The 201,519-nt window shown below is 67.7% G+C and carries 170 protein-coding genes, 2 tRNA genes, 1 pseudogene and 1 riboswitch (1 of these 174 cut by a window edge); of the genes and pseudogenes, 103 read left to right on the plus strand and 70 right to left on the minus strand.

Annotation, left to right across the window (positions count from 1 at the left end; translation table 11 throughout):
• Both CYU89_RS06545 and CYU89_RS06550 read right to left on the minus strand, forming a co-directional pair.
• Positions 1-736 carry the 5' portion of an ABC transporter ATP-binding protein gene (locus CYU89_RS06545; RefSeq protein WP_296279548.1) on the minus strand. It extends 638 nt beyond the left edge of the window, so the window shows 736 of its 1,374 coding nt (coding positions 1-736); the start codon lies at positions 734-736; the stop codon falls past the left edge of the window.
• Entirely contained in the window at positions 726-1,733 is a 1,008-nt protein-coding gene (locus CYU89_RS06550; protein WP_296279550.1) for an ABC transporter permease, read from the minus strand. The genes CYU89_RS06545 and CYU89_RS06550 overlap by 11 nt, the downstream gene beginning before the upstream one ends.
• Between CYU89_RS06550 and CYU89_RS06555 the strand changes: the two genes are divergently transcribed.
• From CYU89_RS06555 to CYU89_RS06565, 3 genes are all read left to right on the plus strand, one after another.
• A complete protein-coding gene (locus CYU89_RS06555) occupies positions 1,732-2,544 on the plus strand; it encodes a class I SAM-dependent methyltransferase (RefSeq protein ID WP_296279552.1) in 813 nt (270 codons plus the stop codon). The two genes, CYU89_RS06550 and CYU89_RS06555, sit on opposite strands and share 2 nt — an antisense overlap.
• 65 nt (positions 2,545-2,609) lie before the next feature.
• The gene (locus CYU89_RS06560) at positions 2,610-3,170 is read left to right on the plus strand and encodes a hypothetical protein (RefSeq protein ID WP_296279553.1); all 561 of its coding nucleotides are present in this window, start codon (positions 2,610-2,612) and stop codon (positions 3,168-3,170) included.
• A 94-nt stretch (positions 3,171-3,264) separates the two neighbouring features.
• The gene (locus tag CYU89_RS06565; protein ID WP_296279555.1) at positions 3,265-5,472 is read left to right on the plus strand and encodes a glycosyltransferase family 39 protein; all 2,208 of its coding nucleotides are present in this window, start codon (positions 3,265-3,267) and stop codon (positions 5,470-5,472) included.
• Between the two features lie 33 nt (positions 5,473-5,505).
• On the opposite strand, the gene CYU89_RS06570 is transcribed toward CYU89_RS06565, so the two are convergent.
• From CYU89_RS06570 to CYU89_RS06600, 7 genes are all read right to left on the minus strand, one after another.
• Complete coding sequence (locus CYU89_RS06570; protein ID WP_343125241.1) at positions 5,506-6,270, minus strand: PIG-L family deacetylase; 765 nt, start codon at positions 6,268-6,270, stop codon at positions 5,506-5,508.
• Positions 6,260-7,114 (minus strand): GNAT family N-acetyltransferase, encoded by an 855-nt coding sequence (locus CYU89_RS06575; RefSeq protein ID WP_296279557.1) that lies wholly within the window; start codon positions 7,112-7,114, stop codon positions 6,260-6,262. Before CYU89_RS06575 ends, CYU89_RS06570 begins: the two co-directional genes overlap by 11 nt.
• Before the next feature lie 14 nt (positions 7,115-7,128).
• Positions 7,129-8,130, minus strand: coding sequence for a glycosyltransferase family 2 protein (locus CYU89_RS06580; RefSeq protein ID WP_296279558.1), 1,002 nt, complete (start codon positions 8,128-8,130; stop codon positions 7,129-7,131).
• Positions 8,127-8,507, minus strand: a complete 381-nt coding sequence (locus tag CYU89_RS06585; RefSeq protein WP_296279560.1) for a GtrA family protein — start codon at positions 8,505-8,507, stop codon at positions 8,127-8,129. Before CYU89_RS06585 ends, CYU89_RS06580 begins: the two co-directional genes overlap by 4 nt.
• A 127-nt stretch (positions 8,508-8,634) precedes the next feature.
• A complete protein-coding gene (locus CYU89_RS06590; RefSeq protein ID WP_296279561.1) occupies positions 8,635-9,573 on the minus strand; it encodes an electron transfer flavoprotein subunit alpha/FixB family protein in 939 nt (312 codons plus the stop codon).
• A complete protein-coding gene (locus tag CYU89_RS06595) occupies positions 9,573-10,319 on the minus strand; it encodes an electron transfer flavoprotein subunit beta/FixA family protein (RefSeq protein WP_296279563.1) in 747 nt (248 codons plus the stop codon). Before CYU89_RS06595 ends, CYU89_RS06590 begins: the two co-directional genes overlap by 1 nt.
• Positions 10,320-10,392: 73 nt before the next feature.
• Positions 10,393-11,325: a hypothetical protein gene (locus CYU89_RS06600; RefSeq protein WP_296279564.1), complete on the minus strand. Its 933-nt coding sequence runs from the start codon at positions 11,323-11,325 to the stop codon at positions 10,393-10,395.
• Between the two features lie 112 nt (positions 11,326-11,437).
• On the opposite strand from CYU89_RS06600, the gene CYU89_RS06605 reads away from it, so the two are divergent.
• The 3 genes from CYU89_RS06605 (at position 11,438) to CYU89_RS06615 (ending at position 16,238) form a co-directional block, all read left to right on the plus strand.
• A complete protein-coding gene (locus tag CYU89_RS06605; RefSeq protein ID WP_296279566.1) occupies positions 11,438-12,169 on the plus strand; it encodes a CoA transferase subunit A in 732 nt (243 codons plus the stop codon).
• On the plus strand, positions 12,169-12,804 hold the full coding sequence (locus CYU89_RS06610; protein ID WP_296279568.1) for a CoA transferase subunit B: 636 nt from the start codon (positions 12,169-12,171) through the stop codon (positions 12,802-12,804). Before CYU89_RS06605 ends, CYU89_RS06610 begins: the two co-directional genes overlap by 1 nt.
• Before the next feature lie 254 nt (positions 12,805-13,058).
• Positions 13,059-16,238: an FG-GAP-like repeat-containing protein gene (locus CYU89_RS06615; protein ID WP_296279570.1), complete on the plus strand. Its 3,180-nt coding sequence runs from the start codon at positions 13,059-13,061 to the stop codon at positions 16,236-16,238.
• A gap of 118 nt (positions 16,239-16,356) precedes the next feature.
• On the opposite strand, the gene CYU89_RS06620 is transcribed toward CYU89_RS06615, so the two are convergent.
• Complete coding sequence (locus CYU89_RS06620) at positions 16,357-17,967, minus strand: electron transfer flavoprotein-ubiquinone oxidoreductase (RefSeq protein ID WP_296279571.1); 1,611 nt, start codon at positions 17,965-17,967, stop codon at positions 16,357-16,359.
• Positions 17,968-18,049: 82 nt separating this feature from the next.
• On the opposite strand from CYU89_RS06620, the gene CYU89_RS06625 reads away from it, so the two are divergent.
• Positions 18,050-18,673: an alpha-ketoglutarate-dependent dioxygenase AlkB gene (locus CYU89_RS06625; RefSeq protein ID WP_296279572.1), complete on the plus strand. Its 624-nt coding sequence runs from the start codon at positions 18,050-18,052 to the stop codon at positions 18,671-18,673.
• 13 nt (positions 18,674-18,686) lie between these two features.
• Here the strand turns inward: CYU89_RS06625 and CYU89_RS06630 are convergent, their stop codons facing one another.
• The 5 genes from CYU89_RS06630 to CYU89_RS06650 are packed head-to-tail and all read right to left on the minus strand — an operon-like array spanning position 18,687 to position 23,160.
• Positions 18,687-19,316 (minus strand): ABC-type transport auxiliary lipoprotein family protein, encoded by a 630-nt coding sequence (locus CYU89_RS06630; RefSeq protein WP_296279574.1) that lies wholly within the window; start codon positions 19,314-19,316, stop codon positions 18,687-18,689.
• A complete protein-coding gene (locus CYU89_RS06635) occupies positions 19,313-20,239 on the minus strand; it encodes an MlaD family protein (protein ID WP_296279576.1) in 927 nt (308 codons plus the stop codon). Before CYU89_RS06635 ends, CYU89_RS06630 begins: the two co-directional genes overlap by 4 nt.
• A 3-nt stretch (positions 20,240-20,242) precedes the next feature.
• Positions 20,243-21,052, minus strand: a complete 810-nt coding sequence (locus tag CYU89_RS06640) for an ABC transporter ATP-binding protein (RefSeq protein ID WP_296279577.1) — start codon at positions 21,050-21,052, stop codon at positions 20,243-20,245.
• A 6-nt stretch (positions 21,053-21,058) separates the two neighbouring features.
• Positions 21,059-22,174 carry an MlaE family lipid ABC transporter permease subunit gene (locus tag CYU89_RS06645; RefSeq protein WP_296279579.1) on the minus strand — a complete coding sequence of 372 codons (1,116 nt, stop codon included), beginning with the start codon at positions 22,172-22,174 and terminating at the stop codon, positions 21,059-21,061.
• The gene (locus tag CYU89_RS06650) at positions 22,171-23,160 is read right to left on the minus strand and encodes a DMT family transporter (protein ID WP_296279581.1); all 990 of its coding nucleotides are present in this window, start codon (positions 23,158-23,160) and stop codon (positions 22,171-22,173) included. The genes CYU89_RS06645 and CYU89_RS06650 overlap by 4 nt, the downstream gene beginning before the upstream one ends.
• On the opposite strand from CYU89_RS06650, the gene CYU89_RS06655 reads away from it, so the two are divergent.
• Positions 23,147-24,394 carry a threonine/serine exporter family protein gene (locus CYU89_RS06655; RefSeq protein WP_296279583.1) on the plus strand — a complete coding sequence of 416 codons (1,248 nt, stop codon included), beginning with the start codon at positions 23,147-23,149 and terminating at the stop codon, positions 24,392-24,394. The two genes, CYU89_RS06650 and CYU89_RS06655, sit on opposite strands and share 14 nt — an antisense overlap.
• A 67-nt stretch (positions 24,395-24,461) precedes the next feature.
• Here the strand turns inward: CYU89_RS06655 and CYU89_RS06660 are convergent.
• The 4 genes and pseudogenes from CYU89_RS06660 to CYU89_RS06675 all read right to left on the minus strand — a co-directional run.
• Positions 24,462-24,824 (minus strand): annotated as a pseudogene (locus CYU89_RS06660) (H-NS histone family protein); the annotation flags it as partial.
• A gap of 120 nt (positions 24,825-24,944) precedes the next feature.
• On the minus strand, positions 24,945-26,639 hold the full coding sequence (locus tag CYU89_RS06665) for a proline--tRNA ligase (RefSeq protein ID WP_296279586.1): 1,695 nt from the start codon (positions 26,637-26,639) through the stop codon (positions 24,945-24,947).
• 70 nt (positions 26,640-26,709) lie between these two features.
• Positions 26,710-26,997 carry a DUF4124 domain-containing protein gene (locus CYU89_RS06670; protein ID WP_296279588.1) on the minus strand — a complete coding sequence of 96 codons (288 nt, stop codon included), beginning with the start codon at positions 26,995-26,997 and terminating at the stop codon, positions 26,710-26,712.
• 9 nt (positions 26,998-27,006) lie between these two features.
• The gene (locus tag CYU89_RS06675; protein ID WP_296279590.1) at positions 27,007-27,408 is read right to left on the minus strand and encodes a DUF4124 domain-containing protein; all 402 of its coding nucleotides are present in this window, start codon (positions 27,406-27,408) and stop codon (positions 27,007-27,009) included.
• Between the two features lie 91 nt (positions 27,409-27,499).
• Between CYU89_RS06675 and pssA the strand changes: the two genes are divergently transcribed.
• The 3 genes from pssA to rimI are packed head-to-tail and all read left to right on the plus strand — an operon-like array spanning position 27,500 to position 29,219.
• Positions 27,500-28,279: a CDP-diacylglycerol--serine O-phosphatidyltransferase gene (pssA, locus tag CYU89_RS06680; protein WP_296279591.1), complete on the plus strand. Its 780-nt coding sequence runs from the start codon at positions 27,500-27,502 to the stop codon at positions 28,277-28,279.
• Positions 28,276-28,713: an alanine acetyltransferase gene (locus CYU89_RS06685; protein ID WP_296279592.1), complete on the plus strand. Its 438-nt coding sequence runs from the start codon at positions 28,276-28,278 to the stop codon at positions 28,711-28,713. Before pssA ends, CYU89_RS06685 begins: the two co-directional genes overlap by 4 nt.
• Positions 28,710-29,219, plus strand: a complete 510-nt coding sequence (gene rimI, locus CYU89_RS06690; protein ID WP_296279593.1) for a ribosomal protein S18-alanine N-acetyltransferase — start codon at positions 28,710-28,712, stop codon at positions 29,217-29,219. Before CYU89_RS06685 ends, rimI begins: the two co-directional genes overlap by 4 nt.
• A 100-nt stretch (positions 29,220-29,319) precedes the next feature.
• Here the strand turns inward: rimI and CYU89_RS06695 are convergent, their stop codons facing one another.
• The 3 genes from CYU89_RS06695 to CYU89_RS06705 all read right to left on the minus strand — a co-directional run bounded on the left by CYU89_RS06695 (position 29,320) and on the right by CYU89_RS06705 (position 34,075).
• Positions 29,320-32,091 (minus strand): valine--tRNA ligase, encoded by a 2,772-nt coding sequence (locus CYU89_RS06695; protein ID WP_296279595.1) that lies wholly within the window; start codon positions 32,089-32,091, stop codon positions 29,320-29,322.
• Positions 32,092-32,160: 69 nt separating this feature from the next.
• Complete coding sequence (locus tag CYU89_RS06700) at positions 32,161-32,583, minus strand: DNA polymerase III subunit chi (protein WP_093487848.1); 423 nt, start codon at positions 32,581-32,583, stop codon at positions 32,161-32,163.
• A gap of 22 nt (positions 32,584-32,605) precedes the next feature.
• Positions 32,606-34,075: a leucyl aminopeptidase gene (locus CYU89_RS06705; RefSeq protein ID WP_296279598.1), complete on the minus strand. Its 1,470-nt coding sequence runs from the start codon at positions 34,073-34,075 to the stop codon at positions 32,606-32,608.
• 129 nt (positions 34,076-34,204) lie between these two features.
• Here CYU89_RS06705 and lptF point away from each other — a divergent pair, with 129 nt between their 5' ends.
• The gene (lptF, locus tag CYU89_RS06710) at positions 34,205-35,284 is read left to right on the plus strand and encodes an LPS export ABC transporter permease LptF (RefSeq protein WP_296279599.1); all 1,080 of its coding nucleotides are present in this window, start codon (positions 34,205-34,207) and stop codon (positions 35,282-35,284) included.
• Positions 35,281-36,384: an LPS export ABC transporter permease LptG gene (gene lptG / locus CYU89_RS06715; protein ID WP_296279600.1), complete on the plus strand. Its 1,104-nt coding sequence runs from the start codon at positions 35,281-35,283 to the stop codon at positions 36,382-36,384. Before lptF ends, lptG begins: the two co-directional genes overlap by 4 nt.
• Positions 36,385-36,391: 7 nt before the next feature.
• Here lptG and CYU89_RS06720 read toward each other — a convergent pair whose 3' ends face one another.
• Complete coding sequence (locus tag CYU89_RS06720) at positions 36,392-36,862, minus strand: RDD family protein (RefSeq protein WP_296279602.1); 471 nt, start codon at positions 36,860-36,862, stop codon at positions 36,392-36,394.
• A 177-nt stretch (positions 36,863-37,039) separates the two neighbouring features.
• Here CYU89_RS06720 and xerD point away from each other — a divergent pair, with 177 nt between their 5' ends.
• The 3 genes from xerD to purL all read left to right on the plus strand — a co-directional run bounded on the left by xerD (position 37,040) and on the right by purL (position 42,920).
• Complete coding sequence (gene xerD / locus CYU89_RS06725; RefSeq protein WP_296279605.1) at positions 37,040-37,993, plus strand: site-specific tyrosine recombinase XerD; 954 nt, start codon at positions 37,040-37,042, stop codon at positions 37,991-37,993.
• 109 nt (positions 37,994-38,102) lie between these two features.
• On the plus strand, positions 38,103-38,945 hold the full coding sequence (locus CYU89_RS06730; protein ID WP_296279607.1) for a DsbC family protein: 843 nt from the start codon (positions 38,103-38,105) through the stop codon (positions 38,943-38,945).
• 78 nt (positions 38,946-39,023) lie between these two features.
• Positions 39,024-42,920, plus strand: coding sequence for a phosphoribosylformylglycinamidine synthase (gene purL, locus CYU89_RS06735; protein ID WP_296279609.1), 3,897 nt, complete (start codon positions 39,024-39,026; stop codon positions 42,918-42,920).
• Between the two features lie 30 nt (positions 42,921-42,950).
• On the opposite strand, the gene CYU89_RS06740 is transcribed toward purL, so the two are convergent.
• From CYU89_RS06740 to CYU89_RS06755, 4 genes are all read right to left on the minus strand, one after another.
• Positions 42,951-43,523 carry a relaxation protein gene (locus CYU89_RS06740; protein ID WP_296279611.1) on the minus strand — a complete coding sequence of 191 codons (573 nt, stop codon included), beginning with the start codon at positions 43,521-43,523 and terminating at the stop codon, positions 42,951-42,953.
• 25 nt (positions 43,524-43,548) lie between these two features.
• Positions 43,549-44,940, minus strand: a complete 1,392-nt coding sequence (locus tag CYU89_RS06745; RefSeq protein ID WP_296279612.1) for a hypothetical protein — start codon at positions 44,938-44,940, stop codon at positions 43,549-43,551.
• Between the two features lies 1 nt (position 44,941).
• Positions 44,942-45,532, minus strand: coding sequence for a hypothetical protein (locus CYU89_RS06750; protein WP_296279613.1), 591 nt, complete (start codon positions 45,530-45,532; stop codon positions 44,942-44,944).
• A 130-nt stretch (positions 45,533-45,662) separates the two neighbouring features.
• Complete coding sequence (locus tag CYU89_RS06755; RefSeq protein WP_296279615.1) at positions 45,663-46,235, minus strand: hypothetical protein; 573 nt, start codon at positions 46,233-46,235, stop codon at positions 45,663-45,665.
• A 384-nt stretch (positions 46,236-46,619) separates the two neighbouring features.
• Here CYU89_RS06755 and gspE point away from each other — a divergent pair, with 384 nt between their 5' ends.
• The 3 genes from gspE to CYU89_RS06770 all read left to right on the plus strand — a co-directional run bounded on the left by gspE (position 46,620) and on the right by CYU89_RS06770 (position 50,747).
• Entirely contained in the window at positions 46,620-48,332 is a 1,713-nt protein-coding gene (gene gspE / locus CYU89_RS06760) for a type II secretion system ATPase GspE (protein WP_296279616.1), read from the plus strand.
• Positions 48,333-48,337: 5 nt separating this feature from the next.
• Complete coding sequence (locus tag CYU89_RS06765) at positions 48,338-48,787, plus strand: hypothetical protein (RefSeq protein WP_296279619.1); 450 nt, start codon at positions 48,338-48,340, stop codon at positions 48,785-48,787.
• 136 nt (positions 48,788-48,923) lie between these two features.
• Positions 48,924-50,747, plus strand: a complete 1,824-nt coding sequence (locus CYU89_RS06770) for a discoidin domain-containing protein (RefSeq protein WP_296279620.1) — start codon at positions 48,924-48,926, stop codon at positions 50,745-50,747.
• Positions 50,748-50,802: 55 nt separating this feature from the next.
• Here CYU89_RS06770 and CYU89_RS06775 read toward each other — a convergent pair whose 3' ends face one another.
• Entirely contained in the window at positions 50,803-56,595 is a 5,793-nt protein-coding gene (locus CYU89_RS06775; protein WP_296279621.1) for an ESPR-type extended signal peptide-containing protein, read from the minus strand.
• A 585-nt stretch (positions 56,596-57,180) separates the two neighbouring features.
• On the opposite strand from CYU89_RS06775, the gene CYU89_RS06780 reads away from it, so the two are divergent.
• From CYU89_RS06780 to CYU89_RS06840, 13 genes are all read left to right on the plus strand, one after another.
• On the plus strand, positions 57,181-58,980 hold the full coding sequence (locus CYU89_RS06780) for a S8 family peptidase (protein WP_296279623.1): 1,800 nt from the start codon (positions 57,181-57,183) through the stop codon (positions 58,978-58,980).
• 126 nt (positions 58,981-59,106) lie between these two features.
• Positions 59,107-60,321: a type II secretion system F family protein gene (locus CYU89_RS06785; protein WP_296279835.1), complete on the plus strand. Its 1,215-nt coding sequence runs from the start codon at positions 59,107-59,109 to the stop codon at positions 60,319-60,321.
• 40 nt (positions 60,322-60,361) lie between these two features.
• A complete protein-coding gene (gspG, locus tag CYU89_RS06790) occupies positions 60,362-60,778 on the plus strand; it encodes a type II secretion system major pseudopilin GspG (RefSeq protein WP_296279836.1) in 417 nt (138 codons plus the stop codon).
• 43 nt (positions 60,779-60,821) lie between these two features.
• Complete coding sequence (locus CYU89_RS06795; RefSeq protein WP_296279624.1) at positions 60,822-61,307, plus strand: GspH/FimT family protein; 486 nt, start codon at positions 60,822-60,824, stop codon at positions 61,305-61,307.
• Entirely contained in the window at positions 61,304-61,735 is a 432-nt protein-coding gene (locus CYU89_RS06800; protein ID WP_296279626.1) for a prepilin-type N-terminal cleavage/methylation domain-containing protein, read from the plus strand. The genes CYU89_RS06795 and CYU89_RS06800 overlap by 4 nt, the downstream gene beginning before the upstream one ends.
• Entirely contained in the window at positions 61,732-62,403 is a 672-nt protein-coding gene (locus CYU89_RS06805; RefSeq protein ID WP_296279628.1) for a prepilin-type N-terminal cleavage/methylation domain-containing protein, read from the plus strand. The genes CYU89_RS06800 and CYU89_RS06805 overlap by 4 nt, the downstream gene beginning before the upstream one ends.
• A complete protein-coding gene (locus CYU89_RS06810; protein ID WP_296279629.1) occupies positions 62,400-63,251 on the plus strand; it encodes a type II secretion system protein GspK in 852 nt (283 codons plus the stop codon). The genes CYU89_RS06805 and CYU89_RS06810 overlap by 4 nt, the downstream gene beginning before the upstream one ends.
• A complete protein-coding gene (locus CYU89_RS06815; RefSeq protein ID WP_296279631.1) occupies positions 63,248-64,387 on the plus strand; it encodes a PilN domain-containing protein in 1,140 nt (379 codons plus the stop codon). The genes CYU89_RS06810 and CYU89_RS06815 overlap by 4 nt, the downstream gene beginning before the upstream one ends.
• Positions 64,368-64,988 (plus strand): type II secretion system protein GspM, encoded by a 621-nt coding sequence (gene gspM, locus CYU89_RS06820; protein ID WP_296279633.1) that lies wholly within the window; start codon positions 64,368-64,370, stop codon positions 64,986-64,988. Before CYU89_RS06815 ends, gspM begins: the two co-directional genes overlap by 20 nt.
• On the plus strand, positions 64,978-65,811 hold the full coding sequence (locus CYU89_RS06825; RefSeq protein WP_296279635.1) for a general secretion pathway protein GspN: 834 nt from the start codon (positions 64,978-64,980) through the stop codon (positions 65,809-65,811). Before gspM ends, CYU89_RS06825 begins: the two co-directional genes overlap by 11 nt.
• A gap of 9 nt (positions 65,812-65,820) precedes the next feature.
• Positions 65,821-68,028: a type II secretion system secretin GspD gene (gspD, locus tag CYU89_RS06830; protein WP_296279637.1), complete on the plus strand. Its 2,208-nt coding sequence runs from the start codon at positions 65,821-65,823 to the stop codon at positions 68,026-68,028.
• On the plus strand, positions 68,025-68,873 hold the full coding sequence (locus CYU89_RS06835) for a glycosyltransferase (RefSeq protein WP_296279638.1): 849 nt from the start codon (positions 68,025-68,027) through the stop codon (positions 68,871-68,873). Before gspD ends, CYU89_RS06835 begins: the two co-directional genes overlap by 4 nt.
• Positions 68,857-69,666 (plus strand): glycosyltransferase family 2 protein, encoded by an 810-nt coding sequence (locus CYU89_RS06840; protein ID WP_296279640.1) that lies wholly within the window; start codon positions 68,857-68,859, stop codon positions 69,664-69,666. The genes CYU89_RS06835 and CYU89_RS06840 overlap by 17 nt, the downstream gene beginning before the upstream one ends.
• Before the next feature lie 55 nt (positions 69,667-69,721).
• On the opposite strand, the gene CYU89_RS06845 is transcribed toward CYU89_RS06840, so the two are convergent.
• The 5 genes from CYU89_RS06845 to thiS form a co-directional block, all read right to left on the minus strand.
• Positions 69,722-70,114: an ACT domain-containing protein gene (locus tag CYU89_RS06845; RefSeq protein ID WP_296279641.1), complete on the minus strand. Its 393-nt coding sequence runs from the start codon at positions 70,112-70,114 to the stop codon at positions 69,722-69,724.
• Positions 70,111-71,979: an SLC13 family permease gene (locus CYU89_RS06850; protein WP_296279643.1), complete on the minus strand. Its 1,869-nt coding sequence runs from the start codon at positions 71,977-71,979 to the stop codon at positions 70,111-70,113. Before CYU89_RS06850 ends, CYU89_RS06845 begins: the two co-directional genes overlap by 4 nt.
• Before the next feature lie 138 nt (positions 71,980-72,117).
• On the minus strand, positions 72,118-72,852 hold the full coding sequence (trmB, locus tag CYU89_RS06855; RefSeq protein ID WP_296279646.1) for a tRNA (guanosine(46)-N7)-methyltransferase TrmB: 735 nt from the start codon (positions 72,850-72,852) through the stop codon (positions 72,118-72,120).
• On the minus strand, positions 72,852-73,646 hold the full coding sequence (locus CYU89_RS06860) for a thiazole synthase (protein WP_296279648.1): 795 nt from the start codon (positions 73,644-73,646) through the stop codon (positions 72,852-72,854). The genes trmB and CYU89_RS06860 overlap by 1 nt, the downstream gene beginning before the upstream one ends.
• Before the next feature lie 61 nt (positions 73,647-73,707).
• Positions 73,708-73,908: a sulfur carrier protein ThiS gene (gene thiS, locus CYU89_RS06865; RefSeq protein WP_296279650.1), complete on the minus strand. Its 201-nt coding sequence runs from the start codon at positions 73,906-73,908 to the stop codon at positions 73,708-73,710.
• 177 nt (positions 73,909-74,085) lie between these two features.
• Here thiS and CYU89_RS06870 point away from each other — a divergent pair, with 177 nt between their 5' ends.
• The 6 genes from CYU89_RS06870 to CYU89_RS06895 all read left to right on the plus strand — a co-directional run bounded on the left by CYU89_RS06870 (position 74,086) and on the right by CYU89_RS06895 (position 79,820).
• A complete protein-coding gene (locus CYU89_RS06870) occupies positions 74,086-75,885 on the plus strand; it encodes an autotransporter domain-containing protein (protein ID WP_296279837.1) in 1,800 nt (599 codons plus the stop codon).
• A 79-nt stretch (positions 75,886-75,964) separates the two neighbouring features.
• Positions 75,965-76,038, plus strand: a tRNA-Gly gene (locus tag CYU89_RS06875).
• Between the two features lie 79 nt (positions 76,039-76,117).
• On the plus strand, positions 76,118-76,999 hold the full coding sequence (gene rimK, locus CYU89_RS06880) for a 30S ribosomal protein S6--L-glutamate ligase (RefSeq protein WP_296279651.1): 882 nt from the start codon (positions 76,118-76,120) through the stop codon (positions 76,997-76,999).
• 297 nt (positions 77,000-77,296) lie between these two features.
• Positions 77,297-77,779, plus strand: a complete 483-nt coding sequence (locus CYU89_RS06885) for a hypothetical protein (RefSeq protein WP_296279652.1) — start codon at positions 77,297-77,299, stop codon at positions 77,777-77,779.
• Between the two features lie 9 nt (positions 77,780-77,788).
• Complete coding sequence (locus CYU89_RS06890) at positions 77,789-78,472, plus strand: response regulator transcription factor (protein WP_055936695.1); 684 nt, start codon at positions 77,789-77,791, stop codon at positions 78,470-78,472.
• A complete protein-coding gene (locus CYU89_RS06895; protein ID WP_296279839.1) occupies positions 78,459-79,820 on the plus strand; it encodes a HAMP domain-containing sensor histidine kinase in 1,362 nt (453 codons plus the stop codon). The genes CYU89_RS06890 and CYU89_RS06895 overlap by 14 nt, the downstream gene beginning before the upstream one ends.
• Before the next feature lie 15 nt (positions 79,821-79,835).
• Here CYU89_RS06895 and CYU89_RS06900 read toward each other — a convergent pair whose 3' ends face one another.
• Both CYU89_RS06900 and metF read right to left on the minus strand, forming a co-directional pair.
• Positions 79,836-80,429 carry a hypothetical protein gene (locus CYU89_RS06900; RefSeq protein ID WP_296279655.1) on the minus strand — a complete coding sequence of 198 codons (594 nt, stop codon included), beginning with the start codon at positions 80,427-80,429 and terminating at the stop codon, positions 79,836-79,838.
• 98 nt (positions 80,430-80,527) lie between these two features.
• The gene (gene metF, locus CYU89_RS06905; RefSeq protein WP_296279657.1) at positions 80,528-81,361 is read right to left on the minus strand and encodes a methylenetetrahydrofolate reductase [NAD(P)H]; all 834 of its coding nucleotides are present in this window, start codon (positions 81,359-81,361) and stop codon (positions 80,528-80,530) included.
• A gap of 152 nt (positions 81,362-81,513) precedes the next feature.
• Between metF and CYU89_RS06910 the strand changes: the two genes are divergently transcribed.
• Positions 81,514-82,071, plus strand: coding sequence for a DUF3228 family protein (locus CYU89_RS06910; RefSeq protein WP_296279658.1), 558 nt, complete (start codon positions 81,514-81,516; stop codon positions 82,069-82,071).
• Between the two features lie 18 nt (positions 82,072-82,089).
• Here the strand turns inward: CYU89_RS06910 and CYU89_RS06915 are convergent, their stop codons facing one another.
• The 4 genes from CYU89_RS06915 to ahcY all read right to left on the minus strand — a co-directional run bounded on the left by CYU89_RS06915 (position 82,090) and on the right by ahcY (position 88,024).
• Positions 82,090-82,602: a gluconokinase, GntK/IdnK-type gene (locus CYU89_RS06915; RefSeq protein ID WP_296279660.1), complete on the minus strand. Its 513-nt coding sequence runs from the start codon at positions 82,600-82,602 to the stop codon at positions 82,090-82,092.
• Positions 82,599-84,971 carry an NdvB protein gene (locus tag CYU89_RS06920; protein ID WP_296279662.1) on the minus strand — a complete coding sequence of 791 codons (2,373 nt, stop codon included), beginning with the start codon at positions 84,969-84,971 and terminating at the stop codon, positions 82,599-82,601. The genes CYU89_RS06915 and CYU89_RS06920 overlap by 4 nt, the downstream gene beginning before the upstream one ends.
• Positions 84,968-86,368, minus strand: a complete 1,401-nt coding sequence (locus CYU89_RS06925; protein ID WP_296279664.1) for an MFS transporter — start codon at positions 86,366-86,368, stop codon at positions 84,968-84,970. The genes CYU89_RS06920 and CYU89_RS06925 overlap by 4 nt, the downstream gene beginning before the upstream one ends.
• Positions 86,369-86,581: 213 nt before the next feature.
• The gene (gene ahcY, locus CYU89_RS06930; RefSeq protein ID WP_296279666.1) at positions 86,582-88,024 is read right to left on the minus strand and encodes an adenosylhomocysteinase; all 1,443 of its coding nucleotides are present in this window, start codon (positions 88,022-88,024) and stop codon (positions 86,582-86,584) included.
• A 35-nt stretch (positions 88,025-88,059) separates the two neighbouring features.
• A riboswitch (S-adenosyl-L-homocysteine riboswitch) is annotated at positions 88,060-88,186 on the minus strand.
• A gap of 154 nt (positions 88,187-88,340) precedes the next feature.
• Here ahcY and ppc point away from each other — a divergent pair.
• Positions 88,341-91,064, plus strand: coding sequence for a phosphoenolpyruvate carboxylase (gene ppc, locus CYU89_RS06935; protein ID WP_296279668.1), 2,724 nt, complete (start codon positions 88,341-88,343; stop codon positions 91,062-91,064).
• 98 nt (positions 91,065-91,162) lie between these two features.
• On the opposite strand, the gene CYU89_RS06940 is transcribed toward ppc, so the two are convergent.
• From CYU89_RS06940 to metK, 3 genes are all read right to left on the minus strand, one after another.
• A complete protein-coding gene (locus CYU89_RS06940; protein WP_296279671.1) occupies positions 91,163-93,031 on the minus strand; it encodes an ATP-binding cassette domain-containing protein in 1,869 nt (622 codons plus the stop codon).
• Between the two features lie 40 nt (positions 93,032-93,071).
• Positions 93,072-93,569, minus strand: a complete 498-nt coding sequence (locus tag CYU89_RS06945) for an acyl-CoA thioesterase (protein ID WP_296279673.1) — start codon at positions 93,567-93,569, stop codon at positions 93,072-93,074.
• A gap of 220 nt (positions 93,570-93,789) precedes the next feature.
• Complete coding sequence (gene metK / locus CYU89_RS06950; protein ID WP_296279675.1) at positions 93,790-95,001, minus strand: methionine adenosyltransferase; 1,212 nt, start codon at positions 94,999-95,001, stop codon at positions 93,790-93,792.
• Positions 95,002-95,204: 203 nt separating this feature from the next.
• Here metK and CYU89_RS06955 point away from each other — a divergent pair, with 203 nt between their 5' ends.
• The 3 genes from CYU89_RS06955 (at position 95,205) to CYU89_RS06965 (ending at position 98,915) form a co-directional block, all read left to right on the plus strand.
• A complete protein-coding gene (locus tag CYU89_RS06955; protein ID WP_296279677.1) occupies positions 95,205-96,932 on the plus strand; it encodes a GNAT family N-acyltransferase in 1,728 nt (575 codons plus the stop codon).
• A complete protein-coding gene (locus tag CYU89_RS06960; RefSeq protein ID WP_296279678.1) occupies positions 96,929-97,747 on the plus strand; it encodes a UDP-2,3-diacylglucosamine diphosphatase in 819 nt (272 codons plus the stop codon). The genes CYU89_RS06955 and CYU89_RS06960 overlap by 4 nt, the downstream gene beginning before the upstream one ends.
• A gap of 61 nt (positions 97,748-97,808) precedes the next feature.
• On the plus strand, positions 97,809-98,915 hold the full coding sequence (locus tag CYU89_RS06965) for a metal-dependent hydrolase (protein ID WP_296279680.1): 1,107 nt from the start codon (positions 97,809-97,811) through the stop codon (positions 98,913-98,915).
• A 1-nt stretch (position 98,916) separates the two neighbouring features.
• Here the strand turns inward: CYU89_RS06965 and CYU89_RS06970 are convergent, their stop codons facing one another.
• The 5 genes from CYU89_RS06970 to CYU89_RS06990 all read right to left on the minus strand — a co-directional run bounded on the left by CYU89_RS06970 (position 98,917) and on the right by CYU89_RS06990 (position 103,816).
• Positions 98,917-99,744, minus strand: a complete 828-nt coding sequence (locus CYU89_RS06970) for a class I SAM-dependent methyltransferase (protein ID WP_296279682.1) — start codon at positions 99,742-99,744, stop codon at positions 98,917-98,919.
• Positions 99,745-99,755: 11 nt separating this feature from the next.
• On the minus strand, positions 99,756-100,754 hold the full coding sequence (dusB, locus tag CYU89_RS06975) for a tRNA dihydrouridine synthase DusB (RefSeq protein WP_296279683.1): 999 nt from the start codon (positions 100,752-100,754) through the stop codon (positions 99,756-99,758).
• A 43-nt stretch (positions 100,755-100,797) separates the two neighbouring features.
• Complete coding sequence (locus tag CYU89_RS06980) at positions 100,798-101,781, minus strand: ribokinase (protein WP_296279685.1); 984 nt, start codon at positions 101,779-101,781, stop codon at positions 100,798-100,800.
• Between the two features lie 97 nt (positions 101,782-101,878).
• Positions 101,879-103,177 (minus strand): nucleoside transporter C-terminal domain-containing protein, encoded by a 1,299-nt coding sequence (locus tag CYU89_RS06985; protein ID WP_296279841.1) that lies wholly within the window; start codon positions 103,175-103,177, stop codon positions 101,879-101,881.
• Positions 103,178-103,246: 69 nt separating this feature from the next.
• On the minus strand, positions 103,247-103,816 hold the full coding sequence (locus CYU89_RS06990; RefSeq protein WP_296279686.1) for a TMEM165/GDT1 family protein: 570 nt from the start codon (positions 103,814-103,816) through the stop codon (positions 103,247-103,249).
• Positions 103,817-104,152: 336 nt separating this feature from the next.
• On the opposite strand from CYU89_RS06990, the gene CYU89_RS06995 reads away from it, so the two are divergent.
• The 4 genes from CYU89_RS06995 to CYU89_RS07010 all read left to right on the plus strand — a co-directional run bounded on the left by CYU89_RS06995 (position 104,153) and on the right by CYU89_RS07010 (position 108,327).
• The gene (locus tag CYU89_RS06995) at positions 104,153-104,356 is read left to right on the plus strand and encodes a hemin uptake protein HemP (protein WP_296279689.1); all 204 of its coding nucleotides are present in this window, start codon (positions 104,153-104,155) and stop codon (positions 104,354-104,356) included.
• Between the two features lie 118 nt (positions 104,357-104,474).
• The gene (locus tag CYU89_RS07000) at positions 104,475-106,712 is read left to right on the plus strand and encodes a TonB-dependent hemoglobin/transferrin/lactoferrin family receptor (protein ID WP_296279690.1); all 2,238 of its coding nucleotides are present in this window, start codon (positions 104,475-104,477) and stop codon (positions 106,710-106,712) included.
• A gap of 11 nt (positions 106,713-106,723) precedes the next feature.
• Positions 106,724-107,356, plus strand: coding sequence for a Hemin transport protein (locus CYU89_RS07005; protein ID WP_296279843.1), 633 nt, complete (start codon positions 106,724-106,726; stop codon positions 107,354-107,356).
• Positions 107,357-107,367: 11 nt separating this feature from the next.
• The gene (locus CYU89_RS07010) at positions 107,368-108,327 is read left to right on the plus strand and encodes a DUF6607 family protein (protein WP_296279692.1); all 960 of its coding nucleotides are present in this window, start codon (positions 107,368-107,370) and stop codon (positions 108,325-108,327) included.
• A 98-nt stretch (positions 108,328-108,425) separates the two neighbouring features.
• Here the strand turns inward: CYU89_RS07010 and CYU89_RS07015 are convergent, their stop codons facing one another.
• Genes CYU89_RS07015 through CYU89_RS07025 form a run of 3 tightly spaced genes read right to left on the minus strand, consistent with a single transcriptional unit; the run spans position 108,426 to position 110,902 of the window.
• Complete coding sequence (locus CYU89_RS07015; protein ID WP_296279693.1) at positions 108,426-109,607, minus strand: PDZ domain-containing protein; 1,182 nt, start codon at positions 109,605-109,607, stop codon at positions 108,426-108,428.
• A 28-nt stretch (positions 109,608-109,635) separates the two neighbouring features.
• Complete coding sequence (locus CYU89_RS07020) at positions 109,636-110,346, minus strand: hypothetical protein (RefSeq protein ID WP_296279694.1); 711 nt, start codon at positions 110,344-110,346, stop codon at positions 109,636-109,638.
• Positions 110,339-110,902 (minus strand): sigma-70 family RNA polymerase sigma factor, encoded by a 564-nt coding sequence (locus tag CYU89_RS07025; protein WP_296279696.1) that lies wholly within the window; start codon positions 110,900-110,902, stop codon positions 110,339-110,341. The genes CYU89_RS07020 and CYU89_RS07025 overlap by 8 nt, the downstream gene beginning before the upstream one ends.
• Positions 110,903-111,034: 132 nt before the next feature.
• On the opposite strand from CYU89_RS07025, the gene CYU89_RS07030 reads away from it, so the two are divergent.
• The 7 genes from CYU89_RS07030 to CYU89_RS07060 all read left to right on the plus strand — a co-directional run bounded on the left by CYU89_RS07030 (position 111,035) and on the right by CYU89_RS07060 (position 116,730).
• Positions 111,035-112,000 (plus strand): SPFH domain-containing protein, encoded by a 966-nt coding sequence (locus tag CYU89_RS07030; RefSeq protein WP_296279698.1) that lies wholly within the window; start codon positions 111,035-111,037, stop codon positions 111,998-112,000.
• 1 nt (position 112,001) lies between these two features.
• Entirely contained in the window at positions 112,002-112,433 is a 432-nt protein-coding gene (locus CYU89_RS07035) for an NfeD family protein (protein WP_296279699.1), read from the plus strand.
• Positions 112,434-112,949, plus strand: a complete 516-nt coding sequence (locus CYU89_RS07040) for a hypothetical protein (RefSeq protein WP_296279702.1) — start codon at positions 112,434-112,436, stop codon at positions 112,947-112,949.
• Between the two features lie 88 nt (positions 112,950-113,037).
• Positions 113,038-114,159 carry a glycine cleavage system aminomethyltransferase GcvT gene (gene gcvT / locus CYU89_RS07045; protein WP_296279704.1) on the plus strand — a complete coding sequence of 374 codons (1,122 nt, stop codon included), beginning with the start codon at positions 113,038-113,040 and terminating at the stop codon, positions 114,157-114,159.
• A gap of 84 nt (positions 114,160-114,243) precedes the next feature.
• Positions 114,244-114,639, plus strand: a complete 396-nt coding sequence (gcvH, locus tag CYU89_RS07050) for a glycine cleavage system protein GcvH (RefSeq protein ID WP_296279706.1) — start codon at positions 114,244-114,246, stop codon at positions 114,637-114,639.
• A 992-nt stretch (positions 114,640-115,631) separates the two neighbouring features.
• Positions 115,632-116,078 (plus strand): hypothetical protein, encoded by a 447-nt coding sequence (locus tag CYU89_RS07055; protein WP_296279708.1) that lies wholly within the window; start codon positions 115,632-115,634, stop codon positions 116,076-116,078.
• A 115-nt stretch (positions 116,079-116,193) separates the two neighbouring features.
• On the plus strand, positions 116,194-116,730 hold the full coding sequence (locus tag CYU89_RS07060; RefSeq protein ID WP_296279710.1) for an SRPBCC family protein: 537 nt from the start codon (positions 116,194-116,196) through the stop codon (positions 116,728-116,730).
• Between the two features lie 57 nt (positions 116,731-116,787).
• On the opposite strand, the gene CYU89_RS07065 is transcribed toward CYU89_RS07060, so the two are convergent.
• Together CYU89_RS07065 and CYU89_RS07070 are read right to left on the minus strand one after the other, a co-directional pair.
• On the minus strand, positions 116,788-118,215 hold the full coding sequence (locus tag CYU89_RS07065) for a serine hydrolase domain-containing protein (RefSeq protein WP_296279712.1): 1,428 nt from the start codon (positions 118,213-118,215) through the stop codon (positions 116,788-116,790).
• Between the two features lie 304 nt (positions 118,216-118,519).
• Complete coding sequence (locus CYU89_RS07070) at positions 118,520-120,163, minus strand: choline dehydrogenase (RefSeq protein WP_296279714.1); 1,644 nt, start codon at positions 120,161-120,163, stop codon at positions 118,520-118,522.
• Between the two features lie 213 nt (positions 120,164-120,376).
• Between CYU89_RS07070 and CYU89_RS07075 the strand changes: the two genes are divergently transcribed.
• The gene (locus CYU89_RS07075; protein WP_296279716.1) at positions 120,377-121,744 is read left to right on the plus strand and encodes an MFS transporter; all 1,368 of its coding nucleotides are present in this window, start codon (positions 120,377-120,379) and stop codon (positions 121,742-121,744) included.
• A gap of 50 nt (positions 121,745-121,794) precedes the next feature.
• Complete coding sequence (locus CYU89_RS07080; RefSeq protein WP_296279718.1) at positions 121,795-122,145, plus strand: DUF1304 domain-containing protein; 351 nt, start codon at positions 121,795-121,797, stop codon at positions 122,143-122,145.
• Positions 122,146-122,262: 117 nt separating this feature from the next.
• Here the strand turns inward: CYU89_RS07080 and CYU89_RS07085 are convergent, their stop codons facing one another.
• The 3 genes from CYU89_RS07085 to CYU89_RS07095 all read right to left on the minus strand — a co-directional run bounded on the left by CYU89_RS07085 (position 122,263) and on the right by CYU89_RS07095 (position 126,239).
• Positions 122,263-122,742, minus strand: a complete 480-nt coding sequence (locus CYU89_RS07085) for a hotdog fold domain-containing protein (protein ID WP_296279720.1) — start codon at positions 122,740-122,742, stop codon at positions 122,263-122,265.
• Between the two features lie 63 nt (positions 122,743-122,805).
• Positions 122,806-125,283, minus strand: coding sequence for an acyl-CoA dehydrogenase (locus CYU89_RS07090; protein ID WP_296279721.1), 2,478 nt, complete (start codon positions 125,281-125,283; stop codon positions 122,806-122,808).
• Entirely contained in the window at positions 125,280-126,239 is a 960-nt protein-coding gene (locus CYU89_RS07095; protein ID WP_296279723.1) for an alpha/beta hydrolase, read from the minus strand. Before CYU89_RS07095 ends, CYU89_RS07090 begins: the two co-directional genes overlap by 4 nt.
• 145 nt (positions 126,240-126,384) lie before the next feature.
• Here CYU89_RS07095 and CYU89_RS07100 point away from each other — a divergent pair, with 145 nt between their 5' ends.
• The gene (locus CYU89_RS07100; protein WP_296279725.1) at positions 126,385-126,984 is read left to right on the plus strand and encodes a TetR/AcrR family transcriptional regulator; all 600 of its coding nucleotides are present in this window, start codon (positions 126,385-126,387) and stop codon (positions 126,982-126,984) included.
• Between the two features lie 10 nt (positions 126,985-126,994).
• Here the strand turns inward: CYU89_RS07100 and CYU89_RS07105 are convergent, their stop codons facing one another.
• From CYU89_RS07105 to CYU89_RS07115, 3 genes are read right to left on the minus strand one after another with little or no spacing between them, the layout of a single operon-like run.
• A complete protein-coding gene (locus tag CYU89_RS07105; RefSeq protein WP_296279726.1) occupies positions 126,995-127,351 on the minus strand; it encodes a hypothetical protein in 357 nt (118 codons plus the stop codon).
• A 10-nt stretch (positions 127,352-127,361) separates the two neighbouring features.
• Positions 127,362-128,177: a DUF2145 domain-containing protein gene (locus CYU89_RS07110; RefSeq protein WP_296279845.1), complete on the minus strand. Its 816-nt coding sequence runs from the start codon at positions 128,175-128,177 to the stop codon at positions 127,362-127,364.
• A gap of 7 nt (positions 128,178-128,184) precedes the next feature.
• Positions 128,185-128,631, minus strand: coding sequence for a hypothetical protein (locus CYU89_RS07115; RefSeq protein WP_296279728.1), 447 nt, complete (start codon positions 128,629-128,631; stop codon positions 128,185-128,187).
• A gap of 109 nt (positions 128,632-128,740) precedes the next feature.
• Here CYU89_RS07115 and CYU89_RS07120 point away from each other — a divergent pair, with 109 nt between their 5' ends.
• The 4 genes from CYU89_RS07120 (at position 128,741) to CYU89_RS07135 (ending at position 134,427) form a co-directional block, all read left to right on the plus strand.
• Positions 128,741-129,484, plus strand: coding sequence for a helix-turn-helix transcriptional regulator (locus CYU89_RS07120; protein WP_296279729.1), 744 nt, complete (start codon positions 128,741-128,743; stop codon positions 129,482-129,484).
• Between the two features lie 465 nt (positions 129,485-129,949).
• Positions 129,950-131,740, plus strand: a complete 1,791-nt coding sequence (locus CYU89_RS07125; protein ID WP_296279731.1) for a phosphoenolpyruvate carboxykinase (GTP) — start codon at positions 129,950-129,952, stop codon at positions 131,738-131,740.
• Between the two features lie 136 nt (positions 131,741-131,876).
• Positions 131,877-133,514 carry an NAD+ synthase gene (locus CYU89_RS07130; RefSeq protein ID WP_296279733.1) on the plus strand — a complete coding sequence of 546 codons (1,638 nt, stop codon included), beginning with the start codon at positions 131,877-131,879 and terminating at the stop codon, positions 133,512-133,514.
• Between the two features lie 25 nt (positions 133,515-133,539).
• Entirely contained in the window at positions 133,540-134,427 is an 888-nt protein-coding gene (locus CYU89_RS07135; RefSeq protein ID WP_296279735.1) for a vitamin K epoxide reductase family protein, read from the plus strand.
• Positions 134,428-134,495: 68 nt separating this feature from the next.
• Here the strand turns inward: CYU89_RS07135 and CYU89_RS07140 are convergent, their stop codons facing one another.
• Complete coding sequence (locus CYU89_RS07140; RefSeq protein WP_296279737.1) at positions 134,496-135,383, minus strand: outer membrane protein assembly factor BamD; 888 nt, start codon at positions 135,381-135,383, stop codon at positions 134,496-134,498.
• 118 nt (positions 135,384-135,501) lie between these two features.
• On the opposite strand from CYU89_RS07140, the gene rluD reads away from it, so the two are divergent.
• The 4 genes from rluD (at position 135,502) to CYU89_RS07160 (ending at position 138,400) form a co-directional block, all read left to right on the plus strand.
• Positions 135,502-136,476, plus strand: coding sequence for a 23S rRNA pseudouridine(1911/1915/1917) synthase RluD (gene rluD, locus CYU89_RS07145; protein ID WP_296279739.1), 975 nt, complete (start codon positions 135,502-135,504; stop codon positions 136,474-136,476).
• Entirely contained in the window at positions 136,473-137,243 is a 771-nt protein-coding gene (pgeF, locus tag CYU89_RS07150) for a peptidoglycan editing factor PgeF (RefSeq protein ID WP_296279742.1), read from the plus strand. The genes rluD and pgeF overlap by 4 nt, the downstream gene beginning before the upstream one ends.
• A complete protein-coding gene (locus CYU89_RS07155; RefSeq protein WP_296279744.1) occupies positions 137,228-137,767 on the plus strand; it encodes a DUF4166 domain-containing protein in 540 nt (179 codons plus the stop codon). Before pgeF ends, CYU89_RS07155 begins: the two co-directional genes overlap by 16 nt.
• Positions 137,768-137,983: 216 nt before the next feature.
• Positions 137,984-138,400: a thiol-disulfide oxidoreductase DCC family protein gene (locus CYU89_RS07160; RefSeq protein ID WP_296279746.1), complete on the plus strand. Its 417-nt coding sequence runs from the start codon at positions 137,984-137,986 to the stop codon at positions 138,398-138,400.
• Between the two features lie 269 nt (positions 138,401-138,669).
• On the opposite strand, the gene CYU89_RS07165 is transcribed toward CYU89_RS07160, so the two are convergent.
• Positions 138,670-141,084, minus strand: a complete 2,415-nt coding sequence (locus CYU89_RS07165) for a TonB-dependent receptor (protein ID WP_296279749.1) — start codon at positions 141,082-141,084, stop codon at positions 138,670-138,672.
• Positions 141,085-141,268: 184 nt separating this feature from the next.
• Here CYU89_RS07165 and CYU89_RS07170 point away from each other — a divergent pair, with 184 nt between their 5' ends.
• From CYU89_RS07170 to CYU89_RS07185, 4 genes are all read left to right on the plus strand, one after another.
• Entirely contained in the window at positions 141,269-141,742 is a 474-nt protein-coding gene (locus CYU89_RS07170) for a DUF3574 domain-containing protein (protein ID WP_296279750.1), read from the plus strand.
• A gap of 73 nt (positions 141,743-141,815) precedes the next feature.
• Positions 141,816-143,396: a hypothetical protein gene (locus CYU89_RS07175; RefSeq protein WP_296279752.1), complete on the plus strand. Its 1,581-nt coding sequence runs from the start codon at positions 141,816-141,818 to the stop codon at positions 143,394-143,396.
• A gap of 162 nt (positions 143,397-143,558) precedes the next feature.
• The gene (clpB, locus tag CYU89_RS07180) at positions 143,559-146,162 is read left to right on the plus strand and encodes an ATP-dependent chaperone ClpB (protein WP_296279754.1); all 2,604 of its coding nucleotides are present in this window, start codon (positions 143,559-143,561) and stop codon (positions 146,160-146,162) included.
• A 134-nt stretch (positions 146,163-146,296) separates the two neighbouring features.
• The gene (locus tag CYU89_RS07185; RefSeq protein WP_296279755.1) at positions 146,297-148,567 is read left to right on the plus strand and encodes an EAL domain-containing protein; all 2,271 of its coding nucleotides are present in this window, start codon (positions 146,297-146,299) and stop codon (positions 148,565-148,567) included.
• A 9-nt stretch (positions 148,568-148,576) separates the two neighbouring features.
• Here CYU89_RS07185 and ybaL read toward each other — a convergent pair whose 3' ends face one another.
• Both ybaL and CYU89_RS07195 read right to left on the minus strand, forming a co-directional pair.
• Entirely contained in the window at positions 148,577-150,265 is a 1,689-nt protein-coding gene (gene ybaL / locus CYU89_RS07190) for a YbaL family putative K(+) efflux transporter (RefSeq protein ID WP_296279757.1), read from the minus strand.
• 165 nt (positions 150,266-150,430) lie between these two features.
• The gene (locus tag CYU89_RS07195; RefSeq protein WP_296279759.1) at positions 150,431-152,836 is read right to left on the minus strand and encodes a TonB-dependent receptor; all 2,406 of its coding nucleotides are present in this window, start codon (positions 152,834-152,836) and stop codon (positions 150,431-150,433) included.
• 203 nt (positions 152,837-153,039) lie between these two features.
• On the opposite strand from CYU89_RS07195, the gene CYU89_RS07200 reads away from it, so the two are divergent.
• From CYU89_RS07200 to CYU89_RS07210, 3 genes are all read left to right on the plus strand, one after another.
• Positions 153,040-154,890, plus strand: a complete 1,851-nt coding sequence (locus tag CYU89_RS07200; RefSeq protein WP_296279760.1) for an ABC-F family ATP-binding cassette domain-containing protein — start codon at positions 153,040-153,042, stop codon at positions 154,888-154,890.
• A gap of 61 nt (positions 154,891-154,951) precedes the next feature.
• Positions 154,952-155,281 (plus strand): zinc ribbon domain-containing protein, encoded by a 330-nt coding sequence (locus tag CYU89_RS07205; protein ID WP_296279762.1) that lies wholly within the window; start codon positions 154,952-154,954, stop codon positions 155,279-155,281.
• A gap of 44 nt (positions 155,282-155,325) precedes the next feature.
• Complete coding sequence (locus CYU89_RS07210; protein WP_296279763.1) at positions 155,326-155,976, plus strand: hypothetical protein; 651 nt, start codon at positions 155,326-155,328, stop codon at positions 155,974-155,976.
• Positions 155,977-155,991: 15 nt separating this feature from the next.
• Here the strand turns inward: CYU89_RS07210 and CYU89_RS07215 are convergent, their stop codons facing one another.
• Positions 155,992-156,891, minus strand: coding sequence for a DUF3011 domain-containing protein (locus tag CYU89_RS07215; protein WP_296279764.1), 900 nt, complete (start codon positions 156,889-156,891; stop codon positions 155,992-155,994).
• Positions 156,892-157,052: 161 nt separating this feature from the next.
• Here CYU89_RS07215 and aspS point away from each other — a divergent pair, with 161 nt between their 5' ends.
• The 3 genes from aspS to CYU89_RS07230 are packed head-to-tail and all read left to right on the plus strand — an operon-like array spanning position 157,053 to position 159,636.
• A complete protein-coding gene (gene aspS, locus CYU89_RS07220) occupies positions 157,053-158,804 on the plus strand; it encodes an aspartate--tRNA ligase (RefSeq protein WP_296279765.1) in 1,752 nt (583 codons plus the stop codon).
• 14 nt (positions 158,805-158,818) lie between these two features.
• Entirely contained in the window at positions 158,819-159,112 is a 294-nt protein-coding gene (locus tag CYU89_RS07225; protein WP_296279767.1) for a DNA primase, read from the plus strand.
• 2 nt (positions 159,113-159,114) lie between these two features.
• Positions 159,115-159,636, plus strand: a complete 522-nt coding sequence (locus CYU89_RS07230; protein ID WP_296279768.1) for a GNAT family N-acetyltransferase — start codon at positions 159,115-159,117, stop codon at positions 159,634-159,636.
• Between the two features lie 458 nt (positions 159,637-160,094).
• Here CYU89_RS07230 and CYU89_RS07235 read toward each other — a convergent pair whose 3' ends face one another.
• Positions 160,095-161,036, minus strand: a complete 942-nt coding sequence (locus tag CYU89_RS07235) for an alpha/beta hydrolase (RefSeq protein WP_296279769.1) — start codon at positions 161,034-161,036, stop codon at positions 160,095-160,097.
• A 38-nt stretch (positions 161,037-161,074) separates the two neighbouring features.
• Positions 161,075-161,503 (minus strand): organic hydroperoxide resistance protein, encoded by a 429-nt coding sequence (locus CYU89_RS07240; protein WP_296279770.1) that lies wholly within the window; start codon positions 161,501-161,503, stop codon positions 161,075-161,077.
• A 125-nt stretch (positions 161,504-161,628) separates the two neighbouring features.
• Here CYU89_RS07240 and CYU89_RS07245 point away from each other — a divergent pair, with 125 nt between their 5' ends.
• From CYU89_RS07245 to CYU89_RS07350, 22 genes are all read left to right on the plus strand, one after another.
• Complete coding sequence (locus tag CYU89_RS07245) at positions 161,629-162,456, plus strand: AraC family transcriptional regulator (protein WP_296279847.1); 828 nt, start codon at positions 161,629-161,631, stop codon at positions 162,454-162,456.
• A gap of 43 nt (positions 162,457-162,499) precedes the next feature.
• Complete coding sequence (locus tag CYU89_RS07250; RefSeq protein ID WP_296279849.1) at positions 162,500-163,138, plus strand: alpha/beta hydrolase; 639 nt, start codon at positions 162,500-162,502, stop codon at positions 163,136-163,138.
• Between the two features lie 57 nt (positions 163,139-163,195).
• Positions 163,196-163,927: a YebC/PmpR family DNA-binding transcriptional regulator gene (locus CYU89_RS07255; RefSeq protein ID WP_296279771.1), complete on the plus strand. Its 732-nt coding sequence runs from the start codon at positions 163,196-163,198 to the stop codon at positions 163,925-163,927.
• Between the two features lie 9 nt (positions 163,928-163,936).
• Positions 163,937-164,458 (plus strand): crossover junction endodeoxyribonuclease RuvC, encoded by a 522-nt coding sequence (gene ruvC / locus CYU89_RS07260; protein ID WP_296279772.1) that lies wholly within the window; start codon positions 163,937-163,939, stop codon positions 164,456-164,458.
• Entirely contained in the window at positions 164,455-165,042 is a 588-nt protein-coding gene (gene ruvA, locus CYU89_RS07265; RefSeq protein WP_296279773.1) for a Holliday junction branch migration protein RuvA, read from the plus strand. The genes ruvC and ruvA overlap by 4 nt, the downstream gene beginning before the upstream one ends.
• Positions 165,043-165,163: 121 nt before the next feature.
• A complete protein-coding gene (locus CYU89_RS07270; protein ID WP_296279851.1) occupies positions 165,164-167,023 on the plus strand; it encodes a potassium transporter Kup in 1,860 nt (619 codons plus the stop codon).
• A 61-nt stretch (positions 167,024-167,084) separates the two neighbouring features.
• Positions 167,085-168,248: a DUF418 domain-containing protein gene (locus tag CYU89_RS07275; protein WP_296279774.1), complete on the plus strand. Its 1,164-nt coding sequence runs from the start codon at positions 167,085-167,087 to the stop codon at positions 168,246-168,248.
• Positions 168,249-168,289: 41 nt separating this feature from the next.
• Complete coding sequence (gene ruvB / locus CYU89_RS07280; protein ID WP_296279775.1) at positions 168,290-169,330, plus strand: Holliday junction branch migration DNA helicase RuvB; 1,041 nt, start codon at positions 168,290-168,292, stop codon at positions 169,328-169,330.
• 51 nt (positions 169,331-169,381) lie between these two features.
• Positions 169,382-169,837, plus strand: a complete 456-nt coding sequence (gene ybgC / locus CYU89_RS07285; RefSeq protein ID WP_296279776.1) for a tol-pal system-associated acyl-CoA thioesterase — start codon at positions 169,382-169,384, stop codon at positions 169,835-169,837.
• Positions 169,838-169,876: 39 nt separating this feature from the next.
• Positions 169,877-170,650 carry a protein TolQ gene (gene tolQ, locus CYU89_RS07290; protein ID WP_296279777.1) on the plus strand — a complete coding sequence of 258 codons (774 nt, stop codon included), beginning with the start codon at positions 169,877-169,879 and terminating at the stop codon, positions 170,648-170,650.
• A gap of 12 nt (positions 170,651-170,662) precedes the next feature.
• Positions 170,663-171,091, plus strand: coding sequence for an ExbD/TolR family protein (locus CYU89_RS07295; protein ID WP_296279778.1), 429 nt, complete (start codon positions 170,663-170,665; stop codon positions 171,089-171,091).
• Positions 171,092-171,097: 6 nt separating this feature from the next.
• Entirely contained in the window at positions 171,098-172,135 is a 1,038-nt protein-coding gene (tolA, locus tag CYU89_RS07300; protein WP_296279780.1) for a cell envelope integrity protein TolA, read from the plus strand.
• Between the two features lie 101 nt (positions 172,136-172,236).
• Positions 172,237-173,556, plus strand: coding sequence for a Tol-Pal system beta propeller repeat protein TolB (tolB, locus tag CYU89_RS07305; RefSeq protein ID WP_296279782.1), 1,320 nt, complete (start codon positions 172,237-172,239; stop codon positions 173,554-173,556).
• Positions 173,557-173,622: 66 nt separating this feature from the next.
• Positions 173,623-174,138 (plus strand): peptidoglycan-associated lipoprotein Pal, encoded by a 516-nt coding sequence (gene pal, locus CYU89_RS07310; RefSeq protein ID WP_296279783.1) that lies wholly within the window; start codon positions 173,623-173,625, stop codon positions 174,136-174,138.
• 15 nt (positions 174,139-174,153) lie between these two features.
• Positions 174,154-174,975 (plus strand): tol-pal system protein YbgF, encoded by an 822-nt coding sequence (ybgF, locus tag CYU89_RS07315; RefSeq protein WP_296279786.1) that lies wholly within the window; start codon positions 174,154-174,156, stop codon positions 174,973-174,975.
• 64 nt (positions 174,976-175,039) lie between these two features.
• Positions 175,040-175,723: a 7-carboxy-7-deazaguanine synthase QueE gene (gene queE / locus CYU89_RS07320; RefSeq protein ID WP_296279787.1), complete on the plus strand. Its 684-nt coding sequence runs from the start codon at positions 175,040-175,042 to the stop codon at positions 175,721-175,723.
• 46 nt (positions 175,724-175,769) lie between these two features.
• Entirely contained in the window at positions 175,770-176,435 is a 666-nt protein-coding gene (queC, locus tag CYU89_RS07325; RefSeq protein WP_296279789.1) for a 7-cyano-7-deazaguanine synthase QueC, read from the plus strand.
• A gap of 72 nt (positions 176,436-176,507) precedes the next feature.
• A tRNA-Lys gene (locus CYU89_RS07330) sits at positions 176,508-176,583 on the plus strand.
• A gap of 73 nt (positions 176,584-176,656) precedes the next feature.
• Complete coding sequence (locus CYU89_RS07335) at positions 176,657-177,763, plus strand: PLP-dependent cysteine synthase family protein (protein ID WP_296279853.1); 1,107 nt, start codon at positions 176,657-176,659, stop codon at positions 177,761-177,763.
• Positions 177,764-177,790: 27 nt separating this feature from the next.
• Positions 177,791-179,818: a M3 family metallopeptidase gene (locus CYU89_RS07340; protein ID WP_296279791.1), complete on the plus strand. Its 2,028-nt coding sequence runs from the start codon at positions 177,791-177,793 to the stop codon at positions 179,816-179,818.
• A 132-nt stretch (positions 179,819-179,950) separates the two neighbouring features.
• Positions 179,951-182,131, plus strand: coding sequence for a glycoside hydrolase family 3 N-terminal domain-containing protein (locus CYU89_RS07345; protein ID WP_296279793.1), 2,181 nt, complete (start codon positions 179,951-179,953; stop codon positions 182,129-182,131).
• A 6-nt stretch (positions 182,132-182,137) separates the two neighbouring features.
• Positions 182,138-183,289, plus strand: coding sequence for an MFS transporter (locus CYU89_RS07350; protein WP_296279794.1), 1,152 nt, complete (start codon positions 182,138-182,140; stop codon positions 183,287-183,289).
• Between the two features lie 5 nt (positions 183,290-183,294).
• On the opposite strand, the gene CYU89_RS07355 is transcribed toward CYU89_RS07350, so the two are convergent.
• The 3 genes from CYU89_RS07355 to CYU89_RS07365 all read right to left on the minus strand — a co-directional run bounded on the left by CYU89_RS07355 (position 183,295) and on the right by CYU89_RS07365 (position 186,407).
• A complete protein-coding gene (locus CYU89_RS07355; RefSeq protein WP_296279797.1) occupies positions 183,295-183,750 on the minus strand; it encodes a hypothetical protein in 456 nt (151 codons plus the stop codon).
• Between the two features lie 104 nt (positions 183,751-183,854).
• On the minus strand, positions 183,855-185,648 hold the full coding sequence (gene recQ / locus CYU89_RS07360; RefSeq protein ID WP_296279799.1) for a DNA helicase RecQ: 1,794 nt from the start codon (positions 185,646-185,648) through the stop codon (positions 183,855-183,857).
• A gap of 204 nt (positions 185,649-185,852) precedes the next feature.
• Positions 185,853-186,407, minus strand: a complete 555-nt coding sequence (locus CYU89_RS07365) for a Dps family protein (protein WP_296279801.1) — start codon at positions 186,405-186,407, stop codon at positions 185,853-185,855.
• 89 nt (positions 186,408-186,496) lie between these two features.
• On the opposite strand from CYU89_RS07365, the gene hrpA reads away from it, so the two are divergent.
• Positions 186,497-190,609, plus strand: coding sequence for an ATP-dependent RNA helicase HrpA (gene hrpA, locus CYU89_RS07370; RefSeq protein ID WP_296279803.1), 4,113 nt, complete (start codon positions 186,497-186,499; stop codon positions 190,607-190,609).
• Between the two features lie 6 nt (positions 190,610-190,615).
• On the opposite strand, the gene CYU89_RS07375 is transcribed toward hrpA, so the two are convergent.
• Complete coding sequence (locus tag CYU89_RS07375) at positions 190,616-191,164, minus strand: hypothetical protein (protein ID WP_296279804.1); 549 nt, start codon at positions 191,162-191,164, stop codon at positions 190,616-190,618.
• Between the two features lie 71 nt (positions 191,165-191,235).
• On the opposite strand from CYU89_RS07375, the gene CYU89_RS07380 reads away from it, so the two are divergent.
• Together CYU89_RS07380 and CYU89_RS07385 are read left to right on the plus strand one after the other, a co-directional pair.
• Positions 191,236-193,392 carry a bifunctional (p)ppGpp synthetase/guanosine-3',5'-bis(diphosphate) 3'-pyrophosphohydrolase gene (locus CYU89_RS07380; RefSeq protein WP_296279806.1) on the plus strand — a complete coding sequence of 719 codons (2,157 nt, stop codon included), beginning with the start codon at positions 191,236-191,238 and terminating at the stop codon, positions 193,390-193,392.
• Between the two features lie 17 nt (positions 193,393-193,409).
• Positions 193,410-194,999: a hypothetical protein gene (locus CYU89_RS07385; protein WP_296279807.1), complete on the plus strand. Its 1,590-nt coding sequence runs from the start codon at positions 193,410-193,412 to the stop codon at positions 194,997-194,999.
• Here CYU89_RS07385 and CYU89_RS07390 read toward each other — a convergent pair.
• The gene (locus CYU89_RS07390; protein ID WP_296279810.1) at positions 194,996-197,092 is read right to left on the minus strand and encodes a glycosyltransferase; all 2,097 of its coding nucleotides are present in this window, start codon (positions 197,090-197,092) and stop codon (positions 194,996-194,998) included. The two genes, CYU89_RS07385 and CYU89_RS07390, sit on opposite strands and share 4 nt — an antisense overlap.
• A 95-nt stretch (positions 197,093-197,187) precedes the next feature.
• Between CYU89_RS07390 and mrcB the strand changes: the two genes are divergently transcribed.
• From mrcB to CYU89_RS07405, 3 genes are all read left to right on the plus strand, one after another.
• Complete coding sequence (mrcB, locus tag CYU89_RS07395) at positions 197,188-199,599, plus strand: penicillin-binding protein 1B (RefSeq protein ID WP_296279812.1); 2,412 nt, start codon at positions 197,188-197,190, stop codon at positions 199,597-199,599.
• On the plus strand, positions 199,599-200,183 hold the full coding sequence (locus CYU89_RS07400; RefSeq protein WP_296279814.1) for a hypothetical protein: 585 nt from the start codon (positions 199,599-199,601) through the stop codon (positions 200,181-200,183). The genes mrcB and CYU89_RS07400 overlap by 1 nt, the downstream gene beginning before the upstream one ends.
• 61 nt (positions 200,184-200,244) lie before the next feature.
• Positions 200,245-201,519, plus strand: a 1,275-nt coding sequence (locus CYU89_RS07405; RefSeq protein WP_296279815.1) for an ATP-dependent DNA helicase, incomplete at its 3' end; no start/stop codon positions are given.

The following is a 201,519-nucleotide window of genomic DNA, read 5'->3' on the forward strand; positions in this document are numbered from 1 at the left end:
GTCCACGCTGGTGCAGCCGTCCGGCCTCGATCAGAAGAGCGTCATCGCAGTGGTTGACGATCTGTTCGGTCGAATGCGAAACGAACAGGATCGAGGTGCCGGCTTCCTTCAGTGCTTCCAGTCGCGCAAAGCACTTCGACTGGAACTTGGCGTCTCCCACGGCGAGCGCTTCGTCGACGATCAAGATCTCCGGATCTACTTGCGCCTGCACCGCGAATGCCAGCCGCACGATCATGCCGGAAGAGTAGGTCTTCACGGGTCGATACGCGAACGCTCCGATGTCGGCGAACGCGAGGATCGAATCCATCTTCTTGTCGATCTCCGCAGGAGACAAACCAAGGATCGTCGCATTCAGCCGTGCGTTCTCCACGCCGCTGAACTCGGGATTGAATCCTGAGCCAAGCTCCAGCAGCGCGGCGACTCGGCCACGCACCTCCACGTCTCCGGACGTGGGAGCAAGCGTGCCCGCGATGATTTGCAGCAGGGTGGACTTGCCGGCACCGTTGCGTCCCACGATTCCGGTCGTATGGCCCCGCTTGACCTCGAAGCTGATGTCTTGGAGCGCCACGTATTCCTGAATGGTGTCCCGCCCAGCACCGAACGCCGGCGCCCCCACCCGCGAGAGCGCGGCGTTCAGGCGATGGTTCAACGCATGCGTGAGTCGCCTGGCAGGGTTGGAATACGTTCGGAATATCTTGCTGACGTGGGTTACGCGAAGCGCGATCTCAGAGGACATCGGCGAACCCCTTGCGCGTGAACTGGAACCAAGCGAAGCCGAGATAGCAGACGATCACGGCGAAACCGGTAAACAGTGCCAAATGGGTCCAATCGGGAGGCTCGCCCAGGATCAACACCTTTCTGGCCTGCTCAACCAGAAAGGTCAGGGGATTGAGGTAGAAAAATTGGCGGAAGCGTTCCGGTATCGCGGTGATCGGGTAGAAGATCGGCGAGAGGAACATGGCGACCATCAGGACGTGGCCGATTAGCTGGCTGATGTCCCGGATGAAGACGCCCAGGGAAGAGATGAACCACGCCATGCCCAGGGCCAGCAGGAAAAGCGGCAGCGCGATCAGTGGGAAGAGGAAAGCGGTCGCCGGTGGGGCGCCCTTGGACACTGTGTAGGCCGACAGCAGGAGCACCAGGCCGATACCGAACTGGAACGTGGCACTGATCATCGCGACGGGCGCCGATATCTCGAGCGGGAACAGGATCTTCTTGACCAGATTCGGGTTGGCGGTCACCAGGGTGGGCGCACGCGTGAGAACCTCCGAAATGAAGCCGAAGACAACCATGCCGGCAAACAGCATCAGTGCAAAATCGAGGGGATGATCGAGGCCGCCGCCCCAACGCATGCGGAAAACCTCGCTGAACACGAACGTATAGATGGCCAGCATGAACAGGGGGTTCACCAGCGACCAGAACACGCCGAGAACGGAACCCTTGTACTTTCCCTGTACTTCGCGCATGGCCAGCGATCCGATGGTCGCGCGGTGTCGCCACACCGATTCAACGAGGACGAGGGGCGACAACCGATGCGCGCGGTCGATTTCCCGGGAATGTGTCACATAAATTCCTTGTAAAGACCCCGGGCCGGCAGAAAGCGGCCGAGCGAGAATCAGCAGGCAGTTATGATAACTTCTCGCGTCTCCGAATCCTAAACGGTGCGGCATGGCCGACGTGAGTGCAGCGGGGGTGCACAGGTTCGAAACTGCCAATAGGCTGCGTGAGGCCATGGACCTTCTCGCCCCTACGGCCGTCACGGTCGAACAGTGGTCCCTCGCGCAGGGCGGCTTCCCGGGCTATTGCCGGGGCTGCGGTGATTGGGGCCAGTTCAGCCAGTCGCAGCCGGCCGCCGGCGACTGGGCCAACCTGATGGAGGGAATGATGTGCTCCTGCGGCCTCAATGGGCGCATGCGCGGCATCCTGATGGCATTGGACGACCTGCTTCTTCGGCTGGGACGCATCCCCGCGACGGCGGCCGTCTTCGAGCGGTTGACGCCCCTCTTCCCTCGGCTGCTGGAGCGGCTTCCCGGCCTGACCGGCAGCGAGTACCTGGGCGACTCACTGGCGTCCGGCAGCGTGGTCCAGACGGCATGGGGAGGAATTCGCCATGAGAGCCTGCTGGCGCCGTCGTTCGGTGATGCCTCGCTGGACCTCGTCATGCATTTCGATGTCCTGGAACATGTCCCGGACGTGGACCAAGCGCTCCGCGAATGCTGGAGAATCTTGCGTCCAGGCGGGTGGATGCTGTTCTCGTGCCCTTTCTACGAGGAGCTTGAATCGACGATCGTGCGCGCGAGGTTGGTCGACGGCGTATTGGAGCACGTGCTGGAGCCCTGCTATCACGGTAACCCCGTCGATGGAGGGGGCGCATTGGTGTTCTCGCAACCTGGGTGGGATCTGTGGGAGCGCGTCCAGCACGCGGGCTTCGGCAGAGTCGGTGTATCATTGTGCTTCGACCCGGTCCAGGGCGTACTGACGGATGCATGCCCTTACCCGGATGGGCATGCGTGGCCGGTGGTGTTCGCCGCGCAGAAGCCATGATCATGCGGCCGCCTGGGCTCAACCGGATTCAAGGCCGGCAGATTGGAATGCTCATGGAGAGTCGTATGCGTCGTGTCGCCCCCTTGTTGGTTTGTGTGTTGCTTGCGGCATGCAGCCGCCCCGAGAACGAGCAGGCGGCGACCCCGCCGCAGCCGGAGGGGCAGCCCGAGCAAGCAGCGCCGGAAGCTCCCGTGCAGCCTGCTGCTCTTGTGGAGCTGTCCCCCGCCGAGATCGTGACCCCCGAACTCTCGGGCACCTGCAATCTCGAAGCCATCGATGGCGTGGTCGTTCCGGACGCCAAGCCCATCGAGGCCAAGGGGAAGGAATTCCAGGTGGCGGGTTGGGTGATCGACGATGCCGGCCAGCGTGTGCCGTCCGAAGTACAGGTTCGTATCGCATCGCAGTCAGGCAACGGTCGCGTGTGGCAGCAGGCCTTCGTGCCCGCGAACGAGCGGCCGGACGTGCAGCAGAGCCAGGGCGGTTCCCCGGATGTCCTCAAGTCCGGTTTTTCCGGAAGCATTCAAGCTGCGTCGCTGGAACCGGGCCTCTACGGGCTGCGCCTGGCGTACGTCCGCGATGGCAAGGAAGTCGTGTGCGACAACGGGCGCAGCGTACTGCTCAAGTAGTACTCGTCAGCAATGGGTCGTCGGAACTGGGGCGTCCAGGCTTTGCCTGACGCCCTTTTCGCTTCATTGAACCTGTCCGCCCGGAACGCCAGAAATGAATCGCACTGTTGAGTCGCGCCAAGGCATGCGTGTGCCGAGCATCTTGCTGGCGGCTGCGCTGGCCATGTTCGCCATCCTCGTCATGAGGATCATCGCGGTCGAGTCGCCGGTGATGGCCAGCGACGAGTACGCCTATTTCATGACTGCCAAATACGATGACGCGCGTGCGGACGTCTATCGTTACGACCCCGCGATGCAGGCCGTGGACAACCAGGTCTACCCCCTGCTTTTCGATGCATGGGAGGCGGTGTCCAGGGAGCGGACCGCCCTGGTGGGGCGCGTGTTCAACGCATTGCTCTACGTGGCTTCGTCATTTCTGCTGTTCCTGCTGTTCCACCGATCGTTCGGGCAACGCGTAGCGACGATGTCGGCGGTGCTCTATCTGTTGTTTCCGTTCTCGTTTTACGCGACCACGTTACTGCCGGAAGTGGAGTTCCAGTTCTGCGTCTACGGCACCGTTTTCCTGGTGATGGGAACGATGGCGATCCGCAACCCGCTGGTCGTGTTATTGCCCGCGCTCGCCTCGGCGATCGCCTATTTCGTCAAGCCCCATGCAGCAGCTCTGATCGTCGCGGTCGCAGCGTTCTACGTTGCTGCCAGCGTTTTGACCGTTGGCGTGGAACCCGGGGGCCTTGTGCGCCGGCTGGCAAAGGGGATGACGCGCGCGCTGTTGTACTTGCTGGCGGTTCTCGCGTTCATTTACCTAGGGCGCAAGTTCTCGATGAATGGCCAATCGGGAGGCTCTGCCCTGGTGGCCAGTTTCTACGGTTCCTATCTCTCGCGGTTGTCCTCACCGACCTACCTGTTCCAGAACGTGTGGTCGATGCTGGATTATGTGGCCGGCCATGTATGGGCGCTGGCCGTGATGTTCGCCCCAGGCATGCTGGCGGTGGGTGCCTTGTGGAAGCGTGCATTGCTGGGGCTTCGCGCCGGGCAGCGACACGCTTCGGTCGATGCGGACTACCGCGAACGCATGCAACTGGCGTTGCTCGTCGGACTCCTTGGCATCGCGTTTCTGGTGATGATCGCGGCGTTCACCAATTCGGCATCCCAGGTCAGCGCTTTCGAGAAATACCGCCTTCATGGCCGCTACCTTGAGCCACTGCTTCCGCTGTTGCTCGGGTTCTCGGTATGGGCCGTCGCCCAGTCGCGACGTTCGATGGCCATCGGGCTGGCATCCCTCGCCTCGGTCGCCTTGTTCGCGTTCTATCTGCGCTTCCAGTACCACCTGTATCCCTGGGACTACCCGGATGTCTTCGTGTTCTTCACCTCGAAGATGAAGCATTGGTCGATGGGAGGCACGAATGACTGGCTGATCTGGCTGGTCTTGGCGTCGAGCGTGGTCTTTGCGGTCTGCTGTGCGTTGCGTCGTCGCCCGTTGGCAGCCTACGTGGCCTATCTCGTCATCCTGATGTTGGGCTCTCATGTCCAGATGTCCAACTGGCTTAGGCTGCATTCGGAGACCAATCGCGCGGCGATCGAAGCGGGCGATGCACTGCGCGACTATCTCGGGTCCCCCCGGCCCGGCAGCGGGCTCGTGCTCGTGAGCGATCGATATGGGCGATCCTCGTACTTCCTGATGGAATTCTCCAGCCTGCAACACGTGGTCAGCGTGGCGCCCAATGCGAGCTTCAACGGTCCGGTGCCCGTTGGCGTGGAGTGGATCATTGCGCCCAGTGGCGTGCAGGTCGATGCCGGGGATGCGCAGGCCGTCGAGTTCGGCGAACAGGTTCTCTACCGACTCGGGAAGGGCGCGACCGGCACGGGATCAGGGCAGGATGTCCCGCCCATGAGCGCGCAGCCACCGCCAACGGCCGAGGCGGATGGCGGTCGCGTGTACGACTTCGCAGATGCCGGCCTCGACAGGCAACTCAACCACTTCCACGCGCGCGAGTCCTGGGGGCGATGGTCCTCCGGGCGCGTGTCTGGCTTGACGCTCTCCACCCCCGTTGAAGGGCGCGTTGCATTGACGCTCCGTGGCTGGGTCGCTGCGACGCACGCCGATCGGCGGGTGGTGGTGCGAATGGGCGGCCGCGAGCAGGCCGTCACGATGACGACGCAGCCGGCGGACTATCCGCTGACCTTTGAGCTCGAAAGTCCGACGCACAGCATCGAGTTCAGTACCGCACCGGTGCAGGTCGAGGGCGATGGCAGGACGCTGGGTGTCGCCATCGCACGTGTTCGGCTGCGGCCCAGCGAATGAGCTTCGGACGGGACGGTGCCAGGCCCGTCCTGCTCAGTGATGGCGGAAATCGCGCGTGGCGTTGGCGAAATCGGACCAGGTAAGGTGCGTGCGTCGTTCGTACAGCATCGGTCCGGGATGCGGGCGCTCGCCGGTGCGCGTAGGCTCGACGGGCTGCAGGACGAACGCGTCACGGCGCAGCAGGCGCAGTGCATAGAAGGGCAGCAGCCCCAGGAAGCTCTTCCACTGCGAACGGTAGCCCAGGCAGGCCCAGACGAAGGACGCGCGTTCGGCCATCGTCGTCGGTAGCGTTGTCGTGCTGCCGTTCTGCTGCAGTGGCGAGAGGACGCGGAAAAACGGACCTCGCAGGCCCGCGCCATGGTAAAGGGAGTACTGCCAGAGCTGCGCGCCGACGACGCTGCGCGATGCCGCGATGGCGGCGAGATGGCTGGCATCATGGTCCTGATGGCCGCCTTCCCACGCCGGTAGGAGGACCTGGAGGGGGGAGGGCAGGCGGGTAGCCAGTGATTCGAGTTCGCGCACCGCAAGAGGGAGCATTTCGTACAGGTGGCCATCCGGGATGTCGTGAAGCTGCCCGAGGAACGTCATGCTGTCCGGCGCTATCCCGAACTGTTGCAGGGCGCGAATGCTTTCGTCCGCCCGCCTCTGCGCCGACTGCGCTCCAAACGCGCCGTCCGTGAGCCAAACGCAGTGAACCCGCCGACCCGCGCGCGCGGCATCGGCCAGCCAGGGGAAGATCGCGAACTCGTCGTCCGGGTGTGCCATGACGGCGAGGACGGCGGATCGATCAGAAGGCATCGAAGTCCATCTGGCCGAAGAAAATGGCGCCGCTACGCGGCGTGCTCGTATCGACGGCGAGTGGCTTGAAGATCAGGTTGAGCGGGCTGGTGCGGAATCGGTCCGGAACATCCATCCAGCCGGTCCTGCGTGTCCGCGCTGCGTCGGGTATGAGCCCAAGCTGCAGGTGGAGGCCGAGCGACGGGGAGGGCAGGCGCGGGGCACCCGGATCGGCGTCATCCAGTTCCGCCCACGCCTTCAGGCCTAGTCGACCCGTCGCGGCTTCGGCGCCGATCCGGTCACCGCTTCTGACCAGCCGATAGGGGCGCGCAGGGTTGCGGCTACGCCATTCGAGAGACGCTTGATCCCAAGCACGACTGAATTCCGCGGCTTCACGCGCTGCAGCGATAGATACGAGGGGGAGGCGTCCGACGCCTACCGCCGCATCAAGGGGCGTCAGCAGTTCGAAGCCCAGTTTCTTGACGAAGCCGGGGGTCGAATTGGCGTTCGCGACGCCGTAGACAGCATCAAAGCCCAGCTCCGCCCCCCGGGCATAAGTCGCGTTGGCGAGCTTGGTGAAAAGACCCTTGCCTTGGTACGACGGTGCCGTCGCGGTGTTCAGGGACAGCAGCACGCGCGAAGGCTTCCCGTGAAGCATGGCCTCGGCCGGGACGCAGACATAGTGGGCCGCCAGTACGTCGCCATCCCACGCGTCGAAGCCGACCACGTGCCCGGAGGGGTTGGCCTCGTAAAGCCAGGCCAGGTACGCCTCGTCCAGATGGGTGGCATCGGGGAAGCAGGTGGCGAACAAGGCCCGGTACTGCGAAAGCAGGCGACTATCCGGCGAGGACTGTCTCAATTCCATGCGGACCTCGGTCCCTATTTCAGGCGTAGGTGGATGGGGCGGCGCGGGATCGCCGATGTGTCGTAGGCGAGGAACGCGAGCAGGAACTGCAACCCGGATACGACGCAGACGGTGGCGATCATGATGGTGCCGAGTGGCGTGCTTACGTCCGCGCGGGAGGAGAGACACCAATTCACTATGCCGAAAACGGAACCGAACGCCAGCAGCAGCACGGAAGCCGCCAGTTCAAGTGATGCGATCGGCATGTCGCGGAGATAGTAGTTGTAGACCACCCGCTTGAAAAGGTTGCGGACATGTTTGCCGAGGAACTCGCCGAACACCTTCGAGATCTTGAGGTTGCTCACTTCGTCGCCGTACTTGGCGTCCATTGGGATATCGACGACCACGCCGCGGAGCGTATTGAGCCGGAACAACACGTCCGTCTCGAAGAAGTAGCGATTGCTTATCGAATCGAACGGAAGCCGTGCGGCAGCGCGGGCATGGATCGCGGTGTAGCCGTTGGTCGGATCGAAGATGTCCCAGTACCCCGTGGACGCCTTGGCCAAGAACGAAAGGCCGAGGTTGCCGACGCGGCGGAGCAGGGGCATCTGTTTGATCTCTTGGAGATCAAAGAAACGGTTGCCCTTCGTGTAATCCGCCTCTCCGCTGAGAATGGGGCGCACGAAGGTGTCGATCAGGCCCGCATCCATCTGACCGTCGCCATCGATCTTCACAATGACGGTTGCGCCATCGGCGATCGCGTGGCGGTATCCATTCATGACCGCACCGCCCACGCCCAGGTTGAGAGGGTTGCGAACGACGCGAACGCGCGGGTCAACGACCAATTGCTCGATATGGTCGCCGCTGTGCTCCGGGCAGGCGTCGTCCACGCAGTAGATGCGATCCACTTCAGGACCGATCTGCGCGATGACGTCCTGGATGTGCTTGACCACCTTGTAGCACGGGATGACAACCGCGATGCCCGACGTCCATCCGGCAGGCGCGCTGGCTTGATTGGAGCCGAGGCTAGCGCTCATCGATAAATCCAGTATTTGGATGCGACAAAGCCGGCAACGGCAAGCAGGACATCAATCATGGGCTTTGTGATCCATGTGGCTTCTAGCCCGAGGGCGGACACCGAAGCCGTGACAAGTAAAGTACTCAGTGCCGTCATCGTCGCCCATGATATGGCGAATCTGGACAAGCTGCGGACATGCAGGTGGCTTGATCCGTCTGCCTGTCGGAAGGTGAAGCGCCCATTGAGGACGAAGCCCAGCGATGCGCCGACGATGCGACCCAAGACGTTGGCGACCGCGGGCGACATGCCGACGTAGGACAGCGCCACGAAGGCCAGCCAGTCGGCACCCAACTGCGCAGCGCCGACCATGCCATACAGCATGCCCTGCTTCAGCAAGGGCCTGACGTTCGAAGGTGATGCGCGTTCGGCATCACCCGTAGGGGGTGCGTCCTCTCCGGGAGGGCGAAGCGCGGTCATCGTGGCCATCCGTACGAATACGGGTCGTGCCGCAGGGCACTCCCCATCAAAGTTGTGCTTCCAACTCTGGCAGCAACTGGAATAGATCCCCCACCAACCCGATATCCGCAATTTCGAAGATCGGCGCTTCCCCATCCTTGTTGATCGCCACGATAGTCCCAGCGTCCTTGATGCCGGTCAGGTGCTGGATGGCGCCGGAAATGCCGACGGCCACGTACAGCTCAGGGGCGATGATCTTGCCGGTCTGGCCGACCTGCAGCTCGTTGGGCACATAGCCGGCGTCCACGGCCGCGCGCGAGGCGCCGACGGCGGCGCCCAGCTTGTCGGCCAGGGCGTAGATCACCTTGAAGTTCTCGGCCGATCCCACGCCGCGCCCGCCGGAGACGACACGCTTGGCGCTTTGCAGGTCGGGGCGGTCGGACTTGCCGGCTGCGAGGCCTATGTAGCGGGTGTGAGTAGGGAGCGTAGCGTCGACGTTCGCCGCTTCGACGGCCGCGCTACCGCCCTTGGCGGCTTCCGGCCAGGATGCGGTGCGCACGGTGGCGACGACGGTCTGGTCGGCCGGGGTTTCGACGGTGATTATCGCGTTGCCGGCGTAGATCGGGCGCTTGAAGGTGTGCGTGCCTTCCACGGCCATCAGGTCTGAGACCTGGTTGACGCCGAGCAGGGCGGCGACGCAGGGCAGCAGGTCCTTGCCGAATGTGGTGGACGGCGCGAACACATGCGTGTAGCCCGCGGCGAGCTTGGCGATCTGGGGGGCCAGCACTTGGGCGATGGCGTTCGCATTGGCGGCATGGGCGACGGTCAGCACCTTGGCGACGCCGGTGATCTGCGCGGCTTCGGCGGCCACGGCCGACGGATCGGCGGCCAGCACGACCACGTCGATGGCGTCGGCGTTCACGGCGGCGGCGGCGCTGACGGTCTTGGCGGTGGAGGCGTTGAGCTTGCCGTCCAGGTGTTCGGCGATGACGAGAACCTTGGCCATTACAGCAACCCCTTCTGCTTGAGTGCGGCGACCAGCTCGGCCGCGTCCTTCACCATGACGCCCTTGCTGCGCTTGGCAGGCGGAGCGTAGTGCGTGGTCTTGTGCGTATCGGCGGATTCGACGCCGAGGTCGGCCAGCTGCATCGTTTCCAGCGGCTTGCTCTTGGCCTTCATGATGTCGGGCAGCTTGATGAAGCGCGGTTCGTTGAGGCGCAGGTCGGTGGTGACGACCGCGGGAAGGTCGACCTCGAGCGTTTCCAAGCCGGCATCGACCTCGCGGACCACCGTGGCCTTGCCGTCGGCGATGTCGAGCTTGCCGGCGAACGTCGCCTGCGGACGGCCCCACAGCGTGGCCAGCATCTGGCCGGTCTGGTTGGCGTCGTCGTCGATGGCCTGCTTGCCGAGGATCACCAGGTCCGGCGATTCCTTCTCGACCAGCTTCAGCAGGGTGCGGGCGGCGGTCAGCGGCTGGGTGGCCTGGTCGGTGACCACGTGGATGGCGCGGTTGGCGCCCATGGCCAGGCCGTTGCGCAGGTGCGCCTGGGCGTCGGCGGGGGCGATGGTGGCGACCACGACTTCCGTGGCGATACCCTTGTCGCGCAGGCGCAGGGCTTCTTCCAGCGCGATCTCGTCGAAGGGATTGGGGGACAGCTTGACGCCGTCGGTGACCACGCCGGACCCGTCCGGCTTGACCTGGATGCGGACGTTGTAGTCCACCACGCGCTTGTAGGCGACGAGAATCTTCATCCTGAGGGAATTCCTGTATGCGACGGTGAGGCCCGGCGGCGGCTGGCCGAGGGCAGGCGTGGGATTTTAGCCGTCAGGCGGGGTCCATGCGAGTCCGTACGGTACCGTCCGCCAGCTGGGAGACCAGCACGGCCGCGAAACGGGCGGCGCTGCCGGGGGCCTGGGCGAAGAACAACGAGGGCTCCGTCAGCTCGAGTTCCAGCAGCTGCGGTTTGCCGTCGGCGCCCGTCAGCAGATCGATGCGCGCATACGGAAGAGGCGCCTCGAGCTGGCGCAGGCGCGCGGTTGCGGCAAGAACCTGTTCGGCCAGCGCTTGCTCGGCGGGGGAAGCGACCGTTGCCGCGATCTCACCGAGTGCCATGGGCGCCTGTCGCGCCGTCTCCCCCAAGGGCAGCTGCGCGCACTTGCGGGCGGCATGGCTGAACCGGCCGTCGAAATACAGCAGCGCGGTCTCGCCGTGCTGGTCGACCGAGGGCAGGTAGGGTTGCAGCATCACGCTGCGCTCCTGCTCGAGCAGGCGGCCGATGTGGTTGCCGGCCACGAACTGCTGGTCCCAGGCATACCGTTGGGTGTCGCGGGCGCCGGCGCTCACCGTGGGTTTGACGACGAACTCCGGTGCATCGAACTCGTCCAGAAATCCGGACAACGCGTCCATGGGCTCGGCATCGGGCTCGACGAACCGTGTCGGAACCACGGGGATGCCGATGGTGGCCAAGTCCGCGAGATAGTGCTTGTCGGTGTTCCAGCGGACGACATTCAGCGGGTTGAGCAGACGGGTCACCCGGTCCGCGTGTTCGCACCAGGCCAGGAACTCGGACAGTCGTTCGGTGTAATCCCATGGCGAACGCAGCAGAGCCGCATCGAAGCGGCCCCAGCTCACGGTGGGGTCGTCCCAGGCCACGGCGCGGGCATGCAGGCCGGCGTCGGCGCACGCATCGAGCAGCGGTACGAGGTCGTCATCGTGTCCGGTGGCTCCCACGGCGGTGACGAGGGCAAGGGTCTTCATGTGCCTCAGTGTACGCGCACGTCCCGCGCGGGATTCCCATTGCCCGAAAGTACCTGTGTCGGCGACGGGGTGCTGGGTAGAATGCCGCTTTCCTTATCGAATGGATCACGCCATGGCGGGTAACCCCGGCTCCGGAGGCAAGCAGAAGCTCTATCCCAGCGCGGCGGATGCGCTGCGGGGTGTCGTAGCCGACGGCCAGACGCTCGCGGTCGGTGGCTTCGGCCTGTGCGGCATTCCGGAAGCGCTGATCGGCGCGCTGCGGGACAGTGGCGTGAAGGGGCTGACGGCCATTTCCAACAATGCGGGCGTGGACGGTTTCGGCTTGGGCTTGCTGCTCGAAACCCGGCAGATCAAAAAGATGATTTCGTCCTACGTGGGCGAGAACAAGGAATTCGAGCGCCAGTTCCTCTCGGGCGAGCTGGAATTGGAATTCAATCCGCAGGGCACGCTGGCCGAGCGCCTGCGCGCCGGCGGCGCAGGCATCCCCGCGTTCTTCACCCGTACCGGTTACGGCACGGTGGTGGCCGAAGGCAAGGAAACCCGCCAGTTCGGGGAGCACTGGTATGTCATGGAGACAGCGCTGATCGCCGACGTGTCGCTGGTCAAGGCGTGGAAGGCCGACAAGGCCGGCAACCTTGTGTTCCGCAAGACCGCGCGCAATTTCAACCCGGCCTGCGCCATGGCCGGCAAGGTCTGCATCGCCGAGGTCGAGGAAGTGGTGGAAGTCGGCGCGATCGATCCCGATCACGTCCACCTGCCGGGCATCTACGTGGACCGCATCGTCCACAACCCGACCCCCGAGAAGCGCATCGAACAGCGCACCGTCCGCCAAGGAGACAAGTGATGCCCTGGACCCGCGATGAGATGGCGCAGCGCGCTGCCCGCGAACTGACCGATGGCGCCTACGTGAACCTGGGCATTGGCCTGCCTACGCTGGTCGCCAACCACATTCCCGCCGGCGTGGACGTCTGGCTGCAGTCCGAGAACGGCCTGCTCGGGATCGGCCCGTTCCCGACCGAGGACGAGGTCGACGCCGACCTCATCAATGCCGGCAAGCAGACCGTCACCGCCCGCGCGGGCGCCAGCTATTTCGGCAGCCAAGACTCCTTCGCCATGATCCGCGGCGGCCACATCGACCTGGCCGTGCTGGGTGCCATGCAGGTCACCGACAAGGGCGATCTGGCGAACTGGATGGTCCCGGGGAAGATGGTCAAGGGCATGGGCGGTGCCATGGACCTGGTGGCCGGCGTCAAGCGCATCGTCGTGCTGATGGAGCACGTGGCCAAGGACGGAAGCCACAAGATCCTGCCGCAATGCGACCTGCCGCTGACCGGCGTGGGCGTGGTGGACCGGATCATCACCGATCTGGCGGTGTTCGACGTCACCCCCGACGGTCTGGTGCTGGTGGAAAAAGCCGACGGCGTGACCGGGGAGGAACTGGTGGCGAAGACCGGCGTACCCTTCCGGCCTGTCGCCTGAGTCGCCTCAAGTCGTGATGCACGTCCACTTCTTTTGCGCCATGGCGCACGCCTGACTTTCAGCTGTACGTTTTGCTGCCGATAACCCGGAGAGGCGAACCCGTTGGCTGTTTTGTGGCCCGGGGGCTGGGCTATAGTGTCGGTTCAGGGGCTCTATCCGTTTTTCTCAGAGGCGTACGTATGAAACTCCGGGTCGGCGCTTGCGCCTTGATGTTGGTCTTGGCCGGGTGCAGTGGGGAAAGCCCCGAATCGGGCATGGCAGGGATGCGGGGTGTCGCCGCCAGCAAGCCGACCGGCGCGCTGCCGACGTCGCTGCCCCTGGCGCGCGCGATTGGCGCTTCCATCGCGAATTTGCCGGACCGCGGCGCGCTGCTGTCCTTTCCCGACAAGGCAACGCCCACCAAGCAGGAGGGCGCCTATACCTGGTTCCCGACCGCGATCAGCGAAGCGCACGCCTTCAAGGGTATCGCCACCGGTGAAATGACCGTGCCCTCGCCCGATGGCAGCCAGGTCAAGTTGCGTTATGAGCGTCACGTCGAAGAGATCGACGGCAACTGGACCTGGATCGGCCGCCTCGTCGGTGGCGATCCGATGCAGGAAGCCATCATCACCTTCGGCGAGAAGGCTGTGTTCGGCTCGATTCCCCAGGCGAACGGCAAGCCGGCCCTGAGCCTGCAGACCCGCAACGGCACCGTCTTCGCGGTCCAGACCGATCCCACCAAGGTGGTGTCGGCGACGAAGGGCCATGTGGACGTGATGATCCCCGAGGCGAGGGCGCTTCGCTCGTCGATGGGGGCAGCGGTGAGTGCGGCAGCCCAGTCGACCCAAAATGCCGTCGCGGTGGCGCAGAGCGCGCCCCAGACTGGTGCCAACACGATCGACGTGGCGATCGGCTACACGCCCGAGTTTGCAACGGCCAATGGTGGTGCTTCCGGCGCCGCAACGCGTCTGGTGTTCCTGATCCAGGTCGGCAACCAGGCGTTCGTGAACAGCAACGTCAACGGCTACCTGCGCGTCGTCAATGCCGTGCAGGTGAGCTACACCAACACCAACAGCAACCAGACGGCCCTGTCCGAGCTGACCGGCAGCAATGGCCAGTCCGCCGTCACCGTCCCCGCCAGCTTGGCGCCGCTGCGCACCGCACGTGACCAATACGGCGCCGACATCGCCATCCTGGTGCGCAAGTTCAACACGCCCGAAAACGAGGGCTGCGGTATCGCTTGGTTGAACGGCGCGAATGGCGCCAACAACCCCAACCAACCGCCGATAACCTCCGCCGATGCGCCCTGGGGCTACGCGGTCGTGAGCGATGGCTTCGATGCGGGTACCGACGGCAAGACGTATTACTGCGCCGACGAGACGCTTGTGCACGAAGCGGCTCACCTGATGGGTTCGGCGCATGACCGCGGTAACTCCACGAGCGCGGGCGCCTTCGCTTATTCCTACGGTTACAAGACGACGGCATCCACCGGTAATTTCTATACGGTGATGGCTTACGGAGATACGGGCCAGACAGCGCACCGCATCTTCTCGACCCCGCTCAAGAGCACGTGTGGCAGCGCGGGCAACCTGGCGTGTGGCGTTGCGAACAGTGAAGACAATGCTCGGAGTTTGAATCAGACGATTCCGGTTGTTGCTGCGTTTCGCGCTACGATTGTGCCGTTCGATAACAACCCGCTCATGGATCTTGATGGCGACGGCAAGTCGGACATCGTCCTGACGCATGGCGCGACCGGTTCGGTCTACTACTGGCTGATGGATGGCGCGGCCCAACGCTCGGGCCGCGCAAGCACGGTCACGCTGCCGGGCTATGTGCTGCGTGGCACGGGCGACTTCAACAATGATGGTCGCGCGGACTTGCTCTTCTCCAATGCGACGACGGTGCGCCTGCTGGTTGGCAAGACCGACGGCGACTTCACCAACACGCTCGTTGCCGACCTGCCGTCTGGCTGGGTTGTGGGCGGGGTGGGCGATATCGATGCGGACGGGAAGTCCGATATCGTGCTGACGCATGGTGCTACCGGTTCGGTCTACTACTGGTTGATGGACGGTGGGGCACAACGCTCCGGTCGCGCCAGCACGATCACGCTGCCGGGATACACGCTCCGTTCGACCGGCGATTTCAATGGCGACGGTCGTGCAGACCTCCTGTTCTCGAACGCCACAACGGTGCGTCTGCTGGTCGGCAAATCCGATGGCGACTTCACCAACAGTCTGGTCGCAGACCTTCCGTCCGGTTGGGTCGTGGGCGGCGCCGGTGACATCGATGGCGATGGCAAGACGGACATCGTGCTCACGCACGGCGCCACGGGTTCCGTCTATTACTGGCTGATGGACGGTGCGACGCAGCGGTCGGGACGTGCCAGCACGATCACGCTGCCGGGCTACACGCTGCGCGCCACGGGCGATTACAACGCCGACGGCCGCACTGACCTTCTGTTCTCGAATGCCACCAGCGTGCGCGTGCTGCTCGGCAAGTCGGATGGTGACTTCACCAACACGGCTGTCGCCGATCTGCCTTCCGGCTGGGTGCTTGCCAATCTGTTCGGCCGTTTGGGCGGTGCTTCGTACGACATCGATGCGGATGGCAAGTCTGACGTGGTGCTCACGCACGCGGCCACCGGATCCGTGTACTACTGGCTGATGGATGGCGCATCCCAGCGGTCGGGTCGTTCCAGCGCGGTCACGCTACCGGGTTACACCCTGCGTGGTTCGGGGGATTTCAACGCTGATGGGCGTGCCGATCTGCTTTATTCGAATGCCACGACGGTCCGTATGCTGCTGGGCCGCACCGATGGTGACTTCACGAACAGCGCGGTTGCCGATCTGCCTTCGGGTTGGGCCGTTGGCGGGATTGGCGACGTCGACGCGGATGGGAAGGCTGATGTCGTGCTTACCCATGCCGCCACAGGATCGGTCTACTACTGGCTGATGGACGGCGCCTCGCAGCGGTCCGGCCGCGCGAGCGCGGTAACGGTACCAGGCTTCACGTTGCGCGCCGTTGCTGACTTCAATGCCGACGGTCGTGCGGACCTACTGTTCTCCAACGCGTCCACCGTCCGGTTGCTGGTGGGTCGCGCCGATGGCGACTTCACCAATAGCGTCGTCGCGGACCTCCCGTCTGGGTGGGTCGTGGGAGGCGCGGGTGACATCGACGCAGACGGCAAGGCCGACATCATCCTGTCCCATGTAGCCACCGGGTCCGTGTACTACTGGCTGATGGACGGCGCTTCCCAGCGTTCGGGACGTGCCAGTGCGGTGACGCTGCCTGGTTATACGCTGCGGTCCGCGGGTGATTTCAATGCGGATGGCCGGGCAGACTTGGTCTTCTCCAACGCGACGACGGTTCGGATGCTCGTGGGTCGTACCGATGGTGATTTCACGAACAGCGCGGTCGCGGATCTGCCGAGTGGCTGGGTAGTCGGCAACCGCTAACGGATTGGACGAGCGAGCCGCCCCCGAATATCTGACGGCTCCAGGATGGATCGCAAACGGCCCTCTTAGTGTGGGCCGTTTGCATTATTCAGATCGCCTGGCGCAGTAGGCCGAAGGCCTACAGATTCTGGTAATTCGGCCCCGCGCCGCCTTCCGGCGTCACCCAGTCGATGATCTGGTAGGGGTCCTTGATGTCGCAGGTCTTGCAGTGCACGCAGTTTGCGGCGTTGATCTGCAGGCGCTTGCCGTCGCCGTCGTCGACGATTTCGTAAACGCCTGCCGGGCAGAAGCGGGTACAGGGGTTGTCGTATTCGGCGGCGCAGCGGGTGACGCACACGGAGGTGTCGTGCACGCGCAGGTGCACGGGCTGGTCTTCGTCATGCTCGGTGGCCGCGTAGTAAACGCCCTGCAGGCGATCACGCGGTGCCAGCGTGCGGTCCACGTAGTCGCGTTTGGTCTCCTCGTGCTCGCCGACCTTGTCGAGCGAGGACCAGTCGGCCTTCACCTTGAGCGTCCACGGCGACAGGCCGCCGGTGAGGGTTTCCCACGCGGCGTTGGCCATGCCGAACCACAGGCCCTTCTTGAAGCCGGGCTTGATGTTGCGGACGGACTTCAGCTCGGCCATCGCGTCCGAGGCGCGCAGCTTCGCGTCGAACCCTTCGGGTGCCAGCTGCGATGCCACGAGGTGCTCGGCCGCCAGCATGCCGCTGCGGATCGCCTGGTGGGTGCCCTTGATCTTCGGCACGTTGAGCAGGCCGGCGGTGTCGCCGATCAGCAGTGCCCCCGGCATCTCGACTTTCGGCAGCGACTGCCAGCCACCGGTGACGATGGCGCGCGCGCCGGCGGACAGTATGCTCCCACCTTCGAGCAGCGGCTTGATCAGCGGGTGGTTCTTCCACTGCTGGAAGGCTTCCCAGGGCTTGTACTCGGGGTCCTTGTAGTCCAGGCCGCTGACGTAGCCGAGCGCGATCTGGTTGTTCTCCAGATGGTAGAGGAAGCTGCCACCGTAGATGTCGTTGCTGGCCGGCCAGCCCAGCGTGTGCACGATCTTGCCGGGCGTGACGCGGCCCTCCGGCACCTGCCACAGTTCCTTGATTCCGATCGAATACGCCTGCGGATCGCTGTCCTTGTCCAGCGCGAAGCGCTTCACCAGCCGCTTGGTCAGGTGGCCGCGCGCGCCTTCGGCCAGAACGGTCACCTTGGCTCGGATGTCGATGCCGGGCGTGTATCCCGGTTTGTGGCTACCGTCTTTCGCGATGCCCATGTCGCCGATGCGCACGCCCACGACCTTGCCGTCGTCATCGTGCAGCGTTTCGGACGCAGCGAAACCCGGGTAGATTTCCACGCCCAGCGCTTCGGCCTGCGGGGCCAGCCAGGCGCACATCGCGCCCAGCGAGACGATGAAGTTGCCATGGTTGCGCATGCCCGGCGGTACCACCGGGAACTTGCGGCCGCCGTCCTTGCTGAAGTACCAGAACTCGTCGTCCTTGGCCGGCACGCAGACCGGCGGCGGGTTGTCGCGCCAGCCGGGGAGCAAGGCGTCGAGCGGCGCGGGTTCGATGACGGCGCCGGACAGGATATGTGCGCCAATGGTGCTGGCCTTCTCGATGACGCAGACGGAGATATCCGGATTTAGTTGCTTGAGCCGGATGGCAAAGGCAAGCCCCGACGGTCCTGCGCCGACGGTGACGACGTCGTACTCCATCACATCGCGTTCGACATCGGACATCGGGTTCGGCTCCAGCGTGGCGTTAGGCTTCCCGCATTTTCGGCGTTTGCGCGGAGCGGGGCAAATCCGCGAGCATCACGGCATGACCATACCCCTTCCGCTCTCGCCGGATGGACGCCATGAGGCGCTGCCGGGCGCATCGCTGGCCTGTCATGCCGACTGGCTGCCGGCCATGGAAGCTGACACGCTGTTCGCCGATTTGCGGGCGTCGCTGCCGTGGAGCGTGCATCGCATCCGCCTGTTCGGCCGCAGCGTCGATTCGCCGAGATTGAGCGCATGGATCGGCGATGCGGATGCCGTGTACCGCTATTCCGGCACGGATTTCCTGCCGCATCCGTGGACCCCGGCGCTGTCGGGACTGCGGGCGCGACTGCAGGACGCACTGGGCGTGCCGTTCAACAGCGTGCTCGCCAATCTCTACCGCGATGGCCGCGATGCGATGGGCTGGCATAGCGATGACGAGCCGGAGCTGGGCCCGGCGCCGGTCATCGCGTCGATCAGCCTCGGCGGCGTGCGCCGGTTCCTGCTCAAGCACAGGCAGGATCCCGCGCAGAGGGCGGCGTTCGAACTGCCGCATGGCAGCCTCTTGGTGATGGCGGGCGAGACGCAAAGGCACTATCGGCATGCGCTGCCACGCACGGCGAAGCCGGTGGCGCCGCGCATCAACCTGACGTTCCGCCTGATCGATCCCGCGCGTCGGCGCTGAGGCTGAGGGGCAACTAGCGGTTAGCCTTGGGGTCGCTGTTGCCCGACACCAGGATCCAGCCGGCGATGTCGCCAGTGGCCGCTTCCAACGCCTGTTCGAAGGCGTCCGCGACCTGCGGGACATCGGTGCTGGCGGCCGGCTTCTTTTGCAGGAACGTGCGCGACGCGACCACGCGCTGGTCGCGGTTGTTGACCAGCTTCGCGTTCACCTCGACCACGGCGGCGGGTACCGCGCCACCCGCGTAGTCGGCCTCGAAACGGCGCAGGTCCATGACCAGCTTGTAGTCGCCGAGGATGCCGGCATCGGCGCTGGCCACGGCGGGAATCTTCCCGGAATCCTCAAGCGTGCGCTGCACGGCGTCCTGCAGCATGTCAGTCGCGGGCAGGGCCCACGAGACGCCGCGATACACCTGCAGCTCGCCGGGCGTCGGCCGCACGCTGATGCGCGGGCTGTCGATCACGCGCGCGGCGGTGGGCTTGGCCACGATGAGGGTCCAGGCGACCTGCGGCCAGCCCGGCTCGGGCGCGACCCTAACATCGGGCGCGTAGATCGTGACCGGGTCGCGCTGCTCGCTGCCCAGGATCGAGCAGCCCGCGAGGGCGAGGGAGACAGGAAGGGCGAACAGAAGGCGCATCGGCTTCATTTCGGGTCGAACTCCTTGGGTGCGTCGCGGCCGAGCAGGTAGCGCGCGGGATTGCCTTCGAGACGGTCGCTGACGCGGCGCAGATCGCGTACGAGGCCACGCAATTCGGTCAGCGTGGGGCCGAGCTGGCCGAGGCCATCGCTGGCGAAGCTGTTGATGGCGGCTCGGTTCTCGCCGAGGATCGCGTCCGCATTGCCAGCGGCGGAATCCAGCTTGCCCAGCGTGGTTTCCAGCTTGTCGAGGATGCCGGGCAGCTCCTGCACCAGATTCTTGTCCAGCCGCTCGATGGCACCGTTGGTGGTGGTGAGCGTCTTGTCCAGGTTCTGCGCGGCATCACGCGCACTGACGATCAGGGCCTCGATGCCATCCTCGCGGCTGGCCAGCGACGTGCTCATCGCTTCCAGGTTCGCCAGCGTGGTGGTGATGCTGGCGACGTTCTTGTCGCTGAGGGCCTGGTCCAGCCGCTCGACGATGCGGTTGGCAGTATCGGTGATGTTCTGCAGTGCGGACGGCGCGGTCTGGATGACCGGCGCTTCGCGCGTGTCCACGCTGGTCAGCGACGGCGCCTGCGGTGTGCCGCCGCTGAGCTGGATGATGGTCGGGCCGGTGAGACTGGTGATGGCCAGCTTCGCGCGGGTATCGGTCTTCACCGGGGTATACGACTCCACCCGGATGCGGGCGATCACCTGGCGCGGATCGTTCGGCGCCAACGAGAGTTTGGTGATGGAGCCGACCGCAATGCCGTTGTACTGCACCGGGCTGCCGACGGTCAGGCCGGTGACCGCTTCGCGGAACACCACCTGGTATTCCTGCCAGGTGCGCTCGGAGGAGTACTTCGCCGCCCACAGGCCGAACAGCAGCAGCGCGGCGGCGATGATGAGGGTGAAGGCACCGATGAGGACGTAGTTGGCGCGTGTTTCCATGGATCAGACCGCCGTTTGCGATTGAAGGGGCCCGGAGGCCTGCTGCCCGCCGCGCGCTGCGCGTGCACGGGGGCCGTGGAAGTATTCCTGTACCCAGGGGTGATCGAAGCGCTCCACCTCGGGCAACGGTGCCACGGTGATGACCTTGTGGTCCGCGAGCACCGCCACGCGGTCGCAGATCGCGTACAGCGTGTCGAGGTCGTGCGTGATCAGGAAGACGGTCAGGCCGAGCGCTTCCTGCAGTGTCTTGATCAAACGGTCGAACGCGGCCGCACCGATGGGGTCCAGGCCCGCGGTGGGCTCGTCGAGGAACAGCAGCGGCGGATCCAGCGCGAGTGCCCGCGCCAGGCCGGCGCGCTTGCGCATGCCGCCGGACAGTTGCGACGGCAGCTTGTTCAGCGCATCGGCCGGCAGGCCGGCAAGCTTCACCTTCAGCAGCGCCAGCTCGTAGCGCCAGCTGTCCGGGAGTTCCGGATGATGCTCCTTCAGCGGCACCTGCACGTTCTCGCCGACGGTCAGCGACGAGAAGAGGGCGCCATCCTGGAACAGCACGCCGGTGTTGCGCTCGATGTGCTGGCGCGCGGCGGGATCTTCCGAGCGCGCATCTTCCCCGAGAACGGTGATCTGCCCTTCGTCGGGTTGGCGAAGGCCCAGGATCGAACGCATCAGCACCGACTTGCCGGTGCCGGACCCGCCGACCACGCCGAGGATCTCGCCGCGACGCACGTCCAGGTCCAGGCCTTCGTGCACGGTCTGTGCGCCGAAGCGGTTGGCCAGTCCGCGCACCTGGATGATGGGGGATTCGTCGGTCATGCGCCGTCACCAGTCCATGTGCATGAACCACAGCGCAGCCAGCGCGTCGATCATGATGACCAGCGAGATCGTCTGCACCACGCTGGAGGTCGTGCGCTCGCCCACCGACTGCGCGGTACCTTCCACGCGCAGCCCTTCCAGGCAGCCGATCAGGCCGATCACCAGCGCGAATATCGGTGCCTTCGAGAGGCCGACGAGGAAATGCTTCACCTCGATGGTGTCGTGCATGCGCGCGATGTACATCTGCGGCGGAATGCCGAGGTCGAAGGCGCCGACGGTGACGCCGCCGGCCAGGCCCGCCATCATCGAGATGAAGGTCAGCAGCGGCAGCATCACCAGCAGCGCGATCAGCCGCGGGATGACCAGCAGGTCGACCGGGTCCAGGCCCAGCGTGCGGATCGCATCGATCTCCTCGCGGCTCTTCATCGCGCCGATCTGCGCGGTGAATGCGGAGGCGGTGCGACCGGCCAGGACGATCGCCGTCATCAGCACGGCGAACTCGCGCAGGAACGCGATGCTGACCAGTTCCACCACGTAGATTTCCGCGCCGAAATCACGCAGCACGGTGGAGCCGAGGAAGGCGATCACCGCGCCCACCATGTACGACAGCAGGATCACCAGCGGCACCGCGTCCAGCCCGACGGCTTCCATGTGCGCCACGGTGGCGGTGGCGCGGAAGCGGCGCGGCTCCTTGACCATGCGGACCAGCTTGACCAGGTTCTCGCCGGTGAAGCTGAGCAGGGCGACGATGTCCTGCTTGTTCTGGTGCACCCGGTAGCCAAGGCGCGAGAGCGCAGCCAGGAAGCCGTAGTCGCGCTTGCGCGGCGGTCGGTCGTCGGCGACGTCCTCGATGGTGCTGACCAGGGCCTGGTGGTCCTGGCGGAACTCGATGTCCGACGGATCCATGCCGCGGCGCTTGGCGAAGCGGAGCAGTTGCAGCACGCCCGCCGAATCGATGCGGTTGATGGTGGTCGCGTCTAGCCGGTTGACGGCGTCGGGCAACGTCTTCAGCTGTTCCGCCACCGTCAGCGCACTGGCGAGCGTCCAGTCGCCCGCCAGCTTCACGCGCTGGGGGTCACCGGGATCGGCTTCGTACTGCGGGCGGGCAAGGGTGGGGGTCATGGCGTCGCTCGGCCAAGGAGCATACAGGCTATCCCAGTGAACGTGAGTGCCACGCCGACAACGCCGCGACGGCCCAACGGTTCACGCAACCACAGCGCCGCCAGCACCACCAGGAAGACCGATGCGGACTCGTTTAGGATCGCCGCGACCGAGGCCGACGTGAACTTGTAGCCCCCCAGCCACAGCACCATCGACAGTCCCTGGCCGATCAGGGCGGCCAGCACCAGCCGGTGCCAGGGAACATCGGCGGGGACGAAGCGCATGCGTCGGCGCATGGAGGGCAGCAAGGCGAGCAGGAGCAGGCCGGCCAGCGCGCCGGACAGACGCAGCAGGGTGACCCACAACAGCGGCTGCGATTCCAGCGTGCGCTTCACCATCACGATGGCGACCGCCATCAGCGCGATCGCCAGCACGCCGAGCGCGATGCCGCGCACGGTGTGCCCGGGATCGGCAGGGCGCCCGTGCGAGGGGCGGCTGACCAGCAGCACGCCGCCGGCCACCAGCGCGAACCCCACCCACTGCACGCCGCCCAGGCGTTCGTCGAGGAAGACGAACCCCAACAGCAGCACCAGCGGACTGTAGAGATTGCCGATGACGCCCATGCGGCCGGCACCGAGCTCGTTGAGCGCGCGGAAATACAGCGTGTCAGCCAGCGCGATGCCGATCACGCCGCTGGCCAGCACGATCAGCAGGTCACGCGTCGGGAGGGCGGGCCACGCGCCGGCATGCAGCAACAGCGCCACCGGTGCCAGCACGCACAGCACCAGCGCGTTCTTCAGCAGATTCAGCGCCAGGGGCGGGAGGTGCGCGCCCAGCTGGCGCGCCAGGATCACGCCCACCGCCCATGCGGCGGCACTGCCCAGCGCCATGGCTTCGCCGATCCCCACGGTGTCCCCTGCCCACGTCGTCGGTGCGTAGTGTAAGCAGCACGAGGTGAAGCCATGCGCGTGGCCCTTGGGCGATACTGTGCCGATGCCCGACGACATCCTGATGTCCGCCACCTACGCCCAGCGCATCGCCTTCGTCTGCGAGATCGCCGGGCGCCTGCACAGCTACGGCACGACCGCGCAGCGTCTGGAAGGCACGGTGGTGGGCCTGTCCCAGCGCCTGGGCCTGGATTGCGAACCGTGGTCGAACCCCACCGGGCTGATCCTCAGCTTCAGCGATCCTTCGCGCCCCCTGGGCGCCAGCGACAGCACGCGGGTCATCCGTCTGGCACCGGGCGAGACCGACCTGCACAAGCTGAGCGAAGCCGACCGCATCGCCGATGCGGTGTCGTCCGGCCAGATGAGCATCGCCCAGGGCCACACGGCGCTGCGTGCGCTCGACCGCACCCCGAGCCGGCGCTGGCGCGCGATGCAGATCTTCGCCTCGGGCCTGGCCGCGGCAGCCGTGGCCGGCCTGTGGCGGCTGCCGTGGCTGGATATCGCCACCGCCGGCCTGATCGGCATCATCATCGGTGTGCTGGGCGAACTGATCGCGCGCCGGCCGCAGATGAAGGAGGCCAGCGATGCGATCTCGGCGCTGGTCGCCGGCTTCGTCGCGATCCTGGTCGCGAGCTTCATCGCCCCGTTGAACCTCAACACGGTGATCATCGCCTCGCTGATCGTTCTGCTGCCCGGCATGGCGCTGACCAACGCCGTGAACGAGCTGACCAGCCAGCATCTGGTGTCCGGTGTGGCGCGTTTTGCCGGCGCAGTCGCGACCGTGCTCAAACTGACCGTGGGTAGCATGATCGCGGTGACGCTTGCACCATTGCTGGGTCTGGAGCCGCAAGTGCGTGCCGCAAGGCCGCAGCCCGAGTGGGTGGAGTGGGGTTCAATGGTCGTGGCGGCCTATGCCTTTGCCGTGCTTTTCAAAGCACACCGGCGCGATTATTTCTGGGTTATGGCGGCAGCGATTGCCGGATACAGCATCTCTCGGTATCCCCTTCAAGCTTGGGATGTTCCTGCGGGCATTTTCCTCTCCGCCCTGACGCTGACCGCCGCCGGCAATGCCTTCGCGCGCTGGGCCAACCGGCCGGGCGCGCTGATCCGCGTGCCGGGCATCCTGATGCTGGTGCCGGGCAGTACGAGCCTGCGTGGCCTGCTGACGCTGGTGCAGCAGCAGGACGTGGGCGTGGGCCAGTCTGCCCTGCTGGCGGTCACCAACGTGGTGATGGCGCTGATCGCGGGTCTGCTGTTCGGCAACCTGCTGATCTCGTCGCGCAAGAATCTCTGACGCGCGCAAACGGAAACGGGAGGCCCAGGCCTCCCGTTTCTTTCCATCACGCGAAGCGCGGTTACTTCTTCTTGATGATGAAGTCTTCGGCCTTCTTGCCCTTGGCGATCAGGGCGGCCATCCAGCGCGGATGCTTGCCGCGACCGGTCCATGTTTCCTTCGGATTGGCGGGGTTGCGGTACTTCGGCGCGACCTTGCCGAGCTTCTTGCCGGCGCGCGGTCCAGGCTTGCTCGCTGCCTTGGCGGGGCGCGTGCCGCCGGCGCCGAACAGCTCCTCCAGCGTGTAGCCCTCGGCCTTGGCGAATTTGGTGATCTTGCCGCGCACCGTCGCGATGGGCGTGCGCTTGGCCAGCTTGCTCTGCTGTTGCTTGGCCTTTTCGATCAAGGCGCCAAGTTCCTTGGCGGACAGGTTACGCAGGTCGATCGACATCAACTATCTCCAGTCAGGAAGGGAAAGCCCGTCCTTGGCAGTGGCACGATGGTAAGCGACCACGGAATCGCCGCACAAACCCGGGGGTGCGGGGATGCCGGTTCGCGCATCCCCGCGGCATCAGGCGCGCAGGCGTGCGAGCAGGTCCTCGCGGCCGATGTTCTCCGCGTCCTGCGCGCGACGCGCACGGTATTCGAACGTGCCTGCCGCCAGCCCGCGCTCGGATACCACCACCCGGTGCGGAATGCCGATCAGTTCGATGTCGGCGAACATCGCACCCGGGCGCAGGCCGCGGTCGTCCAGCACTGCTTCGATGCCGGCAGCGTGCAGGTCGGCGAGGAGCGCCTCGGCGGCATCCTTCACCGATGCGTCGTCCTTCGGATTGATCATGCACACCGCAACAGCCCACGGCGCCATCGGCGCGGGCCAGACGATGCCGTTGGCGTCATGGTTCTGCTCGATCGCCGCCGCGACGATGCGCGACACGCCGATGCCGTAGCAGCCCATGGCCGGCGTGGCGGCCTTGCCGGTTTCGTCCAGCACGGTGAACTTCATCGCTTCGCTGTACTTGCGGCCGAGCTGGAACACGTGCCCCACCTCGATGCCGCGCACCAGGCGGATCTCTCCACCGTCGGCCGCCGTGTCACCCGCGACCACGTTGCGGATGTCGGCTACCGTCTCCGGTTCCGGCAGGTCGCGACCCCAGTTGACGCCGGCGAGATGGAAGCCGGCCTCGTTGGCGCCGACGACGAAATCCGCCATCGCCGCCACGTCGCGGTCGGCGACCACGCGGATCGCCTGCTTCGCGTCGATCGGGCCGAGGAAGCCCGGTTCACTGCCGAGGTGGGCGAGGATTTCCGCCTCCGTCGCCAGCCGGTAGTCGGCCATGCCGGCGACCTTGCCCAGCTTGATCTCGTTGACGGCATGGTCGCCGCGCACCAGTGCCAGCACGAAGCCGGCGTCGGTCATGACGGCGACCGACTTCACCGTGCGCTGCAGCGGGATGCCGAGCAGCGCGGCGACCTCCTCGCAGGTCTTCTGCGTGGGCGTGGCGACCTTGCTCAACGTCTCCGTGGCGGCCGGCCGCGGACCCGGGGCTGCCGCCTGCGCGGCTTCGACGTTCGCGGCGTAGTCGGAGCCGGTGGAGAACGCGATGGCGTCCTCGCCCGAATCGGCCAGCACATGGAATTCCTGCGAGGCATCGCCGCCGATGGCGCCGCTGTCGGCCTGCACCGCTCGGAAGTCGAGGCCCAGGCGGGTGAAGATGCGCGTATAGGCCGCATGCATGTTGCGGTACTCGCGCACCAGGTCCTCGTCGGTGATGTGGAACGAGTAGGCATCCTTCATCACGAACTCGCGCGCACGCATCACGCCGAAGCGCGGGCGGATCTCGTCGCGGAACTTGGTCTGGATCTGGTAGAAATTCACCGGCAGCTGCTTGTAGCTGGACAGCTCCTGGCGCGCGAAGTCGGTCACCGCCTCTTCGGCCGTCGGGCTGTAGCAGAAGTGCTGCTCCTTGCGGTCGGTGATCTTCAGCAACTGGCCGCCGAATTTCTCCCAGCGCCCGGTCTCCTCCCACAGCTCGCGCGGCTGGATGGTCGGCATGATCATCTCGATCGCGCCGGCACGGTCCATCTCTTCGCGTACCACGGTTTCCACCTTTCGCAGCACGCGCAGGCCCAGCGGCGACCAGGTGTACAGGCCGGCTGCGAGCTTGCGGATCATGCCGGCGCGGAGCATCAGCTGGTGGCTGACCAGCTCGGCATCGGCCGGGGTTTCCTTGGTGGTGCGGAGGTGGAACTGCGACAGGCGCATCGGCAGGGGGATCCGGGAGGGGCGAATCGCCTATTTTGCCAGCCTTGGCCGCACGCGGGGCGGCGCTGGGTCAATCGGCGTCGGTCGCGGCGTCGCCGCTCACGCGGATGCCGGCGGGCGTGTCGCGGTCGATGCGTTCGTAGCGCCGGCCCTTTGGCGGCTGCTCGGTGATCTGCAGCACGCCGGCGTCGTCGCGCCAGCGATACAGCGAAGGACGGGTTTCGCGCGCCTGGGCGGCCGCGGCGTCGTCCGCGCGCGCCTGCTTGCGCGATGTGGCGTCAGGGGCTTCCCGGCCGAGCCACCAGGCGACGCCGACCCCCAGTGCGATGCCTGCCGCGATCGCCAGCCAGGCGCGCATCCGGCCGGATCAGGTGCCGGCGGCCGGCTTGCAGTAGGCCTTCACCGCGGCCTCGGCGAGATTGCGCTGGTTCTCCCGACCGGTGTCGTCCAGCGTGGTGTCCGGCTTGCCGTCACCGTCGGTGTCCTGCTGGATCGGGCCTTTGGTGGCCGCCAGCATCTGTAGGTTGGCGCGCGCGGTCGTGCACTGCGGGTTTTCGACCGGCTTGCCGGCCGGCTGCGGGGCATCCGTGGCCGCGGCACCATACTGGTTGATGCGGCGGTTCTGCGCAGCCTGCTGGTTGGGCGGCGGGCTGTCGGAGTAGTGCGTCACCCCGTTCTTGTCCTTCCACTGGTAGACCTGCTGGGCCTGCACGGTGGAGGCGGTAGCCAGGCAGAGCGCCAACACGGACAGGCAGGACAGGAGGCGCATGGGAAGCTCCGGATCACGGGGGACCCGATTGCAGCACCCCCGGGCCGCGCAGGCAAGCCGGGCAGGGGAGCGCTGGGCTAAACTGCGACCCATGAACGAAATCAAGCCGCCCCCGCGCTCCCGCGGGATCTACCTGCTGCCCAACCTGTTCACCACCGCGGGCCTGTTCGCGGGGTTCTTCGCGATCATCGCCGCCGCCAACGGCCAGTTCGTGAATGCGGCCATCGCCGTGTTCGTGGCGGGCCTGATGGACGGCATCGATGGCCGCGTGGCGCGCCTGACGGGCACCAGCAGCGATTTCGGCGTGCAGTACGACTCGCTGGCCGACCTGGTCAGCTTCGGCCTGGCGCCGGCGCTGGTGATGTACCACTGGTCGCTGTCGGCGCTGAAGTTCGACGGTGGCGTGATGGGGCGCGTGGGCTGGGTCGTGGCATTCCTGTATGCGGCGTGCGCCGCCTTGCGCCTGGCGCGCTTCAACACGCAGGTCGGCACGGTGGACAAGCGGTGGTTCATCGGCCTGGCCAGTCCGGCGGCCGCCGGACTGATGATGTCCTTCGTATGGGCGTTCGCCGACGGCGAACTGGGCTGGACGGGCGAGGAACTGCGTTATCTGGCGCTGGCGGTCACGCTGGTCGCGGCGCTGCTGATGGTGAGCCGCATCCGCTTCTGGAGCTTCAAGGGCACTGGCGAGGGCGGGGCGAAGGCCGACCGCATTCCGTTCGTGGTGCTGGCGCTGGTGCCGCTGGTGCTGGCGATCCTGTTCATCGACCTGCCGCGCACCTTGTTCGCGGTGGGCGTGGTGTACGCGCTGTCGGGCCCCGGTTACTGGCTGTGGCAGCGCGCGCGCCGGCACAAGGATGCTTCCGCATGACGCTGGCGGCGGACCGTTTGTGGTCGGCCGAGCAGCAGGGCTGGCTTCGCGCACTCGGCCACGCCATCTACCTGCCCGCCGACTGGCCGACCGAGGCCGGCGCCCCGGCGGCGGCTAGGGTGGATATCCAGGACGTACGCACGGAGGCGGCGACACCGACAACGCCTGCGCCGCGTGCAAGACCACCGGCACCCGACGCTGACGAGCGACCCGCACCCGTGCGCCAGGCATCGGCGCCCCGGACCGGTGGCGCGAAGCTGCCGGACCGCCTGCATTTCGCGCTGATCCGCGCATCGGGCTGCAATCCCAATGCGCCGGAAGCCGCCGCCCTGATCGCGCAATGGCCGAGTTCGGCGGAATTGCGCGGCAACCCGGCCGCCAAGCGCGCGCTGTGGCCGCTGTTGCGTCGCCTGCGCCGCGGTATCGCGACATGAGCGCGCTGGGCGTCGAGGCCTCGCCGGGGTCCACGTCCAGCCTGCGGCCGATGCGCGAGGGCGACCTCGACGCGGTGATGGCGATCGAGCAGCGCGCCTATCCGTTTCCCTGGACGCGCGGCATCTTCAAGGATTGCCTGAAGGCCGGTTACCCGTCATGGGTGATGACGGAACACGGACTGGTGATCGGCTACGGCCTGCTGAGCATCGCGGCAGACGAGGCGCATGTGCTGAACGTCTGTGTGGCACCGGAACGCCAGGGGCGCGGTCTCGGTCGCCACCTGTTGCGCGCGCTGGTGAAGATCGCCCGCGACCACCGCGCACAGCGCGTCTTCCTGGAAGTGCGCCCGTCCAATCCGGGCGCGATCGCGCTGTACCACAGCGAAGGCTTCAACGAGATCGGCCGCCGGCCGCGCTACTACCCGGCCCGCGATGGTCGCGAGGACGCACTGGTCATGGCGATCGAACTGGTCGCCGACGACATCACCTCGATGCCGCCGCTGTAGGGCGGAGCTCGCTCCGCTGCTTTCCGGTCAGTCGATGGAAGGGTAACGCCTGCGCGGAGTCGAGCAAGCTCGACTCTACCGAACCGGAATGACGTGAGCGTCAGAGCTTCGCGCGCTGCCCGTGCAGGGCGGCGAGCTGGTTGCTCCAGTCGACGAGGCGCTGGCGTTCCTGTTCGACCACCGCCGGCGGCACTTTGTCGGTGAACTTGGCCAGCTTGGCCTCGCTCTTCTCCTTCTCGCTGGCGACGCGTGCGATTTCCTTGTCCAGGCGCGCGCGTTCGGCATCGAGATCGACCAGGCCTTCCAGCGGCACCAGCAGCTTCAGCTCACCGACCATCGCGGCCGCCGAGGCGGGCGCATCGGCACCGGCGTCCAGCCACGCGATGCCTTCGAGCTTCAGCAGGAACGACAGCGGCGCGGTGAAACGCTCGATCCGCGCACGGTCCTGCGTGGCACCGTCCTGCAGCAGCAGGCGGACGGTCTTGCCCGGCGAGACGTTGAGCTCGCTGCGCACGCGACGCAGCGTGGACACCATCGTCTTCAGCCATTCCACGTCGGCATCGGCCTGCGCGTACTCCTGGCCGGCGAAGTCGCTGGCGATCGGGTAGGGCCGCAGCGACACGGTGCCGCCGTCGATGCCCAGCTTCGGCGCGACCTGCTGCCACAGTTCCTCGGTAACGAACGGGGTCAGCGGATGCAGCAGGCGCAGCAGCGACTCCAGCACGTACAGCAGCGTGTGGCGGGTGCTGTCGGCGGCAGTCGCGTCATCGCCATTGAGCGCGGGCTTGGCGAGTTCGACGAACCAGTCGCAGAACTCGTTCCAGGCGAACTCGTACAGCGCCTGCGACAGCAGGTCGAAGCGGTAGGCGGCGAACTGCGTTTCGGCCTCGGCGACAACCTTGGCCAGGCGCGACAGGATCCACTTCTCCGCGTCGGTCTTCGGCTGCGGCGCACCCTGCGCGCTGAAGCCGTCGGTGTTCATCAGCACGAAGCGGGTGGCGTTCCACAGCTTGTTGCAGAAGTTCTTGTAGCCCTCGGCGCGGCCCATGTCGAACTTGATGTCGCGGCCGTGGGTCGCCAGCGCGGCGATGGTGAAGCGCAGCGCGTCGGCGCCGTGCGGCACGATGCCGTCCGGGAATTCCTTGCGCGTGGCCTTCTCGATCCTCTCGGCCATCTTCGGCTGCATCAGGCCGCCGGTGCGCTTGGCCACCAGGTCTTCCAGCGAGATGCCGTCGATGATGTCCAGCGGGTCGAGCACGTTGCCTTTCGACTTGGACATCTTCTGGCCGTCCTTGTCGCGGATCAGGCCGGTCATGTAGACGTCGCGGAACGGCACCTGGCCGACGAAGCTGTCGGTGGCCATGATCATGCGCGCCACCCAGAAGAAGATGATGTCGAACCCGGTGACCAGCACCGACGACGGCAGGTAGCGGTCGAAGCCGCGCGCGGCCATCGCCTGCGTGTCCGGCCAGCCCATCGTGCTGAACGGCCACAGCTGCGAGGAGAACCAGGTCTCCAGCACGTCGCTGTCCTGCGTCAGCGCGACGTCGGCGGACAGGCCGGCCTTGGCGCGCGCCTCGGCTTCGTCGCGGCCGACGTAGCAATTGCCCGCGCCATCGAACCATGCCGGGATGCGATGGCCCCACCAGAGCTGGCGGCTGATGCACCAGTCCTGGATGTTCTCCATCCAGTGGCGGTAGGTGTTGATCCAGTTCGGCGGGACGAACTTCACCTCGCCGGATTCGACGAGTTCCAAGCCGCGCTTGGCCAGGCCATCCATCTTCACGAACCACTGGTCCGTCAGGTAGGGCTCGATCACCTGGTTGGTGCGGTCGCCGCGGGGCACCTGCAGCTTGTGCGGCTTGGTTTCGACCAGAAGGCCGAGGTCTTCCAGGTCCGCGAGCACCACCTTGCGCGCTTCGTAACGGTCCAGGCCGCGGTATTTCTCCGGCGCGTTCTCGTTGATCGCCGCCGTCGGCGTCAGCAGGTTGATCAGCGGCAGATTGTGGCGCTGGCCCACCTGGTAGTCGTTGAAGTCGTGCGCCGGCGTGACCTTGACCACGCCCGTGCCGAACTCGCGGTCGACGTAGTCGTCGGCAATGACGGGAATCTCACGGTCGGTCAGCGGTAGTTTCACCGCCTTGCCGATCAGGTGCGCGTAGCGTTCATCGTCCGGATGCACCATCACGGCGGTATCGCCGAGCATGGTTTCCGGGCGCGTCGTCGCGATGACCAGCGAACCGCTGCCATCGGCCAGCGGATACTCGATCGACCACAGGAAGCCGTCTTCCTCGACGTTCTCCACTTCCAGGTCGGAGATCGCGGTCTTCAGTACGGGGTCCCAGTTGACCAGGCGCTGGCCGCGGTAGATCAGGCCTTGCTCATGCCAGCGCACGAAGGCTTCGATGACCGCCTTCGAGGCGTCTTCGTCCATGGTGAACGTGCTGCGCGACCAGTCGCCCGACGCGCCCATGCGGCGCATCTGCCGCTCGATGGTGTCGCCGGATTGCGCCTTCCACTCCCACACCTTGGCGATGAAGCCGTCGCGACCCAGCGAATCGCGCGTTTCGCCCTTGCCTTCCTGGGCCAGGTTGCGGCTGACCACCATCTCGGTGGCGATGCCGGCATGGTCGGTGCCCATCTGCCACAGCGTGTCGAAGCCGCGCATGCGGTGGTAGCGCACCAGCGCGTCCATCAGCGTGTGCTGGAACGCGTGACCCATGTGCAGCGTGCCGGTGACATTCGGCGGCGGCAGCAGCACGGTGTACGGTTCGCCCTTGCCGCTGGGCTTGAAGTAGCCGGCGGCTTCCCACTGTGCGTACAGGCGGGATTCGAAGGATTTCGGGTCGTAGCTGGAGGCGAGGTCGGTCATCGTGTCGGTGTGGTTGCTGCGATCGTGCGAACGCGGATCGCGTGGCCGGCGGCAGCGCCGCCGAGGGCATTACATGTCGTGCTTGTTCACGTCGTAGCCGCGCGCCTTGTACTGCTTCCAGCGTTCGCGCAGCGGCTCGCGTGCGGACGGGTCGGCGGGCACCACTTCCAGCACGCGCTCGCAGGCGCCGGCGAAGGCGTCGTCGCGCAGGTTGATGACCAGCGCGCGGGCGGGTACGTCGACATCGGGCGTGGCGATCAGCACGGGCGTCAGCTCGTCCTCTTCGTCGCCGGCGATCTGGTGCGGGATGTAGGCGTCCGGGTCGAACTCCCACAACAGTTCGTCGAGCGCTTCGGCCTGCGCCGCGTCGCGCGCCAATACCAGCGTCCACTGGTTGCTGTCGTAGGCCTTGCGGGCCAGTTCGCAGACCAGCTTGAGCGGTTCCTCAAGGAAGCGCGGCTTGGCGATCAGGTAGAAGTCGGCACGGGCCATGGCGTCGGGCTCGCGTCGCCGGTCAGGCGACGCGGTCCAGCAGCCACTGGCTCAGCAGGCCGACCGGTCGGCCGGTGGCCATGCCGCGCTTGCCTTCGTCATTGGAGACGCCGGCGATGTCCAGGTGCGCCCAGCGCTGGCCTTCGGTGAAGCGCGCGAGGAAGCAGCCGGCGGTGATCGCGCCGGCCCAGCGGCCGCCGATGTTGTAGACGTCGGCGAAGCTGGATTCCAGCTGCGTCTGGTATTCGTCCCACAGCGGCAGGCGCCATGCGCGGTCGAATACGGTCTCGCCGGCGCCCAGCAGTTCGTTGCTGAGGTCGTCGTGCTTGCTCATCAGGCCGCTGGCATAGCGGCCGAGCGCCACGATGCAGGCGCCGGTCAGCGTGGCGACGTCGACCAGCGCGGCGGGCTTGAAGCGCTCGGCGTAGGTCAGGGCGTCGCACAGGATCAGGCGGCCCTCGGCGTCGGTGTTGCCGACCTCGATCGTCTTGCCGGACATGCTGGTGATGACATCGGACGGACGGTAGGCGTTGCCGTCGATGGCGTTCTCCACCGCCGGCACGACCACGATCAGGTTCAGCGGCAGCTTCATCTTCGCCGCGGCCACGAACGTGCCGATGACGCTGCCCGCGCCCAGCATGTCGTACTTCATCTCCTCGATGCCGCCCTGGGTCTTCAGGTTCACGCCACCGGTGTCGAAGGTGATGCCCTTGCCGACCAGCACGTAGGGCTTGGCGTCGCCGCCGCCGTTCCACTTCAGCACGATCAGGCGCGGGCGGTTGGCCGAACCGCGCGCCACGGCCAGCAGCGAGCCCATGCCGAGCGCTTCCATCTGCGTCTCGTCGAGGATCTCGGCTTCGGCGCCGTGCTCCGAGGCCAACTGCTGCGCCTGCTCGGCCAGATAGGCCGGGGTGCAGATATTGGGCGGCAGGTTGCCGAGTTCGCGCGTGGTCTGGACGCCGGCGGCGATGGCAATACCCTGCGCCAAGGCATCGGCATCCTCGCCGGCGATGGCGAAGTGGGTCAGACCCGGGTCGTCGTTCTTCTTCTTGCCCAGCGTGGCGGTATAGCGGTAGCAGGCATGGTCGGCGGCGATCACGGCCTGGCGGATCTTCCACGCGGCGTCGCGCTCCTTCACGTCCACGTCGGACAGGGTGAACAGCGCGCTCTTCACCGGCCCGATCTTCAGGGTGCGGGCGGCATCGCCCACGGCCTTCAGGTACTGCGCCACGCCGAACTTGGCCACTTCGCCCAGGCCCACGACCAGCACGCGCGGTGCAGCGACGCCGGGCAGGTCATGCAGCAGGGTCGTCTTGCCGGTCTTGCCGCCGATGTCGCCCCGCTGCAGCAGCGCGGATAGCTTGCCGCCGCTGGCCGCATCCACGGCCTGGCCGGCCGCGGTCAGGCGCTTGTCGGCGTACGCGCCTACCACGAGGCAATCGACGCCAGCCTGGGCGGGGGCTTCGTGGTTCAGGGTGAATTCCAGCGTCATTGATCAGATTCCCGGTTCAGTTACGTACAATCGCGGGCCGGATGAAGGTGGCTGACGCCATCCCGGACCGCAGAGACCGCCGCCGCAGGCGCGGCGCACAAGCCCGAGATTGTAAATCAAGCCCTCCTGATGCCGAAGCTGGACCGCTACCTCTTCCGGGAATTCACCCAGAGCTTCCTGGCCACCCTGATCATCCTGCTGATGGTCAGCGTGGGCGGCGTGATGGCGGACCTGCTGGGCGACGTCGCCGACGGCAAGGTGCCGGCACGCCTGCTGCTGTCCCAGTTGGGCCTGCAGTTCCTCAATTACATGCCCTACATCATCCCGCTGGCGCTGATGCTGGGGCTGCTGCTGGCGTTTTCGCGCCTTTACCGCGATTCGGAAATGGCGGTGCTGACGGCGGCGGGCATCGGTCCGCGCCGGCTGCTGCGGCCGCTGATGATGCTGGTGGTGCCGGTGGTGGTGATCGTCGGCGTGTGCTCGCTCTGGCTGGGCCCGTGGGCGCTGCGCACCGCGCAGAACATGCTGGAGCATGCCAACCGCAGCCTGGTGGTATCGGGCCTGGACGCGGGCAAGTTCACCGTCCTGTCCAGTGGTGCCGTGGTCTATGTCAGTGCCCTGTCGCCGGACGGTACCGGGCTGAGCAAGGTCTTCATGCACCGCTCCAACGAGGGCCGCATCGACGTGGTGACGGCGAAATCCGGGCAGATGTTCTTCGAGGGCGAACGCAACCGTTATCTGCGCCTGGACGACGGCTTCCGTGTCGAAGGCCCGGATGGTGCGGGGCTGGATTACAGGCTGATCCGCTACAAGTCCAATGAGGTCGCGTTGCCCGACCGGGCCGACACGCTCGACAAGGACGATCCTGCGCTGCAGCCGACGCCTCAGTTGCTCGGCGATGCACGCCCCGAGGCCAATGCGCAACTGCATGCCCGGTTAACCCCCCCGTTGCTGGCACTGGCGTTCGCTTTGCTCACCCTGCCACTGTCGCGCAGCTCGCCGCGGCAGACCCGCTACGGGCGCGTGATGCTGGGCTTCCTGGCGTATCTGGTCGGCGTCAGCCTGATGATCAACGGCACCCAGTTGCTGGTCGACGGCAAACTGCCCGGGCTTGTGGGCTTGTGGTGGCTGACCGTGCCGCTGCTGGCGGCGGCGATCTGGTTCTACCTGCGTGACGGCCGGCTGTCGCGGCCGCGGAGGCGCGCATGAGGCTGCTGCCGCGCCTGCATGACACCTACGTGGGCCAGGTGGTCCTGGTCACGGTGCTGCTGACCTGGGCGGTGCTGGTCGGCCTGGACGTGGTGATGGCGCTGTCGGGCGAGATCAGCGACCTGGGCACCGGCAACTACACCTTCGGCCATGCGGTCGCCTGGGTGCTGTACACCGTGCCGCGCCGCGCCTACACCATGTTCCCCACGGCAGCGGTGATCGGTTCGCTGATGGGGCTGGGCCAGCTCGCGGCCAGTTCGGAACTCACCGCCCTGCGTGCGCTGGGCCTGTCGCGCCTGCGCCTGAGCATTTCGGTTGCCGCCGCGCTGGGCATCCTGACCGTGCTGATGATCTTCAGCGGCGAGACGCTGGGTCCGTGGGGCCAGCGCCAGGCCGACGTGCTGAAGATGGCGGCGCGCACCGGCAACGTGGCGATGGACCGCTATTCGGGGCTGTGGGCGCGGGAAGGCAACACCTTCCTGTATGCGCAGAGCGGTGAAGAGAAGGACCAGGGCGGTGGCAAGGTGTCCCTGCAGCTGCGCGACGTGCGCATGTACGAACTCGCGGACGACGGCAGGCTCGCCTCGATTGCGCATGCCGCCACCGCCGAACATCTGGACGGTTACTGGCTGTTGAAGAACGTGCGCCGCACCACCTTCAAGGAGCGCTCGGCCGTGCAGACGACGGTACTGGGCGAGCGCTGGGAATCGGAACTGGACGCGGCGGTGCTGTCGTCCAGCCTGGTGCGCGCACGCAACATGCCCAGCACCGAGTTGAGCCAGAACATCGATTACCGCAAGCGCAACGGGCTGGACGCGCGCGACTACGAGGACCAGTACTGGGCGCGCTGGTTCTATCCGCTCAACGTGCTGGCCCTGTGCCTGGCCGCCATCCCGTTCGCGTTCGGCAGCCTGCGCAGCGGAGGCATGGGCAAGCGGTTGTTCCTGGGCATCGTGTTCGCCGTCGGCTTCTACGTGCTGCAGACGATGTTCGTGCGGCTCGCGGGTGCATTCCGGCTGGACTACCGCATCGCGTACGCCATCCCGCCGTTCGCCCTGCTGGGCATTTCCTGGCTGATGTTCCGGCGCAGGAGCCGCTGAGGCGCCATCAGGCGCGCTTCGGCAACCGCACCACGCGCGTGCCGCTGAAGCGGTCGTGGAAGGCCAGCCGGTCGCGGTCCAGCCACGCCCACCAGAAGCCCAGGCCCGCGGCCAGCGTCGACAGCGTCGCCAGCGCATAGCGTCGCCACAGCGCGGTCAGCGTCGGTGTGCCGCCGTCGGCCGCGATCACCTTCAACCGCCACGGCCGCATGCCCAGGGTCTGTCCGCCGCGCAGCCAGCTGAAGGTGGCATACAGCCCGGCGGCGCCCCAGCAGCACGTCCATAACAGCCACCACATCGGGCTGAAGGGCTCGATGTTGTGGCGGACGTTGTCGCTGATCACCACGTCCACCAGCACGAACGGAATCGCCACCGCCAGCCACATGGCCAGCACCGGCCAGAAATCGTAGAGCAGCGCGAGCAGGCGCCAGCCGATCAGGGCGCGGGAGGATGCGGGAGTGGTAGCGGGATCCGTCATCGCGACAGGATACCGGCTACGCCCCGTCGACTCTCGTGGGAGCGACGTCAGTCGCGAAATGAGCCGGCGACGGCGCATAACGCCTTCGGGTGCGGTACTTCCATGCATTCTGGGGCGATCGGCATTCGCAACTGCCGTCGCTCCGCAAGAACGATCCGCATCGCCTAAGCTTGCCGCATGACTGCCCGCACGCCCGCCGAACGCCGCCAGCAGGCGAGCACATTGCCTCCGGTACCGGACGCCGATGCGAACGACATCGCAGCCTTCCTGGATGCGATCTGGGCCGAAAGCGGTCTCGCACGGCCGTCGCTCGACAGCTATCGGCGCGATCTGGAAGGCTTCGCGCGCTGGCGCAACGGGCGCGGGGGAGGGTTGGCGGCGGCGGATCGTGCCGCGCTGTTCGACTACCTGGCCTGGCGCACGCGCGAGGGCTATTCGCCGCGCAGCAATGCCCGGCTGCTGTCCGCCCTGCGGGCCTTCTACGCCCACCGCCTGCGCCGGGGCCAGCGTCGCGACGATCCCACGGCACTGCTCGAGCCCCCCCGCCTGCCGCGCTCATTGCCGAAGGCGCTGGCGGAAACCGAGATCGATGCGCTGCTGGCCGCGCCGGACATTGACACCCCGCTGGGCCTGCGCGACCGCGCCATGCTGGAGCTGATGTACGCGGCCGGCCTGCGCGTCAGCGAACTGGTCACCCTGCCGGCGACGGCAGTCAACCTGCGGCAGGGCGTGCTGCGGGTCACCGGCAAGGGCAGCAAGGACCGCCTGGTGCCGTTGGGGGAAGAGTCGCAGCACTGGCTGGAAACCTACCTGGCTCGGTCGCGGCCCGCGCTGGTCGGCAAGCGCAGCGTGCCGGCCCTGTTCGTCGGCGCAACGGGCGAGCCGCCGACCCGGCAGCAGTTCTGGTCGCTGGTGAAGCGCTATGCGGGCGCCGCGGGCATCGATCCCGTCCGCATCAGTCCACACGGGCTACGCCACAGCTTCGCCACCCACCTGCTGAACCGCGGTGCCGACCTCCGCGCGCTGCAACTGCTGCTGGGTCACAGCTCGCTGTCGACCACCCAGATCTACACGCTGGTCGCGCGCGAACACCTGAAGCAGCTGCACGGACGCCATCACCCGCGCGCGTGAGCCCGCTCACACTGGCGGGCGGTTAAGCCGCCTGCCTGCCACCGTGTGCCAGAATTCCCGCCTGTTCCCTGCCAGCCAGCCGCGTCGCGGCTCATTCCGGATGCCCCTGATGCCCCGCCTGATCACCGCCGCCCTGCTGGGTGCCCTGAGCCTGACCGCCTGCGCGCAGGCCCCGCAACCGCCTGCCAAGGACCAGGCCGCGACCGCGTCGCCCGCGCCGGCCTCCGCGCCCCAGCTCAAGCCGGGAACCGGGAGCACGCCCGACGACCGCGCGCGCTCCGCCGTGGCGCAGTTGAACCCCCGCGCCAAGATCGACTACGTCGGTGCCGCGCCGTTGCCGGGCTTCCGGGAAGTGATCGTGGGCGGGCAGTTGCTGTACATCAGCGACGACGGCCGCTACGTCATGCAGGGCGCCGTGCTGGACCTGCAGCAGCAGCAGGACGTGATGCAGAACAGCGTCGCCCTGGCCAAGCACCGCAGCGCGCTGATCGCCACCATTCCGCACAGCGAGAAGATCGTGTTCGCGCCGCCGAACGCCAAGTACACGGTCACCGTGTTCACCGACATCGAATGCGGCTACTGCCGCAAGCTGCACGAGGAAATCGCCGAGATCAACCGGCAGGGCATCGCGGTGGAGTACCTCGCGTTCCCGCGCATGGGACTCGGCAGCCAGGACCACAAGGACATGATCTCGGTCTGGTGCGCACCGGATCGCAAGCGCGCACTGACCGACGCCAAGGCCGGCAAGTCCGTCCCCACGCGCGACTGCAAGAACCCGGTGACGATGGAGTTCGACGTCGGCCAGCGCATCGGGGTCAGCGGAACCCCGGCCATCTATTCGGCGGACGGCGTCCAGCTGGGCGGCTACCTGCCACCGGCCGCGCTCCGGGCCAAGCTGGATGAACTGGCCGCCAGAAAGGCCCCTGCCGCGCCCGCGGGCGCCGCCCCCTGATCCCGACGAAGCCGGCCCCGCGCCGGCTTCGCTACAATAGCGGGCCCCGTCTGACGGCACGCCCCCACGGTTCCGGACATGATCGTCCTCGAAGGCCAACCGGCCTTGTCGCACTTCCGCCGCGCGCGGCTCGAATCCAGGCTCCAGTCGATTGTTTCCGACGTCCGCATCTGCGGCGCCTGGCACGTCTATTTCATCGAACCCGAGGCAGGCGCCACGCCGGACCTGGCCACGCTGCGCCGCATCCTGCAGGCCGGTGACGGCAGCGAGGCGCTGGCGGCGGGCGCGGTCTCGCGCTTCGTCACCCCGCGCCTCGGCACGCTGTCGCCGTGGGCCAGCAAGGCCACCGAGCTGCTGCGCGGTGCCGGACAGCCGGTCAAGCGCGTCGAACGCGGCCTGCGCATCGACCTGGAAGGCTGGAACGACAGCCGGCCGGCACTGGCGAAGGCGCTGCACGACCCGATGACGCAATCGCTGCTGGCGAGCCGCGAGCAGGCGCAGGCGCTGTTCACCGCGCCGGCGCGCGGCGAACTGGAGCGCATCCCGCTGGCACAGCTGGAAGCCGCCAACGCGCGCCTCGGCCTGGCGCTGGCCGAGGACGAGATCGATTACCTGCGCACCCGTTACACCGAGCTGGGTCGTGATCCCTCCGACGTCGAACTGATGATGTTCGCGCAGGCCAACTCCGAGCACTGCCGGCACAAGATCTTCAATGCCACCTGGACCATCGACGGCAAGGACCAGGACCGCTCGCTGTTCCGGATGATCAAGCACACCCATGCGCAGACGCCCGAGCACACGCTCAGCGCCTACAGCGACAATGCGGCGGTGGTCGAGGGTTATCCGGCGGCCCGTTTCCGCCCCGACGGCAGCGGCCAGTACCGCCTCGAGGCGACGCTGGACTCGGCGTTCTGCATCAAGGTCGAGACACACAACCATCCGACCGCGATCGCCCCGTTCCCCGGCGCCAGCACCGGGGCCGGCGGCGAGATCCGCGACGAGGGCGCCACCGGCCGCGGCGGCAAGCCGAAGGCCGGCCTGACCGGCTTCTCGGTCTCGCACCTGCGCATCCCGACACTGCCGCAGCCGTGGGAGATGCCTCGCGCGCTGAATCCGCGCATGGCGCCGGCGCTGGAGATCATGCTCGACGGCCCGCTGGGAGGCGCCGCGTTCAACAACGAATTCGGCCGGCCGAACCTGCTGGGCTATTTCCGCAGTTTCGAGCTGCCGGAAGGCGAGGCACTGACCCGCGCCTACGACAAGCCGATCATGCTGGCCGGCGGCCTGGGCGCGATCGACCGCATCCAGGTGGAGAAGAAGACGCTCTCGGCCGGCGATGCCGTCATCGTGCTCGGCGGCCCGGCGATGCTGATCGGCCTCGGTGGCGGTGCGGCGAGTTCGGTGGCTTCCGGCGAAAGCGCCGAAGCGCTCGATTTCGCCAGCGTGCAGCGCGACAACCCCGAGATGGAGCGCCGCTGCCAGGAAGTCATCGACCGCTGCGTGGCGATGGGCGAGGACAACCCGATCCTGTGGTTCCACGACGTGGGCGCGGGCGGCCTGTCGAATGCGATTCCTGAACTGCTGCACGACTCCGGCGTGGGCGGGGTGATCGACCTGGGCAAGGTACCCAGCGACGATCCGTCGCTGTCGCCGATGCAGCTGTGGTGCAACGAATCGCAGGAGCGTTACGTGCTGGGCGTGCCGCAGGCGCGCCTGGCCGAATTCGCCGCACTGTGCGAGCGCGAGCGTTGCCCCTTCGCAGCCGTCGGCGTGGCGACGAAGGAAGAACGCCTGGTAGTCGCGTACGGCGCAACGCCCGGCAGTATTCCTGCCGATGCGCCTATCGACCTGCCGATGGACGTGCTGTTCGGCAAGCCCCCGAAGATGCACCGCGACACCGCGCATCCGGCGCCGCCCAAGTGGCCCGCGCTGCAGACCGGGGCGCTGGACCTGCATGAAGCCGGCCTGCGCGTGCTCGCGCATCCGACGGTGGCCTCCAAGCAGTTCCTGATCACCATCGGCGACCGCAGCGTCGGCGGCCTGACCGCACGCGACCAGCTGGTCGGCCCGTGGCAGATGCCGGTGGCCGACTGCGCGATCACGCTGAGCGGCTACGACGGTTTTGTCGGCGAAGCGATGGCGATCGGCGAGCGTACGCCGCTGGCGCTGCTCGATGCCGCCGCCGCCGCCCGCATGGCAGTGGGCGAAGCGATCACCAACCTGTGCGCCGCGCCGGTGGAATCGCTGCACCGCGTGAAGCTGTCCGCGAACTGGATGGCGGCTGCCGGGCATCCGGGCGAAGACGCGCTGCTGTTCGACGCGGTGAAGGCCGTCGGCATGGAGCTGTGCCCCGACTTGGACATCAGCATTCCGGTCGGCAAGGACTCGCTGTCGATGCAGGCGCAGTGGCATCGCGACGGCCAGGCGCAGAAGTCGGTGTCCCCGGTGTCGCTGATCATCAGCGCCTTTGCGCCGGTCACCGACGTGCGCCAGCACCTGACGCCGCTGCTGTCGCGCGAAGACGACAGCGAGTTGTGGCTGATCGGGCTGGGCGCGGGCAAGAAGCGTCTCGGCGGTTCCGTGCTCGCGCAGGTCTACCCGCAGTCGGGCGGCGAGGGCGCCTGGCCGGCGTTCGCCGGCGACGGCCACGACGAAAGCGTGCCGGACCTCGACGATCCGCAGCGCCTGCGCGATTTCTTCCACCTGATCGCCGACGCACGCGAGGCCGGCCTGCTGCTGGCGTACCACGACCGCAGCGACGGCGGCGCGTTCGCGGCGTTGTGCGAGATGGCGTTCGCCTCGCACCGCGGCCTGGACATCAACCTCGACGGCTGGGGCGACGATGCGTTCCGCACGCTGTTCGCCGAAGAACTCGGTGCGGTGGTGCAGGTGGCCGACGAAGACCGCGCGGCGTTCGCCGATCTGGTCGAGCGCCACGCGCTGACCGAGTGCGCGCAGCGCATCGCACGCCCGACCACGGCGTCCACGATCCGCGTGCAGCAGGACGGCGACGTGCTGGCCGAGTGGCGCTGGGAAGACCTGTTCGATGCCTGGTGGTCGGTCACCCACGCCATGCAGAAGCTGCGCGACAACCCCGAGGCCGCCGACCAGGAGCGCGATGCCGCGCGCCAGTTCGGGCGCACAGGCCTGAAGCCGAAACTGTCCTTCGACGCCGCCGAGGATGTCGCGGCGCCCTTCGTCGCCACGGGCAAGCGCCCGAAGGTGGCGATCCTGCGCGAGCAGGGCGTCAATGGCCAGATCGAGATGGCATCGGCCTTCGCCCGCGCCGGCTTCGATGCGTTCGACGTGCACATGAGCGACCTGATCGCGGGCCGCGTGTCGCTGACGGACTTCAGCGGTCTGGCGGCCTGCGGCGGCTTCAGTTACGGCGACGTGCTGGGTGCGGGCCGCGGCTGGGCGACCTCGATCCTCGAGCGCGGTGCGCTGCGCGATGCCTTCGCGGCGTTCTTCGCGCGACAGGACGCGTTCTCGCTGGGCGTCTGCAACGGCTGCCAGATGATGAGCCAGCTGAAGGACATCATTCCCGGTGCGCAGCACTGGCCGCAGTTCCTGCGTAACCAGAGCGAGCAGTTCGAAGCGCGCGTGGCGTTGCTGGAAGTGCAGGAATCGCCGTCGGTGTTCTTCCGCGGCATGGCCGGCTCACGCATCCCGGTGGCAGTGGCCCATGGCGAAGGACGTGCCGAGTTCGCCGGCCCGGTCGACCAGGCCGCGGCGCGCGTGGCGCTGCGCTACGTGGACGGCGATGGTGCGATCGCGACCACGTATCCGCTCAATCCCAACGGCTCTCCGGACGGCATCACCGGCCTGACCAGCGACGACGGCCGGGCGACCATCCTGATGCCGCATCCCGAGCGCACACCGCGCAGCGCGAACCACAGCTGGCATCCGGTGGGCTGGCCGGACGATTCGCCGTGGCTGCGCATGTTCCGCAATGCGCGGGTGTGGGTGGGCTGAGCAGGCGTTGAGGGTTGCCGGTCCGGGCGCTTACCGGCGATCCCGGACCGGGCGATACTGGTCATCCTCTCCAAACGTGTCGCCTGTCGGGTCGATGTTGGCGCACAGCCTGCCATCGCACTGAGTCACGTCGGCAGCGTCATAGGCTTTCAGCAACTGCGCCGATAGCTGGTAGTGGCGGATCTCGTCGTAATAGTGGCGGGAAAGCCAGCTGCCGCCCAGAACGATCAGAGTGAGGCTGGCGAGACAGACGCCGACGACCTTCCACAGTAGATGCCGATAGAGCGCGCGGGCGGCGTGGATCTGCGCAGCCAGTGCCTGCGAGGCCTGCCGTAGATCCTGTCCGGACGTCTCCAGGCGTGCCTGGTAGGTCGAGACGGATTGTCCGATGCCTGCATCGACGGCGCTCGCGATACTGCCCCGCAAATGCTGCATTTCCGTGTCGGCAGCCCGGCGGACCGTGTTAGGCAATTGTTGCGAGAGCTCCTGGAGTTGCCGGTGCGCAGCCTGCAGGCTGCCCTCGATCTGCTGCGTACGGCGCTCGAACCGCTCCATGAGGGCTGACACGCTGGCGACGAGGTCGGTGATTCGGTCAGTGTCCATCCTGCTTTCCTTGGCAATGTTGGTGTCAGATCGAGCGTGCGATGCCGGCTGACACCGCGACCTGCCGCTGCTCCACACGTTGTTGTTCGGTGACCTGTTCCAGCAGCGCCTGCTGTCGTTCTTCGGCATCCACCTGAGCCACCGCAGTCGCACTCACCCGCCTCGCATAAGAATCGTTGGCTGCGGCCTGAGTCATCAGGCGGAAGTCGACCTGGTCGCCGGCGTCGTAGGCGGTCACCATGCGGTTGATGTAGGCGAGGGGGTCATCGCGTAGCGAGACCGGCGACGATGCGGAATCGCCGGCGGGCCGCGAGGGCCAGCCACTTCCACGCTCCGGCTTGCACTGGCTGTCTTCCAGCGTGGGAGCCCGACGAAGCTCCTGTATCCGCCCGTCGATCTGTTCCAGGGGGCTGCCGGCACTGTCCCGATAGATCAGCGGTCGATCGGGCGGCACGAAGTCGCGATTTCTCTCTTCCGTCGCGCGTTGCGCCCCAAGGCGAAGCTCCCGCAACTCGTCGTGAACTTCGTTGCCCATCAGGCCGTGCCTGACTTTGTGCATCACGTACTGGGAGCCGATCGCGGACGTATAGGCGATGCCCGCGCCGGTGAGCTTCATCGCCAGCGGCACATCCTCCGCAGCCGAGCGGATGCTCTCCCGGTAGGCGTCGAACTCGGGCTTGTGTTGCTGGTAGAGCGCTTGGTTTTCGTGATTTATAAGTGAGTTCGGGCCGTAGACTGCCAGTTGTTCGGCGGTGCGGTGGCCGCCATGGAACTGCACTGCACCGTGGGTCGCGTCCGGGCCGAGTGTGCGCAGGTCGCCGATGAGTTCCCATCGGGTCTGCTGACTGGGTGCCGCACCCTGCTTGAGCAGTACGTCGACGTCCTGCTGCGTGGCATAGACGCGGACCTCGCCGAAGTGTCTGTTCGCCGCGCCTACCATGTCGGTGGCACGTACGTGGTTGATGACTTGGTTTCCGCCCTCGGGCACGCCATAGAGTCCGGCTGCGCCATAAGCGTTGAATGTCTCGCCCTTGAGTCCGTACTCGTGGCACGTGACTTGGGTATGGAATCCTCCCAAGGAGTGTCCGGCGACGGTGACGCGGGTGCCGTCCCTTTTGGCCATCTCGATGGCAAGCTCCACCAGGTCTCGGGCGTCGTCCAGTTGCTGGTTCACCTTCAGCAGAGCCATCTGGGCATCGGTGAGCAGCCCGTCGCGGATCTTGTCGGTGTCGAACTCGGTGCCGGTGTGGGACACGACGTAATCTCTTGTCTTGACATTTCGATAGATCGCTCCGTGGTAGCCGGATGAGGTTCGAACCTCTTTGACCAGTTCAAAAGCATCGATATCGATCCGACTATCGTGGGGCGAGTAAGATCTTTCAGACAGCCTTGCATGTGATTCCGTTAGCGTTGACATGTCAGTTCTTCCTTGAAGATATCTTCATCTTGTATGAGATGGGGTCCAGTTCCTGAATACGTCCATCGTCGAATGGGGTGAAGCAAGTGGAGTCGTATTTGTCGCGCATCAATGTTCTGCAATAGCCCACAGTCACCTCTTTTCCATTGAGTTCAGCGAGGCTCAGTCGCGTAGTCTGGCGAAGAGTGCTGCCGCGTTCGACAATGGCATCTGCATAAGCAAACTCCCACTTGCATAACCCCAGACCGTAGTAGTCCTCGTCGATGGGCCAGTCGAGGAAGATGTGACCCCTGTAGGTGTTGTTTCCAGTCGGGACGAGAGAGAACCCCCTCTCGTAGCGGGAGCCGGGGGTATATCCGGCGATACGGTCCGGCGTAGGCATGCAGATGACATCAGGAATACTGAAATACGCCATTCCGGAGATGTTCTCGATGTCGACCGGCGGATCGACCAGTTCCACCGTGATTTCGTAGCGTTGAGTCGGATTTGAGTTGGTTTTTACGGTGGGTGGTTTGAACTCGCTTGCGCCCCAGCATCCCGCGATCAGAAGGGTTGCGACGATCAGGCAGTAACACGGGAATCGGCGATTCACGGATTGCATCCTCGGAAACTGTTCGAGCCGCCGTTGCTGGCAGCGGAGTCACAACCTTGCACAGGCGCCAAGTTGCCAGGTGGCCGGTCCGTGAGCCTTACATCACGTGCAGGCAGAAAGAACTGCAAGTTCAATCCTGGTGTGCCGGGCTTACGTTCGGGCAATCTCTGCCAGGAATGCGTGAGTCGCATATACGCACTTCCGCGAGATGCCGGAGCGCCAGGTGGGTATCGCGTTCCGAAGGTACGTGCCGGAACGCGAACTGGACGGAATAGAAGGCATCATTGCCTTCGATGGTCTTCGACCAGAAGTGTTCCGGCGTGCCGGTTGCAGGATTCAACGGGCAGACGTGCTGCCATAACGCGTACGTGTAGCCATCCTCCTCCCCCGCATCGATCTTGACAGCGTTCGCGCCGGGGCAGGCGCCGGAAAGGTTGGCTGCAAGCCGTTGCTGGAATCCGTCCGCCGGCATCCGTGCGCCGTGGAAGACCTGTGTGGTGACCATGCGTGTCCAGCGTTCGACGGATTCATCCGATGGCACCATTTCGCTCATGCTCATCTGGCCTTGTCGCGTCTGGTAACCGATCTTGTAGCCGTGCGGCAACGCCTGAAGCAGGTTCTCTCCCTGCATTGCGCTGTCTGCGATCGCCGTTGCAGTGGGAAAAAGAGCGGAAACAAGAAGTGCGAAGTGGAAATGCGTCATAAGGCCTCCTTGGCCAGCGGATAGCATGTCAGGGGATGGGGGTCGCCACTTCTTTTGAGTGAGTAAGCGCTCCTGGCGGCCGCGCAGTGCCGCTTGCTGCGTGCGATGTTTCATGCGACTGCTTGGCGTTTGTATCAGATGCATATCAGTACATGCCATTAACATTCTCGCGGAATGCCCCACGATTGCGTGTGCAGCGTCCATCCATGCACGGGGCGTTTTGGGTCCGGGGTTGCGGCGTGACGGCATCCTCGCAAGTGACAGCCTGCGCAACAGTCCTCTCCAGGGAGCGAGGGGCTGCCTCGAAAAGCTCCCCTCGCGCCACGCGTTGCGACAATCCCCCCGTCCGGACCTGATAAAGTCCGGGCCTCAAGGAGGCCTTCCGTGGACGCAGCCGCGATCGACAATCCACTTTCCGATGACGAGCGCATCGTGGCAGCGCTGCTGGCCCGCGGGCGGCTGAAAGAAGCCGACCTGGCGCGTGCGCGCCGCCTGCAGGACGAGGCGGGCGGCGGTCTGCTGGCCTTGCTGTCGCGGCTGGGACTGGTCTCCGAGCGCGACCATGCGGAAACCGCGGCGGAGGTGCTCGGGCTGCCGCTGGTCAACGCCAAGGATGCGCCGGATGTGCCGCCGGAATCGGTGGTGATGTCGTTGCGCTTCCTGAAGCAGTTCCACCTGTGCCCGGTGGGTGAGGACGAGAACCACATCGATCTGTTGATGGCCGATCCGCAGGACCACTACGCGCTCGAGGCCGTGCGGCTGGCGACCGGCCGCATCGTGCGCCCGCAGGTGGCGCTGCGGTCGGAGATCAGCGACCTGATCGAGCGTTACTACGGGCAGGGACGCAGCGCGATGGGCGCCATCGTCGAGAATGCGGATGGCGAGGCCACCGCAGACCTCGATGATGTCGAGCATCTGCGCGACCTTGCTTCCGAGGCGCCGGTCATCCGCCTGGTCAACCTGGTGATCCAGCGCGCCGTCGAATTGCGCGCGTCGGACATCCACATCGAACCGTTCGAGAACCGGTTGAAGGTGCGCTACCGCATCGATGGCGTGCTGGAGGAGGGCGAAAGCCCGCCGGCCAACCTCACCGCGGCGGTGATCAGCCGCGTGAAGATCATGGCCAAGCTCAACATCGCCGAGCGCCGGCTGCCGCAGGACGGCCGCATCATGCTGCGCGTGCAGGGCAAGGAACTCGACCTGCGCGTATCCACCGTGCCCACGGCGCACGGCGAAAGCGTGGTGATGCGCCTGCTCGACCGCGAAACGGTGGTGTTCGACTTCAAGAAGCTGGGCTTCACCGATGCCTTCCTGCCGCAGTTCCAGAAAGTGCTGGAGCAGCCACACGGGATCCTGCTGGTCACCGGCCCCACCGGTTCGGGCAAGACCACCACGCTGTACACCGCGCTGAGCAAGCTCAATACGCCGGACGTCAAGATCATCACGGTGGAAGATCCCGTCGAGTACCAGATCGAGGGCATCAACCAGATCCAGGCCAAGCCGCAGATCGGGCTGGACTTCGCCCACGCGCTGCGCAGCATCGTCCGGCAGGATCCGGACATCATCATGATCGGCGAAATGCGCGACCTCGAGACCGCGCGCATCGCCATCCAGTCCGCGCTGACCGGCCACCTGGTGCTGTCCACGCTGCACACCAACAATGCGGCCGGCGGCATCACCCGCATGCTGGACATGGGCGTTGAGGACTACCTGATGACGTCCACCATCAATGGCATCCTCGCCCAGCGGCTCGTGCGCCGGCTCGAGCCGACGCATGCGGAGAGGTACGCGGCGTCGCCCGAGGAAATCGAAAAGTTCCACCTGCGCCGCTTCCAGCCCGAAGGCGACATCTTCCTGTACCGCCCGCGTGGCTCCGCCGTCGCGCCGACCGGGTACCTCGGCCGCACGACCATCGTCGAATTCCTGGTGATGAACGACGACGTCCGTCGCGCCATCATGCGGCACGCGGGCATGGGCGAGATCGAGCAGCTGGCACGCGAGGCCGGCATGCGGACCATGTACGAGGACGGCATCGTCAAGGCGCTGTCCGGCGAAACGACCATCGAGGAAGTCCTGCGCGTGACGGAAGAGGGGTGAGGCGCATGAATGGCAGACTGGCGGGTTACCTGATCCTGGCGGCGTGTGCGTTGCCGACCGTTGCGTTAGCGGCCGAGCCCGCACCGAAGACCCTCGCACGCGGCGAGCTGCCTGCGGGCTTCGCCATCGGCACGGCCTCGCCCTCGCTGGCGCTGCAGGTCGAGATCGCAGGCGGCAAGGTCATCGCGTCGGCGCCCGCCGGTGACGGGCCCGGCAACCTGCGCGCCACCCGCAGCGGCGATGCCATGCAGACCACGCTGATGGTGAGCAGTACGCTGGCGGAGGCGGTCAAGTTCGACCTGTACGTCTCGCGGGACGGCGAGCAGTTCACCTACGCCAGCAGCTGCGGCGTGACGCCGGGCATCTCCTCGTTCGAGATGTGGGAGAAACCGGTGACGCACTTCGCGATGGGCAATCCGCGCGTCCTGCCGAAGGGCGGCATGGCCTGCGACTGAGGCCTGGCACTGCGGGTCCGGCTTCCGCCTCGTCCTCCTCCGCTGCGGCGCGGCTTTCCGCCTGCGGGATCCTCGTGAATACTCCGCTGGAATCGTTTCCAGCGGGGGTGGCGTGGACGGGAAGGGATGTGTGCGCGTGGCGGTGTTGGCCGCGCTGGCAGTGACGGGTGCGGCGGCAGCGAGGGAGGACGCAAGGAAGACCTACGCCAATCCGCTGGATATCGATTACCGCTACAACTTCGAGCAGGAAAGCCTGGGGATCTCCTATCGCACGGGCGCCGACCCGGTGATCGTGCGCCACGGCGACGCCTACTATCTGTTCCAGACCCTGGCCGATGGCTACTGGCGCTCGACCGATCTGGTCGACTGGCGATTCATCACCCCCGATCGCTGGCCGTTCGACAGCATGGTCGCGCCTGCGGTGATCTCCGATGGCGACCGCATGCTGGTGATGCGGTCGCTGTTCTCGCCGGGGGCAGTGCTGGTGTCGCGCGATCCCGCCAGGGGGCGGTTCGATTTCCTGACGCGCATGCTGCCGGAACTGCCGAATGCGGTCGCGCCCGGTCGCGATGTCGGCTTGCCCGGATGGCGCAACGGCGATCCTCAGCCGGCGAAGATTCCGCCCGGTCCGTGGGACCCGGCGTTCTTCAGGGACGACGACGATCGCTGGTACCTGTACTGGGGTTCGTCCGACACGTTCCCGCTGTACGGCATCGAACTCGACATGTCCAAGGGCATGCGTTACGTCGGTACGCCGCGCGCGCTGCTCGCACTGGATCCTGACGCGCATGGCTGGGAGCGCTTTGGCCAGGATCATCGCGGCGCGTTCTTCCCCGACGGCAAGCCGGTCGGCAACTACATGGAAGGCGCCTGGATGACGAAGGTGCGGGGCCGGTATTACCTGCAGTACGGTGCCCCCGGTACCGAGTACAACGCGTATGCGACCGGCACCTATGTGGGCGACAGCCCGCTGGGCCCGTTCGCCTATGCGGCCTACAACCCGGTGGGCTACAAGCCCGGCGGCTTCGTGCAGGGGGCCGGCCACGGGTCCACGTTCCAGGATGCGCATGGCAACTGGTGGAATACGGGCACGCCGTGGCTCGGCTACAACTGGACCTTCGAGCGGCGCATCGCGATGTTCCCGGCGGCCTTCAGTACCGATGGCCAGATGTCGGTCAGCACGCGCTTCGGCGATTTCCCCCATTACGTGCCGGCGGGACCGAATGCGGATCCGGCCGACCTGTTCACCGGCTGGATGCTGCTGTCCTGGCGCAAGCCGGTGACGGCGTCGACTACGCGGGAGGGATATCCCGCCGGCAATGCGACCGACGAGAATCCGCGCACGTTCTGGGTGGCCGGCAGCAACACGGCGGGACAGACACTGACGGTGGATCTGGGCGCTTCCAGGACGCTGCGCGCGGTGCAGGTGAACTTCGCTGACTACCAGTCCGGGCGCTACGGTGATGCCGACGACATCTACACGGAATTCGCGCTGGAGTATTCGCCGGACGGACGCCGCTGGCGGCCGCTGGCGGCCACCGGCGCACCGCGGCGCGATCGTCCGAATGCGTATTTCCAGCTGCCCGCGCCGGTCAGTGCGCGCTACGTACGCTACGTGCACGGTCACGTCGGTGCCGCCCATCTTGCGATCAGCGATCTGCGCGTGTTCGGCGATGCCGGCGGTCCTGCGCCGCGCGCGCCGCGGGGAGTGGTCGTCCGCCGCGACGCCGATCCGCGCCAGGCGTTCGTCAGCTGGCGCCCGGTACGCGGCGCGGTGGGCTACAACGTGCGGTGGGGCATGGCGCCGGACCGTTTGAACCTGACCTACCAGGTGTTCGCCGACCGGCCGACCACGCTGGAACTTCGCGCCCTCAGCCGGGGTGTCGCGTACCACGTGGCGGTCGAGGCGTTCGACGAGAACGGCGTGTCACCGCCGAGCGCAACCGTCGCGCTGCCTTGATCGCGCAGAAGAAGGGCCCGGCATGCCGGGCCCTTCCGCATTCCACGACAGCGACTTACAGGTCGATACCGAAACCGACGCCGGCCGACTTTTCGTCACCGCTGAACGCACCGCCGATGCTGAACGATGCGCGCTCGCCGAGCGGCTTCGAGTAGCCCACCGACAGCGCGTTCTCGCCGTTCTGCCAGCCTGCGCCCACGGCGACCCGTCCACGCGGACTGCGACTGCCCGCCGCGTTGATCGCCATGTTCAGCATCGCCGAGCTCATCGCGCCCATCCGGTCGAGACGACGGTCCTGTTCGGAGAAGCGACGGTCCACGTCGCCGCGGAAGGCATTGAAGTCGTCCTCCAGCGCCTTGACTTGGAAGTCGGCATACGCCTTCGCGCTCGCCAGCGTGCTTGCCGAGGACTGATCGGTGTAGGACTGCGCGCTGCTGAGCGTGTTGGCGTCGCCGGCGTCGGCATACGACGCGGCGGCGGCCGGCACGTCCGCCGTGGCGCTGGCGTCGCTTGGGGCCGCAACCGCCGGCTGGCCACTGGCGACAGCGCCGCTGCCGCCAGCCTCCGTCGTCGTCGCCGTGCCGCGTGTCGGCGACGATGCATTACCACCGGTGCCGTGCGCGGAGGCCGATTCGCCGGTGGAATGCGCTTGGCTGGCCTGTGCTGGCGGTGTCGCGGCGGTCGATGCGGTGGAGGTGCCGCTGCTCAACCCGTTGTACATCCCGTAAAGCTCGTTGAGCTTGGCATCGACGGCGGTGAACGCCGCGCCCACATTGTTGTACGACATGCCCTGGATCGTGTAGCTCGGCGCGATGAACACGCCACCGGAGAAGCCGGCGCCGCCGCCCAGCGAACTGGCGACGAGACTCAGCTGCGACAGGTTGACCGCGTCGGTGGCCTGGGTGCCGGCCGCGACATTGGTGATCTGCCGCTCGCTGCCTGCGCTGCCGACCGACACCGTGTCCTCGCGATCAGCGACCGAATCGCCACCGATCGCCACGCTGTTGTCGGCCTCGGCCGTGGCCAGGTTGCCCAGCGCCACCGAGTTGACGCCGGGCGTGTACGCGCCACCGCCGACGGCGACCGAGTAATCGCCGGAAGCTTCGGTCGCCAGAGCACCGAAGAACGCGCCGCCGACGGCGACGCTGTTGTCGCCGCTGGCAAGCGCGCGTGAGCCCAATGCCGTGCTGTCGTAGTTGTTCGCGGTCGCACCGAAGCCCAGTGCCGTCGCGCTCTCTCCGCTGGCATCGGCACCGTAGCCGAACGCCGAGGCGGCGAACTCGGAGGCACTGCTGTATCCGCCCACGGCCGTCGCGGCATCGCCCGCGGCATCGCTGCGGAAACCGGTTGCCGTGGCTTGCAGGCCGGACGCCGCGCTTTCCGTACCGTTGGCCGTGGCGTACGCACCGGAGGCGGTGGCTCCCGCACCCGTCGCCGTCGCACCGCTTTCACTGGCGACGGCGCCTGCACCGACGGCCGTCGCGTCGTCTGCTGTGGCTTCCGTGCTGGCGTAGACCGGATTGCCGTCCTCGTCGAGGACCTGGTCGCCGTTGTCGTCGAGCAGCGGACGCTGGCCACCGAGCGCGACTGCGCCGGCGCCTGTCGCCTGCGCTCCCGCGCCGTTGGCAACGCTGTTCTCGCCGGTCGCGGTCGCATTGAACCCGCTGGCCGTGGCGCCGTCCGCGAGGGCGAAGGCGCCGGAGCCCGTAGCAGTTGCCCCGACGCCGTCCGCCAGTGCGGCGGAGCCCGACGCCGTCGCGTAATCGCCGGTCGCGGTGGCGTCATCGCTGCCGTCGTTCGCACCGTTCGCCTTGAAGTAGCGCGTGGCGTTTTCCGACGCGTCGGCCAGCGCGTTCAACTGGTCGAGGTTCACCGCATCCGTGCCTTCCGTACCCGCGGCCACGTTGGTGATCTGGCGTTCGGCCCCCACGTCGCCCACCGAGACGGTGTCGTCGCGGTCGTTCCAGGAGTTGGCGCCGATCGCGACGCTGTTCGTCGCCCCCGCCACGGCGTTCACGCCCACGGCCACGCTCTCTTCGCCATCCGCGTAGCTGTTGTGGCCGAGCGCAGTGCTGTACTCGCCCGTGGCCCAGGCTCCGTTGCCGAAGGCCGAGCTGCCGGTCCCGCTGGCACGGGTGTTGATGAGGCCGAAGAAGGTGGTGCCGCCCACGGCGGTGCTTTCATCGCCGCCAGCGGCGGCCCCTTCGCCGACCGCCGTCGCGCCGCTGCCGCCTGCATCGGCACCGTAGCCGAATGCCGAAGCGAAATCGCCGCCGGCACTGCTGTAACCGCCGACGGTCGTGGATGCCAGGCCGCCCGCGCTGCTGCGGAAGCCGACCGCCGTCGCCTGCGTTTCGGATGCCGAGGCTTCCGTGCCCAGCGCCGTCGCGTACGCACCGGACGCATTCGCACCCGCACCGGTGGCGGTCGCGCCGACTTCGCCCGCGACCGCACCTGCGCCGATCGCCGTGGCATCGTCCGCCGTGGCCGCGGTGCTGGCATAGACCGGGTTGCCGTCTTCATCCAGCACCGGGTCGCCGTTTTCGTCGAGCAGCTGGCGCTGTCCACCCAGTGCGACCGCACCTGCGCCCGTGGCTTGTGCGCCCGCACCGTTGGCGACGCTGTTGTTGCCGGTGGCGGTGGCATTGAAGCCGGTCGCCGTGGCGCCGTCGGCGATCGCGAATGCGCCGGAACCGGTCGCCGTCGCGCCGACGCCGTCGGCCAGCGCAGCCGAACCGGAGGCGGTCGCATACTCTCCGTTGGCGGTGGCGTCGTCGGTGCCGTCGTTCGCACCGTTCGCCTTGAAGTAGCGCGTGGCGTTTTCCGAAGCTTCGGCGACTGCATTCAACTGATCGACGTTCACCGCGTCGGTACCTTCGGTACCGGCGGCGACGTTGGTGATCTGCCGCTCGCTGCCTACATCGCCTACCGAGACGGTGTTGTCGCGGTCCGCCGTCGAGTTCGCACCGAGCGCCACGCTGTTGTCGCCCAGCGCCGTGCTGTAGAAGCCGACGGCCGTGCTGTTGTCGCCGCTGGCCCAGGATTCCGCGCCCAGTGCCGTGGCGTAGTCGCCCGGCGCGTAGGAGAAGAAGCCGGCCGCCGTGCTTTCCAGGCCCGACGCCTCCGACAGACTGCCGGCCGCCAGGCTGTAGTCGCCTGCGGCGATCGCGCCCGACCCGAAGGCGGCCGCGCTGAATCCGCTCGCCTGCGTGTAGACCAGGAGACCGAAGCCGGGAATCAGGTCCGCCGGCCCACCCACCGCCACGCTGTAGTCGCCGCTGGCGCCGCTGGCGTGGCCGAAGCTCGACGCATACGACCCGGTGGCCGTACTGCCATAACCGAAGGCGGAACTCGCTTCACCGCTGGCTTCGCTGAGCACACCGAACGACGAACTGCCGAGCGCCGAGGCGAGACTGCCGGAACCGACCGCCGTCGCGCCCAGCCCGGAAGCGACCGTATTGACGCTGATCGGATTGCCCTCGGTATCGAAGGCATCGACCGTGCCACCGATGGCGATGCTGGAATCGCCGCTGGCTTCGGCGCTGCTGCCGTTGGCCACGCTGTTGCTGCCGGTGGCGGTCGCTGAGAAGCCGGTCGCGGTGGCACCGTCGGCCAGGGCGAACGCGCCCGAGCCGGTGGCCGTGGCGCCAACGCCTTCGGCCAGTGCGGCCGACCCGGACGCCGTGGCGTAATCGCCGGTGGCCGTCGCGTCGTCCGAGCCGTCGTCGGCACCGTTGGCCTTGAAGTAGCGCGTCGCGTTCTCCGAGGCTTCCGCCACGGCGTTCAACTGATCGACGTTCACCGCATCGGTGCCTTCGGTGCCGGCGGCGACGTTGGTGATCTGGCGTTCGCCGCCGGCACTGCCGACGGAGACGGTGTCTTCGCGATCGGCGACCGAGTCGCCGCCGATGGCGACGCTGTTGTCGGCCTCGGCCGTGGCCAGGTTGCCCAGCGCCACCGAGTTGAAGCCCGGCGTGTACGCGCCGCCGCCGACGGCCACCGAATAGTCGCCCGAAGCTTCGGTGGCGAACAGACCGAAGAAGGCACCACCGACGGCCACGCTGTTGTCGCCACTGGCGATCGAGTTCGAACCCAGCGCGGTGCTGTCGAAGTTGCTCGCGACCGCACCGAAGCCCAGCGCCGTCGCGCTGTTGCCGCTCGCCTCGGCGCCGTATCCGAAGGCCGATGCGCCGAAGTTGGATGCGTTGCTGTAACCGCCGATGGCCGTCGCGGCATCGTCGGAGGCATCACTGCGGAAGCCGACGGCGGTGGCCTGGATGCCCGACGCAGCGGCTTCGGTGCCGATGGCGGAGGCATAGGCGCCCGACGCATTCGCACCCGCACCGGTGGCGGTCGCCCCGACCTCGCCCGCGGCCGCACCTGCGCCGATGGCCGTGGCATCGTCCGCCGTGGCCTCGGTGCTGGTATAGACCGGGTTGCCGTCTTCATCCAGCACCGGGTCGCCGTTTTCGTCGAGCAGCTGGCGCTGTCCACCCAGTGCGACGGCACCTGCGCCCGTGGCCTGTGCGCCCGCACCGTTGGCGACGCTGTTGTTGCCGGTGGCGGTGGCATTGAAGCCGGTCGCCGTGGCGCCGTCGGCGATCGCGAACGCGCCGGAACCGGTCGCCGTCGCGCCGACGCCGTCGGCCAGCGCAGCCGAACCGGAGGCGGTCGCATAGTCTCCATTGGCGGTGGCGTCGTCGGTGCCGTCGTTCGCACCGTTCGCCTTGAAGTAGCGCGTGGCGTTTTCCGAAGCTTCGACGACTGCATTCAACTGATCGACGTTCACTGCATCGGTGCCTTCGGTACCGGCGGCGACGTTGGTGATCTGCCGCTCGCTGCCGGCGCTGCCGACGGAGACGGTGTCTTCGCGGTCGGCCACGGAGTCGCCACCGAGCGCAACGCTGTTGTCGGCATTCGCCGACGCGAGATTGCCGATGGCGGTCGCATTCGTGCCCGGCGCCCACGCGCCGCCGCCGACCGCGGTCGAGAAGTCGCCCGATGCTTCGGTCGGCAGGAAGCCGAGCAGAGATCCACCGACTGCGACGCTGTTGTAACCGGTCGCAAGGGAGCCGGAACCCAGCGCGGTGCTGTCGCCGCCGCTGGCATCGGCACCGTAGCCGACCGCCGTGTCGAAATCGCCCGACGCATTGGCGAAGCCGCCGACTGCGACGGTCGCAATGCCGGTCGCCGTGCTGGTGTGGCCCGCGGCCAGCGCCTGCGTGCCCGAAGCGGTGGACGCGCTGCCGAATGCACCGGCATACGCACCGGTCGCCGTGCTGCCGGTGCCCACCGCGCTGGCGCCCGCGCCCGTCGCGTTCGCCTGCGTACCGACGGCAGTCGCGTTGGCGCCGGTGGCGTTGCTCTGGCTGCCCAGCGCCGTCGCGCCCTGCGCGGTCGCACTGCTGTCGTAGCCCACCGCCGTGGCATTCACCCCCTTTGCTTCCGCATAACCGCCAACGGCGGTGGCGCCCGCTTTGTTGGCGATGCTCTTGTAGCCGACAGCGACCGCATGGCGACCGGACGCGTCGACATCATCGCCGCACGAGACGGCGTTCTCGCCGGGGCGGCCGTCCTTGATCGGATTGCCGCGTGCATCCACGCAGTAGGCGGGGCCCGTTCCGATCTGCGGCTTGTCGTTCTGCGGTTGGCCCTTGTTCTTGTCGTGGGCCAATGCCGCACCGAACGGTGCACTTGCGAGCAGCGCCGACACCAGCAGCGTCACGCCGAGGCGCGCACGCACGCGCGCACCGGACGACATCACGCCATGCGCGCGGCGCGCGAACTCGGAGGCGACGACCAGCATGCCCAGGGAGGGGTTCCACACCTTGCTGTAAATCCTATTCATGGATCACGTCCTTCATTCTGTGTTTTCGGGGGAATACGACAGCACCCGGGCTTGGCGGCACGGGGATGCGAAGCGGATTGCGTCAGGAAAACGAAAGCCGCCGCATGCGACAGGGGAGACGCATGGACGGGTCGCACGAAGCAAAGGAAGCGGGGAGGAAGTCGCAGTCGGAGGCCGGCGGCGTCGGGGCGTGCCGCGGCTGGCGCGAAGAACACGACGCAATGGCGTCGCGGAAAAGACATGCAAGCGGATCAGCGAAGAACGATGTCGCGTCGAAAAGCCATGGCTGCATTCCCCATCCCCTCATCCCGAGATGATGCAAAAAAACTCCGTGTGATCGAACACTACATCCGCGTTGTGCAATTTGCGAGAGATTTGCTACGTTCGGCGCAACGCGAAGAAAACGCTGAAAACAAGGCGTTAAAGCCATGTGCATTCGTTGTTCTCGTCGCGTGAAGAGTGTCGTGGCAGGTAAACAGGGGTACCTGCACGATCCGCTTGAAAGGGAAGTCGCAAGTCGTTGAGTACGCACGTCGTAAACGGGTTACCCAGTTCGTTCATCCTTGTAGACATGGAGCAGGTCCAGTGAATTCATCTTCCTCATTCCGTCGTTCGCGCCGTCATCCCCTCGTTGCTGCACTCGCCGCAATCGTCACCGCCGGCGCGTTCGCCGGTACCGCATTCGCGGGCGATGTCAGTACCGCCGGTCTTCGCGACGGCCAGACCTACGACCGGTTCATCGTGAAATACCGCGATGGCAGTACCGCCCGTGCCAGCAACACGACGCTGCAGCGTTCGTTGTCGGGTGCGGTATCGCGCGCTGCGCTGGGTCCGGCGAACGGCAAGGCGGTGAGCGCCGCGAAGCTGCGCCGCCTGGGCATCGGCGCCGAGCTGGTGCAGACCTCGCGCAAGCTCGATCGCGTCGAGGCCGAGAGCCTGCTGCGGCAGCTGGCGACCGATCCGGACGTGGAGTTCGTCGAAGTCGACGCGCGCCGTTATGCGCGCCTCGTCCCCAACGACACCTACTACAACCAGTATCAGTGGCACTTCAAGGATCCGGTCGGCGGCATCAACCTGCCGGCGGCCTGGGACAACGCCACCGGTGCGGGCGTGGTCGTCGCCGTGCTGGACACGGGCATCACCACCCACAGCGATCTCGATGCGAACATCCTGCCGGGCTACGACTTCATCAGCGACACGTTCGTTTCGCGCGACGGCGACCTTCGCGATGCGGACCCGCGCGACGAAGGCGACTGGAATCCGGTGGCGGGTGAGTGCTATGCGGGTTCGCCCGTGCAGGACAGCAGCTGGCACGGCACCCACGTGGCGGGCACGGTCGCGGAAGTCACCAACAATGCCAAGGGCATGGCCGGTGGCGCATTCAATGCGAAGGTCGTGCCGGCGCGCGTGCTGGGACGCTGCGGCGGCTACACCTCGGACATTTCGGATGCCGTCATCTGGGCCTCCGGCGGCACCGTCGCCGGTGTCCCCGCCAACGCGAATCCGGCCGAGGTCATCAACCTGAGCCTCGGCGGGTCCGGTGCGTGCAGCGCGGTGGAGCAGAACGCCTTCAACATCGCCATCGCCAACGGCAGCACGGTCGTGGTCGCGGCCGGCAACGATGCAGGCAACGTCACCGGCTACTCGCCGGGCAACTGCGCCGGCGTCATCACCGTCGGCGCCACCCGCATCACCGGCGGCATCGCGTCGTATTCCAATTACGGCACGCGCGTCGACATCTCGGCACCGGGCGGCGGCGGCAGCGTCGATGGCAATCCGGGTGGTTACGTATGGTCCACCGGCAACTCGGGCACCACCGTACCCACCACGGAGACCTACTTCGGCCTGGGCGGCACGTCGATGGCGGCACCCCACGTGGCGGCGGTGGTGGCACTGATGCAGAGCGTGGCCGATACACCGCTGACGCCGGCGCAGATCCTGGCGACGCTGAAGTCGACCGCGCGCCCGTTCCCCGTCGCGCCGCCGGCCAACCGTCCGATCGGTGCGGGCATCGTCAATGCCGCGGCAGCGGTCCAGGCCGTGATCGGCGGCGGCGAACCGCCCACCGCGACGCCGTTGACCAACAATGTCGCCGTCGGGGGCAACACCGGCGCCAAGGATGCGGTGGTGCAGTACGCGCTCGTGGTGCCGGCCGGGGCCAGCAACCTGTCCTTCATCAGCTACGGCGGCAGCGGCAACGCCGACCTGTACGTGAAGTTCGGCAGTGCGGCCACGGCGACGAGCTACGACCTGCGCTCGGTGCGCCCCGGCAACAACGACGTGGTGAACATCGCGAACCCGCAGGCAGGCACGTACTACGTGTCGCTGGTGGGCAAGACGAAGTTCTCCGGCGTCAGCGTGCGTGGCAGTTTCACCGCGCCCTGAGTGTCCTCCGATGCATCGCGACGGCCCCGGGAGACCGGGGCCGTTTCGTTCCATGACATGATCGCCCCGCATGACGCTGGGCCGGGGAATACGGTAAGTTGGCGCATTATCCTTTTGTCCTCCGGCATGCCGCTCTACCGCTACAAGGCCCTCAACGCGCACGGTGAAATGCTGGATGGCCAGATGGAGGCCGCCAGCGATGCCGACGTGGTCGCGCGCCTGCAGGAGCAGGGACACCTGCCGGTCGAAGCCGCACTGGCCGTGGCCGGGGGTGGACGCAGCCTGGGGCAACTGTGGCGACCGAATGCGTTCGCGGGCGACAGGCTGGTGCAGTTCACCCAGCAACTCGCCACGCTGCTGGGCGCCGGACAGCCGCTCGACCGTGCGCTCGGCATCCTGCTGGACCTGCCGGAAGACGAGAAAGCGCGTCGCGTCATCACCGACATCCGCGATGCCGTGCGCGGCGGTGCGCCGCTGTCCACCGCGCTGGATCGACAGCACGGTCTTTTCTCGCGGCTGTACATCAACATGGTGCGTGCCGGCGAGGCCGGCGGCAGCCTCCACGACACCCTGCAGCGGCTGGGCGATTATCTCGAGCGCAGCCGCGCGCTGAAGGGACGCGTGGTCAATGCGCTGGTGTATCCGGCGATCCTGCTGGTGGTGGTCGGGTTCGCGCTGCTGTTCCTGCTCGGTTACGTGGTCCCGCAGTTCGCGGTGATGTACGAGAGCCTGGACGTGGCGCTGCCGTGGTTCACGCGCGGGGTGTTGTGGGTGGGCGCGTTCGTGCGCGACTTCTGGTTCGTGCTGGTCGCTGTCCCTGCGCTGGCGCTGCTGTGGTTCGATCGCCGCCGCCGCGACCCCGGCTTCCGCAGCCGGCTGGACGGCTGGCTGCTGGGGCGCCCGCTCGTCGGCCCGCTGGTCGCCCGGCTGGAAACCGCCCGGCTCGCGCGCACGCTGGGCACGCTGCTGAAGAACGGCGTGCCCCTGCTCACCGCGCTGGGCATCGCGCGCAACGTGCTGGGCAACCGTGCCCTGGCGGCCGATGTCGACGTGGCCGCGGAGGACGTGAAGAACGGCCACGGGCTGTCCGCCTCGCTGGGCAAGGGAAAGCGGTTTCCACGACTGGCGCTGCAGATGATCCAGGTGGGCGAGGAGTCCGGTGCCCTCGACGGCATGCTGCTGAAGACGGCCGAAACCTTCGAGCAGGAAACGGCTCAGGTGCTGGACCGTATGCTGGCCGCCCTGGTGCCTGCCATCACGCTGATCCTGGCGGCGGTGGTCGGTGTCGTCATCATCGCCGTGCTGGTCCCGCTGTACGATCTGACCGGCGCCATCAACTGAGCATCCTGGAGAGTCCGCCACCATGTCCCGCACGCGCCCGATGACTGCGTTCCGCTCCCCGCAATCCCAGCAGGGCTTCAGCCTGCTCGAGATCATCATCGTGCTGGTGCTGATCGGCGGCATCCTGGTGCTGGTTGGCAGTCGGGTGATGGGCGGTGCCGACAGCGGCAAGGTGAAACTGGCCCAGTCGCAGGTGCAGACGCTGGCCGGCAAGGTCGAGACCTACCAGTTGGACACCGGCCGGTATCCGGCACAGCTGTCCGACCTGGTGACCAATCCGGGCAACGCGAGCGGGTGGCTGGGCCCGTACGCGAAGGAGAGCGAGTTGCAGGACCCTTGGAAGAACCCGATCGAATACCGCATTCCCGGCGAGACGCAGCGCTTCGACCTGATCAGCCTGGGCGCCGATGGCAAGGCCGGTGGCGACAGCGTCAACGCGGACATCACGAACGAGTAAGCGTGGCCCCGCCGCCGTGGCGCGCCGTGCCGCTACCGTCCCCATGTCTCCGGCCCGCAGGCCTGCCGCGGCGCGGCCGCACGTGGCCGGCTTCACCCTGCTCGAGACGCTGCTGGTCCTGGCGCTGATCGCGGCGGCGGGCATCCTCGCGGCGATGGCCTTCACCGGTGGCATGGACGGCATGCGGTTGCGCTCGGAATCCAAGGAAGTCGCTGCGCAGCTGCGCTACACGCGGGCGCGTGCGATCGCGACCGGGCAGCCGCAGCGTTTCCGGATCGATCCGCGCGCGCATGCGTGGGAGGCGGCCGGTGACCGGCGTGGCGACATCGATCGCGCCCTGGAGGTCCGCTTCACCGGCGTGCGCGAGGCACAGGAGCGGGCGGGCGAGGGCGCGATCCTGTTCTTCCCCGACGGAGGTTCCACCGGCGGCCGCATCACGCTGGCCGCCGGGACGGCCGCGTGGAGCATCGACGTGGCCTGGCTGACCGGCGAGACGCGCCTGCTGCGCGACGAGGTGCGCGCGCCATGACGCTGGCCAACCGCCGTCATCAGCGTGGCTTCACCCTGCTCGAAGTCATCGTCGCCTTCGCGCTGCTGGCGCTGGCGCTGAGCCTGCTGCTGGGTTCGCTCTCCGGAGCGAGCCGGCAGGTGCGCGAATCGGCGGACAGCAGTCGCGCGACGCTGCACGCGCAATCCCTGCTGGCGCAGCTGGGTGCGGGCGATGTCCTGCAACCGGGACGGCAGGAGGGCAGCTTCGAAGGCGATCGTTATCGCTGGCAGCTCGACATCGCGCCGTTCGCTGATCCGTTGGCGGCGCGGGCACAGCTCGATCCGGGCGCGCCGCAACTCCTCGATGTACGCCTGGTCGTTCGCTGGGGCGACGAGCGGGCACAGGCGATGCAATGGCGCACGCTGCGATTGGCGCCGCGCGACGTCAACCAGGCCGTGTCGCCATGATGCGCGCGCGCACGCAGGGTTTCACCCTGATTGAAGTGCTGCTCGCGCTGGTGCTGCTGGCGGCAGGACTGGCGCTGGCGTTCGCGACGCTGCGCTCCTCCACCGCGGTGGTCACGCGCGGCGAGGACATGGCGCAGGCGAGCGAGCGCATGCGCGCGGTACATGGCTACCTGCGCGCGCGACTGGCATCGGCGCAGCCCATCGTGTTCGCGACGGACCGGGGCACGCTGCGCCAGGCGCGCTTCATCGGCACGCCGCAGCGCATGCGATTCGTGGCGGACCTGCCGGACTATCTAGGATATGGCGGCCCTTACGTGCACGACCTGGTCGCGGACGAGGAAGGTCGCCTGCAGGTGGCCTTCGCCGTCGCCCGTCCGGACGCGTCGCTGGAGGACGTCGATCTCGCTGCGCGCGGACAGCGGGCGGAGCGGCTGGCCGATGGGCTGCGTTCGGTGCGCTTCCGGTATCGCGGCCTGGATGCGGACAATCGCCTCGGTCCCTGGCAGGACCGCTGGGAGACTTCTGAGATGCTGCCGCTGCAGGTGAAGGTGGAAATGGTCGCGATCGCCGGCGGGCGCTGGCCGGACCTTGTCGTGACCCTCGCGCGCAGCGAGGGCGGCGCAGGCGGCGGGCTGTTGCCCGGCGGCACGAATCCGGTACTCCCATGAAGCGCATGCACGGTGCCGCGCTGTTGCTGGTGCTGTGGCTAGTGGCCCTGCTCACCGCGCTGGTCGGTGCGTATGCGCTGACGGCGCGGATGGAGGCGTTGCAGGGTCGGGTCGGCAGCCGCGGCGCGATCGCACAGGAGGTCGCGCGCGCCGGCATCGAGTACGCGCTCGTGCGGGTGGCCGACCGCAATCCGGAAACCCACTGGCAACCCAATGGCCGCCCTTACGCGTGGACGTTCGATGGCCAGCAGGTCCAGGTGCGCATCGTCGATGAGACCGGCAAGGTTGATCTCAACCAGGCCGACGTGCCGCTGCTGTCGCGGCTGATGCAGGCGCTCGGAGAACCTGCGGACGCCAGCGATGCGCTCGCGGCGGCGATCGTCGACTGGCGCGATGCCGACAACCTCACCCAGCCGGTGGGCGGGGCCGAGGACAGCGACTACGCGGCGGCGGAGCGCGAGTACGGTGCCAAGGACGCGCCGTTCGACACGGTTGCGGAAGTCGAGCAGGTCCTGGGCATGACGCCGGACCTGTACGCGCGCCTCGCGTCATTCCTGACGCTGTATTCGGGCCGCGCGCAGCCGGACGCGACGTACGCGCCGGGGCCGGTGCTGCAGGCCATGGGCGTGGATGCGGCGGCATGGCTGGCGCAACGCAATGCGACCGGCGTCACCGGCGGCCCGCAACTCGTCGGCGCCGGCAGCGGCACGTATAGTATCGAGAGCCGTGCGCGGCTGGCCGATGGCCGCGAAGCGTCGGTGCGGACAGTGGTGCGCGCGGGGGCCAGCCCGGTGCCGGGTTCGGCCTATACCTTGTTGCGCTGGGAGGAGGGAGCGTCACCACAATGAGCGGCGTACGCGACACCTTGCAGCGGTTCCGGGCACGGCTCGGTCCCGGGCCACGCAGCTTCTTCGCGTGGTGGGGACAGGCGTTGGCGACCTGGTTGCCCGCGCGCTGGCGCGTGGTGCTGGGGCTGACGGGCGACCGCCTGCTGTTCCAGCGTCAGGACGACGAGATCGAAATGAGCTGGCTGGAGGGCACGCAGCGGCATCCGCTCGCACGCTTGCCGGTCACGGTGAGCCCTGACGATCTGCGTGCGCTGCTCGGCAGCCGGCTGGCCGAACTGCCGCGCTGGTGGCTGGTGCCGGCGGGCATGGCACTGCGTCGGCGCCTGTTGCTGCCGGCCGCGGCGGCGGACCGCCTGCGCGACGTGCTGACGTTCGAGCTCGACCGGCAAACCCCGTTCACCGCCAACGATGCGTGCTTCGACGCGCGCGTGGTGGGTGTGCGCGAGGACGCACAACTCGATGTGGAACTGGCGGCCGTGCAGAAGGTGGCCTTCGTCGATGGCCTGTCGCGGCTGGGCGCACTCTCGCAGGGTTTGGCCGGCGCGGACGTGGAAGACGCGGGCGGTGCGCCGCTGGGCGTGAACCTGCTGCCCGAGGCATCGCGCGTTGCGCGCCAGGCACCGCGCCGCGGCCTGCATGCCGTGCTGGCGTCGGTAGCCGTCATCGCCGTGGTGTTCGCTGCCTGGGCCGTCCTGGACAACCGGCGCGCTGCCGCCGACGCCTTCGCCGCGCAGGTGGACAGCCGGGCCGATGCGGCGCGGCAGGTGGCGGCGCAGCGGCAGCAACTCGTCGACCTCGTCGCTGGCACCACCACCCTCAACCAGACCAGTGCGCGCCGGCCGACAGCGCTGGAAGTGATGGATGAGGTCACGCAGCGTCTTCCCGACAACACCTATCTGGAAAAACTCGCCATCGAAGGCGACCGGCTGACGCTGATCGGTTTCAGCCCGGAAGCCTCGGGACTGGTCGCGCGCCTGCAAGGCTCGCCGTTGTGGCGCAATCCTGCACTGAGTGGCGCGCTGCAGCCGGATCCGCGCACGCGCATGGACCGCTTCACGATGACGGCCGAGCTGCTGGGCAAACAGGACCCGGCTGCCGCGACGCAAGGAGGCGCCGATGCCGCTGGCCGTGACTGACCGCGATCGCTGGCTGGCGCTGGCGCTGCTGTTGGCAGCGCTGTTGCTGGGCTATGCGCTGCTCGTGCATCCCTGGTGGACGGTGCCGATGCAGGAAGTAGGCGCGCGCGTGGATGAGCTGCGCCAGCGCGAACTTCGCATCCGTACCCAGCTGCAGCAGGCACCGCAGGTGCAGCGCGAACTCGCCGCCGCGCTCGCGCAGCAGGCGCAGCGCCCGGGCTTCCTTCCGGAAGCGACGGTCGAGCTGGCGACCGCGGGCCTGGTGCAGCGGTTGGAAACCGTCGTCAGGCAAGCCAGCCCCGGCAACCGCAGCTGCGCCATCGCCAACCAGTCGCCGCTGGCGGTCGCGGGACGCGAAATCTATCCGCGCGTGGTCGTGCAGGTGCGCCTGCGCTGCGGCGCGCCGGAACTGGCATCGGTCCTGCACCAGCTCGAATCCGGCAGCCCGCGCCTGTTCGTGGAGAACCTCAACATCCTCGCGCAGCGGTACGCCTACCAGGCCAGCGAAAGCGGCGCCGGTGGCCTGGACGTGAACTTCGACCTGTACGGGTACCTCAAGCCATCGCCGGTACTGACCCAGGAGCCGTCCGGTGCGCGCTGACAGCTGGGGGGTGCGCACGTGGATCCTCGCCGTCGTGGCGGGGTGGGCGGTGGTGGCCGCGCTGATGGCCCTGTTCGGGCTGGGCAGCCGCATCACGCCCCTGCCTGCCGATCCGGACATGGTGCAGGCGTTGCCGCGCCTGCCGGCGAGCCCGCCCGAACGACTGGGCGCGCTGGACCAGTATGCAGGCGTCGGCGAGCGGCCCCTGTTTTCGGAGGATCGCCGTCCGAAGCCGTTCTTCCTCTCCGGCGAGGAAGCCGCGGCGCCAGCCTTCGACCTGGTATTGACCAGCGTGCTGATCACGCCCGCGCTGGAGCTGGCCATCGTGCAGCCCGCGCAGGGCGGCGAGGGCCTGCGGGTGAAGGTGGGCGATTCGCCGGCCGGCTTCCCGGGGTGGCGGCTGGTCGAACTCGATCCGCGCCGCGCCGTCTTCGAGGGTCCGGAAGGCCGTCGCGAGATGGCGTTGCGTGTCTTCGACGGTGCGGGAGGACAACCGCCTTCGCCGGTCGCAGGTGTACCTGCCGCCGTGCCGCCCGCCGCGACCGTCGTTCCACCTGCTGCGCCGGGCGGACGCACGACCGGCGGCAACAGCGCACCCGCCGCCATGCCCACGGTGGCATCGCCGCCAGGTCCGGCGCAGATGCCGACTCCGGCCCCTGCCGCCAGCCCATCGCCCTCGTCGACGGCGCCGTCCGTGCCCGTCCAGACGACGGACCAGCAGATGGACGCCATCCGCCAGCGCATCGAGCAGCGCCGCGCGCAGTTGCGGCAGCAGCAGGCGCAACCCACCACGCCGCCGGCAACGCCCGGCAAGACACAGTAGAGTGCCGGCATGACGTTACGTGTGATCCTGTTTTCCCTTTGTCTGGGCCTGCTGGCCGGCTGTGCCAGCGCGCCGTCGCCCGATGTGCGTCGCACGACCGCGCCAGGGACAGGGGAGGTCGTCGCGGGCACCGCGCAGACCACGCCGCTGAAGGAAGGCGACGCGCCGGTGACCGGGCCGCAGGCGCAGATCCGCCGCGGCAACGGGCAGATGATCAACCGCAGTGCGGCGAGTGCACCGTTGCCGTCGCTGGGCGGCGCCAGCAGTGGATCGGCCACGTTCAATTTCGAGGGCGAGTCCGTCCACGCCGTGGTGAAGGCGATCCTCGGCGACATGCTGGGGCAGAACTACGTGATCGCGCCGGGCGTGCAGGGCACCGTGACGCTGGGCACGCCGAAGCCGGTATCGCCGGCCGAAGCCCTCAACCTGCTGGAAATGGTGCTGGGCTGGAACAACGCGCGCTTGGTCTACAGCGGCGGGCGCTACAACATCATCCCGGCCGACCAGGCACTGGCCGGCAGCGTGGCGCCGCGCACCGGGCCTGCCTCCAATGCACGCGGCTATGAAGTGCGCGTGGTACCGCTGCGCTTCATCTCGGCCAGTGAAATGAAGAAGGTGCTGGAGCCGTACGCGCGGCCCAACGCCATCGTCAATGTCGACGGCACCCGCAATGTCATCACTCTGGCGGGCACGCGCACCGAACTGGAAAACTACCTGCGCACCGTCGAGATCTTCGATGTCGACTGGCTGTCCGGCATGTCGGTGGGCGTGTTCCCGCTGCAGTCGGGCCGCGCTACGCGGGTGGTCGCCGACCTGGAGAAGGTGTTCGGCAACGACAGCAAGACGCCCAGCGCCGGCATGTTCCGTTTCATGCCGCTGGAGGGCGCCAACGCCGTCCTCGTCATCACGCCGCAGCCGGCGTACCTGGACCAGATCCAGCAATGGCTGGAGCGCATCGACGGCGCGGGCGAAGGCAGCCGGCTGTTTTCGTACGAACTGAAGTACGTCAAGGCGCGCGAACTCGCGCAGCGGCTGGCGGAAGTGTTCGGCTCCTCCGGCGGCGGAAGCAGCGGCGACAGCCGGTCGACCGGTGGCGCCGGAAACACCTCGCTGATGCCGGGCACCGATCCCGTGCAGATCAACGATGGCGGCATGAACAGCAATGGCGGCAGCGTCGATTTCGGCGGCAGCAGTGGCAGCAGCGGGAGTGCCGGGGGCGGGCTCGGCAGCGGGTCGCTTTCGCTCAACCAGCGCGACAACGGCAACGGCGCCGTGACGCTGGAAGTCGACGGCAACCGCGTCGGCGTGGCCGCCGTGGAAGAAACCAACACGCTGCTCGTGCGCGCCAGTGCGAGTGCCTGGCAGTCGATCCGCGAAGTGGTCGAGAAGCTCGACGTGATGCCGATGCAGGTGCACATCGAAGCGCAGATCGCGGAAGTGTCGCTGACCGGCGACCTCAGTTATGGCGTGAACTGGTACTTCGAGCGCGCGGTCACGGACGCGGGCCTGCCCGACGCCGTCGGACGCACCACCTGGAGCCAGCTGGCCGGGAACATCGCCGGCAGCACGGTCGGCGGCGTGAATCCCGGTGCCAGCTGGACCTTCCTCGGCCGCAACGCCGCGGCGATCATCTCGGCGCTCGACGAGGTCACCGACGTCCGCCTGCTGCAGACGCCGTCGATCTTCGCGCGCAACAACGTCGAAGCCACCCTCAACGTGGGCAGCCGCATTCCGATTTCCTCGGTCACCGTCAATCCGGGGCTGGGCACCGACAACACCTACAGCCAGGTGCAGTACCTGGATACCGGCATCATCCTGAAGGTGCGGCCGCGGGTGACGAAGGACGGCATCGTCTTCCTCGACATCGTGCAGGAAGTCAGCACGCCGGGCGACGTGCCGGACGACAACGGCAACGTGCGCATCAACACGCGGCGCTTCAAGACCGAAGTCGCGGTCGAGGCAGGCAACACGGTGATGCTGGCCGGCCTGATCAGCGATGGCGCGACCAAGGGCTCGCGAGGATTCCCGGGGCTGAGCCGCCTGCCGGTGATCGGTGGCCTGTTCGGCCGGCAGACCAGCAGCAGCGACCGCAGCGAAGTCATCGTGCTGTTGACGCCGACCATCGTCCGCAACCCGCAGGAAGCCAACGACCTGACCGACGAGTACGGCAAGCGCTTTCGCGCGCTGGAACCCCTGCACACGCCGCGCTCCAAGTGACACCGCCGGCCGCATCGTCCCTGCCCATCGTCCTGTTGCCGATCGGCAGCGACGACGATGCGCTCGACGCCTGCCTCGGGGCGCTGGACGCCGGCACGCCCGTCGGCACGCGCCTGTGGCTGGCCGACGACGCGCAGGCCGGCCCCCGTGGCCTCGCCATCATCGAGCGCTGGCTCGCCCGCACGCGCCTGCAGGCCGATTACACCCGCCGTCCGCGCATGCTCGGCGAGGTCGCGCACGTGGACCAGATGCTCGCCGCGTGCGGCGACGCCGACGTAGTGGTGCTCGCGCCCGACGCGCAGCCCTTGCCCGGTTGGCTACAACAGCTGGCAGCTTGCTTCGCACGCGACGCTGCCATCGCCACCGCCACCCCCTGGTGCAATGCCGGCGAAGCCGCCGCGTGGCCACGCCTGGGCGAAGTGAGCCCGCCACCCGCCGATGTCGAACGCACGGCGCGCGCCTGTGCCGCGATGTCGCCGCAGCATCCCGAGCTGCCCGCCGCCGTCGCGCACGCCGTCGCGTTGCGCGGCAGTGCGCGCAAGCGGGTCGGCGGACTGGACGCGGCGAGCTATGGCTCTTGGTATGCCGCGCTGGTCGACCTGTCGCTGCGGCTCGCCGGCCTGGGGTGGCGCAACGTGCTGTGCGAGACCGCGTTCGTCGCGCGTGGCGGCGAAGGCGGCCCTGCCGACGGCGACATGGACGCCTTGAATGCACGCTGGCCCACGTTCACGCCCAGGCTGGCGACGTTCCTGATGGAGGATCCGCTGCGCGTACCGCGCGAACGGTTGCATGTGTTGTATGCGGAAGCAGGATCGCCGGAGCGCCAGCGTGACCTCTTCGGTTGACGCGTCCGGCATCGCCGCGGTGGTGGTGACGCACGAAAGCGCGTCCAGCATCGACGACTGCCTGATGCGCCTGCGCGTGGCGCATAGCGTGCACGAGATCCGCGTGGTCGACAACGCGTCCACCGACGACACGATGGAGATCGTGCAGCGGCATGCCTTGCAAGATGCGCGCGTGCGCTTCATCGCCAATCCGGACAATCCGGGGTTCGCGGTGGGATGCAACCAGGGCGCGCGCGATACGCAGGCATGCTGGCTTGCGTTCGTGAACCCCGACCTGATGGTGGAAGCCGACACGCTGGCGCGGTTGCGCGCACACGCGGCCGATGCGGCGACGGACAGGATGCTGGGCGTGGACCTGGTCGACGAGGACGGCGTGCGCGATGCCGCCGCGCGCCGTCGCGATCCGGTCTTCGCCGCCATGTTGCGCTCGCCCGGTGCGGCGTCGCGGCTGGGAGTGGCCGTCGACGAGGCGACCCCATTGCAGCCGGTCGACATCATCTCCGGCGCACTGATGCTGATGCCACGCGTGCTGTTCGACAGGATCGGCGGCTTCGACGAAGGCTACCGCCTGCACGCCGAGGACATGGATCTCTGCCGGCGCGCGCGTGCGGCGGGCGCCCTGGTCGCCGTCGCCAACGATATCCGCGTGCTGCATATCCGTGGCGTGTCGAGTCGTGCCCGCCCGGTATTCGTGGAATGGCACAAGCATCGGGGCCTGTGGCGCTACTTCCGCAAATTCGAGGCCGCGCGCCAGGGTCCGGTCACGCAGCTGGGCGTGTTCGCCGCGATCTGACTGCATTTCTGCGCGGTGCTGGCGCGGATCCTGCTGCGTCGTCGTTGACGCGAAGCTAGTCGCCCGACACGTGGTGTCCGTGCTCGCGCAACGCCTGCAGGGTGATGTCCAGTTGGTGGTCCTGCACGAGCACGTAGTCGGTATCGAACGTGGAGATGGCGAAAATGCCCACGCCGGCAGCCGCCAGGGGATCCAGCACGGCCTTCAGGATGCCGGTCATCGCGAAGTCGAAGGGCCCCTGCAGCTTGAACATGCGCCAGCCGCGCTGGCAGCGGACATCGTCGGGTACGCATGCTTCTTCGCAGACCAGCGACAGTTCGTCGTCGGTCCAGCCGGCATGGCGCATGCCGTGAGTGGGCCACCACCCAGGTAGCGTGGCGCCGGCCGGCAGTTGCGCGACGGCGTAGCGGTCGGGCATCAGCACCAGCGTCAGCGAGGGCGGGTTCACCCGGCGCGTCCGTTCCACCAGAACAGCGCGTTGACGGCCAGCACCACCACCAGGGTGTAGATCAGGGACAGCGGCCCGCCGACGCGCCACAGCTGGCGCGAGGTGTAGTTGGCGGGGCCGACGATCATCGAGATCACCGGGTTGGACGCGGTCATCAGGTTGTTCGATGCGGACAGCGCCACGATCAGCGCGAACGCGGTTGGATTGCCGCCCGCCGCCAGTGCCAGGTTGATCGCCATCGGCACCATCACGATGGTCGCACCGACATGGCTGATGACCAGCGAGAACGCGGTCGTGAGCAGCGCGACGGCGATCTCCAGCACCCAGATGGGAATGCCTTCCGGCAACCGTTCCACGGTATGCCCTGCCACCCACGCGGCCGCACCGCTGCTGTCCATCGCCCAGCCGAGCGGAATCAGGCCTGCCATCAGGAACACCGTCTTCCAGTTGATCGCGCCGTAGGCTTCGTCCATGCGCAGCACGCCCGTCAGCAGCATGCCCGCCACGCCGGTCATCAGAGTCAGCGCGACCGGCAGCTTCGACGTCAGCGCGATGATGATGGTGATGGCGAAGATGGTCATCGCGATCTTGAACTTGTGCGGGCGCTGTTCGCCCTTCGGGTAGTCCGTCACCACCACGAAGTCGCGGCTTTCCGCCGCCAGGCCGAGGTCCTGCCAGATGCTGTGGAAGACCAGCATGTCGCCGGCGCGCAGCTTCTCCTCGCGCACGTTCTCGCGGATGACCTTCTTGTCGCGGTTGATCGCCAGCAGGCTGATGCCATTCTGCTTGCGCAGGCGCAGCTCGCGCGCGGTCTTGCCGATGAACTTCGACGTCGGCGGCACCACGGCTTCGGAAATGCCCGCGCGGCTGGGATTGAACAGGTCGCCGAAGTGGCGCAGGCGCGAGGACATGCGCAGGAACTGGTTCTGCGCGAAGTCGCTGATCTCCTGCCGCGCACCCATCACGCCCAGCACGCTGCCCACCCAGATGCGCATGTCCGCGGGCGGGGCAAGACGGGTGTCGTTGCCGGTCTGCAGCGCCAGCATCAGCGGCGCATCGTGCAGGGCTTCCGCCTCGCCGAGCGACATGCCGACGAGCGGGCTCTCGGCGCTGACGACCAGTTCGAACACGTCGCCCTCGATCCCGTAGGTGTTGGCGAAGTAACTCTCCGTGCGCGCGGGCGTGACCACGCCATCGCTGTCCTGGGTGTCGTCCTTGAGCTTGCGGTCGCCGACGTACCGGAAGTACAGGAGCGACGCGATCACCAGCGTCAGCCCGATCGGCCACGGCGCGAACATGCGCAGCGGCTCCAGCGTGGCCATGCCGGAGGGCAGGTTGTTGTTGGCGGAGACCAGCAGGTCGTTGAGCAGGATCAGCGGCGAGTTGCCGACCATGGTGAACGCGCCGCCCATGACGATCGCGGCCGCGATCGGCAGCAGCAACCGCTGCATCGACAGGCCGGTGCGCGACGACAATCGCGAGGCGACGGGCATGAACAGCGCCATCACCGACGGGTTCTGCATGAAGGACGAGTTGAGGCTGGCGATGGCCGTGGTCATCAGCAGCAGTCTCTGCTCGATGCCGTGGCCGCGCCGCAGCAGCCACGAGGCCAGCCGGTTCAGCGCGCCGGTACGGTCCAGGCCGGCGCCCAGGATCATGGTGGCGATGATGCTCATGACCGCGTTGCCGGAGAAGCCGCCGAAGATTTCCTCCGGGGCGATCAGCCCGGTGATGCCCAGCACCACCAGCACCACCAGCGCGACCAAGTCCGCGCGGATGCGCTCGAACAGGAACATCGCCATCGTGAAGCCGACCAGCCCGAGGACGAGCTTCATGTCGTTGGTCAGCGTCAGCGCGTTGTCCATCAGAACGGCCGGAATGCGGGATTCGGTATACGGGAATGACGGGTCGGCGGGGCCACGCAGCCATGCGGACGCAGGCCATCGCGCGGTGGTCGCGCGGGGCAGGAGTGCACGCTCCTGCAGATCCCGAATCCCGAGTCCCTAATCCCGGTCATAGACAAGATCCCACACCCCGTGTCCGAGCTTCTGGCCGCGTGTCTCGAAATGCGTCTGCGGGCGCCAGTCCGGACGCGGCACGCTGCCGCGCGGACCTGCCCGGTTGCGCAGGCCGGGCGTCGCGTCCAGCACGTCCCACATGTGCTCGGCATAGGCCTCCCAGTCGGTGGCGCAATGCAGCCGGCCGCCCGGACGCAGCTTGCGCGCGATCAGTGCCGCGAATTCGGGTTGCACCAGGCGGCGCTTGTTGTGGCGCTTCTTGTGCCACGGATCCGGGAAGTAGATGCGCACTTCATCCAGCGATCCGTCGGCGACTTCGTGCTGCAGCACTTCCACCGCATCGTGGTGGTAGACGCGCACGTGGTCGCTGCCGTCCTCGGCCAGCGCGTTGAGCAGTCGACCGACGCCGGGGGCATGCACTTCCAGGCCGAGGTAGTCACGGTCCTTGTCGTTCGCCGCGGCGAAACGGAGCGCCTCGCCGTTGCCGAAGCCGATTTCCAGCACGCGCGGTGCGCTGCGGCCGAACACCGCGTCGTAGTCGCGCGGCGCGCCGGTGTAGTCCAGCCCGAAGCGCGGCCATTGGGTATCGAAGGCGCGCTGCTGCGCCTCGGTGAAGCGGCCCTGGCGCAACACGAAACTGCGGATTTCGCGCCTTCCGTCGCTGATCGTGAACGGCTTGGGAGGGGTCTTGGCGCCGGGGCTGGAAAACGGATCGGTCATCAGCCGATCAGTCCGTCGATCGGGCTGGAGGCGGACGCGTTGCGCTTGCGCGGGATGCGACCCGCCAGGAAGGCTTCGCGGCCGGCTTCCACCGCTTTCTTCATCGCGCTCGCCATCAGCACGGGGTGTTTCGCGCCGGCGATGGCGGTATTCATCAGCACGCCGTCGCAGCCGAGTTCCATCGCGATGGCGGCATCGGAGGCAGTGCCGACGCCGGCATCGACCAGCACGGGGACTTTCGCGTTCTCGATGATTTCCAGCAGGTTGTACTTGTTCTGCACGCCCAGGCCGGAGCCGATCGGCGCGGCCAGCGGCATGACCGCCACGCAACCGATCTCTTCGAGGCGGCGGGCGAGGATCGGGTCGTCGCTGGTGTAGACCATCACCTGGAATCCGTCCGCCACCAGCTTCTCGGCGGCAGCCAGCGTCTGCACCACGTCGGGATACAGGGTCTTCTGGTCGCCCAGCACTTCCAGCTTCACCAGGGTGTGGCCGTCGAGCAGCTCGCGCGCCAGCCGGCAGGTGCGCACGGCATCGTCGGCGGTGTAGCAGCCGGCGGTGTTGGGAAGAATGGTGTAGCGGTCCGGCGGCAGCACGTCGAGCAGGTTGGGCTCGTTGGGCGACTGGCCCAGGTTCGTGCGGCGGATGGCGACGGTGACGATCTCGGCGCCCGCAGCCTCGGTGGCCAGGCGGGTTTCCTCGAAATCCTTGAACTTGCCGGTGCCGGTCAGCAGGCGGGAACGGTAGGACTTGCCCGCGATCACCAGCGGGTCATGGGGGGCGGTGTTGGACATGCGGCGATTATCGCCCATGAAGCCTCGGCGCGTCCCCCCGGGGTGCGGCAGGCCGAGGCCGTCAGCCGCCGCCGAGCGCGTGCACGATCTCGACGCGGTCGCCGGCGCGCAGCACGTGTTGCGCGTGCTGTCCGCGCGGGATGATCTCGCCGTTGACCTCAATGGCCACGCGTCGCTCGGCCAGCCCCTGCAGCAGCAGCAGGGAGGCGATGGTGCTCTGGTCCGGCAGCGCCTGCGGCTGCCCGTTCAACTGGATGTCCATGCCGCCATTGTCGCCGAAGGCCGGCGCGCATGCCGCATTGCAGCGTGTGCGGGGGCGGCCTTGGTGGAACGATGCGCGCCATGCGCAGCCGTACGGCAGAGCCGGCACGCAGTCCCGTCCATCCTTTCTTGCCCCGGAGATTCCATGAAGCGTTCCCTTTCGCCTGTCCGTTCCCTGCTGGCCGTGGCGCTGGCCGTGGCGGCGGCCCCCGCCCTGGCGGCGGACAGCCCGTACTCGCAGACGATCTTTTTCGGCGACAGCCTGACCGACTCCGGCCATTTCCGTCCGGCGCTGGTACAGATCGGTGGTCCTTCCGCCGCCATCCTCGGTCGCTTCACCACCAACCCCGGCCTGGTGTGGTCCGAGTATCTGGCCGAGTACTACGGCACGGGTGCCGCCAGCGCCAACCAGGGGGGCACGAACTACGCCGTCGGCGGTGCGCGCGTGGGGACCAACACCTCCGGCGCCCTCGGCGCGATTCCGTCGATGACCACCCAGCTGAACACCTATCTGTCCGCGAGCGGTGGCCGCGCCGATCCGAACGCCCTGTACACCGTCTGGGGCGGCGCGAACGACCTGTTCGCCGTGGTCGCCGGCGCCAACCCCACCGCGACCATCGGTGGCGCCGTCACCGCGCAGGTCGGCATCATCGGGCAACTGCAGAATGCGGGCGCGCGCTACATCCTGGTGCCGACGGTGCCGGACCTGGGCGTGACGCCCTCGTTCCGCGCCCAGGGACCCACGAATGCGGCCGCCGGCACGCAGCTGGCCACCACCTACAACACGGCGTTGTTCGGCGCCATCAACACCGCCGGCCTGCGGGTGATCCCGCTGGATACCTTCACGCTGCTGCGCGAGATCGTCGCCAGCCCCGCGGAGTACGGCTTCGGCAACGTCACCGGCACCGCCTGCAATCCGCAGATCACCGCGTCGTCGGTCACCTGCAGTCCGCTCAACTACGCCACGCCGAATGCAGCGGACGTCTATGCGTTCGCCGATGGCGTGCATCCGTCGTCGAAGGCCCACGACATCCTGTCGCAGTATGCGGTGGCGATGCTCGAAGGTCCGCGCCAGATCGCGCTGCTGCCGTACACCGCGTCGGTGCATGGCCGTGCCCGCGCTGATCGGGTGGCCTCGCACGTTGCGGGCAAGCCCGAGGCGGACGGCATGCGCTGGTGGGGCGACGTGCGGGGCGACTTCCTGCGTTACGACGACGGCAACCTGTACGACGGCGCGGGCCCCATGGGCACCTTCGGCGTCGACTGGTCGCAGGGTTCGTGGGTCTATGGCGCCTTTGCCGGCTACGGACGCGCGAAGTACGACTTCGGCCTGCGCCGCGGCAGTTTCGACGAAAGCGACGCCACGCTCGGCGGGTTCGCCGGCTGGTATGGCGACCAGCTGTGGGCGAACGCGCAGGTCAGCTACAGCTGGCTGTCCTACGACATCGACCGCGAAGTGCAGCTGGGCGGCGTGACGCGCCGGCACAGCGGTTCGCCGGATGGCACCAACCTGACGGTCGGCGCAAGCGCCGGCTACGAGTTCGGCGACGGCGCCTTCCGCCACGGCCCGGTGGTGAGCGTGGTATCGCAGACCATCGAGATGGACGGTTACAGCGAGAGCAACGTCAACTCGACGGCGCTGGCCTATCCGGACCAGGACTTCGATTCGCTGATCGGCAGCGCCGGCTGGCAGGTGAGCTACGCGATCAACGATCACCTGGCGCCGTACGCCCGCCTGACGATCGACAAGGAGTTCGAAGACCCGGCCGACGAAGTCTTCGCGCAGTCGCTGTCCATGCCCGGCACGGCCCCCTATGCCGTGCCCGGCCTGACTCAGGACGACAGCTACGGCACGCTGCTGCTCGGCGCGCGCACGCAGCTGTTCGGACTGGACGCGAACCTCGGCGTGAATACCACCGTCAACCAGGGTGGTGGCGCCAACGCCACCGCGTTCATGACCCTGAGCGGCAGCTTCTGATATTGCCGTGAGATGCGGCGCCGGACCGCCGGCGCCGCATTGCCTTGCCGCCCGTCGCGGCATAGACTCGCGCCATCGTGCGGGTGTAGTTCAATGGTAGAACTGCAGCTTCCCAAGCTGCTAGCGTGGGTTCGATTCCCATCACCCGCTCCAGTCCGCGCCACCCCCTTCCTGTCATCGGCCCATGCAGCGGGCATGGCATGCTGTGCCCGACCCCCGTGAACGATTCCCCATGAAGCTCGCCATCCTGTCGCGCAACGGCAAGTTGTACTCGACGCGCCGCCTGGTCGAGGCCGCGCGCCAGCGCGGCCACACGGTCCGCGTGCTGGACCCGCTGCGCTGTTACATGCGCATTGCGTCGACCGGCTTCCAGTTGCACTACAAGGGCCGTTCGCTGGCGGGCTACGACGCGGTGATTCCGCGCATCGGCGCTTCCATCACGCGCTATGGCACGGCCGTCCTGCGCCAGTTCGAGCTGATGGGCACGTACAGCCCGAATCCCTCCGATGCCATCCTGCGCGCGCGCGACAAGCTGCGCGCGCACCAGTTGCTGGCCGCGCAGGGCATCGACCTGCCGGTCACCGTCTTCGGCGACAACCCCGACGACACCAGCGACCTGCTGTCGATGCTGGGTCCGCCACCGCATGTGATCAAGTTGAACGAGGGCGCGCAGGGCGCCGGCGTGATGCTGACCGAAAAGCCTTCGGCTTCCCGCAGCGTGGTCGAGGCCCTCCGCGGTCTGTACGCCAGCTTCGTGGTGCAGGAATTCATCGCTGAAGCCGACGGTGCCGACCTGCGTTGCTTCGTCGTGGGCGACGAGGTGGTGGCCTCGATGCGCCGGCAGGCGCCGGAGGGCGATTTCCGTTCCAACCTGCATCGCGGCGGGACCGCCCTGCATGCGGTGGCATCCGATGAGGAGCGTGCCGTGGCGATCCGGGCCGCGAAGGTACTGGGGCTGGGCGTGGCGGGCGTGGACCTGATCCGTGCCCAGCGGGGTCCCCTGGTCCTGGAGGTCAACTCGACGCCGGGGCTCGAGGGCATCGAATCCGTATGCGGCGTGGACGTCGCCGGGAGGATCGTGGAGCACCTCGCGAGGCAGGCTGAACAGGGCTGACCCGACGCGGCCGTGTCTTTTTCACGTGGAATTAACGCACTCTTTAACGGTCGTTTAATCGAAGGCCGCGTAGCCTTGGCCGGACCGCAGCTCTGCGTTCCTCCCGGTCTTTGCATCTGGAAAGCACAGGATTACGGTAATCGGGGCATTAGTTTGGCCCAGGCGGGCGACCACCCGCCTGGGCCTTGTTTTTTTGCACGCGGCTGTCGCCACGCGCTATGGCAGAATCCGGATTATCCCCATGCCTGACCTCTGCTGGGTGGGGCAGATCCTTCAACCTGACGAACGAGGTGTTGAATGTACAAGGTGGTACTCGGCTCCCTGCTGGCACTGGCCGCTCTCACCGCACACGCCAAGATCGACGCCGGCAACGACGGCGCCCCGGCCAAGGTGAATATCAACGGATCGTTCGAGGAACAGCGGCTGGCCATCATCAAGGATCTCGATGGCGGCAAGGTCTATTCCGAGATCAGCCAGAAGGAGCGCAGCGACGTCAAGGATGCGCTGAACCGCATCTCCGGTGCGTTGGAGGCGACGAGTGGCGTGCAGGGCCTCAGCGAAGAACAGAAAGCCCGCGTATTCAACGACCAGGAACTGGTCAACAGCATCCTCACGCGCGCCGGTGAGGACAGCCGTCTGGTATGCACGCGGGAGAAGGTGGTCGGCTCGCATCGTCCCACGACGCAGTGCCAGACCGTAGCGGAACGTCGCCGTATCCGGGAAAACGACCAGAACACCCTGCTCAAGAGCAACCGGGTCATCCTGCGCGGCAACAACTAAGGCGTCCTGATGCGTATTCTCGTCATTGAAGACAACAGCGACATCGCCGCCAACCTCGGCGATTACCTGGAGGAGCGCGGACACACCGTCGACTTCGCCGCCGACGGTGTGACCGGCCTGCACCTTGCCGTGGTGCACGAGTTCGATGCGATCGTCCTCGACCTCAACCTGCCCGGCATGGACGGGCTGGAAGTCTGCCGCAAGCTGCGCAACGAAGCGCGCAAGCAGACGCCGGTGCTGATGCTGACCGCCCGCGATTCGCTGGACAACAAGCTGGCCGGTTTCGATTCCGGCGCCGACGACTACCTGATCAAGCCGTTCGCGTTGCAGGAAGTGGAAGTGCGCCTCAACGCGCTGTCCCGTCGCGGCAAGGGCGTACAGACGCGGGTGCTGGAAGTGGGCGAGCTGGAATACAACCTGGACACGCTGGAAGTCCGCCGCCAGGGCAAGCTGCTGCAGCTGAATCCCACGGCGCTCAAGATCCTGCAGGCCCTGATGGAGGCGTCGCCCGCCGTGGTGACGCGCCAGGAACTGGAGACGCGCGTCTGGGGCGAGGAATTGCCGGATTCGGACTCGCTGCGCGTGCACATCCACGGCCTGCGCGCCGTGGTCGACAAGCCGTTCGACTCGCCCTACATCCAGACGCGCCATGGCATCGGATACCGCATCGCCGCGCCCGATGCCAGCAGCTGAGTCGTCGAAACCCCGCCGCCACCGCCGCTTCCGGCGGCGGCTGCGCACCCGCATCATCCTGTCGTTCGTGCTGCTGGGGTTCGGGCTGACGCTGCTGCTCGCGTTCTCGGCGAACTGGGTTCGGAATCGCGTCGAAGAAGATCTGGTGGTCGACGCGATGAACCAAAACATCGGCGAGTATCAGCGCCGCTACGTCGAGAGCGGCGGACAGCAGCGGGATCTCCGGGTGCAGACGATGCGCGCGTATGCGTTCGCATCCGACAAGTTCGAGCAGCTGCGGCAGGACGAGCCCGACTGGTACGAGCTTCCCAACGGTATTCATGCGCTGAGTGGCCAGGAGGCGGACGGCTCCCTCTTCTCCTATTGGCTAGCAGTGCAGAAGACCCCGGAGGCCTGGTTCTTCCTCGCGTACGACATGACGGAGTCCACCAAGGGCAAGGCGAAATTCAATCAGGCGCTGGTGGGTGTGGTGGTCGTCTTCACCGGTATTTCCCTTCTGATCGGCTGGTGGTCCGCTTCCCGGGTCATGAGTCCGGTGTCCGAACTCGCTGCGCGTCTGCGTGCCTATCGTGGCAGTAGCAATCCCAGGCCATTGGCGCCGCACTTTCCGCAAGACGAAGTCGGCGAACTTGCCAAGGCCCTGGACGACTATTCCAGCCGCCTTACCGACGTCGTCCAGCGCGACCGCGAATTCAATGCCGATGTCAGTCACGAACTGCGCACGCCACTTGCCATCATCCGCGGCTCGGTCGAGCTTATGCTGTCGCGGCCCGACATGGACGAGAAGACGCGCACACGCATCCAGCGCATCCAGCGTGCCGAGCAGCAGTGCACGGACCTGATCAGTGCACTGCTGCTGCTGTCCCGCAACGAGCGTGGCCACGGCAACACGGACGTCGCGCGCGTGGTCGACCAGTTGCTCGATGCGCATCGCGCCACGCTGGGCGGCAAGCCGCTGATCCTGCGCGTCGAAGGCGAAGGGGGGGCAACGGTCGATTCGCCGGAAGCCGCGCTGTCGGTGGCACTCGGCAATCTGATCGGCAATGCCGTCAAGTACACGAAGGAGGGCGAGGTGGTCGTGCGCCTGCTGCCTGATGCGGTCGAAGTCGTGGATTCGGGCCCGGGGCTCAGCAAGGAAGACGCCGCGCGCCTGTTCGAGCGTGGCTACCGCGGCACGCATGCGGGCCATTCGCAAGGGGGCGGCATCGGACTGTCCATCGTCAGCCGCCTGTGCGCGCTGTACGGATGGCAGGTAGGCGTGCGCCCGGGCGAGCAGAAGGGCGTGATCGCCACGCTGCGATTTTCACTCGATCGCGAGTCGGGCGACGGATCGCGGCCGCGCCCCTGACCCCACCGACTGCTGTCAGAGCGTGATCCAGAAGCAGTTGTAGGCGCGGCGCAGGCCGAACGTGGTGTCGGCCGGCGTGGCGCTGTTCTTCAGCGTCTGCACGACGCGCAGTCCCGTCGGCCGTTGCCGTTGCGTTGCGGTCTGCGGGTAATAGCCGTCCCGGTTAGCGTCGACGACGGAGCCTTCCGCATCCAGTATCGGGGCCGGCGCGGGACGGACCGGCACGATATCGACCAGCGGGCGTTGGACCACCACGTCGAGCCGGTCGAGGATGCGCAGGGCACCCGCATCCGACGTGCCGGCCCAGTGGTAGACCCCCGCGAGCCTGTTCACGTCGCCTGCCTGGATCGCCGACGACACCTGCATCACCAGGTCGCTGAGCGTGCGCGAACAGCCGCCGCGGTAAAGCGCGCCGGTGGCGGCGGTCGTCGTCGTGGAAGGCAGACGGTCCATCGCGCCTACGTCCTCGCAGCGCTTGTCGGTGTAGACCGTCTCGCCGGACATCGTCGTGCAGCGTTGGACGCCCTGCTGTTGCGCCCGGGCGGTGGGCGACCCGGCACCGGGACACAAGAGGAGGCCGGCGAGGGCGAGGAGAAAGAGGGTCCGCATGTCGCCAGCCTAATCCGGCATGCGCGCCGCGGTCATGGGACGTGCGCACGGAATGAGGGGTTGTTCACCTGCCGGTCGGATGCCCGCTGTGGAGAGCGTCAGGCGGACCAGCCGAGCCGCGACAGGACTGTCTGCGTAGGCTTGGCTAAGTTGAGCGTGTAGAAGTGCAGCGACGGCGCTCCCCCGGCGACCAGTCGTTCGCACAGGTTGGCCACGACGTCCGCGCCGAAGTCGCGGATCGCCTCGGCATCGTCGCCCAGCGCCTGCATTCGCTTGCCGATCCAGCGGGGAATTTCGGCGCCGCAGGCTTCGGAGAAGCGGCGGAGCTGCGAAAAGTTCGAGATCGGCATGATGCCCGGGATGATCGGGATCTCGACGCCGAGCTTGCGCACCGCATCGACGAAGTGGAAATAGGCATCCGGGTTGTAGAAGTACTGCGTGATTGCGCCGTTGGCGCCGGCATCGACCTTGGCCTTGAAGTGGCGCAGGTCGGTCAGCGCGTCCTCGGCCTGAGGGTGCGTCTCGGGGTAGGCGCCGACTTCGATGTGGAACGTGTCGCCATGTTCGGCACGGATGAATTGGATCAGTTCGGAGGCATAGCGCAGGTCGCCGGTGAAGCCCATGCCCGACGGCAGGTCGCCGCGCAACGCGACGATGCGTTTGCAGCCCAATGCCCGGTAGAGCCGCAACAGTTCCCGTATTTCTTCGCGGCTGCCGCCCACGCAGGAGAGATGGGGCACGCCTTCGAAACCGTGATGCTGGCTGAGATGGCGGACCGTCTCCGAGGTATAGCTCAGCGTGGACCCGCCGGCACCGAACGTGCACGACACGTATTCGGGCTTGTACGCCTTCAGCCTGTCCGCGGTGCGATCGAGCTGCGCGCGCTGCTCATCGGTCTTGGGAGGGTAGAACTCGAAGCTGAGGGAGGGCATGGACGGCGCCGTTCGGGTCGAGAGCATATTGTATCTCTTCATCCGGATGAATGTGTATGGCTGGTGGCGTCCCGTCCTTCGTGACGGGAATTCGGCCAGGTGTGATGGCTCCGGGGCGGGTACGCTGTCCGCCTTCCGCCACTGGCTGCCGCATGACCATCGTCCTCACTCCCTTCGCCCGCACCCGGTTGTTCCCGACCGAGCCACGTCGCAACGCCATCCAGGACTGCACGCCTCAGGCCTTCGAGCAGCGCCTGAACTCGGAGCCGCCGGTGGCGGTGCTGGCGGGCTATGCGCCGTTCTGCCGATTGCACGTGCATCGCAACTGGACGTCGACACGGTGCCTGACCGTACCGATCACCGACGACAACCGGTCTCTGTTGCGATCAGGCTACGAAGCGCGGTCCTCGAAGGAGCTGCCGGTGCTGGTGCGCTGGTTCGAAGGCGTCGACCCGCCGGTGGCGGACTACCTGGTCGTCATCCTGTACAGCGCGGCGCAATTGGCGCACGAGCGCGCGCCGATCGAAGGTGACTGGGGCATCGTCGGATGCCTGTACACGCAGGCGCCCGAAGAAATTCCGATGGCGCCCATCACGATGATGCGCAATGCGCTGGGCGTGGAGGAAGGCGGTTCGGGCGTGCCGATCAACCGCGAGGCATACCGGCGCAGCGTCGCGTTCTGGGAGCTCAACGCCAACTGGCGCCCGTAGTCCGCGCCGGGTTGCCGCTCAGCGCGACGCCAGCGCGGACAGGGCGCAGCGCAACTGGGCGGCGGGCGCCCGGGCCACGTCGATCCGTACAACGTCCGCTTCGTCCGTCGGAACTTCGAGGGTGGCGAACTGGCTGTCCAGCAGCGAGGCCGGCATGTAGTGGCCCTGGCGATCATGCAGACGTGCGGCGATCAGGGCCGCGTCGCCCGCCAGGAACAGGAAACGCATCGGCACGCCGGTCGCGCGCAACGCCTCGCGGTGGCGCCGACGCAGGCCCGAAAAGGCCAACACGACGCGCTCGCCCGATGCCGCGCGTTGCCGCAGGTCGGTGGCGATGCGGCGTACCCACGGGGCGCGCATCCGGTCGGTCAGCGGGTGGCCACTGGCCATGCGCGCCTTCGCTGCCGTGCCGTGGAAATCGTCAGCATCCAGGAATGTCGCCTGCCATGCGCCTGCCAGTGCACGTGCGAGCGTGGTCTTGCCACTGCCCGACACGCCCATGACCACGACGACGTGGACGTGGCCGCTCATGCCGGGAGCTCGATGCGCACCTGGTAGGTGCGGCCGGCCTCGATGCCGTGCAGCAGGGAATCTTCCAGCCACGCGCCATCCACGGCGACCCGCGTCGTCGCGACACCCGCAACGCGTTCCATGGCGACATCGAACCAGGCACCCCGGAAACGACGCGCCGCGCGCGCGGATGGCCAATGCGAGGGCAGCTGCGGCGCGATCCTCAACGCATCGCCCTCGCCGCGCAGGCCGAACAGGTGCTCCACCAGGCAGCGATACATCCACGCCGCCGTGCCCGTGTTGAACAACTGGCTGGAACGGCCCGCGGTACGCGGGTGCAGGCGCCATGCGCCACGGTAGTAATTGGGCACGAACACCGGCAGCTGGCCGCGCTGCAGGCAATCCTCCGGTGCGGGCGACGGCAGCATCGCACGCAGCACATGCCAGGCACGGTCCGCGTCCCCGGCCTGGTACAGGCTGTAGAGATAGAACGCCGCGGCATGGTTGTAGACCGCGCCGTTCTCGGCGGTGCCGGGGAACTTCTGCGTCACCCGTCCCACGTCCTCGCGCATGCGCGTGTAAGGCGGGTCGTACATCGCCACGCCGTAGGGCGAGACCAGGTGCGCATCGACCGCCGCGAGCATGCGCGTGCGCTTGTCGTCATCCGGCGCACCGCTGAGCAGGGCCCAGCTCTGCGGATTGAGGAAGATGCGGCCTTCCGTGTCGGCGGCGATGCCGAAGGGGACGTCGTCGTCGGTGATGCCACGGCCATACCAGTCGCCATCCCACAGGTGCGCGTTCATCGCCGCGTTGCAGGCGTCCGCGCCCGCGTGGAATTCGTCGGCGAGCGCGTCATCGCCGCGGCGTGCGCAGACCGCCGCCCATTCCTTCAGGGCGTAGGCGCTGGCCAGCGTCAGCCATCCGGACACACCGCGCCCGCGCCAGCCGACCATGTTCATCGGATCGCACCAGTCGCCCTGCGCGATGTAGCTCAGGCCGCGCGCATCGCGTGCCTTCAGCAGCCAGCGCATGGCGCGATCGATGCGATCGGCGACCGGAGCGGCATCGCCCTCGCGGGCAGTGACCAGTTCGTCGAGGATCGTATCGTCGCCCGTCTCGTCCAGATACGCGCGCAGGCAGATCGGCAGCCATACGCAATGGTCGGTATGCGGGATCTGGTTGATGTATTTCAGTTCTGCACCTTCGGACAGCAGGATCCCATCGGGCATCGCGCCGGACGGCTCCTGTTGCGACAGCGCATGCAGGAACGCCGCCCGCGCCACCTCGGGCCGCAGGAAGCCCATGCCCATGTGGTCCTGCAGGTAGTTGCGCGTCTGCGGATCGGTGGTCAGGCGGTTGACGTCGCCGTGGTAGTACACCTGCCGCGGCAGCCAGTGGTTGGCGAACGCATCCAGCCACGGATCCGGCGTTTCGATGCGCAGGCAGCCCGCGCCGGCCCCGATGTACGCAGTGCTTGCGCGCCGGGCTTCGGTGAACCCGTCCGGTGAAAGATGTCGCGCGCGCAGCTGGCGGATCTCGTCGTCATCGCGTGCGGGCGCGAACACGAAGCGGAACTCCTGAACGTCGTCGTCGTCGAGCGTCACGCGGTATTGCAGCACCGCCGTCGGCATCTCGTACGCTGCCTCGCCACCGCCCAAGTGCTCGCCGTCCACGATGCCCTTCGGGGCATGCAGCCCGCCTTCACCCTCGAATGTCGCCTGGTTCGCTTCCCAGGCGTCCGGCGCGCGCGCGTGCAGCAGCACGGTACGGTCCTTGAAATCGCGCTGGCGGAAATAGTCCTCGACTTTCTGGTATGGCGCGACGCTGTCGCAGACGATGGCGCCCAGGTCGGAGCGATAGCGTCCGGACTGGTTCATCCACGACATGTAGCCGACCGGGAAATACGGGTACAGGCTAAGCCGTCGCCGCCGGCCCGACCGGTTGCGCACGCGCAGCGTCCACAGTTCGGCCACGTCGTCGACCGGCAACACGACGCACATCTCCACGTCGATGCCCGCGCACTGCACGCGCCACGCCACGTCGTCGAGGCCGACGGAGAAGGCGAACGAATCCGGTGCACGGCGCACGGGTTCGTGCGGCACGGAGAACAGGCCGCCATCGTCCTCGTCCTTCACGTAGCAGAAGCGTCCCGGATGGTGCGCGTAGTACGGCTGCTCCGGCTGCATGAAGCTCCTGGCTTCCAGCGTCGGCGCATGTGCGTACTTGGCCGGTTCCGGCTGCATGAACTGCGCGGTGGCGAAGCCGCGGCAGTTAAGCTGCAGCAGCATCCGCCGGTTCCACAGGAAGGTGGATGCCGCGGGCATGGCGGTGGGGCTGGCGAGGACGAAGCGGCGGCCGTTTTCCTCGAAGCCGTACGGTGCCTCCGTCATGCCGCCGCCTCGCGGCGCGATCGCAGCTCGGCCTGCACCTGCGCCAGCGTGGCGTCATCCAGCGGGTAGAACCGCATCACCCCCGCCGCGAGCAGGGCGACGCCCCCCGGAATCACCGTCAGCAGCAGCACGATGCCGAGCCGCGACGCATCCGACTGGGCGGCGTTGGCCACGTAGCCCATGCCGGCCAGGATCCACGCGATCGTCGCCGACGCCAGTGCGCCGCCGAGCTTCTGCGAGAACGTCGCTGCCGCGAACGTCATCGCGGTGGCGCGGCGTCCTGTCTTCCATTCGGTGTAGTCGGCGCAGTCGGCGTACATGGAGAACGCCAACGGCGATTTCGGTCCCAGCATCAGTCCCACCAGCAGGTTGAGGGCGAACATCCACCACACGGACTCGGGCGGAATGAAGAACATCGCACAGCTCACCACGCCGACGCCCGCCATCAACCCCGCCATCAGTCGCCGCTTGTCCACGTAGCGCGTCATTAGCGGCGTCAGCCCGGCGCCCACGGCGAGGGCGAGCGCGTACGCACCCAGGAACAGACCGGTCAGGTCAGGCCGACCCAGGTGGTACTTCAGGTAGTAGGCCAATGAACCACCGCGCATCACGATGGTCACCATGATGACCAGCGCGAGCGCGAACAGCACCATCCACGGCCGGTTGTGCAGCAGGTCGACGATATCCTGGCGGACGTCGCTGGCCTGTTGCGGCGGCGGCGACACGCGTTCGCGCGTGGACAGCGCTACGGTGACGAAGGCCGCCGTGGCGATCACGCCGTACAGCGAGAGCGTCAGTTGCCAGCCCAGCACGTCGTCGCCACGTCCCAGCCAGCGCACCAGGTCCAGCGTCAGCCAGTTGACCGCCATCGTCCCCGCGAACGCGGCGATGAAGCGGAAGCTGATCAGCTGCGTGCGCTGCTGGCTGTCGCCGGTGATCACGCCCGACAGCGCGGAATAGGGGATGCTCACCACGGTGTAGGCCAGCATCATCAGCGTGAAGGTGGCATAGGCCCACACCAGTTTCGCGCCCTGGCCGAGGTCGGGCACGGTCCACGTCAGCACACCGGTGAACGCCAGCGGCAACGCGCCGTACAGCAGGTACGGACGGAAGCGGCCGAAGCGGCTGCGGGTGCGATCCGCCAGCGCGCCCATCAGCGGGTCGGTGACGGCATCCACGATCTTGGTGACCAGCATCATGGTGCCGACGGCCGCAGCGGCCAGGCCCATCACGTCGGTATAGAAGATGAGCAGGAACGCGGAAATGTTCGCCCAATAAAGGTTGAAGCCGAAGTCGCCGACGCCGTAGCCGATCTTTTCGCCCAACCGGGGTTCCGTCGAGGGTAGTGCCTTGTCGGCGGGGTGCGCGGTGCCGCCGCTCCCCTGGTCGCGTTGCATGTCCACTCCCGGTGCTGGGTCATTGCGCCGCAGGCCGGGTACCGGCTGGGGCGATGTACGGCGGCCAAGCTTGCGATGATCGCCGGAGCGAGGCAAGCGCCCGGCGGTATGGAAATGGTTGTGAACGAGGGCGCGCGCCGGACCCTCGCTGCACGGAATGCAGAACGGGCGCCCTGGGGCGCCCGTTCTTTCATCGCAGTGATGACGCGGTGATCAGTAGCGGTAGTGATCCGGCTTGTACGGGCCTTCGACCGCCACGCCGAGGTAGTCGGCCTGGTCCTTGGTGAGGGTCGTCAGCTTCACGCCGATCTTCTCCAGGTGCAGGCGCGCGACTTCCTCGTCGAGCTGCTTCGGCAGGCGGTAGACGGTCTTCTCGTACACGTCCTTGTTCGCCCACAGGTCGATCTGCGCCAGCGTCTGGTTGGCGAAGGAGTTCGACATGACGAAGCTCGGGTGGCCGGTGGCGCAGCCCAGGTTCACCAGGCGGCCTTCGGCCAGCAGGAAGATCGCATTGCCGTTCGGGAACACGAACTTGTCGACCTGCGGCTTGATGTTGATGCGCTTGGCGTCCGAGGCGTACAGCGCATCCACCTGGATCTCGTTGTCGAAGTGGCCGATGTTGCAGACGATGGCCTGGTCCTTCATCGCCTTCATGTGCTCGAGGGTGATGATGTCCTTGTTGCCGGTCGTGGTGACGTAGATGTCGGCCTGGCCCAGGCTGTCCTCGACGGTGTTGACCTCGAAGCCTTCCATCGCCGCCTGCAGTGCGCAGATCGGGTCGATCTCGGTGACGATGACGCGGGCGCCATACGCGCGCAGCGAGTGCGCCGAGCCCTTGCCGACGTCGCCGTAGCCGCAGACCACGGCGACCTTGCCGGCCAGCATCACGTCCATCGCGCGCTTCAGGCCGTCGGCCAGCGACTCGCGGCAGCCGTACAGGTTGTCGAACTTCGACTTGGTAACCGAGTCGTTGACGTTGATCGCGGGCACCAGCAGCTTGCCCTGCTCGGCGATCTGGTACAGGCGATGCACGCCGGTGGTGGTCTCTTCGGAGACGCCCTTCCAGTCCTTGACCACGCGGGTCCAGTAGCCGGGACGCTCCTTGGCGACGCGCTTCAGCAGGTCCTTGATCACCTGCTCCTCATGGCTGCCCGACGCGCTGTTGACCCACGTCGTGTCGCCCTGCTCCAGCTCATAGCCCTTGTGGATCAGCAGCGTGACGTCGCCACCGTCGTCCACCACCAGCTCCGGGCCCGTCAGGGTGCCGTCGGGCAGGGTGAAGGTCAGCGCGTCGAGCGTGCAGTCCCAGTACTCTTCCAGCGTCTCGCCTTTCCAGGCGAACACCGGCGTGCCGCTCGCGGCGATCGCGGCGGCGGCGTGGTCCTGCGTCGAGAAGATGTTGCACGAGGCCCAGCGCACGTCGGCGCCGATGTCCTTCAGCGTCTCGATCAGCACGGCGGTCTGGATGGTCATGTGCAGCGAGCCGGTCACGCGCACGCCCTTCAGCGGCTTGGTGGCGGCGTGCTTGCGGCGGATCGACATCAGGCCGGGCATCTCGTGCTCGGCGATGTCCAGTTCCTTGCGGCCCCAGTCGGCCAGGGAGATGTCGGCGACCTTGTAATCGCCTTCGGTGGAAAACTTGCGTACTGCGTTCATGGCTCTTGCTCCGGTCTGTGCGATCAGGGTCGCAGGGTATCCGGGCGCCGTTGCAGGTTCATTCCACCGAGCCTGGCCGGACTATGTGGAGAGTCCGCACAGGATGTGCAGGCTCTTGCGGAAGGATCCGCACATGTCACGGTCGCAGCGCCCCTCGGCGAAGGGTCGCCATTATATCGCTTGTTCCGGATGAAACGATGGCGCACGGCTCACGCCTGATCGGGTAGGCTCAGGCATGCTGCCCTGCAGCAGACCAGTTGTCTGTCCGAACAATACCAATCCAGACCAAACCGAACGACGGGATCCACGCCCCCGCATGAACAGCCCCCGCAGTCTCGAATTCGCCCCACCCGATGTTCCCCTGCGTGAAGACGTGCGCCGGCTCGGCACGCTGGTCGGTGACATGCTGGCCGAGCAGGTTTCTCCGGAGTTTCTGGCAGGCGTGGAGCGGGTGCGCACCACGGCGATCGCGCGCCGCCAGGGCGGGGAGCCGCCCCAGATCCTGGCTGGACTGCTGGAGGGTCAGGCGCCCGAAGAGGCGGAGTCCCTGATCCGCGCGTTCAGCACGTATTTCCAGGTCGTGAACATCGCCGAGCGCGTGCACCGCATTCGCCGGCGCCGGGACTACCAGCGCGCCGGCAGTGCCCGTCCGCAGCCCGACGGCCTGCACGACACGCTGGCCAAACTGAAAGCGCAGGGCGTGAGCCTGGCGGAACTCGCGGAGTGGCTTCCGCGCATCGACGTGGAGCCCGTCTTCACCGCGCACCCGACCGAGGCCGTGCGCCGCGCGCTGCTCGAGAAGGAGCAGTTGATGGTCGCCAGCCTGATCAACGGCCTGGACGGCACGCGTACGCCCGGCGAGCTGGCCACCGACACCGCGCGCTTCCGCATGGCGCTGACGTCGGCGTGGCAGACGGCCGATTCGTCGCCGGTGCGTCCTGGCGTGGAGGACGAGCGCGAGCATGTCGGCTTCTACCTGATCGAGGTGCTCTACCGCGTCATCCCCGTACTGTACGAAACGCTGGAAAGCGCGATCACCGAGGTCTACGGCGCCGCACCCGAGGTGACCGCCCGGCTTCCCCGTGTGCTGCGCTTCGGTACCTGGGTCGGCGGCGACATGGACGGCAATCCGAATGTCGACGCGCGCACGGTTACCGCAACCCTGGACACGCAGCGACGCGCCATCCTCACGCGCTACCTCAAGGAACTGCGCCAGCTCACGACGCTGCTCAGCCAGTCGAGCTCGATCATCGGGGTGTCGGACGATGTCGTCGCACGCCTCGATCATTACCGCGCCCTGATGCCAGAGGCTGCGAAGAAGTCGCGACCCCGCCATGGCGACCAGCCGTACCGGCTGCTCAACGACCTGATGCGTGCGCGCCTGCAGGCCACGCTGGAAGACCGCCCCGAAGGGTATGCGTCGCCGGACGAACTCGCGCAAGACGTCGATCTCATCCTGCACAGCCTGGAAGCCAATCGCGGCATCCACGCGGGCTGGTTCGCGGTGCGCCGGCTGGCGTGGCGGGTGCGCACGTTCGGTTTCCACCTCGCGCGGCTCGACGTACGGCAGGAATCCAGCGTGCACGCACGCGCGGTGGCGGCCGCGCTGGGCGACGGTGACTGGGAGCAGCGCGATGCGGTCGAACGCGCTGCGTTGCTGGGTCCGTACGCCAGCGGCGATGCGGTGCTGCCGGCGTCCGACCAGGAAGGCAACGAGCGCCTGGATGCGGTGTTCGCGGCCCTCGCCGATGCGCGCGCGCGCCACGGCACGGATGCCCTGGGGACCTACATCATCAGCATGGCGCACAGCCGCGCCGACGTACTGACCGTGCTCGCGCTGGCGCGCCGGGGTGGGCTGGTCGACGACGCAGGTCAGGTGCCGCTGGATATCGCGCCGCTGTTCGAAACCATCGACGACCTCGGCCACGGTACCGACGTCCTGCGCGACCTGCTGGCCGATCCGGTCTACCGCGCCCACCTGGCCGCGCGCGGCAACGTGCAGATGGTGATGCTGGGCTATTCCGACAGCGGCAAGGACGGCGGCATCGCCGCCTCGCGCTGGGGCCTGCAGCGCGCGCAGGTGGACCTGGTCGACGCGGCGCAGGAGCTGGGTATCCGGCTGACGTTCTTCCATGGCCGCGGCGGCTCGATCATCCGTGGCGGCGGCAAGACCACGCGGGCGCTGGAAGCCGCGCCGCGCGGCAGCGTCGACGGCCGCCTGCGCGTGACCGAGCAGGGCGAGGTGATCCATCGCAAGTACGGCATCCGCGCGCTCGCGTTGCGCTCGCTGGAACAGTCGGTGGGTGCGGTGCTGCTGTCCAGCCTGCGGCCGCGTCCCCCCGAGCCGCGCGAGACGCGCTGGCGCGAGATCACGGCGCTCGTCGCGCGCGAGAGTTCGCAGGCCTATCGCGCCTTCGTGCAGGCGCCGCGCTTCATGGACTATTTCCGCAACGCCACGCCGATCGACGTGATCGAACGGATGACGCTGGGCTCGCGTCCATCGCGACGGCTCGGACAGGATGCCGCGCTCAGCAACCTGCGTGCGATTCCCTGGGTGTTCGCGTGGAGCCAGGCGCGTGCCGTCATTCCGGGGTGGTACGGCGTGGGGACCGGCCTGCAGGCGGCGGTCGTTACGTATGGTGAAGAGGCATTGCTCGAAATGGCGCGCGACTGGCCCTTCTTCAAGACCTTCCTTGACGACGTGTCGATGGTGCTCGCCAAAGGCGACCTGAGCATCGCCGAGATGTACTCGAAGATGGCCGGCGACCTGCATGGAGAGTTCTTCCCGAAGGTGCAGCAGGAGCATGCCGCCGTCCTGCGCTGGGTGCTGGCGCTCAATGGCAACGACTGGCTGCTGCAGCACGACCAGCGATTGGCGCTGTCGATCCGGCTGCGCAACCCCTACATCGACCCCATCAGCGTGATGCAGGCCGACCTGCTGAAGCGCTGGCGCGCCAGCGACCGCGAAGACGACGCGCTGCTGCATGCGCTCGTCGCCAGCATCAACGGCGTGTCGCAGGGCGTGCAGAACACCGGGTGAGCGCGAGATCTGTGGCGTGGGAGCGACGTGAGTCGCGATGAGGCGTTACTGGCGTGCCATCGCGACTCACGTCGCTCCCACATCGGCATCACTGCGCTTCAGCCATCCAGCTCCGACCATCGCTGGTAGGCGAGGTCCAGTTCCGCCTGACGGGCGGCAAGTTCATCGTTCGCGCGCTGCAGGTCGGCCGGCGCTTGCTGATAGTAGGCCGCATCGTTCATCGCGGCGGTGCGTGCGGCGATGTCGGTTTCCAGGGTTTCGATGCGCGCCGGCAGCTGTTCCAGCTCGCGCGCTTCCTTGAAGCTCAGCTTGCGCTTGGCGGCGGCCACCGGTTCGGGCTGTTTCGACAGCGCGGGTTTGACCGGTGAGGATGCCGTGGCGGTCGCGCCGGGCACGCGGCGCTGGCGCAACCAGTCCGAGTAACCGCCGACGTAATCCCCCAGTCGTCCTTCGCCCTCCAGCACCAGGGTACTGGTGACCACGTTGTCGAGGAAGTCGCGATCGTGGCTGACCAGCAGCAGCGTGCCCTTGTAGTCGAGCAGCAGCTCTTCCAGCAGCTCCAGCGTCTCGACGTCCAGGTCGTTGGTCGGTTCGTCCATCACCAGCAGGTTGGAGGGCTGGGCGAACAGCTTGGCCAGCAGCAGCCGGTTGCGCTCACCGCCGGACAGGCGGGTGATCGGCGCACGCGCGCGTTCGGGCGAGAACAGGAAATCCTGCAGGTAGCCGATGACGTGCTTGCGACTGCCATTGATCTCGACGAAGTCGCTGCCCTCGGCGACGTTCTCCAGCGTGGTGCGGGAGTCGTCCAGCTGGCTGCGGTGCTGGTCGAAGTACGCGATCTGCAGGCCGGTGCCCAGCTTCACTTCGCCCTGCTGCGGCGCGAGTTCGCCCAGCAGGATCTTCAACAGGGTCGACTTGCCCGCGCCGTTGGGGCCGATGATGCCCACGCGATCGCCGCGCATGATCGTCGCGGACACGTCGTCCAGCAGCACGCGACCGTCGTAGGCCTGGGTGATGTGCTTGGCCTCGATGACCTTCTTGCCCGACGACTGCGCCGCCGCGGCCTCCATCCTCACGTTGCCGGACAGCTCGCGGCGCTGGGCGCGCTCGCGGCGCATCGCCTTCAGTGCGGTGACGCGGCCTTCGTTGCGCGTGCGGCGAGCCTTGATGCCCTGTCGGATCCAGACCTCTTCCTGCGCCAGCAGCTTGTCGAAGCGCGCATTCTCCTGCGCCTCGGCGTGCAGGCGTTCTTCGCGACGGCGCAGGTAGTTGTCGTAGTCACCCGGCCAACTGGTCAGCTGGCCGCGGTCGATTTCGAGGATGCGGGTGGCCAGCGAGCGCAGGAAGCTGCGGTCGTGGGTAACGAAGACGATGCTGCCACCAAACGATTTCAGGAAGCCTTCCAGCCAGGCGATCGCCTCGATGTCGAGGTGGTTGGTGGGCTCGTCCAGCAGCAGGATGTCGGGGTTGCGGACCAGCGCCTGCGCCAGCAGCACGCGGCGCTTCATGCCGCCGGAGAGCGCCGCGAAGTCGGTCTCCTCCGGTAGCTCCAGCCGTGTCAGCACCTGCTGCACGCGCAAGTCCAGGTCCCAGCCATTGCGCGCCTCTATCAGCGCCTGGGCTTCACCCATCGCCTCCATGTCGCCGTCGTGGAGTGCATGGTGGTAGCGCGCCAGCAGCTGGCCCAGGTCGCCCAAGCCCTCGGCGACCACGTCGAACACGGTGCCCTGTGTATCCTGCGGCACTTCCTGCGCCATGCGCGCGACCACCACGCCGTTCTGCACGCGGATCTCGCCGTCGTCCGGCTTCAGCTCGCCGGCCATCAGGCGCATCAGGGTGGATTTGCCCATGCCGTTGCGGCCGACGATGCAGACGCGCTCGCCGGGTTCGATGGACAGGTCGACGTGTTCGAGGAGAAGCGGCCCGCCGACGCTGAAGTCGACCCGCTGGAATTGCATCAGGGACATGTGTGTATTGTAGCCGGCGCGCCCTGCCGGCGGCCGCCGGTCAGGCGGTTTCGATGGCCCGGCTGCCCAGTTCGGCGTGCCGGCGTTCCATTTCCTCGCGCAACTGGCGGCGCAGGCGCGCGGCGGCGAAGCGGCGGATCTCGTCCGGCGTGGACGGCGCCAGTGGCGGGACCGGGGTGGTCCGGCCGTCGTCGTCCACCGCCACCATCGTGAAAAAGCAGCTGTTGGCGTGGCGCACGCTCTGTCTGCGGATGTCCTCGGCGACGACCTTGATGCCGATTTCCATCGACGACGTACCGGTGTGGTTGACCGAAGCGAGGAACGTCACCAGTTCGCCCACGTTGATGGACTGGCGGAACATCACCTGGTCCACGGACAGGGTGACCACGTACTTGCCGGCATAGCGGCTGCCACAGGCGTAGGCCACCTGGTCGAGCAGCTTGAGGATCGCGCCGCCGTGGACCTTGCCGGAGAAGTTGGCCATGTCCGGCGTCATCAGCACCGTCATGGTGAGCTGGTGGCTTTTGAGCGATTCCATGGCGCGACTCCCGGGGGTGAGGCGCGCAGGCTAACCGATCCCGACACGCCCTGTGATGGTCACGCGTGTCGTAGAGCGGAGCTTGCTCCGCTTCACGCCTGGTGAAAGAAAGAACGGGCCGCTTTCGCGGCCCGTTCTTCGAGGCGGAGGCGCTGGATCCCTGCGTTAGCAGGGATGACGGGCCCGGCAAAGGCGCCTGCGAACGCAGGCGCGCCGGTCGTCACTTCAGCTTGGCGTCCTTGCGCAGCGCTTCGGCGCGGTCGGTCTTCTCCCACGAGAAGGCGGTCGCGGTGTGCTTCTTGCCGGCGGCGTCCACGTAGCTGATCTCGCGCGGCTTGCGACCGAAGTGGCCGTAGCTGGCGGTCGGCTGGTAGATCGGGTGCTCGAGGTCGAGCATCCGGGTGATGCCGTACGGGCGCAGGTCGAAGTGCTTGCGGATCAGCTTCTCGATGACGTCGTCGCCGACCTTGCCGGTGCCGAAGGTGGTGACCGAGATCGAGGTCGGCTCGGCCACGCCGATGGCGTAGGAGACCTGCACTTCGCACTTGTCGGCCAGGCCGGCGGCCACGATGTTCTTGGCCACGTAGCGCGCGGCGTAGGCCGCCGAGCGGTCGACCTTCGACGGATCCTTGCCCGAGAACGCGCCGCCGCCATGGCGGGCCATGCCGCCGTAGCTGTCGACGATGATCTTGCGGCCGGTCAGGCCGCAGTCGCCCACCGGGCCACCGATGACGAACTTGCCGGTCGGGTTGATGTGCACCTTGTTCTTCGGCAGCGCGTCCAGCCACTTCTTCGGCAGCACGGGCACCAGGATCTCGGCGCGCACGGCCTCGATCAGGTCCTTCTGCTTGATGTCCGGGTCGTGCTGGGTCGACAGCACCACGGCGTCCAGGCCCAGGACGGTGTTGCCGTCGTAGCGCAGGGTGACCTGCGACTTGGCGTCGGGGCGCAGCCACTTCAGCTTGCCCTTCTTGCGCACCTTGGCCTGCTGTTCCACCAGGCGGTGGCTGTAGTACAGCGGGGCGGGCATGAATTCCGGCGCCTCGTTGCAGGCGTAGCCGAACATCAGGCCCTGGTCGCCCGCACCCTGTTCTTCCGGCTTCTTGCGGTCGACGCCCTGATTGATGTCGGGCGACTGCTTGCCGAGCATGTTGATGATGGCGCAGGTGTGGCCGTCGAAGCCGACGTCCGAATTGTCGTAGCCGATGTCATTGATGACCTTGCGCGCCAGCGACTCGATGTCGACCCACGCGCTGGTGGTGACTTCGCCGGCCACGATGGCGGCGCCCGTCTTCACCAGCGTCTCGCAGGCCACGCGCGCGCGCTTGTCCTGAGCCAGGATGGCGTCCAGCACGGCGTCGGAAATCTGGTCTGCGATCTTGTCCGGATGGCCTTCGGAGACCGATTCGGAGGTGAACAGGTAGCTGGACATCAGGCTTATATCCTTTGATTCGGATGAAAAGATGGGCGCGCATGATACACGCCGGGGGCGGTGCGTGCATTCTGCGCCGTTCAGGGTCCACCAGGGTTAAGCGGGCATCAAGCGCACCTGTCACCGGATTGCCAGAAAACCGCAACCGCGCTGTCGCCGGCCAGGCGCAGGCTGCGCGGCGAAACCCCGCCGCCGGTCCCGCCATGCATCCGCTGGAACGCCAGATCGCCGAACGCTATCCCCACTGGTTCCGCGGTCGCCGCGCCCGGCTGACCCAGCCGCTGCTGCGCACACTCGGGCGCTGGTCGAAGCTCGACCAGGCCTATGCATTCCTTGCGGACCACGGCCACCTGCAAGGGCTCGACTTCATCGATGCCGCGATCGACCACCTCAACCTGCGCCCGACGGTGGATGCGGCCGGCGAGCAGCGCATCCCGGCGCAGGGACGGCTGCTGATCGTGGCCAACCATCCTTCCGGCGCGCTGGATGCGCTGGCGCTGCTGCAACTCGTCGGTCGCGTGCGCCGTGACGTGAAGATCCTGGCGAACGATGTCCTGGCCGGCATCGCCCCCATCGCCGATCTGCTGCTGCCGGTTCGGATCCTCGGCGGGAAGCCCAGTGGCGAGAGCGTGCGCGCCGTGGAGCAGGCGCTGGCGGCCGAACAATGCGTCATCGTCTTCCCGGCCGGCGAGGTGTCGCGCCTGGGCCCGCGCGGCGTGCGCGACACCCGCTGGCGCCGCGGCTTCCTGCGCTTCGCGCGTGCGACCGGTGCGCCGGTGCTGCCGATCCGTGTGCAGGCACGCAACTCGCCGCTCTTCTATGGGGCCTCTGCGCTGTTCAAGCCGGCGGGTACGGCGTTGCTGGCGCGCGAGATGTTCCGCCGCAGCCAGCGGCGCCTGCAGCTGCATGTCGGCCAGCTGATGCGGATCGATACGGACGGCGATGCAGCCGTCGCGATCGCGCGCGTGCGTACGGCACTCTACGCGCTCGGCCGGCGGACGCGGCCCGGAACGAACGAGGGCAGCGATGCGCCGGAGCCGCTGCTCGATGCCCTGGCGCCGGACACGCTCGAGGCCTGCATCGCCACCCTCGACGTGCTGGGGCAGACGACGGACGGAAAGCGCATCTGCGTCGGCCGGCTGGCCGGTGGTTCGCCGCTGCTGCGCGAGATCGGCCGGCTGCGCGAACTGACGTTCCGCGCGGTGGGCGAGGGCACCGGCAAGCGCCTGGACGTGGATGCGTTCGACACCTGGTACGAACACATCGTGCTGTGGGATGCCGCCCACAGGAAGATCGCCGGTGCGTACCGGATCGCGCGCGGCGCGCCCGTGCTGGCGGCGCAGGGACTGAAGGGCCTCTATACCGCCACGCTGTTCGACTACGCCGACGACGCGCTGCCACGCCTGGCCTCTGGCATGGAGCTGGGCCGCAGCTTCGTGGTGCCCGACTACTGGGGCAGCCGCAGCATCGACTACCTGTGGCAGGGCATTGGCGCCTACCTGCGCCGGCATCCGCGCGTGCGCTACCTGTTCGGTGCGGTGTCGATGAGCGCCGCCCTGCCGCTGCACGCGCGCGAACAGATCGTGGCGTACTACGAGCACTACTACGGCGATGCGAACGGCGAGGCGCGATCGCGCCATCCGTTCCGCTATACCGCCACGCCGCCGCGTTTCGACGCGCTGGACGTCGATACAGCCTACCGTGTGCTGAAGACCAACCTCGACACGCTGGGCGCGACCATTCCGATGCTCTACAAGCAGTACACCGAGCTGTGCGAGCCGGGTGGTGCGCGTTTCCTGGCTTTCGGGGTGGACCCGGACTTCAGCGATTCGATCGATGGCCTGATCGAGGTGGACCTGCACCGCATCCGGCCGAAGAAGCGCGATCGCTATCTGGGCGAGGCGTGGCGTCCGATGGAAACGGCCGCATGATTCCGCGGGCGGCGCCACCTGCGATGCGGCGCGCGGTCTTCGTCTCCGACGTGCATCTCGGCTCCAAGCACTGCCACGCGGCGGAGTTCGCCGATTTCCTCGCAGGATTGCGTTGCCGGCGCCTTTATCTGGTCGGCGACATCGTCGACCTGTGGTGGATGGCACAGCGCCGCGCGTCCTGGGATGCGGCCCACAACCGCGTGGTTGAGGCGCTGCACGCGCTGGCACGCAACGGGACCGAACTCGTCTACGTGCCCGGCAACCACGACAGGCCGATCCGCCGATTCTGCGGCCTGATGCTGCCCGCCATGCAGGTGCGGCGCCGCGCGATCCACACCACGCTCGATGGGCGCAGGCTGCTGGTCACGCACGGCGACGACTACGACGGCGTCACCCACTTCGGCGGCCTGCAGGAAAAGTTCGGCGACTGGCTGTACTACCGCATCCTCACCGGCAACCGGTTGACCAACCAGTTGCGCCGCCGCTTCGGCCTGCGCTACTGGTCGCTGGCGGAATACCTGAAGCGGCAGAGCGACGCCGCCGAACGCTACATCGCCCGTTTCGTGCAGGCGGGACTCGACGACGCGCGTCGGCGCGGGCTGGATGGCATCGTCTGTGGCCACATCCACCGCGCCTCGCTGCTCCAGCGCGATGGACTGCTCTACGCCAACGACGGCGACTGGGTCGAAAGCCTCACCGCGCTGAGCGAGGAGGCCGACGGCACGCTGTGCCTGCTGTCGCATACCGGCAAGGTGCTGCACGAGGTGGCGCCGCGGTTGCGGCTGGTGCCGCAGGACTCGCAACGCGCCGCGTGAGCGGTGTCGCCGTGCAGGCGAGGTGATGGTCGCCGGCGTGGCGCGCTCCTACAATCACGCCATGGATTCCCTCAGCCAGATCGTTCTGGGTGGCGCCGTCGCCGCCGCCATCGCCCCTGCAGGGCATCGCCGGGCCGCCCTGCTCGCCGGCGCGGCCCTGGGCACGCTGCCCGACCTCGACAGCCTGCCGATCGCCCTCTTCTCCGACAACCCGGTCACGCTGATGACCGTGCACCGCAGCTTCAGCCATTCGCTGTTCGTGTTGCCGCTGGTGGGCGGACTGATCTGGTGGCTGTTCAGGCGCTATGGCCGCGGACGGGTCGCCGCAGCACCCGCGCGTTGGTTCTGGGCGATCCAGCTGGCATTGGTCACCCATCCCTTGCTCGACGCCTTCACCGTCTACGGCACACAACTGTGGTGGCCGCTCACGCCGCCGCCGGCGATGTGGTCCAGCGTGTTCATCATCGACCCGCTGTATACGGTCTGGCTGCTGGTGGCGTGCGTCGCGGCGTGGTGCCTGCGCGAGCGGGTCACCGCGCAACGCGTACTGGTGGCCGGCCTGGTGCTGAGCACCGCTTACCTGGGGTGGTCGCTGGTCGCGAAGTCCAACGTGGATCGCGACGCGGAGCGCACGCTGGCCTCGATGGGTCTCGGCGATGCGCCTTACTTCTCGGTGCCGATGCCGTTCAATACGCTGCTGTGGCGCGTGGTGGCGATGACGCCGTCGGGCTATGTCGAGGCCGAGCGCTCGGTACTGGTCGACGAGGGGCCGCTGCAGTTCCGCGGCTACCCCTCCAACGTGCAGGCCTACCGTGAAGCGGCCAGCGTGCCGGCGGTCCAGCGCCTGGCCTGGTTCAACCGCGGCTTCATGCGCGCGCAGGTGCAGGACGGACGGCTGGTCCTGTCCGACCTGCGCATGGGGATGGAGCCCGACTACAACTTCCGCTTCACCGTGGCCGAGCAGCGCGACGGGCGCTGGCAGGCGGTTGCGCCGGTACAGCACCCCTGGTCGATGCCGGTCTCCGGCGGCGACGGCATGCGCCGCCTGTTGGCCGCGATGTGGCACCGGACGTGGCACCCGTCTGCGGAGCCGGTTCGTGCCGCGCTGGGTCCTGGCACTGCGCCGCCCGCGCCGACTGTGACGCCGGACGCTGCGTCGGCGCCCTGACTCAGTACACCGTCGCGCGCGCCTGCACGAAGGCGTAGAAGAACACGGCGTCAGGATCGTTCTGCACGTCGTGCATCTCGCGGCGCATGCCGTCGACGATGTCGCGGGTGACCCGCCCGGCGTCCACGAGCGAATCCGCCGCCGACAGCAGCAGTTCCTCCCAGAACGCGATCATGTCCTTGCGCCGTGCGGGCTCGCGGTTGTCGAAGTGCACGGTCTTGATCTCGGTCGCCACGTCGCGATAGCCGCCGGCCAGCAGGAGGTTGCCGAGCTTGGCCCCGATGAACGGGTCGCCGTTGCTGTCGTACTGGAAATCGTTGAACGCCATCCAGTAGCGCCAGGTGTTGGGAGAATAAGGATGCAGCAGGAACGAGGAGTTCATCACCTCGGTGATGTAGATCGGTGAGCCCGGCGCCAGGACGCGGCGGACCTCGCTCAGCACGCGCGCCGGATTCGGCACGTGTTCCAGGATCCAGCACAGGAAGGCGGCATCGAATTCGCGCGCGCCGTAGGGCAGGCGGCTGGCGTCGGCCTGCTGCAGCGTGTAACGGTCGCGGCACCAGGGCATCGTGGCGAGGTTCTGCTTCGCCGCCGCCAACTGCACCTCGTTGAGGTCCACGCAGGTGACGTGCACGTCCGGGAACCGGCGCAGCAGGATTTCGGTCTGCGCCCCGACGCCGCTGCCGACCTCGAGCAGCCGGCGCGCGCCGGTGTAGTCGATGTGGTTGAAGAGCGTGCTTTCCAGCAGCCGGGCCTGCTTCATCAGGCGGGCCTGCTCCACCGATGAGAATCCGTGGAGATAGGTGGGGCTTTCGGTCATCTCGGACATGGCGGGGTTCCTCAGGCGGCGGCGGGCAGGTCCGGCACGGCACCGGCGATGAGTGCATCGAAATAGTCGCGCGTCAGCCGTACCTGTTCGTCCGCGCTCTCGGCACGATTGACCACGGCACGGAAGGCGATGTTCTCCGGGCGATCCTTCGCATACCAGCCCAGGTGCTTGCGGGCGATGCGAACGCCCTGCGGCTCACCATAGAAGCCATGCAAGGCTTCCAGGTGGCCGAGCAGGATGTCGCGGACTTCCTGCAGGGACGGCGGCGGCAGGCGTTCGCCGGTGGCCAGGTAGTGCGCGACCTCGCGGAAGAGCCAGGGACGGCCCTGCGCAGCGCGGCCGATCATCACCGCATCGGCCCCCGTCGTCGCCAGCACGTGCGCTGCCTTTTCCGGCGAGTCGATGTCGCCGTTGGCCACGACCGGAATGCGCAGTGCCGCCTTGATCGCGGCGATGGTGTCGTACTCGGCGGTGCCGGTGTAGTGCTGGTCGCGCGTGCGGCCGTGGACAGCCAGCGAGGCGATGCCGCTGGCCTCGGCGATGCGCGCGATGACCGGTCCGTTGCGATGGTCGCAATCCCAGCCGGTGCGGATCTTCAGGGTGACGGGAACGTCGACCGCCTTCACGACGGCTTCCAGGATGCGGCCCACCAGCGCCTCGTCGCGCATCAGCGCCGAGCCGGCCCAGGCATTGCACACCTTCTTGGCCGGGCAGCCCATGTTGATGTCGATGATCTGCGCACCGTGGTCGGCATTGTGGCGCGCGGCATGGGCGAGCTGCTCGGGTTCGGTGCCGGCGATCTGCACGCTGACCGGGCTGGGTTCACCGTCGTGGTCCATCCGGTGCAGCGATTTGTTCGTGTTCCAGAACCGCGGGTCGCTGATGGTCATCTCCGACACCGCCAGCCCCGCGCCCAACCGCTTGCACAGCAGGCGGAACGGCTTGTCTGTGACGCCGGCCATGGGGGCCAGCATCACGGGGGCGTCGATGCGATAGGGACCGATCTGCATGCCGGTATTATCCGCCGTTTGTCCCCGGGGAGAACCGGCAGGACTACGCGCCGTAGCGCGCCGCCAGGTCCGCGCGCAATGGCATCGCCAGCGCGGCACCAGCACGTTCGGTCGACAGCGCCGCGTAGCGGTTGGCGAACCGCACGTGATCGGCAAAGCAGGGCAGTGCGGCCTCGGCCAGCGATGCCGCGAGTGCGCCGTTGAAGGCATCGCCGGCGCCGGTCGTATCGACGACCGTGGCCGCCTCCGCCGCGACGCGGTAATGCGGGCGGGCGTCGCCGCGCAGGGCGTCGTCGGGATGCGACACGTACACGCCGGTGGCGCCCAGCGTCACCACCACGGTGCCGTGGGGGAACAGCTGACGACAGTGCTGGTGCAGGGTGACCCCATCGAGCGTGGCGACATCGTCGGCGCTGATCCGTTCGCCCAGGTGGCGTGCGAGCAGGGCGGCGAATTCGGTTTCGTTCGGCGTGATGACATCGGCGTGCGCCAGCAGTTCGGTCGTCGTCGCGGCATTCGCCGGTGCGGGGTTCAGCAGGGTGGTGGCACCGCACTGGCGGGCGGCCTGCAGCGTGGCCAGTACGGTGTCCGCGGGCGATTCCAGCTGGGCCAGCACCACGCCTGCGGCGACGAGCACGTCCGCCTGCCCCGTGGCGAAGTCGGCCGACAGGGTCGCGTTGGCGCCGGCGCCGATGACGATGGTGTTGCGCCCGTGCGCATCCACGTAGATGCCGGCCGTCCCGGTGGGCTCCTCGCTCGCGTCGACGCGCAGCGCCAGGCCGTCGGCGGCCGCCAGATCACGCGCCAGCCGCCCCCCGGCGTCGTCGCCCAACGCACAGACGAACGTGGTGTCCGCACCCGCCCGCACCGCCGCGACCGCCTGGTTGAAGCCCTTGCCCCCGGGCCCACTGGCATAACGTCCGGCGATGGTGGCGCCCGCCGCCGGCAGCGCGTCGCAGCGCCAGACATGATCGACATTGAATGAGCCCACGACGACGACGCGGGCGGCAGGGAGGTGCGTATTCATGGTGCGATACCTGAGGTCCGGAACGCGGCATCGCCACGCCCACGGGAAAGGAACGTAAACAGGATGGGCGGGGCGGCCGGCGGCCGCCGCTCCCGGGTCAGCCGAAGTGCGACAGCACGCCGGCGATGGTGGCCGTCATCAGCGTCGCGATGGTGCCGCCCAGCACGGCGCGCAGCCCGAACCGTGCCAGGTCGGAGCGACGCTCGGGCGCCAGGCCGCCGATGCCGCCGATCTGGATCGCGATCGAACTGAAGTTGGCGAAACCGCACAACGCATAGGTCGCGATCAGGCGGCCCTCATCGGTCAGCGTCACGCCGGGCGTCTGCCCGTTCACGATGCCGGCCAGCTGCAGGTAAGCGACGAACTCGTTGATCACCACCTTCTGGCCGATCAGCGAACCCACGGTGGTCGCGTCCTGCCACGGCACGCCGATCACCCAGGCGATGGGCGCCAGCAGGTAGCCGAAGATCGTCGCCAGGTCGGTCGGCTTGCCGATCGCGGAGGCCAGGCCGGTGATCTCGCCCAGCCACGTCAGCGGCGCATTGATCAGCGCGATCAGGGCGATGAACGCGAGCAGCATCGCGCCGATGTTCAATGCCAGCTTCAGGCCATCGCCGGCGCCCGCGGCAGCGGCGTCGATGATGTTGCTGGAGGTCTTCTCCACTTCCATCTTCACGGTGCCGCGGGTCAGCGGCGTGCCGGTTTCCGGGATCAGCAGCTTCGCCACCACCAGCGTGGCGGGAGCGGCCATGATCGAGGCGGCCAGCAGGTGCTTGGCATAGAAGGCCTGCTGCTCCGGGTCGCCGCCACCCAGCATGCCCACGTAGGCCGCAAGCACGCCACCGGCGATGTGGGCCATGCCGCCGATCATCATGGTGATCAGCTCGGACTCGGTCATCTTCGGAATATAGGGGCGCACCGTCAGCGGCGCCTCGGTCTGGCCGATGAACACGCTGGCGCAGACGCTGGTGGTTTCCGCGCCGGAGACCTTCATGACCTTGGTGATGGCCAGCGCCATCATCCGCACGATGAACTGCATCACGCCCAGGTGGTACATCACGCCCATCAGCGCGGCAAAGAAGATGATGGTGGGCAGTACCTGGAAGGCGAAGATGAAGCCGAACTTCTCGGTGTCCATCAGGCTACCGAAGATGAAGCCGGAGCCCGCCTTGACGAACTCGAGGATCTTCACGAACCCATGGCCCAGCCAGTCGAACACTTCGCGTCCGCCGGGCACCAGCAGCACCAGCGCGGCGAAGGCGATCTGCAGGGTGACGCCCGTGGCGACCAGCTTCCAGTCGATGGCCTTCCGGTTGTTGGAAAACAGCCAGACGATGCCGATCAGCACCGCCAGACCGAACAGGCCAAAGCCGATCCGCCCCAAGACTTCCAGCATGTATTCCCCCAGACCTTGCATGTTGTTCTGACCGGGCAGTCTAGCAGCGCGCCGGCTTCCCCAGACCGTTCAGCCAACCCCTCGCCACGCGACCCAGAGGGCCAGGCCGAAGAACACCACGGCCGCCAGCGTGCGGGCCAGCTTCAGCGGCAGCCTGTCGGCGAACCGATGGCCCAGCCAGACCACCGGCAGGTTGGCCAGCAGCATCCCGATCGTGGTGCCCGCGATCACCTGCCACAGCGGCGTGTACTTGGTCGCCAGCAGGACGGTGGCGACCTGGGTCTTGTCGCCGATCTCCGCCAGGAAGAAGGCGAGGGTGGTGGCGATGAACGCGCCGTGCGCGGGCAGTTTCTCGTTCTCGTCCAGGGTGTCCGGCTTGAGCGTCCACAGGGCCACGGCCAGGAAGCTGGCGGCCACCAGCCAGCGCAGGACGTCCGGTGACAGCCATTGGGTGAGCTCCGCGCCAAGCCAGGCGGAGATGGCATGGTTCACGACCGTGGCGGCGAGGATGCCCCAGGCGATGGGCCAGGGTTTGCGGTAACGCGCCGCCAGCAGCAGCGCGAGCAGTTGGGTCTTGTCGCCGATTTCGGCCAGGGTGACGGTGCCGGTGGAGACCAGCAGGGCATGCAGCGATTGCATCGACAGCTCCGGGGCCAGGCATTCGCGTCGAGCGCGAAGGCAAACGACGCGCTGCCCGGCCCGGGTAAGCGCGACGCCTGCCTTCGGTCTTGCCCGGCGAAGCGGATCGCTTCGTCCCGCGCACCATGGTCGGCTGACCAAGTGTGTTGACGCGCGGACCCCGTCAGGACGGGTGGGCTACTCCCCGGAGGAGGAAAGTGCGCACATTGTAATGAGACGGACGCGGGCAAGGTGGAGACGTTCTCATTTGGACGGCGGCGGGAGGCACATGCACGGGGTGTTGACTCGCAAATAAGAATCATTATCATCAATGACGTTCCTTCCCTGGAGCCCACCATGATCCCGACCCTCACCACCTCGCCCATGCTCGACACGCGTTCGCTGCGCGAGCGCCTCTCCTTGCCGGCCACGCCACGCAGCGAAGACCTGCTCCACAGCGACGCTCTGTTGAAGGGGCAGCGCGAAGTCCTGATCCGCCATGGCGACCGCGTCTATCGCCTGCGTCACACCAGCAATGACAAGCTGATCCTCACCAAGTAGTTCCAAGGTCGCCGCCACCGATGGCGGCGACCCGCTTCTCTCTCCACCGGGCCAGCCAAGGATTCTCCGGCCGCCAGCCTTCCGGGTCTGATCACCACCCACAGGAATGCTGTACGCCATGATGCGTCCCACGCTGCTCACCGCGGCCGTGTGGCTGGCCCTTGCCGGCCATGCCCATGCCGCTCCCGCCACCGATGCGGCTTCGCCCTCTTCCTCCAGCGCCGATGCGAATGAACTGGCGCGCATCCAGGTTACCGCCACGCGCAGCGAGCGCGCCGTCACGGATGTGCCGAACACGGTCAGCGTCATCGATCGCGAGGAACTGGACGACCGCCTGGTCCGCGACATCAAGGCACTGGTGCGCTATGAGCCCGGCGTGACCGTGACCTCCAGCTTCGGCCGCTTCGGCCTGGGTGGCTTCCGCATCCGCGGCCTGGAAGGCAATCGCGTACGCATCCAGACCGATGGCATTCCGGTATCGGACGCGTTCTCGATCGGCAGCTTCTCCAACGCGAGCCGCAACTTCGTCGACTTGGACACGTTGAAGCAGGTCGAGATCGTGCGCGGGCCGTCCAGTTCGCTGTACGGCTCGGATGCGCTCGGCGGCGTCGTGTCGTTCATCACCAAGGATCCTTCGGACTATCTCGATGACGGCAAGGATGCGTACTTCGGCTTCCGCCTCGGCTTCGACAGCAGCTGGAACGGCTTGTTCGGCAACGCCACCACGGCCTTCGGCGGCGAGCGCTGGAGCGGCCTGGTCAGCGTGGGCCACCGGCAGGGCCAGGAGACCGAGAACCAGGGCGATGTCGGTGGCGTCGGTGCCACGCGCACGTTGCCGAATCCGCAGGAACGGGACGGCCGCAGCCTGTTGACGAAGCTGGTCTTTGCACCGAGCGAAGGACAGCGGTTCCGCCTGACGGTGGAAGGCAACGAGGACAATGCCGATACCGATCTGTTGACCCAGCAGGGGTATCAATCGCTGACGCGCGCCACCAACGATCGCGTGATCGCGCGCGACCACCAGACGCGTGCGCGCATCGCCTTCGCGCATGAGTGGGACAACCTTTCGGCGGCATTCGCCGACAGTCTGGACTGGCAGATCTACCGCCAGGACAGCGAAACCACCCAGTACACGCGCGAGGAACGGACGCTGCCTGCGCCGACGCTGCGCGACATCCGCGAGCGCGAGTTCAATTTCGACCAGCGGACCTATGGTCTCCAGGCGAACTTTCGCAAGGCGTTCGGTACTTCTGTTCGCCAGGACCTGATTTATGGCCTGGACCTCGCACGTACCGAGACGCGGCAGAAGCGCGACGGCCTGCGCACATTCCCGCTGACCGGCGTGAGCACGCCGGTCATGTCGCCGGATACGTTCCCCGTGCGCGACTTCCCGGTGAGCAAAACCACCACCGCCGCGCTCTACGTACAGGACGAGATCAGCTTCGCCGACGGTACGTTCCGGTTGGTGCCGGGCCTGCGCGTGGATCACTATCGCCTCGATCCGCAGCACGACGCGATCTTCGACGCCGACAATCCGGGCGTGGCGCTGGCGGACATCCGCGAAACCAGCGTGTCGCCCAAACTCGGCATGGTGTGGACGTTCGCGCCGGCGTGGTCGTTGTTCGGCGGCTATGCGCACGGCTTCCGCTCACCGCCTTACAACGACGTCAACATCGGGTTCACCAACGTGCAGTTCGGCTACACCGCCATCGCGAACCCGGACCTGAAGCCGGAAACCAGCGACGGCGTCGAAGTCGGCGTGCGTCATGCAGGCGAAGTGGCGTATGCCAGCTTCTCGGGCTACTACAACCGCTACGACGACTTCATCGAATCGATGCGGCCCATCGGCAACAACGATGACGGGCTGATGGTCTACCAGTCGCAGAATATTTCCGAGGCGCAGATCCATGGCCTGGAGCTCAAGGCGGGCCTGGACATCGGTGCGCTGTCCGACGCGTGGGCGGGCTGGTCGTTGCGTGGTGCGGCCGCGTGGTCGCGCGGCAAGGACCGCAGCACCGATACGCCGCTGGACAGCGTGGACCCGCTGACCGCGACGCTGGGCCTGGCCTACGACGCCTCGTCGTGGGGTGCGGAACTTGCGGGCCGTTTCGTGGACCGCAAGCGCCGCGTGTCGGACCCGGACTACTACCGCCAGGCGGGTTACGGCGTGCTCGACCTGTATGCGCACTGGAATTTCGCGCCTGGCGCGAAGTTCAACGTTGGCGTCTTCAACCTGGCCGATCGTCGCTACATCGATGCGGGCGACATGGCGCTCGTTGCCACCGGCAGCACCACGCTCGATCGCTACACCGCGCCGGGTCGCACGCTGTCGGCCAGCGTGGCGGTGAGCTGGTAACCGCCATGCCGATGCTGCGGGCACTCCCCGGCTCCGTCACGGGTGCATCCGCGGATGCGTTCCCGGGCGCCGCGCAACTCGCGGCGTTGGGACCTGTGCTGTGCCTGTATCGCACGCAGCACGGCAGCGAACTGGCCGGCTGGCAACAGGCGGTGCGGGTGGAAGCCCACGCAGGGGTGGGTAGCGACGGGCTGGACGAACGATTGCTGTTCTTCGACGCGCAGGGACGGTGTTGCTGGCGTCTGTGCCTGTTGCCGGACAGCGATTTCGTGGCCTGGGATCGCCTGGTGGCGTCGTTGCCGCAGGGCGCCGAAGGTGAAGCCGCCGGGCTGGCCGACCGCCTGTGGCAACGCCTCGCTGGACGCTTGCTCGGCGGGCAGTGGCGCGCCTGTGCGCTGCAACTCCATGCGGTGCCGCAGCCCGCCACGTTGCCCGTGCTGGCAGCCAGCCTGTCGTTGATGTCGGTGCTGGGCGTCAACACGGCGCGTCGCATCGCGCATGCGGAAGGCGCAGAACTGGAAAGCGGGCTGCACGACTGCTGCTGCGCATCGTCGACCCGCTACAACGCGTCCCTGCCTGGCGCGGATCGACAAACCCCTATGGAGGCGGGCGACAAGGTCGTGCCGCTGATCAGACTCACATGAGAGAAGCCACCATGAAAACACCGGTCGCCACCCTGCTGTCCACCGCCTTGCTGCTGGCCGCAGGTCAGGCCTTCGCCGCCGACCCTGCCCGCGATCGCCAGTCGATCCTGGCGATGCAGGGCGATTACACCGTCGACTTCGCCTTCGACGAAACCGTCCTGCTGCAGCCGGGCTACGAGCGGCAGGCGGCCATGCGCAGCGGCGGCGATGAGACCGTCATCGTCGTCGAAGACACGCCGAGCCGGATCGTCCTCCAGCACATCCTGGTCGACGCCGAGAGTGGCCACGTGACCAAGCACTGGCGGCAGGACTGGACCTACGAGGCACCTACGCGCTTCGAGTTCAGTGCCGATCAGACCTGGAGCGTCCGCGCGATCCCTGCCGATGCCACGCGCGGCGCCTGGACGCAGTGCGTGTATGAGGTCAGCGATGCGCCGCGCTACTGCGGTACCGGCCGCTGGGAGTACACCAACGGCGTGACGACCTGGACCAGCGATCTGAGCTGGCGGCCGCTACCACGTCGCGAGTACACCAAGCGCAGCGACTACAACGCCCTGTCGGTGGTCAACCGCCACACGCTGACGCCGAACGGCTGGACTCACGAGCAGTTCAACACCAAGGTCCTGCGAAAACCTGACGGTGCGCAGGTGGAACTGGCGCGCGAGTTCGGCTTCAACGATTACATCAAGACCACCGAGGTCGACTTCAAGCCCGCGCGCGATTACTGGCAGGCGACGGCCGGCTACTGGGCCAAGGTGCGCGCGCATTGGGATCGATACCTGTCCCGCGCGCCCGGCGTCCACCTGAAAACCAAGGTGGATGGCATGGCGATGATCATTCCGCTGTTCACCCAGGCCAGCGACGTGCAGGAAGGCAAGACCGTGGCGGATGCGGCCATCGCCAAGGTGTTCGCCGACTGGGTCGAACCCGCACCTGCAGAACGTACCGCCGCGGCCGGGCAATCGCGCTGAAGGTTCTCTCCGGCACAGGGACGTGCCGCCTTTGCAGAAAAAGACCCCCGCGGTTGCGGGGGCAGGGGATTCATCGGTTTCTCTTCTAGTAATACGTGTCAGAGCAGCGTGCTGCCCTTGCCGGATGGCGGTACGGGCGCAGCAGGCGGCGGGGGCGGCAGCGGCATGTCGCCATCATTGTCTTCGAATGTCTGCACCTTGCCGTCCTGGTCGACGATCATCACGCGCCGACGCTCCACGACGTTGGGTGCCTTGCCCGCGGTCTCGGCCGCACGCGGCTTCACGACCACGCGCGATGTCGCGGGAAAACGGAACGCCGCGGCTTTCGGTACGGTCACGGTGCTGGTCCGGGTTTGGCGGTCCCGCAGGTATTCGACCGCGACCTTGGCGTCTTCCGGCTTGTCGCGGAGCGCCTGCGTGACGTCGCGAGGCGAGGTGACGGTTGCGCCGTCGATCTTGCGGATCACATCGCCCGCCTGCAGGCCCTCGAGTTCCTCGCCGACAGACAGCACGAGCACGCCGGCGTCCGTGCCGAAGTAGCGACCCAACGAAGCATCCACCGTCGCCAGGTTGAGGTTGCTCCAGCGGAAGGCATGGGCGAGTGCGGGCAGCTGGCAGTCCTCGCCCTTGCAGTCGCCCAGTTGCCCGAGCTTGCGGAGCTCGAGCTGGACTTCGGGTGCGATGACGGTGCTGATCTCGCCCATCGGCAGGGGCACGCCTTCGATCCTCGGCATGCCGCCGTCGGCGCTGCTGAAGAAGACGGCGCCCGGACCCTGGCCGGCGAATGCTACGCGCGGCGATACCTGGGTGGGAGTGACGCTCGCTTCGTGTGTTTTGCCGTCGCGCTGATAGGTGACGTGCACGGGGGTATCCGCCTTGAGGTTGGCCAACCGCGCGCGCGCGTCGGCCACGCGGGCGTCGGCGGTGGCGCCACCGATCGTCTCGCCGGCCACGCGCATCAGCCGATCGCCCGCCTTCAGGCCGGCCTTGGCCGCGCCGCTGTCCGGCGTCACGCCCGTGATGCGCACGCCTGCCGCGTCGTCGCCCGAGAGCAGCACGCCGAGGCGCGGCCGACGCACGACGATGTGATCGATGTCGACGGGTGGGCGCATGGCGCCGGCGTCCCGCGAGAGTTCGGCGACGCGTTTCGCGGCGCGCTGCAGGTCCGCGCGGGCGGCGTCCAGTTCCTTCTGTTTCGCCGCATCGCCCGGCTGGGCCAACGCCGGAAGCGATGCGACCAGTGCAAGGGCCAGCAGCGACCGGGATAGGGGGTTGAGCATGGAAGGTCTCCTCGTTGCGTGTTCTGGATCAGTAGATGGCGCTGTCGGCGGCGGTATCGTTCAACGCGACCTGCCAGCGTTGGGTGGCTTCCACGCCGGTGAGCTGGCGCAGCGTGTCGACGCGCTCTTCCCACAGCGCGGTGCGTGTGGCCTCGGACAGGGCGGGTTGCGAGAGGGCCAGGTCGATGTGGCTGACCTGGTCCTGCAGGTCGGCGCTGACGGTGAGGGCCGCCACGTTGCCGGTACTGCTGTCGGGTAGTTGCGCCAGCAAGGCTTCGAGTCGCGCGGATTCGGTGTAGAGCGCATCGAGACGGGCGGGTTCCGTCGGCGCGCGAGGCACAGGGCGTGCGATGACTGGGCGCGCCGACGGCGAGTCAGCGATCCGTTGCGTCGTGGAGGCACCCACGGGTGCGGCGGCGGGTTCGGCATCGGCGGATCGCGCCGGGATGTCCGGAAGCGCCGGTGCCGTGGCCGCGACCGCAGGCGCGCGTTGCGACGGCGGCATCGGGGTCTGTGCATCCCGCCAGTGCATCAACGGGATCACGGCGGCGAAGAAGGCTGTCGCGGCCATCGCGAGGACGGGACGTCGCCAGCGCACCGGACGTGCCGGCACGCGCGCTGGCGGCAGTGCAGCGGCGACGCGCTGCCATGCGCCGTGAGGCGGCGCTTCCAGCGGCAGGGCGCCGAAGGCATCGCCCCAATCGCGCGGCATGGGTTCGCGGGAACGGGAATCAGGCATGGACGGTGTCCTCGATGTTCAACAGCGCCCGCAGCCGGCGCGTGCCGCGGGAGACCTGCGATTTGGAGAAGCTGGGCGTGCGCTGCATGAGCCCGGCGATCTCCTCGTGGGTATAGCCCTCGGCGTGGTAGAGCCACAACACGCTGCGGGTCGCCGCGGGTAGCGCTTCCAGTGCGCGCTGCAGCAGCGCGGCGTCGGCCGCGGCCGCGGGGGGCAGGCCCTGGTCCGGCGGCAGGTCGTCTTCCTCCACCGAAATCTCCGCGACCAGTCGCTTCTGCCGGCGCAGGCGCAGCAGGGCTTCGTTGACCGCGATCTGCCGCAGCCACCCCCAGAAGGGGCAGTCGGCGCGATAGTCCGGCAGGTGGTGGAACAGCTTCAGCATGGTGTCCTGCAGCACGTCGCCGGCCTCCTCGCGGTCGCCGCAGATGCGCAGCGCCAGCGTGAACACCGGCCGCTCGAACCGTCGGTAGATCTGCTCGAACGCCTCCCGGCAACCGGTGCGCGCGCGGGCGACTAGGGCGTCGGGGATATCGATGGCGAACTGCGATCGGCTCAAGCGGGGAAATTCGTCGGGGTTCGGAGGTAGGGATGCGGCGGAAGGCAATACCGTCGCAGGGGCGGTGAAGTTCCCGTCGGCGCCCTCCCTCCGGCGCCTATAATCGAGGCCACATCACGGGAGGGGGCCAGCATGGATTTCGGTATTTCGACACTCGTGGTCGCGGCGGTGGCGCTGTTCATCGTCGTGACCTTCTTCAAGGGCGTCCGCGTCGTCCCCCAGGGGTACGAGTTCACCGTGGAGCACTTCGGCAAGTACACCCACACCATGTCGCCCGGCCTGCACTTCCTCATCCCGTACATGCAGAGCATCGGCCGCAAGGTCAACATGATGGAGCAGGTGTTCGAAGTGCCCTCGCAGGACGTCATCACCAAGGACAACGCGGTGGTGAAGGTGGACGGCGTGGTGTTCTTCCAGGTGCTGGACGCCGCCAAGGCGGCCTATGAAGTGTCCAGCCTGGACCAGGCGATGATCGCCCTCGTGCAGACGAACATCCGCACGGTGATCGGTTCGATGGACCTGGACGAGTCGCTCAGCCAGCGCGAGACGATCAACGCCAAGCTGCTCGGCGTGGTGGACCATGCGACCAGCCCGTGGGGCGTGAAGGTCAACCGCATCGAGATCAAGGACATCCAGCCGCCGCGCGATCTGGTCGACGCGATGGCGCGGCAGATGAAGGCCGAGCGCGACAAGCGCGCCTCGATCCTGGAAGCGGAAGGCGCGCGGCAGTCGGAAATCCTGCGTGCAGAGGGCGACAAGCAGAGCGCGATCCTGGAAGCCGAAGGCAAGCGCGAGGCCGCCTATCGCGAAGCCGAGGCGCGCGAACGCCTGGCGGAAGCCGAGGCCAAGGCCACCGAACTGGTGTCCAACGCCATCGCGCAGGGCGACGTGCAGGCGATCAACTACTTCATCGCGCAGAAATACGTGGAAGCGTTCAAGGAGCTGGCCACCGCGCCGAACCAGAAATTCGTGCTGATGCCGATGGAGGCCAGCGGCATCATCGGATCGATCGGCGGCATCGCCGAACTCGCCAGGGAGGCGCTGGGCAAGCAACAGGTTGCTGCGCCGCCGCGCCCGCCGCGCGTCCCGGGAGGCTGACATGAGCATCAAGTTCGCGTTCTGGGCGATCGCGGCGCTGGTGCTGTTCGCGGCGGAAGCGATGGCGCCGGGCGCCTTCATGCTGTGGTTCGGATTCGCGGCGGTGGCGATGGCGATCGTGGTGCTGGCCGCCCCGGGCGTGGGCTGGCTGGCGCAGGTGGTGCTGTTTTCCGTGCTCGCCGTGATCTCCGTGGCGGTCTACCGCAAGTGGTTCCGCGGCAAGGGGCGGCAGAGCGACAAGCCGCTGCTCAACCGCCGCGCCGAGCAGCTGGTGGGAACCGTCGCCACGCTCGACCAGCCCATCGAAGGCGGCCGCGGCCGGGTCAAGATCGACGATGCGTTCTGGACGGTGGAAGGTGCCGACCTGCCCCTCGGCACGCGGGTGCGGGTGATCGCAGTGAATGGCATGACCCTGAAGGTGCAGGAGGCGTAAGTGGGCGTTCCGCGGCTGGCGTGGTCGATGTCGGTGCTGGCGCCGTTGGCGGTGGCGGCGACGGATCTCGTCGGCAAGGTCATGCCGCCTTACCCGGACGGGCTCGACGAGTTGGGGGGGAGTTGCGTCTCGGAGTCCGCGGATCCGGCCCGCGTCTGCGATTACTCCGTCGGCGTGCTGGCCGCACCCGCAGCCACAATCGATGGCGACCCCGTGCCGCGCTTCGTGGTGGCAGGCCAGTTCGCCGGCCGCGACGGCGCCCGTGCGCAGTGGCGCATCACCGATGCGCTGCCGTATCCCACCGGACGGACCGGCTACTACCTTCAGTTCGGCACCTGCCGCGTGAACGGGCGCGACGACGCGCGCGTGGCGGCGATCGTTCGGCAGCACGACACCGCGACGGAATGGCTGAAGGATGTCGCGTGGGCGGGCCGGCTGCGGTTGCCCGATGGCCGATTCGAGGTGCTGGAGGCGCGTTCCGTGGACTGCATCAACGAGGCCTACTACGGCCTTTAGCACGCGGCGTACGACGGCGCTCCGTCGTGCCGCACCGTGCTGGTGCGTTCTGGGATAATGGCCCTCTTTGTCCGTCCCGGAATCCGTCATGACCCAGAAGACCATCCTCAACGACACCCATCGCGCGCTCGGCGCCAAGATGGTCGACTTCGGCGGCTGGGACATGCCGATCCACTACGGCTCGCAGATCGAGGAGCATCACCAGGTGCGCCGCGACGCCGGCATGTTCGACGTCAGCCACATGACCGTGGTCGACCTGCGCGGGCCGCGTACGAGGGAATTCCTGCGCCAACTGGTCGCCAACTCGGTCGACAAGCTGCAGAAGCCAGGCAAGGCACTGTACACGGCGATGCTCAATGCGCAGGGTGGCGTCATCGACGACCTCATCATCTACTTCCTGGCGGAGGACTTCTTCCGCCTGGTGGTCAATGCGGCCACCCGCGAGAAGGACCTGGCGTGGATCACCGCGCAGGCGGCGCCCTTCGACGTCCAAGTCGCCGAGCGCCCGGACTTCGCCATGGTGGCCGTCCAGGGTCCGACCGCCCGCGAGCGCGTGCACGGGCTGTTGCGGGAAGAAGACCGCGCGAAGGTCGGCAAGCTGACCCGCTTCGCCGCCGCCGACGCCACCAGTACCCAGGGCGTGCCGCTGTTCGTCGCGCGCACCGGTTACACGGGCGAGGACGGTTACGAGATCGTGCTGCCGCAGGCGCAGGCGGTGGCGTTCTGGAACGCGCTGCTCGATGCCGGCGTCAAGCCGGCGGGCCTGGGCGCGCGCGATACGTTGCGCCTGGAGGCCGGCATGAACCTATACGGCCAGGACATGGACGACACCGTTTCGCCCTACGAAGCGGCGCTCGCCTGGACGGTCGCACTGGACGAAGGCCGTCCGTTCACCGGCCGCGCCACGCTGGAGGCGCAGAAGGCGACCGGCGCGGCGCGCCAGATGATCGGCCTGGTCATGGACGAGAAGGGTGTGCTGCGCCACGGGCAGAAAGTGCTCACCGCCCATGGCGAAGGCGAGATCCTGTCGGGCACCTTCTCGCCGACGCTCGGCAAGGCGATCGCGTTCGCGCGCGTGCCGGCCGGCGACATTCCGCTGGGCGCCGCGGGCGGCGTACGCGTGGACATCCGTGGCAGGGACGTGCCGGTGCGCGTCGTGAAGTTCCCGTTCGTGCGCGACGGACAGCCGCAGCCGGGCGTCCTGGAGTGAGCCGCGACTGGCAGCCTTCACTTCCGCATTCCTCCGCTAAACTATCGTTCCCTTCCCGACCCACGCAGCGATCCGGAGCACCCCATGAGTGAGATTCCTGGCGATCTGAAGTTCCTGAAGTCCCACGAGTGGGCCCGCGTCGAAGCCGGCGGTCGCGTCACCGTCGGCATTTCCGATCACGCGCAGGGCCTGCTGGGCGACCTGGTCTACGTCGAGCTGCCCAACGTGGGCGACCGCATCGAAGCCGGCAACGCGAGCGCGGTGGTCGAGTCGGTCAAGGCGGCCTCCGACGTCTACAGCCCGATCACCGGCAAGGTCGTCGAGGTCAACGCCGCGCTGGCCGACAAGCCCGAAACCATCAACGAAGACGCCTACGGCGAAGGCTGGATCTTCGTCCTCGAAGCCGAGGAGCCGGAGCAGCTCAACGACCTGCTCTCGCCCGACGACTACGCCGAGCTGATCGAAGACGAAGACCACTGAGGCAATCCTGCAGGCGGTCCCCGACGGGGAGCCGGCGATGGCGGACGATGATCCGCCACTGCCGGCTCCCCGTTTCGTTTCCGACGCGGCGCAGCGCGCGGGACAGACGGCGGGGTGCGTCGTCGCCGTCGCGCGCCACCTTCCGCGGCGGGAAAAGTGGAATGGCGGGTACGCGCCGGACGTCACGCGTTCGTGCGGCGGAGTGGCATGCGCGGCAGGCGATCGCGAGCGTTCTCCCATCGACGGCATGGTTTCGAACGTCGCGATGCGTCGCCTGGCGAAGAAAAAAGTTTGCGCAATTTGGCGCAATCGGGCTTGTGCGACGCGAAATCCGACACCCCAGACGAAAGTTTTTTTTAGCCGCCGTTCAAGCCATAGGCGTGCACGTCGGTGCGACCGCGCGGCATGCCGCGCCGCGTGGCCGACGCGTGGTGCGCGCATGCGCCATGAAAAAAATGCGCGTTTTACCGATGTTTTTTTTCACGCGCATGTCAGTGGGTCGCGTCGAGGGTATCCGCCATCGCCACGGGACGGTGGTTCCGCGCGCTCGCTGCCGCCGTGCCGCCGGGAGGGGCGTTGGAAAAAAGTTGCGCGAAGGTGTTGACACCTTGAAAAACCGTGATTAGGTTTCGCCCCAAGCAGCACCGGCTGCGGAAGCGAGTGAGTCGAATCAACACGACAGCGCGAGAGACAACACAGCCCATCGTCCGCACCCAGATCGCGGTGGACGCAGGCCTCGCTTCCCCCGGAAAAACGCAACGCACCCTTTCCACCGCACCCGTGTCGCCTGGCGACGCGGGTGTTTTCGTATTTGTAGGGAGCCGGGTTTCGCACGCCGGGCGCCCTGGGGAATCCGTATCGCCGCGCGTGTCGCGACGACGGCTGCCGGCGGGTCCGACTCCCGCGGCGTTTCTTGCAGCTGGGCCTGCCTCCGGGCAGATGTGCTGTAACCAGACGTAAAAATCCATAGTTCACTGACGAGGAGCCATCACATGGCAATGAAGAAAGCTGCGAAGAAGAAACCGGCCGCCAAGAAGGCTGCCAAGAAGGCCACCAAGAAGTCTGCTGCCAAGAAGACCGTGAAGAAGGCAGTGAAGAAGGCTGCCAAGAAGGTCGCCAAGAAGGTCGCCAAGGCCAAGAAGGCAGTGAAGAAGGTCGCCAAGAAGGCTGCGAAGAAGGTAGCCAAGAAGCCGGCGAAGAAGGCCGCCAAGAAGACCGCGAAGAAGGCCACCAAGAAGGTAGCCAAGAAGCCGGCCAAGAAGGTTGCCAAGAAGGCCGCCAAGAAGACCGCGAAGAAGGCTGCCAAGAAAGTAGCCAAGAAAGTAGCCAAGAAGCCGGCCAAGAAGGCCGCGAAGAAGGCCGCCAAGAAGCCTGCCAAGAAGTCCAAGAAGAAAGCGGCCCCGGTCGCGCTGCCGGCCACCCCGGCTCCGCTGATCTAAGCCCACCCCGGTTATCCGTAACACCATGGACTCTCTCCCTGTGCCCAGCGGGGGGAGAGTTTTTTTATGCGCGAACCGCTAGGCTTCCGCTTTCCGGATGCCGACAGGGTGGCGCGTGAAGTTCATCAAATGGGTGCTCGCGGCCATCGCCGCGTTGGGGTTGCTGTTCGTGGTGGTGGGGTTGTTCCTGCCGTCGACCACGCATGTCGAGCGCACCGTCGTCATCAAGCGCAGCCCCGGACCCGTCTTCGACACGCTCGACTCGTTCCGGCGCTTCAACGACTGGTCGCCGTGGGCGGAGTATGACCCGCAGGCCAGGTACACCTTCGAAGGTCCGGACCGTGGCGCGGGCGCGCGCATGCGTTGGGTGGGCAACCGGGCAGTGGGCAGCGGCAGCCAGGAGATCATCGCCAGCGAGCCCCAGCGTCGCATCGTGGTGGCGCTGGATTTCGATGGCAGCCAGGCGCAGGCGACCTATCTGATCGCGCCGGAAGGCGACGGAACGCGCGTGACCTGGGCGTTCGACAGCGCGCACGGGTTCAACCCGCTCAAGCGTTGGCTGGGCCTGCTGTTCGACCGGATGATCGGTGCGGACTACGAGAAAGGGCTGTCCAGGCTCAAGGCGATGCTCGAACAGGACGCGCAACGCTGACGACGACGGCTAACCGGTCGATGGTTCCCCATCGCACCGGCAGCGTCCGATGAGTGCTCAGCGCGGCGATGCGGTCGCGCGCTGCGAAGAGGTCCCGCTGTCCTTCCGGTTGTCGACCGGCGTTCCGTCGGGCGACTCGGCGAGCAGCAGATCGTAGTCGGCTGGCGTTTCGACCCACGGCTGGCCCGGCAGGCCCATCGCACGATCGAGGATGGTCGGCAGCAGGCCGGACGGCAGCGAGCTGTCGCTGTTCCACACCAGGGCCACGCCGAGATCCTGACCCGGCACGAGGGCGACCAGCCCCCGGTACCCCTGCACGGCACCGGCATGGAAAACCACCTGCTGGCCCGCGTAATCGAACACGCGCCATCCCAGCGCATAACTGGCGGAGTTGACGCGCTCCCGGCGCCAGCCGCCGCGCATTTCACCAGGCGTCGTCACCACCGGTGCATGCAGCGTCGCCAGCAGGGGCGCGGGCAGCACGTCGGGACGATGACCTGTCTGGGCGATCAGCCACTGCGCAAGATCGCTGGCGCTGGCGTTGACCCCCGCCGCCGGCGGCAGGCGGTAGTAGGTGGGCTTCGGCGTGAGCGACACCCAGCCATTGCGGCTGCGCACGTGCGGACGCGCCCAGCGCGTGCTGCCTTCGATGCCGGCCAGGCCCATGCTCGCATCGTTCATGCCCAGCGGCTTGAAGATGCGGCGGTCCACCGCCTGGTCGTAGAACGTCCCGGACGCAGCGAACACCACGTCGCCGATCAGGCTGAAGGCGACGTTCTGGTAGGCGTAGCACTCGCCGGGCGCGCACTTCAGCGGTGCGTAGGCCAGCTTGCGGGCCACGTCGTAGTACTCGGCATTGGCCTCGATGTCGCGATCGAACGCGTTGTGCGCCTGCAGGCCGACGCTGTGGCTGAGGACATCCGCGACGGTCACGTGCGCCGTCGCATTGGCATCGCTCAGCTGGAACCCCGGCACGAACTGGTTGACCTTGCTGTCCCAGCGCAACGACCCGTCCTGCACCATCAGGCCCGTCAGCGTGCTCGCGAAGGCCTTCGACAGCGACGCCAGCCGGAACACGGTGTGCGAGTCGACCTGTTGCGGGTTCACCACGTCGGTGACGCCATAGCCGCGCGCGCTGAGCACGCGGCCGTTGTGCACGATGGCCATCGCCAGGCCAGGCACGCGCTGGCCGACCGTGAGGTGCTCGGCCATGGTTTCGAACGCACGCACGTCGAAGCCCGCCGCGAGCGGCTGGACGTTCTGCTCCGCCAGCGAGGTGCGGTAGGGACGCGGCTGCGTGGGCGACATGTAGGGCGCCGTGCTGGCCGCCGCATTGCCCGTCGCCGCGGCGACCTGCGGGCCTTGGCCGGCGGCCTTCCAGCTCGACGGTGTCTGCGCCGTGGACGAAAGCGTCAGCGGCAGCAGCAAGCCGATCATGCCGACACGGAAGACATGGCGCGATCGCCGGCTTTTCTTGGGGTTCATCGTGCGTGGCGCCTGCGTGAGCGGATGCTGTCTGGGATCATAACGCCGCTTTTTTCGGTTGCACAAACAAGGAGAGGTTCCGTGTGCATGTTGTTCATCCTGTTGCGGATTGCGGATGTGCGGAACGTCCCAATTCAGCAAGGTGGACTGCCCGCGATGCGAGGGCTTGCATCGCGTTCAGGAAGATCCACTAGACCACATGCAAGTGCCGCGCCAACAAGGCGCACGCCAGCGCGACGCGCGGGCATCCGCTGAACAGATGCACGGCTCGATCGCCGCGTGGGGGTGTGCGGCGGGTGCGAACTCAGGCGACGGTGGCCAGTGCGCTCGGTGCCGTGTGTGCCGACAGGTCGTCGCCACACAAGGTGGGACGGCAGCGGATCAGATCCGACGCACGCTCGGCGATCATGATGGTGGGTGCGTTGGTGTTGCCGCCGATCAGCGACGGCATCACCGAGGCGTCGATCACCCGAAGCCCCTCGATGCCGCGCACGCGCAACTGCGGGTCGACGACGGCGTCCTCATCCTCGCCCATGCGGCAGGTGCCGACCGGGTGGTAGACGGTCTCCGCCTTGGCGCGGATGAAGTCGACCAGCTCCGCATCGGACAGGTCGGTGCGGCGGGGATGGATCGGTGCTCCGCGGTAGGCGTCGAACGCGGGCTGGGCGAACAGCTCGCGCGACAGCTTGGCGCACTCGACCATCATCTTCAGGTCGAAGCCTTCCGGGTCGCTCAGGTAGTGGGCTTCGATGCGCGCGTCGGCACGCGGATCCGCGCTCGCCAGCGCGATGCGGCCCCGGCTTCGCGGGCGCAGGAAGCAGGCATGCAACGTATAGCCGTCGCCGGGCAGCCGGTGACGACCGTGGTCGTCCAGCATGGCCGGCACGAAATGCATCTGGATGTCGGGGCGGTCGTCCGGAGCCAGCGGCGAGCGCACGAACGCGCCGGCCTCCGCGATGTTGCTGCTGCCCGGGCCGCGATGCCCGCGCAGGAAATAGTCGAAGGCCGTCTTCAGCTCGCTGGTACGGTCGTAGGTGATGCGTTGGGTGCTGTGCTGCAGGGTGCAGATGTCGAGGTGGTCCTGCAGGTTGCGGCCGACGCCGGGCAGCGCGTGCCGCACGCTGATGCCCGTCTGCTGCAGGTGATCCGCAGGGCCGATGCCGGACAGCATCAGCAGCTGCGGCGAGTTGATCGCGCCGCCGCTCAACAGCACCTCGCGTCCGCACCGCACGACGATCTCATGGCCGCCGCGGGCGTAGGCGACGCCGACGGCGCGTCCCTTCTCCAGCAGGATGCGCCGCACCAGTGCGCCAGTGACGATGTCGAGGTTCTGGCGGTCGCGCGCCGGGTCCAGGTAGGCCACCGCCGCCGAACAGCGTGCACCGTCCTTTTGCGTCACCTGGTAGAGCCCGAAGCCCGCCTGCGTCGGACCATTGAAGTCATCGTTGCGCGCGAAGCCGGCCTGCACCCCCGCCTCGACGAAGGCTGCGGACAGTGGATTGGTGTAGCGCAGATCGGACACGTGCAGCGGGCCGTCGCCGCCATGCAGCGTGTCCGCACCGCGGGTGTTGTGTTCCGAGCGGCGGAAGTAGGGCAATGCGCCGGCCCAGCCCCAGCCGGCGGCACCCGCAGCCGCCCAGTCGTCGTAGTCCTGCGGCACGCCGCGGATGTAGCACATCGCATTGATCGAACTGGACCCGCCCAGCACCTTGCCGCGGGGCCACCACAGGCGACGGTTGTCCAGGTGCGGCTCGGGCGCGGTGTCGTAGTTCCAGTTGACACCCTTCTGGCCGACCAGCTTGGCCAGGCCGGCAGGCATGTGGATGAAGGGATGCCAGTCGCGCGGCCCGGCTTCGAGCAGCAGCACGCGGCATGCCGGGTCTTCGCTCAGGCGGTGGGCAAGGACGCAACCGGCCGATCCGGCGCCCACGATGATGTAGTCGTACACATGCTGCCCTGTTGCGAAGTCCGGCCGAACCTAGCGGCGGGGGATAGAGCAAATGCTCGGGCATTCGACGCGTCCGGCGCCGGGGACGCGCACGGCGGGATTCCGGCGGAGCGCGTACCCGGAAAGGCTGGCGATGTTGCAGTGCATCGGATACCGTGCGCGCCACAGGCGGGCGGTGCCCGCGTCCCGATGAGACGATCGCAGGCCGCGCCCATGGACCCGTCTTCACCCGCGACCACCCGGTTCGGCCGATTCCGCACGGCGCTGTCGGAGTCGCCGCCGCTGCTGTGGGCGTTCGTGTATTTCTTCTGCCTTCTCAGCGGTTACTACGTGCTGCGGCCGGTGCGGGAAGCGATGGCGGCCTCCAGCGACATCGAAGCGGTGTTTCCGCCGTCACTGATCGCCTTCTTCGCCAGCCGTGGCATCGCGCTCAGCGAATTCACGCTGCAGTTCATCTTCAGCGCCGTGTTCGTCATCATGCTGGTGCTGCAGCCGGTCTATGGCTGGCTGGTCAGCCGCTTTCCGCGCCGGGTGTTCCTGCCGGTGATCTACGGCTTCTTCATCGCCACGCTGCTCGTGTTCTACGCCATGTTCGACAGTGGCATCGCGGGGCGCGGACTGGCCTTCATCCTGTGGATCACGGTATTCAACCTGTTCGCGGTCGCCGTGTTCTGGAGCTTCATGGCGGACGTGTTCACCAATGCCGAGGCGCGCAAGTTCTACGGGTATATCGGCGCAGCCGGCACGATGGGGGCATTCCTGGGGCCCGTGCTGACCAAGACGCTGGTGGTGCGGGTCGGCATTCCCAACATGATGCTGGTGTCGGCCTTCCTGTTCTCGGTCTGCGTGCTCTGCATCTTCAAGCTGCGGACGTGGGCGGTCGCCCGCGAGGCGCTGCGCGAGCAGGTCAGCGGGGAGATCCCCATGGGCGGCGACGTGCTGGCGGGGTTGAAGCTCATCGCGCGCGAGCCGCTGCTGCGCTGGCTGGCCGCGATGGTGGTCATGGGCGTCGGCGTGGGCACGCTGCTCTACAACGAGCAGAATGCCATCGCCCGCACGATGTTCAGTTCGGCCGAGCAGCGCGCCGACTACTTCGCCACGCTCGATCTCGCGGTGAATTCACTGACCCTCGTGGTGCAGCTGCTGGTGACGCGCTTCCTGCTGTCGCGCTTCGGCATCGCGCCGGCGCTGCTGATCCCCGGCTGCGCGATCATCATCGGGTTCTCGATCTTGGCGGCATCGCCGCTGCCCATGATGATCGCCATCGTGCAGGTGGTCACCCGCGCCAGCGAGTTCTCGCTGGCCAAGCCGGCGCGCGAGACCATCTACACGCGGGTCGGCCGCGAGTGGCGCTACAAGGCGGGGGCGGCGATCGACACGGTCATCTATCGCGGCGGCGACCTCAGCTTCGTCTGGCTGCACAAGCTCCTGTCCGCGTTCGGGTCGAACGTCGTGTTCGGTGCCGGCCTGCTGGTCGCCAGCGCCCTGACCTTCAGCGCGTGGCGCCTGCTGCGCGAAGAGTCGAAGCTGCCGTCCGAACGGGCGGCGAGCGACCCGTCGATGGCCACGAGGACCTCCTGACGTCCTTGCACGATGCCGCTATGCTGCCCGGCACATGACGGGAGGCCTGGATGGACGTGATCGCTTCGGTGTTGGTGGTGCTGGTGGCGGTGCTACACGCCTGGTTCCTGGTGCTGGAAATGTTCCTGTGGACCAAGCCGGCCGGCCTGAAGACCTTCCGCAACACGCCTGAGAAGGCCGAGACCACCCGCGTACTGGCGGCCAACCAGGGGCTCTACAACGGCTTCCTCGCCGCTGGCCTGCTGTGGGGCCTGGTGACCGCGCAATGGAACGTGGTCGTGTTCTTCCTGCTGTGCGTGGTCGTTGCGGCGCTGTACGGCGCGTGGAGCGTCAGTCGGCGGATCTTCTACGTGCAGGGCGTGCCGGCGATCGCGGCGTTGGCCGCTATCTGGCTTCTCTGATCCGGCATTTAAACCGATGTGGGAGCGATGTGAGTCGCGACCGCTCCCTCCGGCAGGTCATCTTCGCGGACGGATGTTATGCGTCGCGACTTACGTCGCTCCCACGACGGCTACGCATCAGTCGGTGCGCGGTGGCTTCGGCGACACCCACATGGAGATGCGCGCGCGGAACACCGGCTCGTCCTGCGGATTGCTGACCACCACGTCCATCGGCAGCTCATAGCCATCGACGGATTCGCGGGGCTCGAAGGCCGGGGTCGCGACCGCGGTCATCGTCCCGACGGCCTTCTTCAGGTATTCGACGGTCATGCCCTTGGGAATCCAGCGCATCGAGCGCGGGATGCTGACGTCGGTGGTGAGGCCGCCGACGAATTCAGCCAGGTTGCACAGCGCGATCGCGTGCACGGTGCCGAGGTGGTTGGTGACCGAACGGCGATGGCGGATGGTCGCTTCGCCGCGGCCGGGTTCCAGCCGCACCATGCGCGGGCCGATGCTGCCGAAGTAGGGCGCCTTGAAGCAGATCAGGCGCGAGAACAGCCAGTGGCCTAGCGGCTTGCGGCTCAGGCTGCGGTAGATCTTCAGGACGTCGGCGCTCATCGTGGGCTCCTGTCGCGACGACGGCGGGACATGCCCGCCGTCGTCGTGTCTTTCGTGGTGGCGTCAGGCCGCTTCGCGCGGCTGGCGCTGGTTCTGCGGCAGGTCGTAGTAGCTGGCGGCACGCAGTTCGTGCACGTCGAAGTCGTCCACGGTGATCGTGTCCAGCGTGATCGCGCGCAGTTCTTCCAGCTGCCTGCGCTCTTCCGCGGTGATCCAGCCCTCGCGCACGCCTTCGTCCAGCTGCGCGCTGTAGTCCAGGGCTTCGATGTCCCTGGTTTTCAGCGCCTTCAGGAACTTGCGCTCCACCGGCTCGGCGGCCACGGCGGCGGCCAGGTAGCTGTCGATGCGGCCGCCGGGGTTGTTCTCGCACGGGGTCAGGAACACGCCTTGGCCCAGGCGGTCGCGCGCTTCGTTCGGCGCCATCAGCAGCATCGCGACGCGGTGGCTCAGGCGGTCGCCCGGGGCCACGGCGCGGCGGCCGAACGGGAACACCACCGGCCACAGCAGCCAGCCCAGCGGCTTGATCGGGAAATTGCGCAGCGCCTGCGACAGCGCCAGCTCGATCTCGTACGCACTGTTGTGGAACGCCCACGCCAGCAGCGGCTTGTCGGCTTCCGGGGCGCCGTCGTCATGGTGGCGCTTGAGCACCGCGCTCATCATGTACAGGTGGCTCAGCACGTCGCCCAGGCGGCCCGACAGCGATTCCTTGAACTTCAGCTTGCCGCCCAGCGCGCCCAGCGAGATGTCGGTGAGCAGCGCCAGGTTGGCCGCGTACCGGTCCAGCTTGCGGAAGAACTTCTTCGTGTACGCATCGCCCGGGGCCGCACCGATCTTCGAGCCGGTGATGCCGAACCAGAACGAGCGCACCGCGTTGGAGATGGCCCCGCCGATGTGCGGGTAGAGCACGGCATCCAGCTGGTTGACGCCGGCGCGGGTATCCGGGTCCTGCGCAGCGCGCATTTCCTTGATGATGTACGGATGGCACAGGATCGAACCCTGGCCGAAGATCAGCAGGCTGCGCGTCATGATGTTCGCGCCTTCCACCGTGATGGCGATAGGCGAGGCCTGCCACGCACGGCCGGCGAAGTTGCGCGGGCCCAGGATGATGCCCTTGCCGCCGACGATGTCCATCACGTCCTTGGCGACATCGCGGCCCATGTTCGTGCAGTGGTACTTGGCGATCGCCGACGGTACCGACGGCACGTCGCCACGGTCCACGGCGGCCGCGGTGGCCTGCGACAGCGCGCTGATCGCGTACGCCTTGCCGCCGATGCGGGCCAGCGCCTCCTCCACGCCTTCGAAGCGGCCGACCGACAGGCCGAACTGCTTGCGGATGCGGGCGTAACTGCCGGTGACGCGCGCGCCGAACTTGGCGCCGCCGCTGGCGGTGGAGGGCAGGGTGATCGAGCGGCCCACGGCCAGGCACTCGTTGAGCATGTTCCAGCCCTTGCCGGCCATCTCGACGCCACCGATCAGTTGGCTCAGCGGGATGAACACGTCGCGGCCATGGATGGGGCCGTTCTGGAACGGCGAGTTCAGCGGGAAGTGGCGGCGGCCGACGTCCACGCCGGGCGTATCGCGCGGCAGCAGCGCCAGGGTGATGCCGATGTCGCGCGTGTCGCCGATCAGTCCGTCCGGGTCGTACATGCGGAACGCCAGGCCGATGAGCGTGGCGACCGGCGCAAGGGTGATGTAGCGCTTGTCGAAGGTCAGGCGGATGCCCAGCACGTTCGCGCCGTTCCATTCACCCTTGCAGACGATGCCGTAGTCGGGAATCGAGGTCGCATCGGAGCCGGCGAACGGGCCCGTCAGGCCGAAGCAGGGCACCTCCTGGCCGATCGCCAGGCGCGGCAGGTAGTAGTCCTTCTGTTCCTGCGTGCCGTAATGGTTGAGCAGTTCGCCCGGGCCCAGCGAGTTGGGCACGCCGACGGTGGAGCTGACCACGCTGCTGACCGAGGCGATCTTCTGGATCACCTTGTGGTGCGCCAGCGCGGAGAAGCCCAGGCCGCCGTACTGCTTCGGGATGATCATGCCGAAGAACTTGTTCTTCTTGATGTAGTCCCACAGCTCCGGCGGCAGGTCGGCGTGGATGTGGGTGATTTCCCAGTCGTTGGTCATCCGGCACAGCTCTTCCACCGGACCGTCCAGGAAGGCCTGTTCGTCGGCGGTGAGCTGCGGCTTCGGATAGGCCAGCAGCTTGTTCCAGTCCGGGTCGCCGGTGAACAGGTCGCCTTCGAAGCCGACCGACCCGGTTTCCAGCGCGATGCGCTCGGTCTGCGACAGCGGCGGCAGTGCGCGACGCAGGAAGCCCAGCGCCGGCGCCGTGATCAACGGCTTGCGGATCGCCGGGATCAGCAGCGGCAGCGCGATCGCCACCACCACCAGCGCCGCGACGACGGTGGCCGTGGGGTTGGCGCCCAGCAGCCAGCACGCGACCAGCAGGCTGGCGGTGATCGCGGCCCAGTAGGCGAGCCGGATCCGATGGTAGGCGGCGAATGCGCCCGCCAGCAGGAAGGCGAGGAAGGGGATGACGATGCTCATGGGGTTGCTCCGGACACGGATTCGGTTACATCGGATTCGGCATGGCCCGGCGCAGCCGACAGGCTTGCCAGGTATTCCAGCACGGTGGCGGTAAATGCGTCGTTGTCGTCGCCGGCCACCATGTGCGTGGCCTGCGGCAGGTGCACGTGGCGCGCATGCGGCACCAATCGCTGGAATTCTTCGACGGTCTTCTCCGAGACCAGGTCGCTGCGCCCGCCGCTGATCAGCAGCACGGGGCACTGCACCCGGCGCGCGGCCTCGGCGATGGCGTCCTGGTGCTGGGCGCTGTCGCGCGCGAGCTCGTCGACCAGGCGCGGGTCCCAGTGCCAGCGCCAGCGGCCATCGGCGCCCTCGCGCAGCAGCTCGCGCAGGTCGTCGGCGGATTTGCGCGTGCGCCGCTGCGGTTGGTACGCGGCAATGGCGTCCGCCGCGTGATCGAGCGACGCGAAGCCGTCGGGGAACGCGGTCATGAAGGCGAGGATGCGCTGCAGGCCGGCGTGCTCCCAGCGCGGGGTGATGTCCACCAGCACCATGGCGCGGAACAGGCCGGGCCAGCGCGACTCGGCGATCAGCCCGAACAGCCCGCCCATCGACGCGCCGACCAGGACCGGCGGTTCCGGTTGTTCACCGGCCACCACGATCAAGTCGTCGGCGAACTGGTCGCCCGCATAGGGAAGATCGGGGGCATTGCGGCCGGACTCGCCGTGGCCACGCGCGTCGTACGCCAGTCCGGCATATCCCTGTTCGGCCAGCCATTGCCCGGTTCGATGCCAGGCGCCCGCGGTCTGTCCGAACCCGTGCGCGTAGATCAGCGCGGGATGGCTCTGCAGGGCGCGGGGCGACGGGAAACGACGAAGCGCGAGCGGCACCTCTCCCTGTCCTTTCAGCACGCGATCCGAACACGCGTCGATGACGCGGGAGTGCGGCGCGGTAGCAGGAGAGGTGGAGGTGACCATACGGCCAAGTATGGGTTGTCGCATTTAGAGCAGTCAATCGGTTTGGCATTCGCGTTTCACATGCAACCGATTGATTTGTCTTTATTTGTGGTGCGCTGCAGCATACATACCGCTACACACCTCGGCGTATGGTTAAATGCCGGCCATGAGCACGCCCAGCCCCGAAACACCCGCCAGCGCCCCCGCCCGCAACGCCCGCCTCAGTGCCGACGACTGGGCCCAGGCGGCGCTCGACCTGATCGCGGAGCAGGGGGTGTCGGCGGTGGCCGTGGAACCGCTCGCCCGCCGGCTGGGTGTCACGAAGGGCAGCTTCTACTGGCACTTCCCGTCCCGCGATGCGCTGCTGCAGGCGGCGCTGGAGCGTTGGGAAGTCGGCGAACAGGAAAACATCTTCGGCAGCCTGGAAAAGGTGGCCGACCCGCGCGAACGCCTGCGCGCGCTGTTCCAGCTGGTCGGGCACGAGGTCAAGCCGCACATCATCTACAGCGAACTGCTGAAGGCGCTGGACCACCCCTCCGTGCAGCCGGTCATCGACCGCATCTCGCAGCGCCGGCTGGACTATCTGGTGGCGATGTTCCGCCAGGCCGGCCTGCAGCGCACCGATGCCACGCATCGTGCGCGCCTGGCCTATGCGGCCTATGTGGGCTTCCTGCAACTGTCGCTGCAGCTGCAACAGCCGCGCATGACGTCGGAAGAGTTCGAGACCTACCTCGAACACGTCATCTCGACGTTGATTCCGAACTGAGCCTGAGCGCTTACTCGGGAAGTCCCGGGAAGAAGACCCAGAACGCGATCGCGACAAGACAGCTGCAGGCCAAGGCTTGCTGTGGCGCGCGCGCGCCAGCGTGCGGCCGCATGATGGCCAAGGCGACGCGTGCTGTGAAAAACAGACCGGTGACTGCGCCGAGAATCGGCAGTTCGATCAGATTTGCCAGTGACTTCTCGCCGCTTCGGATGGCGGACAAGCCCATCCAGACGACGTAAGGCGCGAGCAATTGCAACGCGTCAGCGAGGCGGAAGCGCACGCGTTCGAGGACGAAGGAGGCCGGCAATAATCCGAAGATCAGCGCCGGCAGCACGAACAGCACGTACAGCGCGAACAGGTCCGTCATGGGTCGCGCCTCACGCCGGCCCCATCGCCGCCTGCCGCACGCCGCTACGCCATTCGCGTTGCTCGCGCACGTACCCGCTGCGCTCCAGCCAGCGGAAGATCGAGCGCACGGTGACGACGGGGTAGTCGCCGGCGAGGCGCGTGCCGACGGAGTGGTCGGTGAAGTCGGTGTTGGCGGAGAACAACCCGCCCAGCACGCGCTTGGAGTAGGCAATGTGCACCGTGTCCGGTACGAAACCATCGCCGCGGGCGAAGGCGTACGCACTGCGGCGGTCGTAGATGCCGCGATCGGCGAGCGCCGCGGCCATCACTTCGACGAGCCACGCGGTGGAGTTCTGGTAATCCTCGCTGCCGGGTCGCGCGATCAGGTTGTAGCGTGGGTGGTGCAGGCTGTGGCGTGGCATCTGCTGCAGCCGCGCGGCCAGGCGGTCGGCGACGTCCGGCGTGAACCAGACGATGCGCAGGTCCTGGTTCACCAGGTCGTCGGCGAAGAAGTTCACCAACCCCTGCGCATACAGGCCGGAGCGGTCGCTGCCGCATTCGTTGAGCAGGTGCACCACCGTCCAGCGGCCTTCGGCGTGGTCGCGCACGGCGAAACCGGCGTGGCTGTAGACCAGGCCCTGCTTCGACAGGTCGGTGCCAACGCGTGCGATCAGCGCCACCGGCGCATCCACCTCGTCGAGTTCCCGCGCCGCCAGCAACGCGGTGCGCGCGGCGTCCGCCACCTTGTGCGGCGGCATCTCCAGTTGCTTGCAGGCATCGCCCGCGCGTGCCGTCCCTGGCAGCGCGAGGACGAAGGCGAAAAGGCATGCCGCGAACGTGCGCATCACGCGATCACCCGCCGTAGCGGTGGCTGTGGATGTGGGGGCGGGCGGCGTCGTTGGCGATGAAGCACAGCGCTTCGCCGGCCGCGCTGAGGATCCAGCCGGTCGACACCGCAGCCACGCTGATGGCCGTGCCGACCGCGATGCCTAGCCGCTTGATCGCCTCCGCGCTCAGGTACACGACGAACGAGGCGGCGCCCACCACGCCCGCTGCGGCGACCGACACCGTGACCGCCACGCTGCCCGCCACCACGGCGACGCCGGTCACCACGGCGGACGCGCCATGGCCCAGTGCGTGGATCACCGCGACGGGCACTTCGATGGAGGCTTCGAGACTGGCCTGCGACATACGGCTGGCGCCATCGGACTGGGGGGCGGCCTGCGCCGGGAGGGTCATGCCGCCGGACAGGGCGGTGGCCAGGGCAAGCGATAGCGAGCGGGCGATCAGGCGGGTCATGGCGGGCTCCGGCGATGTCGCCGCACCTTGGCCGCGCTCACCCGCGGTGTTCAATCGGCATCGACGAGGTAAGCTCCGGCGCAACAACGGGTATAGGAATCCGCTACCGATGGCCGTCTCGGTCGACCTGATCGATGCCCTGAAGCGCTGCCTGCGCGCGCAGGAACTGACGTACCGCGAACTCGCCGTCCGCATCCGCATGAGCGAAGCGGCGGTCAAGCGCATGTTCTCCCGCCGCGCGATGAGCCTGCAGCGGCTCGAGCAGATCTGCGATGTGCTCGATGTCGGCCTGGCCGAGCTCAGCGCCGAAGCCTCGCGCGGGCGCAAGGCGATGGCCCAACTGAGCGAGGCGCAGGAACAGGCCCTGGTGGACGACCCGCCGCTGCTCATGGCGCTGTTCCTCACCCTGAACCGCTGGCGCCAGGACGACGTGATGGGCCACTTCGGCTTCACGCCGGCGCAGTGGACCGGTCTGCTGGTCAAGCTGGATCGCCTGGGCATCATCGAACTGATGCCCGGCAACCGCGGCCGCGCGCTGACCGCGCGCAACTTCCGCTGGCGTGCCGATGGCCCGATGGAGCGCTACTTCCGGCTCACCCTGCTGACCGATTACTTCGCCGATCCATTCGACGGGGAACAGGATGCGCTGCTGCTGCTGAGCGGCAGCCTGAGCATCGACGGCGTGAAGCAGCTCCGCCAGCGCCTTGAGGAGGTCGCGCGCGAGTTCGATGCGCTGCTGGCGCGCGATGCCACGCTGCCGGCGGAAGATCGCGTGGGCGTCAGCCTGGTGCTGGCGCAGAAGCCGTGGCTGCTGCAGCTGTTCAATCCCTACCGGCGCTCGCGCGAGGCGTAGCCGCCGGGAAGGAGATCGGGCTCGGAATGTCATCGATGGGGCTCGGAAAGCCATCGATGGCCCTTGTTGTTCCATCGATCGCCCTCTGAGCCTCGTCGATGGCACGTTGAGCTCCATCGGCATCGCCCCCGGAGCCCCATCGATCGGGCTCCGTGCTCCATCGATCACCTTCCGAGCCCGAGCGATGAGGCTCCGAGGGCGATCGATGGCATGGCGAGTCCCATCGATCGCTCTCGGAAAGCCATCGATCGGGCGTCCGGGCCTCATCGTTGGCTCTCCGAGCTCGACCGATAGCCTTCGGAGCTCGGTCCTTGGCGCGCAACGCCCTGTGTGGCGCGCTTTCTCTGCCCTTGGTGAGACGGAATGACCCTCGTTCCCCCTCCCGGATGACCGCCCGTCGACGTTCTCCTCGTCTGAAGGACAAGACATTGGTATCATTTTGGTCTCACTTTTCGAGGGTGTGGCATGAACGCAGCGATCGATGTTTTCAAACGCAACGAATTTCCGGGCAGTTCGCTGGCCGCGTTGAACGCCTGGGTCGCCGAGGTCGCCGCGCTCACCCAACCCGACCACATCCACTGGTGCGATGGCAGCGATGCCGAGAACGCGCTGCTGACGAAGCAGATGCTGGCCGACGGCACCTTGCTGCCGCTGAATCCTGAAACCCACCCGCACAGCTGGCTGCACCGCTCCAGCCCGAGCGACGTGGCACGCGTCGAGCACCTGACCTTCGTGTGTACCGCGCAGCCCGACGATGCCGGCCCGAACAACCACTGGATGGCCCCGGCCGAGGCGCACGCGAAGATGGACGCGCTGTTCGCCGGATGCATGCGCGGACGCACGCTGTACGTGATCCCGTACTGCATGGGCCCGATCGATTCGCCGCTCTCGCGCTGCGGCGTGGAGATCACCGATTCGCCGTACGTGGTGGCGAACATGCGCATCATGACCCGCATGGGCGCACCGGCGCTGGCGCGGATCGAGCGTGAGGGAACGTTCGTGAAGGGCCTGCACTCCACCGGCGAGCTCGACCCGGACCGCCGCTTCATCATGCATTTCCCCGACGAGCTGGCCATCAAGAGCTTCGGCTCCGGCTACGGCGGCAACGCGCTGCTGGGCAAGAAGTGCCACGCGCTGCGCATCGCATCGCACCAGGCGCGCCATGAAGGTTGGCTGGCCGAGCACATGCTGATCGTCGGCATCGAGAACCCGCAGGGCGAAACGCATTACATCGCCGCCGCGTTCCCGTCGGCGTGCGGCAAGACCAACCTGGCCATGCTGATTCCGCCGGAAGGCTATCGCCAGGCCGGCTGGAAGGTGTGGACCGTCGGCGACGACATCTGCTGGATGCGCCCCGGCGCCGATGGCCGCCTGTACGCGATCAATCCGGAAGCCGGTTTCTTCGGCGTGGCGCCGGGCACCTCCGACAGTTCCAACCCCAACGCGCTGGCCACCATCAGCCACCACACCATCTTCACCAACGTCGCCGTCACCGACGAGCAGGAGCCGTGGTGGGAAGGCCTGGACACGCGCACGCCGGCGCTGGACTGGCAGGGGCGCAAGTACGATCCGGCCAACGGGCCGGCCGCGCACCCCAACTCGCGCTTCACCGTGTCGGCCAAGCAGTGCCCCAGCTATTCGGCCAAGGCCGAGGATCCGCAGGGCGTGCCGATCAGCGCCATCGTCTTCGGCGGCCGCCGCGCCTCGCTGGTGCCGCTGGTGTTCGAAGCGCGCGACTGGACGCACGGCGTGCTGGTCGGCGCGGCGATGGGCTCGGAAACCACGGCCGCCGCGACCGGCGCGGTCGGCGTGATGCGTCGCGACCCGATGGCGATGAAGCCGTTCTGCGGCTACAACTTCGCCGACTACTTCGCCCACTGGCTGTCGTTCGACCGGGCCGGCGCGAAGCTGCCCAAAATTTTCCACGTGAACTGGTTCCGCAAGGGCGGCGACGGCAAGTTCCTGTGGCCCGGCTTCGGCGAAAACCTGCGCGTGCTGGAGTGGATGATCCAGCGCGTCGAGGGCAAGGCCGACGCGGTGGAAACCCCCATCGGCCACCTGCCGCGCGCCGAGGACCTCAACCTGGATGGCGTGGCGCTGAGCGATGAAGCGCACGACCTGCTGTTCGGCTTCGACCGCGCCGGCTGGCAGGCGGAGTTCGCCGGCATCGGCGAGTACCTGCAGGAATTCGGCGCCCGCACGCCGCAGGCATTGAAGGACGAACAGCAACGCATCGCGGCCCGTCTGGCCCACTGATTCCCCGCCTCGCGCATCGTTTTCCTGCGCAAGCCCCGCGCACGTCCTCCCGGGACGCCGCGGGGCTTTTTTGTGCGGGCGCGCGGCCTGCCGTGCTCTGGGATAATGCCGGCGCTCGCTCCCACCGAAGGCCGACATGACCCAGACCCTCCGCATCGCCATGGCGCAGTTCGATTTCCCGGTCGGCGCCGTTGCGCAGAACAGCGAGAGCATCCGCCGCATGATCGCCGAGGCGCGCGACCATTACGGCGCCGACGTGGTGCTGTTCCCCGAACTGGCGGTCAGCGGCTATCCGCCTGAAGACCTCTTGCTGCGTCCGCGCTTCCTGGCCGATTGCGAAACCGCACTGAGGGAGATCGCCGCCACCACGCACGGCATCGTCGCCGTGGTGGGCTGGCCGCAGAGCGCGGGCAGCGTGGTGTACAACGCGGCCAGCGTGCTGCGCGACGGCGCGGTCGAGGCCACCTACCGCAAGCGCGAACTGCCCAACTACGCGGTGTTCGACGAGCGCCGCTACTTCGACGTGGACCCGGATGGCGGCGCCTGCACCTTCGAGGTGAACGGCGTGCCGCTGGGCCTGGTGATCTGCGAAGACCTCTGGTTCCCCGAGCCGCTGGCCGACACCGCCGAGGCGGGCGCCGTGCTGACGCTGGTGCCCAATGCGTCGCCGTTCGACCGCGACAAGCATGCGCAACGCGATGCGCTGATCGCCGAGCGCACGCGCGAGACCGGCATGGCGCTGGCCTACCTCAACGTGGTCGGCGGGCAGGATGCGGTGGTGTTCGACGGCGCTTCCGTGGTCGCCAACGGCGACGGCACCGTGCATCCGGCCGCGGCGGCCTTCACCGACCAATGGCTGGTGGTCGACTTCGACGTGGCCACGCGTGCGTTCAGTCCGGTGGTGTGGATGGACGACGGCGACGAGAGTCGCGATGCGCTGGCGTGGCGCGCGATCGTGCGCGGCATCCGCGACTACTGCGGCAAGAACGGGTTCTCGAAGGTCTGGCTGGGCCTGTCCGGCGGCATCGATTCGGCGATGGTGCTGGCGCTGGCGGTGGACGCGCTGGGCGCGGACAACGTCACTGCGGTGCGGCTGCCGTCGCGCTATACCGCAGGCCTGTCCAACGACCTCGCCGCCGAACAGTGCGCGGCGATGGGCGTGAAACTGGAAGCCATCTCGATCGAAGCGCCGTTCAAGGGTTTCCTGGACGCGCTCGGCCCGATCTTCGGCGACAGGCCCGCCGACACCACCGAGGAGAACCTGCAGTCGCGCAGCCGCGGCGTGATCCTGATGGCGCTGAGCAACAAGTTCGGCGGCCTGCTGCTCACTACCGGCAACAAGAGCGAATACGCGGTGGGCTACGCCACGATCTACGGCGACATGTGCGGCGGCTACGCGCCGATCAAGGACCTGTACAAGACCGAGGTGTTCGCGCTGGCGCGCTGGCGCAACACGGTGGGCGGCGCACCGGTGATCCCGCCGGCCGTGATCGACCGACCGCCGTCGGCCGAGCTGCGCGAGAACCAGAAGGACCAGGATTCGCTGCCGCCGTACGACGTGCTGGACGCGATCCTGTTCCGTTACGTGGACCTGGAGCAGTCGCGCGACGAGATCGTCGCCGCCGGCTTCGACGCCGCCACCGTGGACCGCATGCTGCGGCTGGTGCGCATCAACGAGTGGAAGCGCCACCAGGCCGCGCCCGGCCCCAAGGTCTCGCGCCGCGCGTTCGGCCGCGAACGCCGCTATCCCATCACCAACAAGTACGCGCTGTGAGCGCGACCGCGCGCCGGAGACCGGAATGACAAGGAAGAAAAAGCGTTCACCCCATCGCGACCGGCCCGCGGCGCCGGCGCCGCGTCCGGCCACACCGCCGGACCGGGTGATGCTGGCCCTGGCGGCGCTGGGCCTGCTGATCACCGGCTACCTGGCCTGGACGGCGGGGAGCGGGTCGACCTCGGCGTTCTGCGGCGCCGACGGGGGGTGCGATGCGATCCGGCGCAGCGGATGGTCCACGCTGCTGGGCGTGCCGATGGCGCTGTGGGGCTTCGGCCTGTATGCGCTGGTCGCGCTCGTGTCGCTGGCACGCAAGGCGTCGCCGCTGCTGCGCTGGCAACGCCAGTGGCGGCTGGTACTGCTGGGACTGGCGGTCAGCGTGTACCTCACCGCGATAGGGGCGTTCGTGCTCGATGCGTACTGCATCGGTTGCCTGGCCTCGCTGGCGGTGCTGGCGGCGATGTTCGCGTGGCTGCAGCTGCGCCGTCCCGCCTCGGCGCCGGGCCGGCCGTGGACGCGCTGGTGGGGGATGCAGGCGGTGCCGGTCTTGTTGGTGCTCGCGGTCCTGCACGTGCACCAGAGCGGACTGCTGCACCAGCGACCCGAGAGCCGTCGCGCAGAAGCGCTCGCGCAGCACCTGACCGCCTACGGCGCGAAGTTCTATGGTGCATCCTGGTGCGTGGAATGCAGTCGGCAGAAACGCCACTTCGGCCACGCGGCGGAGCGCCTGCCCTATGTGGAATGCTCGCCGGGGGGACGCAATGCGCCGATCGTCTCGGCGTGCGCATCGGCGGGCGTCACCGTGTTCCCGACCTGGGTCATCGACGGCATCGAACACAACGGCGTGATGGAGCCGCGCCAATTGGCGGTGCTGACGCGCTTCGACTGGGACAAGGCCCGCCCCGCCGACTGAGGTGGCCGGAACGCCGGACAAAGAAAAAGGGCCGTGAGGCCCTTTTTTCTTCCGCAACCGTTGGACGGTCAGTCGTCCTTGCGCTGGTCCACGGTATTGCTGGACTTCTCGCCGGCGAACGGATTCAGGCGACGCACCATCCACGGGTAGTCCGGGAACTTGCCGGCCAGCCAGGGGTGCTGCGGGTCGTTGAGTTCCAGCACGCGCCTGGCGTCATCGGCCAGCGTCTTGTTGCCCAGATGGGTGTACGCCTCGGCCAGCACGGCGATGGCATCGTACTGGTAGGCGCTCTGCGGATAGGTTTCCAGCAGGTACTTGGCGCGGCTGGCGGCCGACACCCATGCATCGCGTCGCAGGTAGTAGATGGCCGTGTCCAGCTCATGCAGGGCGAACTGGTCGCGCAACGCGGTCATGCGCTGGCGTGCATCGGCGGCATACCGGCTGTTGGGGTAGTTCTCGGCCACGCGGGCGAAGTCGTTGTAGCCCTGCATGGGCGTGGCCAGGTCGCGGCGGCTGGCATCCAGGCGCCATACCTTCTGCAGGAAGACCGTGTCGCGGTTGGAGTTGGCCAGTCCGCGCAGGTAGTACATGTACGGGATGTTGCGGTGGGTCGGGTAGGTGCGGATGAAGCGGTCGATGGTGGTGACCGCGTCGTCCAGCTTGCCGGCCTTGTACTCGGCGTAGGCCGATTCCATCAGCGCCTGTTCGGTGTAGGGACCATACGGGTACTGGGCGATCAGGCGGCGGAAGCTCAGCAGGCCGCGGTCCCAGTTGTTGTTGGCCATGGCCTGGTGCGCTTCCTGGTACATCACCTCGACCGGCTGGTTCTCCGCCGCGTCCTTCTTCTTGAAGATCTTGCCGCAGCCGGTACCGGCGAAGCCGACGACCAGGGCCAGCAGCACGAGACGGGTGGTCGCGGAGGGGCGGGAGAAGCGGGGGAAGGCACGCTGGGTCATGGGCTGGCGGCAGGCCGCGGCAGGGAAACAGGCCGTCGATGATAGCCTAGGCGCCGCCTTCGCCATGAACAATCGGCCAATACGGACCGGCGCATGGCCTCTCTGGACGTCTTCCCGCATGACCGAACCCGATTCCCCCGATACCCCGCGCACGGCCATCGTGCCCGCCAGCGCCGCCGGCCGCCGCTTCGATGCCGCCCTTGCGGAGCTGTTCCCCGAGTTCTCCCGCTCGCGCCTGACCGAGTGGATCAAGTCCGGCAATGCCCTGCTGGATGGACAGGTGGTGCGGCCGCGCGATCCGGTGCGCGGCGGCGAAACCGCCAGCCTGGACGTGGTACTGGATACCCAGACCCACGCCGCGCCGGAAGACATCCCGCTGGACATCCTGTACGAGGACGAACACGTCTTCGTGCTGGACAAGCCCGCCGGCCTGGTGGTGCACCCCGGCGCCGGCAATCCGACCGGCACGCTGGTCAATGCGCTGCTGTTCCGCGATCCGTCGCTGTCGGCGCTGCCGCGGGCGGGCATCGTGCACCGGCTGGACAAGGACACCTCCGGCGTCATGGTGGTGGCGCGCACCCTGCCGGCCCACACCTCGCTGGTGGCGCAGCTGGCCTCGCGCGACGTGCACCGGCAGTACCTCGCCGTGGTGGTCGGCGCGATGGTGTCCGGCGGTACCGCCAACGCGCCGATCGACCGCCACCCGCGCGACCGCCTGAAGATGGCGGTACGCGAGGACGGCCGCGACGCGGTCACCCACTATCGCCTGCGCGAACGCTTCCGCGCGCACACGGCGCTGGAATGCCGACTGGAAACCGGCCGCACGCACCAGATCCGCGTGCACATGGCGCACATCAAGTACCCCATCGTCGGCGACCCGCTGTACGGCGGTCCGCTGCGTTTGCCGAAGGGCGCCAGCGACGACCTGATCGCGGTGCTGCGCAGCTTCCGCCGACAGGCACTGCATGCGGAAACGCTGGAATTCGCGCATCCGGTCAGTGGTGAGCCCGTGCGGGTCACCGCGCCGGTGCCGGCCGACATGGTCGCACTGCTGGCTGCGCTGCGCGCCGACAGCCAGGCCAGGCGCGGATGAACCGCGCGCCGGTGGTGCATGCCGACTGGCCGGCACCCGCCGGCGTGCACGCCTTCACCACGCTGAGGCACGGGGCCGGTCATTCCGCCACGCCGTTCGACACGTTCAACCTGGGCAACAAGTACGCGGCCGATGGCGATGACCCGGCCGTGGTGGCCCGCAACCGCGCGCAACTGGCGGAGCTGGCCGGACTGCCTTCCGCGCCGCACTGGTTGAAGCAGGTGCACGGCACGGATGTCGTGCGCGTGGACGTGCCTGCCGACTCCGCCGCACCGGAGGCCGTCGCCGATGCGCTGGTGACCTCGGAGCCCGGCGTGGTGCTCGCCATCCTGACGGCCGATTGCCTGCCCGTGGTGTTCGCGGCGAAGGACGGCCGCGAGATCGCCGCCGCGCATGCGGGCTGGCCGGGACTGTCCAAGGGCATGCTGGAAGCGACCCTCGCCGCGATGCGCACCCCGGCCACGGAGGTGATCGCATGGATCGGCCCGGCGGCCGGGCCGCAGCGCTATGAAGTTGGCGAGAACGTGTTCGACGCCTTCGTCTCGCAGGATGCGGGCGCGGCCGCGGCCTTCGCGCCGACGCGTCCGGGCCATTGGCTGGCCGACCTGCCCGCGCTCGCGCGCCGCCGCCTCGTTGCGCGCGGCATGCGGGCGGAGGACATCCACGGCGGCGATCTCTGCACGATCAGCGAACCCGACCGCTTCTTCTCCCACCGCCGCGACGGCCGCAGCGGACGCATCGCCACGCTGGCGTGGATGCAGCCGTAAGCCCGCTGTTCGCAGCATTGCTGGGGCCGGCGTTCACCACGCTGCCGGAACCGGTGCGCGCGCTGCATGTCGCGCAGGGACTCAAGCGGTACGTCGGCGAGGTGCAGGTCGAACGCGGATCGGGCCTGCTGTCGCGGCTGGTCGCCGCGGCCACGCACCTGCCACCCGCGGGCACGGGCCCACTGTGCGTCGAGATCGACGCATCGCCGGACCACGAACGCTGGATTCGCTACACCGGCGGCCGCGCCATGCCCTCACGGTTGTGGCGCGAGGGCGACGTGCTGTGCGAAAGACTGGGCGTAGCGACGTTCGGGTTCCACTTGGAGGTCGTGAACGGGGCGATAGTCTGGCGCGTCGTCCGGGTCGGCGTGTTCGGCGTGTGGCTACCGCCCGGCTGGTTCACCGGCGTCGGCGCGCGCGAGTCCGCGGACGGCGAGCGTTACGCGTTCGATGTGTGGGCCTCGTTGCCGCTCGTCGGACTGCTGGTGCACTACACGGGCTGGCTGGATGTACGCAACGAGTGAATGGCTGTCCTTCTCCCCGCGTGCGGGGAGAAGGTGCCCGGAGGGCGGATGAGGGGCGCTTCTCGTTGTCGACACGGGAGCGGGCGTCAGTGCATCGCGCGTTGCGCCTGTGCGGTGGCGCGATGGGTGGCAGGCTCCGTTCGCCCCTCAACCGCCGTTGGCATCCTCTCCCCGCGCGGGGAGAGGGGGAATCATCCTGTTTGATGGAGAGGTTGCGTGACGACACGGGATTCATCCCGCCCGCAAGGTCCGGTCATCGTCTTCGACGGCATCTGCGTGCTGTGCAACGGCTGGGTACGCTTCTTGTTGAAGCATGACGGCGAAGGCCGCTACCGCTTCGCCGCCATGCAGTCAGAGCGCGGACGCGCGCTGCTGGCGACGCACGGCCTGGACCCCGACGATCCGGCTTCGTTCCTCCTGGTCGATGGCGATAGCGCGTGGACCGACAGCGACGCCATCCAGCGCGTGCTGACCGGGCTGGGCGGAGCATGGCGCCTGGCGGGGGTCATCGCATGGGTGCCGCGTTCCGTGCGCGATCCGCTGTACCGCTGGATCGCGCGGAATAGATATCGCTTGTTTGGCACCACTGCATGCCACGTGCCGACGGAAAAGGAGCGCGCGCGCTTCCTGTAGCGTGCGCCGCGCGCACGACGGGCGGTGGAGGGATCCTGCGGTCGTGCGCACGGCGCACGCTACGCATTCATCCAGGCGGGTGTCGGGACCCGGCGACGTTCGCGCCTGGCTTCGGAATGACACGGTGTCGTGTACCAACAGAACAGGAGCGGGCGCGGTTCCGTAGCGTGCGCCATGCGCACGGCGGGCGGTTGACGGATCCTGCGGTCGTGCGCACGGCGCACGCTACGCCGTCATCCCGGCTTGCGACGGGATGACGGCGGGGTCCATCAGAAGGTGTAGCGCACCCGGGTGTAGTAGTACGCGCCGTTGCTGCCGATGGGCGACAGCACGTCGTAGGGCAGGTTGCCGAAGTAGTAGATGTCTTCGTTCGACAGGTCCGGGTACTCGTCGGTCAGGTTGAGTCCACCCAGCGCCACGCTCCACTTCGAGGAGACCTTGTATTCGACTTCCGCATCCAGCTGCCACTCGGCGCCGTAGGTCTGTTCCGGCTCGAAGCCGCCGCCGAAGTTGAACACGCGCTTGGCGCTGCCATGGCGGCTCACGCGGCCCAGCAGCGACCAGTGCGTGTTGTACCAGGTGGCGGTGAAGGTGCCGCGCGTCCGCGGTGCGGCGTCGGTCAGCGTGTTGCTCTCCTCCACGCCGAACAGGACGTAGCTCGGGTCGATGGCGAGCAGTTCCGCCGGCGTGGACGCGATGTTCTTCAGCTCGGTCTTGGCGTAGCTGTAAGCGCCGGTCAGCAGCAGGTTGCCGTCGCCCAGCGCCTGCCGCCAGTTGGCCACCACTTCGGCGCCTTCGGTGCGGGTGTCGGCGGCGTTGATGAAGAAGTTGGCGCTCTGCACGCCAGGCACGCCGAAGTTGTCCAGCACGAAGTCCGTCAGCGCGTCGCCGCTGATGCGTTCGGTAAGCGCCACGCGATCGTCGATGTCGATGCGGAACACGTCCAGCGACACGTCGAAGTGCTCGCCGATCCGGCTGGTGAAACCCAGGCTGAGGTTCAGCGACTTCTCCGGATCCAGGTCCTGCGCGCCCAGCGCACGGGCGATGGGGTTGTTGACCGACAACAGGCGGCCCTGGGTGAGCTGGCCGGATGCGTCGTAGCCGGTGGAGGTCGACTCGAACCCGATCTGGCTCAGCGACGGGGCGCGGAAGTTGTTCGACACCGAGCCGCGCAGGGCGAACGCGGGCGCGAATTCGTAGCGGGCGGCGAGCTTGCCGGTCAGCTCGCCACCGAAGTCGTCGTAGTGCTCGTAGCGCGCGGCGATGTCGGTGGTGAATTTCTCGCCCCACTGGCTGCTGAGGCTGGCGTAGACGCTGGACACGTCGCGGTCGAGGTCGGCGGTGTCCTGCGGCGTCAGTCCGCCACCGGCCTGCGAACCGGTCGGGCGATCAGTGTAGGGGCCGGCCGCGTACGAAGCCGGATCGCCGGCACCGGTCTCGAAGGTTTCGTGGCGGAACTCCACGCCGGTGGCGAACGTATGCGCGCCGAACACGCGGCTGATGTCCAGGTTCAACAGGGTCTGGCCGGCGTCGTAATCGCCGGTCTTGAAGCGGGTCGGACTGGTCGGGCCGAGCGAGGCGTTGAGTGAATTGCGCAGGCGGTAGGTGAATGCGTTGCGGCCGTGGTTGAGGCTGGCGTCGTAGTCCCAGTCGCCCCACTGTCCGCGCACACCGGCCACGCCGGCCAGATCCAGGTTGTCGCCTTCCGAGATCGGGCGGTAACCGTTCGGATACACCTCCTTCCAGTTCGCCACGCCATCGGGGTAGCGGAAATAGTTGGCGCCTTCGGTATCGCTCTGGTGGTAGGTGCCGAAGGCGTACAGCTCGGCCGATTCGCCCAGCGGTACGGCCGCGTTGAGCCACGCGTTGATGTCGCGCGAACTACCGTCGCCCAGCACGTAGTTGCGCTGGCCGGCCAGGGCCAGGTTGTCGGGCGTCTGCTCCTCGAAGAACGGGATCTGGTCGAAGCCGGCGCGATTGGTGCCTTCGCGCTGCTTGTACTCCAGGCCCACCCGGAAGAAGCCGCCGTCGCCGATGCGGTCGCCGACCTGCGCGCTGAAGAAGCCGCTCTGGCCGTCGGTAACGGTCTGGTCGATCGGCTCCACCTTCGTGTGGTGCGCGCCGTAGCTGGCTTCGAAGGCGCCACCTTCCGGCGCGTCGTTGAGGATCACGTTGATGACGCCGGCCACGGCATCGGAGCCGTACTGGGCGCCCGCGCCGTCGCGCAGCACTTCGATGCGCTTGATCGCGCTGACCGGGATGGCGTTGAAGTCCACCGGCGTGTTGCCCTTGCCGATCTTGCTGTCGGTATTGACCAGCGCGCTGGTGTGGCGGCGCTTGCCGTTCACCAGCACCAGTACCTGGTTGGGGCTCAGGCCGCGCAGCTGTGCGGCGCGGATGTGGTCGGCGCCGCCGGAGTTGGACTGGCGCGGGAAGTTCAGCGACGGCAGCAGCGCCTGCAGCGCGCTGCCGAGTTCGCCGTTGAGCACGCCGGCCTTGCGGATGTCCTCGGCGGTCAGCACGTCGATGGGCGAGGTGGATTCCAGCGCGGTGCGGTCGGTGGCGCGGGTGCCGGTGACGATCACGGCGTCCAGGTCGGTGGCGCCGGAAGTCTGTGCAGCTGCGGGGAGGGCAAGCGCCAGGGCGATGGCGGCGCCCAACGGGGCAAGGATCGGATGCGGCATGGAAAGTCTCGTGGGGCGAGGGGAGAAACCGGATAAAGTCTATCGCTTTATTGCGATGAAGCGATATATTAAGTCGCGATGCGGCGGCTGCGTCATCTCTGCTCCCCATCTGCTTATGCCGCCGCGTCATATGGCCGTCGCGTCGGCATGTTCCATCCTGTCCTCCTCCCACGAGGTTTGCCCCATGTCGCATCGCGCTGTCTGGTTGTCGGTCCTGCTTGTGCTCGCCGGGTGCGTGTCCACGCCACCGCCGTCCTCTCCCGCCACCCCCACCGCCTCGTTGCAGGGCGACGTGTTGCGGCCCGCGACCGCCAGTGGCTGGGTACGCAGCGAGCTGTATTTCGGGGTGGGCGAAGAGACGGGGCCGGCCGACCGTCCGCAGGCCGAGCCGATCACCGAGGCGATGTGGCGCGCGTTCCTGGACAAGGAAGTGACCGCGCGCTTTCCCGATGGCCTGACTGTGTTCGATGCCTACGGCCAGTGGCTGTTCCGCGGTGCGAAGGAGCCCAACCGCCTGAAGACCAAGGTGCTGGTGGTGCTGCACGAGGACACGCCGCAGCGCCGCGCCGACATCGAGGCGATCCGCCTGGCATGGAAGCAGGCGACCGGCCACCAGTCGGTGCTGTGGTCGCGCCACGCGGTGGACGTATCGTTCTGAACCCGGTGCGCCCGCCGATCGCGCGGACGCTTATGCTGGCGACCTCCCGCCCACCCCACTGATTACCGACTCCATGACCCCGGCTTCTCCCGTGCGCCGCTGGTTCGTACCCGGCGACCTCAACGGCTTCTTCGGCCTGGTGGTGGACAACCTGTCCATCCTCGGTTTCATCGCCGCCGCGCTGATCGGCATCTTCCAGTTCCCGGCCGAGGTGGTATTCACCCGGATGTTCCCGGGCACTGCGCTGGGCGTGCTGGTCGGCAACCTGATCTACACGTGGATGGCGCATCGCCTGGCGACGAAGACCGGCCGCGACGACGTCACCGCGATGCCGCTGGGCCTGGATGCGCCGACCAGCATCGGCATGGCGCTGCTGGTGCTGGGCCCGGCCTTCGTCGGCTTCAAGCAGGCCGGCATGGACGAGCAGGCCGCGGCCACCGCCACCTGGCAACTCGGCATGGCCGCGCTGGTGGTGATGGGCGTGCTGAAGCTGGTGCTCTCGTTCTTCGGCGATGCGGTCACGCGCGCGGTGCCGCGTGCGGGCCTGCTGGGATCGATCGGCGGCGCGGCGCTGACGTTGCTTGGCTTCCTGCCGCTGATCGAAACGCTGCGCCAGCCCATCGTCGGTTTCGTCACCTTCGGGCTGCTGCTGTACGTGCTGGTGGCGAAGGGCAAGCTGCCGGTGAAGCTGCCCGGCGTGCTGCTGGCCTTCATCGTCGGCACCGCGCTGTACTACGGCCTCGGTTTCGCCGGCCTCGGCGCGCCCGGCTTCAAGGTGCCGGATGCGGTGCCGCTCGCGCTGACACTGCCGCTGCCCACGCTGGGCTGGCTCGATGGGTTGGCCTACACCGTGCCGTATCTCCCGCTGCTGCTGCCGTTCGGCCTGCTGATGGTCGTCGGCGGCATCAACGTCAGCGAGAGCGCGCGCGCCGCGGGCGACGACTACCGCACGCGCGACGTGCTGCTGGCCGAAGCGGTCTCCACGCTGGTCGCCGGCGTCTGCGGCGGCGTGGCACAGACCACGCCTTACATCGGCCAGCCCGCGTACAAGCACATGGGCGCGCGCAAGGGCTACACGCTGCTGACGGGCATCTTCATCGGCCTCGGCGGCGTGCTCGGCTACGTGTCGGGCCTGGTGCAGTGGCTGCCAGTGGCGGTGCTGGCGCCGATCATCGTCTACGTGGGCCTGGACATCACCGTGCAGGCATTCACCGAAACCCCGCGCAAGCACGCCATCGCGGTAGCGCTGGGCTTCCTGCCGTCGGTGGCGTACCTGCTGACGATCAAGTTCGGCAATCCGGCGTGGATCGCGCCCGACCACTTCGCCGGCCTGTACGAAGGCGTCGACGGGCACGGGCTGCCGGACCTGGCCACCATCGTCACCCTGGGCAACGGCTTCATCATCACTGCGATGATCTGGACCACCGCGCTGGTGGCGATGATCGACGGCCGCAACGGCCGTGCGGTCGTCGCGTTGCTGGTCGGCGCAGTGCTGACATTGTTCGGCATCATCCATTCGGTCGATCCGCGCGGCGGCATCTACCTGCCGTGGGACGTCGACGGCCTGCGCGCGACCATCCTGTGGCAGTTCGCCGGAGCATATGCGGCGCTGGCGGTGCTGCTGGCGGCGCTATCCCTCCAGAAGAAGCCGTAGGGCGGGCCCTGGCCCGCCGTTTCCGGTGCATGCGCGGACGGTGGGCCAAGGCCCACCCTACGTGAATCCGGGTCTCAGCAGGTCTTGAAACACCGCCGCTTAACCGCATCTGGGTAGCATCGGCTGGCGTTCGCCGGCCCCTGACTCTCTGAGGTTCTCCCCATGCGGATGGACAAACTGACCTCGCGTTTCCAGCAGGCGCTGGCCGACGCGCAGTCGCTGGCCGTGGGCCGCGACCACACCATGATCGAACCGGTGCACGTGCTCACCGCGCTGCTGGAACAGCAGGGTGGCAGCACGCGGCCGTTGCTTGCGCAGGCCGGCGTCAACGTGCCCGTGCTGCGCGAGCGGCTGGGCGAAGCGCTCGACAAGCTGCCCAAGGTGACCGGCCAGGCCGGCAACCTGTCCATCGGCAACGACCTGTCGCGCCTGCTCAACGTCACCGACAAGCTGGCACAGGACAGCGGCGACACCTACATCGCCAGCGAATGGTTCCTGCTGGCTGCATTGGACGACAGCGGGGCGGCGGGCCAGGAACTGAAGGCCAGCGGTGCCGACAAGCAGAAACTGCGTGCCGCCATCGACCGCCTGCGCGGCGGCGAGAAGGTGCAGTCCGAGAATGCCGAGGACCAGCGCCAGGCGCTGGAGAAGTACACCATCGACCTGACCGAGCGCGCCGAGATCGGCAAGCTGGACCCGGTGATCGGCCGCGACGAGGAAATCCGCCGCACCATCCAGGTCCTGCAGCGCCGCACCAAGAACAATCCGGTGCTGATCGGCGAGCCCGGCGTGGGCAAGACCGCCATCGTCGAAGGCCTGGCCCAGCGCATCGTCAACGGTGAAGTGCCCGAGGGCCTGCGCGGCAAGCGCGTGCTGTCGCTCGACATGGGCGCGCTGATCGCCGGCGCCAAGTTCCGCGGCGAGTTCGAGGAACGCCTGAAGGGCGTGCTCAACGACCTGGCCAAGAACGAAGGCCAGATCATCCTCTTCATCGACGAACTGCACACGATGGTCGGCGCAGGCAAGGCCGAGGGTTCGATGGATGCCGGCAACATGCTGAAGCCCGCGCTGGCGCGTGGCGAACTGCACTGCATCGGCGCGACCACGCTGGACGAATACCGCAAGTACGTCGAGAAGGACGCCGCGCTGGAGCGCCGCTTCCAGAAGGTGTTCGTCGGCGAGCCCAGTGTCGAGGACACCATCGCCATCCTGCGCGGCCTGAAGGAAAAGTACGCGGTGCACCACGGCGTCGAGATCACCGACCCGGCCATCGTCGCTGCCGCGCAGCTGAGCCACCGCTACATCGCCGACCGCCAGCTGCCGGACAAGGCCATCGACCTGATGGACGAGGCCGCCAGCCGCATCCGCATGGAGATCGATTCCAAGCCGGAGGAAATGGACCGGATGGAGCGGCGGCTGATCCAGCTCAAGATCCAGCGCGAGGCGCTGAAGAAGGAGAAGGACGCGCAGTCGAAGCAGCGCCTGGCCGATCTCGAGACCGAGATCGAATCGCTGCAGCGCGAGTTCAACGACCTGGAAGAGATCTGGAAGGCCGAGAAGGCGACACTTACCGGTGCGACGAAGATCAAGGAGCAGATCGAGCGCGTGAAGCTGGAGTTGGAGGCCGCGCAGCGCAAGCAGGACTACGCGCGCATGAGCGAACTGCAGTACGGCCAGCTGCCGGAGCTGGAGAAGCAGCTGTCGGCTGCGCAGGAGGCCGAGCAGAAGGGCTTCCGCCTGCTGCAGGACAAGGTCACCGACGAGGAGATCGCCGAGGTCATCAGCCGCTGGACCGGCATCCCGGTCAGCAAGATGCTGGAAGGCGAGCGCGAGAAGCTGCTGCAGATGGAGCAGTCGCTGCGCGGCCGCGTGATCGGCCAGGAAGAGGCGATCAAGGTCGTCTCTGATGCGGTCCGTCGTTCGCGCGCCGGCATTTCCGATCCCGACCGTCCGAGCGGCTCGTTCCTGTTCCTCGGCCCGACCGGCGTCGGCAAGACCGAGCTGTGCAAGGCGCTGGCGGAGTTCCTGTTCGACAGCAGCGACGCGATGGTCCGCATCGACATGAGCGAGTTCATGGAGAAGCATGCGGTGAGCCGCCTGGTCGGCGCACCCCCGGGCTACGTGGGCTACGAGGAAGGTGGCTACCTGACGGAGGCCGTGCGTCGTCGTCCCTACAGCGTGATCCTGCTGGACGAGGTCGAGAAGGCGCACCCGGACGTGTTCAACATCCTGCTGCAGGTGCTGGACGACGGTCGCCTCACCGACGGACAGGGCCGCACGGTGGATTTCCGCAACACGGTCATCGTGATGACGTCCAACCTGGGGTCCAGCCTGATCCAGGACATGTCCGAGGGCGATGGGTCGGCGGACACGCCGGAGCGCTACACGCAGATGAAGGCGGCGGTGATGGGAGTGGTGCAGGCGCACTTCCGTCCGGAGTTCATCAACCGGCTCGACGACATCGTCGTGTTCCATCCGCTGGACAAGACGCAGATTCGCGAGATCGCCCGCATCCAGACGCGTTACCTGGCCAAGCGGCTGGCCGAACGCCAGATCGCGCTGGAACTGGACGACTCGGCGCTGATGCTGCTGGGCAACGTCGGCTTCGACCCGGTGTACGGTGCGCGGCCGCTGAAGCGCGCGATCCAGGCACAGCTGGAGAACCCGCTGGCGCACAAGATCCTGTCGGGTGCGTTCGCCGCCGGCGATACGGTGCGCGTCCGCGCGGAAGGCGGCCAACTGGTGTTCGAGACCGTCGCGCGCTGACGGACGGTAGGCCGGCGCCTGTCCTGCTTTCGTCCATCGGCGCGTGGTAGTACGTTATGGGGCGGCCTGCGATGGGGCAGGGCTGCCGCCGTGCGCGCGAGGACGCGGAGCTGGCAAGGGGCAAGGGCGGACGGATGGCCGATCATGCAGGGCAGCCGGTGCGTGGCCTGGGCGGGAGCATGCAGGTGCTCCTGTTGGGCGGCATGTGCCTGCTGCTGCAGCAGATCCCGATCCGCTACCGCATCGACTTCTTCGGCGAACTCGCCGATGCCTCGCTGATCCACCTGCATACCGGCCTGCTGCTGGCCGTCGCCATGCTGGTGCGCGATGCGCGCGTGGTGGCGGGCTGCTTCGTGCTGACGTTCGCGGGCTGGACGCTCCGCCAGCTCTACCTGTTCGATGACGGCCAGCCCTCGTGGACGTTGGCGTGGGGCGCAGCCTCGTACCTGTTCCAGTACGGCTGGACGCGGCTGTGCGCGCGCTGGATGGGATGGCCGCGCATGGCCGGCACGGGCGTGCAGCGCGGCGACCTGATGCGGTTCGCCGCGATCGGGCTGCTGCTGTACCCCATCGTCATCGCGCTGCTGGGTTTCAGCATCGCGCTGGTCAATACGCCGGCCGTGGCGGTGAGCGCCGCCTTCCAGATGTTCTTCGCCAAGCAGTTCGGCGTGGCGGTGGTGACCCTGCCGCTCGTCATCGGCTGGCAGGAACGTACGCTGCCCGCGGCGCGCTCGACGATCGGCCGGCATTGGATGTGGCCGGTGGTGCTGGGGCTGGGCCTGGCGATCAGCCTGTGGGCGGCGATGCAGGTCCGGCAGTCCTTCGGTGGCGTATCGCTGCCGTCGGCGCCGGTGCTGATGGACTACCGCTTCGCGCTGCTGCTGGTGCTCGCCTGGTGCATGCTGCGCCTGCCGCCGCGCTGGGCGATGCTGTCCCTGTCGCTCACCCTGTTGCTGCTGGTCGGCATGGTGGCGGGCACGGCCGAGTACGCCAACACCCCGGTAGGCTTCTTCAACCTGCTGCACATCGCGGCGGAAATGAACATCCTGCTGCTCGCGATGCTCTACCTGTGGCTGACCAACCGCGACCGCTCCGCGCTGGCGGAGCAGCTGTCGGAAGAAACGCTGCGCGACCAGGTCACGGGCCTGCCCAACCTCAAGGCGTTGCGGGGGCGCATGGAAAGGCCACTGCCGCGCACGGAGCTGGGCTACCTGTTGCTCGACCAGACCGACACGCTGGTGGCCGGCTTCGGGCTGGACACCCAGGCGCAGGCGATGAACGCGACCGCGCGGCGGGTGGACGACCTGGTCGAGGCGTACTACGTCGGCACCGGCCAGTTCGCGCTGCTGCCGCGCCCGGGGCGCGACGCCGACCTGTGGGAACGCGTGATGGCCCGCGTCGAACATGCGGAGATCGATGTCGACGGCGAACCGATACGGCTGCTGCCGTACCTCGGCGTCGCGGCGTTCAACGGCGCGCACGCTAGCGTGATCGACCGCGCCGTGCTGGCCGCGTCGCACCTGGCGTTCGAGGCGCGCCAGCACGGGGAACTGCGGCCGCGCTACAGCGACATCGGCGACACCCAGTTGTGGCGCACGCACCGCCGGCAACTGCACGATGCCACCGAAGCCCTGGCCAGCCTGCGCAGCGAGCGCGTGGTGCTGTACTTCCAGCCCATCCGCGATCTGGTGGAGGACATGCAGGGCGAGCCCCGGCCGCTGGCGGGCGAAGTGCTGTGCCGACTGATCGACGAGCGCGGCGACATCATGTCGCCGGCGCGCTTCATGGCACCGCTGGAGGCGGCGGGGCGGGGCGCCGAACTGGACCTGGCGGTCATGCGCGCGCTGTTCCGGCTGCTGCGCAAGACACCGGCCGCGCTGCCGCATTGCCGCGAGATCGCCATCAACCTGACCGGACAGAGCCTGGCGTCGATGAGCTTCCAGGTCGAGCTGCGCACCTTGCTGGCGGGTTCGCCGCTGCCGATGCACGCGCTGTGCTTCGAAGTCACCGAAACCGCGGCCATCTCCAACACCGCGGCGGCCAGCCACCTGCTGGCCGACCTGCGCGCGCTGGGCTGCCACATCGCCATCGACGATTTCGGTACCGGCATGCAGAGCTTCGCGCGCCTGCGGGAGCTGCCGGTGGACGTGATCAAGATCGATGGTTCGTTCGTGCGCAACGTGGCGCAGCTCGGGAAGGACTACGCCGTGGTGCAGGCCTCGGTGGCGGTGGCGAAAGCCTTCGGCGCGGTCACCGTGGCGGAGTTCGTCGAGGACGAGGACACGGAATACTGCCTCCGCCGCCTGGGCGTGCACCGCGTGCAGGGGTATCTCTACGGCGCGCCGCGGCCGCTCGCCGACGTGCTGGCGGAAACGGCCGCCGAGGCCGCCGCCTCGCGCGAGTGAGGCGGCGGCTCAGGCACTCGTGCGCTGCGGGCGGTAGGGCGGCGTGGACATCACCATTTCGGCCAGCGAGAACGCGAGTTCGCGTTCGGCCAGCACGGCGCCGTCGGCGCCGTGTTCCAGCAGGTGCTTCACTTCGCCGTCGCTGTGCGCGCGCGCCAGCAAGGTCAGCGAAGGGTTGATCGCGCGCAGCTTGGCCAGCGTCTCGCCGGCTTCCAACGGCTGGGGGATCGCCAGCACGGCGATCTTGGCGCGCTCCGGGTGCGCTTCCGCCAGCACGCGGTCGGCGGCCGCACTGCCGCGGATCGCGGGAATGCCCGCATCGTGCGCGCGGGCGACGTGGTCGCCGTTGTCGTCGATGACGATCAACGGCACGCCCCGGTCGCGCAGGACGCGTGCCAGCTCGCTGCCCACGCGGCCGTAGCCGATGATGATGGCGTGGTCGGTGACGTCCAGCGACGGACCGGGCGGCACCTCGGGTTCGGCCGGCAAGGGTGCCAGCGCTTCCTGCTTCGTCTGCCAGCGGTCCAGCCACGAAAACAGGAACGGGTTGGCGATGATGGACAGCAGCGAGCCGGCCAGGATCAGGTCGCGTCCGTCCGGCGGCAGGATCTTCAATGCCACGCCCAGCGCGGCCAGGATGAAGGAGAACTCGCCGATCTGCGCCAGGCTGACCGAGATCGTCAGCGCGGTGCCGGTCGGATGCTTGAACGCCTTGACGATGTAGTACGCCGCCACCGACTTGCCGATCACGATGATCCCGAAAGTGGCCAGCACCTGCCACGGATGCGCCACCAGGATCGCCGGGTTGAACAGCATGCCGACCGAGACGAAGAACAGCACCGCGAACGCGTCGCGCAGCGGCAGCGAGTCGTTGGCGGCCTTGTGGCTGAGCTCCGATTCGTTGAGCAGCATGCCGGCGAAGAACGCGCCCAGCGCGAACGACACGCCGAACAGCGTGGCCGAGCCGAACGCCACGCCCAGCGCGATCGCCAGTACCGACAGGGTGAACAGCTCGCGCGAACCGGTGGCGGCGATCTTCTCCAGCGTCCACGGGATGACGCGCCGACCCACCACCAGCATGAAGGCGACGAAGGCACCCAGCTTGATGAAGGTCCAGGCGATGGCCACCATGAACGTGCCGAAGCTGGCACCTTCGGCCTGGGCTTCCGGCCCGAATGCCTCCGCCAGCACCGGCAGCATCACCAGCGCCAGCACCATCACCAGATCCTCGACGATCAGCCAGCCCACCGCGATGCGGCCGCGCCTGGTCTCGAGCAGGCGACGTTCCTCCATCGCACGCAGCAGTACCACCGTGCTCGCCACCGACAACGCCAGCCCGAACACGAAGCCGTTGAGCGGTGTCCAGCCCATGCCCCACGCCAGCGCCCACCCCAGGCCGGTCGCGACCACGATCTGCGCGATGGCGCCGGGAATGGCGATCGCTTTTACTTCCAGCAGGTCTTCCAGCGAAAAGTGCAGGCCCACGCCGAACATCAGCAGCATCACGCCCAGTTCGGACAATTGGGTGGCGAGTTCCTGGTCCGCGACGAAGCCGGGCGTGAATGGACCGACGAAGATGCCTGCGATGAGGTAACCGACCAGCGGCGAGAAGCGCAGTTTGTGCGCAAGCGCGCCCAGCACGAAGGCCAGGGCGAGGCCTACCGCGATGATGTTGATCAGGTCGGTGTCATGGTGCATCGAATGGCGCGGTTCCTCGGCGTGATCGGTCGAGTGTCGCCGATGGGGACGCTTTGTCGCAAACCGGCGACGCATCCCAAGCCTGCGTCGCGCGGTTCCGTCGCCCCCATCACGGAAACGCCCCGCGCGAGGCGGGGCGTTCCGGCGAAGCATGGTGCGCGTGGCTTACCAGGTATAGCTGATCCGCCCGTATGCATATGCACCGTTGAAGCCGAACGGGCTTTGCGACGGATACGGCAGCTGGCCGGTGGTCGAGGTGTTCAGTGCCGGCGAGATGAACAGGTTCTCGTCCGGATACTCGTCCAGCACGTTGTCACCGCCCACGGTGAACTGCCAACCGCCGGTCTTGTAGCTGAAGGCCAGGTCGAGCAGCCACTTCGCGCCGAACGTCTGGTCCAGCACCGGGTTGGCGTTGAGGATGGTGAACTCGCCGTAGCGCGTGGCGGTAGTGCTGACGCTGAAGCCGCCCTTGGTCCAGATGCCGTTGAGGAAGAACTTGTCGCGCGGCGCGCCTACCTCGAAGCGGCCCAGTTCCACGCGGCCGAAGCGCAGCGCGGTGGGATCGATCGCCGTGAGCGCGGCCGGATTCGGAGCCACGCGATCGATCGTGGTCTTGTTGTAGTTGTAGCCGCTGGTGAAGTCGAGCGTGCTGGCCGCCAGTGCCCACTTGTACGTGCCGACGATGTCGACGCCCTTGGTGGTCGTGTCCAGCGCGTTGGTGAAGTAGCGCCCGCCCGCGACGTCCGGGAAGCCGTTCGCGTTGAGCCAGGTGCGCACGGCGGTACTGGTCAGGTTCTCCGACAGCGTGATGCGGTCCTTGACCTTGATGTGGTACCCATCGATGGTGACGTACAGGTTCTCGACCGGCGTGAGCACCAGGCCCAGGCTGAGGTTGTCCGATTCCTCCGCTTTCAGCGGTTCCGCACCGAGCGAGATGCCGGCCGGGTTGGTCACCCGGAACGTCACCAGGTCGAAGGGCAGCCCGCCGATGAAGTTGGTCGACGTGGTCTGGTAGTACTGCTGTTGCAGCGACGGCGCGTGGAAGCCCGTCGAGGCCGTCGCACGCAGCGCCACCGCGTCGTTGAACGCGTAGCGACCCGTCAGCTTGCCGGTGGTGGTGTCGCCGAAGTCGCTGTAGTCCTCATAGCGCACGGCGACGCCGGCGGACAGTTTCTCGGTCAGGTCGCCTTCCAGGCCGGCGTAGAACGAAATGTTGTTGCGGTCGAAGCTGCCGCTGTCGCTCGGCCGGAAGCCCGGGAACACCTGCGCACCGGACGGCGCGGGTGCGCCGCCGATCAACACCCCGCCGTTGATGTACGACCCGGGTTCGCCGGCACCGATGGTGAACTTCTCGCCTCGCCATTCCGCGCCGTAGGACAGGGTGACCGGATAGGCCAGGCCCCAGTCCAGTTGCTTGTTGAAATCGAAGTTCAGCACGTGCTGCTTGAGTTCCAGCGAACCGGCGTAGAACGCGGTGGGAGAGGTGGGGCCCAGGCTCCGGTTCAACGTGTTCTGGATGTCGAACTCCAGTTCGTTGCTGCCGTAGGTGTAGCTGATGTCGATGTTGGTGCCGCCGGCAGTGAAGGTCTTGATGCCGCTGGAAACGCTGACGTCGGTGGACGTGTTGAAGATCTGCGGCAGGAAGCCGTCCGGATAGATCGACGGGATGTTGCGCGAGTCGCCGGCCGGGCGGAAGAAGCCGTTGGAGAGCGTTTCCCGCTTGGTATGGAGGCCGTAGGAATAGAACGTCAGGTAGTCGGTGACGTCCACTTCGCCGTTGTAGAGGAAGGAGGCGTTGTCGACCTCGGGATCGCCATAGCGCTGCACGACCTTGCCGCCGGGGGCGCTGGTTGCCGTCACCGTCCCCAGGAAGGGACGTGCCCGGTCGGTCTGGTCCTGATGCCCCGCCTGTGCGGCCAGGTGGACCTTGCCGCTCTCACCGAGCTTGAAGCCGGCATCGGCAAGCGCCTGGTACTGGCGGCCGTCGCCGGCGCTGTAGCCGCCGCCGGTAACGCTGACGCTGCCGCCGCTGTCGGCGCCCTTCAGCACGATGTTGATGACACCGGCGATGGCGTCGGAGCCGTACTGCGCGGAGGCGCCGTCCCGCAGCACTTCAACGCGTTCGATGGCGGAAATCGGGATCGAGTTGAGGTCCACCGGCGAGGAGCTGCGCCCCTGGCTGCCGTTGACGTTGACCAGCGCGCCCGGGTGGTAGCGCTTGCCGTTCACCAGCACCAGGGTGTGGTCGGGGGCCAGGCCGCGCAGCTGGGCCGGACGCATCGCGTCGGTACCATCGTTGATCGCGGCGCGGGGGAAGTTCAGCGAGGGCACGGCGCGCGAGAGCGCGGTGGCCAGTTCCACCGTGCCGGTGGACTCCAGCACCTCGGGCGTGATGATGTCGATCGGTGCAGTGGATTCGGCCACCGTGCGATCCGCCACGCGGGTGCCGGTGACGATCAGGGTGTCGAGCGTTTGCGCGTCGGACGACGCAGGGGCTTCCTGCGCGAGGGCGATGGGTGCGGCGAGCGCCAGGGCGACGGCGAAGGCGAGGGGCGAAAGCTTGCGGGTCATGGTGGCTCCAACGGGATGGAAGGACGGCGCAGCAGGGTCGATGGTGGCAGGAAAGTTGCCGCTGAAATCAGTTTTGTGCGTTGCACCAACCCCTTTGTTACCGCCCTATGACATGGATGTCAATGGATTCTTAACAACTGTGAGGCGGCCCGCTACCGATAAACTACGCGGCCGCTCTTCCCCAAATCCCCGTAGGTTGTTTCTTGATTTCCCTTCGTAATTTCGCGCTCCGCCGTGGTGAGCGCCTGCTGCTGTCCAACGTCGACCTCACCCTGCACGCGGGCTACCGCGTCGGCGTGGTGGGTCGCAACGGCGCGGGCAAGTCCAGCCTGTTCGCCGCCGTCCAAGGCGAACTCGAGGCCGACAAGGGCGACCTGGACCTGCCCGGCAAGGTGCGCATCGCCAGCGTGGCGCAGGAAACACCCTCGCTCCCCGACCCGGCGCTGACCTTCGTGCTCGGAGGCGACACCGAGGTCGCCGCCGTGCTGCAGGCCGAGGCCGACGCCACCGCGCGGGAAGATTGGGAAGCGGTGGCCAATGCGCACCAGAAGATGGCCGAGATCGGCGCCTACGACGCCGAGGCGCGAGCCGGCAAGCTGCTGCACGGCCTCGGTTTCCCGGCCGACACGCACCACCGCCCGGTGTCGTCGTTCTCCGGCGGCTGGCGGGTGCGCCTGAACCTGGCGCGCGCGCTGATGATGCCCAGCGACCTGCTGCTGCTCGACGAGCCCACCAACCACCTCGACATGGACGCCGTGCTCTGGCTGGAGCAGTGGCTACTGAAGTATCCCGGCACGCTGCTGCTGATCTCGCACGACCGTGAGTTCCTCGACAACGTCGCGACCCACACGCTGCACCTGCATGGTGGCGGCGCCAAGCTGTACACCGGCGGCTACACCGATTTCGAGCGCCAGCGCGCCGAACAGCTGCGCCAGCAGCAGATCGCGCACGAGAAGGAACAGGCAGAGCGCGCGCACCTGCAGAGCTTCATCGACCGCTTCAAGGCCAAGGCGTCGAAGGCCGCGCAGGCGCAGAGCCGCATGAAGCGCCTTGCGAAACTGGCGGGCACCGAGGCCGTGCGCGCGGAGCGCGAATTCCGCATCGAGTTCGCCGAACCGGCCAAGCTGCCGTTCTCGCTGATCCGCCTGAACCACGTCGAGGCCGGCTATGGTCCCGGTGCGACGATCCTGCACAACGTCGGTTTCGGCCTGGAAGCCGGGCAGCGCATCGGCCTGCTGGGCCCGAACGGTGCCGGCAAGACCACCTTGGTGAAGACGCTCGTGGGCGAGTTGCCGGCCATGGCCGGCGACCGCATGGCGCACCCGGACCTGCGCATCGGCTACTTCGCGCAGCACACGGTGGAGTCGCTGCATGAAGGCCAGTCGCCGATGGACCATTTCCGCGAACTGTCGCCGGAAGGCAGCAACCAGTCGTTCCGCGACTTCCTGGGCAAGTGGAACTTCCCGGGCGACCGCGCATTCGAGCCGGTGGATGGCTTCTCAGGCGGCGAGCGCGCACGCCTCGCGCTCGCGCTGATCGCCTGGCAGCAGCCCAATGTGCTGCTGCTCGACGAACCCACCAACCACCTCGACCTGGAGATGCGCGAAGCCTTGGCCGAAGCGCTCAGCGATTTCGATGGCGCGATCGTGATGGTCTCGCATGACCGCCACCTGATCGGCCTGGTGTGCGACACGTTCTGGCGCGTCGCCGATGGCGTGGTCGAGCCGTTCGATGGCGACCTGGACGAATACGCCGCCTGGTTGCGCACGCGCGCCTCCGCGCAGGGCAGCAAGCCGCTGCGCAGCGAGCCCGCGCCCGCCCCGAAAGCCGCGCCAGCGCCCGTGCGCAAGGTCAATCCGGTGAAGTTGGCCGCCGCCGAGGCCAAGGTCGCCGAACTCGAAGGCAAGCTGGCCGATGTCGATGCGCAACTCGCGGACCCGAAGAGCTACGCCGACGCCGAACTCGCCGCGCGACTGGGCCGGGATCGCGAAGCGCTACAGCAGCAACTGGCGAAGGCCGAAGAGGCCTGGTCGGCGCTGTACGACGAGGCTTGAATCGCGCCACCGCCATCCCCACACCCCGTACGTCCGTCCCACCCCCCCCCGATCAGCTGCCATGCCCATCTACGCCTTCGAATGCACCCAGTGCGGCCACAGTTTCGACCGCCTGCAGAAACTGTCCGATCCGGATCCCGACACCTGCCCCGCCTGCAGTGCGCACGCGGTGAAGCGCCAGCTGACGGCGCCGTCGTTCCGGCTGGCGGGCAGCGGCTGGTACGAGACCGACTTCAAGAAGGACGGCGACAAGAAGCGCAATCTGGCAGACGGCGGCGAAGGCGCCAAGCCTTCCGGTGAGTCGAAGCCTGCCGAGCCGGCGCCGGCGAAGACCGAAAGTACGCCGGCGAAGACGGAATCGAAGCCGGCGGCGCCGTCGTCTTCGTCGTAAGGCAACTCGGTGTAAGGTGCATTCCTTGGCTAGCGAGGAATGCGATGAGCAGAATTTGCGTGGCGATATTCGCGTTGCTGTGCGTCAGCGGATGTGGAGAAAAGGCGCTGCATTCAGGACCCCTGGCGCTGGGAATTGATGCGCCGGTGCCCATCGCCGCCGAGCCTCGTGACCAGTTCTGGTCCAATCTGCGCTTCCACTGCGGCAAGGCCTACGCCGGCCGTATCACCGCCAACCAGCCCGCACCGACCACGCCTGATCCCTTCGAGGGCAAGGCGCTGGTCATGCACGTGCGGGGGTGCGACGACCCGACGCGCGAGATCCGCATTCCCTTCCACGTAGGCGATGACCATTCACGCACCTGGGTGCTGACGCGCACCGGTACTGGCCTGAGGTTGAAGCACGATCACCGCCATGAAGACGGCAGTCCCGACGCGGTGACGATGTACGGCGGCGACACGGCAGGGCCGGGTAGCACGCGGCGGCAGGCGTTCCCGGTGGACGCGGATTCGATCGCGATGTTCGAGCGGGAAGGCTTGGCGGCCTCGGTGACGAATACGTGGGCGATGGAACTGGTGCCCGGCAAGACCTTCGTCTACGAATTGAGCCGGCCGAACGGCCGGTTGTTCCGGGTGGAATTCGACCTCACCACGCCGGTCGAACTGCCGCCGGCACCCTGGGGCGCCGACGGCTGAGTCGGTAGCGGCGGCTCAGCGCGGCCCGAAGCGGCCGCGGCAGCCGCGGTCCACCCACACCTGCGTGCCGGTGTAACCCCAGCTGTAGCCTTCGCGGCAGCTGGTGTTCGAGATCTGTTGCAGCAGGATCGGACGACCCTGGCGCGGGTCGTAGGCGCAGGTCTTGCGGCGGTTGTCTTCGCTGCTGCAGGTCACGGAGTAGTTGCTGGAGCCGCCACCGCCACCGACGCGCGGACCGAACTCGGCGCGGCAGCCATTGCCCACGTAGACCTGGCCCTGCTGCGACTGCCAGCTCCGGCCTTCCACGCAGGCCGCGTTCGACAGCTGTCGGGTCAGGCGCGAGTGGCCACTCCACGGCGTGCGGCAGGTGCGCCCGCGGCCGTCGTTGCTTTCACAGCGGATCGTGCCGCCGGTGGCGTTGCCCTGGGCGAATTCGCCGCGGCACCCCTTCCATACGGTGATCAGGCCATCCTGCGAGCTCCAGGTCGCGCCCTCTTCGCAGCGGCTGTTGGAGATCTGCCGCACCAGCCGCGACTGCCCACGCCACGGCGGCGTGCACCGCTTGGCGTCGCCGCTCTTGCTCTCGCAGAGGATGGTGTTGCCGGCGGGCGGCGGGTTGGGGTTCCAGCCGCCGCTGTTGCCGCCGAGCGACTGGGCGATGTCCTGCTTGATCCGGCTGAAGGTCCAGTTGGACCGGTTGACCTGGTCCAGGTAGAAGCGGAGCTGGTCGTCCGGGATGCGGCGACCGCGGGACTGCTCGGAGTATTCCAGGCTGATCACCCGGGTCTGGTCCTGCACTGAAAGCGTGCGGAGGTTTTCCGGCGCGTACGCCTTGGGCGTGATCTGGGCGGCGGCGCTGCCGGCCACCAGGGCCAGCAACAGTACGAGCACGGACTGCAACAACGGCTTCTTCATGGTGGCGCCCTCCTGGGGAGCAGCCAGCATACGCCGCGCCCGTTAAGCCCGTGCAGGGGCGGGTGGGGTCCGCGGGCGGGGGACCGGGTAAACTACGCGGCTTGACCGGCCTGTCCCGCCGCGGAATGTCCCGGCCCCGGTCCGAACCCAGTGGAGCCCCCATGCGTACCCATTTCTGCGGCCTCGTCGACGAGGCCATGATCGGCCAGACCGTGACCCTGTGCGGCTGGACCGACGTCGCCCGCAACCTCGGCGGTGTCTGCTTCATCGACCTGCGCGACCACGAAGGCATCGTCCAGGTCACCGTGGACCCGTCCAATGCCGAGGTGTTCAAGGTGGCCGCGTCGCTGGGCTACGAGGACGTGCTGCAGGTCGAAGGGGTCGTGCGTGCGCGCGAGGCCGTCAACACCAAGATCCGCACCGGCCAGGTGGAAGTGATCGCCACCAAGATCACTGTGCTCAACAAGGCCGATCCGCTGCCCTTCCACCACCACGAGAACCCGGGCGAGGAGACGCGCCTGAAGTATCGCTACCTGGACCTGCGCAGCGCCGACATGCAGCGCAAGCAGCGCACGCGCATCCGGCTGGTGCAGGCGTTGCGCCGCTGGCTGGATGCGCGCGGCTTCCAGGACATCGAAACGCCGATCCTCACCAAGGCCACGCCCGAGGGTGCGCGCGACTTCCTGGTGCCGGCGCGCATGCATCCGGGCGAGTTCTACGCGCTGCCGCAGTCGCCGCAGCTGTTCAAGCAGATCCTGATGGTGGCCGGCTTTGACCGCTACTACCAGATCGCGCGCTGCTTCCGCGACGAAGCGCTGCGCGCCGACCGCCAGCTGGAGTTCACCCAGCTGGACATGGAGTTCGCCTTCGTGCGCGAGCGCGACGTGCAGGACGCCGTGGAAGGCATGATCCGCGACATCTTCGCCGAGGTGATGGACGTGCAGCTGGACGCACAGTTCCCGCGCATGACCTGGGCCGAGGCGATGCGTCGCTACGGCTCGGACAAGCCGGACCTGCGCTTCGATCTTGAACTGGTGGACGTGGCCGAGCTGGTGAAGTCCAGCGAGTTCGCCGTGTTCACCGCCGCCGCCAACGATCCGGACGGCCGTGTGGCCGCGCTGCGCATCCCGGGCGGGGCATCGCTCAGCCGCAAGCAGATCGACGAGTACGCCGCGCATGCCGCCAAGTACGGCGCCAAGGGCCTGGCCTACATCAAGATCGACGAGGCTGGCGAAATCTCCTCGCCGATCCGGAAGTTCTTCGCCGAAGACGCCTTCGCGGCGCTGGTGAAGCACGTCGGCGCCGGCAACGGCGACATCGTGTTCTTCGGCGCGGGCGGCTACAACAAGGTCAGCGACTTCATGGGCGCACTGCGCCTGAAGGCCGGCAAGGACTTTGGCCTGGTGCAGGACGGCTGGAAGCCCCTGTGGGTCACCGACTTCCCGATGTTCGAGTGGGACGAGGAAGCGCAACGCTACGTCGCGCTCCACCATCCCTTCACCGCGCCCGCGGTGGACGACATCGACGACCTGCGCGCGAACGCCAAGACCGCGGTATCGCGCGGTTACGACATGGTGCTGAACGGCAACGAGATCGGTGGTGGTTCGATCCGTATCCACCGACCCGACATGCAGAGCGCGGTGTTCGAGCTGCTTGGCATCGGTGCGGAAGAGGCGGAAGCCAAGTTCGGCTTCCTGCTGGACGCGCTGCGCTTCGGCGCGCCGCCGCATGGCGGCATCGCGTTCGGCATCGACCGCATCGCGGCGCTGATGGCGGGGACCGATTCGATCCGCGACGTCATTCCGTTCCCCAAGACCACCAGCGCGCAGTGCCTGATGACCGGCGCGCCGTCGCCGATCCCGGACGAGCAGCTTGCTGAAGTCCATATTCAGGTGCGTCCGAAGAAAGACTGAGAGAGAAACACGCAATGACGGAATACGCTTTTTCGCTGGAATGGGAACGCCTGGGCAATGAAGGCGCCGATGCGGGCCTGGTGACGGAACGCGCGCGCGTGTTCGGTGGCTGGCTGGTGCGCGTCGGCATGTCGCCGGCCGCGATGGCGGTGACCTTCGTGCCGGACGGCCAGGGTCGCTGGGACGGCGAGGACTTCGGCGAAGACGATTACGAAGAAGAAGACGAAGAAGAGTACGAAGAGGAAGAAGACGAGGACGCCGACGAGGCGGACGAAGAGGAAGAGGAAGAGGAAGAAGAGGACGCGTAAGCGTGCAGATCCGCCGCGCCACCGTCGATGACGCCACGGCCCTTTCGGACCTGGCGTCGCGTACGTTCACGGAAACCTTCGGGCATCTGTATCCGGCTGAGGATCTCGCCGCATTCCTCGCCGATGCTTATGACGTCGACAAGCAACGGATCATCCTGTCGCACCCGGATTACGCGGTGTGGTTCCTCGAGGACGATGGCGTTGCCGTGGGTCATGCGGCCGCCGGGCCGTGCGGGTTGCCGCATGAGGACGTGGCGAAGGGCGATGGCGAGCTGAAGCGGCTGTACGTGCTGGCCTCGCACCAGAACGGCGGGTGGGGCGGGAAGCTGTTCGCCGAGGTGGAACGGTGGCTGTTGAAGGACGGGCCGCGGACGCTGTGGATCGGGGTGTGGTCGGAGAACTTCGGTGCGCAGCGGTTTTATGCGCGGCAGGGGTTTGTGCGGGTCGGGGCGTACAAGTTTCCGGTGGGGAAGACGCTGGATGATGAGTTCATCCTGCGGCGGGATGCTTCTTCTGTCGGTTGATGCAGGAGCTTCCGCTAGCCCTTCGGTCTAGCGGGTAACTTTTCTTTGTTGACGCAAAGAAAAGTCACCAAAAGAAAGCGTCTTTCACGACGAAGCAATCCCATCAGTTCGTTGCTATCGGGATTTTCCGACTCGCCTTCCTGGCGAGGCGGAAAACGGCGGACATCCATGTCCGCCGCCCTCCGGGTCTGCTAGTGCTCGCCGCCGTTCGTAGACCGGGAAGATCACGCCCATCCCCGTAGGGGGCGCCGCTTGGGCGCGATGCTTTCCATGCAGGCGGGGATAGAGCATCGCGGGCATGGCCCGCTGCTACAGGGCAGCACTGGCGAGGCGTAATACGGCGGACATCCATGTCCGCCGCCCTCCGGGTCTGTTGGGCTCGCTGGCGCATCGGGATGCGGAAGATCGAAAGCGAACGGCTGCTTGATGCGGCCGTTGCTTTGTCTGCGTATTGGAACTTACTTCTGCAGGAAGTCGAGCAGGTCCTGGTTGACGCGATCCTTGTGGGTATCGGTCAGGCCATGGGGAGCGCCGGCGTAGACGATCAACTTGGCGTTCTTGATGAGCCTGGCCGAGCTGCGCCCGGCGGCGTCGATGGGGACGATCTGGTCGTCGTCGCCGTGGATCACCAGGGTGGGGATGTCGAACTTCTTCAGGTCGTCGCGGAAGTCGGTGGCCGAGAACGCGGCGATCGAGTCGTACGTGTTCTTGTGGCCGCCCTGCATGCCCTGCGCCCACCAGCTGTCGATCAGGCCCTGCGATACCTTCGCGCCCGGGCGGTTGAAGCCGTAGAACGGGCCGGACGGGATGTCCTTGTAGAGCTGCGCACGGTTGTCCAACTGGCCTTTGCGGATGCCATCGAACACTTCGATCGGCAGGCCGCCCGGGTTGTCCGCGGTTTTCAGCATCAGCGGCGGAACCGCGCTGATCAGCACCGCCTTCTTCACCCGGCCGGTGCCGTGGCGACCGATGTAGCGCGCCACTTCGCCGCCGCCGGTGGAGAAGCCGACCACGGTGACGTCCTTCAGGTCGAGTGTGTTGATCACGGTGGCGAGGTCATCGGCATAGTGATCCATGTCGTTGCCGTCCCACGGCTGGCTGGAGCGGCCGTGGCCGCGGCGGTCGTGCGCCACCACGCGGTAGCCCTTGGAAGCCAGGAAGATCATCTGCGACTCCCAACTGTCCGAAGACAGCGGCCAGCCATGGCTGAAGGTCACGACCGGACCGTTCTTCGGGCCCCAGTCCTTGTAATAGAGCTGCACACCGTCGGCGGTGGTGATGGTGCTGGCGGTGCGTTCGGCGGCGACCGGCGCGGTGGCCGGTGCGGCCTGAGCGGTCATTCCGGCCTGGGTGGCGACGGCCAGCATGCTGGCGGCAAACGTGCGGGTGAGCGTGTTCATGGGATTGGATTCCTGTGGAGGGTGGTCAGGAACAGCGGTCAGTCGGCGATCGCCAGCGTCACGTCGATGTTGCCTCGCGTGGCGTTGGAGTACGGGCAGACGATGTGTGCAGCGTCGACGAGGGCCTGCAGCTGGTCGCGGGCGATGCCGGGTGCAGCGATGGTCAATTCCGCCTGGATACCGAAGCCGGTGGGGATCTGGCCGATGCCGACCTTGCCGGTGACGGTGGTGGTGCCAGGCAGGCTGATCTTCTGCTTGCCGGCGACGAACTTCAACGCACCCAGGAAGCAGGCCGAGTAGCCGGCGGCGAACAGCTGCTCGGGGTTGGTGCCCGGGCCACCGGCGCCGCCCAGTTCGCGCGGGGTCGACAGCGTGACGTCCAGCGCGCCGTCGGACGAGGTGGCCTGGCCTTCGCGGCCACCCGAGGCGGTGGCAGTGGCGGTGTAGAGGATCGTTTCGATGGACATGGCGTTACTCCTGCAAGGGTGGGGGGGGTCCAGAGCGGGGTGGCCGTCCGGTGAGGTGTACTTTGCGCGCTCCGTGCGTACGATTCGTGACGTATAGTCCTGATAACTTGATCGGGAGTACCGATGTGGTCGACAGGCTCGCTGTGCTGCTGGAACGGTTCTCGGTGTCGGCGGAGGTGTTCCATGCCGGCGCGCTCTGCGGCATCAACACGCTGGAGGCGGAGCCTGGCGTGGGCCAGCTGCACCTGATCCAGCGAGGACCGCTGGAGGTGTTCCACAGCAGCGCGTCGCTGCGCATCGACGCGCCCAGCCTGCTGCTCTATCCCCGTGCGATGACGCACCGTTTCGTCAGCGACGACGAACGCGGAGCCGACATGGCCTGCGCCAACGTGCGCTTCGACGGCGGCGCGCAGAATCCGATCGGCGCCGCGTTGCCGGACGTGGTCTGCCTGCCGCTCGACGGCATCGTCGGTGCGCAGGAGGTGCTGGCGTTGCTGTTCGAGGAGGCCTTCACCCAGCGCTGCGGCCGCACCGCACTGGTCAACCGGCTGTTCGAGGTGGTCATGATCCAGGTGCTGCGGCAACTGATGGAGACCGGCGAGGTGAAGGGCGGCATGTTGGCCGGCCTGTCGCACCCGCGCCTGCGTCACGCCCTCGTCGCGATGCACGAGGCGCCGTCGAAGGACTGGACGCTGGACGACCTGGCGGGCGTGGCTGGCATGTCGCGCAGCGTGTTCGCGACGCATTTCCGCGAGGCGCTGGGCACCACGCCGGGCCAGTACCTGCAGGGCTGGCGGGTGGGCCTCGCACAACAGGCGCTGCGGCAGGGCAGGCCACTCAAGGTGGTGGCCTCGGACGTGGGCTACGGCAGCGAGGCGGCGCTGTCGCGTGCGTTCAAGGCGCACAGCGGCATGTCGCCGCGCGAATGGAAACGCCTGCATGCAACGCACTGACGCGGTGGGCCACGACCCCGCGCTGTCGCCCATACGGTCGCGCATGAATGATGGGAGAGACGACACCACCCGCGTGCTGCTGGTGCACGGCATCTGGAATGCGAAATCCTGGCTCGCTCCCCTCGCACGGCGATTGCGCCGCGAAGGCTTCGAGGTCGAAGTGTTCGGCTATCCCAGCATCCTGGGCGGCCCGGAGCCAGCGATCGCCGCCCTGATCGAGCGGCTGCAGGCCTCGCCGCCGGTGCATCTGGTCGGGCACAGCCTGGGCGGCCTGATAGGACTGGAGGCACTGCGTCGCGCGCCCGGCTTGCCCGTGCGGCGGATGGTCTGCCTGGGGTCGCCGCTGTGCGGCAGCGGCGCCGCCCGCCGTCTGGGTCGGCACGCCTGGACGGCGCCCGTGCTCGGCCGCAGCGGCGCGCTCCTGCAGACGGGCTGCGTGCCATGGGACGGGCACGTACCGGTGGCGATGGTGGCGGGGAACGTCGCGCGCGGCATCGGGCGCCTGATCACCCGGTTCGACGGCGCGTCGGACGGCACGGTCGGACTGGAAGAGACCCGGCTGCCCGGCCTGGCGGCACACTGCGTGGTGCCTGCCAGCCACACCGGTCTGGTGTTCTCCGCCGATGCCGCTCACCAGACGGCCTGCTTCCTTCGCAACGGCCGCTTCGACGGACAGGACTGACCTGCGCAGGCGGGCGCGTATAATCCGCGCCCTTGTCAGTGCACTCCGGAAGTCACCATGGGCAGAGGCCCGTCGATCGAAGCCCGCAAGAACGCCACCGATGCCAAACGGGGCAAGATCTTCACCAAGATCATCCGCGAGATCGGCGTGGCGGCCCGCGCCGGCGGCGGCGAACCCGCTAACAACCCGCGCCTGCGTGCGGCCGTGGACAAGGGCCTGTCGGCCAACATGTCGAAGGACGTCATCGAGCGCGCCATCAAGAAGGCGACCGGTGAGCTGGAAGGCGTGGTGTTCGAAGAGATCCGCTACGAAGGCTACGCGCCGGGCGGCGTCGCGGTGATCGTCGACTGCCTGACCGACAACCGCGTGCGCACCGTGGCCGAAGTGCGCCATGCGTTCGGCAAGCACGGCGGCAACATGGGAACGGAAGGCTCGGTCGCCTTCATGTTCAAGCGCCTCGGCGTGCTGAGCTACGCACCGGGGGCCGACGAGGAGAAGATCACCGAAGCGGCCATCGAGGCGGGCGCCGATGACATCGTGGTCTATCCCGACGACGGCTCGATCGACGTGGTCACCGCGCCGGACGCTTTCCAGGCCGTCAAGGAGGCGATGACGGCCGCCGGCCTGGCGCCGGGCCACGCCGAGATCACCTACCGTGCCGACAACGACATCCGCGTGGAAGGCGAGACCGCCCTGCAGGTGAAGAAGCTGCTGGACATGCTGGAAGACCTCGACGATGTGCAGGACGTCTACTCCAACGCCGACCTGGGCGCCGACGCGTACGCGTAAGCCGATCCCGTGACCCGCATCCTCGGCATCGACCCCGGTTCCCAGCGCACCGGCATCGGCATCATCGATGTCGATGCCACGGGCAAGGTGAGCCACGTCCACCATGCACCGCTGGTGCTGCTGGGCGCCGAGGATTTCCCGCAGCGCCTGCGCGTGCTGCTGGATGGGCTGACCGCCATCATCGCCACGTGGCAACCGGACGAAGTGGCCATCGAGAAAGTCTTCATGGCGCGCAATCCGGATTCGGCGCTGAAACTGGGGCAGGCGCGGGGCGCCGCCATCAGTGCCGTCGTCCTGCGCGACCTGCCGGTGCACGAGTACGCCGCCAAGGAAGTGAAGCTGGCCGTCGTCGGCCGTGGCAGCGCAGAAAAGACCCAGATCCAGCACATGGTCGGCATCATGCTCAACCTGCACGGCAAGCTGCAGGCCGATGCGGCCGATGCGCTGGCCGTCGCCATCACCCACGCACACGTGCGCGCCACCGCCAAACGGCTGGGCGTGAGTTCGCAACTGGCCTGGAGCAGGAAATGATCGGACGTCTTCGCGGCATCCTGGCGTACAAGTCCCCGCCCTGGCTGGTGATCGACGTGGGCGGCGTGGGCTATGAGCTCGAGGCGCCGATGAGCACGTTCTACGACCTGCCGGACGTGGGTCGCGAAGTGCTGCTGTTCACCCACCATGCGCAGAAGGAGGACAGCGTGTCGCTGTACGGCTTCCTGCGCGAGGGCGAGCGCCGGCTGTTCCGCGACGTGCAGAAGGTCAGCGGCATCGGCGCGAAGATCGCGCTGGCGGTGCTGTCCGGCGCCAGCGTGGACGAGTTCGCGCGCATGGTGCAGGCCGGCGATGTCACGGCGCTGACGCGCATCCCCGGCATCGGCAAGAAGACCGCCGAGCGCATGGTGGTGGAACTGCGCGACCGCGCGGCCGACCTGATGGGTACCGGCGTGGGCGGCATCACCGCGCTGCCGGCGGATCCGCAGTCCGAAGCCACCATCGCCCTGCAGCAGCTCGGCTACAAGCCCGCCGAGGCCACCCGCATGGCGCGCGATGCCGCCGCGCCCGGCGACGATGCCGCCATGATCATCCGCAAGGCCCTGCAGGCCGCGCTGCGCTAAGCGCTGCGTTAGAGCATCCCTTCACTTCCACAGCGCTACCCTGCCGGCCGCCATGTCCACCCCACATTCTTCCCACGCCGCGCCCGGCGACACCGGCCAGCACGGTCATTCCAAGGCAGGCATGGTCGCGCTGGTGGCCGGCGCGGTCGGCGTGGTGTTCGGCGACATCGGCACCAGCCCGCTGTACACCATCAAGGAGATGTTCCACCCGCACTTCGGCCTGACGCCCGATCCTGACACGGTGCGCGGCCTGTTGTCGCTGGGCTTCTGGTCGCTGCTGCTGGTGGTGACGCTGAAGTACGTCATCGTGATCATGCGCGCCGACAACGAAGGCGAGGGCGGCATCATGGCGCTGACGGCGCTGGCGCAGCGCAGCCTGGCCAAGGGCTCGCGCATGAGCTACACAGTCGGCATCCTCGGCATCTTCGGCGCGGCGCTGTTCTTCGGCGACGGCATGATCACCCCGCCGATCACCGTGCTGGGTGCGGTGGAGGGCCTGGAAGTCGTGTCGCCCGTCTTCAAGCAGTGGGTGGTGCCGATCAGCCTGGTCATCCTGACCGGCCTGTTCGCCATGCAGCGTTTCGGCACGGCGAAAGTCGGCAGGGCCTTCGGTCCGGTGATGATCACCTGGTTCATCGTGCTGGCCGGCTTCGGCATTTACAACATCGCACACAATCCCTCGGTGCTGGCGGCGCTCAACCCGTACTGGGCGTGGCATTTCTTCGTGACCCACGACTGGCACGCCGTGCTGATCCTCGGCGCCGTGGTGCTGACCGTGACCGGCGGTGAGGCGCTGTACGCCGACATGGGCCACTTCGGCAAACGGCCCATCCGCTGGGGCTGGTTCGGCTTCGTGCTGCCGGCGCTGGTGCTGAACTACTACGGCCAGGGCGCGGTGCTGCTGCGCCATCCCGAAGCGGTCGCGAATCCGTTCTACATGTCGATCCCGGACTGGGCGCAGATCCCGATGCTGGTGCTGGCGACGACGGCGGCCGCGGTGGCTTCGCAGGCGGTCATCACCGGCGCGTTCTCGGTGACGCGTCAGGCCATCCAGCTGGGCTACCTGCCGCGCCTGCACATCAAGTACACCTCGAAGGACACCATCGGCCAGATCTACGTGCCGTCGGTCAACCTGATGCTGTACCTGGCGGTGATCGTCCTGGTGCTGAGCTTCCAGAGCTCGGGGGCGCTGGCCACGGCGTATGGCCTGTCGGTCACCGGCACCATGCTGATCGATACCTTGCTGCTGGCCATCGTGGCGTACACGCGCTGGCCGGATTCGCGCCGCTGGGTGCTGCCGTTGTGCGGCGTCTTCCTGGTGATCGACCTGGCCTTCCTGTTCGCCAACGGCGCCAAGCTGGTCACCGGCATCGGCGCCTGGGTGCCGCTGTTCATCGGCATCACCGCCTTCACGATGATGCGCACCTGGCGCCGCGGCCGCGAGCTGCTGCATGGCGAGGTGCAGAAGGAAGGCATCCGGCTGGATACCTTCCTGCCGGGCCTGATGCTGGCGCCGCCGGTGCGCGTCCCCGGCACGGCCATCTTCCTGACCGCCGACAAGGGCGTGGTGCCGCACGCGCTGCTGCACAACCTCAAGCACAACAAGGTGCTGCACGAGCGCAACGTGTTCCTGACGGTCGAGACGCTGACCGTGCCGTATGCGCCGAAGAAGAAGCGCCTGAAGATCGATCCGATCGGCGACGATTTCTACCGGGTGGTGATCAGCTACGGTTTCGCCGAAACGCCGGACGTCCCGCAGGCACTGATGGGGTCGTGCGACCAGGGCGGCGTGTATTTCGACCCGATGGAAACCACGTACTTCGCCAGCCGCGAAACCGTGGTCGCGCGTCGCCAGGGAGGCATGCCGATCTGGCGCGACAAGCTGTTCGCGGCCATGCATCGGAATGCGGCGCCTGCGACGGGGTTCTTCCGGATCCCGGGCAACCGCTTGGTCGAGCTCGGCGCGCAGGTCGAGATCTGACCGCGCGTCGCGTGCGGGGCGCTGCCGTAAACTTGGGCTCCGCCCCACGCAAGGAGGCAGGATGCCGCCGCATGACCGCCTGACCGTGCTCGACGTGCTGCGCGGCATCGCCATCCTCGGCACGCTGGGCACCAACATCTGGGTCTTCATGTATCCCGGCGGCTTGCTCGGTTACATGGAGTCCGGGTGGGGACGAGCATCGGAGGCGCACTGGGCCGTGCTGGCATTGCAGCAGCTGACCCAGGGCAAGTTCCTCGGTCTGTTGGCGCTGATGTTCGGCATGGGCATCGCCTTGCAGCAGCGTTCCGCGGCGGCGCAGGGTGCCCGGTGGCCGGGTCCGTACCTGGTGCGCGCGCTGCTGCTCTTCGTCGATGGCGTACTGAACTATCTGTTCGTCGTCGAATTCGACGTGCTGATGGGCTATGCGCTCACATCGGTGATCGTGGCCTTCATGTTGAAGCTGGGTGCCCGGGGTCGGTGGGCCTGGCTGGCCGTGGCCGCCACGCTCCACCTGACGTTCCTGGGCATCATCGTCGTTGCGCTGGCGTTGTGGGGTGACCAGCTCGCGGCCGAGCCGGCCGTCGCGACGGCAACGGTCAATGCGAGCTGGTGGGACCTGGTGGTGGCGCGGATCGACCACGTCTGGCTTTTCCGCCAGGAAATGATCTTCATCGCACCGATGAGCGTGGCGTTGTTCCTGGCCGGGGCGCGCCTGCTCGATGCGGGCGTGTTCGAGGCGCGCGGCGCGCGCCTGCGCCGTTGGCTGATGGTCATCGGCCTGGGGCTGGCGTGGCCCATCGACATGGCGTTGGGCGTGTTCGGAGGCGAAGCAGGCATCATGGCCGGCCGCTACGGCAGCGCGCCATTCGTGGCGGTGGGACTTCTGGCGGCGGTCGCGGAAGCGTTCCAGCGGCGGCCAACACCCGGCTTCCTCGGACAGCGCTTGGCCGAGGTGGGCCGCATGGCATTGAGTGGGTATGTGCTGCAGAACCTGCTGGCGTCCGCCCTTTGCTACGACTGGGGGCTGGGGTTGGCGCGGCGTGTTCCGGATGCCGCTTCGGTGCCGGTAACGATCGCGGCCTACGCGGCGGTTGCGGCCTGCGTGATGCTGTTCGCCCACGCGTGGCAGCTACATGCGAAGCGGGGGCCGCTGGAATGGGTGTGGCATGCCTCCTACGAGCGGCTGACACGCCTGAAGAGGTCACGGCCTGTCGTGGCGGCCTGATCGCGCGGTCGCAAGCACAGCCGGTCCGTCATAATGGGGCCATGACCGCCGACCGCATCATCGATTCCTCCGCCACCCGCGAAGACGACGCCATCGAGGCCAGCATCCGGCCGAAGCGGCTGGACGAGTATCTCGGCCAGAAGCCAGTGCGCGAACAGCTGGACATCTACATCCAGGCGGCGAAAGGACGCGGCGAGGCACTGGACCACGTGCTGATCTTCGGGCCGCCCGGCCTCGGCAAGACCACGCTGAGCCACGTGATCGCCAATGAGTTGGGCGTGAACCTGCGCGTGACCTCGGGCCCGGTGATTGAGAAAGCCGGCGACCTGGCAGCGCTGCTGACCAACCTGCAGCCGCACGACGTGCTGTTCGTCGACGAGATCCATCGCCTCTCGCCCGTCGTCGAGGAAGTGCTGTACCCGGCGATGGAGGATTTCCAGATCGACATCATGATCGGCGAGGGCCCGGCGGCCCGTTCGATCAAACTCGACCTGCCGCCGTTCACCCTGATCGGCGCCACCACCCGCGCCGGTCTTCTGACCGCGCCGCTGCGGGACCGCTTCGGCATCGTGCAGCGACTCGAGTTCTACTCGCCCGAAGAGCTGACCCGCATCGTGCAGCGCTCAGCGCGCATCTTGGGCATGGACTGCGTGCCGGAAGGCGCCGCGGAGATCGCGCGCCGTGCCCGCGGCACGCCCCGCATCGCCAACCGCCTGCTGCGCCGCGTGCGCGATTACGCGCAGGTCAAGGCCGACGGTCATATCGACGTCGATGTCGCGCGCGCGGCGATGCAGATGCTGAAGGTGGACCCCGAGGGCTTCGACGAACTCGACCGCCGCATGCTGCGCACCATCGTCGACAGTTTCGATGGCGGTCCGGTGGGCGTCGAGTCCCTGGCTGCCGCGCTCAGCGAGGAGCGGGGCACGCTGGAAGACGTCATCGAACCCTATCTGATCCAGCAGGGTTTCCTGATCCGCACCGCTCGCGGACGCATGGCGACCCGCAAGGCGTACCTGCACCTGGGACTCACGCCGAAGGGGCGCGTTCCCGAACCGGGCGATGCGTCCGGTGAACTGTTCTGAGCGGCACTGGTTACAGGTTGGTATGCACCACAGGGTGCGGGAGCGCATGCGTTGACTACTGATTCGACGAGGATCGCCGCGGAGGCGGTGCCGTTCATCTTTCCGACACGCGTCTATTGGGAAGATACCGACGCCGGTGGCGTGGTGTACCACGCGCAATACGTTGCTTTCCTCGAACGGACCCGTACCGAATGGTTGCGGGCCCGGGGCCATGCCCAGGAACGACTGCGCCAGACCCACGACCTGGTGTTCGCCGTCCGCGCGATGCGCCTGGATTTTCTGCGTCCCGCGCGGTTGGACGATCTGCTGCACGTGTCGGCGCGCATCCACCAGTGCAAGCGGGCCAGCGTGGTCTTCGCCCAGTCCATCGAGCGGGACGGCGAGGTCCTGCTGACCGCTGAGGTGAAGGTGGCGGCGCTGAGTGCCTCGGGTTTCAGACCCGTTGCGCTGCCCGAGGCGTTGTATGACGAATTCCGCCGGCTCGAAACCCCGGGCCGTCCGCTTTGACCTGATGCGCAACACGAACCGAACGACGAGGAACGACGGATGATCGCAACGCTACTGGCCTTCCAGGACACCGTGGTGGAGGCGTTGCCGCCGGAGACCGCCGCCGCGACGGCCGATGCGGCCGCCGCCACCGTGCACAGCGGCATCAACTACATCGACCTGATGCTCAAGGCCAGCCTGCCGGTGCAGTTGATCGTGCTGCTGCTGCTGGCCGGGTCGCTGATCAGCTGGGTGATCATCTTCCGCAAGGGGCGCGTGTTCAAAAACGCCAACCGCGATGCCGACGAGTTCGAGAGCCGCTTCTGGTCGGGCGCCGAACTGCACAAGCTCTACGCCGGCGCCGCCGACCGCAATCGCATGGTGACCGGCCTGGAGGCGATCTTCGAAGCGGGCTTCCGCGAGTTCACCCGCCTGCGCGACAAGCGCGGCCTTGACGGACGCGCGCAGCTGGAAGGCGCACAGCGCGCCATGCGCGTGACTTATACGCGCGAAGTCGACCAGCTTGAGCGCAACCTGGAACTGCTCGCCAACATCGGCTCCACAGCGCCTTACGTCGGCCTCGTAGGTACGGTGTTCGGCATCATGGTGACGATGCACGACATGCTCAACAGCGGCGAGCAGGCAGGCATCGCCGCCGTCGCGCCGGGCATTTCGGAAGCGCTGTTCGCCACGGCGATCGGCCTGTTCGTCGCGATTCCCGCGGTGTGGGCGTACAACCGCTTCACCACCCGCGTCGAGCGGCTGGCGGTGCGCTACGAGAGCTTCGCCGAAGAGTTCAGCTCCATCCTCCAGCGCCAGAACGCAGCCGAGTAAGCGGAGTTCCCCATGGCCGGAAGCATCGTCCACCGCAAGCGGCGCAAGCTGAAATCCGAGATCAACGTCGTGCCCTACATCGACGTGATGCTGGTGCTGCTGATCATCTTCATGGTGACCGCGCCGCTGCTCACGCTGAGCGTGGACGTGAAGCTGCCGTCGTCCACGGCCAAGGCCGTGGAAACCAAGAACGACCCGATCATCGTCGTCGCCTACCCGGATGGCCGGCTGGGCCTGCAACTGCCCGGCGACAAGGCGCCGCGCACCGTCGACGCGGCGCAGCTCGAGGCCATGCTGGCGCCGATCAAGGCCGAACAGGGCAACGAATTGCGCGTACTGCTCGCAGGCGACGCGGATGCGCCGTACCAGCGGGTGATCGACGCCACCGAGGCGCTGAAGAAGGCCAAGGTGACCAACGTCGTCCTGTGGACCAAGCAGTAACGCGCCATGCACGCTGAAGCCTTCCAGCGACAGACGCTGCCGCAGGACGAAGGGCTGGGCCGGGCGGTTGCGTGGGCCATCGGCCTGCACGTGCTGCTGCTCGTGGTGCTGCTGGTGTCGCCGTACTTCAAGTGGGACCGCGAGCGCCTGAATGCCGCAGGTTCGCAATCGATGGAGGCCACGCTCGACGTGTCGTCGTCCGATGCGCGGGCGGTCGAACGGGCGCTTGATTTCCAGCCGGCGCCGATGCCCGAGCCGGTGCAGGAGCCGGCTCCCGAGGACACCGTCCCGCCCCCCCAGCCGATTCCCGAGCCTGCACCGCAGGACGCGCCGGTCGAACGCCAGGCGCAGGCGCAGGAACGCATTCCAGTGCCGGATGAGGTCGACCAGGATGAAGCGCGCCGTGAGGCGATTTCGCAGGAAAAGGCGCGACAGGAGCAGGAGGCCAAGCGCCGCCAGGAACAGATCGACTTGACCGAGCGCAAGCGCCAGGAGCAGGCCGAGCAGCAGCGCCGGCTCGCCGCCCAACAGGAAGAGGACAGGCAAAAGCGCATCACCACGGAGGCGGCGCAGAAGGCCGAGGCGGACAAGAAGCGTCTTGAGGAGATCCGGCGCCAGCGGGCGCAGGCGGCCCGCGAGGCGCAGCTGGCCGAACAGAAGCTCCGTCAGCTCGCAGATGCGCGGGCGCGCCAGGCGGCGGCCACGGCAGCGTCCACGCAGGCGCCGTCCGCCGGTCCGGCGGGCACCGGCGGCACGGATGAGGATCTGAGGGGGCGCTATGCCGCCGCCATCCAGGAGGCTGTCTTGCGTCAGTGGACGCGCCCGGAGTCCGTCCCGGTCGGTACGCGCTGCCGTGTGGTGATCCGCCAGTTGCCCGGCGGCGATGTGGTCAGCGCAGAAGTGCAGCCGGGGTGCGCCATGGATGCGGCCGGGCAGGACTCGATCGAACGCGCCGTACTGAAGGCGCGACCGCTGCCGTACCGCGGCTTCGAGACCGTCTTCGCCCGCACCCTGACGCTGAACTTCGAGGCCCGCGACCGCTGACTTCACGCCGCGTTTCGCTGCCTTCCGTTCACAATTGTTAAAACGTTCACGCGGGGGCTGGTATCCCTTTGCCGCCCCGCCCAACCGCAGAGTCGTTGCCCATGAAGAAACCGTTGCGCTGGTTCGCCTTGATCCTGTTCATGCTCGCCCCGGTGCTGGCGTCCGCCCAGCAGCAGGGTCTGGAGATCGACATCATTGGCGGCAACGCCTCGGCCCTGCCGATCACCGTGGTGCCCATGCCCTACCAAGGTAGCGCGGCCGCTCCGCCGACCGACGTGTCCGCAGTTGTCCGTGCCGACCTCGAGCGCTCGGGCGCCTTCCGCACGTTGCCGGAGGCCCGCATCGCCGAGCGTCCGACCCGGGGTGGCGAGATCCAGTATCCGACCTGGCAGGCCCTGCGCCAGGACTACATCGTGGTCGGTCGCGTGGTGGATGCCGGCGACGGCGGCTATCGCGTCGAGTACGAACTCTTCGACGTGGCCAAGAAGGAGCGCATGCTCGGCCTGGCCATGACGGCGCGCTCGAATGCGCTGCGTGACGTCGCCCACCAGATGGCCGACGCCATCTACGAGAAGATCCTCGGCGTGCGTGGCGCGTTCTGGACCCGCATCGCGTACATCACCGCCGCCGGTACGGGCAAAGCGGCGCGCTACGCGCTGATGGTGGCCGATTCCGACGGCTACAACCCGCAGACGGTCGTGCGCTCGGCCGAGCCGCTGCTGTCGCCATCGTGGAGCCCGGATGGCCGCAAGCTGGCCTACGTCAGCTTCGAGAGCGGCAACTCGGCCATCTATATCCAGGACATCTCGACCGGTGCGCGCGAGAAGATCGCCAGCTTCCGCGGCATCAATGGCGCGCCCGCGTTCTCGCCCGATGGCCGCCAGTTGGCGTTGACGCTGTCGCGCAGCGGCAATCCCGAGATCTACGTGATGGACCTGGGCAGCCGTTCGCTGCGCCAGCTCACCAATACGTCCGCCATCGACACCGAGCCGGTGTGGAGCGCGGATGGCGGCAGCATCTACTTCACCTCCGACCGCGGCGGTCGCCCGCAGATCTACCGCGTGCCCGCCGCTGGCGGCAGCGCCAGCCGGGTGACGTTCGAAGGCAACTACAACGCGACGGCTACGGTGTCGTACGATGGCAAGAAGGTGGCAGTGGTGCAGGGCAGCGGCAACAACTACCGCATCGCCCTGATGGACAGCAGCCTGGGTGGCGCGCGCTGGTCGTCGCTGTCGCCGGGCTCGCTGGACGAGTCGCCGAGTTTCGCCCCCAACGCCAGCATGGTGCTGTACGCCGCACGCGAAGGCGGGCGCGGCGTGCTGTATGCCGTGTCCGCGGACGCGCGCGTACGCCAGCGTCTGGTCGTGGCGAATGCGGATGTGCGTGAACCTGCGTGGTCGCCCTACCGTACCGCTCGTTAAGTTTGTGTCTACAATGTGACCCCTCGCTCCACCTGTCCCCCTGTTCCAATGACGCAAGGAATGACCATGAACAACACCACCCGTGTTCTGATGCTGTCCCTGATGTCCGTCGCCGTGCTGGCGGGCTGCAAGAAGGACGTGAAGCCGACGCCGCCGGCCGACACCACCACCACCACGCCGACCACGCCGACCACCCCGACCACGTCGGGCGTGTACGGCCCGGGCGACCTGGACACCGACGCCTGCCTGCGCCAGCGCGTGGTCTACTTCGACCTCGACCAGGACGCCCTGAAGCCGGAGTTCCAGGCCATCATGGGGTGCCACGCCAAGTACCTGCGTGACCGTCCGTCCTCGCGCGTCACGCTGGAAGGCCACGCCGACGAGCGCGGCAGCCGTGAGTACAACATCGGCCTGGGCGAGCGCCGCGGCAACGCCGTGAATTCCGCCCTGCAGGCCAGCGGCGGTTCGGCCAGCCAGCTGTCCGTGGTCAGCTACGGCGAAGAGCGTCCGGTCTGCACCGATTCCAGCGAGTCCTGCTGGTCGCAGAACCGTCGCGTCGAGATCGTCTACACGGCCAAGTAAGCCGTCGTCGCCACGATGATCGTGAAGAAGACGTACCTGCTGGTCCTCGCGGCGGCCCTCGTGGCCGCCGCTCCCGCTCACGCGCAGCGCGTCAGCCTGGCCGATCGCGTGGCCGCGCTGGAAGCGAAAGCGAACAATCCGCAGCAGAACCTGGACCTGCTCAACAAGGTCACGCAGCAGGAATCGGAACTGCGTGAGCTGCGTGCCCAGCTCGAGCAGCTGCAGAACGAGAACGAGCAGCTCAAGCAGCGTGGACGCGACCAGTATCTGGATCTGGACGGTCGCCTGAATCGACTGGAAGGCGGCGCCGCGCCGTCACCGGTCGGCACGCCCGCGGCCACACCCCCCCTCGGCAGTGCGCCGGCCACCGCGCCGGCGCCCGTCGTGTCCGCTACGTCCGAGCGCCCACCCAGCGTCCATGGGGACACGGGAGCGATGTCCGCGGCGGGTGACGAGCGTACTGCCTACAACGTGGCCTTCGACAAGCTCAAGGCCGGCGATTACGCGGATGCCGCGCAATTGTTCACCAGTTTCCTGCAGCTCTATCCCAGCGGCGTGTACGCCCCCAACGCCCTGTACTGGCTGGGCGAGAGCTACTATGTCACGCAGAACTACGCGCTGGCTGCGGAGCAGTTCCGCGCGCTGCTGGCGCAGTATCCGACCCACGACAAGGCGGCAGGCGCCCTGTTGAAGATCGGCCTGTGCGACTACGGCCTCGGCAAGCTGCCCGAAGCCGAACGCACGCTGGGCGAGGTCATCGCCAAGTACCCGGGCACGGATGTCGCCCGTACGGCCGACGACCGCCTGCGCGCCATCCAGCTCGGCCGCTTGCGCTGAGTCTAGGAGATGCCGGTGCTCCTGACGGAGACGCCGGACCGGCAGGGCGTATCATGCGCACCCCATGAATGACGCCGCCCGCCCCAGCGAAATCGTCCAGTCCCCGCTGGAACGCCTCAAGATCACCGAGATCTTCCTGTCCCTGCAGGGCGAGGCGAACGCGGTCGGCTGGCCTACCGTGTTCGTCCGCCTGACCGGCTGCCCGCTGCGCTGCCAGTACTGCGACACTGCCTATGCCTTCCACGGCGGCGAGTGGCGCGAGATCGACGACATCGTCGCCGAGGTCGCCCGGCATGGCGTCCGCCACGTCTGCGTCACCGGCGGCGAGCCGCTCTCGCAGAAGCGCTGCCTGGTGTTGCTGAAGAAGCTCTGCGACGCCGGTTTCGACGTCTCCCTGGAAACCTCGGGTGCGATCGATATCGCCGAGGTCGATCCTCGCGTGTCGCGCGTGGTGGACCTGAAGACGCCAGGCTCCAAGGAAATGGCGCGCAACCGCCTTGAGAACCTGCCGCTGCTCACCGCGCGCGACCAGGTGAAGTTCGTGCTGTGCGGCCGCGCCGACTACGAGTGGGCGCGCGGCATGCTGGCCGAGCATCGCTTGCCCGAGCGCTGCGACGTGCTGTTCTCGCCCAGCAAGTCCGAACTGTCGCCGCGCGACCTGGCGGACTGGATCGTCGAGGACCGCCTGCCGGTTCGCTTCCAGATGCAGCTGCACAAGCTGCTGTGGGATGACGAGCCGGGACGCTGAGCAGCGCCTGCGGTAGCCTACCCATCACCCCACGAAACATCGCCCCATGAAGAATGCCGTCGTCCTGCTGTCCGGAGGCATGGACTCCGCCGTCGTCGTCGCCATCGCCCGCGAGCAGGGCTTCGCCGTGCATGCGCTGAGCGTGCGCTACGGCCAGCGGCACACCTCCGAACTCGATGCCGCCGCGCGCGTGGCCACTACGCTCGGCGCCGCCGCGCACAAGACCGTGCACGTGGACCTTCGCAGCATCGGGGGCTCCGCGCTGACCGATGACATCGACGTGCCCGAGGCCGGCGGCCCCGGCATCCCCGTGACCTACGTGCCGGCCCGCAACACCATCATGCTGTCGGTCGCGCTGGGCTGGGCCGAGGTGCTGGGCGCCAACGACATCTTCTGCGGCGTCAATGCGGTGGACTACTCGGGCTATCCGGATTGCCGCCCGGAATTCATCGAGGCCTTCGAGAAGCTCGCCAACGTGGCGACCAAGGCAGGCGTGGAAGGCGCGGGCTTGCGCATCCAGGCGCCGCTGCTGCGCATGAGCAAGGCCGACATCGTGTGCGAGGGCGTGCGCCTTGGGGTGGATTTCGCGCAGACCGTGTCGTGCTACCAGGCCGATGCCGAGGGCCGGGCCTGCGGCCATTGCGACGCCTGCCGCCTGCGCGCCGCCGGCTTCGCCGACGCCGGCGTGCCGGATCCCACTCACTACGCCTGACGGGCGCGTTTCGCCCCCGCGCGGACGATGCGCTAGAATGCGCGTCCCGGTGCAAGGCCGGGATGCGTTCCCGGGCCGTTAGCTCAGTCGGTAGAGCAGAAGACTTTTAATCTTTTGGTCGAAGGTTCGAATCCTTCACGGCCCACCACGTACATCCCGCCGCCGCGCCATCATCGCGCCGCGTTCGCGTCGGCGCCCTGCAGGGAATCTTCCACGTGGCGATGGCAGTGCGTGACTGGACGGCGCAGGCGATCCAGCGCATCGAAGCGGACTTCAACCGGTCTGCCGACACCCACCTGATCCCGCTGCCGCTGCCCGGTTTTCCCGGCATCGATGTCTATCTCAAGGACGAGTCCAGCCATCCGACCGGCAGCCTGAAGCACCGGCTGGCACGCTCGCTGTTCCTGTATTCGCTGGCGAATGGCTGGCTGCGCGAGGGCGCGCCGGTGATCGAGGCCTCCAGCGGTTCGACGGCCGTGTCCGAGGCCTATTTCGCGCGCCTGCTCGGGTTGCCCTTCATCGCCGTGATGCCGTCGTCGACCTCGCCCGACAAGATCGCGGCCATCCAGTTCCAGGGCGGACGCTGCCACCTGGTCGAGCAGGCGGCGGAGATCAACGAGGTCTCGCGGCGACTGGCGCAGGAAAGCGGCGGCCACTTCATGGACCAGTTCACCTATGCCGAGCGCGCCACGGACTGGCGTGCGAACAACAACATCGCCGAATCCATCTTCAAGCAGATGGAAGCCGAACCCCACCCCGTGCCGGCGTGGATCGTCTGCAGCCCCGGTACCGGCGGCACCAGCGCCACGTTGGGACGCTACGTACGCTATCGCCGCCACCCCACGCGCGTGATGTGTGCCGACCCGGAGCACTCGGTGTTCTTCGACCAGTACCGGGGTGCGTGCGGCGGTTGCGACGACACCACGTTGACCTGCGCGCGCGGTTCCGGGATCGAGGGCATCGGTCGCCCGCACTGCGAACCCAGCTTCATCCCGGCGTGCATCGATGCGATGGTGAAGGTGCCCGACGGCTTGAGTCTGGCGGCCATGCGCCACGTCAACGCGGTGCTGGGTCGCCGGGTTGGCGGATCGACCGGCACCAACTTCGTCGGCATCCTCGCGGCGGCCATGCGCATGCGCGAAGAAGGCCAGGTGGGGTCCATTGTCAGCATCCTGTGCGACAGTGGTGAACGCTACGCGCACAGCTACTACAACCGGGACTGGTATCTGGAGCGCGGCATCCCCATCGTGGAGAACGACGATGCCATCGCCGCCGCTCTCGCCGGACGAGGCCTGCCGTCGCTGGCACGGGCCGACTGGCCGGACTGAAATCCCCTTTTTGCAGATGGTATTGCCATGACCAATCCACTCCTCGACTTCTCTGGCCTGCCGCGGTTCGACGAGATCCGCCCCGAGCACATCGCACCCGCCATCGACCAGTTGCTGGCCGAGGCCGAGGCGGCCGTGAAGGTGGCGGAATCCGTCACGCCGGTGACATGGGATACCTTCGTGGTGCCGCTGGACGATGCGACCGAACGCCTGTCGCGGGGCTGGAACCAGGTGACGCACCTAGAGGCGGTCGCAAACTCGCCCGCGCTGCGCAGCGCGTACAACGCGCAGTTGCCCAAGGTGACCCGCTTCTGGAGCGCACTGGGACAGAATCTTGCGCTGTACCGGCAGTATCGCGCGCTGGCGGATACGCCGGAAGCGGCGCACTACGATGCCGCACGCCGCAAGGTCCTGGACAACGCGCTGCGCGACTTCCGCCTCGGTGGCGCCGAGCTGCCGGACGCGCAGAAGGCACGCTTCGGCGCGGTGAAGGAAGAACTGGCGAGCCTGTCGGCGAAGTTCTCCCAGAACGTGCTGGACGCCACCGATGAGTACGAATTCTGGATCAAGGACAAGCAGCACCTCGGCGGCCTGCCGCCGGACGTCGTATCCGCCGCGCGCGCGGCAGCGAAAGCCGACGACGAGCCGGGCTGGAAGTTCACCCTGCAGATGCCGTGCTACCTGCCGGTGCAGGCCTACGCCGACGACCGCGCGTTGCGCGAGACCCTCTATCACGCCAATGCGGTGCGCGCCTCCGAACTCGCCGGCAACGACGCACTCGACAACTCTGCGCTGATCGACCGCATCCTCGCCCTGCGTACCGAACTGGCCGCGCTGCTGGGCTTCGCCAGCTACGCCGAGTATTCACTGGCCACCAAGATGGCCGATACGCCGGACGAGGTGCTGCAGTTCCTGCGCGACCTCGCCGCACGCGCCAGGCCGCACGCGCAACGCGACCGTGCCGAGCTGGAAGCGTTCGCGCGTGACCATCTGGGCCTCGAAACGCTCGAAGCGTGGGACCTGGCGTACGCCAGCGAGAAGCTCAAGCAGGCGCGTTACAGCTTTTCCGCGCAGGAGGTGAAGCAGTACTTCACCGAGCCGGCGGTGCTGGCCGGCCTGTTCGGGGTGATCGGCGACCTCTACGGCCTGCGTGTCGAGCAGGATGAAGCGCCCACGTGGCATCCCGACGTGCGCTTCTATCGCCTGGTCGACGGCGACGGCAGACTGGTCGGCCAGTTTTACCTCGACCTGTACGCCCGCGAAGGCAAGCGCGGCGGCGCCTGGATGGACGATTGCCGCAACCGCCGCGAGACGGCAAACGGCACGCAGACGCCCTTGGTGTATCTGGTGTGCAACTTCGGCAAGGGCATGGACGGCAAGCCAGCCACCTTCAGCCACAGCGACGTGACCACGCTGTTCCACGAAATGGGCCATGGGCTGCACCAGTTGCTGACGCAGGTCGGTGAACTCGGCGTGGCCGGCATCAACGGGGTGGAGTGGGATGCGGTGGAGCTGCCCAGCCAGTTCATGGAGAACTTCTGCTGGGAATGGGAGCGGGTGCAGTCCATGACCGCCCACGTGGACAGCGGTGAGCCGCTGCCGCGCGCGCTGTTCGACCGCATGGTCGCGGCCAAGCACTACCAGAGCGGGATGGCGACCGTGCGCCAGCTGGAATTCGGCCTGTTCGACATGCAGCTGCACAGCGCGTTCGACGCCGGCAACGACACCGTGCTGGCGCTGTTGGACCGTGTTCGCGACGAGGTGGCCGTGAACGTCCCGCCGGCGTTCAACCGCTTCCCCCACCAGTTCAGCCACATCTTCGCGGGCGGCTACGGGGCGGGGTACTACAGCTACAAGTGGGCCGAAGTGCTCAGCGCGGATGCCTATGCGGCCTTCGAGGAAGCCCCCGCGCACGTGGCCGAAACGGGGGCGCGGTTCCGGCATGAGGTGCTGGCGCGTGGCGGCAGCCGCAGCGCGGCCGAGAACTTCCGCGCGTTCCGCGGCCGCGCGCCGCGCATCGAGGCCTTGCTGCGTCACGCCGGCATGGCCGGCTGAGCGGTTCGAACGCGCTCCCGGGCGCCTCGATCCAGGTGCGCACGGGGGCCGGGGCCGGGCGTTTGACCATGACTGTAAACGTTTTCATAATGCTTGCCCTGTCATACCCGCGTTCCGGGGAGGATCGCTTACATGCCGCATCAGCGAAGGATCGAGGGCCTGATCGCCGCCATGACACTGGAGGAGAAGATCGGCCAGCTGGGCGCCTTTGCCGATGCGTTGCGGCCGTTCGCGTTCGAGTTCAATCCGGAAACCTTCGCGCGCGATGCCGAGCAGGTGCGCGAGCAGATCCGCAGCGGTCGCGTCGGTGCGCTCTTCAATGGCGTGGGCGTGGCGGAAGGCCGTGAGGCGCAGCGCATCGCGGTGGAGGAAAGCCGACTCGGCATTCCGCTGCTGCTGGGCGCCGACGTGATCCATGGCATGCGCACCGTGTTCCCGATTCCGCTGGGCGAAGCGGCCAGCTTCGAGCCCGACCTCGCCGAGCGCACCGCGCGCGCCACCGCCAGGGAGGCCACGGCCGCGGGAATCCACTGGACGTTCGCGCCGATGGTCGACGTCGCCCGCGACCAGCGGTGGGGCCGCGTCGCCGAAACGTCGGGCGAAGACGTCTATCTGTCCTGCGAGTTCGCCGCCGCCCGCGTGCGCGGCTTCCAGGGCGACGACCTGACGGCATCCGATTCGCTGCTGACCACGCCCAAGCATTTCGCCGCCTATGGCGCGATCTCCGCGGGACTGGATTACAACTTCGTGGACATGGCGCCGCAGACCCTGCGCGACGTGCACTTGCCGCCGTTCAAGGCGGCGATCGATGCCGGCGCGCTGACGCTGATGAGTTCGTTCAACGACATCAACGGCGTGCCCGCCTCGGCCAACCGCGAGCTGCTGACCGACATCCTGCGCGGCGAGTGGGAGTTCGAGGGTTTCGTCGTCTCGGACTACACCTCCGACCTGGAGCTGGTGGCGCACGGTTATGCCAGCGACGAGGCCGACGCCGCGCAGAAGGCGCTGTCGGCCGGACTGGACATGAGCCTGCAGAGCGGCATCTACGCCGGCCACGTCGCCACGCTCGTCGAGCAGGGTCGCCTGACCATGGACGAGGTCGACGAGGCCGTGCGCCGCGTGCTGCACGTCAAGGCCGCGGTCGGCCTGTTCGACGATCCCTACCGCTGCCTGGATGCCGGGCGCGAAGCCGACCAGTCGCACATCGCTGCGCACGATGCGCTGGCACGCGACTGCGCACGCCGCTCGGTCGTGCTGTTGAAGAACGAAGGCAACCTGCTGCCCCTGAAGAAGGCCGGCCAGCGCATCGCGCTGATCGGCCCGTTCGCCCAGGACACCGCCAACCTCGGCGGCTGCTGGAACATCTTCGGCGACGCCTCACGCATGGTCGACATGGAGACGGGCGTGCGCGCCGCGCTGGAGGATCCCTCCGCGCTGGTGGTGGTGCCGGGCAGTGGCATCGAGGCGCCGCTCGAAGGCGGCATCGAGGCGGCAGTGGCGGCTGCGCGCGAGGCCGATGTCGTATTGCTGGCGCTGGGCGAGCCGCACGAGTTTTCCGGCGAGGCGCAGTCGCGCACGCAGATCGTGATCCCGGCCGCGCAGCAGGCGCTGGCGGAAGCGGTGGCCACGGCGGGTACCCCGGTCGTCGTGGTGTTGCGCAACGGCCGCGCGCTGGCGCTGGAAGGTGCGGTGCGCGATGCGCAGGCGATCCTGGTGGGCTGGTTCCTCGGCACACAGACCGGTCCCGCGCTCGCCGACGTCGTGTTCGGCGACTACAACCCGTCGGCGCGGCTGCCGGTGAGTTTTCCGCAGGATGCCGGGCAGCAGCCGTACTTCTACAACCATCCGACGACCGGACGCCCCAATGTGCCGGGTACGCCGCGCTTCTTCCAGACGCGCTGGCGCGAAGTCAGCCACGCCGCGCTGTATCCGTTCGGCCATGGCCTGTCGTACACCCGTTTCGACTACGGTGCGCCGCAACTCGACACGGCGCGCCTGGGTTGGGACGACGCGCTGACCATCCGCACGCGCGTCGCCAACCAGGGCACGCGCGATGGCGAAGAGGTCGTGCAGCTTTACCTGCGCGACCGCACCGCCAGCCGCGTGCGGCCCGTGCGCGAGCTGAAACGCTTCCGCAAGATCGCGCTGGCGGCAGGCGCATCCCAAGAGGTGGTGTTCACGCTGACGCGCGCCGATCTCGAATTCCACGGCGTCGACAACCGTCCCGTCGCCGAACCCGGTCTGTTCGACCTGTGGGTCGCGCCGTCCAGCGCCGTCGGCGACGCAGTGACGTTCGAACTGCTGGCTCCCTGAGTCCGCATGACCTGGCATGAAGCGGCGACGCCGGTCGTGGGCGCGCGCGAGCGCATCGCCACGCGCATCGTCTTCTTCGTGGCAGGGTTCGCCATCTCCGCCTGGGCGCCGCTGATTCCATTCGCCAAACGCCGGCTTGCGCTGGACGACGGGCAGTTGGGCCTGATGCTGTTGTGCCTGGGCGTGGGATCGGTGCTGATGATGCCGGCGGCGGGCGGCCTGGCGGCCCGGTTCGGATGCCGACGCGTGATGCTGGCGGCGGGGGCGGTGATCTGCGCGTGCATGCCGGCACTGATGCTGGCGCCGACCCTTCCCCTGCTTGCGCTGGTACTGGCGCTCTTCGGTGCGGGCATGGGCGTGCTCGACGTGGTGATGAACGTGCAGGCGGTGATCGTCGAACGCGCTGGCGGCCGCGCGATGATGTCCGGCTTCCATGGCATGTACAGCGTCGGCGGCATCGCCGGCGCCGGGGGTGTCGCAGGCGCCCTGGCGCTCGGCGCGTCGCCGTTGTCGGCGATCGTCGCCATGGCGATCGTTGCGGCGCTGCTGCTGGCGACCTGCCGCCGCGGGCTGCTGCTGGAAGGGGACGGAGGCGATCATCCGGCGTTCGTGCTGCCGCGTGGACGTGTGTTGCTGATCGGCGCGGTGTGCTTTGCGATGTTCCTGTCGGAGGGGGCGGTACTGGACTGGAGCGCGGTGTTCCTGACATCGGTGCGTGACGCTGACCCTGCCATCGCCGGTTTCGGGTACGTCGCCTTCGCGGTGACGATGACGATCGGCCGCCTGACCGGCGACCGGATCGTGCATGCCCTGGGTGCGTTCCGGGTCGTGGTGTGCGGCGCGCTGCTTGCCGCCGCCGGGTTCGCGCTGGTCGTCCTGGTCGCGTCGCCCCTGGCCGGACTCGCCGGCTTCGCCCTGGTCGGTGCCGGCGCGGCGAACGTGGTGCCGGTGATGTTTTCCGCTGCCGGTCGCCAGCGCAGCATGCCCACGCACCTGGCGGTCGCGGCGGTCACCACGATGGGCTATGCGGGTGTGTTGCTGGGACCGGCGGCGTTGGGCTTCATCGCCAAGCTCACCTCGCTGGCGACCGCGCTGGGATTGCTCGTCCTGCTGCTGACGGCGGTGGCAGCGGTCGCACGCGTCGCCACGCGCGACTGATACGCCTACGGGCGCGGCGCGCCGCGCATCATCGGAGGGGCGGGATAGCCGCCGTGCGGGCCGTAATACCCGCCGGGACCATCGTACCGGTCCACGTTGATGTTGAGATTGAAGGTGCGCGGCTTGCCTTCGTCGTCGTACGTGGTCTTGCAGAGGTTGAGGTTCGCTGCGTTGTAGGTGCTGCGGCCATGGCCCTTGCTGTAGCCGACGCCTGCGGTGACGCTGCCCGACACGCCGTCGCCATCCTCATCGCCGTAGCGGACGCAGGGATCGACCGGAGTGGCCGGCGACGCGCCCTTCTTCGGGCGTGCCGGTTGCGTATCGCCATACCAGGTGCCGGGCGGATCCTGACGGTATGCAGCGGAGGAGGGCAGGCTGAGATCCAGCGCTTCGGCATTCGACTGGGCCGATGCCGACGAGGCGCTAAGCAGGGCCAGCAGGGCGAGGGGCAACGTCTTCATGGGCAATCCCGGAAGCGCGGTCCGCCGGCTGGCCGACCTTGCACGAACGCTACCAGCCGCGGATTGAACGCGGGCTGGATAAAACGCCCGCGCGACGCGGAGCGTCACCCGACCGCGCGCAGCACGTCCAGCACGCGTTGCCCGTAGCGCTCGAGCTTGGCGCCACCAATGCCGCCCACCCGCGCCAGGTCGGCCAGCGTGGCCGGCTGCTGCTCGGCGATGTTGCGCAGCGTGCTGTCGTGGAAGATGACGTAGGCGGGCACGTTCTGCTCGCGGGCCAGCTCCGCGCGCAGGTCGCGGAGACGCTGGAAACGCGGCAGGTCGGCGGCCTGCACCGGGACGCCGCTGCGAGGGCTGCGGTCGCGTTCGCGGCGTTCGCGCTGTTCCTTGCGCAGCTGCAGGCGGCGCTCGCCGCGCAGCACGGCGCGACTGCCTTCGGTCAGGCGCAGGCTGCCGAACTCGGCTTCGACTTCCAGCAGGCCGCAGGCCACGAGTTGGCGGAACACGCTGCGCCAGGTCGTGGCGTCCAGATCCTTGCCGATGCCGTAGGTGGTCAGGTGGTCGTGGCCGCACTGGCGGATGCGTTCGCTCTCGCTGCCGCGCAGCACATCGATGACATGGTTCACGCCGAAGCGCTGGCCGCTGCGATACACGCAGCTCAGCGCCTTCTGCGCGGCCTCGGTGGCATCCCACGTCTCGGCCGGACTCAGGCAGTTGTCGCAGTTGCCGCATTCGTGCGGATAGGTTTCGCCGAAGCCGGCCAGCAGCACCTGCCTGCGGCACTGGGTGGATTCGCAGTAGCCCAGCAACTGGTCCAGCTTGCGCCGCTCCAGCCGCTTGCGTTCTTCGCCGGCTTCGCCCTGTTCGATCATCTGCTTCAGCAGCACCACGTCGCCCAGGCCATAGCAGAGCCACGCCTCGGCTGCTTCACCATCGCGGCCGGCACGGCCGGTCTCCTGGTAGTAGCCTTCCATCGACTTGGGCAGGTCCACGTGGGCGACGAAGCGCACGTCGGGCTTGTCGATGCCCATGCCGAAGGCGATGGTCGCCACCATGACGATCCCTTCCTCGCGCAGGAAGCGGCGCTGGTTGTGCGCCCGCACGCTTGCGTCGAGCCCGGCATGGTACGGCAGGGCGTTGAAACCCTGTTCGGCGAGATAGTCCGCGAACTGCTCGACCCGCTTGCGCGACAGGCAATAGACGATGCCTGCCTCGCCCTTGTGCTTGCGCAGCATGTCGCGCAGCTGGTGGCGGGCATTGTCCTTCTGCACGACGGTGTAGCGGATGTTGGGACGATCGAACGAGCTGACGAACTTCTCGGCGTCGACAAGGTTCAGGCGCTCGGCGATCTCGCGCTGCGTGGGCGGATCCGCGGTGGCAGTCAGCGCGATGCGCGGCACGTCGGGCCAGCGCTCGTGCAGCAGTGTCAGTTCCAGGTATTCGCGGCGGAAGTCGTGGCCCCAGGCCGAGACACAATGCGCTTCATCGATGGCGAACAGCGCGATGCGACTGCGGTCCAGCAGCGACAGGAAGCGGCCCGTCAGCAGCCGCTCCGGCGCGACGTAGAGCAAGTCCAGCTCGCCCTGCAGCAGGGCCTGTTCGACCTGCTGGGCCTCGTCCGAGGCGAGCGAGGAGTTCAGGAACGCCGCCCGCACGCCGAGCTGGCGGAGGGCGTCCACCTGGTCCTGCATCAGCGCGATCAGCGGGGAGACGACGATGCCGGTGCCGTCGCGCAACAGCGCAGGCACCTGATAGCACAGCGACTTGCCGGCGCCGGTCGGCATGAGGACCAGGGCATCGCGGCCGGCGGCGAGGTGTTCCACGATGGCCTGCTGGTGGCCACGGAAGGCGCTGTAACCGAAGACGCGCTGGAGGGTTTCGAGTGCGGGGGACGACATGGGGACAAGGATAACGCGAGCACGGGTGTCGGCCCGGTCAGCGGCCACCGGTGGCCTTCGGAAATCCCCGTGGCGTCGAGTAGGAGTTGATCCTGATTCGAGCGGGCCACCGGAAGCCCCTCTCCCGCTGGGAGAGGGGCTTCGAGGATCAGACAGCAAAACGCCCGGACAAGCCGGGCGTTTTGTGCTTCACTCAGGCTTCGATTACTGCAGCAGCGAGCGCAGCATCCACGCGTACTTCTCGTGCGTCTGCAGCCGCTGCGTCAGCAGGTCCTCTGTCGGTGCATCGTCGGCGTCGTCGGCGATGTCCAGCACCTTGCGTGCCGTGCGGCAGACTGCCTCGTTGCCGACCACCAGCTGGCGGACCATTTCGCGCCAGTCGGCGCTGTCGGTCAGTCCCGGCTCTTCCGGGATCGAGGTCAGGCCGACGAATTCGCGGTAGGAACCAGGCGCATTGAAGCCCAGCGCGCGGATGCGTTCGGCGATCTCGTCCAGCGCCGTCCACTGCTCGGTGTACTGGGTCTCGAACATCGTATGCAGCGAATTGAACATCGCGCCGGTGATGTTCCAGTGGAAATTGTGGGTCTTCAGGTAGAGCGTGTAGCTGTCGGCGAGGAAGCGCGACAGGCCGTCGGCGATCTTCTTGCGTTCGCTGCCGCTGATCCCGATATCGATGTTGGGCGCGGACGGAGCCGAGGCGAGCGGGGCGGTGACGGGTGCGGCCTTGGTCTTGGCGGGCTTAGTCTTCGGCTTGGCCATGCGGATTCTCCTGTGGGTGGGTTGAGGCGGCACAATGGGCACACTAGAACATGTGGCGTGAGCGAAAAGTTTCAACCGTTCCCCGAAGAATGAATACCCCCCGCGATTCCTCCCAACCCCATCCCGACCGTGCCGCCCTCGAGCAGGCACGGCGATCGTTCGACCGTGCCCTGAGCCGCGACCGAGGCCGCCTGCAGGGTCTGTGGTCGCGCTGGCAGGGCAAGCCGGCCGATGCCGGCGCGCGCCAGGCCTTCGAACAGGCGCTGCAAGCCTCCGTCGCCGCCCGTGAACGCCGTGGTTCCACGGTACCCGCAGTGACGCTCGACGACAGCCTGCCCATCGCGCGCGAGGGCGAACGCATCGTCGAGCTGATCCGCAACCATCAGGTGGTCGTGATCGCAGGCGAGACCGGCTCGGGCAAGACCACCCAGCTGCCCAAGCTCTGCCTGGCCGCCGGGCGCGGTGTGGCCGGGATGATCGGGTGTACGCAGCCGCGGCGCATCGCCGCGCGTGCGGTGGCGCGCCGCGTGGCCGAGGAACTGAAGACCGAGATCGGCCGTGGGGTCGGCTTCCAGGTGCGCTTCAACGACCAGGTGGGCGACGACACCCACATCAAGTTCATGACCGACGGCATCCTGCTGGCGGAGATCGCCAGCGACCGCTGGCTGTCGGCCTACGACACGATCATCGTCGACGAGGCGCACGAACGCAGCCTCAACATCGATTTCCTGCTCGGCTACCTCAAGCAGCTGCTGCGCAAGCGCCGCGACCTGAAGGTGATCGTCACCTCCGCCACCATCGATACCGCGCGCTTCGCCCGGCACTTCGACGATGCGCCGGTGATCAGCGTGGAAGGGCGCACCTATCCGGTGGAGGTGCGCTACCGCGCGCTGGAGGGCGAGGGCGAGCAGGAGGGGGAGCGCACGGTCAACGACGGGATCGTGGCGGCGGTGGACGAGATCACCCGACAGGACGCGCGCGGCGACGTGCTGGTCTTCCTGCCCGGCGAGCGCGAGATCCGCGACGCGCACCAGGCGCTGGAGCGACGCAAGTACAGGAATACCGAGGTATTGCCGCTGTATGCGCGCCTGTCCAACCAGGACCAGGACCGCGTTTTCAACCCGGGGCCGAACCGGCGCATCGTGCTGGCGACCAACGTCGCCGAGACCTCGCTGACGGTGCCGCGCATCCGCTACGTCGTCGATCCCGGGTTCGCGCGCGTCAAGCGTTACAGCCCGCGCAACAAGCTCGACCGCCTGCACATCGAACCGGTCTCGCAGGCCAGCGCCAACCAGCGCAAGGGCCGCTGCGGACGCATCGCCGAAGGCATCTGCTATCGCCTGTACGCCGAAGCCGATTTCCAGTCGCGCGCCGAATTCACCGATCCGGAGATCCGCCGCTCCAGCCTGGCCGGCGTGATCCTGCGCATGCTGCAGCTGGGACTGGGACGGATCGAGGATTTTCCGTTCCTGGAGGCGCCCGACGAGCGCGCGGTCGCCGACGGCTGGCAGCAGCTGGTCGAGCTCGGCGCCATCGACGGCGAGCGGCGCATGACCGCCACCGGCAGGCAGATGGCGCGCCTGCCCGTGGACGTGAAGCTGGCGCGCATGCTGGTGGCGGCGCAGGCCGCCGGCTGCCTGCGGCCGATGCTGGTGATTGCCTCGTTCCTGGGCATCCAGGATCCGCGCGAGCGTCCGGCCGATGCGCGCGGCGCGGCCGACACCGCGCACGCGCAGTTCGCCGATGGCCGGTCCGAGTTCGTCGGCGTGCTGCGCCTGTGGGATGCGTACCGGCAGGCGCACGAAGATCTCACCCAGTCCAAGCTGCGCGACTGGTGCGGCCGCCACTTCCTCGGTTTCCTGCGCATGCGCGAATGGCGCGAGCTGCACCGCCAGCTGCGCCTGCTGTGCGAGGAACTGGGGTGGAAGGAAGAGGCCGTCGAGGCGTCGATGGCGCCGCTGCTCGCCGGCAGCAGCGCGCCGCCGGCCGTGCGTGATGACGCCGCTGCGGCCGCGAAAGCCACGCGCGGCCAGCTGCATCGCGCCGCGCGCCTGGCGCGCGAAGGCAAGCCCGACGCGCCGTTGGCGCCGGTTGCCGCCGGCGTGCTGAAGGAGCCGGCGCCCAGCGGTGGGAGCTTCAGTGAGCGCGTGCGGGCCGGCGCCTACCAGACTCTGCATCGCGCGTTGGTGGCCGGCCTGCCCACGCAGATCGGCCATCGCACCGACAAGGGCGATTTCCAGGCGCCACGCCAGCGCCGCTTCCTGCCATTCCCGGGCTCGCCGCTGTCGAAACGGCCGCCGCCGTGGCTGCTGGCGGCCAACCTGCTGGACACGCAGAAGGTCTGGGGCATGACGTTGGCCGCGATCGAACCGGACTGGGTGATCGCCGAACTGCCGCACCTGCTGCTGCGCAAGCATTTCGATCCGCACTGGTCGCGCGCGCAGGGGCAGGTGCTGGCGTCGGAGCAGATCAGCCTGTTCGGGCTGGTGCTGGCACCGAAAAAGCCGGTGCACTACGGCCGCATCGCACCGGGCGAAGCGCACGACCTCTTCGTGCGCCAGGGCCTGGTGACCGGCGAGATCAACACGCGCGCCTCCTTCGTTGCCGACAACCTGAAGACGCTGGAACAGGCGCGCGAGGAAGAAGCGAAACTCCGGCGTGCGGGACTGGTCGCCGACGAGGACTGGCAGGCGCGCTGGTACCTGGATCGCGTGCCATCGGAGCTCCATTCCGCCGCCGGCCTCGATGCGTGGTGGAAAGCGCTGCCGGCCGACAAGCGGCGCACGCTGCACTGGTCGCTGGCCGACCTGTTGCCGGGCGAAGGCAGCGAGGAAGATCGCTATCCGAAATACTTCGCGCTTGGCGATGCCCGCCTGCCGCTGCAGTACCGGTTCGAGCCCGGTGCCGCCGACGACGGCGTGACGCTGGAGGTGCCGCTGCACCTGCTCAACGCGCTGGATCCCGCGCGGCTTTCCTGGCTCGCCCCGGGCTTCGTGGCCGACAAGGCGGCCGGGTTGATCCGTAGCCTGCCCAAGGCCATGCGGCGCAACTACGTGCCGGCACCGGATTTCGGTCGCGCGTTCTTCGAGGCGTTCGCAAAGCCGACCGCCGATGACATCCGCGGCGAACTGGCGCGCTTCCTGTCGCGTGCGACGGGCGTGGCCGTGAGTGCGCTCGACTTCGACGAGGCCGCGCTCGAGCCGCACCTGCGCATGAACCTGCGTCTGCGCGAGGATCCCCGTGGGGGTGTCGAGGGCAAGGTGCTGGCCGAATCGCGCGATCTCGACGCGCTGCGTGCGCGCTTCGGCGCGAAGGCGGGGCAGGCGTTCGCCGCGCGTGCGGGTCGCGCGATGGCCGCGAGCGGGCTGCGCGATTTCCCCGCGCAACCGATTCCGCAGGACGTTCCTGGCGAAGCGGGCGTGCCCGCCTATCCGGCGCTGCGCGACGACGGCGATAGCGTCGCGTTGCAGGTGTTCGCCGATCGCGCCGAGGCGGATGCGTCGCACCCGCGGGGCGTCCGTCGCTTGCTGGACATCGCCCTGGCCGACAAGGTGAAGCAGGCACGCAAGCAATTGCCCGTGTCGCCCAAGACGGGCCTGCTGTATGCGGCCATCGAGTCGCAGGAACGCCTGCGCGGCGACATCGTCGATGCGGCGATGAATGCGCTGCTGGCGGAAGGGTTGGCGACGATCCGTGACCGCGCCGCGTTCGAACAACGGCGCGACGATGCCGGCAAGCGCCTGTTCGGCGAGGCCATGGCGCGGCTGGAGCTGGCCGAGGCCATCCTGTCGGCGGTAGCGGAACTGAAGCCCCAGCTCGACGCGCCGTTGATGGGATGGGCGCGGGGCAATCTCGATGACCTGCGCATGCAACTCGCGGCGCTGGTACACCCCGGGTTCCTGCGCGAGACGCCGGCCGACGCACTGGCGCAACTGCCGCGCTACCTGAAGGCGATGGCCTTGCGTGCGGAGCGGGCCAAGCGCGATCCCGCGAAGGACCAGGCCCGGATGCTGGAGCTCAAGCCGTTCGCCGATGCCCTGGCGCAGGCAACGCAGGAAGGTGTTGCGGCGTCGCCCGCCTGGCAGGCGTTGCGCTGGGATCTGGAGGAGCTGCGGGTGTCGGTGTTCGCTCAGGAGCTGGGCGCGAAGAGCGGCGTCTCGCCGAAGAAGCTCGCGCAGCGCCTGCAGGTGCTGCGCGGATGAATCCGTTTACTTGACGCGGCGCACCTTGGCGGCCGTGTTGTAACCGTCGATGCGAAGGAACCAGTTGTTGAACAGGCCGGGCTTGATCGTGACGGCCGGATTCGTCTTGCGTACGCCCTGCAGGCTGGCGGACTCGATCTGCTCCCACACCTGGCCATTGGCCAGCGTATAGCGCTTGCCTTCGGCGAAGCCCTTGAATTCCCCCTCCAGCGTGCTCTTGATCGGCTCGTCGGAGCCGAAGTCGAAGAAGCCGCGGTTCTCCTGTTCCACCTGCTTGCGGGTATCCGCCTTGGCCTGGGTGACGGCGACCTGGGTCTCCTGACGCACCTGCTCGACGGCGCGTGCGGTTTCGCTGCCCACCTTGCGGGTGAGCCACGCGCTGAGCGTGGCCAGTTCGGCATCGCTCAGCTTGTCGAGGCCGGCGGCCTTGAATTCCTCTGCGCTCATCGATTCGCGCAGGTTGCCGAAGCGCGCGTCGGATGCGGCGTCCTGCGCGAAGGCGAGCAGCGGCGCGCTCGCCAGTACCAGGGATAGAAACAAGCGGCTCATCTTCATGGTTGTTCCTGCGGTCGACTGGCCGTTAGTGTAGTCATTCCGGCGACGCTCGGTCGCCTCTCCGTACGTCCATGGTTCCCCCCGCCCACGACATCGCGACGCTGCTGCGACGGCCGGCCCTGCAAGCGCTGCCTGCCCCGTTGCGCCGCGCGCTCGCCGATGCGGCGACGGCGGCCGGTGCGCAGGACGGCATGCCCGATGCCCTTGGGGTGCTGGACGACACGCTGGATACGCTGGCCATGCTCGGCGCCGACGGCGACGTCATCCTGGCGGCGCTGCTGCACGGGGCGCCGGGGCTGCAGGCGGCCGTCGGCCGTGCGGCGGGTGCGCAGGTGCCCGGCCTGGCCGACCTGCTGGAAGGGCAGGTGGCCGCGGCGCAGGTCTGGGCACTGCATGCGGAGCAGACCCGGGGCGCCAGTACCGAAGGCTTGCGCCGCCTGCTGCTGGCCATCGTGCGCGACCTGCGCGTGGTCACCATCCTACTCGCCCGCCAGCTCGCCCGCATGCGGGCCGCGGGCGCCCTGCCCGAATCCGATCGCCAGGCACTGGCGCGACTGACCCGCGACATCCACGCACCGCTGGCCAATCGCCTGGGCATCTGGCAACTGAAGTGGGAGCTGGAGGACTTGGCGTTCCGGTACCTCCAGCCGCAGGTCTACAAGCAGATCGCCACGCAACTGGACGAGAAGCGCGTCGGCCGCGAGCGCTACATCGGTGCGGTCATTGACGCGTTGCGCGCGGCGCTCGCCGACCATGGGATCCACGCCGACATCAGTGGCCGGCCGAAGCACATCTACAGCATCTGGCGGAAGATGCAGCGCAAGCAGGTCGGCTTCGACGAGCTCTACGACCTGCGCGCGGTCCGCATCGCCGTGGAAGATGTCGCCGCGTGCTACGCCGCGCTGGGCATCGTGCATGCGTTGTGGGTGCCGATCCCCAGTGAGTTCGACGACTACATCGCGCGCCCGAAGGCCAACGACTACCGGTCGTTGCATACCGCCGTGGTCGGCCCCGAGGGACGCACGCTGGAAGTGCAGATCCGCACGCACGAGATGCATGCGCAGGCCGAGCTGGGCGTGGCCGCGCACTGGAAGTACAAAGAAGGCAAGGCCGGCGGCGATGCCTTCGACCGCAAGATCGCCTGGATGCGACGGCTGCTGGACGGAGCGGCCGAAGGCGCGGGCGGCGATGGTGCACTGGCGGGGGAGCTGGATGCCGAACTGGTCGAGGACCGGGTGTACGCGCTGACGCCGAAAGGCGAAGTGGTCGACCTGCCGCAGGGGGGCACCGTGCTGGATTTTGCGTACCACGTGCACACGATGGTGGGCCACCGCACGCGCGGCGCCAAGGTCAACGGCCGCATCGTGCCGCTCAACCATGTGCTGCGCAGCGGCGACCGCGTCGAGATCCTGACATCGAAGGAGCCCGGACCGCGCCGCGACTGGTTGCTGCAGGCCAATGGATTCCTCGCCAGCGGGCGTTCGCGCGACAAGGTGCGTGCGTGGTTCCACAAGCTCGATCGCGCCCGCAACCTGCAGGCCGGGCGCGAGTTGCTGGACAAGGAGCTGAAGCGCCTGGGCCTGCACCATGCCGACCTGACCGGAGCGGCGAAGAAGTTCCATGCCGACAACGTGGACGAGCTCTACATCCAGGTGGCACTGGGCGATGTGGGCCCGCACCAGGTGGGTCGCGCGTTGCATGAAGAACAGCGTGCGCTCGCAGAGCCGGAGGGTTCCTCGCTGCCGGTGTTGCGGCCCCCACGCAGGGTCGCCAGGCCCGGCAAGTCGAAATTCACCGTGCAGGGCGTCGGCAATCTGTTGGTTCAGCTCGCCCGCTGCTGCCAGCCGGTGCCGGGCGAGCCGATCGCGGGTTACCTGACCCGCGTGCGTGGCGTCACCGTGCACCGCACCGACTGCGCGGCGTTCGCCCGGCTGGCGGCCACGAGCCCGCAGCGCGTATTGCCGGTGGAGTGGGGCCAGGCAGGCGGCGGTTACGAAGTGGACGTGCAGGTCACCGCGCTGGACCGCAAGTGGCTGCTCAAGGACATCACCACGCTGATCGCGCAGGAAGAAGCCAACGTGCTGGACATCAACAGCCAGGGCAACCGCGCGAATGGCCGCGTCCACCTTCGCCTGCGCCTGAAGGTCGCCGACTTCGGCCAGCTGTCGACGCTGCTCGGGAAGCTGGACGCGCTGCCCGGGGTGGAAGACGCACGACGTTCAGGCTGAGTGGGTATGCTGCGGGCGTGACCCGCGAAGACCACCACGACGCCGGGCGAAGCCGACGCATCGAACCGCACATCGACTGGGCGCGCGTCGACGCATCCGTGCCGGCTTCGCGGCGTATCCCGGTGCCGGCGTGGCGCGACCGGCGGTACTGGCGCTGGGTGGCGGGCATCGTGCTCGCCCTGGCGGTGGCGCTGGTGGCGCTGCGCCAGCCGCTGGCCGACCTGCTGTGGCCCGAGACCGGCGTCCAGTCCCTGCTGGACCAGGCGGACCAGGCGCTGCAGGCCGGCCGCTTGGATGCCGCCGACGGGACGGGCGCGCGACAGCTGTACGAGGCAGCCCAGGCGATGGACAACGACCGCACCGAAGCGGCCGAGGGCCTGCGTCGCGTCGCGGAAGCGGCACTTCGCGCGGCGGATTCGGCCCTGCAGCGCCACCGGTTCGACGAAGCGCGCGTGCACCTGGCGCTCGCACGCGACCTCCACGTGCCGCGGCCGGACGCGGACGCGTTCGCCGCCAGGCTGCGCGCCCGGGAAGCGGCGCATGCCGGCGTCGATGGACTGCTTGCGGCCGCGGCGCGTGCGCACGCGGACAAGCGCCTTTCGGAAGGCGATGACGCGGCGTTGCCGCTGTACCAGCGCGTGCTCGCGCTGCAGCCCACGCGCCTCGAAGCCCTGGAGGGTCGGGAGGACGCGCTGTCCGACCTGTTGCAGGAAGCTGGACAGCGGCTGCAGCGGGGTGAATTGGGCGAGGCGGCCAGCAGGATCGCGGCGGCGCGCACCTTCGATCCTGGACACGTCGATCTTCCACAGGCGGAAGCCGCGCTGGCGGCGGCGGTGGATGCACGACGCCGTGCGGGTGCACGGGATCTGGCGCGCGGGCGCTTGTCGGCGGCGCGATCGGCCTATGAAGCCGTGGCGGCGGCCGTGCCGGATGACGCGGCGGCGCGGCAGGGGCTCGAACAGACGGGCATTGCGCATGCTCGGCAGGCTGAACGCGAAGCGGGCGACTTCGATTTCATGCAGGCGGAACGCGAACTCGCGCTTGCACGCACACTGGCGCCGCAGTCGTCGCGGGTGGTACAGGCGGAGCAGTCTGTCGCCCGTGCCCGCGAAGCCCAGCAGCGTCAGGGCGCTGTGCCGTCGCTTGCGCCACGCGAGCGCGACCGGCGTGTCCAGGCGCTGCTGGAGCGCATGGCACAAGCCGAAGCGCAGGGGCAGTGGCTCACCCCACCCGGCGACAGTGCGTACGACACGTTGCGTGCGGCACAGGCGCTCGCGCCGGACAACGCTGCCGTGAAACAGGCGGCGCTGCGCCTGCTCCCCGCCGTCCGTACCTGCTATGAAGACGAACTGCGCGCCAACCGCGTCCGGCGCGCACAGGCCTGCCTGCAGGCGTGGCAGACCCTGCAGCCGCGGGATGCCGCCCTGGCGGATGCGCGCCGTCGCCTGGCGGAAAAATGGATTGCCGTGGGAACGGAGCGACTGGGGATGGGGGACGTGGCGTTCGCCGCCCAGGCGTTGCAGGAGGCGCGGCGCCTGGACGGTGCGCTCGCCGGGCTGGACGATTTCGACGCGCGCGTGCGGACGGCGCAGGCGGCCACGCCCTAGCGCTGGAAGATGCGCCGTACCGTGTCGCGCGCGGCGTCCAGCGAGAAGTGGCGCGCGATGTTGTCGCGGCCATGTTCGGAGAGCGTCCCCCAGAGTTCGGCATCGTCGTACAGCCGCAGCACGGCCTCGGCGAACGCGTCCGCGTCATCCGCCACCAGCACGTCGTGCCCGTGGGTCAGGTGCATGCCTTCGATCGCGCACGAGGTCGCCACCACCGGCTGGCCGTGCGCCATGCTCAGGTTGACCTTGCCCTTCACGCCGGCACCGAAGCGCAGCGGCGCCAGGGCGATGCGCGCGCCGTCCATGTAGCCGCCGATGTCGGCGACATGCCCGTGCACGAGGATGCCCGGTTGCGCCTGCAGCGCCAGCACGTCCGCCGGCGGAGCCATCCCGATGCAATGGAAGCGGATGTCGGGTCGCCGCGCCTGGATGCGCGGGAAGATCTCGCGCCCGAACCACAACACCGCATCGACATTGGGCGGATGGCGGAAGCCGCCGACGAAGACCAGGTCCTTGCGCTGCCCGAACGGCAGCCCGGTGTCCGCCAGTTCGTGCAGGTTCGGCAGGACCTCGACCTCGGTGGCGGGCAGCAGGGTGGACAGCAACTCGCGCTCGGCAGGACTGACCACCAGCGTGGCATCCGCCTGCCGCATCAGCGCCAGTTCGCGATCGCGCGTGCGCTCGGCGGCGCGTCGCAGGCCGGCATCGTCGGACAGCTCGGCGCCGCGCATCTCGCGCAGGAAGTGCAGGTCGACGGTGTCGAACACCACGCGCGCCTGCGGGGCGAAACGCCGCACCAGCGGTAGGAACTCGGCGGCCACGTAGTGGCGGGACAGCATCACCACGTCGAAGCGCGGGCCATGTTCGCGCAACCACGCCGAGGGCCGTGTCGCGAACGGCGCGTGCCACGCTTCCACGCCGTGTCGCCGCAAGCGTGCCGTATCGCCCTCGACCTGGCGCAGGTCGGCAGGCAGGAACACCACGTGGACGCCCTCGTCGGCCAGCATGCGCATCAGATTGACGAGGCGCAGCGAAGCGGAATCGTGGTGCGGGCGTGGAGTTTCCGCATCGATGATCAGGACCTGACGGCGCGGACGCACGACCGAGCCGGCGGTCGGCAGGCTGCCGGCACGTGGCTGCTGCACCAGCGCGTCCTTCCACTTCGCCGCGAACACGCCGCGGTTGCGTACCTGGTAGGCCTTCGTTCCACTGCCGGTGTCCGTGCCGGAGGTGACGCCCTCCAGATGGACGACCCGCGACGCGGGCTGGCAGACGACGCGCAGGCCGTACGCGCGCACGGCGAAGGCGAGGTCGGTGTCCTCGTAATAGGCCGGCGAATAGCGCGTGTCGAATCCGCCGAGCGCGTGGAACAGTCGCGCGGGAATCGCGATGGCGGCACCGGAGCAGTAGTCCGCGTCGCGCAGGCTCGCATAGCGCGGATCGTCGGGAGAGTCGAAGCGGCCATAGTTCCAGGCCGATCCATCGTCGAACACGACGCCGCCGGCTTCCTGCAGGCGTCCGTCCGGATACACCAGCTGCGCGCCCACCAGGCCGATGCCCGCCTGCGTGTCGAATGTGGCGAGCAGCGCATCCAGCCATCCCGGCTGCGGCACGGTGTCGTTGTTGAGGAACACCAGGCAATCGCCCGTGGCCAGCGCGGCGCCATCGTTGCACGCCGCGATGAAGCCGCCATTGGCGGTGCGGCGGTGGTAGCGCAGGCCGGCGACCTGCGGCATCCATTCGCCCGTATCGTCGGTGGAACCGTCGTCCACCACGAGGATCTCGCAGGATGCGGCCGGCGGATGGTCCGCCAGCGCGCGCAGGCAGGCCAGCGTGCAGGCCGCCTGGTTGTAGACGGGGATGATGATGCTGGCGCGCGGCGCTTGGCCGGCCGGCACGGCGAACGGCGCGAAGGGTCCGTCGGCGGGGAGGTAGAGCGGGGTGGAGATCGGCGGGACGTGGCGCGCGAACTGCCGTCGCACGCGCGCCCAGGTGGGTCCCAGGCCACGCGTGCGCAGGCTGGCAAGACCGCGCCGGACCAGGCCACGCGCGCGTTCCAGCATGAAGCGCACGTCGGCCCACGACATCGACATTCCGTTGCAACTCCAGCTGAGCAGGGGGGACGCGGGCCGGGCGCACCCTCGGTGGCTGCGCTAGACTCGCCCGAATTCCCATTGTCGCATCCCCTGTGGCCCGCAACGACTACGACGACGAAGCGCTGGACGAAGACGACATCGACGACGGCGATGGGCCCGGCTGGCGGCAACGCCTGCTGACATGGGGCCTCGCCCTGGTTGGCCTGGGCCTGGGTTTCCTGATCCCCTACACGCTGTACCTCAACCACCAGGTCAGCGAGCGCTTCGGCGAACTGCGCTGGCAGATCCCGACCCGCGTGTACGCGCGTCCGCTGCAGGTCGCGCCGGGCCTGGCGATGGATGCGCAGACGCTGAAGACGGAACTCGATGCGGCGTCGTATCGCGACGACGGCACCGGCGAGAGCCCGGGCACTTACGCGCGCGATGGCGGTCGCTTCACCATTTCCAGCCGCGGCTACATCGACGTGGACGGTCGGGTGGCGCCGCGCCGCGTACAGGTCAGCCTGTCCAATGGGCGCATCGCAGTGGTGCGCGACCTCGCGCGCAAGCAGAACCTCAAGGCGGCGCGGCTGGATCCGGCGCGCATCGCCACGCTGTACGGACAGAAACAGGAAGAACGCCGCCTCGTGCGGCTGGAGGAAGTGCCCGAACTGCTGGTGACCGGGCTGCAGGCGGTCGAGGACCGCGATTTCAAGGATCACCACGGCGTCGACCTGTCCGGCATGGTGCGCGCGGCATGGCTGCTGGTGCGGTCGGGCGGCGATACGAAGCAGGGCGCCAGCACGCTGACCCAGCAGCTCGCGCGCAGCGGCCTGCTCGGCATCGGCAAGGAACAGACTGCGACGCGCAAGTTCAACGAGATCCTGTACGCGTTGATCCTGGAAGCGCGCTATGACAAGCGCACGATCCTAGAGGCGTATTTCAACCAGGTGGACCTGGGACAACGCGGCAGCCAGGCCATCCACGGGGTCGCGGCCGGCGCCGAATTCTGGTTCGGTCGCGACCTCGACAGCCTGACCACCGAACAGGTGGCGCTGCTGATCGGACTGGTGAAGGGGCCGTCCTGGTACAACCCGCGCCGCAATCCCGAGCGCGCCACGCAACGTCGCGACTACGTGCTCTCCAAGCTGCACGAGACGGGCCTCATCGACGATGCCGAATACAAGCGCGCGCGCGCCGCACCGCTGGGCGTCACCAAGACGCCGGGCATGGCTGCCGCCAATCGCTTCCCCGCCTATGTGGACCTGGTGCGCCGCCAGCTGGCGCGTGACTACCCCGAAAGCGCACTGCAGGGCGCGGGCTTGAGCGTACTCACCGGCATGTCGCCGTCGGCGCAGGCGTACGCGGAAGCGTCGGTGATGCGCACGATCAAGGCGCTCGAGAACAAGCGCCGACCGCCGCTGCAGGCCGGGATGGTGGTGACCGACGTGCACGACGGCGACGTGCTGGCCGTGGTCGGCAGCCGCAATGTGTCGGAGATCGGATTCAACCGCGCGGTGGAGGCGCAGCGTCCGGTGGGTTCGCTGCTCAAGCCCTTCGTCTACCTGCTCGCGTTGGCCCAGCCCGACCAGTACTCGCTGGCGTCGTGGGTCGACGATTCGCCGGTGACCGTGCAGCTGGGCAAGGGCCGCCGCTGGACGCCGGCCAATTCCGACCGTCGCAGCCATGGCACGGTTCGCCTGGTCGATGCCCTGGCGCGGTCGTACAACCAGGCCACCGTGCGGGTGGGCATGAAGGTCGAACCGGACCGCCTGGCGCAGCTCATCCGCGTGCTGGCCGGCATCCAGGCGGAACCGAATCCGGCCCTGATCCTGGGCGCGACGGACCAGAGCCCGTACGCGATGGCGCAGCTGTACCAGTTCCTTGCCTCCGGTGGCGAAATCCAGCCGCTGCATGCGGTGCGCGGCGTCCTCGATCCCGATGGCAAGCTGCTCAAGCGCTACGACAAGACGCCGGCACCGGCGCAGGACGGCGACTCCATCGCCGCCAACCTGATCACGGTGGCGTTGCAGCAGGTGGTGTCCAGCGGTACCGGTCGCCAGCTGATCGGCGACGGTCTGGGCCGGCTGCAGTCCGCCGGCAAGACCGGCACCAGCAACGACGGCCGCGACAGCTGGTATGCCGGCTATACGGGCGATCACCTGGCCGTGGTGTGGATGGGCAACGACCAGAACGAACAGACCGGCCTCTACGGCGGCACCGGTGCGATGCGCGTGTGGTCGGGCCTGTTCTCGCGCCTGCCGAGCGCACCGCTCAAGGTGTCGGGCAAGGGCTTGGACTGGCAGTGGGTGGTCGGCTCCAACAGCACCGACGCGAGCTGCCCGGAAGCGCGCCAGCTCCCGTTCGTCTCCGGCTTCGCGCCCGCGTATGCCGCCTGCGTGGTGGAAGAGCCGGTGATGGAAGGCGAAGAGTCGGAAGGCGGCGGGTGGCGCAGCTGGTTCGGCCTGGACCGCAAGAAAGACGAATCACCGCCCCCCCAAGAGACGCCGCCGCCGCAACCGTGATGACGAAGTCCGCATTTCCCTTGTTCCTGGTGTTCCTCGCCGGCTGCGCCTCGGCGCCCCCGCCGGAAGCGCCCGCCGCGCGCGATCCCCTGACCCCCGAGCAGCGCGTCGCCGCCATCCGTGCCGCAGCGGGCGATGACGACCGCGAACTGGCGGTGCAGCCGCTGCGTGATCCGCAGGTCGAAGACCTGCGTGAGCGCGCGCAGCAAGCGCTTGCCGCGCGCAACGCCGCCGCCGCGGCCGACGCATTGAACCAGGCCCTGTTGCTCGTGCCCGAAGATCCCGCCGTCCTGCAGGAGCGTGCCGAAGTGGCGCTGTTGCAGGGCGACTACGCCCGTGCCGACACGTTGGCGCAGCGTGCCTTCCAGCTGGGTTCGCAGGTCGGTCCACTGTGCCGGCAGCACTGGGAAACCGTGCGCCAGGTGCGGCAGCATGAACAGGCTGTGCAGCCCGCGCTGCCGGTGCGCCACACGCCCGAGGATGCCGCGCAGCACGCGGCACGCGCGGCCACCCTGCAGGCCTCGATCACCGAGGCCGAAAGCCGGCGTGATGCCTGCACCGTGCCGGTGATCGAGCGCATGTGAAGGGCGCCGCGTCAGTCGCGACGCGGTACCCTTGCCTCCATACGCCGCTTTCGCTTTCCCGATGTCCCAGCTAGCCCAGGCCAGCCGCGACGCCCTCAGTGAGGGCGGCGCCCTGGCGGAACGACTCGACGCCTTTGCGCCCCGTGACGCCCAGCAGCGACTGACGGCGGCGATCGCCGACGCCTTCGACGCGCGCGACGTGCTGCTGGCGGAGGCGGGTACGGGCACCGGCAAGACGTTCGCGTACCTGGTGCCTGCGCTGTTGTCCGGACTGAAGACCATCGTGTCCACCGGCACACGTGCGCTGCAGGACCAGCTGTACCACCGCGACCTGCCGCGCGTGCGCGATGCGCTCGGCGTGGCCGGGCTGAAGTCGGCGCTGCTCAAGGGGCGCAGCAACTACCTGTGCCGCTACCGGCTCAACCAGGCCAAGGGTGATCCGCAGGCGCTGCGGACCACGTTCACCAGCCGCGAGCACGTGGACCAGTTCCAGCGCATCGTCGCCTGGGGTGGGCGCACCAAGCTCGGCGACATGGCGGAGCTGGCGGCGCTGCCCGACGACTCGCCGCTGCTGCCGCTGGTCACCTCCACCATCGACAACTGCCTGGGCAGCGAGTGTCCGTTCTGGGACGACTGCTTCGTGGTGCAGGCACGCCAGCGCGCGCAAACCGCGGACATCGTGGTCGTCAACCACCACCTGCTGCTCGCCGACCTGGCGCTGAAGCAGGAGGGGTTCGGCGAGATCCTGCCGGGTGCGCAGGCGTTCGTCATCGACGAAGCGCACCAGCTGCCGGAACTGGCGGCCAACTTCTTCGGGGAAGGTTTCGGCATGCGCCCGTTGCAGGAGCTGGCGCGCGACTGCCTGGCCGAATCCAAGGATGCCGCCGGCGCGCTGTCCGCCCTGCAACCGCCGGTGCGCGCGCTGGAGCAGGCGCTGCGCGAACTGCGCGCGGCGATGGAAGGCCTGCCGGCACGCGGGACACGCGAACGCCTGCTGGCCAAGCCGGAGGTGGCGGCCGGCTTCGAGGTGCTGTCCACTGCGCTCGAGGAACTGTCGGCGGCGCTCGCGCCGCTGGCCGAAGCATCGCTGGGGCTGGAGGCCTGCGCCGCACGGGCGAAGGAGTTCGGCACGCGGCTCTCGCGCTGGTACCAGGCGCCGTCGCGCACGGGGGCATTCGACGATGATCCCAGCCCGGACGAGGGCGCCGGCGACGTACTCTGGTACGAACTGACGCCACGCGCCTTCCGCTGCCAGCGCACCCCGCTGGACGTGTCCGGGCCCTTGCGCCAGCACCGCGAGCAATCGCGCGCGGCGTGGGTGTTCACCTCCGCCACG

It is taken from the genome of Pseudoxanthomonas sp. (assembly GCF_002863005.1).
Classification (GTDB): Bacteria; Pseudomonadota; Gammaproteobacteria; order Xanthomonadales; family Xanthomonadaceae; genus Pseudoxanthomonas_A.

Bases quoted from the DNA above. Each gene is read 5' to 3' on its own strand.
- CYU89_RS06555 (WP_296279552.1), top strand. From the start codon at position 1,732: ATGGACCTTCTCGCCCCTACGGCCGTCACGGTCGAACAGTGGTCCCTC.
- CYU89_RS06550 (WP_296279550.1), bottom strand. From the start codon at position 1,733: ATGGCCTCACGCAGCCTATTGGCAGTTTCGAACCTGTGCACCCCCGCT.
- CYU89_RS06560 (WP_296279553.1), top strand. From the start codon at position 2,610: ATGCGTCGTGTCGCCCCCTTGTTGGTTTGTGTGTTGCTTGCGGCATGC.
- CYU89_RS06565 (WP_296279555.1), top strand. From the start codon at position 3,265: ATGAATCGCACTGTTGAGTCGCGCCAAGGCATGCGTGTGCCGAGCATC.
- CYU89_RS06570 (WP_343125241.1), bottom strand. From the start codon at position 6,270: ATGCCTTCTGATCGATCCGCCGTCCTCGCCGTCATGGCACACCCGGAC.
- CYU89_RS06575 (WP_296279557.1), bottom strand. From the start codon at position 7,114: ATGGAATTGAGACAGTCCTCGCCGGATAGTCGCCTGCTTTCGCAGTAC.
- CYU89_RS06580 (WP_296279558.1), bottom strand. From the start codon at position 8,130: ATGAGCGCTAGCCTCGGCTCCAATCAAGCCAGCGCGCCTGCCGGATGG.
- CYU89_RS06590 (WP_296279561.1), bottom strand. From the start codon at position 9,573: ATGGCCAAGGTTCTCGTCATCGCCGAACACCTGGACGGCAAGCTCAAC.
- CYU89_RS06595 (WP_296279563.1), bottom strand. From the start codon at position 10,319: ATGAAGATTCTCGTCGCCTACAAGCGCGTGGTGGACTACAACGTCCGC.
- CYU89_RS06600 (WP_296279564.1), bottom strand. From the start codon at position 11,325: ATGAAGACCCTTGCCCTCGTCACCGCCGTGGGAGCCACCGGACACGAT.
- CYU89_RS06605 (WP_296279566.1), top strand. From the start codon at position 11,438: ATGGCGGGTAACCCCGGCTCCGGAGGCAAGCAGAAGCTCTATCCCAGC.
- CYU89_RS06610 (WP_296279568.1), top strand. From the start codon at position 12,169: ATGCCCTGGACCCGCGATGAGATGGCGCAGCGCGCTGCCCGCGAACTG.
- CYU89_RS06615 (WP_296279570.1), top strand. From the start codon at position 13,059: ATGGCAGGGATGCGGGGTGTCGCCGCCAGCAAGCCGACCGGCGCGCTG.
- CYU89_RS06620 (WP_296279571.1), bottom strand. From the start codon at position 17,967: ATGTCCGATGTCGAACGCGATGTGATGGAGTACGACGTCGTCACCGTC.
- CYU89_RS06625 (WP_296279572.1), top strand. From the start codon at position 18,050: ATGACCATACCCCTTCCGCTCTCGCCGGATGGACGCCATGAGGCGCTG.
- CYU89_RS06630 (WP_296279574.1), bottom strand. From the start codon at position 19,316: ATGAAGCCGATGCGCCTTCTGTTCGCCCTTCCTGTCTCCCTCGCCCTC.
- CYU89_RS06635 (WP_296279576.1), bottom strand. From the start codon at position 20,239: ATGGAAACACGCGCCAACTACGTCCTCATCGGTGCCTTCACCCTCATC.
- CYU89_RS06640 (WP_296279577.1), bottom strand. From the start codon at position 21,052: ATGACCGACGAATCCCCCATCATCCAGGTGCGCGGACTGGCCAACCGC.
- CYU89_RS06645 (WP_296279579.1), bottom strand. From the start codon at position 22,174: ATGACCCCCACCCTTGCCCGCCCGCAGTACGAAGCCGATCCCGGTGAC.
- CYU89_RS06655 (WP_296279583.1), top strand. From the start codon at position 23,147: ATGCCCGACGACATCCTGATGTCCGCCACCTACGCCCAGCGCATCGCC.
- CYU89_RS06650 (WP_296279581.1), bottom strand. From the start codon at position 23,160: ATGTCGTCGGGCATCGGCACAGTATCGCCCAAGGGCCACGCGCATGGC.
- CYU89_RS06665 (WP_296279586.1), bottom strand. From the start codon at position 26,639: ATGCGCCTGTCGCAGTTCCACCTCCGCACCACCAAGGAAACCCCGGCC.
- CYU89_RS06670 (WP_296279588.1), bottom strand. From the start codon at position 26,997: ATGCGCGCCTGGCTGGCGATCGCGGCAGGCATCGCACTGGGGGTCGGC.
- CYU89_RS06675 (WP_296279590.1), bottom strand. From the start codon at position 27,408: ATGCGCCTCCTGTCCTGCCTGTCCGTGTTGGCGCTCTGCCTGGCTACC.
- pssA (WP_296279591.1), top strand. From the start codon at position 27,500: ATGAACGAAATCAAGCCGCCCCCGCGCTCCCGCGGGATCTACCTGCTG.
- CYU89_RS06685 (WP_296279592.1), top strand. From the start codon at position 28,276: ATGACGCTGGCGGCGGACCGTTTGTGGTCGGCCGAGCAGCAGGGCTGG.
- rimI (WP_296279593.1), top strand. From the start codon at position 28,710: ATGAGCGCGCTGGGCGTCGAGGCCTCGCCGGGGTCCACGTCCAGCCTG.
- CYU89_RS06695 (WP_296279595.1), bottom strand. From the start codon at position 32,091: ATGACCGACCTCGCCTCCAGCTACGACCCGAAATCCTTCGAATCCCGC.
- CYU89_RS06700 (WP_093487848.1), bottom strand. From the start codon at position 32,583: ATGGCCCGTGCCGACTTCTACCTGATCGCCAAGCCGCGCTTCCTTGAG.
- CYU89_RS06705 (WP_296279598.1), bottom strand. From the start codon at position 34,075: ATGACGCTGGAATTCACCCTGAACCACGAAGCCCCCGCCCAGGCTGGC.
- lptF (WP_296279599.1), top strand. From the start codon at position 34,205: ATGCCGAAGCTGGACCGCTACCTCTTCCGGGAATTCACCCAGAGCTTC.
- lptG (WP_296279600.1), top strand. From the start codon at position 35,281: ATGAGGCTGCTGCCGCGCCTGCATGACACCTACGTGGGCCAGGTGGTC.
- CYU89_RS06720 (WP_296279602.1), bottom strand. From the start codon at position 36,862: ATGACGGATCCCGCTACCACTCCCGCATCCTCCCGCGCCCTGATCGGC.
- xerD (WP_296279605.1), top strand. From the start codon at position 37,040: ATGACTGCCCGCACGCCCGCCGAACGCCGCCAGCAGGCGAGCACATTG.
- CYU89_RS06730 (WP_296279607.1), top strand. From the start codon at position 38,103: ATGCCCCGCCTGATCACCGCCGCCCTGCTGGGTGCCCTGAGCCTGACC.
- purL (WP_296279609.1), top strand. From the start codon at position 39,024: ATGATCGTCCTCGAAGGCCAACCGGCCTTGTCGCACTTCCGCCGCGCG.
- CYU89_RS06740 (WP_296279611.1), bottom strand. From the start codon at position 43,523: ATGGACACTGACCGAATCACCGACCTCGTCGCCAGCGTGTCAGCCCTC.
- CYU89_RS06745 (WP_296279612.1), bottom strand. From the start codon at position 44,940: ATGTCAACGCTAACGGAATCACATGCAAGGCTGTCTGAAAGATCTTAC.
- CYU89_RS06755 (WP_296279615.1), bottom strand. From the start codon at position 46,235: ATGACGCATTTCCACTTCGCACTTCTTGTTTCCGCTCTTTTTCCCACT.
- CYU89_RS06765 (WP_296279619.1), top strand. From the start codon at position 48,338: ATGAATGGCAGACTGGCGGGTTACCTGATCCTGGCGGCGTGTGCGTTG.
- CYU89_RS06775 (WP_296279621.1), bottom strand. From the start codon at position 56,595: ATGAATAGGATTTACAGCAAGGTGTGGAACCCCTCCCTGGGCATGCTG.
- CYU89_RS06785 (WP_296279835.1), top strand. From the start codon at position 59,107: ATGCCGCTCTACCGCTACAAGGCCCTCAACGCGCACGGTGAAATGCTG.
- gspG (WP_296279836.1), top strand. From the start codon at position 60,362: ATGACTGCGTTCCGCTCCCCGCAATCCCAGCAGGGCTTCAGCCTGCTC.
- CYU89_RS06795 (WP_296279624.1), top strand. From the start codon at position 60,822: ATGTCTCCGGCCCGCAGGCCTGCCGCGGCGCGGCCGCACGTGGCCGGC.
- CYU89_RS06800 (WP_296279626.1), top strand. From the start codon at position 61,304: ATGACGCTGGCCAACCGCCGTCATCAGCGTGGCTTCACCCTGCTCGAA.
- CYU89_RS06805 (WP_296279628.1), top strand. From the start codon at position 61,732: ATGATGCGCGCGCGCACGCAGGGTTTCACCCTGATTGAAGTGCTGCTC.
- CYU89_RS06810 (WP_296279629.1), top strand. From the start codon at position 62,400: ATGAAGCGCATGCACGGTGCCGCGCTGTTGCTGGTGCTGTGGCTAGTG.
- CYU89_RS06815 (WP_296279631.1), top strand. From the start codon at position 63,248: ATGAGCGGCGTACGCGACACCTTGCAGCGGTTCCGGGCACGGCTCGGT.
- gspM (WP_296279633.1), top strand. From the start codon at position 64,368: ATGCCGCTGGCCGTGACTGACCGCGATCGCTGGCTGGCGCTGGCGCTG.
- gspD (WP_296279637.1), top strand. From the start codon at position 65,821: ATGACGTTACGTGTGATCCTGTTTTCCCTTTGTCTGGGCCTGCTGGCC.
- CYU89_RS06850 (WP_296279643.1), bottom strand. From the start codon at position 71,979: ATGGACAACGCGCTGACGCTGACCAACGACATGAAGCTCGTCCTCGGG.
- trmB (WP_296279646.1), bottom strand. From the start codon at position 72,852: ATGACCGATCCGTTTTCCAGCCCCGGCGCCAAGACCCCTCCCAAGCCG.
- CYU89_RS06860 (WP_296279648.1), bottom strand. From the start codon at position 73,646: ATGTCCAACACCGCCCCCCATGACCCGCTGGTGATCGCGGGCAAGTCC.
- thiS (WP_296279650.1), bottom strand. From the start codon at position 73,908: ATGGACATCCAGTTGAACGGGCAGCCGCAGGCGCTGCCGGACCAGAGC.
- rimK (WP_296279651.1), top strand. From the start codon at position 76,118: ATGAAGCTCGCCATCCTGTCGCGCAACGGCAAGTTGTACTCGACGCGC.
- CYU89_RS06885 (WP_296279652.1), top strand. From the start codon at position 77,297: ATGTACAAGGTGGTACTCGGCTCCCTGCTGGCACTGGCCGCTCTCACC.
- CYU89_RS06890 (WP_055936695.1), top strand. From the start codon at position 77,789: ATGCGTATTCTCGTCATTGAAGACAACAGCGACATCGCCGCCAACCTC.
- CYU89_RS06895 (WP_296279839.1), top strand. From the start codon at position 78,459: ATGCCAGCAGCTGAGTCGTCGAAACCCCGCCGCCACCGCCGCTTCCGG.
- CYU89_RS06900 (WP_296279655.1), bottom strand. From the start codon at position 80,429: ATGCGGACCCTCTTTCTCCTCGCCCTCGCCGGCCTCCTCTTGTGTCCC.
- metF (WP_296279657.1), bottom strand. From the start codon at position 81,361: ATGCCCTCCCTCAGCTTCGAGTTCTACCCTCCCAAGACCGATGAGCAG.
- CYU89_RS06910 (WP_296279658.1), top strand. From the start codon at position 81,514: ATGACCATCGTCCTCACTCCCTTCGCCCGCACCCGGTTGTTCCCGACC.
- CYU89_RS06915 (WP_296279660.1), bottom strand. From the start codon at position 82,602: ATGAGCGGCCACGTCCACGTCGTCGTGGTCATGGGCGTGTCGGGCAGT.
- CYU89_RS06920 (WP_296279662.1), bottom strand. From the start codon at position 84,971: ATGACGGAGGCACCGTACGGCTTCGAGGAAAACGGCCGCCGCTTCGTC.
- CYU89_RS06925 (WP_296279664.1), bottom strand. From the start codon at position 86,368: ATGCAACGCGACCAGGGGAGCGGCGGCACCGCGCACCCCGCCGACAAG.
- ahcY (WP_296279666.1), bottom strand. From the start codon at position 88,024: ATGAACGCAGTACGCAAGTTTTCCACCGAAGGCGATTACAAGGTCGCC.
- ppc (WP_296279668.1), top strand. From the start codon at position 88,341: ATGAACAGCCCCCGCAGTCTCGAATTCGCCCCACCCGATGTTCCCCTG.
- CYU89_RS06940 (WP_296279671.1), bottom strand. From the start codon at position 93,031: ATGTCCCTGATGCAATTCCAGCGGGTCGACTTCAGCGTCGGCGGGCCG.
- CYU89_RS06945 (WP_296279673.1), bottom strand. From the start codon at position 93,569: ATGGAATCGCTCAAAAGCCACCAGCTCACCATGACGGTGCTGATGACG.
- metK (WP_296279675.1), bottom strand. From the start codon at position 95,001: ATGTCCAGCTACCTGTTCACCTCCGAATCGGTCTCCGAAGGCCATCCG.
- CYU89_RS06955 (WP_296279677.1), top strand. From the start codon at position 95,205: ATGCATCCGCTGGAACGCCAGATCGCCGAACGCTATCCCCACTGGTTC.
- CYU89_RS06960 (WP_296279678.1), top strand. From the start codon at position 96,929: ATGATTCCGCGGGCGGCGCCACCTGCGATGCGGCGCGCGGTCTTCGTC.
- CYU89_RS06965 (WP_296279680.1), top strand. From the start codon at position 97,809: ATGGATTCCCTCAGCCAGATCGTTCTGGGTGGCGCCGTCGCCGCCGCC.
- CYU89_RS06970 (WP_296279682.1), bottom strand. From the start codon at position 99,744: ATGTCCGAGATGACCGAAAGCCCCACCTATCTCCACGGATTCTCATCG.
- dusB (WP_296279683.1), bottom strand. From the start codon at position 100,754: ATGCAGATCGGTCCCTATCGCATCGACGCCCCCGTGATGCTGGCCCCC.
- CYU89_RS06980 (WP_296279685.1), bottom strand. From the start codon at position 101,781: ATGAATACGCACCTCCCTGCCGCCCGCGTCGTCGTCGTGGGCTCATTC.
- CYU89_RS06985 (WP_296279841.1), bottom strand. From the start codon at position 103,177: ATGCTGGAAGTCTTGGGGCGGATCGGCTTTGGCCTGTTCGGTCTGGCG.
- CYU89_RS06990 (WP_296279686.1), bottom strand. From the start codon at position 103,816: ATGCAATCGCTGCATGCCCTGCTGGTCTCCACCGGCACCGTCACCCTG.
- CYU89_RS06995 (WP_296279689.1), top strand. From the start codon at position 104,153: ATGATCCCGACCCTCACCACCTCGCCCATGCTCGACACGCGTTCGCTG.
- CYU89_RS07000 (WP_296279690.1), top strand. From the start codon at position 104,475: ATGATGCGTCCCACGCTGCTCACCGCGGCCGTGTGGCTGGCCCTTGCC.
- CYU89_RS07005 (WP_296279843.1), top strand. From the start codon at position 106,724: ATGCTGCGGGCACTCCCCGGCTCCGTCACGGGTGCATCCGCGGATGCG.
- CYU89_RS07010 (WP_296279692.1), top strand. From the start codon at position 107,368: ATGAAAACACCGGTCGCCACCCTGCTGTCCACCGCCTTGCTGCTGGCC.
- CYU89_RS07015 (WP_296279693.1), bottom strand. From the start codon at position 109,607: ATGCTCAACCCCCTATCCCGGTCGCTGCTGGCCCTTGCACTGGTCGCA.
- CYU89_RS07020 (WP_296279694.1), bottom strand. From the start codon at position 110,346: ATGCCTGATTCCCGTTCCCGCGAACCCATGCCGCGCGATTGGGGCGAT.
- CYU89_RS07030 (WP_296279698.1), top strand. From the start codon at position 111,035: ATGGATTTCGGTATTTCGACACTCGTGGTCGCGGCGGTGGCGCTGTTC.
- CYU89_RS07035 (WP_296279699.1), top strand. From the start codon at position 112,002: ATGAGCATCAAGTTCGCGTTCTGGGCGATCGCGGCGCTGGTGCTGTTC.
- gcvT (WP_296279704.1), top strand. From the start codon at position 113,038: ATGACCCAGAAGACCATCCTCAACGACACCCATCGCGCGCTCGGCGCC.
- gcvH (WP_296279706.1), top strand. From the start codon at position 114,244: ATGAGTGAGATTCCTGGCGATCTGAAGTTCCTGAAGTCCCACGAGTGG.
- CYU89_RS07055 (WP_296279708.1), top strand. From the start codon at position 115,632: ATGGCAATGAAGAAAGCTGCGAAGAAGAAACCGGCCGCCAAGAAGGCT.
- CYU89_RS07065 (WP_296279712.1), bottom strand. From the start codon at position 118,215: ATGAACCCCAAGAAAAGCCGGCGATCGCGCCATGTCTTCCGTGTCGGC.
- CYU89_RS07075 (WP_296279716.1), top strand. From the start codon at position 120,377: ATGGACCCGTCTTCACCCGCGACCACCCGGTTCGGCCGATTCCGCACG.
- CYU89_RS07080 (WP_296279718.1), top strand. From the start codon at position 121,795: ATGGACGTGATCGCTTCGGTGTTGGTGGTGCTGGTGGCGGTGCTACAC.
- CYU89_RS07085 (WP_296279720.1), bottom strand. From the start codon at position 122,742: ATGAGCGCCGACGTCCTGAAGATCTACCGCAGCCTGAGCCGCAAGCCG.
- CYU89_RS07090 (WP_296279721.1), bottom strand. From the start codon at position 125,283: ATGAGCATCGTCATCCCCTTCCTCGCCTTCCTGCTGGCGGGCGCATTC.
- CYU89_RS07095 (WP_296279723.1), bottom strand. From the start codon at position 126,239: ATGGTCACCTCCACCTCTCCTGCTACCGCGCCGCACTCCCGCGTCATC.
- CYU89_RS07100 (WP_296279725.1), top strand. From the start codon at position 126,385: ATGAGCACGCCCAGCCCCGAAACACCCGCCAGCGCCCCCGCCCGCAAC.
- CYU89_RS07105 (WP_296279726.1), bottom strand. From the start codon at position 127,351: ATGACGGACCTGTTCGCGCTGTACGTGCTGTTCGTGCTGCCGGCGCTG.
- CYU89_RS07110 (WP_296279845.1), bottom strand. From the start codon at position 128,177: ATGCGCACGTTCGCGGCATGCCTTTTCGCCTTCGTCCTCGCGCTGCCA.
- CYU89_RS07115 (WP_296279728.1), bottom strand. From the start codon at position 128,631: ATGACCCGCCTGATCGCCCGCTCGCTATCGCTTGCCCTGGCCACCGCC.
- CYU89_RS07120 (WP_296279729.1), top strand. From the start codon at position 128,741: ATGGCCGTCTCGGTCGACCTGATCGATGCCCTGAAGCGCTGCCTGCGC.
- CYU89_RS07125 (WP_296279731.1), top strand. From the start codon at position 129,950: ATGAACGCAGCGATCGATGTTTTCAAACGCAACGAATTTCCGGGCAGT.
- CYU89_RS07130 (WP_296279733.1), top strand. From the start codon at position 131,877: ATGACCCAGACCCTCCGCATCGCCATGGCGCAGTTCGATTTCCCGGTC.
- CYU89_RS07135 (WP_296279735.1), top strand. From the start codon at position 133,540: ATGACAAGGAAGAAAAAGCGTTCACCCCATCGCGACCGGCCCGCGGCG.
- CYU89_RS07140 (WP_296279737.1), bottom strand. From the start codon at position 135,383: ATGACCCAGCGTGCCTTCCCCCGCTTCTCCCGCCCCTCCGCGACCACC.
- rluD (WP_296279739.1), top strand. From the start codon at position 135,502: ATGACCGAACCCGATTCCCCCGATACCCCGCGCACGGCCATCGTGCCC.
- pgeF (WP_296279742.1), top strand. From the start codon at position 136,473: ATGAACCGCGCGCCGGTGGTGCATGCCGACTGGCCGGCACCCGCCGGC.
- CYU89_RS07165 (WP_296279749.1), bottom strand. From the start codon at position 141,084: ATGCCGCATCCGATCCTTGCCCCGTTGGGCGCCGCCATCGCCCTGGCG.
- CYU89_RS07170 (WP_296279750.1), top strand. From the start codon at position 141,269: ATGTCGCATCGCGCTGTCTGGTTGTCGGTCCTGCTTGTGCTCGCCGGG.
- CYU89_RS07175 (WP_296279752.1), top strand. From the start codon at position 141,816: ATGACCCCGGCTTCTCCCGTGCGCCGCTGGTTCGTACCCGGCGACCTC.
- clpB (WP_296279754.1), top strand. From the start codon at position 143,559: ATGCGGATGGACAAACTGACCTCGCGTTTCCAGCAGGCGCTGGCCGAC.
- CYU89_RS07185 (WP_296279755.1), top strand. From the start codon at position 146,297: ATGGCCGATCATGCAGGGCAGCCGGTGCGTGGCCTGGGCGGGAGCATG.
- ybaL (WP_296279757.1), bottom strand. From the start codon at position 150,265: ATGCACCATGACACCGACCTGATCAACATCATCGCGGTAGGCCTCGCC.
- CYU89_RS07195 (WP_296279759.1), bottom strand. From the start codon at position 152,836: ATGACCCGCAAGCTTTCGCCCCTCGCCTTCGCCGTCGCCCTGGCGCTC.
- CYU89_RS07205 (WP_296279762.1), top strand. From the start codon at position 154,952: ATGCCCATCTACGCCTTCGAATGCACCCAGTGCGGCCACAGTTTCGAC.
- CYU89_RS07210 (WP_296279763.1), top strand. From the start codon at position 155,326: ATGAGCAGAATTTGCGTGGCGATATTCGCGTTGCTGTGCGTCAGCGGA.
- CYU89_RS07215 (WP_296279764.1), bottom strand. From the start codon at position 156,891: ATGAAGAAGCCGTTGTTGCAGTCCGTGCTCGTACTGTTGCTGGCCCTG.
- aspS (WP_296279765.1), top strand. From the start codon at position 157,053: ATGCGTACCCATTTCTGCGGCCTCGTCGACGAGGCCATGATCGGCCAG.
- CYU89_RS07225 (WP_296279767.1), top strand. From the start codon at position 158,819: ATGACGGAATACGCTTTTTCGCTGGAATGGGAACGCCTGGGCAATGAA.
- CYU89_RS07235 (WP_296279769.1), bottom strand. From the start codon at position 161,036: ATGAACACGCTCACCCGCACGTTTGCCGCCAGCATGCTGGCCGTCGCC.
- CYU89_RS07240 (WP_296279770.1), bottom strand. From the start codon at position 161,503: ATGTCCATCGAAACGATCCTCTACACCGCCACTGCCACCGCCTCGGGT.
- CYU89_RS07250 (WP_296279849.1), top strand. From the start codon at position 162,500: ATGAATGATGGGAGAGACGACACCACCCGCGTGCTGCTGGTGCACGGC.
- CYU89_RS07255 (WP_296279771.1), top strand. From the start codon at position 163,196: ATGGGCAGAGGCCCGTCGATCGAAGCCCGCAAGAACGCCACCGATGCC.
- ruvA (WP_296279773.1), top strand. From the start codon at position 164,455: ATGATCGGACGTCTTCGCGGCATCCTGGCGTACAAGTCCCCGCCCTGG.
- CYU89_RS07270 (WP_296279851.1), top strand. From the start codon at position 165,164: ATGGTCGCGCTGGTGGCCGGCGCGGTCGGCGTGGTGTTCGGCGACATC.
- CYU89_RS07275 (WP_296279774.1), top strand. From the start codon at position 167,085: ATGCCGCCGCATGACCGCCTGACCGTGCTCGACGTGCTGCGCGGCATC.
- ruvB (WP_296279775.1), top strand. From the start codon at position 168,290: ATGACCGCCGACCGCATCATCGATTCCTCCGCCACCCGCGAAGACGAC.
- tolQ (WP_296279777.1), top strand. From the start codon at position 169,877: ATGATCGCAACGCTACTGGCCTTCCAGGACACCGTGGTGGAGGCGTTG.
- CYU89_RS07295 (WP_296279778.1), top strand. From the start codon at position 170,663: ATGGCCGGAAGCATCGTCCACCGCAAGCGGCGCAAGCTGAAATCCGAG.
- tolA (WP_296279780.1), top strand. From the start codon at position 171,098: ATGCACGCTGAAGCCTTCCAGCGACAGACGCTGCCGCAGGACGAAGGG.
- tolB (WP_296279782.1), top strand. From the start codon at position 172,237: ATGAAGAAACCGTTGCGCTGGTTCGCCTTGATCCTGTTCATGCTCGCC.
- pal (WP_296279783.1), top strand. From the start codon at position 173,623: ATGAACAACACCACCCGTGTTCTGATGCTGTCCCTGATGTCCGTCGCC.
- ybgF (WP_296279786.1), top strand. From the start codon at position 174,154: ATGATCGTGAAGAAGACGTACCTGCTGGTCCTCGCGGCGGCCCTCGTG.
- queE (WP_296279787.1), top strand. From the start codon at position 175,040: ATGAATGACGCCGCCCGCCCCAGCGAAATCGTCCAGTCCCCGCTGGAA.
- queC (WP_296279789.1), top strand. From the start codon at position 175,770: ATGAAGAATGCCGTCGTCCTGCTGTCCGGAGGCATGGACTCCGCCGTC.
- CYU89_RS07335 (WP_296279853.1), top strand. From the start codon at position 176,657: ATGGCAGTGCGTGACTGGACGGCGCAGGCGATCCAGCGCATCGAAGCG.
- CYU89_RS07340 (WP_296279791.1), top strand. From the start codon at position 177,791: ATGACCAATCCACTCCTCGACTTCTCTGGCCTGCCGCGGTTCGACGAG.
- CYU89_RS07345 (WP_296279793.1), top strand. From the start codon at position 179,951: ATGCCGCATCAGCGAAGGATCGAGGGCCTGATCGCCGCCATGACACTG.
- CYU89_RS07350 (WP_296279794.1), top strand. From the start codon at position 182,138: ATGACCTGGCATGAAGCGGCGACGCCGGTCGTGGGCGCGCGCGAGCGC.
- CYU89_RS07355 (WP_296279797.1), bottom strand. From the start codon at position 183,750: ATGAAGACGTTGCCCCTCGCCCTGCTGGCCCTGCTTAGCGCCTCGTCG.
- recQ (WP_296279799.1), bottom strand. From the start codon at position 185,648: ATGTCGTCCCCCGCACTCGAAACCCTCCAGCGCGTCTTCGGTTACAGC.
- CYU89_RS07365 (WP_296279801.1), bottom strand. From the start codon at position 186,407: ATGGCCAAGCCGAAGACTAAGCCCGCCAAGACCAAGGCCGCACCCGTC.
- hrpA (WP_296279803.1), top strand. From the start codon at position 186,497: ATGAATACCCCCCGCGATTCCTCCCAACCCCATCCCGACCGTGCCGCC.
- CYU89_RS07375 (WP_296279804.1), bottom strand. From the start codon at position 191,164: ATGAAGATGAGCCGCTTGTTTCTATCCCTGGTACTGGCGAGCGCGCCG.
- CYU89_RS07380 (WP_296279806.1), top strand. From the start codon at position 191,236: ATGGTTCCCCCCGCCCACGACATCGCGACGCTGCTGCGACGGCCGGCC.
- CYU89_RS07390 (WP_296279810.1), bottom strand. From the start codon at position 197,092: ATGTCGATGTCGTGGGCCGACGTGCGCTTCATGCTGGAACGCGCGCGT.
- CYU89_RS07400 (WP_296279814.1), top strand. From the start codon at position 199,599: ATGACGAAGTCCGCATTTCCCTTGTTCCTGGTGTTCCTCGCCGGCTGC.